This window comes from Klebsiella indica, assembly GCF_005860775.1.
GTDB classification, from domain to species: domain Bacteria; phylum Pseudomonadota; class Gammaproteobacteria; order Enterobacterales; family Enterobacteriaceae; genus Klebsiella; species Klebsiella indica.
Map to the genome: position 1 here is coordinate 1 of NZ_VCHQ01000008.1, position 194,726 is coordinate 194,726.

A 194,726-nucleotide genomic window follows, 5' to 3' on the forward strand; every position below is an offset into this window, starting at 1 on the left:
TGGCAATCCTGTCCCGTCTGTCGCCAAATGGATTTTGGTGCCAAAGCCGCCGCGAGAGCGACCCAGCCCATGGTCGTTGATGTCATCGGGATGTTTTTTTTCGCACCTGCCGCTGCTTTCAGGGCCCTGATATTACTGCCATCAAGTGCAATAACATCCCAGTCAACCAACTTTTTTTCATCCAGAATCTGGAGTAATTTATTGAAAATACTGTTCATTATTCCAGCCTTAGACCATCGGTTAAAGCGGTTATAAACCGTCTTCCAGTGACCGTAACGTTCAGGCAAATCTCTCCAGGGAGCGCCGGAACAAAGCACCCAAAATATGCCATTCATGACATGTCTGTGCGCGAAGTAAGGACGGCCACCTTTGGAGGACCCGCTTTCAGCAGGCAACATGGGAGAAATTATCGCCCATGCATCATCAGGGAAATCGTAACGAGCCATGTTAAAGGTACTTTTGTGGTCAAAACAGGTGCCTGATTGTACAAAAAACAGTTACGGGACACACCCTAGATAAAGCTTTTGCTGAAGCCAGTATCGGCCGGTTTATCCCCGCTGGCGCGGGGAACACTTGCGCGTGATGCACATCTTGTGCTCGACGTACGGTTTATCCCCGCTGGCGCGGGGAACACGGAGAGTGAAGAACGGGTAAGCTCTGGATTTACGGTTTATCCCCGCTGGCGCGGGGAACACGTCCGACATGCTCCAGGCCCGCTTTGGTCAGTCGGTTTATCCCCGCTGGCGCGGGGAACACGCCTGCTCAATCACCTGCACCTCCACTGCGTTCGGTTTATCCCCGCTGGCGCGGGGAACACGGATACTACGGAAACGGCTACCGAAGCAACGGCGGTTTATCCCCGCTGGCGCGGGGAACACATTAACTGGGTATATCGCCAGACCCACCAGCGCGGTTTATCCCCGCTGGCGCGGGGAACACAGTATGCACCCGGTTACCCGGTATCTATAGCCCGGTTTATCCCCGCTGGCGCGGGGAACACCCTGGTGTTTTGACGGTGGCGCACAACGCTCGCGGTTTATCCCCGCTGGCGCGGGGAACACTGAGGCTGGCGCAGTTTGCTGTCGGCAATATCCGGTTTATCCCCGCTGGCGCGGGGAACACAGGGATGCCAGTCCAAGCCTGTTTGTTACCCTCGGTTTATCCCCGCTGGCGCGGGGAACACGGTATCATCGCCCTGGCCAAAGGTGTAATCGCCGGTTTATCCCCGCTGGCGCGGGGAACACATAAATAGTTAGTTGAGGCGCATTCAGTGATGCGGTTTATCCCCGCTGGCGCGGGGAACACGGCAGTGATTATTGGTATTGCTGCTGTGTGTGCGGTTTATCCCCGCTGGCGCGGGGAACACTACCGTTCCCGCAATGCTCTGGTGCGCCGCCACGGTTTATCCCCGCTGGCGCGGGGAACACACTTGCTATCACTGCGGGTACACGTAGCAGACCGGTTTATCCCCGCTGGCGCGGGGAACACCTCGAGATCGCAGCCTGTAAAAGAAATCAAAGCGGTTTATCCCCGCTGGCGCGGGGAACACCCTTACAAGGATACTTATCTGCCAGTTTGAAACGGTTTATCCCCGCTGGCGCGGGGAACACGTCTTTGATCGGCTGAGTCTCTTCCATCTGCACGGTTTATCCCCGCTGGCGCGGGGAACACAATGATGTGATCGACCTTCGGCGCGTCGGTAACGGTTTATCCCCGCTGGCGCGGGGAACACAAAATATGGTCTATGCCAACGAAGATAAAACGCGGTTTATCCCCGCTGGCGCGGGGAACACTCGGTGACACGGCAAAAGGCGCTAAAGGCCTGCGGTTTATCCCCGCTGGCGCGGGGAACACGCCGTCTGCTGTAGACGATAAAACGCTATACCCCGGTTTATCCCCGCTGGCGCGGGGAACACGTCAATCTGAGAAAACAGTCAAACGTTGGTTTTCGGTTTATCCCCGCTGGCGCGGGGAACACAATAACGGGTGCGGTATAATCGCCAACCTCACCGGTTTATCCCCGCTGGCGCGGGGAACACTGTTCGTTCATTTTTTAACCTCGAAATATGGCCGGTTTATCCCCGCTGGCGCGGGGAACACGGATAGCGTTACGGGCGATGATGACGTGAGCTCGGTTTATCCCCGCTGGCGCGGGGAACACACGCGCTTCTTTGTTAAATCCGCCCGACTGGCCGGTTTATCCCCGCTGGCGCGGGGAACACGCGCATCTACCGCAGCAGACAGCGTCATTGTTCGGTTTATCCCCGCTGGCGCGGGGAACACTACCAGTGCTTCCGCGAACGGCGGTGGGACTGCGGTTTATCCCCGCTGGCGCGGGGAACACGATGTCCCTTTTGTCAGATTTTTCAGATATCGCGGTTTATCCCCGCTGGCGCGGGGAACACGGGACCATGACAGCAAGCGCTGGCGATTACATCGGTTTATCCCCGCTGGCGCGGGGAACACAAATGTTGAATGCCTTGAGCTAATCACAATGCCGGTTTATCCCCGCTGGCGCGGGGAACACGCGTTCTCTTATTTATGTTTTGCTTGCCTGCTCGGTTTATCCCCGCTGGCGCGGGGAACACGCGGAAATATCACTCACAAACAGCGTCCAGTCCGGTTTATCCCCGCTGGCGCGGGGAACACACGAACACAGCTACCACGAGGGAAGCTACGGTCGGTTTATCCCCGCTGGCGCGGGGAACACTTACACTTGCCAGGGAGGAACTTGCCTTTGGGCGGTTTATCCCCGCTGGCGCGGGGAACACCCGGAAGAGCCTCCACCGGCAATGCGCTCTGACGGTTTATCCCCGCTGGCGCGGGGAACACCGGAACGTATCCGTGATAGAGACTGGCTGTAGCGGTTTATCCCCGCTGGCGCGGGGAACACCAATAAGGGAATAATGCGTCACACCCTCTTCCCGGTTTATCCCCGCTGGCGCGGGGAACACGATGAAACTTACCGGAAGCCGGTATCCGGTTGCGGTTTATCCCCGCTGGCGCGGGGAACACGCCGCCGTTGGATGTCCAGCCCTCCCGGTCGCCGGTTTATCCCCGCTGGCGCGGGGAACACTTCTGTTGCTGCGCCGCCATTACTGCCGCGAGCGGTTTATCCCCGCTGGCGCGGGGAACACATATCGGCGAGCGTAGAGCGTAACAGTTTTGCCGGTTTATCCCCGCTGGCGCGGGGAACACAATTTATTGGTCTTCTTATCTTTGTATGTGGCCGGTTTATCCCCGCTGGCGCGGGGAACACTTTCTCAGCATCGTCCTTTTTTATCAAGTATGCGGTTTATCCCCGCTGGCGCGGGGAACACGTCATTCAGGCTGCGCCGACGACCGCTGCTCGCGGTTTATCCCCGCTGGCGCGGGGAACACCGCTGCACTTTAAACGGTTCGTTGTGGCCGTTCGGTTTATCCCCGCTGGCGCGGGGAACACCAATCCCCTGTTACCAGTGATAGAAACTCGCTCGGTTTATCCCCGCTGGCGCGGGGAACACCGGGGAAGGGTAAAGTAATATTCCCCCGGTAACGGTTTATCCCCGCTGGCGCGGGGAACACACTAAATTTATATATCTGTTTTCTATAGGATTTTTTAGAAATAAACAATATACCAACCTATTAGTAACAACTCCACCTTATTAAAGAGCAGGTAACCTACTGATTTTCAATGGGAAGAAAAGAAACCAACCTCAAGCCATCCAAATCTACCGGAATACGACGGTTTTCCCCCCAGGTTTGAAACTCAAAACCAGACTCAGTGTTTGTTGCCCAGGCCATAACAATATTTCCAATACCTCCCAACTGGGTAACCTGTTGCCAGATCATTTCTCGCACACGTTTTGAGACATCGCCTACGTATACGCCAGCCCGGATTTCCAGGAGCCATATAGCAAGTCGTCCTCGCAAACGTGGGGGGACATTTTCCGTTACAACAACCACCATACTCATTAACCGTGCCCTCTATGCCCATTATCAGCAAGTGACTGCGGTTCAGGAATTGCGGGAGGCAGCATATCTGGCGCAGGTTTCGGTGGCTCAATCTCACCAGCAGCGAGAACCTCTTCAATCAAAGGGATAAGCTTTCCGGTGAGCCTGGTACTACGAAAAATATCACGACAGGCCAGTCTGACTTCACGATCGGGTTCGGAAGGAGCACGTGCAGCAATTTCAAATGCTTTCGGGACCACTGATTCAAATTTGATGATATCAGCGATGTCATAAACAAATGAAAGGGGCTTGCCACTATGAATGAAACCAATCGCCGGCGCATAACCCGCCGCCAATACTGCCGCTTCTGAAATCCCGTACAGGCATGAAGTTGCAGCGCTGATACATTGGTTCACCACATCTCCTTTTTCCCAGTCCTTAGGATCATAATTACGGCCATGCCACTTCACTCCGTACTGTTTAGCCAACAATGCGTAAGTCTGACGAACACGAGAACCTTCAATACCGCGCAGCTGCTCAACAGAACGACGCGCAGGCGGCGGCTCACGAAAACGGAGTTCATACATTTTACGCACGACTTTCAGACGTAAATCATCATCCAGCGCCAATTTCGCCTGATACAACAGTTTGTCTGCCCGCGCACCGCCGGGCTGCCCGGAAGAGTAAACCCGGACACCGGCCTCTCCTACCCACACCAGTAGTGTTCCTACCGTTGACGCCAGGCGCACTGCCGCATGAGAAACCCGAGTCCCCGGTTCCAGCATGATACAGGCCACAGACCCTACCGGAATATGAGTACGTATCCCCGTCTTATCGATCAACACAAATGCACCATCCAGGACATCAATCTGCCCATACTGGAGGAAAATCATTGATGTACGATCTTTCAGTGGAATGGGACTGAGCGGTACATAAGTCACCCTTTGTCTCCAGGTTTAATCAGCATTAGCCCGCAGCCAAAAGCCCGGCTTTTCCCATATCCCTGAATCAGACGCTGCAGAAATAACGCTGGGTCGTTAACCACCAGTAGGCCAGAATAGTCCACGCTGCTGAACTGGATCATCTGCCGGGACTTCGCCCGAACAATCTGCTGCTGCCGATACGCATCCACACTCACTTCACTGAGCGAAAATCCATTCTGTTTCCCTTGTTTCGCCAGCCAGTCTTGCGCCGTCTGCCGTTGATGCTGCCAGATATCCAGGTCCTCGTTCTTCCCTTTCACCTGACGTTTTGCTTCCATCAACAGATCGTGACGTTTACCTGCTTTACAAATCGTTGGATTGGCTCGCAGGCTAAAACGCAGCGTTTGACCCGGGCTTAAGGTCGCTAAGAACGAACGATATTCGATATCGAAAATATCGCTCTCAGCCGGTGGTTGTTGAGAAAGCACAAAGAAACGAAATGCTCCCTGAAGCTCCTCTCGACGATAAAGAAACTGCCGTTCGCCTCTTCCGGGAAACAGCTCCCAAAGCCACTGGTGCATCACATATTCTCCGCGATCCACTAATTTCAGCAGTTGTGATGGTAAAAGCTTACTGGTATGCAGCGTTATTTTTGCGAGATACACGGTTCCTCCTTGATGAGCAGCACGCCTTGATTAACGGTGCGTTCGCCAAACGTCCACTGCTGGCGACTCATTGGCCTGTCACGACGACGTAAGACTTTATTGGCTTCCAGACCTTCATGTTCGCCCTCCCACCAGCACTGAGGCTGTAATTCCGCTAACGGAATTTTTAGCCTGTTGAACTTCTCCCGATACTGATCATACGCATCACTCAGCACATCCGGGGCGGAACCTTCCAGCAGCAAGGGCGCAAGCGGTAATGCCAGAGGATGGCTTTTACGCCCCAGATACAGAGAGAATACCGGGTGTTGTAACGCATCTCGTAGTTGCTCCAGCGAATATGGCGCACCGGAGGTTTGCGCTATCGCCACCATCCACCAGGCGTCGGTGTAATAATCCCGACGGGAGATCAGCGCACTCAGCAGTTCAGGATCGCTTAACTCTTCACGACGACTGAAATAACGGGCTTTACGCACTTCTTTCGGCATCTGGACAGTATGGTAATCCCGCGCCCAACGAGGCTCCCTGCTGGCACATAACAAAAATGCGTAGTGCTGATTAAACTCGTTCAGACGTTTTTCTTCATCGCGACGAATCCCCAGGGCTGCCGCCAGTAGTCCCAGTAGCGCCGAACGCGTGGGTAACTCATGACTATGGCGCACCTCTCCGGGGGCATCCACGCCCCATGAAGCCATTGGCCCCTGAAGCTGAAAAATCAGATACTGGCTCATAGTAGCCCCTTACGCGCTGATAAAATCCAGCACCTCTTTGATGCTTCCCTTTCCATTCATCACATCAAAACCGACGGATTCTGTCCGTTGTTCGTAAACCGTATTTATATTCTCGCGCATTTCAGTAATGCGTTTTATCGCGGCCTCCAGCTGGTTGGTGCCGTTGATCGGGTTGTAAAACGCCGCCGCCAGTGAACGAGGTTGATCGGTTCCTTTTTCCGCCAGCATCCAGGACGCATAAGCACGACTGGCAAAGCTATTTTGTTTGCCGGTTGGCGAGACTTTCAGCACGGCCTCGGTAAAAGCGCGCAGCGTTTTATTCGCCAGCTCTTCATTGCCGTTCAGATTTTTCAGTAGCAGGTCTTTGTCTATACAAATATAAGTATAAAACAGAGCCGAGCCGAAACCGGCTTCACCAAGATGCCCCGCGCCAGCATCCTCAGAAGGTTTACGCAGATCGTCTACCGCGGTAAAAAAATCATCTTCCACGATGGTTTCACTGACGCCGAATGCATGCGCAACCTGACACGCGGCTTCCACATTGAACTCCGGTTTATTTGCCAGCATACGGCCAAACATGGCAATATCGACTGCCATGCGATCGCGACGCAGCAGCAAAAGTTCTTCTTCTTTCGGTGCTCGTTTTTCTTCAGCCAGGCGATGCGCCAGCGCCATGACCGCATCGAACTCTGCCGGACTGATATGCACCAGTTGCTCGGTTTCAGCATTGGTCAATGGTTCTTTCGGTTTCTTCTCCGTTTTAGCTTTACCTAAATAGTCCGCAATCGGTTTTACCCACTCGACGGCCTTTTTGTCATCGATGCCGTTTTCCGTCAGGATTTTCGCCACCTCACGCGCAATACGTCCGCTACGAATACCAATATTTCCGGCAAGAGCCTGTTCAAAAAGTTCGGATGTGCGCCAGGCGCGCTTCAGGCTTTGTGAAGAAACGCGAAGACGCGTCGCGCCACCGAGCACGACCGTTTTCGGCGAACCGGTGTCATCACGGTTCAGGTTGGCAGCCGGATATGCGGTCAGTAAATGCAGTTGAATAAACGTGGTCATCTGAGAGTCCCTTATTAATCGTCGTTGTTGGCATCACCGGCCTGGTAATACTCCAGCGCCCAGCGGATACGGATAAATTCAGTTGGCCGCTGGCGGCGGCGGATATGGTTAAGCAGTTCGTCGTTTTCCCGACACCAGCAAAAGATGTCATCTGCCAGTGACGGAAGATTCACCGCGCCATTAAGCAGCCGAACCGCACGCAGTAGCTGACGCAGCAATTCATCAGGCGTTTTCACCGCAGACAGCCGGGAAAAGCGCAGTTCGGACATCACCGGGTTATTGCCGGTCATCTGGCCTAACTGCGCAGCAAAATTCGGCTCTTTAACAATAGATTTAACATGTGCGGCCAGCGCCGCGGTTATCGCCAGCGCGGTAAAACGCCACTCTTGCCCTTCTATTTTCCATAACGTGTGAGTCTGCATCAGTAGAGAACGAAATCCCTCCGACAGGCAGACTTCATTCACCGTTCTGCTGCGCCGCAGGCTGGCACGCAGACCGCGTTTTTCCTGCAACTCTTCATGCCACCGGCGCAACGTGGCCTTATGATTGTCTTCCACAATACTCATTCAGCAGCCTCCTGCTTTTTCGCTTTGGTGAAATATTTTTTCCGTGCCAGCATAACTCGCTTAAGATCGCCGCCCTCGTAGGGGTTGGTAAAAACATGGTCATCAAAGTAGCGGCGGGTAAATAACCAGATATCATTTTGCCATTGGCTCAGTCTTTTTTCTGTGCTCTGGCCGCTTTCAATATCGCGAACCAGTTCCAGAAAAGAGGCCTGAGTAAGATGCCAGAAGTCGATATCAATAAAGCTGAAATCACCGCGTGCGCCTTTGGCATCAGAGAACCAGGCCTCTTTTAATGCGCTACGTAGCAGGCCGAGGTGACGCGATGCCGTTTGCGCCGCCTGTCGCAGATCGGGGATAATGTTTTCGGTTAATAACAGCGGGAAGTGATGTTCATACCAGCAGCGGGCTTTCATATTGTCAAAATCATAGCCAAAGCCCCACAATCCAACCCTGATATCCTTAAGGTTATGCGTAGCGAACGTTTTAACAACCTGAGCCGGGTATTCTCGGTTATTTTCTGATGTACCTTCCTGACTCAATCCCAGCCAGTCCCGCCAGATAAGGCCGCCCGGCTGCGGTTTGACGGAATAGCGTTCACTACCTTCTTTTAACGGCAGGCGATAAGGTGTCAGTGGGTGTACCCAACCCGCGTAATTAACGCCGTAGTTTTTTACGGTCATCGAACTCAGCAGTTCATCACTGTGAGTTTCACAGAGATCGCAAGAGCCTGAATGAGTGGATGCAAAATCAAGACGAATACGTCTTGGCATCCCCCAATAGGCCTGCAGCGGATTGACCTGTTCTGGGGTTGTGACGGCATTTGCCAGTTCACTGGTGCGGGTGGCGGCTAACCAGGGAAAGACTGATGCATCGCACTGCTCCGGCAAAGGTAATCCACCGCTATCCTGCGGCATAACATTGAGCCATAGCTTGCGCCATAGAGGCGTTTGCCGGTTACTCTGATACTCCTGCAATTCGATAAGCGTGGTCATCGGCCCGCCGCCTCGCAGCCCGGTTCGATAACCTTTACCGCCCGATGGCGCATTAAGCTGCAACGAAAATAACGCCAGCGCCGCGCAGTGCGAGCAAAAGTGCTGCGTGACGCCGCGCTTAACAAAATGGTCTTTATTAAATTTGGTGGTTTGCGCCCCAGGAATTTCCGGCAGCAATGAGGCGATTGAAACTTTCTCACCACCTATGGGTTCAAAATCCTGCATAAAAGAGGGTGTATCGGCACCAAACTGAAAGGCAGACTCTAGCGGTTCCAGCGCCTGACGAAGTTTTTCTGCGCTCAATCCATCGTCGAACCAGATATCCTCCCAGCGAGCACTGTTTTTCGGCGCGACAGTGCATTGTAATAATCCCAGCAAGAACTGCCAGGCTGCGCCCTGCAAATCCGCTCGCGTGGCGGCGACATCTACCACGTTTTCATCTGTCAGATTGACTGGCGCCAGTTTGCCAATGGAACCGTCTTTGAAACGAACGGGAAGCCAGGGTGTTGAAATTAAATTTATCGGAAACATGCCTTTTCCTTACCTGATGCGCCAGTCCATGGCGCAAAAGTGTTCCCTTGAGTTTTAACGGACTGACAGTTGAAAACTCACTGTCAGCTTGTTGCCCAGGTGAATCATCAAACGACAGATCACGAAAGCCTGTCAGTGCAATTCTGTGTCGTTAATCTGCCTTTCCGATCAACCCTTCATGCATCGAATAACCACACGTCTCAGAATCAGATACCACAATCACCATCGCAAACTCCTGATTCTGATGCTGCTCAACGCACCACTGCCGAAACGGCTTACCGTCAAGCAACGTAAAATCTTCACGATGTTTATTCCACCATCCCTGGCGTACCCGCAGCACGCTCATTTCCCAGGCGTGCTCGCCTGACGCATAAGGCGTAACAACGCCATCGACAATTTTCGCCAGCCATAGGGTGATGGACTCTTCAGCAAGGCGCGTCGACAATTTTTCCGGTAAAAAATCGCTGCTTTCCGGGCTATATCCAGGTGCAAAGTTGATAAGGTTTTGATCGGCAAATGCCCGGTCGCAGTAATATTTTCCCTCCCGCACCTGCTCTGTCTGCACAAAACTTTCCGGCATATTGACCTCTTCGCCGTAGACCGACTCGATCAGCAATCGGGCAGACTGAGGCATGCGAATTTCCCCCTGTTCACGCAGTACACGCTGAGTGAGCCACAGGCGCCCATGATCGGGATAGACATAAGCGCTGTTACGCATGGTGCTGGAAAACCAGTCCTCGTGTGGCGAGTCATTCCATTCAGGAGCCTGAATCAGCAACTCCGGCGCATCACGTTCATCCTGTCCGGATAATTTCAATAAGCCATGACAATCCCGAATATGACGCTGTAACCGTCCCGCCCGCTGAATCAACAAGTCCACAGGCGCTAAATCAGAGATCATTTCATCAAGGTCAATATCCAGGCTCTGTTCAATAACCTGAGTGGCGATCAACACCTTTCCACTACGTTGCGTCCCGCCTTTTTTACCAAACTGAGCCAGCGCCTGATTTTCAATTCGCTGACGATCATAAAAAGCAAAGCGGCTATGGAATAACAATAGGTTTTCGGCCGGAATACCCCCCCTGCCAAGAAGCTGGCGATAAATACGAATTGCGTCGTCAACAGAGTTGCGTATCCACGCAATACATTTCCCCTGACTTACGGTCTTCTCAATGCGTTCAATACACTCCTGTTCGCTATGTATCCAGGCCACTTTGACGCTGCGCTGAACCTCTTTACGGGTTTCCACATATTGCGAAATCACCTGCGAACCAGAGACCTGCGTTAACCAGGGATAATCGCTATAACCCAGTAATGGCGCTTCAATCTGACGCTTTGCTCCTTTAGCAAAAGCGGCAACCAGCCGGTCCCGCTGCTGCTGAGATAGGGTGGCGGAAAGCAGAATAGTGGTATTGCCGTCACTGGCCTGCTTTTCAATCAATCCCTCCAGAATTCGCGACATATAAGCGTCATAGGCATGGATCTCATCGGCGACCAGAATCTTCTTGTTCAGCCCCAGCATCCGCAGGTTATTGTGCTTAAACGGCATCACCGCCATCATCGCCTGATCGAGCGTACCAACACCGACTTCGGCCAACAGCGCTTTTTTATTGCTGTCAGTAAACCAGGCCGCGCATCCCTGACTGTCAGGCTGAAGATCATCAGGTTCTTCTGAACCCGATAAATCGCCCGACCAGATTGACTGATTAAAACGCGCCATTAATCCACGTGCGCTATGCGCCAGGACCAGGCTGGGCCGTGAATGTGGTTGGTATAGCGCCAGCCAGCTCTCCGCCAGACGCTCAAACATAGCATTCGCCGTCGCCATCGTCGGCAAGCCAAAATAGAGGCCCTGCGCCCTTCCTGCGGCCATCAGGCGGTTAGCCAGAATAAGCGCGGCTTCCGTTTTCCCGGCACCGGTCACATCTTCAAGAATGAATAATTGCGGACCTTGTTGATTAATATCCAGCTCAAGCGCTTTTTGTTGTAACGGGGTTGGATGCCGGATAAAAGGAAATAACGCATTTACACCAGAAAAAGGCGCGACTTCAGAAGAAGGCGGGAAAACAGAAATGGCTATTTTTGCTTTCACCAGCGCATGGTGCCGCCAGTATGACTCAATAGCCATCGGTTTAGCGATTCGTGGAAAATATCGGGTTGAAGAACCGACCCAATCAGCCAACACTATCGTCGCTGAAATAAACCATGACAGATGTTTAAAGAGAGCAATACTATCATCGTCATCCCAAAATTCAGGGATCTCAAACAGCGGAAATAACGATTTTATGCTGGCAAGAAAATCGCGTGCCGCCTCTTTATCCTGCTGACGAAAATTTTTCAGCTCCGCGACCAAAGCCGGTGGACGCCCATGATGCCCGGTCGTAAGCGGCATCCAAAGTGCAATGACGCGCTTCAACTTGCGGGCTGCAAGAGAAGATGTTGGGAGAAGTTCAGAATACCCGCTCAGATAATCATTCCACAGCCAATATCCCAGGGTGGCATGCGGGATGGCCTCATAATTTTTTATATTGTCATTCTGCGAGTTAAGATTGTCATGAATATAAAGCTGTTGGAAAGAATGCGCGAATTTCCCGATATCATGCCAGCATAATAACCAGGCAAAAAACTGCGCTGCCTGAGCCCTGTCATCCAGGCCCATTTTCTTAAGATAATCAGCGATATTATGGATATTATGCTGCACCATCCAGTAACCAACTGCCGCCACATCCAGAGAATGCCAGCACAGTAAGTGATAATCATCACCTCCCTCATCATCCCCTCGCCGGGCTTTCCCCCAATAATTAAACATCATCAAGATCACTCCATTAATCAGGAAGACCTTAATATACACAAAAAAATCCCGGCAGCGCCGGGACTCACATTAACCTTCGTGCAATCCGCACTCTCTTTTCAGACCAAAGAAGCGCGTCTCTTCTTCCGCCATTCCCGGCTCCCATTTGCGGGTGGTGTGGGTATCGCCCACCGACAGATAGCCCTGATCCCACAGAGGATGATATTTCAGGCCGTGCTTTTGCAGATACTGATAAACGGTGCGGTTATCCCAGTCGATGATTGGCAGCACTTTAAACACGCCACGCTGGATCGCCAGAACCGGTAAATGCGCGCGGCTGCCGGACTGCTCCCGGCGCAGGCCAGCAAACCACGTTTGCGCCTTCAGCTCTGCAAGCGCCCGGTTCATCGGCTCAACCTTGTTGATGTCATTGTATTTCTCAATGCCCTCAACGCCCTGCTCCCATAGCTTACCATAGCGCGCTTCCTGCCAGGCCGCGCTCTCCTTCGCCCGATAGACCTTCAGATTCAGGTTGAGCTTATCCGTTAACTCGTCGATAAACTGGTAGGTTTCCGGGAACAGATAGCCGGTATCGGTCAAAATGACCGGAATACCCGGACGTACCTGATTAACCAGATGCAGGCTCACCGCCGCCTGAATACCAAAGCTTGAAGAGAGCACATATTCGCCCGGCAGATTTTCCAGCGCCCATTCGACACGCTGTTGCGCGCTCAGTTTTTCCAGTTGACTATTGGTTTCCGCCAGTTGCAAAACACGATCGACCTTCGGTAATTCGTTAAGCACGTTTAGATCGAGTACGGACATAAGTTCCTCACTGTTTGCCTTGCCTGATGGCGCTACGCTTATCCGGCCTACCGTCTACGTAGGCCGGATAAGGTATTTATGCCGCCATCCGGCGATGCACGTTATTCCCAGAAATCCCGGGCCGGGTCGAGCACCGGGCGAATAATGCCCGCACGCACCGTAAAATCGCCGAAGCCTTCACCCGCTTCGCGCTCTTTCGCCCAGCGCCCTACCAGTTCGTCAAGAGAGTCGAGGATTTCCGACTCGGTAATATTTTCCCGATACATACGCGGAATACGCGTCCCGCTGCGGTTGCCGCCAAGGTGCAGGTTATAACGCCCCGGCGCTTTCCCTACCAGACCAACCTCCGCCAGCATCGCGCGACCGCAGCCGTTCGGGCAGCCGGTGACGCGGGTAACGATATGCTCATCGCCGACCCCATGCTTGCTCATCACCGCCTCGACTTTATCAATAAATGACGGCAGGAAGCGCTCTGCCTCGGCCATTGCCAGCGGACAAGTCGGGAACGATACGCAAGCCATCGAGTTTTCACGCTGCGGAGTCACGGCGTTCATCAGGCCGTGGTCACGGGCCAGCTTTTCGATCTTCGCTTTCTGTTCTTCCGGAACGCTGGCAATGATCAAATTCTGATTCGCCGTAATGCGGAATTCCCCTTTATGGATCTTCGCAATTTTCAGCAGGCCAGTCTTCAACGGACGCCCCGGATAGTCGAGGATACGACCATTTTCAATAAACAGCGTCAGGTGCCAGTTATTGTCGATGCCTTTCACCCAGCCGATACGGTCTCCGCGGCTGGTAAATTCATACGGGCGAATCGGCTCAAACTTGATGCCCGCCCGGCGCTCTACTTCCGCCTTAAAAGTCTCAACGCCCACGCGTTCCAGAGTATATTTGGTTTTCGCATTTTTACGGTCGGTCCGGTTGCCCCAGTCGCGCTGGGTGGTTACCACCGCTTCCGCCACCGCCAGAGTGTGCTCCACCGGCAAATAGCCAAACTCGCTCGCCGTACGGGCATAGGTTTTCTTATTCCCGTGCTCGATAGACAGGCCGCCACCGACCAGCAGGTTAAAGCCCACCAGCTTGCCATTTTCAGCAATCGCCACGAAGTTCATGTCGTTCGCGTGCAGATCGATATCATTTTGCGGCGGGATCACCACGGTGGTTTTGAACTTACGCGGCAGATAAGTCTGACCGAGGATCGGTTCTTCGTCCGTGGTGGCGACTTTTTTCTGATCCAGCCAGATCTCTGCATAAGCGCGAGTGCGCGGCAGCAGGTGCTCGGAGATCTTCTTCGCCCATTCGTAGGCTTCCGCATGCAACTGGGACTCATACGGGTTAGAGGTACAGAGCACATTACGGTTCATATCGTTGGCGGTGGCCAGCGAGTCCAGCCCAACGGAGTGCAGCATCTGATGTACCGGCTTCACGTTCTTCTTCAGAATGCCGTGAAACTGGAAAGTCTGGCGGTTAGTCAGACGAATGCTACCGTAAATCGTATTTTCACCGGCGAATTTATCAATCGCCTGCCACTGTTTGGTGGTGATAACGCCCCCCGGCAGGCGACAGCGCAAGAGCATCGCATGACGCGGCTCCAGCTTCTGCGCCGCACGCTCGGCGCGAATATCGCGGTCATCCTGCTGATACATGCCGTGAAAACGGATCAGCAGAAAATTGTCGCCTTTAAAACCACCGGTCAGGCCGTCGTTCAAATCTTCTGCAATGGTGCCGCGCAGATAGTTGCTTTCCAGCTTCATACGCTCGGCGTCAGCCAGTTTACCTTCGACCACCAGCGGGCCTGGATGTTTTTCGCTCATTAGTAGACATCTCGCTGATAACGGCGCTCAACGCGCAGCTCACTTAAAAATTCGTCCGCCGCTTCGGCGTCCATCGCACCGTATTCGGCAATCACTTCCAGTAACGTCTGCTCAACGTCTTTTGCCATGCGATTCGCGTCGCCGCAGACATAAATATGGGCGCCATCGTTAATCCAGCGCCACAGTTCAGCCCCCTGCTCGCGCAGCTTGTCCTGAACATAGACTTTTTGTTGTTGATCGCGGGACCAGGCCAGGTCAATGCGGGTCAGTACGCCCTCTTTGACGTAGCTCTGCCACTCCACCTGATAAAGGAAATCTTCGGTAAAGTGCGGGTTGCCAAAGAACAGCCAGTTCTTGCCTTCTGCGCCTTCCGCCGCGCGCTGCTGCATAAACGCGCGGAACGGCGCGATGCCGGTGCCTGGGCCAATCATGATCACCGGCGTCTGCGGGTTGGCAGGCAGACGGAAGTTATCGTTATGTTCGATAAAGATCCGCACTTCACCATCTTCTTCAACGCGATCGGCAAGGAAACTGGAGGCGCCGCCAGCACGGGCGCGGCCTTCAATATCATACCGAACCACGCCAACGGTAATGTGTACTTCGCTTTCCACTTCCGCCTGGGATGAGGCGATAGAGTACAGCCGCGGGGTTAACGGACGCAGCAGATCGATCAGCGCCTGAGCATCCAGCTGTGCCGGAGAGAAACGGACCATGTCGACAATCGGCGTGGTCGCGGCATAATGCTGAAGCTGCGCTTTATCGCCCACCAGCGGCAGCAGAGACTCGCTGCGGGTTAAGGTGGCATAGCTCTCAACAATGTTACCGGTGTTAACCGTCAGCTCGACGTGCCACTCCAGCGCGTCGGCAAGCGGCAGGGTTTTTCCCTCTACCGTAACCGGCTCATCGCCTTTCAGCCACAGCAGTTCCACCAGCTCTTTTACCAGCGCCGGATCGTTCTGGTACCACACGCCCAGGGCATCGCCCGGCTGATAACGCAGGCCCGAGTCGCCGAGGTCGATTTCAATATGACGGACATCTTTTTCTGAATCGCGGCCGGTGATTTTTTGATTTACTGCGAGGGTCGCGGTCAGCGGCGCTTCTTTGCTGTACGGGCTGGAGTGGATCTCATTCACCGCCCCGCTGGTGGCCAGTTGGGACGGCGAAGCAGCAGGCGCGCGCGCCTTCAGCACCTCGACCACGCGGGCGCGCCATTCGGCGGCGGCAGCCTGATATTCCACATCAGCGTCAACCCGGTCAAGCAGGCGTTCGCCCCCCAGTTCGGCCAGTTTGCTATCAAAATCTTTACCGGACTGGCAGAAAAATTCATAGGAGGTATCGCCCAGGCCAAACACGGCAAATGCCGTATCGGTCAGCTTCGGCGCTTTCTTCGAGAACAGGAACTTGTGCAGCGCGACGGCTTCTTCCGGCGGCTCACCTTCGCCTTGTGTTGACGTCACTACGACCAGCAGTTTTTCGGCGGCAATGTGTTTGAATTTATAGTCGCCGGCGTTGACCAGTTTAACATTGAGCTGTGCGGCCTGCAGATCGTCACGCAGCGCTTCGGCGACGCGGCGGGCGTTACCGGTTTGCGATGCCGAAATAAGGGTGATGGATGGCACTTCTGCCGCCTGGGCTGGAGCGACAACCGCCGCGCCGGGCTGCTGGTTCAGCGCCCCCCAGAAGTAGCCAGAAACCCAGGCCAACTGGGCAGGCGTGAAGTCAGTCGTGGCCGCCTGAAGGCGAGCCATTTGCTCCGGACTCAGCGGTAGCAAATTGGAAGGTGGGGCCTGTGTCGTCATGCGTCGTTATGTTCCAGTAAGCAAAGCTGTGATTCGCGCCCTGTCAGCGCGATAAAACAGAAGAGAATATATTTACTCTAAATAATTCGGGTTGCAGGCAGCGATACTGTGGCAACGTCGTCCGGGCGAGGCCCTGAGATGGGTCGAATTATTGCCAACGCACATGCAGCTCGAAGTATGACGAGCAATAAGGTTAACGGTGCTGATAGTAACAATTAAAGAAGGGATGGAAATAACAAATAACCAAATGGACTAACCTGTTTTAGTTATAGTTATTAACAACAAAATCGATTAAATAACAACATGAAATATAAAGAGTTATTTCAATAAAACCGCGTAAACGCGATGACTTTCTGCTCAGGGACATTTTAGTTAATGATAAAAAATGTGCTTTCCGGTACCCTACGGCGGTTTTTTGCCATATTGAGAATAAAAGATGTCCACCACGCTGTTTAAAGATTTCACCTTCGAAGCCGCTCACCGTCTGCCGCATGTACCAGAAGGCCATAAGTGCGGTCGCCTGCACGGCCACTCTTTTATGGTGCGTCTGGAGATTACCGGTGAGGTCGATCCCCATACCGGGTGGATCATGGATTTCGCCGAGCTTAAAGCCGCCTTTAAGCCGACTTACGATCGTCTGGATCACTACTATCTGAATGACATTCCCGGTCTGTCCAATCCAACCAGCGAGGTGCTGGCAAAATGGATCTGGCAGCAGGTCAAACCGGTGGTTCCGCTGCTCAGCGCGGTAATGATTAAAGAAACCTGTACCGCAGGCTGCGTCTATCGCGGCGAGTGATTTTGGGTTTGCCGGATGGCGACGCGCTGCGTCTTATCCGGCCTGCACACAAATGGGAACAGTTGCAGGCCGGGAACGATTTTTTATCACGCAATATTCAGATATTTGTGCGTCTGCATTGATAAGCGCCAGTTCCGCGCGATACAGGTTTCAATACACAGGCGGGTCGCCTCTTCTTTCTGGCTGATAGGCTGCAGGGCAATGATGCGCGGCTTATCGTCGTTCAGCGTCGCCAGTAGTTCATCCAGCGCTTCAATATCACGCACGCGACCAACCGGGTGCTTGATCTCATTAGCCCGCTCCAGCGCCTGTGACAGCACATTATAGCCGCCGCGCATATTGACCTTTGGCGATACCGTCACCCAGGTATGTGGCGTACAGCGCACCTCATGGGTGCCGCTGGTTTCTATCTGGCAGCTAAAACCGTTTTGCTCCAGCAGAGAAGTTAACGGCGTTAAATCATGAATGCAGGGTTCGCCACCGGTAATCACCACATGACGTGCCGTCCAGCCCTGACGCCCAATAATCGCCAGCAGATCTTCGCCGCTTGCCGGGCCCCATTTATCGCTCTCTTTGGTCTTCGCCAGAATGCTGAACAGCGACACTTCCCGATCGGCAAGCTTATCCCAGGTATGTTTGGTATCGCACCAGGCGCAACCAACCGGGCATCCCTGTAAACGAATAAAAATGGCGGGAACGCCGGTAAAGTAACCTTCGCCTTGCAAGGTCTGGAACATCTCGTTAATCGGGTACTGCATAATCATCTCTGTCTGGGGTTATGAGCGCGCATTATCGCAGATTTACCGGCTCAGGTCTTGCCCCCGGCTGCGTTGCAGTCGGGTAAAAAATAAATAATGCCTTACCCTCACGCCGACGAGCAAACAGATCGTTATTTAATTAGCCTGATCACTCCAGCTAAAACCAGCCTCTATTCGAACGTCATTTTTGATGTAACAAAATATTTTAAGTTGTCACGATAAAAGCATAAGAAAATAGGCCAAAAGCACGACATTTCAAGAATGTACAAACTGATACATTAAATAATGAATTTCTTAATCTCGCGCAAGGTCAAATACGATCCACAGCGCCATATATATATAAATAATCTTAATAAACCGTATGTTACGGCACACTCCCATTTAATATCCGTTTAATTGTCGACGCTTAGAATCCAGTCAACCAACATAATGAGATAGCATTCATGAACACATTATTAATTACAGGTACGACCGGATTTCTGGGTGGTGCAATTTTAGAAAACGTTCTGAATCAGACCAATGAAATTAATTTGCTGCTGTTAGTTCGTGCCAATAATAATGCTGCGGCACTTCAACGGGTAAAGGAAAACCTGCGAAAATTCAATATTGCAGAAGAGAAACTGGCGGTACTCGGCGTGCAAAACATTCTGCTGGGCGATTTGGCAGCCCCGGACGTTTTTCTTGACGACCCGCGTCTGGAGCGGGTCACTCATGTTATCAATTGCGCCGCCGTTGCCTCCTTTGGCAACAACCCGTTGATCTGGAAAGTGAATGTCGAAGGAACGCTAAAATTTGCCCGAAGAATGGCCCTTGTCAGCGGCCTTCAGCGCTTTCTGCACGTGGGGACCGCAATGTCATGTTCACCAGAACCCAATTCACTGGTAGCAGAAAGCGCGGAATTTCGCGAGCACGCTGAACATCTGGTTGAGTATACGCACTCTAAATCCACGATAGAACGTCTGATGCAGCAGGAGTGCCCGACGCTACCGCTGGTTATCGCCCGTCCCTCTATTGTTGTTGGTCATACTCATCACGGCTGTCAGCCTTCCAGCAGCATCTTTTGGGTGTTCAGTATGGGTCTGATGCTGCAAAAATTTATGTGTTCTATGGAAGATCGTATTGATGTTATCCCCGTCGATTACTGCGCCGATGCGCTGCTGATGCTGCTTAATTGCCCCCTTGCCCATGGGGAGGTGGTACACATTTCGGCAGGAGAAGAAAATAGCGTGAGGTTTGCGGATATTGATAACGCCATGGCATCCGCGCTAAAACAAGCTCCGGTTGGCAACAAGTACGCTCAGGTCAGCTATGAAACGCTGGTCAACATGCGTCGTGAACTGAAGGATATCTTCGGCCCCTGCAACGAACGTCTGATGCTAAAAGCCATGCGCCTGTACGGTGCCTTCGCCACGCTCAATGTACGATTCAGCAACGACAAACTGCTCAGTATGGGGATGCCGAAACCACCACGCTTTACCGATTATATCGATCGCTGCGTGCAGACAACCCGCGGACTTTCGATTCCACAGCAAATGGCGGTGGATTTTAAGTAATCAATTTTGTCCCGACAAAAAAATGCCAGCCCGAAGGCTGGCATCAGATTGCTGACAAAGTGCGTTTTTCCGGAATTGCCCGGCGGCGCTTCGCTTGCGCGGGCCTACGAAAAACCCATAACATGATGATATTATTGGTTTTACATGCCAGGTAAGGCGATAGCCGCCACCCGGCAGAAATGCGAGCACAATATCTAAATCAGGTTTGTCATCAGCCTCATGCCAGCCCGAAGGCTGGCATTTTCATATCAGATAAAGACAGACTTATGCCTGACCTTTGATCTCTTTACGACCGTTGTACGGCGCTTTTTCACCCAACGCTTCTTCGATACGAATCAACTGGTTGTATTTAGCAACGCGGTCAGAGCGGCTCATCGAACCGGTTTTGATCTGGCCAGCAGCAGTACCTACAGCCAGGTCAGCGATGGTCGCATCTTCAGTTTCGCCTGAACGGTGAGAGATAACGGCAGTGTAGCCCGCGTCTTTCGCCATTTTGATTGCAGCCAGCGTTTCGGTCAGCGAACCGATCTGGTTGAATTTGATCAGGATGGAGTTAACGATGCCTTTCTCGATGCCTTCTTTCAGGATCTTGGTGTTGGTTACGAACAGATCGTCGCCAACCAGCTGGATTTTGTCGCCCAGCACTTTAGTCTGGTATGCGAAACCTTCCCAGTCAGACTCGTCCAGACCGTCTTCGATAGACACGATCGGGTACTGTTTAGTCAGTTCTTCGAGGAAGTGAGTGAATTCTTCAGCGGTGAACGCTTTGTTGCCTTCACCAGCCAGAACGTATTTGCCGTCTTTGTAGAACTCAGACGCTGCGCAGTCCATCGCCAGAGTGATGTCTTTGCCCAGCTCGTAACCAGCTGCTTTAACTGCTTCAGCGATAACGGCCAGAGCTTCAGCGTTGGAGCCCAGGTTCGGCGCATAGCCGCCTTCGTCACCCACCGCGGTGTTCATGCCTTTGCCTTTCAGCACTTTTGCCAGATGATGGAAAACTTCAGAACCCATACGGATGGCTTCTTTTACCGTTTTCGCGCCAACCGGCTGAATCATAAATTCCTGGATATCAACGTTGTTGTCAGCGTGTTCGCCGCCGTTGATGATGTTCATCATCGGAACCGGCATAGAGTATTTGCCCGGAGTGCCGTTCAGCTCAGCAATGTGCTCATACAGCGGCTGGCCTTTAGACGCCGCAGCAGCTTTGGCGTTAGCCAGAGAGACCGCCAGGATTGCGTTCGCACCGAAGTTAGATTTGTTTTCAGTACCGTCCAGGTCGATCATGATTTTATCAATGCCAGCCTGATCTTTGGCGTCTTTGCCAAGGATTGCCTGCGCGATCGGGCCGTTAACCGCTGCAACAGCTTTGGTTACGCCTTTACCCAGGAAACGGGATTTGTCGCCATCGCGCAGTTCCAGCGCTTCGCGGGAACCGGTAGAAGCACCTGACGGAGCGGCTGCCATACCAACGAAACCACCTTCCAGGTGTACTTCGGCTTCAACAGTCGGGTTACCACGGGAGTCGATGATTTCACGACCGATGACTTTAACGATTTTGGACATTAGGTTTTCCTCAGTACAAGTTAAACTAAAACTCCAGACAAACAATGCACCCTGATGGGTGCATTGCCGTTCTAACTCTTTTACTTCGCCTGACGCTTCTGGTACTCGCCAGCGGCTTTCACAAAGCCAGCAAACAGCGGGTGCCCATCACGCGGCGTCGAAGTAAACTCCGGATGGAACTGACAGGCAACAAACCACGGATGGTTCGGCACCTCGATGATCTCGACCAACTGATCATCCCCGGAACGGCCCGCAATGCGCAGGCCCGCATTTTCAATCGGTTTTAACAACATATTATTGACTTCGTAGCGATGACGGTGGCGCTCGGTAATGGTTGGCTCACCGTACAACTGGCGCACCAGACTATCGTCGCTGAGCTGGCACTGCTGAGCCCCAAGGCGCATTGTGCCGCCCAAATCGCTCTTCTCAGAACGCACTTCAACATTGCCTTCTTCATCACGCCATTCGGTAATCAGCGCCACAACCGGATACTTACAGTCTGGCACAAATTCCGTGGAATTAGCGTTTTCCATTCCCGCTACGTTGCGCGCAAACTCAATCAGCGCAACCTGCATACCCAGACAAATCCCCAGGTACGGAATATTGTTTTCTCGCGCATAGCGCGCAGTGGCAATCTTACCTTCAACTCCGCGATAGCCGAAGCCGCCGGGGATCAGGATAGCGTCCAGATTCTTCAGAATTTCGACGCCGCGCGTTTCAACATCCTGCGAATCGATCAGCTTGATGTTGACGGTTACGCGGTTTTTCAGACCACCGTGTTTCAGCGCTTCAATCACCGATTTATAGGCATCCGGCAGTTCAATGTACTTGCCGACCATCCCGATAGTGACTTCACCTGCCGGATTCGCTTCTTCGTAGATAACCTGTTCCCATTCGGCCAGGTTCGCTTCCGGACAGTTTAAGCTGAATCGTTTACAAATATAATCGTCCAGCCCCTGAGATTTCAACAGGCCTGGAATTTTATAAATGGAATCGACATCTTTCATCGAAATAACCGCTTTTTCCGGCACATTGCAGAACAATGCAATTTTGGCGCGTTCGTTCGCCGGAATCGCGCGATCGGAGCGGCAGACCAGGATATCAGGCTGAATACCGATGGAGAGCAGCTCTTTAACGGAGTGCTGGGTCGGTTTGGTTTTGACTTCACCCGCAGCAGCCATGTATGGCACCAGGGTTAAATGCATAAACAGCGCGTTTTCACGACCGATATCCACCGCCAACTGCCGAATCGCTTCGAGGAACGGCAGAGACTCGATATCACCTACCGTGCCGCCAATTTCGACCAGCACCACATCATGGCCTTCGCCACCCGCGAGCACGCGCTCTTTGATGGCGTTGGTGATGTGCGGAATAACCTGTACGGTCGCGCCCAGATAATCGCCACGGCGCTCTTTACGCAGAACGTCGGAATAGATACGGCCGGTTGTGAAGTTGTTGCGGCGGCTCATCTTGGTGCGAATGAAACGCTCATAGTGGCCCAGGTCCAGATCGGTTTCAGCGCCGTCTTCAGTAACGAACACTTCCCCGTGTTGGATTGGGCTCATGGTACCTGGATCGACGTTGATGTACGGATCCAGTTTCATCATGGTCACGTTAAGCCCACGGGCTTCAAGAATGGCTGCGAGGGAAGCTGCGGCAATGCCTTTACCCAGAGAGGATACGACCCCGCCGGTCACAAAAATATAGTTCGTTGTCATGCTGAACCTGAGAAGTTAGGTTTAAAAGACGATGGAATAACCAGGACGGGAAAGCAGTATACCCGATCATGACTGACGCCACAAACTTTCATTATCCCTCCTCTTCATCCGGCTCACACAAACGCGGGGAGTGAGAAAATAGCCGCTTTTGGCGAAATGTTTTTGACGTAAATCAAGCGCTTGTTATTTAAAAAATCACACAAATCGCGCTTGATCACGAAAACTCTTTAGAGATCAGTTTCCTGGCGTTTTACTTCCTGCCACACCTGCTCCATGATATCGAGGTCGACGCCGGTCATTTCCAGACCGCGCGCGGCGATAATCCGCTCAACTTCACGGAAACGTCGCTCAAATTTGAGGTTGGCTTTTTGCAGCGCGACTTCAGCTTTTACCCCCAAATGGCGGGATAAATTCACCGTCGCAAACAGCAGATCGCCCACTTCCTCTTCTAGTTTAGCGTCATCCACCACCGCCTGCTGCGCTTCGTGCATCACTTCATCCATCTCTTCATGCACTTTGTCCAGCACCGGGCCAAGGGAAGTCCAGTCAAAACCCACCGCCGAGCAGCGTCGTTGAATCTTATGCGCGCGCATCAGCGCGGGCAGACTATGGGGAATATCATCCAGCGCGGAGTGCTGTGACTTTTCCGCACGCTCAGCGCTTTTAATCTGCTCCCAACGCGCCAGTACTTCGCTGCTGTTGCCCGCGGACGCATCACCGAAAATATGCGGGTGACGGCGCTCCAGCTTGTCGCCGATCGCCGCGCAGACGTCGTTGAAATCAAAGCGTCCCTCTTCCTGCGCCATCTGAGCATAGAATACGACCTGAAACAGCAGGTCGCCCAGTTCGCCGCGAAGATCGTCGAAATCTTCCCGGGCGATAGCGTCGAGCACTTCATAGGTTTCTTCGAGGGTATAAGGCGCGATGGTCGCAAACGTCTGCTCTTTATCCCACGGACAGCCATTTTCCGGGTCGCGCAAACGTTGCATGATGCCAAGCAGGCGATCGATTTGATTCATGTGAAAATCCTGAAATTTGTCACCAACGTAGGCCTGATAAGACACGTCAGGCCTTATCAGGTAAAAAAATGCCGGATAGCGGCTGATGCGTTATCCGGCCTGGAAAGCGATTAATTACCATGCAAGCGACGCGCGTCGATCACATCCGGCACCTGGTTGAGTTTACTGAGCACGCGACCCAGTACCTGTAGATTGTAGATTTCGATGGTCATATCAATCGTTGCCAGTTGCTGTTTGGTATCGCTGCGGCTGGCAACCCCCAGCACATTGACCTTCTCATTTGCCAGAATGGTGGTGATATCCCGCAGCAGACCGCTACGGTCGTTAGCCTGGACGCGCACAACCAACGAATACCCCGCCGAGTAGCTTTCTCCCCATACCGCGTCAACAATGCGCTCCGGCGCATGAGATTGCAGCTCCGCAAGCTGTTCGCAATCCGCCCGATGCACAGAGATTCCGCGCCCCTGGGTGATAAAGCCGACAATCTCATCCCCCGGGATCGGCTGGCAGCAGCGCGCAATGTGGTGCATCAGATTACCCACACCTTCCACCACCACGCGGCCATTATCTTTGCTGCGGTTTTGCGGAGTATAGGTCTTCTGCTGCAGTTGCTTCAGCGCCGCCGCATCCTGTTCCGCCGCACTTGGCTTATTGAACTGCGCCTGCAGGAAGTTAACCATCTGATTAAGACGAATATCACCACCGCCAATCGCCGCCAGCAGCTCATCCTGATCGTTGAAGTTATAACGCGGCAGCAGGTGTTTTTCCGCATCCTTGAGGCTAATCCCCAGATGCTCAAGCTCGTCATCAAGGATCTGCCGTCCAGCCAGAATATTTTTGTCGCGATCCTGTTTGCGGAACCAGGCATGAATTTTGGAACGCCCGCGGCTGGTCGTAACGTAGCCCAGGTTCGGGTTCAGCCAGTCACGGCTTGGGTTCGGCTGCTTCTGGGTAATGATTTCAATCTGATCCCCCATTTGCAACTGATAGGTGAACGGCACAATACGCCCGCTGATTTTTGCCCCGATGCAGCGATGGCCAACATCACTGTGAATATGGTAGGCAAAATCCAGCGGCGTTGAGCCCGCCGGCAAATCCACAACATCACCCTTCGGCGTAAAAACATACACCCGGTCGTCAAAGACCTGGCTACGAACCTCATCCAGCATTTCGCCGGAATCCGCCATCTCTTCCTGCCAGGCAATCAGTTTCCGCAGCCAGGCAATACGATCTTCGTAACCTCGTCCGCCGCTGGCGCCTGCGCTGGCTCCCTCCTTGTACTTCCAGTGGGCAGCCACCCCCAGTTCGGCATCTTCATGCATCTGGCGGGTACGAATTTGAATTTCAATGGTCTTGCCGCTCGGGCCAAGTACGACAGTATGAATCGACTGATAGCCATTCGGCTTCGGATTGGCGACATAATCATCAAACTCATCCGGCAAATGACGGTAGTGAGTGTGTACGATCCCCAACGCGGCATAGCAGTCCTGCAGGCGCTCAGCGACAATACGCACCGCGCGGACATCAAACAGTTCATCAAAGGCGAGATGTTTTTTCTGCATTTTGCGCCAGATGCTGTAAATATGCTTTGGTCGCCCATAGACCTCGGCCTTAACGCCTTCGGCTTTCATCTCCGCGCGCAGCTTACCGACGAACTCGTCAATATAGTGTTCGCGATCGATACGACGCTCATGCAGCAATTTAGCGATACGCTTGTATTCCGCCGGATGCAGATAGCGGAAGCAATAATCTTCCAGCTCCCACTTAAGCTGACCAATCCCCAGACGGTTGGCCAGCGGCGCATAGATATTGGTGCACTCTTTAGCCGCCAGCACGCGCTCATCTTCCGGGGCATCCTTCACTTCACGCAGATGCGCAATACGCTCTGCCAGCTTAATCACCACGCAGCGGAAATCATCGACCATCGCCAGCAGCATGCGGCGAATGTTATCCACCTGCTCAGAAGAAACGGAATCGGTATGGGTGGCTTTAAGCTGGCGTATCGCCGCCATATCCCGCACGCCGTGAATAAGGGAAACGACGGACTTGCCCACGCTCTCCTGGAGGATCTCCTCACTGACAACGTTACCGTCCGCCAACGGGAAAAGCAGCGCGGCACGCAGCGTGTCGCTATCCATGCTCAGCATGGATAGGATTTCCACCATCTCCACGCCGCGCCATAGCAACAGCTCCGCCTGCGGGTGTCCCTGCGTTTTCTCTCGACAATAATCCCAGGTTTCGGCTAAGCGTTCACACGACTGCTGGCTGGAAATCCCCAGACTCGCGATCCATTTCTTCGGGTCAAATTCACCAGCTTTATTTAAATGTGCACTTCTTACCGCAACCATTGTCCTCTCCTTAAGGGACCAGCCTGCCGAAGTCGGCAAGCTTCAACTTTTACACTTTTTTCTTCAAACCGCATCAGCCCGGGCTTCCGCCGCCCCAATGCGATCCGAATGATTTTGTGTAAGCTCGTGCTCAAACAACACCATTGATTCCAGATGGCCGGTATGTGGAAACATATCCAGCATTGCCAGGCGCTGAATTTTATATCCCGCCTGCAATAAAACGTCGCTATCGCGTGCCAGCGTCGCCGGGTTACAGGAAACATACACCACCCGACGCGGCGCTAACTTTATAATATGTAACATTACGCCCGGCGCACCGGCGCGCGCCGGGTCGAGCAACACTTTATCAAACCCATGCTTCGCCCACGCCTGGCGGGTAACATCTTCTTCCAGATTTTCATGAAAGAAAGTCACATTTCGCAATCCATTCAGCGCCGCATTCTCTCGCCCCTTCTCCACCAGTGAGGGAACGCCTTCAACGCCGACAACCTGCGCCGCCCGCTTCGCCAGCGGCAGGGTAAAGTTGCCCATTCCGCAAAACAGATCCAGCACCCGATCCTGCGGCTGAATATCAAGCCACGCCAGCGCCGTGCGCACCATCAGTTGGTTAACGCCATCGTTCACCTGGATAAAATCGCGCGGACTGAACACTAAGCGTAGACCGTCCGATGTGTACCAGGGATTCTCCCCGCGAATATGTTCCAGTATTTCGCTCTGCGGGGCGAGATACAGCGCAAGCCCGTGGGATTGCGAAAAGCGTTCCAATTTTTCTTTATCTGTCGCCGGGAGCGAAGCGGTGTGACGCAACACCATCAGCGGGCCGTTATCCGCCTGGACCAGTTCAACATGCCCGAGTAGACGAACCCCCTGTAGACCTGACAGGCATTCACGCACCGCAGGCAGCAATGCACCAAGTTCAGGCGCCAGTACAGGGCATTGCACCACATCGACAATTTCATTTGAATTAGCCTTGCGGAAGCCTACCTGTAATTGTTGGGTCCTTGACTGATAATTCAAGCTCAGACGCGCCCGCCGACGATAGCCCCACGGCGCCCCGGCGATAATCTCATCAACATCCCGCTTCATTAGTCTGGCCAGCGCAGCGCGTTTGCTCTGCTGCTGCAACGCAATGCTGGCATGCTGTTGCTGGCATCCGCCGCATACGCCAAAATGCGGGCAGCGCGGAGTCTGCCGCTGTGGACTATCGCTAAGACGGCGTTTAACCTGAGCGTGGGCATACTGTTTTTTCTCGTCGACCAGCACAACGTCGGCCTGCTCTTGCGGCAATAATCCGGGAATAAATAATGTTTTACCCTGGTGACGCGCAACACCCTGGCCAAAAGGGTCAAGGTCATTTACCGTAACAGGTATGATCTGGCGCGTCGTCACACGCCGTTTTGCAGAGTAGAATTGCGCCATCGTAGAGATATGTCTCAATTAAAGATATTGACTCAAAATATGCGTTCCTTCAGGTTGCGACACACCAGCTACACGCTCGCCGCCTGAAGAATGATATGTCTATTCTCCCATAATGGAACCGCATGACCAACTACAGCCTTCGTGCCCGCATGATGATGCTTATTCTGGCGCCGACCGTCCTGATCGGTTTGCTGCTCAGTATTTTTTTCGTCGCACACCGCTATAACGATCTACAGCGCCAGCTTGAAGATGCCGGAGCCAGTATTATCGAACCACTGGCGGTCTCCAGCGAATATGGCATGAATTTGCAAAACCGCGAGTCAATCGGACAGTTAATCAGCGTGCTACATCGCCGCCATTCCGAAATTGTACGGGCCATTTCCATTTATGACTCGCACAACAGGCTGTTTGTCACCTCCAACTTTCAGCTCGATCCCGGTGAGCTTCAGTTGCCGGAAGGTACCCCCTTCCCCCGCCATTTAAGCGTTACTCGCCATGATGATTTGATGATTTTACGCACCCCTATTGTCTCAGAAAGCTATTCACCGGATGAATCACCGGAGAGTGACGCTAAGATGCCGGATAATATGCTGGGCTATGTGGCGCTTGAACTGGATCTTAAATCGGTACGATTACAGCAATATAAAGAGATTTTCATCTCCAGCGTGATGATGCTGTTCTGTATCGGTATCGCGCTGATCTTCGGCTGGCGGCTGATGCGTGACGTCACCGGGCCAATTCGTAATATGGTCAATACCGTTGATCGTATTCGTCGCGGGCAGCTTGATAGCCGCGTTGAAGGCTTTATGCTCGGTGAGCTGGATATGCTAAAAAACGGCATTAACTCCATGGCGATGTCGCTGGCGGCCTACCATGAGGAGATGCAGCATAACGTCGATCAGGCGACGTCCGATCTGCGTGAAACCCTTGAGCAGATGGAGATCCAGAACGTTGAGCTGGATCTGGCGAAAAAACGCGCACAGGAAGCGGCGCGGATTAAATCCGAATTCCTCGCCAATATGTCCCATGAGCTGCGTACCCCGCTTAACGGGGTTATTGGTTTTACGCGTCTGGCGCTGAAAACCGATTTAAATACCACCCAGCGCGATCATCTCACAACGATTGAGCGTTCAGCGAACAATCTGTTGGCCATCATTAACGATGTTCTGGACTTCTCTAAGCTTGAAGCCGGAAAGCTCATTCTCGAAAGTATTCCGTTCCTGCTGCGCAATTCACTGGATGAAGTGGTCACGCTGCTGGCGCACTCGGCGCATGATAAAGGACTGGAACTGACGCTGAGCATCAAAAATGATGTGCCGGATAATGTGATTGGCGACCCGCTGCGCCTGCAGCAAATTATTACCAACCTCATCGGTAACGCCATCAAGTTCACTGAACACGGCAATATAGACGTACGGGTAGAACAGCGCGATATCAGCAACTCAAGAGTGCAAATTGAAGTACAGATCCACGATACCGGCATCGGTATTCCTGAACGCGACCAATCACGCCTGTTTCAGGCATTCCGCCAGGCGGACGCCAGTATTTCCCGTCGTCATGGTGGTACCGGTCTGGGGCTGGTCATCACCCAGCGCCTGGTAAGAGAGATGGGCGGAGATATCTCCTTCCATAGCCAGCCGAATCGCGGTTCAACATTCTGGTTCCATATCAGTCTCGATCTCAATCCTAACGCGGTTCCCGACAGCGTATCGACCGACTGTCTGGAGGGAAAGAAGCTAGCCTATATTGAAGCGAATACGGTAGCGGCGCAGTGTACGATGGAGCTACTGGAAACCACGCCGCTGAAGGTGGCCTACTTCCCGACCCTGGCCTCTCTACCGGATGCTCATTACGATATTCTGTTGGTCGGTATTCCGGTATCAATACGCGATCTGAATCAGCACCGCGATAAGCTGGAAAGAGCCTGTACGCTAGCCGACCATCTGCTGCTGGCGCTACCGTGCCACGCTCAGGTAAGTGCCGAAGCGCTGAAGCATAATGGCATCGCAGCGTGTTTACTCAAACCCCTGACCTCAACGCGTTTGCTTCCTGCGTTGATGGCCTCATGCCTGGCGCAATCCACAATCCTGCCAGCGCGTTCAGAGAGTAAAAAACTGCCGATGACGGTGATGGCGGTGGATGACAATCCAGCGAATCTTAAGCTTATCGGCGCACTACTGGAAGACCTGGTTCAGCACGTCATCCTGTGTGATAACGGGCAGCACGCCGTCGAACGAGCCAGGGACGCGCAGCAGGATCTGATTCTGATGGATATTCAAATGCCGGATATGGACGGTATCCGCGCCTGCGAACTGATTCACCAGATTCCTCATCAGCAACACACGCCGGTGATCGCCGTAACGGCACACGCGCTGGAAGGACAGCGGGAGAAATTACTGAGCGCGGGAATGAACGATTATCTGGCGAAGCCTATTGAGGAAGATAAACTCTACAGCCTGTTGCTTCGCTACCAGCCGGGAAAGCATACGGCGACACACACCAGCGAAATGCCCATTAATGATAATGTCACTCTTGACTGGCAACTGGCGCTGCGCCAGTCAGCGATGAAGCCGGACCTGGCGCGGGAAATGCTACAAATGCTTATCGCTTTTATGCCGGAAGTCCGTAATACGGTAGAGGAGCAACTGGTCGGTGAACATCCGGAAGGCTTGCTGGATTTGATTCATAAACTCCACGGCAGCTGTAGCTACAGCGGCGTGCCGCGGCTGAAAAAAATATGTCAGACCATCGAGAGGCAACTGCGCGCTGGCACCGCTGCCGAAGCGCTGGAACCCGAGCTTCTGGAACTGCTGGATGAGATGAATAACGTCACACGAGAAGGGTGTAAGCTGACGGGAATGTAAAACCCCGGCCAGACGTTCGGCCGGGGAAAACTTATAACATTTGCCCCATTTTCAGTACCGAGGCGACGTTTCTTGCCGTCATACGCACGTTGTCAGCCGCGTTTTCCAGCGCCTCATTAAGCGTACAAATAGCGTAAATGACGCTGAAAACAGCGTCCAGGCCATGCTGATGCACCACGCCGACATCCGCGGTCAGGCTTCCGGCAATCCCAATCACGGGGATATCATAGCGTTTTGCCACTCTCGCCACGCCAACCGGAACTTTTCCGTGAATAGTCTGGCTATCAATACGCCCTTCACCGGTAATCACCAGATCCGCATCAGCCACCACATCAACAAGATGTAAAGCGTCAGTCACAATCTCGATGCCGGGACGCAGTTTCGCCCCGCAAAAGGCATACAATCCCGCGCCCATACCACCCGCCGCACCGCCGCCTTCAAGATTCAACACATCAACATCTAAGTCGCGATAGATAATCCCGGCAAAGTGAGCCAACCCCTTATCCAGGCTAACGATCATCTCCGCCGTTGCGCCTTTTTGCGGCCCAAATACCGCCGTCGCGCCTTGCGGCCCCGTCAGCGGGTTGGTGACATCACAGGCAACGTCAATACGACATCCGCCCAGACGTGGATCAAGCCCGCTAACATCAATGCGCGCCAGATTATCCAGTGCGCCGCCGCCAGGGGCAATTTGCTGATTGTCTTTAGTCAACAGCTTTGCGCCCAGCGCCTGCACCATTCCTGCGCCGCCGTCGTTAGTCGCACTGCCGCCGATACCGATAATGATCTGCTTAACGCCTGCGTCCAGGGCGTGACGAATAAGCTCACCGGTTCCCCACGACGTGGTTAACAGCGGATTACGTTGCGCTGCGGGTACGCTTTCCAGGCCGCTTGCTGCCGCCATTTCGATAAAAGCGCACTGCTTATCGCCCGAAAGCCCATAAAAAGCCGCCACCGGTTCACCAAGCGGCCCCGTAACGGTAACCGCAACCCGATATCCCTGCGTGGCGGCCACCATGGCTTCAACAGTCCCTTCGCCGCCATCAGCAACCGGCAGTTTGATATATTCCGCGTCGGGATAAATCTCCCGGAAACCCTGCTCTATCGCAGTTGCAACATCCAGTGCACTCAGGCTCTCCTTGTATGAATCAGGCGCGATCACGATCTTCATAAGCTGTCCTTAAAATGAGCATTTACCCCACACCGCGGAAAAAAACCGGCCCCGCAGGGACCGGCATGTCCTTAGCGCACCATGCACGGACGTTTATTATCATACGTCCAGTTCGGGATCAGGTACTGCATCCCCATGGCATCATCGCGCGCGCCGAGACCGTGTTTCTGATACAGCTCGTGGGCTTTCATTACCTGGTCCATATCGATCTCTACGCCCAGACCGGGTTTCGCCGGAACCTGAACCATCCCGCCTTTGATTTCAAACGGTTCTTTAGTCAAACGCTGGTTGCCTTCCTGCCAGATCCAGTGAGTATCAATAGCGGTGATCTTGCCCGGAGCCGCCGCTGCCACGTGAGTAAACATTGCCAGCGAAATATCAAAGTGATTGTTAGAGTGCGAGCCCCAGGTCAGACCGAACTCGTGACACATCTGCGCCACCCGGACGGAACCCTGCATAGTCCAGAAGTGCGGATCCGCCAGTGGAATATCCACGGACTGCAGCGACAACGTATGCCCCATCTGACGCCAGTCGGTGGCAATCATGTTGGTCGCCGTCGGCAGCCCGGTGGCGCGACGGAATTCAGCCATCACTTCACGCCCGGAGAAACCCTGCTCGGCGCCGCAAGGATCTTCCGCATAGGCCAGGGCGCCTTTCAGATATTTGCCGATTTTGATCGCTTCATTCAGCGACCAGGCGCCGTTTGGATCCAGCGTCACGCGCGCCTGCGGGAAGCGTTTCGCCAGCGCGACAATTGATTCCGCTTCTTCTTCCCCGGCCAGCACGCCGCCTTTCAGTTTAAAGTCATTAAAACCATACTTCTCATATGCCGCTTCCGCCAGGCGAACAACCGCATCTGGCGTCATCGCTTCCTCGTGACGCAGACGATACCAGTCGCACTTCTCATCCGGCTGGCTCTGGTAGGGCAGCGGCGTCGCTTTACGATTGCCAACGAAGAACAGGTAGCCCAGCATTTCTACTTCACTACGCTGCTGACCCTCTCCTAACAGTGACGCCACGTTCACGCCCAGATGCTGCCCCAGCAGATCAAGCATTGCCGCTTCAATCCCGGTCACCACATGAATAGTGGTACGCAGATCGAAGGTCTGCAAACCGCGACCGCCCGCATCGCGATCGGCAAACGTATTGCGCACGGCGCTCAGTACGTTTTTATATTCCCCCAGCGTCTTACCTGCTACAAGCGGGATGGCATCCTCCAGAGTCTTACGGATTTTCTCGCCACCGGGAATTTCGCCAACGCCAGTATGACCAGCGTTATCTTTCATCACCACAATATTACGCGTGAAGAACGGGGCGTGCGCGCCGCTCAGGTTCATTAGCATACTGTCGTGGCCTGCAACCGGAATCACCTGCATGGAGGTCACAACCGGGGTAGTAAATTGTGTGCTCATAATTCGGTCCTTATTAAATTACACAATCAGTGACGGCCGAAAACGGGACGTTTACGGTCAAAAGTCCAGCCAGGGATCAGGTACTGCATCGGGCCTGCGTCATTGCGCGCGCCGCCGGGCAGTTTTTTATACGCTTCATGCGCTTTGTTAACCTGCTCCCAGTCGAGTTCGACGCCGAGACCTGGCGCATCCGGCACGGCAATTTTTCCGCTCTTAATTTCCAGCGGCTGCTTCGTCAGGCGGCAATCGCCCTCCTGCCAGATCCAGTGGGTGTCAATCGCCGTGGGCTTACCCGGCGCAGCCGCACCGACGTGAGTGAACATGGCCAGCGAAATATCAAAGTGGTTATTAGAGTGGCAGCCCCAGGTCAGGCCCCAGTCATCGCACAGTTGCGCCACGCGCACCGCGCCGGAGAGCGTCCAGAAGTGCGGATCGGCCAGCGGAATATCCACCGCGTTTAGCATCACCGCATGGCCCATTTCGCGCCAGTTGGTGGCAATCATGTTGGTCGCCACCGGTAACCCCGTCGCACGGCGGAACTCAGACATCACTTCGCGGCCTGAAAAACCCTGTTCGGCGCCGCACGGATCTTCAGCATACGTGAGTACATCATTCAGCCCTTTGCACAGGGAGATGGCTTCATCGAGCAACCAGGCGCCGTTAGGATCGACCGTAATACGCGCATCCGGGAAACGTTTTTTCAGCGCGCGGGCGGTTTCGATTTCCTGCTCGCCGGGAAGCACACCGCCTTTCAGTTTAAAATCTTTAAAGCCGTAGCGATCCTGTGAGGCTTCCGCCAGACGTACCACCGCGTCACTGTTCAGCGCCTCCTGATGACGCAGACGATACCACTCATGATTGCCCGGCGTGCTCTCCAGGTAGGGCAGATCGGTCTTTGTACGATCGCCCACATAGAAGAGATAGCCCAGAACGGTGACCGCATCACGTTGCTTACCCGGGCCTAACAGTTCGCAGACCGGCACGTTAAGCGCTTTGCCCAGCAAATCCAGTAGCGCGGCTTCCAGCGCCGCGACCGCATTCACCCGTAGCTCAAAGGTCCAGGCGCCTTTACCAAAGGTGTCAAAGTCAGCGGCCTGGTTGCCTTTATGCACCTGCTGAACCACTTTATTCAGGCGAGCAACTTCCTGACCTAAAACCATCGGGATCGCATCCACCAACGTCTGATATATCACCTCGCCGCCCGGCGCTTCACCAACGCCGGTATTCCCGGCGTTATCAGTAAGCACCACGATATTGCGGGTAAAATAGGCGTTATGCGCGCCGCCGATGTTAAGTAACATGCTGTCGTGCCCGGCCACCGGAATGACCTTCATATCAGTAATAACGGGACTCGATTGGGTTGTCATTATCCTTATCCTCTGACAGGTTTCAGTTCAACGCGTTTAATATCACCCACCAGCACCAGATAGCTCAGTACCGCAACCAGCGCATGAACGCCGACATAGACCAGCGCACCTTTAAACGAGCCCGTGGCGCCAACGATATAGCCAATCGCAATTGGCGTGACGATGCCGGAGATATTGCCGAACATATTAAACAGACCGCCGCTCAGGCCGCTGATCTCTTTCGGCGCAGTATCCGCCATCACCGCCCAGCCCAGCGCACCGATACCTTTACCGAAGAAGGCCAGCGCCATAAAACCGATGACCATCCACTCAGCGCTAACGTAGTTACAAAACACCATCACCATCGACAACAGCATGCCCATGACAATTGGCGTTTTACGCGCAATATTTAACGAACCTGTCCGGCGCATCAACCAGTCGGAAATGATCCCGCCAAGTACGCCGCCCGCGAAGCCACAGATGGCCGGAACCGAAGCGATAAAACCCGCTTTCAGAATCGACATGCCGCGCGCCTGCACCAGATAGACCGGGAACCAGGTAATAAAAAAGTAGGTCAGGGCGTTGATACAGTACTGGCCGATATACACGCCAATCATCATGCGTGACCCCAGTAGTTGTTTGATTTGCCCCCACTTCACACTGAACGGCACTTTCGTTTTCGCGCCGGGCTGATCCATATTGATCAGCGCGCCGCCCGCGGCGATATACTCCAGTTCCTTTTGGTTTACGCCTGGATGCTGGTTAGGTTCATGAATGACTTTCATCCAGATAAAGCTGATAATGATCCCGAGACCGCCCATAAAGAAGAACACGTGCGACCAGCCCACCGCATGGGTCAACCACCCCATGATCGGCGCGAAGATAACGGTGGCAAAGTATTGCGCGGAGTTAAAGATAGCGACCGCCGTTCCCCTCTCCTGCGCCGGGAACCATGCCGCCACGATACGGCTGTTTCCGGGGAAGGAAGGCGCCTCGGCTAACCCTACGAGGAAACGCAGGGTAAATAGCGCGACGATAATGCCGAAGCCGTTAAAGATATCAACAAAGCCCTGCAGCAAAGTGAACATGGACCAGACAAAAATGGACCAGAAGTAGACGCGTTTTGAACCAAAGCGGTCAAGTAACCAGCCGCCTGGGATCTGACCAATAACATAGGCCCATGAAAACGCAGAGAAGACGTAGCCCATACCAACCGCATCGAGGCCAATATCTTTGGCCATCTCCGAACCGGCAATGGATAACGTGGCGCGGTCACCATAGTTGAAGGATGTGACGATAAACAACATCACCACTATCCAGTAGCGAGCATTGGTGCGCTTTTCAGCGCCGCTCGCCGCTTGACTTAATGAACTCATTGTTGCACTCCTGAATCATAGCGTTAGCTACATTCATTCTGAACAGCACAACCTGTAGGGTACTCAGAATGACGTGTGGGTGTTTTTTCATAATTTTCGTTATATCTGGCACTGCATTGTCACTGGCAGGAAAAGTATAAAAAGAGGGGCGAGTTGGCTCACCGTGCAAATACACAGCTTTTGCGGCGATGATTAATCTGATTTGTGGCTTATGCCTGAGAGGATGGGGGATAGTTCACGGAAATGAAAAGCCGCGCCTGGTCAGGGGTGAAAAAAACGACGCAAACGACAGGAGTGTGAATTAACTCTCTTGACCCGGTGAAATAGCCCGGAAAAGGCCCTGCTATCGAAGCGGTTTTAAGGCAAACGCCTGAAGCTGATAGGGTGAAAAATTGTTACACTCTTTTTGACCGTTAATCCGGCTACTGGCATTGAAAATGCGTGAAAAGAGACGCCCTCTGCGTAGGGAGAGGGCGAAACTTTAATTAATCCAGCAGCGTCGCCCACTGCTCTACCCAGGGGTTCGAGACGCTTTCAGGCTCCGGGTGTTCGCTGGCGTCAATTTTTAGCATGTCGCCAACGCGCGTGCCGCCCTGCTCCTGCAATAACGCATCAAACTTCAGGCCGCCGCCGCAAAAGTTGGCGTAAGTGCTATCGCCAAGGGCGATAATGCCATAGCGCAAATGCGGCTGGTACATATCTTTGATACCTTCGTACAACGGCACAATATTATCCGGTAAATCCCCCTGCCCGGTGGTTGATGTCACGACCAGCGCATATTTCCCGGTATATGATTCCCAGTCATTGACCTCCGGATCTTCAAAGACCGTCGCCTGATGTCCCAGTCCACTCAGAACGGCCTGCGCCTCTTCGGCGACCAGCAGTGAATTTCCATACATCGTGCCGACAAAAATGCCAACTTCTGCCATGACTATCTCCCTGAATTAACCTGACTCTCTTCATCCTGACCGCAGTCGCCGACAAACTCAACCCTTTCAATTAGCGGGAGAAGGCCGCGCCAGCCAAACTGCGACAGCGCGCGCATCCAGATATCATCCAGACCGGCGCGAATCACCAGCGGCTCGCCGGTAAAGGGATGCGTTAATGAGAGCTGGCTGGCATGGAGCATCAGCCGTTCACAGCCAAAATGTTCCGCCGCGCTGCGATTCTGCCGCAGATCGCCATGCTTACTATCGCCGATAATCGGATGACGAAGATGAGCGAGATGGCGGCGTAGCTGATGTTTACGTCCGGTTTTCGGCTCCAGTTCCACCAGACTATAGCGAGTGGTGGGATAACGCCCGGTCGCGACCGGCATGTCTACCGTCGCCAGGCCGCGGTAATGGGTCACCGCTGGCTGTGGACCTTTATCTCCACGGGCGAATTTATCGGCGATTTTATCCAGCTCTTCAACCAACGGGTAATCAAGCACCGCCTCTTCGTTCAGCCAGCCGCGGACTATCGCATGATAACGTTTCTGCATTTGATGCTGTTCGAACTGCTGCGCGAGCAACCTACCCGCTTCGCTCGACAACCCCATCAACAGCACACCGGAGGTTGGACGATCGAGGCGATGAGCGGTGAACACGTGCTGGCCTATCTGATCGCGCACGGTCTGCATCACCACCACTTTTTCATCACGATCCAGCCAGCTACGATGCACCAGCCAGCCTGAAGGTTTGTTCACCGCCACCAGCCACGCGTCCTGATACAGGATCTCCAGCATCACGCTTCGCCGCCAGAAAACAGCGCATCCAGCCGTACCAGTTCAGCCAGTATCTTCTCACGCAACGGGTGAGTATTATCCAGAGCCATTTCATAATAAGGCGCGACAGCGAAGTTCTGCGGCAGCGGCTGTTCGTTTTCCAGAAGCTGGCTCATACGCGGGATTAATACCCACTGCAGCCACTCCAGTGGCGCCATGGTATCGAGACAGAACGGTTGCTCGCTGGCGAAAGCGCGGCGATCGGGCGCATTATCCTGCCAGTGTTCCGTTGCGCGCAGCAGCGCCTCAATGGCGTGCAGACGTTCGCGCACGCGATGGTGAAGAGTCATGGGAAACCTCGATGAGTGGTAAACCGGCGCAGGATAGCAAACTCAGAAGAGAAATAAAAAAAGGGAGCACTGTATCAACAGTGCTCCCGGTTCGTTTGGCAGCAATCCAGCTACATTGGTGCTCCCTGCTCGTCCTTGAAAACTTTTCCTGGGGTCTCCTGACCATGTTCATCCATAAACTTATGCGTCCTGCTTCCACACCACCCCGATGTGAAATAACTCATCCATAAGTTCGTCCTGATCGTCCTGATCCACCGAACGTCCTGAGCGGCTCTCGTTCTCCCTCCTGGAGGTGTCCCTTAACGCCATCCCGGCGGGTCCTGTAGAAGCGTCATCATCCTGATGTTCGCTTCTTTTCGCGACTTCCTGTCGACGTATATAGAATCTCTGATTCCGCTTCGTCTTACAACCCTTGTTAAGACAATACCTTAAGATTTATCGCCGGTTGGGCAAATGGAAAAATAGATAACAATTTGAATAATATCAATTTTATCAAAACAACGATGCCAGAGGAGCGGTTTAAATAATGCCGATCTCTTACACATCTTGTAAGAGATCTCTCACAAAGGTTCAGGCACGGTGATTACAGAAATGGCTTAAGTTGATTAAGAAAACTCACGAGTGAAGGAGAAAGTGTTGTTCTTCTGCGGGTGCCAAGCGTCTCTTTAATCACTTCACCGCTGATATTGCACACCGAAATCACCTCCAGTTCACTCTCCAGCGTGGCGATAAACAACGTGGGTGACAGCTTCAAACGCTTTTGCACGACCAGATGACCAATGAGGTTCTCCTGCATTCGCTGAAAATCATCCGGATTCCAGCTTTGCAGCAATGTCATGGTTTCATCGGCAAAACAGGCCTGCATATCACCGGCAAACTGGGTGGTATAATAAGAATGAAGCGCTTGTTGTACCACAATCTCCAGCGCCCGTTCAACCGCGTTAATATTTTGCGCTAAAGAAAACGGTTGCGGCTGCCAGAAAACGCCGTTCCCTTCCGTGCTGCTGATGCACGGAGACGGTATGCCGTAAAGCTCTTCGCTACGCGGCAGGGTGGAGTACCGCTGCTGCCATGCTTCGCAATAACGTTGGGTAAATGCTTGTAGCGCTTCTGCGGTTTGCTGCTCCACCGGTTTCTCTCTTCATGTCAGACAGGATACACTTGGCATATAGTGTAACCGCTTTGACGATGGTGAAACATGTCTTCTTACGATAATCATCAGGCGCTGTCTGGCCTGACGCTCGGTAAATCAACCGATTACCGCGATACCTACGATGCCAGCCTGCTTCAGGGCGTACCGCGTAGCCTGAATCGCGAGCCGCTGGATCTGCACGCTGATAACCTGCCGTTTCACGGCGCCGATATCTGGACGCTATATGAACTTTCATGGCTGAATGCCAAAGGCCTGCCGCAGGTCGCCGTTGGCCATGTTGAAATAAGCGACACCAGCGTAAATCTGGTGGAGTCAAAAAGCTTCAAGCTCTATCTCAATAGTTTTAACCAGACACGCTTTGCCGACTGGCAGAACGTTCAGGAAACACTGGCGCACGATCTCAGCGCCTGTGCACAGGGCGAGGTCAAGGTGTCTCTTTATCGCCTCACTGAACTGGAAGGACAGCCAATAGCGCCCCTGCACGGTACCTGCATCGACGATCAGGACATTGAAATCGATAACTATCAGTTCAGCGCCGACTACCTGCAAGGTGCCGCTTCCGGCAAGGTGGTCGAAGAGACGCTGGTCAGCCATCTACTGAAGTCCAACTGCCTGATAACTCACCAGCCTGACTGGGGCTCAATACAAATCCAGTATCGCGGGGCGGCAATCGATCGCCAAAGGCTGCTACGCTACCTGGTGTCATTCCGTCACCACAACGAGTTTCACGAACAGTGCGTGGAACGGATTTTCAACGATATTCAGCGTTTCTGCCAGCCGGAATCCCTTTCCGTTTATGCGCGCTACACGCGACGCGGCGGCCTGGACATCAACCCGTGGCGCAGTAACACCGAATTTGCTCCGGCTATCGGTCGCCTCGCCCGTCAATAGTAAACATTCTTACAATTTGCGTGCGTTAACGCGCGCGCAAAGTTGTGAAAACGCCGTCAGCAGGGCTATTGTAATCACAGGAAGACGATAATGGTCCTGTAAGGAGTTCACTTGATTACACATGTTAGCCCGCTTGGTTCAATGGATATGCTGTCACAGCTGGAAGTGGATATGCTTAAACGCACCGCCAGCAGTGACTTGTATCAACTCTTTCGCAACTGCTCACTTGCTGTGCTCAACTCAGGTAGTCTGACCGATAACAGCAAAGAGCTTCTGTCTCGTTTTGAAAACTTCGATATTAACGTGCTGCGCCGCGAACGCGGCGTGAAGCTGGAACTGATCAACCCGCCAGAAGACGCCTTCGTTGACGGGCGAATTATCCGTTCCCTGCAGGCCAACCTGTTTGCTGTACTGCGCGATATCCTGTTCGTCTACGGTCAGATCCACAACACCGTTCGCTTCACGAATCTCGACTTAGAAAGCTCGGTTCATATCACTAACCTTGTATTTTCTATTCTGCGTAACGCCCGCGCCCTGCACGTCGGCGAAGCGCCAAATATGGTTGTCTGCTGGGGCGGCCATTCAATTAATGAAAACGAATATCTGTATGCCCGCCGGGTCGGCACACACCTGGGCCTGCGCGAACTGAATATCTGTACTGGCTGTGGGCCGGGTGCGATGGAAGCGCCAATGAAAGGCGCCGCTGTCGGCCACGCGCAGCAGCGTTACAGAGACAGCCGCTTTATCGGTATGACCGAGCCATCCATTATTGCCGCCGAGCCGCCAAATCCGCTGGTGAACGAACTGATCATCATGCCGGATATCGAAAAACGCCTTGAGGCGTTTGTGCGTATCGCCCACGGCATCATTATCTTCCCGGGAGGGGTGGGGACTGCGGAAGAACTGCTCTATCTGTTGGGCATTTTAATGCATCCGTCAAACAAGTCCCAGGTCCTGCCGCTGATCCTGACAGGGCCAAAAGAGAGCGCCGATTATTTCTGCGTGCTGGATGAGTTTATTGTGCATACCCTGGGTGAATCCGCCCGTCGTCACTATCGCATTATTATTGACGATGCCGCGGAAGTTGCGCGTCAGATGAAAAAGGCGATGCCGCTGGTGAAAGAGAACCGCCGCGAATCCGGCGACGCCTACAGCTTCAACTGGTCGATGCGTATTGCCCCTGATCTGCAAATGCCGTTCGATCCAACCCACGAAAATATGGCTAATCTCAAGCTATACCCGGATCAGCCCGCGGAAATACTGGCTGCGGATCTGCGTCGCGCTTTCTCCGGTATCGTCGCTGGTAATGTGAAAGAGGTGGGTATCCAGGCTATTGAAAAGTTCGGCCCCTACAAAATTCATGGTGACGCAGAAATGATGCGCCGCATGGATAATCTGCTACAGGGCTTTGTTGCCCAGCATCGAATGAAGTTACCAGGCGGTACCGCCTATATCCCTTGCTACGAAATCTGCTCCTGAATGCTCTTTTCTTCTTCTCCCGGGCGGCGGATAACGCCTTGCCCGGGCTCTCCATCGCCGCTTCATCTGTAGCACTTTCCACACAGAGCGCCGCCGCTTAATAGCCAATACTGAGTATCACAAAAATATCACTAGAAAAAATGTATTTAAGCGGAAAACAGCATATTTTTACGCCCGGCCCCCACTGTCACATTAGTCATTATTCTTCCATATACTGTAAATAATCATTCTTACATCACAAATATCTCACATATAAAAATAAACAGGCTATTGAACTAAAAATGACCACATTAAAAGCGAATTATGGTATTTGAGATCGCGATCACTGTCACATTCACCATATAAATGTATCTTCCCGCCCCGCTCACCACGTACAAAATATTAAAAAATACGCAAACAAAGACATTTAATATCACTAAATAATTTTAATTCATTATATTTTATTGATTTATCCAGGAGATACAGATGGAAACCACTCAAACCAGCGCCATCGTTTCGGATGCCATCCCGACTCGTAGCGGGTGGCGTAAGACAGATACCATGTGGATGTTGGGACTGTACGGCACCGCTATCGGCGCAGGCGTACTGTTTCTGCCAATCAACGCTGGCGTGGGCGGGATGATCCCACTGATCATTATGGCGATTCTGGCCTTCCCGATGACCTTTTTCGCCCATCGTGGTATGACCCGCTTTGTGCTGTCCGGTAAAAATCCGGGAGAAGATATCACCGAAGTGGTAGAAGAGCACTTCGGGGTTGGTGCGGGCAAGCTGATTACGCTGCTCTACTTCTTCGCCATCTACCCGATTTTGCTGGTGTATAGCGTAGCGATCACTAACACCGTTGAAACCTTCATGGCTCACCAGTTGCACATGACGCCGCCGCCGCGTGCAATACTTTCCCTGATTCTGATTGTCGGCATGATGACTATCGTGCGCTTCGGCGAACAGATGATTGTTAAAGCAATGAGCGTGCTGGTGTTCCCGTTCGTTGTCGCGCTGATGATTCTGGCGCTGTATCTGATTCCGCAATGGAACGGCGCGGCGCTGGAAACGCTGTCGCTGAACAGCGCCTCCGCAACCGGTAATGGCCTCTTAATGACCCTGTGGCTGGCTATTCCTGTCATGGTGTTCTCCTTTAACCACTCGCCGATTATCTCCTCCTTCGCCGTGGCAAAGCGCGACGAGTACGGCCTGGGCGCGGAAAAGAAATGTTCCGCTATTCTCGCACGTGCGCACATCATGATGGTGCTGACCGTGATGTTCTTCGTCTTCAGTTGCGTGCTGAGCCTCTCTCCGGCAGACCTGGCGGCGGCGAAAGAACAGAACATTTCTATTCTGTCTTACCTGGCGAACCACTTTAACGCGCCGGTCATCGCCTGGATGGCACCGATCATCGCGATGATCGCCATCACCAAATCCTTCCTCGGCCACTACCTGGGTGCCCGAGAAGGCTTTAACGGTATGGTGGTTAAGTCCCTGCGCAGTAAAGGAAAGTCCATAGAAATCAACAGACTGAACAAACTCACCGCCCTGTTTATGCTGATCACCACCTGGATTGTGGCGACGCTGAACCCAAGTATTCTCGGGATGATTGAAAGCCTCGGTGGCCCGATTATCGCGATGATCCTGTTCCTGATGCCAATGTATGCCATCCAGAAAGTCCCGGCGATGCGCAAATACAGCGGCCACATCAGCAACGTTTTCGTGGTACTGATGGGCCTGATTGCCATCTCCGCGATTTTCTACTCTCTGTTCAACTGAGTTTTGTCGCGCCGCTTTCCTGTGGCGCGTCCTTCCTGGGATTTAAGCAATGGATGCCCTATGATTAGCGTATTCGATATTTTTAAAATCGGCATTGGCCCTTCCAGTTCTCATACCGTCGGACCAATGAAGGCGGGCAAACAATTCACGGATGATCTGATTGCCCGCAATATTCTGACCGATGTCACCCGCGTCGTGGTGGATGTCTATGGTTCACTGTCGCTGACCGGTAAAGGTCACCATACTGACATTGCCATTATTATGGGTCTGGCGGGAAATCTGCCGGATACCGTCGACATCGACGCCATTCCGTTCTTTATTCAGGACGTGAACACTCACGGCCGTTTACTGCTGGCGAAGGGTCAGCATGAAGTGGCGTTTCCGGTCGATAAGTGCATGAATTTCCATGCCGACAACCTGTCTCTGCATGAAAACGGGATGCGTATTACCGCGCTGGCAGGCAACCAGCGTCTCTACAGCCAGACTTACTACTCTATCGGTGGCGGTTTTATCGTCGATGAAGACCATTTCGGCCTGACGCGTGAAGCGCCGATCGTCGTCCCTTACCCGTACAAAAGCGCCGGCGACTTACAGCGTCATTGTCGTGAAAGCGGGCTGTCGCTTTCCGGCCTGATGATGCAGAACGAACTGGCGCTGCACAGTAAAGACGCGCTGGAACAACACTTCGCCGCGGTCTGGGAAGTGATGCGCGGCGGGATTGAACGTGGTATCACCACCGAAGGCGTCCTGCCGGGCAAGCTGCGCGTACCGCGTCGCGCCGCCGCGCTGCGCCGAATGCTGGTGAGTCAGGACAATACCAATAGCGACCCAATGGCCGTGGTGGACTGGATCAATATGTTCGCCCTGGCGGTGAACGAAGAGAACGCCGCCGGTGGCCGTGTGGTAACCGCGCCAACTAATGGCGCCTGCGGTATTGTGCCGGCGGTGCTGGCCTACTACGACAAATTCATCCGCAAGGTGAATGCCAACTCGCTGGCCCGCTATATGCTGGTCGCCAGCGCCATCGGTTCGCTGTATAAAATGAACGCCTCCATCTCCGGCGCCGAAGTGGGCTGCCAGGGTGAAGTGGGCGTCGCCTGCTCAATGGCGGCGGCTGGCCTGGCCGAGCTGCTGGGCGGCAGTCCAGGTCAGGTGTGCATCGCGGCGGAAATCGGCATGGAACACAACCTCGGTCTGACCTGTGATCCGGTTGCCGGTCAGGTACAGGTGCCATGTATTGAGCGTAACGCCATCGCCGCGGTCAAAGCCGTCAACGCCGCACGTATGGCTCTGCGTCGCACCAGCGAGCCACGCGTGTGCCTTGATAAAGTGATCGAAACCATGTACGAAACGGGCAAAGATATGAACGCCAAATACCGCGAAACCTCACGCGGTGGACTGGCGATGAAGATCGTCGCCTGCGATTAACTCCTACCACGTTTCAGGATCTGTAGGCCGGATAAGACGCTCGCCGCCATCCGGCATTTATTGCCTGATGGCGCTTCGCTTATCAGGCCTACGGATCGCGCTATTTCGCAACACTCGCCTCCTGTCGCCCTGGATGTTACCCTGTCCCCAAATTTGTCAGGGAGAACACCGTGGCCGTCCATCTGCTTATCGTCGATGCACTGAATTTAATTCGCCGTATTCATGCGGTTCAAGGCTCGCCCTGCGCGGAGACCTGCCAGCATGCGCTTGAGCAGTTGATTGTCCACAGTCAGCCGACACACGCCGTCGCCGTATTTGACGATGAAGCGCGCAACAGCGGCTGGCGTCATCAACGTCTCCCGGACTACAAAGCCGGTCGTCCTCCTATGCCTGACGAGTTGCACAATGAAATGCCCGCAATACGCGCCGCCTTCGAACAGCGCGGCGTGCAATGCTGGGTTTCCAGCGGCAATGAAGCGGATGATTTAGCCGCCACGCTGGCGGTCAAGGTCACACAGGCCGGGCACCAGGCCACTATCGTGTCGACAGATAAAGGCTACTGCCAGTTGCTCTCCCCGACGCTGCGTATTCGCGATTATTTCCAGAAACGCTGGCTGGATGCGCCATTCATTGAGAAAGAGTTCGGCGTCATGCCGCAACAGTTGCCGGACTACTGGGGTCTGGCGGGGATCAGCAGTTCAAAAGTCCCCGGCGTGGCGGGCATCGGCCCCAAAAGCGCGACTCAATTGTTGGTTCAGTTTCAGACGCTGGAAGGGATTTATGCGCACCTCGACGAGGTGGTGGAAAAGTGGTGCAAGAAACTTGAAGCGCATAAAGAGATGGCATTTTTGTGCCGCGATATCGCGCGCCTGCAAACGGATCTCCATATTGACGGGAACCTGCAACAGCTACGGCTGATACGGTAGTTTTATTGCCGGATGGCGCGGCGCTTATCCGGCCTGCATTTCGTGCAATCCTGTCAGCCGGATAAAACGTTCACGTCGCCGTCCGGAAAATTACCAGGCGCTATGATACAGCTCGACGATGTCAGCAATACTCGCTTCACGCGGATTACCGCCGGTACACACATCATCAAATGCGGCCTGCGCCAGCGCCGGAATATCTTCTTTACGTACACCAACATCGCGCAGATGCAAAGGAATGCCCACGTCGTGATTAAGCGCAAACACCGCGTCGACTGCGGCATTACGCGCCTCCGCCAGGCTCATAGACTCCACTTTAGCGCCCATCGCGCGGGCAATATCGCGGAACTTCTCGCCGGTATAACCTGCGTTGTAGCGCATCACATGCGGCAGCAAAATTGCGTTCGCCACGCCATGTGGCGTGTTGTAAAACGCGCCCAACGGGTGCGCCATTCCGTGCACCAGCCCCAGACCAACGTTGGAAAAGCCCATCCCGGCAACGTACTGCCCCAGCGCCATCGCTTCCCCGGCATCCCGCTCGCCCGCAACGGAACCGCGCAGCGCCCCGGCAATAATCGCAATGGCTTTAATATGCAGCGCATCCGTCAACGCCCATGCGGCGCGGGTGATATAGCCCTCTATCGCATGAGTCAGCGCATCCACGCCGGTTGCCGCTTTCAGCGCGGGCGGCATGCCGTCCATCATGTCGGCATCAATAAACGCGACCTGCGGGATATCATGCGGATCGACACACACAAATTTACGCCGCTTTTCTTCATCGGTGATCACATAGTTAATGGTCACTTCCGCCGCCGTTCCCGCGGTGGTCGGAATAGCCATCACCGGCACGCTCGGATAACGGGTCGGCGACAGCCCTTCCAGACTGCGTACGTCAGCAAACTCCGGGTTATTGCTGATAATGCCGATCGCCTTACAGGTATCCTGCGGGGAGCCGCCGCCAATGGCAATCAGGTAATCCGCCCCGCTTTGTTGAAATGCGTTCAGTCCCTCTTTCACCACGCCGATGGTTGGATTCGGGATCACGCCATCGTAGATCGCCCATGCCAGCCCTGCGGCATCCATCTTCTCCGTGACGTTTCTGACCACACCGCACTGCACCAGCGTTTTGTCACTGACAATTAGCGCCTTGCGATAGCCCCGGCGTTGAACCTCATCGGTTAACGCCGCCACCGCCCCCCGGCCAAACCATGCCGTTTCGTTGAGGATCATTCTGTTTGCCATCACCGGTCTCCTTTTCGTTTTACAGGATCACTCTTCGATACGTAATCCATAAGTTTTGAATTTCTCCAGTACGATAGCGATCGCCTCATCATCCAGAACCGGAACCGGGTCGACAATAGCCAACGTGCTAAGATACAGCTGCGCCAGCACTTCCACTTCATGCGCCAGCCACAGCGCTTTTTCCAGATTCTCTTCACAGGCGATCAGGCCATGATGTTGCAACAGCGTCGCTTTGCGATTTTTGAGCGCCTCAGACGCATATTCGGACAGCTCGCGGGTACCAAAAGTCGCGTACGGCGCGCAGGGAATAGAATTACCGCCCGCCGCAGCAATCATATAATGAATAGCCGGAATCGGACGGTTGAGGATTGAAACCGCGGTGCAGTGAACCGCATGGTTGTGGACGACAGCATTAGCATCAGGGCGCGTCTGATAGGCCGCCATATGGAAACGCCACTCACTGGAGGGCAGTTTGCCCTGTTCATGCTGACCCTCGGCGTTAATATAGACAATGTGTGCTTCTGTTAACTTTTCATAAGGAATACCCGTTGGCGTTATCAGCATCCCGCCCTGATAACGCACGCTCACATTACCTGCTGTCCCCTGGTTCAATCCCAGTCGGGTCATTTCCAGGCAGGTATCAATAATCTGCCGGGCCAGTCTATTTCGTTCCATTCTTTACCTCTCTTTATGATGCTCAATGCGACAACAGACAACTCGCCGGATGTTTCACCGACGCTGTTGAATAACTCAAATAGTTGTTCACCATCATCGTCGCGAATAATCAGAAAGGAATTTACATAAACCTGTTCTGTGATACTCCTCACTTATTTCCGCCAAAAAAGAAAGAAGTTGTGTATTTTCTATTTTCGAAAAATGCCCGTTCTTACTAATACATAAAAAAACGGGCATTCCCGGAAAAAATGTAACAACTGACCGTTTTCCACATTATAAATTAAATCGGTCATCTCTTTTGTGGATTTTAGAATTAACTTACTCAAACGGTCATATTTTCCCGATTATTAAAGTGACAATAATCACATAAAATCACTCAATGCGTGCTAAATGTGACCGTCATCATATTAAAAGCCATTTTTTATTTGAAAATGAATTCATGAGTTCATCCCGTGACGTTTTTTTACTGTTTACCTCGTCCCGGAACTCACCTGATTTTTGCGGTTTGACGGGTATAACCGATCACTCACAAATGCTGCTGAACACGCTTCTGAACCAATGAGGATGCTATGGGAAACACAACAATACAAACGCAGAGTTTTCGTGCGGTGGAGACAGGGCAGAGCAAACGCTACATTATTCCTTTCGCCCTGCTGTGCTCGCTATTTTTTCTTTGGGCAGTAGCCAACAATCTTAACGACATTTTATTACCACAATTTCAGCAAGCCTTTACGTTAACTAATTTCCAGGCAGGTTTGATTCAGTCTGCTTTTTATTTCGGCTATTTTGTTATTCCCATCCCTGCGGGTATTCTGATGAAAAAGTTGAGTTATAAAGCGGGGATAATCACCGGACTATTTCTCTACGCTCTCGGCGCCGCATTATTCTGGCCGGCCGCAGAGATAATGAATTACACCTTATTCCTGATTGGCCTGTTTATTATTGCTGCAGGTTTAGGTTGTCTGGAAACTGCTGCCAACCCTTTTGTTACCGTATTAGGTCCAGAAAGTGGTGGGCACTTCCGTCTTAATCTGGCACAAACTTTTAACTCTTTTGGTGCCATTATTGCCGTGGTCTTTGGGCAAAGCCTTATTTTGTCTAATGTGCCACACAAATCACAGGATGTGCTCGATAAAATGACGCCGGAGCAGCTTAGCGCCTATAAACACAGTCTGGTGCTATCTGTACAAACCCCTTATATGATCATCGTCGCGATCGTCTTACTGATTGCGCTGTTGATTATGCTGACCAAATTCCCGGCGCTACAGAGTGACGATCATAGCGATGGCAACCAGAGTTCATTCATCGCTTCACTTTCCCGGCTGGTACGCATTCGCCACTGGCGCTGGGCGGTGCTGGCGCAGTTCTGCTACGTCGGCGCGCAAACCGCCTGCTGGAGCTACCTGATCCGTTACGCTATCGAAGAGATCCCCGGCATGACGCCTGGTTTCGCCGCCAACTACCTGACCGGCACGATGGTGTGCTTCTTTATCGGCCGCTTCTCCGGCACCTGGCTTATCAGCCGCTTTGCGCCGCATAAAGTGCTGGCAGCCTATGCCCTGTTCGCCATGATCCTGTGTCTGATTTCGGCGTTTTCCGGTGGTCATGTAGGTCTGCTGGCCCTGACCCTGTGTAGTGCATTTATGTCAGTTCAGTATCCCACCATTTTCTCGCTGGGTATCAAAAATCTGGGGCCGGACACCAAATACGGCTCCTCTTTCATCGTCATGACAATTATTGGCGGCGGTATCGTCACGCCGGTCATGGGTTTTGTCAGCGATGCCGCAGGCAACATCCCAACGGCTGAGCTGGTCCCGGCGCTCTGCTTTGCCGTCATCTTCATCTTTGCCCGTTTCCGTTCACAAGCGGCAACTAACTGAACATTTTTCCGAATAACGTAAGGAACCTGTAATGAAAAAAATCAGCTTACCGAAAATTGGCATTCGCCCGGTTATTGATGGACGTCGCATGGGGGTACGCGAGTCGCTGGAAGAACAAACCATGAATATGGCGAAAGCCACCGCCGCGCTGATCACAGAGAAACTGCGCCATGCCTGCGGCGCACAGATTGAGTGCGTGATTGCGGATACCTGCATTGCCGGAATGGCGGAATCTGCCGCCTGTGAAGAGAAATTCAGCAGCCAGAATGTTGGCGTCACCATTACCGTCACCCCCTGCTGGTGCTACGGCAGCGAAACCATCGATATGGACCCAATGCGCCCGAAAGCCATCTGGGGATTTAACGGCACCGAACGTCCTGGCGCGGTGTACCTTGCAGCAGCGCTGGCCGCGCACAGCCAGAAAGGCATTCCGGCATTCTCTATTTATGGCCATAACGTACAGGATGCCGACGACACCTCGATCCCTGCCGACGTTGAAGAAAAACTGTTGCGCTTTGCGCGCGCAGGTCTGGCGGTTGCCAGCATGAAAGGCAAAAGCTACCTCTCTGTGGGCGGCGTCTCAATGGGGATTGCCGGCTCCATCGTCGATCATAACTTCTTTGAGTCCTGGCTGGGGATGAAAGTGCAGGCGGTGGACATGACCGAGCTGCGCCGTCGCATCGACCAGAAAATCTATGACGAAGCCGAGCTGGAGATGGCGCTGGCGTGGGCGGATAAAAACTTCCGCTATGGCGAGGATCAGAACGCGCAGCAGTACAAACGCAATGAAGAACAGAGCCGCGCGGTGCTGAAAGAGGGCCTGCTGATGGCGATGTGCATTCGCGACATGATGCAGGGCAACAACAAGCTGGCGGAAAAAGGGCTGGTGGAAGAGTCGCTGGGATATAACGCCATTGCGGCAGGCTTCCAGGGCCAGCGCCACTGGACCGATCAATACCCGAACGGCGACACCGCCGAAGCGCTGCTGAACAGCTCCTTTGACTGGAACGGCGTGCGCGAACCGTTTGTCGTCGCGACCGAAAACGACAGCCTCAACGGCGTCGCGATGCTGCTGGGCCACCAGCTCACCGGCACCGCGCAGATCTTTGCCGACGTGCGGACCTACTGGTCGCCGGAAGCGGTAGAGCGCGTCACAGGCCAGCCGCTCACCGGCCTTGCGGAGCACGGTATCATTCACCTGATCAACTCCGGCTCTGCGGCGCTGGACGGCGCCTGCAAGCAGCGCGATAGCGAAGGCAAACCGACCATGAAGCCGCACTGGGAAATCAGCCAACAGGAAGCGGACGCCTGCCTGGCCGCTACCGAATGGTGCCCGGCGATCCACGAATACTTCCGTGGCGGCGGCTACTCCTCTCGCTTCCTGACCGAAGGCGGCGTGCCGTTCACCATGACCCGCGTGAACATCATCAAGGGTCTGGGGCCGGTACTGCAAATCGCTGAAGGCTGGAGCGTGGAACTGCCGAAGGAGATGCACGATCAGCTCGACGCCCGCACCAACTCGACCTGGCCGACCACCTGGTTTGCGCCGCGTCTTACCGGTAAAGGCCCGTTCACCGACGTCTACTCGGTGATGGCGAACTGGGGCGCGAACCACGGCGTACTGACCATCGGCCACGTCGGCGCTGACTTCATCACGCTCGCCGCCATGCTGCGTATTCCGGTCTGTATGCACAACGTGGACGAGGCGAAAATCTACCGTCCTTCCGCCTGGGCTGCGCACGGTATGGACAATGAAGGCCAGGATTATCGCGCCTGCCAGAACTACGGGCCGCTGTACAAACGTTAATGCGTCACTTCTTTGCCCGGTGGCGTAAGCTTACCGGGCCTACAATTTCGCATTTTGCAGGCCGGATCAGCAAAGCGCCATCCGGCAACGTTTCGGAGCTACTATGAAACAAGACGTCATTCTGGTTCTCGACTGCGGCGCCACTAACGTACGCGCGATTGCCGTTGACCGACAGGGAAACATTGTCGCCCGCGCCGCAACGGCTAATGCCAGCGATATGGCGGTAGAAAACAGTGCCTGGCATCAATGGTCTCTGGAAGCCATCCTGCAACGCTTCGCTGAGTGCTGTCAGCAGATCCGCGGAGAATTGTCATCCTGTCGGGTTCGCGGCATCACCGTGACCACCTTCGGCGTAGACGGCGCGCTGGTCGATGAACAGGGTCAGTTACTCTATCCGGTCATCAGTTGGAAATGCCCGCGTACCGCAGCGGTAATGGAGAGCATCAGCCGTTTTATGTCGCCGCAGCAGTTGCAGGCAATCTCCGGCGTCGGCGCATTTGCCTTTAATACGCTATATAAACTGGTGTGGCTGAAAGAGAACCACCCGCAGTTGCTCACACAGGCGCACGCCTGGTTGTTTATTTCCTCGCTGCTCAACCACCGCTTAACCGGCGAGTTCACCACGGATATCACTATGGCGGGCACCAGCCAGATGCTGGATATCCAGCAGCGGGATTTCAGCCCGGAGATTTTACAGGCCACAGGGTTACCCCGCCGTCTGTTTCCACGGTTAGTTGAAGCGGGCGAACAGATTGGCACGCTGCAGAACAACGCTGCAAACCTGCTTGGGCTTGAGGCGGGTATTCCGGTGATCTCCGCCGGGCATGACACGCAGTTTGCCCTCTTTGGCGCCGGCGCAGAACAGGATGAACCGGTACTCTCGTCCGGTACGTGGGAAATCCTGATGGTACGCAGCGCTCAAGTGAACACGCCGCTGCTCAGCCATTATGCCGGTTCAACCTGTGAACTGGATAGCCAGTCAGGGTTGTATAATCCGGGTATGCAATGGCTGGCATCCGGCGTGCTTGAATGGGTACGCAAACTGCTCTGGACGCCAGAAACGCCGTGGCAGACGCTGATAGAAGAAGCGCGCCTCATTCCCGCTGGCGCGGAAGGGGTGACGATGCACTGCGACCTGCTCGCCAGCCAAAATGCCGGCTGGCAGGGTGTAACGCTTAATACCACTCGTGGTCATTTCTATCGCGCCGCGCTGGAAGGATTAACCGAACAACTGGCGCGAAATCTGCAAACGCTACAAAAAATTGGCCACTTTAAAGCCGCAGAACTGCTGCTGGTTGGCGGCGGCAGCCGCAACGCGCTGTGGAATCAGATCAAAGCCAATATGCTTGATATTCCGGTAAAAGTACTGGATGACGCTGAAACTACCGTCGCTGGCGCCGCCATGTTCGGCTGGTATGGCGTCGGTGAATTTACCAGCCCGGAACAGGCCAGAGCCCAGGTGAACTATCAATACCGCTATTTCTGGCCACAAACTGAACCCGAATTTATTGAGGGAGTGTGAGATGCTAAAGACTATTTCGCCATTAATATCCCCTGAGTTACTGAAAGTGCTGGCTGAAATGGGGCACGGGGATGAGATTATTTTTTCCGATGCCCACTTCCCGGCGCACAGCATGGGGCCGCAGGTGATTCGAGCCGATGGCCTGCTGGTCAGCGACCTGCTACAGGCAATTATTCCGCTGTTTGAGTTAGATAGCTATGCCCCACCGCTGGTGATGATGGCCCCCGTGGAAGGTGATACGCTCGACCCACAGGTCGAGCACCGTTACCGTGAAGCGCTTTCAGGCTCCGGCCCCTGTCCGGCGATCGTCCGTATTGACCGCTTTGCTTTCTACGAACGCGCGCAAAAAGCCTTTGCGATCGTTATCACAGGAGAGTGCGCGAAGTACGGAAATATTCTTTTAAAAAAAGGGGTAACGCCGTAATCTCATTCCGCAGCGCCCGTCTGATGCGGGCGCTCATCGAACACCAGGGTGAGAAAAATGAAAGCGGCACGCCAGCAAGCGATAGTAGACCTGCTCCTTAAGCATAACAGTCTGACCACCGAAGCCTTATCGCTGCAGCTTGATGTCAGCAAAGAAACCATTCGCCGTGACCTCAGCGAACTCCAGTCCCAGGGGAAAGTGCTGCGTAACCACGGGCGGGCAAAAGTGATTCACCGGCAAAACCAGGACAGCGGCGACCCTTTTCACATCCGTCTAAAAAGCCACTATGCCCACAAAGCCGATATCGCTCGTGAATCCCTTGCCTGGATAGACGCCGGGATGGTGATCGCCCTTGATGCCAGTTCAACCTGCTGGTACCTGGCCCGCCAGTTGCCTGATATCGATCTGCATGTTTTTACCAACAGCCAACCGATTTGTCAGGAATTGAGCAAGCGCGAACACATTCAACTGACCTGCTCCGGCGGTACGCTACAACGTAAATATGGCTGTTACGTCAGCGCATCGCTTATCTCGCAACTCAAATCGCTGGAGATCGACCTGTTCATTTTTTCTTGCGAAGGTATCGACAGCGACGGGGCGCTATGGGACTCAAATGCGGTGAACGCCGACTTCAAATCGCTGCTGTTGAAGCGCGCTTCGCAATCATTGTTGCTGATTGATAAGAGCAAATTTAACCGTTCAGGAGAGGCGCGAATCGGACACCTCGATGACGTGACGTATATCGTTTCGGACGTATCACAGTCATAACGGCTGATGGCGACTTATTGCAGGCTGGATGCGTCGTGACGCGTTATCCAGCCTGCAATCGCCCTATCGCTCGTCGCGACGACCGCCAACAGCCGCCCACAGGCGGCGTACGTGAACCGTCACCTCTTCACGATCGTGATACAACTGACGCGCCTGAATTTGCGCGTTGATACCGTGCTCGTCCAGCTGCTCCTGAATATAAGCCAGATTGCGCGACAACTCTTCATAACGTTTTTTCATCGGCAGCTTAAGGTTAAAGATCGTTTCACGACACCAGCCGTTCACCAGCCACTGCGCCATCAATGCCGCCACTTTCGCGGGTTTCTCCACCATATCGCAGACCATCCACGAAATGTTGTTACGATTCGGGCGATACCTGAAGCCATCTTCACGTAGCCAGGTCACCTGCCCGGTATCCATCAGGCTTTGCGCCATCGGGCCGTTATCCACCGAAGAAACCCACATATTGCGTTGCACCAGTTGATAAGTCCAGCCGCCGGGGCAGGCGCCTAAATCCACGGCGTACATGCCGTTCGCCAGACGCTCATCCCACTCATCCGCCGGAATAAAAACGTGAAACGCCTCTTCCAGCTTCAGGGTTGAGCGACTTGGCGCATCGGCCGGGAACTTAAGGCGTGGAATGCCCATATAGAACGGCGAGTTGTTATGAGATAAGGAGTAACCCGCGTAGCAACAGCCGGGAGCGATAAAGAACACATGCACCACCGGGCGCTTCGGCGTTTCATAATTGGTCAGTACGCCCGCGTCGCGCAGTGCCGCACGCAACGGTACCGTAAATTTACGGCAAAACTTCATCAGTTCTTTGCTTTCGTTGGTATCGGCCACTTCAACACGCAGCTCGCCGCCTTTTTCCACAACGCCCTGTAGCATCCCGACAATCGGCGTAATGCGATCCTCCGGCGGCAGGTCGCGCAGCAGTTCACCGGCCACAAACATCTGGCGAGCAAACACCAGCGAGCTGAACGGCAGTTCGCGCACCAGCTTTTCGCCGTCTTCCGCCTGATAACACTCAAAAATCACGTAGCCGGAGTCCTCTTTAACTCGGGCAAAACCAAAGATCTCAAGACGGGAGGCTTTATCGGTAATTTCCGCTGCGCACTCTTTCTCAAACCCAGGGCGACAATAGAGAACAACTTTATTCATGAACAACGCCCTTACGTTTCAGACGAATTGCACCAATTAACATTAATACCCAACCGGCCAGAAAGCAGACGCCGCCGACCGGCGTAACGAACGCCCACAGGCGTAAATGGGATAGCGCCAGACAATACAGACTGCCGCTAAAAAGAACGATACCGAGCGCCATAAAGACGCTGCTCCAGTAAAACCAGATGCTGATTCGACGCTGCATCGCCACCGCCAGGCCAAAAATCGCCAGCGTGTGGACGGCCTGATACTGCAGACCGGTGTGTAACCAGCCCATCTCCGCAACGCCCAACGTTTTACTTAATACATGCGCACCAAAAGCGCCCAGAGCCACAAAGATAAAACCGCTTATCGCGGTGAATATCAGCATAAAACGGCTGGTCATGTGAGTATCCTACAATGATTTATTGTTCATAACGGAAGCGAAACTTTTCTTGTTCACTCGCTGCTTTTGCCAGTATCCACTGTCGAAAGGCGGCGATTTTACCCAATTCAGCCTGACTGTCATGACAAACGAGATAAAACGCATTTTTACTGACCAGAACATCATTAAATGGGCAGACCAAACGGCCTGCCTCAATCTCGGACTGCGCCATCACGTTATTAGCCAGAGCGACCCCCTGCCCGTGGATTGCCGCCTGCAGCACCATTGCGCTGTGGCTAAAAATCGGCCCCTGCTGAACATTAATATGGTTTAGACCCAACTGACGGGTATAAGTTTGCCAGTCGCGGCGGGAGGCATCATGTAACAGCGTATGTTGCGCCAGATCGGCAGGCGTTTTCAACGCGTTATCGCCGGTAAGTAATAACGGCGAGCAGACCGGGAGCAAATATTCGGCGTACAATTTTTCCACACGCAGCCCCGGCCAGTTGCCGCGACCATAGAAGATCGCCACATCCACATCATCGGCCAGCTTCTCCTCCTGACGATCCACAGCCTGAATTCTGACGTCAATTCCCGGATAAGCTGAGTTAAAGCTGGCCAGCCTCGGCACCAGCCACTGAATGGCAAAACTGGGGAGCATACTGACGGTTAACGCCCCTTTTGCGCTTCTTGCCTGCAGCTTACGGGTCGCCTCGGTGAGCTGAGAAAAAATTTCTTTAATATCCAGAAAATAACTTTGTCCCTCTTCTGTCAAAAGCAGAGAACGGTTGCGTCGACGAAACAGCTTAAGGCCGAGAAAATCCTCAAGAGACTTGATTTGATGACTGACTGCAGCCTGGGTCACGAACAGTTCATCAGCAGCGCGAGTGAAGCTAAGATGACGTGCGGCGGCATCAAAAACACGTAATGCATTCAGTGGTGGCAAACGCTTTGACATAGTTATTCTGGCGCAGATGTTAACGTGATTTAACAAACAGGAAACAGCATTTAACCTATTAGTTTTTTTTATCTGAGCTATTATAATTTGTCCGTTGAGCTTATACCAGCAAATACCTATAGTGGCGACACTTCCTGAGCCGGAACGAAAAGCTTTTTTTGGAATGCGTGTTCCAACAAGCTTTTGGCTTACGGTTGTGATGTTGTGTTGTTGTGTTTGCAATTGGTCCTTGATTTCGGGCCATGGTAGCAAAGCTACCTTTTTCACTTCCTGTACATTTACCCTGTCTGTCCATAGTGATTTAATGTAGCACCGCAATATGCGGTGCTTTTTTTTGCCGCAAAATTATCCTCCTCACCCTGACATACCGCTAGCAGCCTTGCTCTGACAAGAAAATTGCGCGACGATCCGGCTATCGATACGAGGAATTTCATGAACGCATTCAATCCCGTCCAATTTCGCGCCCAGTTTCCGGCCCTGGCCGATGCTGGCGTCTATCTTGATAGCGCGGCGACGGCGCTCAAACCGCTGGCGGTCATTGAGGCCAGCGACCAGTTCTATCGCCTTAGCGCCGGTAACGTCCACCGCAGCCAGTTCGCCGCAGCCAGGCAACTGACTGAACGCTATGAAAACGCCCGCGAGCGTGTGGCGGCGTTGCTCAACGCCCCCTCCGGCAACGATATCGTCTGGACGCGCGGCACGACGGAAGCCATTAATATGGTGGCACAAAGCTATGTGCGCCCGCGCCTGCAACCGGGGGATGAAATTATCGTCAGTGAAGCGGAACATCACGCCAATCTGGTTCCGTGGCTGATGGTCGCGGAGCAAACCGGGGCACGGGTGGTGAAACTGCCGCTGGGGGCCAATCGTCTGCCGGATATCGCCAGTCTGGGTTCGCTTATCACCCCGCACAGTCGGGTACTGGCGATTGGTCAGATGTCCAACGTCACCGGCGGCTGCCCGGATCTGGCTCGGGCGATTCGTCTGGCTCACGATGCCGGGATGGTGGTGATGGTTGACGGCGCCCAGGGCGCGGTGCATTTTCCGGCGGACGTGCAGGCGCTGGATATCGACTTTTATGCCTTCTCCGGCCATAAACTCTATGGGCCGACCGGCATTGGCGCGCTGTATGGCAAAAGCAAACTGCTGGCAAAAATGTCGCCGTGGCTCGGCGGCGGGAAAATGATTACCGAAGTCACCTTTGATGGTTTCAAAACCCAGTCTGCGCCCTGGCGCTTCGAAGCCGGAACCCCCAATATCGCCGGGGTGATTGGCCTGAGCGCGGCGCTGGAGTGGCTGGAGGAAACGGACATCGCACAGGCGGAAAACTGGAGCCGCGGGCTGGCGACGCTGGCGGAAGAGGAACTGGCGAAACGCCCGGGCTTTCGATCTTTCCGCTGCCAGGACTCAAGCCTGCTGGCGTTTGATTTCGACGACGTCCACCATAGCGATATGGTGACGCTGCTGGCGGAATCCGGCATCGCGCTACGCGCCGGACAGCACTGCGCCCAGCCGCTGCTGGCGGCGCTTGGCGTCAGCGGCACCCTGCGCGCCTCGTTCGCGCCTTATAATACGCAAGACGATGTTTATGCGCTGGTGCGCGCTGTGGACCACGCTCTGCAAATACTGGTGGATTAATGACGACTCCTCACCCTTTTGGCCGTGAAATTACCGAAGAGACTTTACGCCAGACGTTTACCCCTCTCACCCAGTGGGAAGATAAATATCGCCAGCTGATTTTATTGGGTAAGCGGCTCCCTGCTCTCCCGGCGCATCTGAAAGCGCAGGCTAAAGAGATCGCCGGTTGCGAAAACCGCGTCTGGCTGGGCTATCGCGTTGATGAAAATGGTGAACTCCATTTCTTCGGCGATAGCGAAGGCCGCATTGTGCGCGGCATGCTGGCGGTATTACTGACCGCTATCGAGGGGAAAAGCGCCGATGAACTGCTGGCGCGGGACCCGCTGGCGCTATTTGATGAGCTGGGGCTGCGCGGCCAGCTAAGCGCCTCACGCAGCCAGGGGCTGAGCGCGCTGAACGAAGCGGTGCTCGCCGCCGCCCGCGAGGTTTAATCCAGGCCCAGTCGGCGATTGCTTACAGCGCCGTCTCCGGGGACGTTACCTTGCCGAAACTGTGGCCTGACGGGCCGCTTTCGCCAGCATTTTTTTCAACGCATGGGAGACCGCGACAAACCCAAAGGTGGCGGTCACCATCGTCGCCGCGCCAAATCCAGACGCGCAATCCATCCGTTTCGGGCCTTCAGCGGTGCTTTTCATCGCACAAACGCTGCCGTCCGCCTGCGGATAAACCAGCGCTTCGGTAGAAAAGACGCAATCCACGCCGAGTTTACCTTTACTGTTCTTCACCACCCCAAACTGGCTCTTCAGCCGCTCGCGCAGCTTTGCCGCCAGCGGATCCTGAATGGTTTTCGCCAGATCCGCGACCTGAATTTGCGTCGGATCGATTTGCCCGCCCGCGCCGCCGGTCGTCACCAGCGGGACTTTATTACGACGGCACCAGGCGATTAAGGCCGCTTTCGGGCGCACGCTGTCGATGGCATCGATCACATAGCTGAAGTCGCCGCCGAGATACTCAGCGACGTTTTCCGCCGTGACAAAATCATCCACCACCGTGACCCGACACTCCGGGTTGATCAGGCGAATGCGTTCAGCCATCACCTCCGCCTTCGCCAGACCGACATTGCCACCCAGGGCGTGGATCTGGCGGTTGGTATTGGTGACGCAGACATCATCCATATCAATAAGCGTAATCGCGCCAATTCCGGTTCTCGCCAGCGCTTCCGCCGCCCAGGAACCGACGCCGCCGATCCCCACCACGCAGACATGCGCGTCGGCAAAACATTGCAGCGCCTTTTCACCGTATAAACGCGCCGTACCGCCAAAACGCTGGCGCCAGCCATCGCTGATTACAACAGACATAAAACCTCAGAATATAATGGGCCTGCCAGCGCATGCCCCGTCGTGCCTCCGCGACTGTCGGACACTCCCGGAGACGCCACGTTACGCCAGTCCGGGAGACAAACAATCAGACATCCGCGCCTTAACCGCTAAATACGTTGCCTGCGCCCGGCGCGTTTTTCAGCACCCACACGCGACCATAGTGATTATACCAACCGGCACGATGCCCTGCATCCGGGCCAATTCCCTGGTAAATATCAAAGTGCTGACCCTTAATCGCGCCACCGACATCCAGGGCAACCATTAAACGCAGTTCGTACTGCCCGTTAAACTTGCCGTTATTATCCAGCAACGGAACTTCCGCCAGCAGGGTCGTACCGGCAGGAATAATAGAGCGATCGGATGCCACCGACGCGCGACCAATCAGCGGTACCGCGCTGGCACCTTTCACCGGCGCAAAAGATTGCGGCTTAAAGAAGACGAAGGACGGGTTCTGCTCCAGCAGTTCACGAACCTCCGCCTCGCTGTGCCTTTCGCCCCATTCGCGGATCGCCTGCATCGACATATCTTCACGCTTCACTTCACCACGATCGATAAGCACTTTTCCGATGCTGTAATATGGCCAACCGTTTTTCCCGGCATAGCTAAAGAAGTTCAGCGGCGAACCATCGCCAAAATCAATATAGCCGCTACCCTGGACATCCATAATAAAGTTGTCCATCAGCGAATTACTCCAGGCGATAACATATTTGTCGCTCAGCGCACCGGCATAGATACTGGCGCGGGACGGCAGCTTACCGCGTTTAGGCGGCATACGATAAATAGGGTACTGGAACTCGCCCTGGCGCGTGTGACGCGCCTGCACCACCGGCGTGTAGTAACCGGTAAACTGGACGTTGCCGTAGTTATCCGCCCCCTGCATCTGCCAGGCGTCAATACCAAACTGGCGCAGCGTACGGGTGTCACCGCCGGAACGCAGCCACTCCTCAATCGCATGATAAACGTTGCTTTGACTGGTATACAGGCGCGGAGAAGCGCTACGAATCTGTCTCACCTGCTCGGAAAAATCGCCGGCATTAATCGGCGAACCTACCGCATCAGGTTGATTAACTAATGAAAACGGCTGGGTGAATTTACCTTCATTATACTGCTGACCGCGATCGGTCGGTTTTGAGGAACAGGCGGCAAGCATTGCCAGCATCGCGCCTGTTACTACGTATCTTGCCCAACGTCCTTTCATGGTATCTCTTCTTTATTCTACTGAGTCCGGGTGCGTGATGAAGATAACAAACCGTCAGGGCTAATGAAATGCGCTTACGCACGGCAAAGGCCGCTTTGTTCAAAAAACGGACGGGAAGTGATTCTATATGCACCATTTTTTACAAAATTGGCGATTTATATGAAAAAAGGTTGCATCAAAACGTTAGCAGAGTATAGTGCGCATCCACGGACGCGGGGTGGAGCAGCCTGGTAGCTCGTCGGGCTCATAACCCGAAGGTCGTCAGTTCAAATCTGGCCCCCGCAACCAATTAAAATGTGATGAAGTAAAAGCAGTACGGTGACGCGGGGTGGAGCAGCCTGGTAGCTCGTCGGGCTCATAACCCGAAGGTCGTCGGTTCAAATCCGGCCCCCGCAACCAATCAAAATTTGATGAAGTAAAAAGCAGTACGGTGACGCGGGGTGGAGCAGCCTGGTAGCTCGTCGGGCTCATAACCCGAAGGTCGTCGGTTCAAATCCGGCCCCCGCAACCAGCATTACAAGCACCCTTAAGGGTGTTTTTTTGTTTCTGCACTGTGCAAAATCACACTATATCTCCGGGAACGGTTTCCGCCGCTCCCGCCCCTCTCAGCCCTGCGGCAATACAATATTACTCTCCGCCAGCATTCCCATCTCATGGTATATCGCACAGGCCGCCTCGACGATCGGCATCGCCAGCGCCGCGCCGCTCCCCTCGCCCAGACGCATTCCCATATTGAGATACGGTTCCAGCTCCAGGTGCATCAGCGCCGTACGCGCTCCCTTCTCCGCCGAATAGTGCGAAGGGATAAGATAGGGTTTCAGTTCCGGTGCAATTTGGCACGCCGCCAGCGCCGCCGCGTAGGACAAAAAGCCATCCAGCACTACCGGCAGCCCGCAGGAAGCCGCCCCCAGCATCACACCCGCCATCCCCAGAAGATCGAAACCGCCCACTTTCGCCAGAACGTCCAGGCCATCATGCGGATCGGGCTGATTGACAGCGATAGCCCGGCGCACCACTGCTACTTTGTTGCTCATTCTGGTCAACGGCAAATTCGCACCGATTCCCACCACCTCTTGCGCATCGCTGCCGGTCAGGACGCTGACAATTGCCGCCGCCGGAGTGGTATTCGCCATTCCCAGCTCCCCGACGCCAAACAGGGTCACGCCGTCCCGCGCCAGCTCGCGCGTATAGAGCATCGTCGCCAATAGCAGCTCTTCCGCCTGGCCGCGACGCATTGCCGGGCCAACGGCGATATTCCCGCAGCCGCGCGCTACCCGCATGTTGATAACGCCAGGGATCGGTTCAGCATCGATCCCGACATCAATCACATGTACCTTCGCCCCCGCCTGGGCGGCCAGCACGCAAACGCCGGTCTTGCCTCGCGTCATATTTGCGGCCTGAATAGCGGTTACCGCTTTTGGCGAAATCGCCACGCCTTCGTCCCAGACGCCGTGGTCAGCACACATCACCAACAGCGCCTTCTTTTTCACCTGCGGTATGCCATCAAGGCCGGGCATCCCCGCCAGCTGTACGGCGAGATCTTCAAGGCGGCCAAGGCTTCCGGGCGGTTTAAGCAGTCCATCGATATGCAGACGGGCGCTCGCCATCGCGTTTTCATCAGGCGCGGGGATCGCACCCAGTAATGCAGTTAAGCTGTGCATAGAAATTCTCGTCATGTTGGCTGGCTCAAGGCTGAACCAGCAGGAAAATAGCTTCCCGATAATAAAGAGATGCCGGAGCGGTTGATTTACTTAATTTTGACGCCGATGCCCGACACAACCAGCCAGACCTCATCCGCCGCCGCCGCGAGGCGTTGATTGACGCGCCCGGCGATATCGCGGAAATGCCGGGCCAGACGGTTTTCCGGCACGATCCCCATCCCCACTTCGTTGGTAACCAGCACCACGTGGGCCGGGCAGCGCTGACAGGCAGCAATCAGTACCGCGATTTCGCCGTCAATAGCTCGCTCCATTGCGGCGTAATCCCAGTCGTCAGGCGAATCGTCGCCGCCCAGCGCGAACAGCAGGTTGGTGACCATCGTGGTGATGCATTCCAGCAAAACAGCTTCTTCGGGATCGTTATCCGCGGTGATCAGCTCATCTAGCTGCTGCCAGCGTTCTGCCGTGCGCCAGTGCGCGGGACGACCATCGCGGTGATGCTGGATCCTCGCCGCCATTTCGTCATCAAAAATCTGCGACGTGGCGATATATAACACCTGCGGTGACTGCGCGATCAGCGCTTCGGCGTGGCGGCTTTTGCCGCTGCGCGCCCCTCCAGTGACTAAAGTCAGCATACCGGCTCCTGATGCTGGCGCATGATGACGTAAATTTTTTCGATAGCAATATGCTTGCGCATCGCCTCGGCCAGCAGATCGAACTGCCGGGATTTGTAGTGCGCATACTCAACGTCGCTATCCAGCGCGGCCAGCCCTTTCCGCTGGCGCAGGCCGTTAACCAGCGCGCGGGTAAACCCATCGCTGTCAAACAGGCCATGCAGATAGGTGCCAAACGCCAGGCCATCGTCGCTGACCGCGCCGTCCGCCACGGTCATCCCATTCTTGTGCAGATGCACCAGCGCCCGGCTGCCGTCATGCCGCTCGGTCTCGCCCATATGGATTTCGTAACCGCTTACGGACAAACCGGCCGTTGTCGCCAGCCATTCGGGCAGTTCTGGCGCCATGGTCGCCGTTACCTGGGTAGTGGTTTTGTGGTGTGCGAAGTGGGTCACTGTATTGAGCAATCCCAGCCCAGGCTGTGTGCCAAGCCCCGATTCCATCTCATCAATTATGGTTTCGCCAAGCATCTGATAACCGCCGCAAATCCCCAGAACCGGAACTCCCTGACGCTGAACCTGCTGCACCGCATGCGCCATACCGCTTTCGCGCAGCCAGGCCAGATCGCCAAGCGTATTTTTACTGCCCGGCAGGATAACCAGATCAGCATCCGCCAGTTCCTGCGGATGACGGACATAACGCACACGTACGTCCGGTTGCGCCGCCAGCGCGTTGAAGTCGGTAAAATTGGAGATATGCGGTAGCTGGACCACGGCAATGTCAATATCACGCCTGCCGGTGCGCAGATATTTGCCTTTTTGCAGCGCCACCCCATCCTCATCTTCGAGATCGACATCCAGCCACGGCATTACGCCGAGCACCGGGACACCGGTCAGCGCTTCGATCTGCTCGATACCCGAATGAAGCAGCGCCGCGTCGCCGCGAAATTTATTAATAATCACCCCTTTGACCCGCGCACGCTCATGTTCATGCAGCAGCGCGAGAGTGCCATAAATAGCGGCGAATACGCCGCCGCGATCGATATCCGCCACGAGGATCACCGGGCACTGCGCCATTTCGGCCATCCCCATATTGACGATATCGCGATCGCGCAGATTGATCTCTGCCGGGCTACCCGCACCTTCCAGCACCAGCACATCATGCTCGGCGGCCAGGCTGTTATAAACTGAAAGGATCTGCTCGCGCAGGCGCGGCTTGTATTCGTGATAGCTCACCGCGTCCATATCGGTCGCCACCTTGCCCATGAGCACCACCTGCGCTTTACGATCGCTGGTCGGCTTCAGCAGCACCGGGTTCATACGCACATCCGGCGCGATCCCGGCAGCTTCTGCCTGAAAAATCTGCGCGCGCCCCATCTCTTTGCCATCCGGGGTGATGCCTGAATTAAGCGCCATATTCTGCGATTTAAACGGCGCAGTACGGTGCCCGTCCTGATAAAAAATACGGCACAGCCCCGCCACCAGCACGCTTTTACCCACGTCGGAAGCGGTGCCCTGTAGCATAATTGCCAGCGTCATAACGCCTCCTTGATCGGGCGGTTTCGCATCTGCTTAAAAAACTCCTCTTCGGTTTTACACAGCGGCAACCCCAGTTGCGCATGCAGCTTCACCAGCCACGGCTGGGTCAGCCCGGCCTGCGCCATCAGCTCACTGCGGGCAAATACCTCGCCGGGCTCTCCGTGCGCCAGCACTTCACCGCGACGCAAAACATACACCGTATCGCTGACCTCATAGATCAGATCGATATCGTGGCTGGAGATCACCACGTGATTACCCTGATCGACAATGCGCTTAATGATGTCGATCATCTGCGCGCGCCCCGAAGGATCGAGACCCGCCGTTGGCTCATCCAGTAGTAAATAGCGCGCCTGCAGCACCAGGGCCCCGGCTATCGCCACGCGCTTTTTCTGCCCGTGGCTCAGGCACTGAATCGGCTGCTGGCGAAAGCCCTGAGCATCAACAAGAGTCAGCGCATCGTCTACCCGGCGGGCGATGTCATCCTCCGCGACGCCTAAGTTACGCAGGCTAAAGGCGATATCGCTGTCGATATCGGTATAAAAAATTTGCTGATCCGGGTCCTGGAAAACGGTGGCCACCTGCTGACGCAGCGCCAGCAGGCCGCGCTTGCTGTAATCCAGCGGCTTTCCCTGCCATAATACCGCTCCTTTTTGCGGGCGCAGCAAGCCGCTCAGGTTCATAAACAGCGTGGATTTTCCGCAGCCATTCGCCCCCACCAGCCCGGTCACCGCATGGCGGGAAAAATCCAGCGTCAGGCCCTTCAACACCGGCGCATCCTGATAGCTAAACCAGAGATCGGTCGTGGCAAGCATACTTATCCTTAGAGGTGAAAATCCCCCTGATACAGTTTGATATCCAGCGTGGTGCTCATTTGTTGGTAGCGGAACATCACCCGGGTAAACAGTAGCCCCACCAGCATCGCCAGCGAACGATAGCCTTGCGGCACGCTACGGTAGCCAAAGCGCAAAGTTTGCGCCCGGTGAATCGCCAGCGCTTCGTCTAACAAAATAAAAATAAAGCGCCAGGTCAGCAGGATCTGCTCGGTGAGCAATCGCGGTACCCGGCCGCGCTTGAGCAGCAAAATAAGCTGCGGAAACGGCAGATTCAGCACCAGCCAGAAGGTTGATGCCAGCGCCGCCAGGCTGCGCCAGAAGGTCTCATTGGCGGTGGTCAGCCCCGCCGACGTGATACCCAGCCAGTAATTTCCCAGCGGGAGGCTAAGCAATAGCGTGTGCGGATCGTGACTGAAACTAAACAGAATGGTCAACACGCCGACCAGCAAGAAACCAAACGGCAGCGCCATCCAGCGACACCAGCGCCGCGGCGAGACCCGCAGCAGCCAGCAGGTCAGCCCGGCGACCAGCGCCATCTCAATCCCCTGCCCCAGCGGGGGCAGCGTAAAGGCCAGTACCATCAGCAGCAGCCAGAACAGGAACTTGCGCTCTGGCGCCACATGAAACCAGCGACTCTGGTAGCTGAGTCGGTCAAACCCGGTCATCACGGCGTTGTCTGCCTTTGGTGTAGCCCAGAATATAGAAAATCACCGCCGCGCCCAGGGAGCCCTGTAGTGTAAACAGCAGACTTTCAATTTCCCCGCTCGCCGGTTCGTACAGCGGCTGGAACCATGGTTTATAATGTGGGGCGACAACCTGAATCTGACTTTCCGCCTCGCCGTCCGAACCGCCAAATTCACCGCCGTGATCGATAAAGAACGGCAGGATCACCAGCGCCACAACCATAGCTAACAATATCAGCATCTTTTTCATCTTAATGCCCCTGTGCGGTAATCAGACGACGTTTGGTCAACTGGTCATAAATCATCACGGTTAACAGCCCTTCAGCGATGGCGATCGGGATCTGCGTCAGACAGAAGATCCCCATAAACTTAACGATCGAGCCGATCGCCCCCGTCGACGGATCCGGGAAGGCGACGCCAAGCTGTACGGAGGTCACAAAGTAGGTCACCAGATCCGCCAGCATCGCGCAGAGAAAGACGCCGACATCGCGGCGAATTCCCGCCCGGCAGGCCATTTTCCATACCATATAGCCGACCACCGGCCCGATCACCGCCATCGACATACCGTTAGCGCCAAGCGTTGTCAGCCCGCCATGTGCCAGCAGCAGCGCCTGGAACAGCAGCACGATCGCGCCGAGGATCGCCACGACGCCAGGGCCAAAGAGGATCACCGCCAGACCGACGCCGGTCGGGTGCGAACAACTGCCGGTGACGGAAGGAATTTTCAGCGCCGAGAGAACAAAAATAAACGCCCCGCACAGCGCCAGCAGTACCTTCTGATTATTATCTTCCTGCACAATACGCCGCAGGCGCACCAGCCCGTACCACAGGCAAGGTAAAAACAGCACCCACCAGGCAAGGGCCCACATCGGCGGTAAAAATCCCTCCATAATGTGCATGGCGAAGGCTTGCTCGGGAACCACTATCAGTAATAGCGCCGCAGCTAACCCACTGAAAGACAGCTGTTTTAGCTGTTGTTCAAGTTTCATTCTGCATACTCCCATTGTTTATTGACCATAATGGTCGAGAAATAAGGCAGCGGCTGGTCGTCGCTCACCTCATCCAGATGACGCCAGCACTGCTCGCCCGGCAGCGTGGCTTCGGACATCATCAATGCCGAATCCAGCAGGCCAAGTTTTTTCAGTAGCGATTTAATGCGCGCAAAACGACCGTAGACCTTCATCAGCACCAGGCTGTCGTGCTGGCGCAGCGCCTGTTCAATTTCCGCTTCCGGCGCGGTGCAGGAGATCACCGCCAGCGACTGTTGCTCCATCGCCAGCGGCGTTTTTGCACGCGCGGCGATGGCGGCGAAAGAGGTCACACCGGGAACAATCTCCAGCCATTCCGCGCCGCCGATACGCTGGAGCAGAAACACCCAGGTGCTGAACAACATGGCATCGCCAAGCGTAATAAACCCCACCTGTTTTCCCGCTTTTACCTCCTGAACTAACGCGGCGGCCACCGCGTTCCATACGGCCTCTTTTTCCGCGCTGTCGGCACTCATCGGAAAGTGGCAGCAACGCACTTCAGTCTGCTCGCCGAGATATTCGCGCACGATGGAGAGGGCCAGGCTGTCGCCGCCTTTACGCCCGGCAGGGGCATAGAGAATATCCAGCTTGCCGAGAATCCGCGCCGCGCGGACGGTAATCAGATCGGAGGCGCCCGGCCCGGTGCTCAGGGCATACAGTTTGCCGTTCATGCCGCCTCCCCTACTGCCTGATTCAGCGCCTGCCGCAGGTGGGCGACAAACATCGCGCGCACCGCCGGGTTTTCTCCCAACCCGTTAAGCCACGGCGTCGCCGGAATACCGGCAGCGTTAAACAAGGTTTTCCAGGAATCTTCTTCATCAGAAGCCATATCATTGATGGCGTGATCGCCCGCTACCAGCATCAGCGGCATCAGGTGAACCCCGGTCACCCCCTGCTGGCGCAGGCTGTCGATAAGAATATCGACTTCGGGATAGCTCTCGACCGCGCCAACGCGCGCCGGAAAACGCCGGGACGTCATCATATGATCCAGACAGGCATAGGCGGAGAAGGCGTGATGACTGGCGCCGTGGCCCATAAACACCACTGTTTCATTGGTCGTAAGCACGGGCATCTGCTGGCGCAGCGCCTGCATCAGCTGGAGATAATCGTCGTGGCTGCTTAGCAGCGGCGCGCCCAGCGTCAGGCGGGCAAACAACGGACGCATACTCTGCGCTTCACGGACGATCTTTTCATATTCATCGCCGTTAATGATGTGTAGCGACTGAATCGCCACATCCTGGTAGCCCTGCCCGGCCAGCTTCTGCAAAGCCTGCAGCGGCGTATCGATCTCAATGCCGTCGCGCTGTTTGAGCTTGCGAATAATCATCCCGGAAGTAAAAGCGCGAAACAAATCGCGATCGGGACAGCTGGCCGCCAGTTCGCGCTCGCAGGCGACAATGTTTTTCTCACAGGTGTCGGGATAGCTGGTGCCAAAGCTGACTACCAGAAGCGCTTTTTTCATTTCTGACTCCTTAAGCCGCGGCCAGCCAGCGCGCTAAGCGCCGGGCAAAGGCTGCCTGACTTTCCAGTAACTCTTCTCCCGTCACCAGCGGTGCCGGGCGTGTAACCACGATGCAGGGAATACCGGCATCCAGACAGGGTTGTACTTTTTCCTGATAGCCGCCCTCCGCGCCGGAGGCTTTGGTGATCACCACATCAGCCCGGCACTGGCGATAAAAGGCGGCGTTAAACCCGGCGCTGAACGGCCCGCACAGCGCGAAGATCTCGTTTACGCCAAAGCCCAGCTCCGCACACTGTGCGATGGCATCAGGTACAGGCAATACGCGGGCCAGCAGCGTTTTTCCGGCTAACCCCGCGCGCCAGCGCGCCAGATCTTTACTCCCGGTGGTCAACAGCACGCGCTGGCCAAGGCCCCGCGCGACCTCGCAGGCTTCGTCAATGTTCCGTACCGTATAAAGTAGCGGGTGCGTCAGGCCGCTAAGCTGCTCAGGACGCTGATAGCGGCTCAACAGCACGCCAGCCTCTGCACAGGCGCGAATAATGTTGCGGCTCACCGCTTCAGCATAGGGATGCGAAGCGTCAATCACCCAGCGGGTACGATTAGCCTTCAGCCAGGCAACCATCTCCTGCAGATCAAGGCGCCCGCAGCGCACCTGCCCCTGAAGATCCCCCGCCAGCTGTTTCCCGGTCGCCGTCGCCACCGACAGGGTATATTTAACCCGCGCCGCGTCCAGTTGCTGGCACAGCGCCCGCGCGTCGCTGGTGCCGCCCATCACCAGCACTTCGCCGTAACTCACAGCACGTAACCTCGCGGGGTGATCATCAGGCCATCCTGCACGTAGGTGGCTTTGTTGCCGACGATCACCAGGCTGGTCATATCTACCGGCTCAAAATCCATATCACCGAGCGTGGTCAGCCATTTTTCCTGCTTTTTGCGCCCGGCCGACTTCACCACGCCCACGGGGGTCTGCACGCTTTTGCTGGCGGACAGCAGTTCAAAAGCACGGGCCAGATGCCCTTCGCGGCCTCGGCTGCGCGGATTGTAAAAACAGATAACGAAATCGGCTTCCCCGGCGGCGATAATACGTTTCTCAATCACTGGCCACGGAGTAAGCAGGTCACTAAGGCTGATATGGCAGAAATCGTGCATTAGCGGTGCGCCCAGCAGCGAGGCGGCGGCGATACTGGCGGTCATCCCCGGAATGAGCCGCACTTCAAGATCCAGCTTCTGCTTGCTGACCAGCTCCAGCACCAGCCCCGCCATGCCATAAATCCCCGCATCGCCGCTGCTGATCAGCGCCACGTTATGCCCGGCCTGCGCCAGTTCAATCGCCGCCTGGCAGCGTTCAATCTCTTTGCACATTCCGGTCTTGATCACCTGCTTGTCGCCGGTGAAGGCTTTCACCAGATGGGTATAGGTTTTATAGCCAACGACTATTTCCGCCGCCTGTAATGCCTCAATGGCCTCCATCGTCATCATTGCCTGTGCACCAGGGCCTATTCCAATTACGCTTAACATCAGTGTGAAACTCCCAAAGTAATCGTGACGCCCTGTTCGCGCAGGGTTTCCCCTAATAGTTGTCCGTGGCTGAGCAGCCAGGCCGCCGGACCAGATACGCTCCCCACGCCGACGGTTTTTCTGACGAACGATGACGCGGGAAAATGATGCTCGTACTCACGCAGAGCATCAGCAGTAAAGGTTTCAAACGGCACGCGGCAGCAGGAGGCAAGTTGAATCAGCCCCTGTTCATGTTTCTTCTGCGTGACGCTGCCAATCGCTTTCAGGGCCAGTGGATCGAGCCGCTGCGCCTCAAGCTGGCGCGCCAGCAGCGCCGCCAGCAGCGGGAACGGCGTGTCGCGACGACAGCCAATCCCGGCGACGACCCGCTGCGGCACCAGTTTCCAGTGCGGTACGGCAATATCCGGCAGTTCGTTACGCAACGTGATGCAGATCAGCGCATCCAGTTCCGGAAGCTGATGCAGGTCCGAGACAGTGATAAACCCGCGCCGATCGCAATGACGGACATCTTCATCAAGCTCCTCATCCCACCACAGCCCGACGCGCTGATGGCTGACCAGCATCTGGTTGACGATTTTCACCGCCGCGCGGAAGTCGGTCATCCGCGCATTAAGCTGAAATGCCAGCGTATCCAGAGCCGCCATATTATTGATATCGGTCGCGGTGGTGATCACCGGATCGGCGCCCAGCATGCCTGCCAGATAACAGCTCAACGCATTAGCGCCGCCCGCATGGCCGGAAAGCAGGCTGATAACATGCTGACCGCGTTCATCAATCACTACCACCGCCGGGTCGCTGAACTTGTCGTTAACCAGCGGGGCCAGCACGCGTACCGCGATACCGGTCGCACCGATAAAAATCAGCGCCGAATAGCTGCTGAAAGCCTCGCGCGCGGCGTTGGCGAAACCATTTTCAAAGGGGGAAAACCCCTCTTCCAGCAGCTTCTCACTGGTAAAGCAGGTTAGCGGCAACATCGCCGCCAGCCGTTTCGCCAGGGTCACGCCACCGGGCGTCAGGCAGAAGAGAGCGATAGATTCAGGCTTTACGGTATTCATGGCTAAAGTCCGCTGCATAGAGTTTTGAGTAGTGATACTCCGCGCCCAGGAAATTCCCGACCAGAATGAGCGCCGTTTTACGGATACCCGCATCGCGCACTTTGTCGCTGATATCGGTCAATGTACCGCGCACGGTCTGGCTTTCCGGCCAGGTCGCTTTATAGATAACGGCAACTGGCGTAGTCGCCGGATAGCCGCCTTCAATCAGGCGCTCCGCCACCCGGTGAATGCGCTGCACGGAGAGATAAATGGCCATTGAGGTCCGGTGGCTGGCGAACGCTTCGAGCTGTTCTCGTTCCGGCACCGGCGTGCGCCCTTCAAGACGCGTAATGATCAGGCTCTGGGAGACCTCCGGAACCGTGTACTCGACCCCCAGTTCAGCCGCCGCGCCTAAAAAGGCGCTCACCCCCGGTACCACCTGCCAGTCGATACCGCGTTTGGTCAGCTCTTCGCCCTGTTCTCGTACCGAGCCGTACAGCGACACATCCCCGGTTTGTAAACGCACCACCGTTTTCCCGGCTTTTACGCCCGCTTCCATCAGGTCGACAATCTGTTGCAGATGCAGTTCGGCGCTGTCGTGACACTCAGCGCCTTCAGGGCAATACTCCAGCAGTTCGGTATTAATCAGTGACCCGGCATAAATCACTACCCGGGCCTGCTGCAACAATCGATAGCCCTTAAGCGTAATCAGCTCACGGTCGCCAGGCCCCGCGCCAACGAACCACACGCAACGCGGATCAAATGTCTCAGCCATGGTTTTCTTCCTTCTGACAGGCAATCACAAAAACAGGATTATTGGGTTTGAAGTAGTGTCCGCTGCCAAGTGCGGTCAGCGATGAGACGTTTAGCTGCAGGCAATCAACCCGTTTGATACCCCTCTGTTTCAGATAGTCGAGGGCTGCGTTCAGGTTTTCCTGCAAAATAAAGGTCATTACCAGACGGCCTCCGGGGTAGAGCTGCTGCCAGGACCAGTCAATCAGTTCCTCAAGCTGGCCGCCGCTGCCGCCCATAAAAATGGCGTCCGCCCGTTCAGTCATCACCATCGGTGCGTCTCCAGGCAGGATCTCAATGTTGCCGCAGGCGAAATGCTGACGGTTTTCGTCGAGCAGTTGCAAAGCTGCAGGGTTGCGTTCGATTGCCGTCACCTGTAGCGAGGGGAACTGTAGCGCCGCCTCAATCGATACGCTGCCGGTACCGGCGCCAATATCAATCAGGTGGCTTGCCCGGTGCAGCTCAAGTCTGGCCAGCGCCAGCGCGCGAATGGCCTCTTTGGTCATCGGCACATTTTCGCCGCGCAGAAAAAGCTCATCTTTCATCGAGGATCACCACTGCGTTCATTTCATATTCGCCATCGACCTCACTGACCGGCAGCCAGTGGATCCGCTCGTTATTCATTGCCAGATTTTCGCCAATCACCATCCAGCGATACCCTTTGCCCCGCGCCATCAGTTGCGCAGCGATTTCGCGCGGTCCGCAGCGCCCGTCGGTCACCATCGCAACCTTGCGGTGGCGCGCCAGCTCATCAAAACAGACCTCTCGCCCGTGGCTGCTGGTCAGCCAGATATCATTCATATCGATTCCGGCGCGCGCGCACAGATATTGCACCGCGCTGATACCGGGAATAATGCGCACACGTTCGATGCCAAAATGGGCAATCAGCCGCGTGCCGATGCCGTAAAACAGCGGATCGCCGGAGGCCAGCACCACCACCTGCCGCTCTTCACGCTCGCCAAGCCACGCCAGCAATTCCGCGATATTGGCGCCCAACGCGAACTGCTCCCCATGAAACGCCGGGAACTGCTGCAAATGCCGCTTGCCGCCCACCAGCGCGTCCGCCGCGGCGACCGCTTCCTGCGCCGCAGGCGTCATCAGATGCAGGCCTGACGGGCCCATGCCGACGACCGTTAACATGAGAGCTCCCGCGCAATCTCAGCGACCGGGCGATTGCTGCCGAGCACGTTGTTATCAAAAGAGAACATGATGGCGTCGCAGGTGGGCGGCGTTCTGGTAAAACGCAGCATCTGCGTCACTCGCTGGCAAATGCGCTCCGCAAGATGGTTATAGATATGATGGAAACCGTATGCATCGATATGCTCCATCGCCGCTTCAGTGGTATCGCATTCGCTCACCTGCCGCAGAAGTTCCAACGGCGCGCCCAGCAGCGCCAGGTGTGCGACTAACGTTTCCATCCGCGCATCGGCAATATGGCTGTGAGTATGAAAAATCCCGGCGGCAATTTTAATCAGCTTACCTGGGTGGCCGATCAGCACAATCTGGCGGAATCCCAGGCGTACCGCCTCTTCGATCATGTAGCCGACGAAGTTGCTCATGGTGACGACCACCTGAGCATCAATACCCATCTGCTCACGAACGAAACGCTCGCCGTGGTTGCCTGGCACCAGCACCACGCGATCCAGGCCCGCCGCACGCTTGATCTCCAGTTCCAGAGAAAGCGAACGCTTCCAGCTCTCCTCCGACATCGGCGTCACAATACCGGTGGTGCCGATAATTGATATGCCGCCTAAAATACCGAGCCGAGAGTTATAGGTTTTCTGCGCCCTTGCCTCGCCTTCCGGCGCGAATATTTCCACTTCTGCCCCGCGCGACGGGCCAATCGCTTCACGTACCGCCGACTCGATAGTATGGCGCGGGGTACGGTTAATCGCCGGGCTGCCGACAGGCAGACCAATCCCCTTGCGGGTTACGGTACCGACGCCCTCACCGCCGCGCAGCGTTATCTCTCCGGAATCATTGAGCGTCACGCGGGCGAAAATCAGCATCCCGTGAGTGGCGTCAACATCGTCGCCGCCGTCTTTGCGGATCGCGGCAATCGCCTGCTGCCCTTCGACGTGCGGCGACTCAACGTTAAGACACAGCGTCACGCCGGAGGGGGTAATGATCGAGACCTGGTGGATCAGGTGCTGGCGCATCACCATCAGCGCCGCGACCTTTGCCGCCGCCGTCGCGCAGGAGCCGGTGGTATAGCCTTTACGTAATGCCTTCCCGTTATGCCACACCGGGGAGTCAAAGGATTGTTCGCTCATCGCGCCCCCTGCTGGTGATACAGAATCGCGTTGACGATAGCGGCGGCGACGTTGCTGCCGCCTTTACGCCCCAGCGCGGCGATACCGGGCAAACCGCTCTGCGTAAGAGCCGCTTTCGACTCCGCCGCGCCGACAAAACCAACCGGCACGCCGATGACGCCGTTGACCGCGACATCATGCTCAAGCAGGCGAAACAGCGCGGTGGGCGCATTGCCGAAAACAAAAACTTTCTCCCCTTCTTCGGCAACCGCGATATCCACCGCCGCCATCGAGCGGGTCATCCCCTGCGCTTTTGCCGCGGCCACCACACGCGGATCGCTGATATAGCAGCGGCACTCGCCGCCGGATTGAGCCAGCAGGGTTTTATTAATTCCCGACAGCGCCATGGTGGTGTCGGTATACAGAACGCAAGGCCGACTTAGCGCAGCGCTAAGGCGCTCAAGCACGTCAGGCGAAAACCACAGAATATCCAGCCAGTCAAAGTCGGCGGTGGTGTGAATTACCCGCTTGATAATGGCTTCATGCAATGGGCTGGCGAAGCGGTAGTCTGGCCGCGTTTCGGCAATAATCTCGCCAATAATGTCGAAGCTTTTCGCCTCAATCGCCTGCGGTTGCTGGATATAGTGCATTTATTTGTCCTCAGGCTACGCCGACCAGCCAGTATCGCACCGCCATAAACAATGCCAGCGCCAGGGTCGAAGCCACCCACATCAATCGAATCGTTCGGGAAATGTCATCTACGGAAATATCGCGCGTCGCGTCGCCGATCCACGGCTTCTCCACACGCTGACCAAAGTAATTGTTAGGGCCGCCCAGCCGGATACCGAGCGCCCCGGCGACAGAGGCTTCCGACCAGCCGCAGTTCGGGCTGCTATGGTTATAGCGGTCGCGCCAGCCAATCTGGAGTGCGCGGCCACCTGCTTCGCGGCAGAGGAAAGCGGCGATGCCGATCAGCAGCCAGCTCAGTCGGGCGGGGATAAAATTTGCGACATCATCGAGGCGGGCGCTGACCATGCCGATGGCGCGGTATTTTTCATGCTTATAACCAACCATTGAGTCAAGGGTATTGATCGCTTTATAGGCCATCGCCAGCGGCGCGCCGCCCAGCAGCAGGAAGAAAAGCGGCGCGATAATACCGTCGACGGTATTTTCCGCCACCGTCTCCACCACCGCGCGATTAATTTGCGGCGGCTGGAGCTGCGAGGTGTCGCGCCCGACAATCCATGAAAGCTTGATACGGCTTGCGGCCAAATCGCCCGCGCGCAACGGGCGCTCGACCTCCCTCGCCGACTGCGCCAGGCAGCGTCCGGCCAGCACGGTAAAAATCATCCACACCTCAACCGCCCAGCCAAACCACGGATGGATCATCTGCGCCAGCGTCAATCCCCCCCAGGAAACACCCCATGTCAGCCCGACCACCACCAGACACATCACTCCGCCGCCAATACGTAAGGCAAAATCGCTACGGCAGCAACGGCGCACGGCGCGCTGAACGATGGCGATAAGGTTGCCCGTCCAGCGCACCGGATGCGGCCAATTCTGCGGATCGCCGATAATAAAATCGAGGATCCAGGCAACGCACCAGGCCAGCAACGTCATAGAACGCTCCTTGCGGTAGCCAGCCAGTGGTTGAGCATGGTGGGACGCTGGGCAAAATGCAGGTGCAAATAGCTGGCGAACGTGTTTCCAACCTGCCAGCCGCCTGTCCACTGCCGGAGCGTCATGCCATCGCGAACCTTGCGGCAGGCCAGCGCCGCCGGCGTTTCCGGGATAAAATCCGAATAGTGGAACTCATGCCCGCGCAGGATTTCGCCGGGTGCCGCCAGCAGCGTTTGCCACATTGCCCGGGCCTCACAGTAGCCAAAGCGGGTAAGCCGCTTGCCCATCTTGCTATGGCCGGGAATGAGATTAACCATTGAATACATTTCCCCGCTGGCGTCTTCAAGGGTGCTGCCGAGATACATCAGACCGCCGCATTCAGCATAGATAGCGACGCCGCGCCGATGCGCCGCCCGCAGTTGCTCCAGCATTGGTCTATTCGCCGCCAGCGCGGCGGCATGAATTTCAGGGTATCCACCGCCAAGCCAAATCATCTGGCACGACGGAAGCTGGCTATCGTGCAGCGGACTAAAGCGCACAATATTGACGCCACAGCGTTCAAGCAGCGTGAGGTTATCCGGGTAATAAAAGTTGAAGGCTTCATCCTCAGCCAGCGCCAGAGTCAAGCCCGTTCCGGCTTCAGGCGACGGCAGTTCCGGCCACTCGCCGGTGGGTAGAGCGGAGAGCTGGCTGAGATCGAGAAGCCGTTCAATGTCCAGGGTTCGCCCCAGCGTCCCGGCAAAATCGCGCCACGCCTGCTGATTAATCAGAGATTCGCGGGCAGTGACCAGCCCCAGATGCCGTTCGGGCAGTTCGACGCCCTCCACCCGCGGCACATAGCCGAGAACGGGCAGCGCGCAATAGCGCTCGATGGCGCTTTTCAGCAATTGATAATGGGTTTCGCTATTGACGCGATTGACAATAACGCCAGCAATATTAAGAGTGGGATCAAAATGCTGAAACCCCATCACCGTGGCAGCGATGGAGGTGGAAACCGCTTTGCCATCGACCAGTAAAATCACCGGGCATCCAAGCTGCTTAGCCATCGCAGCGCTACTGCAGTCGTTCGGGTCGCTGCCGAAGCCGTCATAAAGCCCCATCACGCCTTCGATTACCGCAATATCCGCCTGCCGCATCTGTTCACAAAACAACGCGTTGAGAACCGGTTCCGGGAGCATAAAGCTGTCGAGATTGCGGGAAGGGATACCGCTGACGGCGGTATGCCAGCCGGTATCAAGATAATCCGGGCCGACTTTACAGGGCAGAACCCGCATTCCACGCTGCTTTAACAGGCTGAGCAAACCGAGCGTGATCGTAGTTTTCCCACATCCGCTGCTGGTTCCTGCGAGAATAAATGCGTGTTGCCTGGCCGCCATACCCCGATCCTGTACAAAGTGGTAGGGCTGCGTGCATCCCCGGTCTTTCGACCGTACGCATCTGAGCAACCCACTTCCCACCGAAGTTGTTGGTTATCACCGACAGGCAGGTCTTCTGGCTTAGCGTCGTCCTCTCCCATCCTTCCCAATCTCGCGATCAGTGGTTTATACCTGCCACACTTCACGTTGTATGCGCTTTGGCTTCTGCATGGCAGGCCTCATTGATGAGGCACGCCGTTATGAAACCGGGCAAACACTGTGCAAAACGGTTAACCGTTTTCCCTACAACGAGAGCGAATCAGCGTATATATGGGTTCGTCAGCATCACAGCAGCGGGGGCTGCGGGGGATTTCCACCCCCTTCCCTGGCGCCTGTCAGTTTAATCCGTCATGATTCGAGGCGGATTGAACATCGCGCGAATCATTGCCGGAACATCTTGCGGAAGCAGAATGGCTCCCGCCGCGTTTAATTGCATCGGCAGTTTGATTGCTCTACCGATGGTGCGAAAAAAAATTCCTCTGACAACACTCTATCTGATCAAATAAATAAAAACTGGTGCAGCTTATCGCGCGCTCATTATTATTTTGTTGCGCTATGACAATTTATTGCTCTGAATGAGATTTTTTCATTTTATAATGAGCCAGATACAGAGAGATAGCAAAAATCGGCAATAACAAAATATTGCCATTTAAAATGGCTCAGTTTGTGATCTGGCATTAATTTGCTGGCGATAAGCCTGCGGGGTCACCTGATAGGCCTGACGAAAAACTTTGCAAAAATAGCTGGTTTGCGAAAAACCTAAATTCCGCGCAATGCTGGCGATACTCCAGTCGCTGTGACACAGCAGCTCTTTGGCGCTCACCATCCGCTGATGGTTAACCCAGGCATTAAAGCCAATCCCCTGATATTTTTTGAACAGCTTACTGAAGTAGTAGGGGCTGAGATACACGTGAGCGGCCACGTCCTCAAGACGCAGCTCATCTGAAAGATGAGCATCAATATAGCGCAGCGCCTTCTTCATTTTACTGTCGTGAGGGCTGGCGACCCGGCCGGCGCGCGCGGGTTCAGGCTGCTGCGGATTATCTTTAATCACCACGAAATTAAGTTGTTTTTTAAGGCAGTTTTCTACAATCAGCTTCAGTAAATCAGCGGAAGCAATCACCCTTGAGTAGTCCATCTCCGGTACGTCGCGGAATGCTTTAACCAGTTCCGGCTCGGCCTTCCAGCGGTTGTCCACGTTCAGAATATCGACCAGTTCAACATCGTTACTTAAACGAACCTGCCCGCACAGAACAAACCCCACAAGATGCCCGGCGATCACCAGAGGGATGGAAAAATCCGTTAGCCCGGCGTGACAACGGTAGATACAGAGCTGATCGGTTTTTGAGGCCTCAAGGCCGCCGCAACGGTCGCTCATCCGACAGCGAGCGCTGAGCTGAGGGTGCTGACGCATGAGCTGGCAGAAAGGAGTAAAATTAAATAATTCAGAGATTTCATCACCGTGAATATTGACCACCACAACCGCCAGACTCGTGGCCTGGGCAAAATCCTGTGCGATTTTATTAATGAGTTCTGAGTTCAATGTACTCGCAGAAATCATGATAAAACCTCTCAGTTAATTTTTTGTTATAAACAAAACATTTCTTTAATATTTTTTCCCTTTCATCATCATTTACCGGCAACGATAAAAGAATAATACGATAGCAAAAGTCCCCCATCCGTGGGAGACGTTTTTGGCCAGTTCGTGATACCGGTTCATGAAAATTTTCGGCTATTTCAACGGATACATTACTCCTCTAATTTGCAGGTATTACACGGTAAATTATTGCCAATCAGATAACGATAGATAGCCGCGCCCAGACAGGCGCCGATTAATGGCGCAATAATCGGCACAATAAAGTAGGGAATATCCCTTCCACCGGTCATCGCGATATCACCCCAACCAGCCATCCATGTAAACAGTTTCGGTCCAAAATCGCGCGCAGGATTCATTGCAAATCCCGTCAGCGGCCCGGTGGCAGCACCAATAACCGCCACCAGAATGCCGATCAGCAAGGGGGCCAGAGGCCCTTTCGGCACGCCGTTACCGTCGTCGGTCAGCGCCATTATCATCCCCATCAACATAGAAGTGATCACCACTTCAACCAGCGCGGCATGCCAGACGCTCAGCGACGCCGCAGGGTACGTGCTGAAAATGCTCGCCAGTTGTAGACTTTCTACGCTACCGCGTACAATATGGTGCGTCGCTTCAAACTCAGTAAACACCGTGCTGTAAAGCATATAGGCCAGCACCGCGCCGCCAAAGGCGCCCGCGACCTGTGAAACAATATAGGGGAACACTTTGCGTCCCGGAAAACAGGCAAATAACCATAACGCGACGGTCACAGCCGGGTTGAGATGCGCGCCCGATATCCCCGAAGTCAGATACACGGCAAGCGAGATCCCCAGCCCCCAAATAATGCAAATCTCCCACAGTCCGAGGCTTGCTCCCGCCACCTTCAACGCGCACAGGCAGCCGATACCGAAAAACAAAAACAGCCCGGTGCCCAGAAACTCGGCGGTACATTGCGCTTTTAATGAATCGTTCATTGTGACACCTTCTTAGCAGGGTTCGTGTCCTGACCAGCCAACATCCTGCTGGCAGTAGAGTACAACCATCATCACTATATGAACTCCCTTCAGCAAATTATTGGCAACCTGCTGGAAGGGCCTCCGGAAAATTCAGGCAGCAATAACAAATTATTGCTATTAAATAAGCGTGGACCGCATGATTCACGCATGTTTTTTGCCATAACGCCGCTTACATTGGCATGTAAAAATATTGCTGCAATCAACTCACCATTTTCCAATCAGCATCACAAATCAACTTTCTCGCATAGCAGACAAAATTAAAATCGTCATGAACAAATTTGTAAATATGGAATATGAAAAACGAAATATTCATATTTAAATAAATAAAAAATACACTAAATATCAACTTGATATAATTCAACACAGCAATTTTATACTATTAAAAAACCACTATTTTTTCGCCATCAAATTCAACTCAGCCATTCTTTTTCTTCACATCTTCTTATAGTTCCAACTATCGGAACACTCCATGCGAGGTCTTTATGCAACAAGAAGCATTAGGAATGGTAGAAACCAAGGGCTTAACCGCAGCCATAGAGGCCGCAGACGCAATGGTGAAGTCAGCCAATGTGATGTTAGTCGGCTACGAAAAAATTGGCTCCGGTCTGGTGACGGTAATTGTTCGCGGGGACGTTGGCGCAGTAAAAGCGGCAACCGACTCAGGCGCCGCCGCCGCGCGCAACGTGGGTGAAGTGAAAGCCGTACACGTCATCCCACGCCCTCATACCGACGTAGAAAAAATCTTACCGAAGGGAATTAGCCAATGAGCAGCAATGAACTGGTGGAACAGATCATGGCGCAGGTAATTGCCCGTGTGGCAACGCCGGAACAAACGGCCATTCCTGAAGAAACCCACCCAACACGAGAGACGGCTATGGCAGAAAAAAGCTGCAGTTTAACGGAATTTGTCGGCACCGCCATTGGCGACACCGTCGGTCTGGTGATCGCTAATGTGGACAGCGCCTTACTGGAAGCGATGAAGCTGGAAAAACGCTACCGCTCCATCGGCATTCTCGGCGCGCGCACTGGCGCAGGCCCGCACATTATGGCTGCCGATGAGGCGGTAAAAGCCACCAACACCGAAGTGGTCAGCATTGAACTTCCCCGCGATACCAAAGGCGGCGCAGGCCACGGCTCGCTGATTATTTTAGGCGGCAATGATGTTTCGGACGTGAAGCGCGGTATCGAAGTCGCGCTGAAAGAACTCGACCGCACTTTTGGCGATGTATACGCCAATGAAGCCGGACATATCGAGCTGCAATACACCGCCCGCGCCAGCTACGCGCTGGAAAAGGCCTTTGGCGCGCCGATTGGCCGTGCCTGCGGTGTGATTGTCGGCGCTCCCGCGTCCATTGGCGTGTTGATGGCGGATACCGCCCTGAAGTCAGCCAACGTTGAAGTTGTCGCTTACAGCTCACCGGCGCACGGCACGAGCTTCAGCAACGAAGCCATTCTGGTGATTTCCGGCGACTCCGGCGCGGTGCGTCAGGCGGTTAGCTCCGCCCGCGAAATCGGCAAAACTGTCCTTGCGACCCTTGGTGATGAACCGAAAAACGATCGCCCGTCCTATATCTGATACTTACGAGGCTGATTCATGAGATCGAAAAGATTTGAAGCACTGGCGAAACGCCCTGTGAATCAGGACGGCTTTGTTAAGGAGTGGATCGAGGAAGGCTTTATTGCAATGGAAAGCCCGAACGACCCAAAACCGTCGATTAAAATCGTTAACGGCGCGGTCACTGAGCTGGATGGAAAACCCGTTAGCAAATTTGACCTGATTGACCACTTTATCGCCCGCTACGGCATCAACCTGAAGCGCGCCGAAGAAGTGATGGCGATGGATTCGGTCAAACTGGCGAATATGCTGTGTGACCCCAACATACAGCGTAGCGAAATCGTACCGCTGACTACCGCGATGACGCCGGCGAAAATTGTTGAAGTCGTGTCGCATATGAACGTTGTTGAGATGATGATGGCAATGCAGAAAATGCGCGCACGCCGCACGCCGTCTCAGCAGGCGCACGTCACCAACGTGAAAGACAACCCGGTTCAGATTGCCGCCGATGCCGCCGAAGGCGCGTGGCGGGGGTTTGATGAGCAAGAGACAACGGTTGCGGTCGCGCGCTACGCCCCGTTCAATGCTATCGCGCTGCTGGTGGGCTCCCAGGTCGGTCGTCCAGGTGTATTAACGCAGTGTTCACTGGAGGAAGCCACCGAACTGAAGCTCGGTATGCTGGGTCACACCTGTTACGCCGAAACCATTTCCGTCTATGGTACTGAACCGGTCTTTACCGATGGCGACGATACGCCCTGGTCAAAAGGTTTCCTCGCCTCTTCTTATGCCTCCCGCGGCCTGAAAATGCGCTTCACTTCCGGCTCCGGTTCCGAAGTGCAGATGGGCTATGCCGAAGGCAAATCCATGCTCTATCTGGAAGCCCGCTGTATCTACATCACCAAAGCCGCAGGCGTTCAGGGCCTACAGAACGGTTCTGTCAGCTGCATCGGCGTTCCTTCTGCCGTGCCGTCAGGCATTCGCGCCGTACTGGCGGAAAACCTGATCTGCTCCGCGCTGGATCTGGAATGCGCCTCCAGTAACGACCAGACCTTCACCCACTCCGATATGCGCCGTACCGCACGCCTGCTGATGCAGTTCCTGCCGGGCACCGACTTTATCTCCTCCGGTTACTCCGCCGTACCGAACTACGACAACATGTTCGCCGGTTCTAACGAAGATGCCGAAGACTTTGACGACTACAACGTAATCCAGCGTGACCTGAAAGTGGACGGCGGTCTGCGTCCAGTCCGCGAAGAAGATGTTATCGCCATCCGTAATAAAGCCGCTCGCGCCCTGCAGGCCGTGTTTGCCGGAATGGGGCTGCCGCCGATTACCGATGAAGAAGTTGAAGCCGCAACCTACGCCCACGGTTCGAAGGATATGCCAGAACGCAACATCGTCGAAGACATCAAGTTCGCCCAGGAAATTATCAATAAAAACCGTAACGGTCTGGAAGTGGTGAAAGCGCTGGCGCAGGGCGGATTCCCTGACGTTGCCCAGGACATGCTCAATATCCAGAAAGCCAAGCTGACCGGCGACTATCTGCACACCTCCGCCATTATCGTCGGCGACGGACAAGTGCTCTCTGCGGTTAACGACGTCAACGACTACGCCGGTCCGGCAACGGGTTATCGCCTGCAGGGCGAACGCTGGGAAGAGATTAAAAACATCCCTGGCGCGCTTGATCCCAACGAGATTGATTAAGGGGTGAGAAATGGAAATTAATGAAAAATTGCTGCGCCAGATAATTGAAGACGTGCTCAGCGAGATGAAGGGCAGCGATAAACCCGTCTCGTTTAATGCGCCAGCGGCAGCAAACTCACCGCAAGGTGACAGTTTTCTGACGGAAATTGGCGAGGCCAAACAGGGGACACAACAAGATGAAGTGATTATTGCCGTCGGCCCGGCGTTCGGCCTGTCGCAAACCGTGAACATCGTTGGCCTGCCGCATAAAAGCATTTTGCGCGAATTGATTGCCGGTATCGAAGAAGAAGGCATTAAGGCGCGCGTCATTCGCTGTTTTAAATCTTCTGACGTGGCGTTTGTCGCCGTTGAGGGCAATCGCCTGAGCGGTTCAGGCATCTCCATCGGCATCCAGTCGAAAGGCACCACGGTAATCCATCAACAGGGGCTACCGCCGCTCTCTAATCTGGAGTTATTCCCCCAGGCGCCGCTGCTGACGCTGGAAACCTACCGTCAGATTGGTAAAAACGCCGCTCGCTATGCGAAACGTGAATCACCGCAGCCGGTCCCAACGCTGAATGACCAGATGGCGCGCCCGAAGTACCAGGCGAAATCCGCCATTCTGCACATTAAAGAGACGAAGTATGTCGTGACGGGCAAAAACCCGCAGGAACTGCGCGTGGCGCTTTGATAAAGGATAACCCCATGAATACCGACGCAATTGAATCAATGGTTCGCGACGTCTTGAGCCGTATGAACAGCCTGCAGGGGGAAACATCAGCGTCAACCCTGCCCCCGACAGAAAGCGGCACGGTCCGTAACGCTAAGGTCAGCGACTATCCGCTGGCCAATAAGCATCCGGAATGGGTGAAAACCGCCACCAATAAAACGCTGGACGACTTCACGCTGGAAAACGTGCTGAGCAATAAAGTCACCGCGCAGGATATGCGTATTACTCCGGAAACCCTGCGTTTACAGGCGTCTATCGCCAAAGATGCAGGCCGCGACCGGCTGGCAATGAACTTTGAGCGTGCCGCCGAACTGACCGCCGTACCGGATGATCGCATTCTTGAAATCTATAACGCTCTGCGTCCGTACCGTTCCACGAAAGAAGAGCTTCTCGCCATCGCCGACGATCTCGAAAACCGTTATCAGGCAAAGATTTGCGCAGCTTTCGTGCGTGAAGCGGCGGTGCTGTACGTCGAGCGTAAAAAACTTAAAGGCGACGATTAACATCAGGGATATACGATGCGATATATAGCTGGCATTGATATAGGTAACTCATCAACAGAAGTCGCGCTGGCGACTCAGGATGAGGCTGGCGTACTGACGATAACGCACAGTGCGCTGGCGGAAACCACCGGCATCAAAGGCACGTTGCGTAACGTGTTCGGCATTAAGGAAGCGCTCTCTCTCGTCGCGCAGCGCGCCGGGATCAATGTCAGCGATATTTCACTCATTCGCATTAATGAAGCCACGCCGGTGATTGGCGATGTGGCGATGGAAACCATTACCGAAACCATCATCACCGAATCGACAATGATTGGCCATAACCCGAAAACGCCAGGCGGCGCGGGGCTTGGCGTAGGTATCACCATTACACCAGAGGAGCTGTTAACGCGCGCGGCGGATACGCCCTATATCCTCGTGGTGTCATCGACGTTCGATTTCGCCGATGTCGCCAATATGATTAACGCCTCCGCGCGCGCTGGATATCAAATCACCGGCGTCATTTTGCAGCGTGACGACGGCGTGCTGGTCAGCAACCGGCTGGAAAAACCGCTGCCCATTGTCGATGAAGTGCTCTACATCGACCGAATTCCACTGGGTATGCTGGCAGCGATTGAAGTCGCCGTTCCGGGGAAAATTATCGAAACCCTCTCCAATCCTTACGGTATCGCTACCGTATTTAACCTCAACGCCGATGAGACCAAAAACATCGTACCGATGGCGCGCGCCCTGATCGGCAACCGTTCCGCCGTAGTGGTCAAAACCCCCTCCGGCGACGTCAAAGCGCGGGCGATACCGGCCGGTAATCTGGAACTGTTGTCGCAAGGCAGAACCGTGCGTGTGGATGTTGCCGCCGGTGCCGACGCCATCATGAGAGCGGTTGAAGGTTGCAGTAAGCTGGATAACGTCACTGGTGAAGCGGGGACCAATATCGGCGGCATGCTGGAGCATGTGCGCCAGACCATGGCTGAACTGACGAATAAACCCAGCAGCGAAATTTTCATTCAGGATCTGCTGGCTGTCGATACGTCGGTACCGGTCAGCGTCACCGGCGGCCTTGCCAGGGAGTTCTCGCTGGAACAGGCCGTCGGCATCGCCTCAATGGTGAAATCAGATCGTCTGCAGATGGCGCTGATTGCCCGCGAAATTGAGCAAAAACTCAATATTGATGTGCAGATCGGCGGCGCAGAGGCTGAGGCCGCCATTCTGGGCGCGCTGACGACGCCGGGCACAACCCGACCACTGGCGATTCTTGATCTCGGCGCAGGCTCCACCGATGCTTCAATTATTACCCCAAAAGGCGACATCACCGCCACTCATCTCGCCGGGGCTGGCGACATGGTCACCATGATCATTGCCCGTGAACTGGGTCTGGAAGATCGCTATCTGGCGGAAGAGATTAAGAAATACCCGCTGGCCAAAGTGGAAAGCCTGTTCCATTTACGTCACGAGGACGGCAGCGTGCAGTTCTTCCCGACGCCGCTGGCTCCCGCCGTATTCGCTCGCGTCTGCGTGGTGAAACCGGACGAACTGGTTCCATTACCCGGCGATTTAGCGCTGGAAAAAGTGCGCGCCATTCGCCGTAGCGCCAAAGAACGCGTCTTTGTCACTAACGCGCTGCGCGCCCTGCGTCAGGTCAGCCCGACCGGCAACATCCGCGATATTCCTTTCGTGGTGCTGGTTGGCGGCTCGTCGCTGGATTTTGAAATCCCGCAACTGGTCACCGATGCGCTGGCGCACTACCGGCTGGTGGCCGGGCGGGGAAATATTCGCGGCACAGAAGGCCCGAGAAATGCGGTCGCCACCGGGCTGATTCTCTCCTGGCATAAGGAGTTTGCTCATGGACAGTAATCCCGGCGTTCCGGCAATCGTCATTATCGCCATCGGCGACTGTATCAACCTCTGGAACGAAGTGCTGCTGGGCATTGAAGAGGAAGGTATTCCTTTCCGGATCCAGCGCGCCGTTGCCGGAGAGGTGGTTGATAACGCCTGGCAGGCGGCACGTTGCTCCCCGCTGCTGGTGGGCATTGCCTGCGATCGGCACTCGCTGGCCGTGCACTACAAGAATTTACCCGCATCCGCGCCGCTTTTTACGCTGATGCTTAATCAGGACAGTCAGGCCCAACGCAATACCGGTAATAACGCGGCACGGCTGGTCAAAGGGATCCCTTTTCGGGATCTCCATGCTTAAACACAGGAGAACAGCAGAATGAACAACGCACTGGGACTGGTTGAAACAAAAGGCCTGGTTGGCGCGATTGAAGCCGCCGATGCGATGGTGAAATCCGCCAACGTGCAACTGGTGGGTTACGAAAAAATTGGCTCTGGCCTGGTTACCGTGATGGTTCGCGGCGATGTCGGCGCGGTAAAAGCAGCGGTGGATGCAGGCAGCGCGGCGGCAAGCGTGGTTGGCGAGGTGAAATCCTGCCACGTGATCCCGCGTCCACACAGCGATGTTGAGGCCATTTTACCGAAATCCGCCTGATCGATGGCGAATAAGGAGCACTGCGTGAAGCAATCACTGGGATTACTTGAAGTTTGTGGTCTGGCACTGGCTATCAGCTGCGCCGATATCATGGCGAAATCCGCTTCTATCACGCTGCTCGCCCTCGAAAAGACCAATGGCTCAGGCTGGATGGTGATTAAAATTACCGGTGATGTCGCCTCCGTGCAGGCGGCCATCACCACCGGAGTGCATTTTGCCGAACGGCAAAATGGCCTGGTGGCCCACAACGTTATCGCCAGGCCCGGAGAAGGGATCCTGCCCGCAGCCCCGCCTCCTCCGCCCGCTATGGAGCCTGAAGCAACGGCGTCAGAGACGGTTGATGTCGTTTCTGAAACGCCAGTAGACACGTTTGTAGAAGCACCAGTAGAAGAGGCGCCACAGAAATCATCGCTGGTCAGTTGCAACCTGTGTCTGGACCCAAAATGTCCGCGCCAGAAGGGCGAGCCTCGTTCGCTTTGCATTCACTCAGGTAAGCGAGGTGAAGCGTAATGGATAAAGAACTTCTGCTATCAACGGTCAGTAAAGTCCTCGATGAGATGCGTCAGCGGCCTATTCCGCTGGGCGTATCCAATCGCCATATTCACCTGTCGGAGCAGGATTACCAACGGTTGTTTCCCGGTCACCCGATCAGCGAGAAAAAAGCGCTGTTGCAGCCGGGGCAATATGCCGCGGAACAAACCGTCACCCTGGTGGGGCCGAAGGGGCAGATCAAGAATGTCCGCCTGCTCGGCCCGCTACGTTCGGTAAGCCAGGTGGAAATATCGCGTACCGACGCCAGAACGCTGGGGATTGCGGCGCCGCTGCGAATGTCCGGCAACCTGAAGGGAACGCCGGGCATTCGTCTGGTCAGCCCTTATGCCGAACTGGAATTATCCTCTGGAGTCATCGTCGCCCAACGGCATATTCATATGTCGCCGCTCGATGCCCTGATCCTGCGAGTTTCTCACGGCGATAAGGTTTCTGTGGCTATAGAAGGCGACGAGCGCGGGCTTGTTTTCAACAACGTGGTGATTCGTGTTTCACCGAATATGCGGCTTGAAATGCACATTGATACCGATGAAGCCAACGCCGCAGGTGCCGATAACCCGCAGGCCTTTGTCAGGCTGGCAGACCCGCGATGAACGGCGAAATTCTGCAGCGCGTTATTGAGGAGATCGTCTCCCGGCTGCAGCGCCGCGCCCGGAGCACGGCGACGCTCAGCGTCGCGCAGCTTCGTGATGCCGACTGCCGAAGCCTGTTCTGTCAGCATGCGTCGTTGCACATCCTGCTCGTTGACCTGCCGCTTCTGGGCCAGCTTGCGGATGATGAAACCGATGACCCCGTCGCGCGGAAAATTCACGACGCGATGGCTTTCGGCATTCGCGTGCAGATTACTCTGCACAGCCAGCTGTTACAGGCTATCCCGGTAAAAAAACTGGCTCGCCTGCCGGTTCAGTTCAGCGATGAACGCGGTCTACCGTTAATTCTGCATGCCGGTTCGCTACTGAGCTATCGCGACGTCGCGCGACTGGACAAAGGGCGTCTGCTGCTCCGACGCCAGTGCATAGTGACCGCTCTGGCGCGTGAAACGGCAAACGCGCGGAATATTCAATTAATAAAGCAGGAGTAAATCATGCATCTGGCACGAGTCACAGGCGCGGTTGTCTCCACGCAAAAATCCGCTTCCCTGATCGGGAAAAAACTGCTGCTGGTGCGTCGGGTTAGCGCCGACGGAGAACTCCCTGCCTCGCCTGCGTCCGGCGATGAAGTCGCCGTTGACTCGGTGGGCGCGGGGATTGGCGAACTGGTGCTGCTCAGCAGCGGCTCCAGCGCCAGACATGTTTTTCCTGGACCAAATCAGGCTATCGACCTCGCCGTTGTAGGCATTGTCGATACGCTTTCGCGTTAAGGGGCGATTATGGCGATTTATACCCGTACAGGTGACGCAGGCACCACATCACTCTTTACCGGCCAACGGGTGAGCAAAACGCACCCGCGAGTTGAAGCCTACGGCACGCTGGATGAGCTGAACGCCGCGCTGAGCCTGTGCGTCTGCTCCGTCGCGGATGCAAACCACCGCGCCCTACTTGAAGCCATCCAGCAGCAAATTTTTTGGTTTAGCGCAGAGCTGGCCAGTGACAGCGAGCAGCCGTCGCCGAAACAGCGTTATATCAGTAGCGAAGAGATCGCCGCTCTGGAAGCCGCCATCGATCGGGCAATGGCCCGCGTCGACCCCCTGCACAGCTTTATTTTACCCGGCCGCTGCGAAGCCGCCAGCCGCCTGCATTTCGCCCGCACACTGGCCCGCCGGGCCGAACGTCGGCTGGTTGAGCTGGCGGCCGAAGTCAATGTGCGCCAGGTGCTGATGGGCTATATCAACCGCTTATCCGACTGTCTGTACGCTCTGGCCCGCGCCGAAGATAGCGATGCTCACCAGAACGACATCATCCGTGAAGTCAGCAAGCGCTATCTGGCCGCCAGCCAGCCGACCCCCTGCCAGGAGACGACACCTGTGTGCCTATCATTCCATGATTTGCACCAGCTTATCCGCGCAGCCGTTGAACGCGCGCAGCTGCTGCAGATTCCAGTAGTTATCAGCATCGTTGACGCGCACGGTACGGAAACCGTGACCTGGAGAATGCCGGATGCCCTGCTGGTCAGCAGCGAACTGGCGCCGAAAAAGGCCTGGACTGCAGTCGCAATGAAAAAGGCGACCCATGAACTGAGCGACGTCGTACAGCCCGGCGCCGCGCTTTATGGTCTGGAAAGCCATTTACAAGGGAAAGTGGTCACCTTTGGCGGCGGTTACACCCTCTGGCGCAACGGCCAGTTGATTGGGGGTCTTGGTATCAGCGGCGGCAGCGTTGAGCAGGACATGGATATAGCACAGAGCGCCATCGCGGCCATTAACGTGGGAACTCATCAATGAATACTTCCGAACTCGAAACCCTTATTCGCACGATTATCAGCGAACAATTAACGCCAGCGCACACGCCGGGCCAGATTCAGGGCAAAGGAATTTTCCCGTCCGTCGACGAGGCTATCGACGCCGCACACCAGGCATTCCTGCGTTATCAGCAGTGCCCGCTGAAAACCCGCAGTGCCATCATCAGCGCCATCCGTCAGGAGCTGACGCCGCATCTGATCGCGCTGGCGGAAGAGAGCGCCAGCGAAACCGGGATGGGCAACAAAGAAGATAAATTCCTCAAAAATAAGGCCGCGCTGGACAACACGCCAGGCGTAGAAGATCTCACCACCACCGCGCTGACCGGCGATGGCGGCATGGTGCTATTTGAGTACTCGCCGTTTGGCGTCATCGGGTCGGTCGCGCCGAGCACCAACCCGACAGAAACCATCATTAATAACAGTATCAGCATGCTGGCGGCAGGCAACAGCGTCTACTTTAGCCCGCATCCGGGGGCAAAAAAGGTCTCCCTCAAGCTGATTAGTATGATTGAAGAGATTGCCTTCCGCTGCTGCGGCATCCGCAATCTGCTGGTCACCGTGGCGGAACCGACTTTCGAAGCCACCCAGCAGATGATGGCCCATCCACGGATCGCCGTTCTGGCTATTACCGGCGGCCCCGGTATTGTGGCAATGGGCATGAAGAGCGGTAAAAAAGTGATTGGCGCAGGTGCAGGCAACCCGCCCTGTATTGTGGATGAAACCGCCGACTTGGTGAAAGCGGCGGAAGATATCATTAACGGCGCCTCATTTGATTACAACCTGCCCTGCATTGCCGAAAAAAGCCTGATTGTGGTGGAGAGCATCGCCGAACGTCTGGTACAGCAAATGCAAACTTTCGGCGCGCTGCTGTTGAGCCCTGCGGATACCGACAAACTCCGCGCCGCCTGCCTGCCAGAGGGCCAGGCCAATAAAAAGCTGGTCGGGAAAAGCCCTTCGGCGATGCTGGAAGCTGCCGGGCTCGCCGTCCCGGCTAAAGCGCCGCGTCTGCTGATTGCGCTGGTGAACGCCGACGATCCGTGGGTTACCAGCGAACAACTGATGCCAATGCTGCCGATAGTGAAAGTCAGCGACTTCGATAGCGCGCTGGCGCTGGCGCTGAAGGTCGAAGAGGGCCTGCATCATACCGCGATCATGCACTCGCAGAACGTGTCGCGCCTGAACCTCGCGGCCCGCACGTTGCAAACCTCAATATTCGTCAAAAACGGCCCCTCTTATGCCGGGATCGGCGTCGGCGGCGAAGGCTTTACGACCTTCACAATCGCCACGCCAACCGGCGAAGGAACAACATCGGCGCGCACCTTTGCCCGCTCCCGGCGCTGCGTGTTGACCAACGGTTTTTCTATCCGCTAATTGAGGCTGTAATGAATACTTTCGCACTACAAACGCGGTTGTACAGCGGTCAGGGAAGTCTGGCGGTACTCAAGCGCTTTACCAACAAACATATCTGGATAATCTGCGATGGATTTCTTGCCCGTTCGCCGCTACTGGAAACCCTGCGCGACGCGCTACCCACAGATAACCGCATCAGCGTTTTTAGCGAAATAACGCCTGACCCCACTATCCATACCGTAGTGCAGGGCATTGCGCAGATGCAGGCCCTGCATCCGCAGGTGGTGATTGGTTTCGGCGGCGGTTCGGCAATGGATGCGGCGAAAGCGATCGTCTGGTTCAGCAAGCAGTCCGGCATTGACATCGAAACCTGCGTGGCGATACCCACCACCAGCGGTACCGGCTCGGAAGTGACCAGCGCTTGCGTGATTAGCGACCCGGATAAAGGTATCAAATACCCGCTATTCCACAATGCGCTGTACCCGGATATGGCGATCCTCGACCCGGAACTGGTAGTCAGCGTGCCGCCGCAAATTACGGCGAATACCGGAATGGATGTCCTGACCCACGCCCTGGAAGCCTGGGTCTCGCCGCAGGCCAGCGATTTTACCGATGCGCTGGCGGAAAAAGCCGCCAGGCTGGTGTTCCAGTATCTGCCCACCGCAGTGGAAAAAGGCGACTGCGTAGCGACGCGGGGAAAAATGCACAACGCCTCAACCCTCGCAGGAATGGCGTTCAGTCAGGCGGGACTGGGGCTTAATCACGCTCTGGCCCACCAGCTCGGCGGGCAGTTTCATCTGCCGCACGGGCTGGCTAACGCGCTGCTGTTAACCACGGTTATCCGCTTTAACGCCGGCGATCCTCGCGCCGCCAAACGCTACGTGCGGCTGGCTAAAGCCTGTGGTTTTTGCCCGGCCGAAACCAATGACATCGCGGCGATAAACGCCCTGATTAAGCAAATCGAACAACTCAAACAGCGCTGCGCGATCCCCTCACTGGCCGTCGCGCTCAAACAAGGGCGATCACAATTTTCCGCGCACATTCCGGCAATGGTACAGGCTGCGCTGGCTGACGTCACATTACGCACTAACCCGCGTCCGGCCAGCGCCGGGGAAATCCAGGAACTGCTGGAGGAACTGCTATGAGTACCGCTGCCAATGTCGTCGAAACGCCGGTAGCCCAGTCCCATAGCGCCGATGAAATTCGCCAGCGTGTTCGCGTGGCGGGCGTAGTCGGCGCAGGGGGCGCGGGTTTTCCCGCTCACGTTAAACTGCAGGCGGAGGTGGAGATCTTTCTGGTTAACGCCGCTGAGTGCGAACCGATGCTCAAGGTGGACCAGCAACTGATGTGGCAGCAGGCTTCACGCCTTGTGCGCGGCGTGCAATATGCAATGACGGCGACCGGCGCGCGTGAAGGCGTGATCGCTCTGAAAGCCAAATATCAGCGAGCCATTGACGCGCTCACCCCGCTGCTGCCCGCCGGTATCCGTCTGCATATCCTGCAGGATGTTTATCCGGCGGGGGATGAGGTGCTGACCATCTGGCTGGCCACCGGCCGCCGGGTCGCGCCTGCCGCGCTACCGGCCAGCGTCGGAGTGGTCGTCAATAACGTGCAAACCGTGCTGAATATTGCCCGGGCTGTCGAGCAACAGTTTCCGGTCACCCGCCGCACGCTGACGGTTAACGGCGCGGTCGCAAGAGCGCTGACCGTCACCGTCCCCATCGGCATGTCGCTGCGTGAAGTGCTGGCGCTGGCGGGCGGCGCGACGGTCGCCAATCCTGGTTTTATTAACGGCGGTCCAATGATGGGCAGCCTGCTCACGTCTCTGGACTCGCCGGTGACGAAAACCACCGGCGGTCTACTGGTGCTGCCTGACAGCCATCCCCTTATCCAGCGAAGGATGCAGGACGAACGCACGGTGCTTTCCGTCGCGCGCACCGTCTGCGAACAGTGCCGCCTGTGCACCGATCTCTGCCCGAGGTACCTGATTGGTCACGAGCTCTCTCCGCATCTGCTGGTGCGAGCGGTGAACTTTCAGCAGGCCGCCACGCCGCAGCTACTGCTTAGCGCCCTCACCTGTTCAGAATGCAACGTTTGCGAAAGCGTAGCCTGTCCGGTGGGGATCTCGCCAATGCGCATCAACCGCATGCTGAAACAGCAGTTGCGGGCGCAAAACCAGCGTTATCAGGGGCCGCTCTATCCGGCCGATGAGATGGCGAAATATCGTCTGGTGCCGGTGAAACGGCTGATCGCCAAACTGGGGTTAAGTCCCTGGTATCAGGAAGCCCCACTGCGCGAAGCGCAGCCGACGGTAGAAAAAGTCACTCTGCTGCTACGTCAGCATATTGGCGCCAGCGCGGTGCCGAAGGTCACGCCGGGAGAGCGCGTCACGCGCGGGCAATGCGTTGCCGATATCCCGGCGGACGCATTAGGCGCCCCGATTCACGCCAGTATTGACGGCATTGTTTCGGCGATCAGCGAACAGGCCATCACGGTTGTAAGAGGTTAACCATGTCCCAGGCTATAGGAATTTTAGAACTCACCAGTATCGCGAAAGGAATGGAGCTCGGCGATACGATGCTGAAAAGCGCCAACGTCAATCTGCTGGTCAGCAAAACCATCTGCCCGGGTAAGTTTTTACTTATGCTCGGCGGCGATATCGGTGCGATCCAGCAGGCCATTGAAACCGGCGCCTCCCAGGCCGGCGAGATGCTCGTCGACAGCCTGGTGCTGGCGAATATTCATCCCAGCGTGCTTCCGGCCATTAGCGGCCTGAACAGCGTCGACCAGCGCCAGGCCGTAGGTATCGTCGAAACCTGGAGCGTTGCGGCCTGCATCAGCGCCGCAGACCGGGCGGTAAAAGCCTCAAACGTTATCCTCGTGCGGGTGCATATGGCGTTCGGTATCGGCGGTAAATGCTACATGGTCGTGGCGGGCGATATTTCCGACGTTAACAACGCCGTGACGGTTGCCAGCGAAAGCGCCGGCGAAAAAGGATTGCTGGTTTACCGTTCGGTGATCCCGCGCCCCCATGAAGCCATGTGGCGACAGATGGTGGAGGGGTAATGGAAAAACAGCCAACAACGGAGCGGATGATCCAGGAATACGTTCCCGGGAAGCAGGTTACCCTCGCGCACCTGATTGCCAATCCCGGAAAGGATCTGTTTAAGAAACTGGGCCTGCCGGATGCGGTCTCGGCTATTGGCATCCTCACCATTACGCCCAGCGAGGCCTCCATTATCGCCTGCGATATCGCCACTAAATCCGGCGCGGTGGAGATTGGTTTTCTTGACCGCTTTACCGGCGCCGTGGTGCTGACCGGCGATGTTTCCGCCGTCGAATATGCCCTCAAGCAGGTAACGCGCACGCTGGGCGAAATGATGCAGTTCACTACCTGCGCGATAACCAGGACATAACATGATGAAACGCCTGATGTTTATCGGTCCCAGCCAGTGCGGGAAAACGTCGCTGACTCAAAGCCTGCGCGGTGACGCGCTCCATTATAAGAAAACTCAGGCCATTGAATGGTCGCCGATGGCAATCGATACACCGGGTGAATATCTGGAGAACCGCTGCCTTTATAGCGCCCTGCTGACCAGCGCCTGCGAGGCCGACGTTATCGCCCTGGTACTCAATGCCGACGCTCAGTGGTCGCCATTTTCTCCGGGGTTTACCGGGCCAATGAACCGCCCGGTTATTGGCCTGGTCACCAAAGCTGACCTGGCCGACCCGCAGCTTATTTCGCAAGTTGGAGAGTGGCTTAAACAGGCGGGCGCGCAGCAGGTTTTTATTACCAGCGCGCTCAATCACTCAGGACTTGAAGCCGTACTGGCCTTTCTGCATTCGAAGGAACCTTTATGTCTTACAAAATAATAGCCATTAACGCCGGTAGCTCATCACTGAAATTTCAACTGCTGGCGATGCCGCAGGGCGATACCCTTTGTCAGGGGCTGATTGAACGTATCGGGATGGCAAACGCCGAGGTGACGATCAAAACGTCCGCGCAGAAATGGCAGGAATCGGCGCCGGTCGCCGATCATCGCGAAGCCGTCACATTGTTGCTGGAAAAGCTTCTCGATTACCGCATTATTCAGAGCCTGCAGGATATTGACGGCGTTGGTCACCGCGTGGCGCATGGCGGGGAACGTTTTAAAGATTCAACGCGGGTCACCGATGAAACCTTGAGTGAAATTGAGCGTCTGGCGGAGCTGGCGCCGCTACATAACCCGGTTAACGCGCTGGGAATTAAGGTCTTTCGCCAGTTGTTACCCACTACGCCGTCGGTCGCTGTGTTTGATACCGCTTTTCACCAGACCCTGGACGAGCGCGCCTTTATCTATCCACTTCCCTGGCGCTACTACAGCGAACTGGGTATTCGCCGCTATGGCTTCCACGGCACCAGCCATAAGTATGTGAGCGCGACGCTGGCGGAAAAGCTGGGCGTGCCGCTGAGCGCCCTGCGCGTGGTGTGCTGTCATCTGGGCAACGGTAGCAGCGTTTGCGCCATCAAAAGCGGACGCTCGGTAAATACGTCGATGGGCTTCACGCCGCAGTCCGGCGTGATGATGGGTACCCGCAGCGGCGATATTGACCCGTCAATTTTACCGTGGCTGGCGCTTCACGAAGGTAAAACGCCAGAACAACTCAATCATCTCCTGAATAACGAATCCGGTCTGCTTGGGGTTTCCGGCGTCTCGCACGACTATCGCGACGTCGAACAGGCGGCAGATAGCGGAAATGCCAGAGCAAAGCTGGCGCTCACTCTGTTTGCCGAGCGCATCCGTGCCACCATTGGCAGCTACATCATGCAGATGGGAGGGCTTGATGCGTTGATCTTTACCGGTGGCATCGGCGAAAACTCAGCCCGCGCCAGGAGCGCCATCTGCCACAATCTGAACTTCCTCGGGCTGTCGATTGATGAAGAGAAAAACCAGCGCAACGCCACCTTTATCCAGGCAGACAATGCGCTGGTCAACGTGGCGGTCATTAATACCAATGAAGAGCTGATGATTGCCCGCGATGTGATGCGTATAGCGCTACCTGAAATATCGCCATTGACCGCTTCAGCCTGAGTTCGCCATCCGTCAAATTGCGGTGAATCATGGTAATAGCGGGATCGGCATGACACTATGCGTTTTAAATTCTGATGCTTTACCCTAAATAATCCAGGTTACAGGACATTTGGACGCGTTTGCGCGGGCCTCTATGGGCGAAGCTTATGGATGAGATGAGTCACTGTGAAGCCAATGCATATGTAGCGTGAAGTATGACGGGTAAAAAGGTGAAAACGTGGCTGTAGCGCAATGTCCCGCCTCCTGCGGCGAACTCATTCAGGGCTGGATCCTCGGCAGCGAGAAGCTGGTCTCCTGTCCCGTTGACTGGTACAGCACCGTCGAAGTGGATTATGGTGCGCCGCGCGCCGATGAACGCCCGCTTTCGCGGGCGATGGTCGAGCGGCTGTTAAGCTACTGGCACTATCCTGCTGAACTGAGCAACGAAATTCGCATCGACATTTGTTCCACAATCCCTGTCGCTAAAGGCATGGCCAGCAGCACCGCGGATATCGCCGCGACGGCGGTGGCCACCGCGCACCATCTCGGCCACGCGCTGGATGAAACAACACTGGCCCGGCTTTGCGTATCGCTGGAACCCACCGACAGCACCCTGTTTCGCCATCTCACCCTGTTCGATCACAACACTGCGGCAACGCAAATTGCCTGCCACTCCCAGCCGCAGCTCGATCTGCTGGTGCTGGAAAGCCCGCGGACGATACTGACCACGGATTATCATCGCCTGCCCCGGCTTGAAAAACTGCGCGCCCATTCCGCCGCCCTGCAACAGGCCTGGGAGAAAGTCCAGCAGGCCTGCCGGACGGATAACCCGCGACGTATGGGAGAAGCGGCGACGCTCAGCGCCATCGCCAGCCAGCATCTGCTGCCAAAACCGGGGTTTGATGCGCTGCTTGCGCTGGTAGAAGAGTGTGATTTATACGGCCTAAACGTGGCCCACAGCGGCAGCGTTGTCGGCCTGATGCTCGACCGCCGACGCCACGATATCGACTCACTCCAGCGGCGTCTGGATGGGAAGCCGTTCAGTAAACACTGGCCGGTACGGCACCTGCTGCGCATGGTACAGGGCGGTGTCGAACTACGGTAACGCCGCCCTGCGTTGTTCTGCAGGCTATTCCGTTACGAGAGCGTTCATCATACTCACTGCGTGTGAACGGTCTGGGGCATTTCTCTCGCCCCCAAAGGGCTGAGGGATCCCCATAAATCAGCGCTAATAAACCAGCACCATATTTCGATAGGCTCTGGCGAGGTGGTTAAGAACGGTGCTCAGCACCATTCGCCTTAATATTAGCGGCGAGTGTCGTAAGACATTCTCCGCTAACGTCAGATGCGAGATAATACGGCGAGATTTAATGCTGTTGGCCTGATATCTCAGATGTAATCCTTTATTTTCAGCGTGATAACCAATAAGCCACAGAACTATTGTACTCAGCGTTGCCAGCAGGCTCAGGACAAGCATCCTTCCCGCTGAGTGGCTGGAACTGGCTCGCAGACCGAACCCGAAGCGCTCGCTTTTTTCATCCCGGGAGTTCTGTTCTATCTGCATGCGACGACTGTATAACTTCATGATTTCCCGTGGCCTGAATTCATCTGTACTGCTGAAGATAAGCCACGGCTCTTTTGCTGATATTCGTTGCTCTTTTTCTGTTGTGGGGGAACCGGGTTTCCCTTTGGTCCGTTTGTTTTTTCGGCCTTTCGGCTCTTTTTTTTGCAGATAAAAATGACCATCACATCGGGCATATTCTGAGCGGGCAAGTGTTCCCGGCCCCAGATATTCTGGTTTGCTGCTGGCCTGTAATTCCTGACGTCTTAACCAACATTCACCTTTGCTGTTCAGTCGCATCTGGATATTACCTCTGATACGTCCGATAAAATCCCAGCCGGGTGATTTGATGTGCCGGAACCACGCATTCTGGAAGCCTGCATCGGTCACGATGATGACTCTGGCCTGAGGATTAACAGCAGCTGCAAGAGCATCAAGGAAAGCTTGCCGTATCTGTACATTCTGCTGTTTTTCCGAAGGAACTATCCAGCTTAACAGTGGTATCGAACGCCCGTCACAGATCAGTCTGGGTGTCGTGGCATTTAAGAACTGACGGGACAGTTCACTTCATCATTCATAGGATATTCTCTCTAAAACTGCGCGGTATATCGCGCCATTACGACCCCATGTCTCATTCAGAATGCGGTTTCCAGTGAATCTGTGACGAAATAATCATCATCCACCAATGGCAAGTAGCGCCATTTATCGAATGCAGTACAGGGATGTGAAATACCGCAGCCTATCCAGTCGCCGGGCTTTAAGGCGTCCTCTTCCGGCAGCAACAAATACGCATGCTGATCGTTCACCTCACTGATGCTCATGCCAGAAGCCGCACGAGGGGCGCTGCCATCGACATTCCGTACCCACAGCGGATTCGGCAGATCTTGATCGAACGGCACATCACGGCGGCCGAAATCGATAAAAGCCAACCCAGGCTCAGGGCGCGATAACACCCGTCCCCAGATCTCCAGTGCGGCGGTGAAATGATGCGTGGCGCCGGGCTGAGCAAAAGGTGCGATACGCGCATACAGTCCGCTATCATGCGCCATGTAAGCGCCGGATCGAATCAGTGGCGTCACTGGCAGCGGCAGGTTCGCGGCCGTAAAACACGCTGAGACCACGTCAAACCACGCACCGCCGCCAGCACTGAGGATAATATGCTGGCTGGAAAAAAGCTGATTTTCGGCCAGCATCTCCGCCGTAACGATCAGCATCTGACAGTAATCTTTTACTCGCTGCACACCTGCAGCATCACGTCCGGCACCGAGCGCGCCTTCATAACCCGCGACGCCCACTAGTTGCAGAGAAGGGCTGACGGCAATAGCGGCGGCAATCTTCAGCGCTTCATCCAATGATCGGCAGCCGGTACGTCCCCCACTGACCGACATCTCCAGTAGCACCGAAATGCGACTGTCGCCGAGATGCTGCTCCAGCAAACGTACTCCCTGCAGAGAATCAACGTAGCAAAGGAAACTATGGTCTGGATGCTCTTTTTGCCATTCGCCGATCCAGCTAATACCACCGGGGTCGACCAGTTCATTAGCGAGGAGAACATTACGAATGCCGAATTGTCTCAAGGCGCGAACCTGAGCAGGAGTTGCAGCACTCAATCCCCAGGCGCCACCTTCAGTGACGGCGCGGCGCAGGATCGCAGGAGACATTGATGTCTTACCATGAGCCGCCAGCATGACACCTTGTTCACGGCAAAAATCTGCCAGTTGACGAAGATTATTCTCCAGTGCTGATTGCTTCATCAGCATCAGTGGGGAAAACACCTCGGAGCTGTTAAATATCGACGTGCCGTTAGTCAGTGACTGATTGCCAGTTCCGGCGACTGATTTAAAACGCGGCGCAGGCTGCAGCGCATCTAGCGCTCCGTCCGCCTGCAATGGAAAGTGAATCGACATCATGCCTCCTGTCAGTGTTCAAGCACGCGTGATAAGAACTGTTGGGTGCGCGGATTCTGCGGATTGACAAAAATCTGCTCCGGAGAACCCTGCTCGGCTATCACGCCTTGATCCATAAACACCACTCGATCAGCGGTTTTACGCGCAAACCCCATCTCGTGGGTGACCACCACCATGGTCATGCCTTCACGCGCCAGGCTGCGCATCACCTCCATCACTTCGCCGACGAGTTCGGGATCGAGGGCGGAAGTCGCCTCATCAAAAAACATAATTTTCGGCTCCACAGCCAGCGCGCGAGCAATCGCCACGCGCTGCTGCTGACCACCGGAAAGCTGGGCCGGATAATGATGCGCGCGCTCAGCCAGCCCCACACGCTCCAGGGCCGCCAGGCCGCGTTTATTGGCTTCAGCCTCGGACAGTTTCTGCGCTTTAATCAGCGCCAGCGTCACGTTACCGAGCGCGGTTTTATGGGGAAAGAGATTGAACTGCTGAAACACCATGCCAACGTGGCCACAGATTTCACTGCTGCGTTTGCGGTCATGTAGCGGCACTTCATTAACCCAGATTTCCCCACCATCGGCGGTTTCCAGCCCACTCATAATGCGTAACACAGTACTTTTTCCGGAGCCGGATGCGCCAATCAGCACCAGGACTTCGCCGGGTGAAACATCGAGGCTGATCTCTTTCAGCACCTTGGTTGAGCCAAAGGATTTGGTAATCCGGCTCAGCGTAATGGCGGATTTTCTCATGATAACTGGCTCCTGGTTTGATAATGTTGAACACAACGGGAAATCGGAAAGCAGACAACGAAGTACAACAGGGCGACCAGACCGTAAATCACTACTGGCTGGCCGATGCGATCGACAATCGCCTGGCCCTGGTGCATCAATTCTGACATGCCAATCATGCTGACAATCGACGTATCTTTTATCAGCGAAAGATACTGACCTACCAGAGGAGGCAACACGATGCCGCGCGTCTGAGGCAAAATCACGCTAAGAAATGTCTGACGCTTCGACAGGCCGAGAATCCACGACACTTCCCATTGGCCTTTAGGTACGGCTTCAATACCCCCGCGAAATACTTCGGCGATATAAGCGCCCTGATAAATACTCAGGCCAAGGATACCTGCAGCGAACAGATTGATTTCATAACCGAAGTAAGCCACGCCGAAGTAGATAAACATTAGCGTGATCAGTACCGGCGTTCCACGAAACAATTCCGTATAGAGCACGGCGATCTGTCTGGCAACCGGCAAACGGCTCGTGCGTAACAGCGCCGCCAGTAAACCTAGCAATGTGCTGCCGATAATAGCGGCAATGGAGAGCAGTAAAGTGACGCCCAATCCTTTCAGCAGAATTGGCAGTGAGCTAATGATAAGTTCACTCATAGCACATTCTCCTGTTTTACTGGGTTAATCAGCCATTTTCTTGCCCATTGCCGGCCGGGCTTTTTTACCGGCATCACCAGCGGCGGATGGAACATCCGGCGTCCAGCCATGATGCCAAGCCAGGAGAACAGGTTACTCAGCACCAGATAGACCAGAGCAACAACGCTGAAGGTCTGGATGTACAGCAGGGTACGCGCATTGATCACCGTTGCGGTGCCGGTCAGCTCCGGCAACGCGATGGCTGAGAGCAGCGAAGTACCAAGCAGTAGCTGAATAAGATTATTAATAATGGCAGGCCACACTGCGCGCGCTGCCTGCGGCAGCACCACACTGAGAAAGATTTGTCGGCGCGGAATACCGAGGATATACGCAGCTTCCAGTTGGCCCTTCGCTACCGACTGAATTCCTGCGCGGAAGGTTTCCGACAGGTAGGCGCCCACGTTAATCCCCAGCGCCAGTACTCCTGCGGTAAAGGCGCTCATGGTAATACCCAGCGACGGCAGGCCAAAAAAGATGATGAAGATTTGCAGCAGCACCGGCGTGTTGCGGATGAACTCGACGTAGCAGTGACTGAGCCAGCGTAGCGGTGCCAACTGCGAGGATTTCGCCAGCGCGGATAGCAGGCCAAGTACCACTGCCAGTACAAATGCCAGCAGCGTGACTTGCAGAGTTAGCCACGCTGCGTCCAGAAAGGTGTCGGCGTAGCGCCACAAGGTTAGCCATTGATAACTCATAGTGTGACTCCTTAAATCGGCGCAGCATCAGCGGCTGCGCCGTGGCGAACAATCAGTATTGCGGATTCAGCGAGTAGCGCGGTTTACTGCCGAACCACTTCTCATACAGCCGGGCGTTCTCGCCGGAGGCGTTAATTTCAAAAAGGAATTCATTCAGATAGTTGATCCATACCTGGTCCCCCTGTTTCACACCGAAGGCGTTGTACTCCAGCGGTACCAGCGCTTCGTTGGTAACGGTTAGAGACGGATCGAGTTTCGCCTGATAGGCGAGGAAGTTGTTATCTTCGATCATGGCATCAGCCTGTCCCTGTTTCACCGCAAGGATTGCTGCCTGAGAGGAGTCGTACTCCTGAATTTTCACGTCTATGCCGAGGTTGCGCACTTCGTCGCCGTTGGTGGAACCTTTCACAGTGGCAATGGTTTTTCCGGCCATATCATGTGCGGACTGAATACTGCTGCTTTTGCGTACCAGCATCGCTTCACTTGCCACAACATAAGGGTTCGTGAAACCAATCTCTTTAGCGCGCTCCAGATTGCGGGTGAAGTTACAGAACACCACGTCGACTTTATTGGTTTGCAGGTTAGGGATGCGGTTGGCGCTGGTGGTGTTGACCATTTCCAGTTTGACGCCCATCTCTTTAGCCAGCGCTTTGGCCAAATCGACGTCATAACCATCCGGATTGCCGTCTTTATCGTAAAAACCAAACGGGGCAAAGCTCAGGCAGTCACCTACGCGCAGCGTGCCGCGCTGCAGCACGGTTTGCAGCGCAGACTGTGGTGCAGCACCAGCCTCTTTTTTCTCTTCGTTCGGCGTACAGCCCGCAACAGTAAGCAATACCAGCGCGCCCGCCAGTGCTTTGGCACTTAATTTCAGTGATGTTGCATTCATTTTTATGCTCTCTTTTAATGTTTAACGAGACGGCGTAATACCGTGTCATCCGTTAGTAAGTCAGACGTTCACCTGCGCAGCGGCAGCGTTGATTATTTCGGAATATTGCTAATGAAAAAGGAAAAGCATCAATTAATAACAGGCTGTCCTGGTATTGATGAGGAAAGAAATAGAAACGCGCAGCCTATTTTAACTGTCTTAATTATTTATGGTCGATGCGAAAACATTTCATATCCACTTCTACTTTGCAGTCAACCACTAAATTCTGTACGCTACAAATACGCGCTGGTGGATTATCACGGAATATCTCACTGAATACTTTATTAAATGAACTGAAATAACGCGCATCTGTTAATACCGCAGTCACATGCACTACATCCTCCACGCGATAACCTGCTTCCCGCATGATGGTGAGACAGTTGTCAAACGCCAGTTGCGTCTGTTCGATGATACCTCCTTCCACTACTTCTCCCTCGCGCATCGGTGTCTGGCCTGAGATATAGAGCCAGCCATCGGCCTCAACGGCCCGCGCGAACGGCAGTCTCTGGCCACCAGTGCCGGTGCCACCTTCAATGCCATAACGCTTAATCGTCATGTAACGCTGCTCCTTTTTGTTTTGAGAATACCCATTAGTACCGATCCACCACTGTCTGATATATCAGACTTAAATCTGAAGTATCAGATAGAGCAAGATTTGCACAGAATTTTTGACTTTGCAATATATCGCGAGGAATTTAATTTCTCGTGATGTTGTTACTTTCGAAAAATAAAAAGGAATGAAGAAAATTTCTGACTGGAAGTGCTACTGTTATCCTGATTTAAAAAATCAATTTGCACATAATGCACTAAAATGAGGCCCCAAAATGGAACGAGGAAATAAAAACTCTGGTAATGAAATTTTAATTAACAGGGATGGGTTAAGGACGACACTCGGTGTATGATCTTTTCTTTTTTACTGTCTGGCATGACCGCCCGACTGCATCAGGAGAATTTGCTTATGCCGAACGAGAAGTCATCGCGAGCACGCGGTGTTGACCGTGTTATCGACATTTTTCGCCAGTTGCATATCGCTCGTCAGCCCATGGCGATGCGCGACTTGATCGACGCCACTGGTGCGCCGCGTTCTAGCGTATATGAACTAGTCAACCTGCTTGATGAGGCCGGGTTGGTTGAACTGGATGCCGACGGCGCAGTGTTCTTTGGCCGAGAAATGCACTATTACGGTGCAGATTACATGGCGCATAACGACCTTATCCGCCGCTCACATCAGTTAATGGTTGAGATAGTAGCCCGTCATGGCGAGACAGTGCAACTATGTATGCTGGAAGGAAATAAGTACACCGTCGTGCTATCTGAAAGTAATGCCCACCCGTTCAAAATCACTTCTGATATCGGGGTACGGGTACCGATTACCTGGACGGCTACTGGTCGTCTGCTGCTCAGCAATTGGTCGGACAGCGCCATTCTCGATCTCATCCCCGAAGAGGATTACCGTCTGGCAAACGGGCAAGTCCTCAACAAGCAGGAATTCCTCGAAGATATTCATCGAGCAGGACAGCAAGGATATTGCCTGACCGAAGGATTGTCAGAGAGTTTTACCTGCTGTATGGCGGCGCCGATTCATTCTCGTAACGGGCAATCGATAGCCGCTATCTGCTTTATGGTGAGTCGAGATACGCCGGAGGAGCGCCGTCAGATGCTGCTGAAAGAGTTGATCGTTTCCGGGCATAAATTATCTGATTTCACCTGAACCCGTGTTCCATGAGATTGAACATACACTATGCACCTGAAATCTGGCTCTCTGAGTTACCCTTGAAGGGATGAGTCTGGAAATCAGAAATTATTGTACGGCAAGCCTGTTTTTTGAACAGGCTACGTATGAATAGCAGATAAAAACAGCCGCAGACGTTTTAATATACCTGCCAGGAAAATACCCTCCTTAAAGCCGCCAGCAGTTGCCCGTTTTCCCGCTCGCCACGGATCGCAACGCGGAAGTAGCGCCCGTCCAGCCCTGGATAGTTGGCGCAACTGCGGATCAGAATATGCTGTTGCAGCATGGCGTATTGCAGATCAAGATCAGGTACATCGCAGCGCAGAAACAGATAGTTAGCCCGGCCTGGGTAGACTGTCAGACCGGGAATGCCGCGCAACTGATGGTAAAAGTTCGTTCCCTCTTCAGCCAGCCACCGCCAGGTTTGCTGCTGATAGGCGCTGTCCTGCAGAATAATTTCCCCCGCCAGCGCGGCAAAGGCGTTTATCGACCACGGCATCTGACGCTCACGCATTCGCGCCACCGCCCGTTCATCGCTATTGACCAGGTATCCCAGACGCAGACCGGGAATAGCATAAAATTTGGTCAGCGAACGCAGAACCCATACGTGCGGATTCTGGCTAAGGTGCGGAATAAACCCTGGCTCATCGGGAATAAAGTCGATAAACGCTTCATCAAGAATCAGCACGATTCCCAGCGATTGACAGCGCTCGGCAATGAATTCAAGCAAACGGCGCTCGGGGAGTAATCCGGTAGGATTGTTCGGCGTACAGAGAAACAGGCAGTCCAGATCCGGCGTCAAAGCGTCAAGAATAGCCTCGGTTAGCTGCCAGCCATCCTCTTCACGCAGCAAAAACTCCCGCACTGCGCAGTCGATCGATTGCAGCGCCCGGCGATACTCGGCAAAGCCGGGGGTAATGATCATCGCCTGACGCGGCTTCAGCCCCTGAACGAGGGTGAAAATAGCTTCGGTTTCGCCATTTCCGGCGAGGATCCATGACGCGGATATCCGGTGATGTTCCGCCAGCGCGAGGTGCAACTGCTGATACTCAACGTCGGGATAACGTTCGGCGCAATCCATATTGTCGATGATGGCGCGCTTTAAACATTCCGGCATCCCCAGCGGATTAATATTGGCGCTAAAATCCAATAACTGTTGTGCAGATATCCCCAATAGCGCGGCGGCCTCGCGAATATTGCCGCCATGCGCGCTCTTCAGTAGAGCCATATCCCCTTCCTGTCGTATTACCCTCGCCGTGCCAGCGTGGCGCCGTCGGCGAAGTAGGCTTTAATCCCTGCCAGAATCGACTCGGCAACTTGCTGCTGGAATTTCGCCGTTTTCAATTTACGCTCTTCTTCGACGTTGCTGATAAACGCGGTTTCCACCAGAATTGAGGGTATATCCGGCGCTTTCAGCACCGCGAAGCCCGCCTGCTCAACCCGGTTCTTATGCAGATTATTAATATGGCCCATCTTTTCCAGCACTGCCTTACCAAACTTCAGGCTGTCGGCAATGGTCAGCGACTGCACCATATCAAACATGGTGTGATCGACGTAACGATCGCCGCTTTTACTTACGCCGCCAATCAGGTCCGAGGCGTTCTGAGTTTGCGCCAGATATTTGGCTGCGGCACTGGTGGCGCCTTTCGTCGACAGGGCAAAGACCGAAGATCCGCTGGGCTGACGACTGGTAAACGCATCGGCGTGAATAGAGACGAACAGGTCAGCGCGCTGCTTCTGCGCCTTAGCGACGCGAACCTTCAGCGGAATGAAGACATCCTCATTGCGGGTCATATAGACCTTCATATTGCCCTCTTTCTCGATCAGCGCGCGCAGCCGTCGGGCAATCTTTAGCACCACGTCTTTCTCGCGAGTACGATATTTCCCTATTGCGCCAGGATCTTCGCCGCCATGACCGGGGTCGAGCATAATAACAATTGGCCGATCGCGCCCGGCTTTACCCGGTTTCGGGCCGCTTTCCGCTGGTGGGATCTGACGTTGAAGATCGCCATTGTTGTAATCTTCAAGCAGCGCCAGCAGCGGATCCTGCACATTGGTGGCATTGGCGGGGTAGAGATCCATCACCAGACGCTCTTTAAACCCGGCAACCGGCGCAAGGGCGAACAGCTGTGGTTTCACATCCTGTTTTAACTCGAATACCATGCGCACGGTTTGCGGATCGAACTGCCCGACGCGGGCGGACTGAATATAAGGATCGTCGCGGCGAATCTGCCCTCCCATGTCTTTGAGCACTGAATTGAGATGAACCCCTTCCAGATCCACAACCAGACGCTCGGGATTACTGAGCGTAAACTGCCGATATTTCAGGATATGGCTGGACTCCACCGTGATGCGCGTGTAGGTCGATGATGGCCAGACGCGCACAGCCACCACCCGCGCTGTCGCAGCCAAACCAACCGGACTCACACTCATCAACCACATGGCGCCTGCCCCTTGTAAAAAACGGCGGCGGCTTAATCCTGACTTGTATCCCGACATGCCACTCCCAAGCAACAAAAACAAACAGATTGACCGGAAACTTTAACGAAAGGCGTATAACCTGTCATCTATAAAAGGGTAAACAATCTTTGACAACCGGGTTCTGTTTTCTCCGATTCAGCAATAAATTGGGGCTTGCGTTTGCCAATAAAACGGAATAAAAATACAGTAATTACGAATAATCATGCATTGAGGTTGTGTAATGGTGAAGGAACGTCGCACCGAACTGGTAGAGGGATTCCGCCATTCTGTTCCCTATATTAACGCCCATCGGGGTAAAACGTTTGTCATCATGCTGGGCGGAGAAGCCATTGAGCATGACAATTTCTCCAGTATAGTCAATGACATTGGCCTGCTTCACAGTCTGGGAATTCGCCTGGTGGTGGTGTATGGCGCACGCCCGCAAATTGATGCCAACCTGGCGGAGCATCACCACGAGCCGGTTTACCACAAACAAACCCGAGTGACTGATACCAAAACTCTCGAACTGGTTAAGCAGGCCGCAGGTATGCTGCAACTGGAAATTACCGCCCGCCTGTCAATGAGCCTCAACAACACGCCGTTGCAGGGGGCCCACATCAACGTGGTCAGCGGCAACTTCCTGATCGCGCAACCGTTAGGCGTCGATGACGGCGTGGATTACTGCCACAGCGGGCGCATTCGGCGTATTGATGAAGAAGCCATTCACCGCCAGCTTGATAACGGCGCGATTGTCCTGATGGGCCCGGTTGCGGTTTCTGTTACCGGCGAAAGTTTTAACCTGACCTCTGAAGAGATTGCCACCCAACTGGCGATTAAGCTGAAAGCCGAAAAAATGATCGGTTTTTGTTCTTCTCAGGGGGTCTACGACCAGAATGGCGATATCGTCTCCGAACTGTTCCCCAACGAAGCTCAGGCGCGAGTGGAGGAAATGGAAGCAAACGCAGACTATAGCTCCGGTACGGTTCGTTTCCTGCGCGGTGCGGTGAAAGCCTGCCGCAGCGGCGTACGTCGTTGCCATCTGATTAGCTACCAGGAAAACGGCTCGCTGTTGCAGGAGCTGTTCTCTCGTGACGGTATCGGCACCCAGATAGTGATGGAGAGCGCCGAGCAGATCCGCCGCGCGACGATTAACGATATCGGCGGGATCCTTGAGTTGATTAGCCCGCTTGAACAGCAGGGTATCCTGGTGCGTCGCTCGCGCGAACAGCTGGAGATGGAAATCGACAAATTCACCATTATTCAGCGCGATAACACCACCATCGCCTGCGCTGCGCTGTACCCGTTCCCGGAAGAGAAGATTGGCGAGATGGCCTGTGTGGCGGTGCATCCGGATTATCGTAGTTCATCGCGCGGTGAAGTGTTGCTTGAGCGTATTGCCGCCCAGGCGAAACAAATGGGCCTGAGCAAGCTGTTTGTGCTAACGACCCGCAGCATCCACTGGTTCCAGGAGCGTGGCTTTACCCCGGTGGACGTCGAGTTGCTGCCGGAGAGCAAAAAAAAGATGTACAACTACCAACGCCGTTCTAAAGTGCTGATGGCTGATCTGACCTGATTCTCCTCCTGCGTCCCGTCATAACGGCGTATGCACGGTAAACGCCGCTCCCCGGAAACGCCTGTGTGACCGGGGATAATTGCGGTAATTTTTTATCATCTGAAAATGATGGTGACACTGATTTTGCCCTGCCGATGGTCTCGTGTGCCATGCCCTGAAAGACATACAACGGATCCGCCAGCGTGTATACATTTACTTCCCGGCGAAAATATCCGCCAGACCGCTGCGCCGTTCAGTACGCGCGACGATTGCCTGGGTAAGCACCTGCTCATCGGCATATATCGACAACCGCTGTTTCGCGCGGGTAATGGCGGTATAAACCAGTTCACGGGTCACCAGCGGCACGCTACGGGAAGGTAGAATCAGCGCCGCATGATCGAACTCTGACCCTTGCGATTTATGCACCGTCATCGCCCAGGCGGTATCGTGTTCCGGCAGGCGGCCAGGATGGACCGACTTAATGCGGCCATCAGGCATCGGGAACCAGACTCGCAGACCATCGCCTCTTTCCAGGGCGATACCAATATCCCCGTTAAACAGCCCCAGCGCGCTGTCGTTACGGGAGATCATCACCGGACGTCCTTCATACCAGCGGGAATGTCGCGGCAGAGCGATGGCCCGCTGACGGTTGAGCATCTGCTCCAGCTGTTCATTCACCCCGCTAACGCCATAGGGGCCATCGCGCAGAGCGCACAGCAACTGGAATTCAGTAAATGCGGCAATCACCTCTTCTGGCCCGGCCCGCTCGCGTAGCCGTTGCAGGAAGCGACTATAGCCCGCCTGCGCCTGAATAAGCATGGATTCATACTCTTCCGTGGTGCTAAGTGGGTACAAAGCAATATCATCAAATGGCTGGCGCAGGATTGCTCTGACTGCGCCCCGCTCGCCGCGGTTAACCGCGTAAGCCAGTTGCCCGATGCCGGAATGACGACCAAAACGGTAGCTTTTTTGCAGCAGACACAGGCTGTCGCGCAACGCTCCAGCCACCTCGCCTTCGCCCGCAGGGACCGGCTGACCGGTTAAGCGGGCAAGCTGCGCCGCCCGCTCCGGTGTATATCCCACATTGACCCACGCGCAAATATCACCCAGTACCGCCCCGGCCTCTACCGAAGCCAGCTGATCGCGGTCGCCGAGAAAAATAACCCGGCCGTGTTCAGGTAGCGCATCGATCAGACGCGACATCATCGGCAGGTCAATCATTGAGGCTTCATCCACCACCAGTACATCGAGATGCAGTGGATTTCCGGCGTGATAGCGCAGCCGCTGGCTCCCCGGCTGAGCGCCCAGTAAACGATGCAAGGTACTGGCTTCGGTTGGCACCAGCGCCTTTTGTTCTTCCGTTAACGGAAGACGGCGTAGCGCCGCGCCCAGGGATTCGGTCAGGCGCGCGGCGGCTTTACCGGTTGGCGCCGCCAGACAGATACGGCAACGCGGACGCGTGTTCGTCTGAATCAGCGCCGCCAGTAGTCTGGCGACAGTAGTCGTTTTACCGGTGCCCGGGCCGCCGGAAATCACCGAAATGCGTCGGGTCAGAGCAACCGCCGCAGCCACTTTTTGCCAGTCAACATCATCAGACGGGGGAAACAGCGCATTGAGCGTTGAAGCCAGCAGGCTTTCATCTATATCCAGCACCTGATTAGTCTGGTTAAAAAAGTGTGCAACGGTTAATTCATTACGCCACATCCGGTTGAGGTAGAGCCGCTCCCCGCAGAGGATCATCGGCGTCGCGCGCTCGCCACGGCTGATAGCCGAAGAATCAAGCAGTTGTGCTGACCAGTCGTCTGGATCACCCGTCAGCTCGCGGATTTTCTCGCCCAGGTTCACCGTTTTCGCATGCAGCAGCTCATCGTCTTTGAGACACGAAACAGGCAGGCAGACGTGCCCTTCTCCGGCGTCGCGGCTCAGAATCGCGGCCGCCAGTTTCACCGTCGGATGCGCATCTTGCGCCACCATCAACGCAAACTGGACATCCAGCGGGCGCAGCAGGCGCTGCTCAACCGCTTCCAGCAATAGTTCATCCATGGTCATAACGCGACCTCCTGCATTTCCCCGGCAAACAGCGCATCAAGGCCAGCAATTAGCGGTAGCGCCGGACGAGTGGTAAAAATCCCCTGCCCGTCATCCTGCCCGTCCATGCCGCGTAAAAAGAGATAAATCACACCGCCGAAATGGCGTTCATAGTCGTAATTCGCGACCCGGTGACGCAAATAGCGGTGCAGCGCCAGGCTGTAAAGCTGATACTGCAAGTCGTAACGATGCGAACGCATTGCCTGCATCATCGCTTGCCGGGTATAAGCCTCGCGATCCTCTCCCAGCCAGTTGGATTTGTAATCCAGCAGGTAATAACGGCCATTATGGCGGAACACCAGGTCGATAAAGCCTTTCAGCATGCCGCGCACCTGGCGGAAATCAAGAATCGGCGTATCGACGGAGAGCGGATCGTACTGACGAATCAGCGCATCCAGACGCAGCGGATCGAGCGGCTGTTCAATCGGCAGATAAAATGCCATCTCCACCTGTCTATCTCCTGCGCTAAGCTGGTTCAGGGCGATCTCCGCGCCCGGTAAACGGGTACGCAGCACGCCATCCAGCCACGTAGTCAGCACCGGCGTCCACTTTTCATCGAACCCGCTAAGCTGCAGTTTTTCCGCCACCCAGTCGGCAGGTATCGGCCGGGTAAAATCGAGATCTTCGAACAGACCGTGCAAAAAGGTCCCCGGCGACGCGCCGCGCGGGAACTGGTGTGGCGTGAGCTGCGAATCTTCCCCCACTTCGCCGATGCCCGCGGCGTCGACATCAAGCCGCGGCAGAAGGTCCAGCGCCGCGCTGTGCCCGTTCTGCTGCAAACCAGAGTAGCTGGTAACTCGCCAGTCGTCAGCTATCGTACGCGCAAGCCTACGCGCAGAGAGCGGCGGCAATGGCGTCTGCGGAGCCTGCCAGGGCGTTTGCGCCGCCAGCGTGGGGATCTGCAGGGCGATATCTTCGCAACAAAATGCCTGCAAACGCGCCATCAGCCCTGCGGCATCCAGTGCTTCCCCCCTCTGTATCAGGCGACCGAGCGCGCTGTGGTGAAAGTCACTGACGCCGGGTTTGTCGCTACGCCGGGTGCTCAGCGGCGCGACGCCAAGGCTGCAGTGCCAGACTGAGCGGGTGAGCGCCACATACAGCAGGCGCAAATCTTCGGCCAGACGCTCGGCTTCCGCCAGCGCCATGCTGCCGTCATCCTCTCCCAGATCAAGAACGGCGGCAAAGGAATCTCTGTCATGATAAAAGGCCTGATCCTGTTTGCGAAAACGCGCAATAAACGGCAACCAGACCAGCGGATATTCCAGCCCTTTCGATTTATGAATGGTGACAATCTGCACCAGGTGTTTGTCGCTTTCCAGGCGCATCTGCTGGCTGGAAGCATTGCTATCCGGCTCAGCGATATGCTGCGTCAGCCAGCGTACCAGCGCATGTTCACTCTCCAGTTGACTGGCTGCCTCCTGAAGTAGCTCGCTAATATGCAGGATATCGGTCAACCGCCGCTCGCCGCCGCGGGTCGCCAGCAAATTTTCCGCGATATTTCGCGCTGTCATCAGCGCGCGCAGCATCGGCATGATCCCACGCTGCCGCCAGATTTGCCGGTAACCGCTAAACTCCTCGACCAGCTCATCCCAGGCCCGCTCATTTTGATTGAGCTTGTCAATATCGAACGCGTTAAGGCCGAACATTGACGTCGCCAGCGCACTGCGCAAGGTTTCTTCACGATCGGGAGCCAGCACCGCCTGCAGCAACCATAACAGTTCCCGTGCTTCCGGTGTTTCAAATACGCTATCCCGGTTGGAGAGATACACGGACGGAATCGACAACAGCTGGAGGGCATCACGGATCAACGATGCCTCCTGACGGTTACGCACCAGCACCGTGATGTCCGAAGCCTGCACCGGTGTCGCGCGCTCCCCACGCCATAACAGCGCCTTTCCCTGCTGCCCGGCGCTGAGCCAGTCGCGAATTTGCGTCGCGCAAAGCTGAGCCATAAACGCCTGATAATCTCCCGCGCCAACGGCTTCGCCCGGCATCAGCCAGATATTCATCGCCGGCACCGCGGCATCATCGACGGTAAAGCGCAGCCCCTGGTTTTTCTCTGCTGATTTCACCGGCAGGAACGGTATCTCGCGGAACATAAAAGGGTTATCGCTGAGGCTGAACAGACGATTAACGCTCTCAACCATTCCCGGCGCAGAGCGCCAGTTAGTATCCAGCGTATAGTGGGCGCTCACGTCGCTGCGCGCCCTCATATAGGTGAAGATGTCCGCGCCACGGAAAGCGTAAATGGCCTGCTTGGGATCGCCAATCAGCAGCAGCGCGGTATCCGCCTGTCGCCGCCAGATACGACGGAAAATACGATATTGCTGTGGATCGGTATCCTGGAATTCATCGATCATCGCCACCGGGAAACGCTGACGAATCGCGCAGGCCAGCGCGTCTCCGCTATCCCCGCGCAAGGCCTCGTCCAGGCGGCTGAGCATATCGTCAAAACCAAGCTCACCGCGGCGACGTTTTTCCCGCGCCACCGCCTGACGGATTTCGACCATCGCCCTGGCAATAACCAGGTCAGTCAAGGTTAACGCTGACGACAGTAGCGCCTCTACCGCGCTAAACAACGGGTGTACAGGCGGTAAACCGTCCGCTTTAGTGCGTTCAAGCAAGAAGGCCTGGGAGAACTTTTCCAGCGCCTCCGGTAGCTGGTAGTTCAGGGTCTCTTCCTGCGCCCAGGCATCCACTTTCTCCAGCCATTTACCCTGATTTCCACGATTAAACTTGCGTCGGTCCAGACCGGAGTTTTCCAGCACCTCCGCTATCTCCCCCGCCTGCTCCCGCCACTGTTGCTTAAGGGCGTTAATGCGCCCGATAATTTGCTGGTGACGTTCGGCCAGCGTTTCTTCATCTGCCGGCGGAGATTTAAGCTGCGGCGCTTCCCCCTGCAACCAGCGATCGATTGACTTCAAAAGATCACGCGGACCTTTCCACGTCGCATCGATAACCGCAGCGATATCGCGCGGTAGCGGATAACAGTGCCGACGCCAGAAATCGGCGCAGGCCTGATAGCGCAGGCGTGATTCATCTTCAATCAGTTGCTGTTCAAACAGCATACCGGATTCAAAAGCGTTAAGGCTCAGCATCCGCTGACAGAAGCCGTGAATGGTGAACACCGCGGCTTCATCCATCTGGCGTTCCGCCAGCAGCAGCGTTTGCGCCGCCTGGTCTTTATCGGTGATTTCCGCCAGCAGTCCGGCGTAGAGAGGGTTGTCGGTGCTGTCACGCAGACACGCGATACGCAGCTCGTGGATATTGCTGCGAATACGCCCGCGCAACTCTTCAGTCGCCGCTTCGGTGAAGGTCACCACCAGCAGTTCTTCAACACTGACCTGCCGGGGGAAAGCGGATTCGCCCCCCAGCCCCAGCAGCAGCCGCAGATAGAGCGCGGCGATAGTAAAGGTTTTGCCGGTGCCCGCAGAGGCTTCAATCAGGCGCTCGCCTGTCAGGGGCAAGCGCAGTGGGTCAAGAGACTCGGCGGTGTCGGTCATTCATCTTCTCGCATCAGGGGTAGAGATTTCTGCAATGCGCTGACTTTTTCCCAGATTTTGCCACCCTGCGGATGAGCGTATTCCACTTTGCCATTCTGGCTGCCGGAAACCTGAGAGAGTATCGCCATGCCTTGCGGATCCACCACCGTCTGATGGAAAAAGTCGGCAAGTTTTTGCGGCGTCAGCAGTTTAATCTGAGCCACTACTTTATCACGTGAATCGAAACGCATATTACCGCGATCGAAATCTTTGCTCAGCTTTGACGCTTCTTCGCTCAGCGTTTGCGGCGCTTGCTGAATCTGGCTGATAACCGCCTGCTGAATTTGCGCAAATGCTTGCGGCGTCATCGCCCGTAATCGGGCTTCCGCCGTCGGGAAGAACGCCCTGAAACGTTGCCAGAGGAAAGCTGGCTGTTTATTGCTGCTCTGCAGTAAGAAGCCCATACCCCACTGGCGGCCCACGTTCATCGGGAAGGCGAAGACCGCATAGCCCAGTTGTTCTTCGGTGCGCAACTGGTTATAGAACCACGGTTGCACGATTTGCCCGAGAAGAGAACTGGCGGCAGAGCTGGTGTATTCGTCAACGTCAGGCGGTGCAAAAACGGCGGCCAGCGCGGAATCAGTGCTGTTGCCAGTTTTTTCCAAAATCGCCAGTTGTTTACGGTCTACCCGCACATTTTTGTTACGGCACCACTCGTTGCCGTCGGCCCCCAGTTGCTTTTGAATCTGCCGCGCCATGGCGATGGATTGATCCGCCGTGAGATTGCCAATCACCAAAAATTCAGGGCGACCTTTCGTTTTGAGATTCTCGCGGTATTCCAGCACCTCTTGCAGCGTAATTGACGGCAGTAGCGCCCGGCGCTCTTCACGCTGAAAGTAAGGCACCTGAGAAACCATCTGGATCGGGACTATCGCCTGATCGTAGGCTTTGCCTTTATCCGCCGAATCCATCATCTGGGCATACCAGGACTTCGCCTGCTTCAACTGTTCTTCTGTTGGCGTATAGCTGAAGTAACCATCGAGCAACGCGCTAAACAACTGCGGAAGATGCTGCGTATAGCCATTGGCGTTGACCATCAATCCATTATTGGCGCCGGTAGAAAAGGTGATTCCCCCGACAGCCGCCTGATTACTGAGCTGATCAAGCGCAATACCCGCCAGATAATCATTGAGGGCGAACATGACCTGCCGACGAGCGCTGTCCATCGCCTGCGGATTGCGCAGAACCAGCGAGATATCCGCTTTCGGTTCACTGGCGAAAAACTGGCTCGGCGCATAAACCACGCGTAGGGTCGGTTCATTGACGATCAACTGCGGATGCGGCCAGGCTTTGTCACTTTTAATTAAGGAGAAATCGTCAGGAATGTAGGGGTTCAGTTGCGGTAGCTTGAGATCGATGGCGCTGGATTTCAACTGCCAGTCGGCAAAAGTCTGATCGCTGATTTTATCCACCTGATAGGGCGCATCGACGAAATAAGCCATCTTGTTATGCGGTTCTTTCGGGCTGATATACCAGATACGGGCGTTTTGCGGCGTCATCATCGCCAGCCGATCGTTAATCGCCTGCGGATCGTAGCGATCGGCAATATTTACCACATCCAGAGCATGTTCGACCGGCACGCGGATCATGGTATCCGCCAGCCATTCGACGTAATCCATATCGCGGTTAATGGACGGGTAGCGAAAATCAAGCGCCAGCACATGGGCCAGTTCGTCAAAATAACGTTTATCGATCCCCTGGCTACGCAACAGGTTAAGGTAGCTAAAGATAGCTGCCGTGACTTCATCACGATGCGACAGGCCTTTGTCCGTCAGGGTCGCGGAGATGGCCAGCACCCCGCTATTACCGTTGACGACCGGATCGGAATCCGCCCGGATGCCTTCAACCAGCCCCTGCCTTTGTAACCAGTCTGAAAGCGTGCCGGGGCTGCGATTACCGATCATATAGGTGATCAGCTCGTCAGTTTTGCTGCGAAACTGATCGCTATTGTTATCAATGCGAAATTCCACACGCAGCACTTTACGCGGCAGCGCCGGAACATAGTGAATAATGATGCCCTTTTGCGCATCAGTCACCACCGGCACGGTAATTTTCGGTTTGCTGATAGCGTGATTCGGTACGCGACCATAGGTGGCAGCCGCGATGCCCGCCAGTTCCGGCAAAGGCTTATTGCTGTAGATCACCGCTTTCATCAGGTTGGCGGAATACCATTTGTCGCGGAAAGCGTGAAGCGCATCAAGCACCGGTTTGCCAGGTTTGTCGCTTAGCGTCTGAAGGTTACCACCAGAAAAATGCGAACCAGGGTGCGCCGGATTGATGGTTTCCGCGCTAATCTGCGCCATTCGCATCCCGTCCCGGGTTCGCGCCATGGTCAGTTCAGCATTAACCGCATTACGCTCGCGTTCGACATATTTTTTATCCAGCAGCGGCGCGGCAATGGCGTCAGCCAGACGATCGACGGCACCGTCCAGAGCATCGTTTTCCACTTCAAGATAGAACGCAGTGCGATACGGCGCGGTACTGGCGTTGTGGCTGCCGCCGTGCATTTTGAGAAATTCGGCGAGGCTATCGGGCCGGGGATACTTTTTCGAGCCCATTAACGTCATATGCTCAAGAAAGTGGGCCAGCCCCTGATGTTCAATGGGGTCCTGCAGAGAACCGACAGGAACAACCAACGCCGACAGCGATTTCACCGCCTGCGGATCGGAGACCAGCAGCACCACCATGTCATTATCCAGGCGAATCGCTTGATATTGACGGGGATCATTTTCACTTTTACGGATAGTTTCCTGAATAGGTTGCCATCCGATGTCTGCCTGACTTAACGGCGCCCAAAGGGCGACCAGTATGACAATAACCTTAAACCATACACTGCGGGGCATTCACGAACCTCATTATTAACAAACCTGGCGCTGCACCATATGCAGCCTTATCAAACATCAGTCCGTGATTTGTTGCGCATCATAAATGAACCACCATTCTTTTGCGCAATTTTTATACTACTGCCATGTTATGCGGACTGATGAAAACGAAATATCGGCAGTAAATAGCGCTGCGTTTGCGCGATGATCTCTTCATAGTATGCTGGTTCCAGCGTTCGCCACAGGCGTTGATACCAGACATCTGCACCTTCACCGCGGACCACCATATTCCCGTCATAAGCCTGAAGAAATTTACTACGCGCTTTTTGTTGCGTCTCTTCATCCATTAACATGATATTCTTCTCAGCGTCATAACAGACTTTTAGCCACGCGCCGCCGCTTTCCGGCAGCAGCAGCAGTGGTTCAGACATGCCTTGCAGATAACCATCAACCAGATCATTCAGATATTCCTGAGCCTGCTCCTGCGCCAGCGGGGGGAAACGCCACCCCCCTTCTTTGCGCACAAACAGCCGGCTTTCTCCCGTTCCTCCGCTGGCACAATAGACAAGATGCTCCAGCCAAAGTTGCATCCCTTGCGCCATGCTTAACAGCGATGGTCGCCAGCGCAACAAACCGTCAGATTGTACCTGCTGTAGCCACCCGGTAATGTTGACGCCGTTACATTGCAGATCAATTTCCATACTTTGCCCGGGCAGCCGACTGGCGATCACCCGCTCAGCCAGGTTTTGCATCTCCTGCCGTTGAGCCTCCCAGGCCAGCTCGCCAAAAGCGCCATAGGGCAACTCCCCGGCCGCGCGGAAACGACGATACATTGCCGAAGCATCCTGCTGCTCAATAAGCGTATTGAGCAACTGCTGGTTCAACTGATAACGACTCAAACCTTCGAGAGTGAAGGGCTCATCGTCGGGGATCTCGCTCTCCTCCGGGCGAAAATTAACCCGTAACCGCTGCTGAAAGAAGGCGCGGACAGGGTGCTGCCAGAAACGCAGCAACTGCCCGAAAGGCAGGTGGTCTATTTCCAGCGCGGGCAGCGGCTGGATAAAATCGCTGTGGGCCGCCCCCTGTTGGCTGGCGGCTGGCAGCCATTCCCGGGCATAGCTTTGTTCTTCATTCGCAAGAAAATTATCCGCATCGAAAGGCATACGCGTATGCAGATGAGTAATATGTTCTTTAACACGACGTTCGCTGGCATCGCAATCCAGAGCTTCATCGCCAGCCAGGCAGTGGCTCTGACCAATATAATCAGCCAGCTCCTGGACCAGTACGGAGGGATAGCGCTCGCTGTTATCCTGAATTGAACGACCAATATAGCTGATATACAGCTTTTGCCCGGCGGACATCAGCGCTTCAAGAAACAGATAACGGTCGTCATCACGACGACTACGATCCCCGCGTTGCGGCTTCTGGCTCATTAAATCAAACCCTAACGGCGGCAGGGTACGCGGATAAACACCATCATTCATACCCAACAAGCAAACCACCTTGAAAGGAATCGAGCGCATTGGCATCAGAGTACAAATATTCACCGGCCCGGCGAGAAATCGCTGGCTGATTCGCTGCATATCGAGCCGTTGAGCCAGCTCATCGCGGAGTAAAGACAGCGGCACCGCTTCAGCATATTGCGCCTCTACCCCGCCATTAATCACGGCCTGCCACTGCTGCTCAATCAACGCCAGGGCAGCTTCCGTCTCGCTATCCGGAAGGAAAAAGTCGTTCAGCAGATCGCGACATACCGGTAGCCACTCGGCTAACGGGCGATCTTCCGCCAGGCCGCGGCGCCAGAGATTAAGCTGCATCAGCAATGATGCGAGATGACCAACCAGCTCGGCGATAAGCCCGCTCGATTCGTCATAAGGTAGCACCGAGCGCCACTCCCCCTCACTGCTGTCCATCGCGTAGCCTAATAACATACGCGTCAGGCCAAATCGCCAGGTGTGCTGACCGGTCGCCGGGAGATCCAGTTCACGCACGTTGTCGTCATCCATCCCCCAGCGGACACCGGATTCGTTTACCCACTGGCGCAGGTAGCGCAACCCCTCTTCGTTAATGTTAAATCGCGCGGCCAGCACCGGAACATCCAGTAGCGCCAGCACATCTTCGCTGGCAAAGCGACTCTCCGGCAGAGAAAGGAGAGTGATAAATGCCTGTAGCGCCGGATGCGACTCACGGGCGCGACGGTCAGAGATGGCCCACGGTAGCCAGCGTTCACCGCTCGCACTCCCAAAGACGGCCTGAATATACGGGCTATAGCTATCAATATCCGCCACCATAACGATAATATCGCGCGGCGTCAGTTCAGGATCCTCTTCCAGCATGGCCAGCAGCCGGTCGTGCAGCACTTCCACCTCGCGCTGCGGGCTGTGACAGACGTGGATCGTCAGGCTGCGATCGTCCGCCGCTAAAACCCGCTTGCCGCCGCTGTTGGCGAACTCCTCCGCGCTGCGTCCGGTCACCGCCGCATTGCGCAAGTCGAGAATATCCGCCTGAAGATTGTGCAGCAAATTATCCGGCACGATATCGACGAAAGCATCCAGCTCGTCATAGCGTTCCAGACCCGCCAGCAGATAGATATAGTCGCGCCCCAGCTTGCCCCATGAGGCCAGCAATGGGTTGCCGACATCTTGCTCCCCGGCATCGTTGAACAGTCCTGGCGCCAGCGCCGTATCACGAAACAGCGGCAGCTCTCGCGATGTTTCGCGATGGTGACGGCGCTGGCGAGACATCAGCCTTGCCAGAAATGCGGGATCTTTAATATCCCCCCAGTAGTAGCGGCAAGGGTTAGTGAAGAGCACGTAAACATCCACATGCTTTCCCAGCGCCTGTAGCGCCTGCAGATACACCGGCGGCAGCGCCGAGATGCCGCATATAAATACCCGGGACGGGAGCCCGGAAGGCGGTTCCTTCGCGGCTTCAAGCGCGCTGATAAAGCGTTGATACAAATTGGCGCGATGCCACAGCGGCTGCCCCAAATCAGCCGTATATTCTACTAACGCCTTCCACAGCGGGGCTTGCCATGCCTGCGCCTCGCCCAGCCCGTCTACGCGCTGGCCGTCCTCCCAGCGCATCAGCCACTCGGGGCGATAAACCAGGTACTGGTCATAGAGATCCGCCACTCTTGCCGCCAACTGGAAAAGTTTGCGCTTGTCGTTATCATCGCTCAGATAGTGACATAGCGGCATAAAAGCATCGTCATTTAGCCGCTGTGGTAACAGGGTCATGAGCTTCCAGCTCATGCTTTGCTTGCTGAACGCGCTTTCGCCAGGGATATCTTTCAGTACATGAACGAACATGTCCCAAATGAAACTGGCGGGTAACGGGAATTCGATATTGGCTGCGATGCCGAATCGTCTGGCTAACGACATCTGTAGCCATTGCGCCATCCCGCTACTCTGGACCAGAACCATTTCCGGCATGAAAGGGTCATCCAGCGGCTGACGCTCGACGATAAACTCCATCAATGCTTCCAGCACATCCAGACGGTTTGAATGGTACACCCTTAACATATTCGCTCCTGCCTACTGACTGACCGGGCAATGTAGCCTGGTCATCTGGGCCCGCCTGACGGCGGGCATGGTGATCGTTACCGTGATGCTGACACATCTTTGCGCCGATGTCTGCATGCGGGATATCTGGCGATTATCCGGCACTGCTGGCGGATTAAGCTGACTGAATCGCCACGCATCGCGCCACAGTTGACGGTACTGATTGATCTGCATAAAGCCATTGGCCAGCGCACGCTGATAACCTGCCAGGGCGGTGACGGTCATGACCATCAGCATTAAAGCCAGTAGCGTTTCTGGCAGGCTAAAACCGTCCTGCTTCTTCAGGGCATCTGGCATAAGCTCGCCTCCTTTAACGGGCAAAAATCGCTCCAGCCGTGGGGAGAAAATCGGACACGGTTTTGTTCCACCGTGCCGGTTTGCCACAGCAGCATGGTACCGCTGCCGCCAATCAGCAATACCGATGCATCGCTGAAGATTCGCAGGCAGGCACGCCAGCCGAGCGTGACATCCTGCTGACAGCTCACCGCTTCCTGTCGCGGCCAGGAAAGGCCTTTTCCCCACTGTAGCGCAGATTGCACGCTGGCTGTATCGCGCAGGGCCTGCATTTCGTTGGCTGCTTGCGCCAACAGAGAACGCTGCTGTTGGTTCAGCCCCTGAAGCAACAAACTGCCGAGCGCGAACAGCAGAAGCACCATCAACAAGGAAGAGAAACCACGCTGACGATTCACAGGTTATATCCTGTTACGCTGTATTCAGCACGGGCGTGGATTTGCCGACCGAAAACGGATTGTGCCGCCAGCGTTATCGATAATTCCGGGGGGAATCCCGCTCTGTCGTAGCGGGAAATGTGAAACGTGGTGATTTTAATCGCCGCCGGATTAGTCATTTTCTCCCAGCCTTTACCATTACAGCTGTCCGCCCCACGCTGGGTTTCCAGCGCACCATCACGTAACCGGAACCCGGTCATATCTGATTCTGACAGTGGAGCCGTATTCCAGACGCCATCGCTGTTGCCATCCCAGCGGACAAGCAGACAATCACCACTTGCGGCAATATGCAGCGCCTCTCCGCGACAGCGGCCGTTGCAATAACCGGCGCGTTGCAAATGCTTCGCCACGGTGTAAATACGCTGCCAGAGTTCATTTTCCAACGACTGTTGCCGGGTCAGGAGAAGCGTTGCCGACTGTAAGGCCGGGAGAAAGCGCGCGCCGCCTGACAATAGCACCGAGCTGATAGCCATCACGATCAGTGTTTCTGGTAGCGAAAAACCACGGCGTATTACAGACATGATACCGTCTCCTCACCACGGCAGAGACGGATTCGCCCCCAGTTAGAGACAATAATGTTCCAGCCACCAGCCGCGCTTTCCAGCCGGATATGTCCGGCCCAGGCGGTATTCCGCAGGCCGTAAAAACCCAGCCCAGGCGTCATGACGCGGAGCGAAACTTCCGGCCACAGCGGGTATAGCGTGAAAACATCCTTTTCACGACAGTCGGCCGTGGAACCAGTGGCGCTCAGGCACCAGCCCTCCCCGCTCCGACCAACGTTTAACAGCCGGTTACGATTATGCCAGTTGGCATCATCACGCAGCAGCAGCAGAAAGTCGCGAACCTGACAGGCTGTTTGCCACAGGCGCTGCTGCCGTTGCCAGCTGTGCCAGCCATATACCCCACTGGCGCAAAGAATAACGACCAGTATCAGTGCGACCAGGGTTTCCGTCAGGGTATAGCCATGTTCTCTGTTCATGAGCTGAGTATGGGTATCAGCAATACCTTTTTCGAACGGAAAAATGCGCGTTTGCGTCGCGCCTCGGAGAGTATTAAAGACGTTGCAATGGCTTGCAAAGACGGAGGAAACCAGCGAACAAAAAGGCGCCCGATAGCAGCAGATTTTCCACGGGCTTGCCGCAGGGAGGTGAGCACGAAAACGGGTGAGAGCACGCTGGCACACATGCAGGACTGGCCGCCAGGACGGCGGCCAGTGAGGTCGTTCGAGGCTGGACAAACTTGCCAGGGCCAGGCGAAATCTCCCAAGGACGTTCACACGCAAGGGATATGCCCCTTGTCCACGTTATTTATCGTGAACAGAACAGGCCACTAAGCAAAAACATTCACTCCGGGGAATTAAATCGCCACCGGCGCTTTAATTCCCGGATACGGGTCATAGCCTTCAATTTCAAAGTCTTCAAAGCGGTAGTCGAAAATCGACGCCGGTTTGCGTTTGATGACCAGTTTCGGCAATGCGCGGGGTTCGCGGCTCAGCTGCAGATGCGTCTGCTCCATATGGTTGCTGTACAGATGCGTGTCGCCCCCGGTCCAGACAAAATCACCCACTGCCAGGTCGCACTGCTGCGCCACCATATGCACCAGCAGGGCGTAGCTGGCGATATTGAACGGCAGGCCAAGGAACACATCGCAGGAGCGCTGATACAGCTGGCAGGAGAGCTTGCCATCCGCCACGTAAAACTGGAAAAACGCATGGCACGGCGCCAGCGCCATTTTGTTCAGTTCGCCAACGTTCCATGCCGAGACGATAATACGCCGTGAATCCGGGTCATTTTTCAACTGTTCCATCACCGTGCTGATCTGGTCGATATGACGACCATCCGGCGCAGGCCAGGAGCGCCACTGCTTGCCATAGACCGGCCCCAGATCGCCGTTTTCATCGGCCCATTCATCCCAGATGGTAACGTTGTTTTCATGCAGATACGCAACGTTGGTATCTCCCTGCAGGAACCACAACAGTTCATGGATGATGGAGCGTAAATGACAGCGTTTGGTCGTCACCAACGGGAATCCTTCCTGCAGGTTAAAACGCATCTGGTGGCCGAAGATAGAGACGGTGCCGGTACCGGTGCGGTCATTTTTTTGCGTGCCCTCGTCGAGCACTTTCTGCATCAAATCAAGATACTGTTTCATGGTTCCTCAAGAGTTTTGTTGCTGCGGACGACAACGGTACGCCCAGACCATCATAATGATACCCGCAAGCACCATAGGAATCGAAAGAATCTGTCCCATACTGATGTACTGCACCCAGGCGCCGGTGAACTGCGCGTCGGGCTGACGGAAAAATTCCACAATAATGCGGAACAGGCCGTAGCCAATCAGGAAAAGACCAGAAACCGAGCCGGTCGGGCGCGGTTTGCGAATAAACAGGTTCAGGATCAGGAACAGCACCACGCCTTCCAGCGCCAGCTCATACAACTGTGAAGGATGGCGGGGCAGCGCACCATAGGTATCGAACAACGATTGCCACTCGGGATGTGACGGCAGCAGAGCCAGATCTTCGGCGCGGGAGCCGGGGAAAATCATCGCATAGTGGAAGTTCGGATCGACACGCCCCCACAGTTCGCCGTTGATAAAGTTGCCCAGCCGCCCGGCGCCAAGGCCAAACGGAATCAGCGGCGCAATAAAATCAGAGACCTGGAAGAAGGTTCGCTTCGTGCGTCTGGCGAAGATGATCATCACCAGAATCACACCGATCAGGCCGCCGTGGAAGGACATGCCGCCATCCCAGACGCGGAACAGGTAGAGCGGATCCTCCAGGAAGAGCGGCAGATTATAGAAAAAGACGTAACCGATACGCCCGCCGAGGAAGACCCCCAGGAACCCGGCGTACAGCAGGTTTTCAACTTCATTTTTCGTCCAGCCGCTACCCGGACGATTGGCCCGACGGGTGGCCAGCCACATGGCAAAAATAAACCCGACCAGATACATCAGGCCGTACCAGTGCAGGGAGACCGGTCCAATGGAAAATATTACCGGATCAAAGTCCGGAAAATGCAGGTAGCCACTATTCATCTGTCACCATAAAGACTTGTTATTCCGCCGAAAGTGGACAGCGGGGATCCTCCGCGCCTGCCAGAAAACGGCGCTCCAAAGGCTGCGAATGATAACATATGCGCGAAAGACGATCCGAGCCGGACGTGTAAAAGATATGTATACGAATGCGAATGAGCAGCAGAGGAGTTCCGGAGGCGGCGCGTTGCGCCTTGTTCACGCGCCGTCCGATAATGACAGCTATCGGCCTCCGCGAATCAGGCCGCCGAGACCGCGCCGCTCCATAAAAGCCGCAACCTGGTGACGGACTTCAGTCGCCATCTGTGCTTCCAGACTGCGGCGGGAAAGTTCCTGGGCCTCATCAATATCGATACGGCGCAGCAGATATTTCACTCTTGCCACCGAGCGACCATTCATTGACAAATGGCGATAACCCATACCGATGAGGATCGTCACGCACATCGGATCACCCGCCATTTCACCACACAGTCGCAGATCGATGTCGAAACGCTCGGCATCGCGGGCGATCATCGCCAGCGCCCTGAGAACTCCTGGGTGCAGGCTGTCATACATACTGGCCACCCGGGTATTATTGCGATCCACCGCCAGAATATACTGGGTCAGGTCATTAGTGCCAACAGAGATAAAATCAATGCGATTAGCCAGTTGTGGAAGCATAAAGACCATCGACGGCACTTCCAGCATCACGCCAAGACGCGGACGTGGAATGGCATAGCCGATCATGTCTTCCACTTCACGGCTGGCGCGATCGATAAGACGACGAGCCTCATCCACTTCATCCAGGCTGGTCACCATCGGCAGCAAAATACTGAGGTTACCGGTCGCCGCATTGGCGCGCAGCATGGCGCGTATCTGCACCAGAAAAATCTCCGGCTGATCGAGCGTGATGCGAATACCGCGCCAGCCAAGACACGGGTTCTCTTCGCTGATTGGCATATACGGCAGCTGTTTATCCGCGCCGACATCCAGCGTGCGCAGAGTCACCGATTTCTCGTTGAACATCTGTAGCATTCCCTGATACTGGGCAACCTGCTCCTCTTCAGAGGGGAAGCCGCTTTGCAGCATAAAGGGAATCTCGGTGCGGTACAGACCGATACCATCGACGAAATTGCCGAGCTTCTCCTCATGCTCAGGGCTCAGCCCCGCATTGAGCATCACTTTTACTCGCTCGCCGCTTTTCAGTTCAGACGCCCGCTTGAGATCGTCCTCAGCCAGGCGGCTAAGTTCATTCTCTTCGCTAATCAGGCGCTGGTATTCCTGCAGCAACACCGGCTCCGGATCGACCAGCAGCTCGCCGCGGTAACCGTCGACGATCAGGGTATGACCGTGCAGCAGCGAAGGCTGAATATCCGCCCCCATCACCGTCGGAATGCCCAGCGCACGAACCATAATCGCAGCATGCGAGTTCGCCGCGCCGTCACGTACCACCACGCCTGCTAAACGGTCCTGAGGAACTTCCGCCAGAGTCGTGGCCGACAGTTCGTCCGCCACCAGTATGATGCGCTCCGGCCAGCTATCCGTTCCCTGAATGCTGTCATCAAGGTGAAACAGCAGTCGCTGGCCTAACGTGCGTAAATCACCCGCACGCTCTTTCAGATAGCCATCACTGAGCGCGGCAAACTGTTCGGCAAACTGCTCGATGATCTTCTTCACCGCCCATTCGGCCACCGCGCCTTTATCCACTTCAGCGAACAGTTCACGACGCAGGCGCGCGTCGGAAAGCAGGTGTGAATAGAGGTCAAAGATGGCCGCCGTCTCTTTCTGCGCGCCGGCAGAATAGCGTTTGCTGTAACGACGAAACTCGTTCGCCGCCTCTTCCAGCGCGATGGTCAGACGCTCGCGCTCGGCAGCGGTATCAAGCGTCGAGGCTTCATAAACCTGCTCCATCAGCGGCAGGCTAACGTCCATCCAGCCTTCAGCAATGGCGACGCCGGACGAAGCAGGCAGGGCGCGAATGCGGGTCTGACGATATTGACCAAACAGTGCGTTTAACTGGGACTGAGAAAGAATACCGGCGATTTGCGTGGCCAGCGTAACAAGAAAAGACTCTTCACTTTCGTCAAACTGGCGCAACTCTCGCTGCTGCACCACCAGCACCCCCAGCAGTTGGCGCCGCTGGATAATCGGCACGCCAAGGAAGGCGCGGAAACGCCCCTCTTTTACCGCAGGAATATATTTAAAGCTGGGATGCTTTTGCGCGTCGGCGAGGTTAATGGGTTCTGCCAGACGGCCGACGAGGCCGACCAGGCCTTCGTCAAAAGCGAGCGCGACAATGCGCCCGCGGGGCTTTTTCAACCCGCGAGTCGCCATCAGGTAATAACAGCGCCGGTCGTTGTCAGCCAGATAAACCGAGCAGACTTCCGTTTCCATTGCGGCGCAGATATCGGTTACCAGGATATCCAGCGCCTCGTTTAAACGTGGCGTACTCGCGACCTTCTCGACTATTTCTCGCAACCGAGTGAGCATAATGTGTGTGGCTTAACCTCTTTTACGTCGATATGCAGGCGCGCTTTGCGGCTTAGGCGAACTTTCTGCCAGCGCCATTGTGGCGCTGGCGAACTCTTTCATCACCCGGCGGTAGACATCGCGCTTAAACGACACCACCTGACGCACCGGATACCAGTAGCTTACCCATCGCCAGCCATCAAATTCAGGTGTACTGCTGGTTTGCATATTGACATCCGCATCACTGCCAATCAATTGCAGGAGAAACCACTTCTGTTTCTGGCCGATACATACCGGCTTTGTGTCCCAACGCACCAAACGTTTAGGCAATTTGTAACGCAACCAGTTACGGGTTGAAGCCAGAATCCGCACATCTTTGCGGTTTAACCCAACTTCTTCGAACAATTCCCGATACATCGCCTGCTCTGCTGATTCTCCTGGATTAATGCCCCCTTGCGGGAACTGCCACGAGTGCTGACCATAGCGCCTGGCCCACATAACCTGACCCTGGCGATTACAGATTACAATACCGACATTTGGGCGGTAGCCATCGTCATCAATCACCGGACTACCTCAAAATAAGCTTCAATGCGAATGATTGTTTCACACTCGCTGGAAACGGTAAACCACTCTGTGAACGAGATGAGATCGAATAACATTTGAATAACTCACAGCAATCCCCCGAGTTATAAACAGTGAAAGCCGTCCACGCGCGATTTTATTCACTTTTTCTGTGGATAGAGTTGTGAAGAAGTACGGAATTAACCAGGGAAAACCCAGAGTAATCCGAACAGCGGCGTAATCAACCCACATAATAATATATTTATTTTCATTAAGTTACCTTGTTTAAATTTCATCATTCACAGTGTAACGTGACGATCATCACATATACGATCCCGGAACTGATGAAAGATCGAACAATGTCGGTTTTATCCACAGATTGCGCAAGTACTCTGGACATATTTTGGCTAAAAACTCGATTTTTCTCCCACGTCAAGGCTGTAAATGGAAACAGTAGTGGCGCTTTTCCCCAGTTATCCCATTTTTCTGTGGATAACATGGTGTAAGATCCTGTTCATTGTCGGTGACCAGTTCTGGAAAACCTGCCTCCAGATTTTTCATAACGGCAAAAAATAATTAAAAAAGCCATATGAATCATCAAATTGTCATAGTTAGTCAGGAAAAGGTAAACTCTATCCACAACGGACGAAATTACCGCTTATTTTTTAGCCAGAGGTTTCATGTTATGCCGAATATCGCGCCGCTCTTATCGCCACCGCAAAGCCAGGAACAGCTTCTGGCTCAGGCGCGGCAGCTGGCAGGTTATTCACTGGGTGAGCTGGCCGCCCTTGCCGGTATTCCCGTTCCGCGCGATTTAAAACGTGATAAAGGCTGGATCGGTATCCTGCTGGAAATTTGGCTTGGCGCCAGCGCAGGCAGCAAGCCCGAGCAGGATTTCGCCGCTCTCGGCGTTGAATTGAAAACCATCCCTGTCGATTCTCAGGGGCGTCCGCTGGAAACGACCTTCGTCTGCGTCGCGCCGCTCACCGGTAATAGCGGCGTCACCTGGGAGAGCAGCCATGTGCGTCATAAACTCAAGCGCGTACTGTGGATCCCGGTAGAGGGCGAGCGAACGATTCCGCTCGCCAGCCGCCGGGTGGGCGCGCCTCTGCTGTGGAGCCCCAGCGAAGAAGAAGCGCGTCAGCTACGCATGGACTGGGAAGAGCTGATGGATCTGATCGTGCTTGGGCAAGTTGAACGCATCACTGCGCGTCACGGCGAAGTGCTGCAATTGCGCCCAAAAGCGGCAAATAGCAAGGCCCTGACCGAAGCGGTTGGCGCCCACGGAGAGCCGATCCTCACGTTACCGCGCGGTTTCTACCTGAAGAAAAACTTCACCGCCGCCCTGCTGGCCCGCCACTTCCTTCTTTCCTCTGGATAATTCACACCGCGGGCGGTGTTTAACAACGCGTGCGCTGGCTCCAGGGGCGAGCAGCGCAGGAAGGCGCCGGAGCAGTCGCGTACGGCGATTACTGTCCATGATTAATTTTTTGTTCTGCCATGCGGGTTGCATATAATCACTTCTTTCTATTTTGCAGGACTTTGAATGATGTTATTTGCATGGGTAACCGATCCTAACGCCTGGCTGGCGCTTGGTACGCTGACGCTACTGGAGATAGTGCTTGGGATCGATAATATTATTTTCCTCTCTCTGGTCGTGGCCAAGCTTCCCACTGCGCAACGGGCTCATGCCCGCCGCATCGGGCTTATGGGGGCAATGATCATGCGTCTGGCGTTACTGGCGTCAATCGCATGGGTCGTTAAGCTCACCAACCCGCTGTTTACCGTGCTGGGCCAGGCGATCTCATTTCGCGATCTGATCCTGCTACTCGGCGGGTTATTCCTGATCTGGAAAGCGAGTAAAGAGATTCACGAATCCATTGAAGGAGAAGAAGAGGGGTTAAAAACCAACGTTCATTCATTTATTGGCGCCATTGTGCAGATTATGCTGCTGGATATCATTTTCAGCCTTGATTCGGTGATTACCGCCGTTGGGCTGTCGGATCATCTGTTCATCATGATGGCGGCGGTCGTTATTGCCGTACTGGTGATGATGGTGGCCGCCCGTTCGATAGGCGATTTTGTTGACCGCCACCCTTCGGTGAAAATGCTGGCGCTGTCATTTTTGATTCTCGTCGGCTTCACGCTGATACTGGAAAGTTTTGATGTGCACGTGCCGAAAGGCTACATTTATTTCGCTATGTTCTTTTCGATTGCGGTTGAGAGCCTCAATCTGCTACGAAATAAAAAAAATCCGCTGTAACCCGCACAGCCCTGAAAAGGGCTGTCATCCCTTTTAAGACTTTACTGATTCTTATATTCCAGAAATCAGACTATTAATCTGATAGAAGGTACGGCCAAAATAGAGGTAATAACGATGAAAAAATGGGCAGTATTGATTTCCGCCGTAGGACTGGCATTCTCCGTTTCCGGCTGCAGCAGCGATTATGTCATGGCAACCAAAGACGGACGTATGATTCTGACAGACGGTAAACCTGCGATTGACGACGACACCGGTCTTATCAGCTACGAAGATCAGCAAGGGAACAAAATGCAGATCAATCGCGATGATGTCTCGCAGATTATTAAACGGTAAGCTTTCACGCCAACCTGCGACGAGCCGTTTATCACAGAGTTAAGCGGTGTTTTCGTCCCCTTTTCATTTGCGAAAAGAGTCGGAATATCCTGATCCATCTCCGGATAAATCAGGCCAGATTCCGTAAACCCGGCTTTTTTTGATCTTTTTACTTCCCCTTTTTCTTCCCCTCTGCCATTTTTATATTCCTTTGTCGGGGAACGCCTGACCTTGTAACAAAAAAGGAAACCGGCTATGCAGTATCACCGTATCCCACACAGTTCTCTTGAAATCAGCACGCTGGGACTGGGCACAATGACGTTTGGTGAGCAGAATAGCGAGGCAGACGCGCACGACCAGCTCGATTACGCTGTCAGTCAGGGCATCAACCTGATCGATGTCGCCGAAATGTATCCTGTCCCGCCGCGCCCGGAAACCCAGGGCCTGACGGAAACCTATGTCGGTAACTGGCTGGCAAAACGCGGTAATCGCGAAAAGCTGGTTATCGCCTCCAAAGTGAGCGGCCCTGCCCGCAATAACGACAGCAGCATTCGCCCTAACCATGCGCTGGATCGTAAAAATATCCGCGAGGCGCTGCACGACAGCCTGAAGCGGTTGCAGACTGATTATCTTGACCTCTATCAGGTCCACTGGCCGCAGCGGCCAACCAACTGTTTTGGTAAACTGGGCTACACCTGGACCGATTCCGCCCCGGTCGTCACCCTGCTGGATACCCTGGAAGCGCTGGCTGAATTCCAGCGCGCCGGGAAGATTCGCTATATTGGCGTCTCCAACGAAACGGCTTTTGGCGTGATGCGCTATCTCCATCTGGCGGACAAGCATGATTTGCCGCGTATTGTGACGATTCAGAATCCTTACAGCCTGGTGAACCGCAGCTATGAAGTGGCGCTGTCGGAAGTGAGCCAGTATGAAGGTGTGGAGCTGTTAGCTTATTCCTGTCTGGCATTCGGTACGCTGACCGGGAAATACCTCAACGGCGCGAAACCCGCCGGCGCGCGCAATACCCTGTTCAGCCGCTTTACCCGCTATAGCGGCGAGCAGACTCAGAAAGCGGTGGCGGCCTATGTCGATATCGCAAAACGCCATAATCTTGACCCGGCACAAATGGCGCTGGCTTTCGTGCGTCGCCAGCCGTTTGTCGCCAGCACCCTGCTTGGGGCGACGACCATGGCGCAGCTTCAGACTAACGTCGAAAGCCTCCATCTGACACTAAGCGAAGAGGTGCTGGCGGAGATTGAAGCGGTGCATCGAATTTATACCTACCCGGCACCGTAGGAAAAGTCACCTTCCCGGGGCGGTCCGCTGCACCCGGGAGACTATTTACGACGCCCCCAAATCCACAGCGCGATGATAGCCAGCGCAAATACCACGCCGAAGCCCATCCCGACGCCGACAACCGGAATACCTATGCTCACCGCCAGCGAGTACAGGCCCAGCATCAGCAACATCGCGACGTTCTCGCCGAGATTCTGCACCGCGATTGCATTGCCCGCGCCAACCGTGTGTTTGCCGCGTTCCTGAAGCAGCGCATTCAGCGGCACAATAAAGAAACCGCCGAACGCCCCGAGCAGCAGCAGCAGGCCAAATGCCGGCAGCAACGCCTGCTGGATGGCGAAAAAGACGACCGCGACGCCAATCAAAATCCCCGCGGGCATACAACGGGACACCGTTTCCAGCGTCACCAGCTTCGCCGCCGCGCCAGCCCCCAGTACTATCCCCACCGCCACCATTGCGTTAAGGTAGGTCGGCATGGCATTACTGGTAATACCCAGGGCTACTGGCACCCACAGCACCAGTAAGAAGCGCAGGGTCACTCCCGCTCCCCAGAACAAGCTGGTGCCGACTAACGAAAACCGGGTATCGCCGTCACGCCACAGCACTGCACAGGCGCTAAAGAAACGGTGGGTCATCGGCCTGAAACGCCACGACTGGCCGGGACGCGCGGCGGGCAGTTTGGGGATCCACAGGTTGGCCATCACCGCCCCGCCGTACACCATCGCGCAGACGACAAGCGCCGCCAGGACATGCCAGTCCGCCAGAATACCGCCAGCCATCGAACCAAGCAAAATAGCCGCAATGGTGGAGGACTCCATCAGGCCGTTAGCTTTGACTAACTTATCCCCGGTGGTCAGCTCGCCGAGGATGCCGTATTTAGCCGGAGAATAGGCGGCAGCGCCAATGCCCACCAGCGTGTAGCCAACAAACGGATTAACGCCAAAGCAAATACAGCCCGCGCCGATAAGCTTCAGACCGTTAGCCACCATCATTACTCGCCCTTTGGCGAAGCTATCGGCAAACTGCCCGACAAACGGCGCGAAGAGAATGTAAGCACCCACAAACAACATCTGCAATACCGGCTGGCTCCACGCCGGGTAGAACAGTTGCTTCATCAGCGCCAGGGTCGCGAAGAGTAGCGCGTTATCGCCGAATGCCGAGAGAAACTGGGCGCAGATAACCGCCATCATTCCTTTCGAATACAGAGAAGTGTTAGTGTGTACTGACTCACTCATCCGAATGTTCCATCTCTTCAACCATATCGTTAAGGGCGACGAAATCCGGCTTACCGCTGCCCAGCACCGGGAGCTGTTTCAGCCAGCGAATGTCGCGCGGTACCGCCAGCTCCGGCACGCCATGTTCACGGGCATAGCGCAGCAGTTTCTCGCGATTTAGTTCATTATCGCTGGTAAACAGCACCAGCGCCTCGCCTTTGCTGGCATCCTGTTTAATCGCCGTGGCGTGCATTTTGTCCGGCGAAACCGCCAGCGCCACCTGCTCGACCATCTCCAGCGATACCATCTCACCGGCAATTTTAGCAAAGCGCTTTGCGCGTCCCTGAATTCGCACATAGCCCTGCTCGTCAAAGGTGACAATATCGCCGGTGTCATACCAGCCGGTTTCCACTTCGCCGTGTTGATTCTCCGCCGTTGGCACCTCCAGCACACCCGGATTTTCCACGCGCAGATAGCCTTTCATAATATTCGGCCCTTTTAGCTGCAGACGGCCGCCTTCTTCAATACCCGGCATCGCCAGTAAACGCGCATCCATACCCGGCAGAATGCGACCAACGGTTCCCACCTTCGTCGCCATCGGCACATTGATCGACACCACTGGCGCACATTCGGTAACGCCATAGCCTTCGAGAATACGCAGGCCAAACTTGTCCTGCCAGATCTGCTTTGTGCTCTCCTGCAGTTTCTCCGCGCCTGCAACAACATACCGCAGGCGATAAAAGTCATATGGATTAGCAAAGCGGGCATAGTTGGCGAGAAAGGTCGAGGTGCCGAACAGCACGGTACAATTACGGTCATACACCAGTTCCGGCACCATGCGATAATGCAGCGGACTCGGATAGAGGAACACCTCCGCACCGGTAAACAGTGGGGTCAGCAGGCCGACCGTCAGGCCAAAGGAGTGAAACAGCGGCAGCGAGGACATAAAGCGATCGTTCGCGGTAAAGTCAGCGACGGTTTTAATCTGCTCGACGTTAGCCAGCAGGCTTTTATGACTATGTACCACGCCTTTCGGATTGCCTTCTGAACCGGAAGTAAACAGGATCATCGCCGCATCTTCCGGCTGCTGCTTAACCTGCGCCAGCTTCGGTATCAACAGATGACCAAAAATCCACAGCTTATCCGCGGCGGTGATATCCGCTTTTAAATCTTCGAGGAATACCCAGCGCACCTGAGTCAACTGTTCCGGCAGGTGCCAGAGTTTGCCTTTATCAAGGAAGGTTCGCGAGGTGAAAATCGTCTTAATTTCGGCGGCGGTAACCGCGCTGCTCAGGCCTTTCACTCCGGCGGTATAGTTCATCATCGCCGGAATACGCCCACGGGCAATCGCGCCGAAAATTACCGCTGCGCTAATCCCGGCATTCGGCAGCATCAGGCCGATTTTCTCGCCCTGAGCGCTATACCTTTCCAGAATACGCGCCACAAACAGGGTTTTGGTCAACAGCTTACGGTAGGTATCCGGCTGAAAATTAATATCTTCCACGCAGTTTTTACGCGCACCGAAGCGGTACTGCGCCGCCAGCAGCGATTCATACAGCGTTTCGCGCGGGCGCACCGCCATCCGCGCTTCCATCATTATCTGATGCAACATTTCTCCGGCAATTTTACGCCGGTCGCGGGCGCGCGGCGCCTCAGGCATCGCCAGATGCGTCGGCGGCAGCAGATGCAGTTGAATACGGGGAAAAAGGCGGCGCCTGACCAGCCCTTTGAGGCGGCTAAAGGGGGTAAGCTCAGCGCCCTCGATACGCAGCGGCACAATGGTCGCCTGCGACTTTGCTGCAACGAAAGCCGCGCCGTCATAAATTTTCATCAGCGAGCCGGTCACCGAAATCCGCCCTTCCGGGAAAATAACCACCGGACGCCCTTGTTCAATCAGGCGGACCAGATGCTTAATGGACATGGGTTTGGTCGGGTCCAGCGGCACAAAATCGATAAGGGGTGTCAGAGCACGCATAAACCAGCGCTGGCTAATTGAAGAGTACACTGCAAAAACAGGGCGCACCGGCAGGAAAAGCGCCAGCAGTATGCCGTCAATAAATGAGACGTGATTGGGCGTAATCAGTACCTTTGGCTGGTACAGCGCCTGGGTGTCGCCGGTGAGTTTTACCCGGTACAATCCCTTGAATAACAGTCTAAAAAATCCTAAAAGCATAACAACTCCGTCTGACCGGTTAATCAGTCAAAGCAGGTTACACGAGAAGAGGTGGGAAATGCAGTGCGCGAAGAGGAATTCAGGACAAAAAAAACCTGCGCATCTGCGCAGGTCGGTGCAAGATAATCAGTACGAATAGCGTACTTAAGAAACTCACCAATCAATACCTCTGGGAAAGCCAGAATATCAATGATATGAATGGGTAAACCAGCGAACATTCGCAACAGCTAATCGCAAAGTGTAAGCAAAGGTGTGAATTCCCCCCTCCCGGAATCATTCGCAGGTTGCCTGTGAGTAACTCTTTCATCAACAAGGCTAATCTGTGTCACAATTACATGACCCCAGGCGCCGCGGTTCTTGAATCTGCGGCGCTTTCCCGTAACATAAACGGTATGTAAACGCTTACCCTAAAAAAGGCATGGTATGGCGACAATTAAGGATGTAGCCCGTCTCGCAGGAGTTTCCGTCGCTACCGTCTCCCGCGTGATTAACAATTCACCGAAAGCCAGCGAAGCCTCACGCCAGTCGGTGGGGGCGGCGATGGAAGCGTTAAATTATCATCCTAACGCCAACGCCCGCGCGCTGGCGCAGCAGTCAACGCAAACCGTTGGCCTGGTGGTGGGCGATGTTTCCGACCCTTTCTTTGGTTCAATGGTCAAAGCCGTCGAGCAGGTGGCCTACAATACCGGCAATTTTTTGCTGATCGGTAACGGCTATCACAGCATCCATAAAGAGCGTCAGGCGATTGAACAGTTGATTCGCCACCGCTGCGCAGCCCTGGTGGTTCACGCCAAAATGATCCCCGATGACGAGCTGACCGCGTTAATGAAGCAGATCCCCGGTATGGTGCTGATCAACCGTATTATACCTGGCTTAGAGCAGCGCTGCGTCGCGCTGGATGACCGTTACGGCGCCTGGCTGGCAACGCGTCACCTGATTCAGCAAGGGCATACCCGCATTGGCTATATCTGTTCCGATCACCCGATTTCCGATGCCGAAGACCGTCTTCAGGGCTATTACGCGGCATTAAAAGAGAGCGGCCTGGCGTGCAATGACCGCCTGGTGACCTTTGCCGAGCCTGATGAGAGCGGCGGTGAACAGGCGATGACCGAACTGCTGGGGCGAGGGAGGCATTTTACCGCCGTGGCCTGCTATAACGACTCAATGGCTGCCGGTGCGATGGGCGTGTTAAACGATAACGGTATTGATATACCACAGGAGATTTCGCTGATCGGTTTTGATGACATACTGATTTCACGCTATGTGCGCCCGCGTCTGACCACCGTGCGCTACCCGATCGTCACCATGGCGACTCAGGCCGCCGAGCTGGCGTTAGCGCTGGCGGAACATCGCCCGCCCCCGGAGATAACCCATCTTTTTAGCCCGACGCTGGTACGCCGTCACTCGGTGGTTTCGCCTGCGGAACGCGATAAATCATAGCGATATAAACTGACCGTCGTGGCCGGGTAATCCAGACCTTCGCCGATATACTGCCAGCCAAAACGCTCATAAAAATCACGGCAGGCGGAATAGAGAAACAGCGCGGAATAGCCCTGCGTTCGTGCATACCGGATGACATGCTGCTGTAGCGTTCCCGCCAGCCCTTTTCCCCGTGCTTCCGGGGCGACATAGAGTGCCGCCATCCACGGATACAGATCCTGGCGACTGATTAAGTCGCAGCGCCAGAGCCCGACGGTTCCCAGCAGTTTTTCATTTTCAACGGCAATAAACGTAACCGGCAACGCCCCCGGCGTCTGGCTATGCCCGATGATGCTGGCGAAAAACGCCTGCGGCAACATATCGCCGCCAAAAGCTCGCCATAGCCACTCCGTAACCTGCCCAGCATACTGCGGCGCGGCGGATAAAGGCTGAATAATCACATCAGCTTTCCCTGAAAAACAGGCACTGACTCAAAGAGATAGCCGTCAAAGTCCGGTGCGTCTTCATCAGAAAGCTCCAGCAGACTATTTTTTACGTTTTCAAGGTGCTGCCACATGGCCTGCCAGGCGCCCATCACATCGCGACGGCGCAGGGCGGCGAGGAGCGTTTGCCGGTCGCCAAGCCACTTCAGGCGATACGCCCGGCTGGCGATATGTACATTGAACTGCTGCCATAACGGGCTGCTGTCCATTTGCAGCCAGATGCGCTCGACCGTCGCCAGCAGCATCTGGTTTTGCGTCGCCCCGGCCAGCACCAGGTGAAAAAGCCGGGCGTTGTCCTGACTGGTATCGTTGGCGGCAATAGCCCGCTGCTCCTGCTCAATAATACGTTTCAGGTTATCGATATCGGCGCGAGTGGCCATTTTAGCGGCAAAAGCGGCGATATTGCTCTCCAGCAGCTGGCGGGCCTGCAGGATTTCGAACGGCCCGACGTCGCTGCTCAGCATCTGTTCTTCCTCGCTATCGCCCTCATGCGGGATGCGCATAACGTACACCCCGGAGCCCTGGCGAATATCCACCGTTCCCTGTAACTCCAGCATCAACAGCGCTTCACGGACGATCGTCCGGCTCACACCGTAAATTTCGGCGATATTGCGTTCCGGCGGCAGACGCGATCCGATGGGATAGCGCCCCTGCGCAATCTGTGCGCGTAAATCATCACCAATCTCCTGGTAGGGTTTCTTTTCCGGCGGAATAATAGCCTTCTCCACAATATCACCTGTGCGTTATGAACCTGCGAGTCAATATCGCCGCTATCTTAGCAAAATTTAACCATGCCTAACGCCACTCGTCGTCAATATCCAGCGTCAATTCCCGACGTTCGCCAAGCTGACGGAACCAGCTGGCGGAAGCCTTCGGCTTTCGCGCGCGGTGATTTTGCAGATCGATTTCAATCAGCCCGTAACGATTTTTAAAGGCGTTCATCGGCGAAACATTGTCGGTAAACGCCCACAGCATATAGCCGTGGCAGTTGGCGCCGGCTTCCCGCGCACGCAGCGTTTGCCACAGATGTTCGCTGATAAAGCGAATCCGGTAATCGTCGGCGATGGTGCCTTCGCTATTGCGAAACTGCCCTTCGTTTTCCACCCCCATGCCGTTTTCGGCCACGAACCACGGGATATTGCGGTAATCCTGTTTAATCCGCATCGCCATATCAAAAACGATTTGCGGATAAATTTCCCAGCCACGCGAACTATTCATCCGTCTTCCCGGGAGTTCAAAGGGCTCATAATAGTAAGCCGGATGGAATGGCGTCTGCGGGTGCCAGGCGCGCGACGGGGCTTTCACCCGGTGTGGGTAGTAGAGATTAATTCCCAGCTCATCCACGGTGTTTTCGCGAATAATCGCCAGCTCTTGCGCACTGTAATCCCAGCCAACGTTGTGCTGTTCGAGCAGGTTGTACAGTTCTGACGGATATTCGCCGTGGACCAGCGGATCGAGGAAAACCCGGTTATAAAACAGATCGTAGATTTCCGCGGCGCGAAGATCATGAGGCGCTTTTGAACGTGGATAAGTGACTTCCGGGTTAAGAATACAGCCGACCGTGCCGCGATAGCCTTTTTCGCGAAACAGCCTGACCACTTTAGCCGTCGCCAGCACCTTATGATGATTCCACTGCATCCAGGTCCCGGTATTCTGTTCGTAAGGCCAGCGCAGCGCGTCGAGGTAGACCCGGGTCTGTACCACAATCGGTTCATTGAAAGTAAACCAACGCGTCACCTTATGGTGATAGCGGGCAAAAACTTTCTCCGCATATTGTACGAACAGATCAACCACTTTTTTCGACGCCCAGCCGCCGTAGTGCTCCAGCAGATAGCCGGGCAGTTCATAGTGCTCAAGGCAGATCATCGGCTCAATGCCGTTAGCCCGTAGCGCGTCAAACAGCTGGTCGTAGTACGCCGCATACTCTTCATCAACCGTGACTTTTTCATAGTCGGTAAGAAAACGCGACCAGTTGATCGACGTACGATAGTGGGTCAGTCCCGCCAGCTTCATCAACTGCACGTCTTCGCGGAAGCGGTTGATAAAATCGGTCGCGACCGCCGGGCCATAACCGTTATGCCAGACGTGACGATCGTTCTTGTACCAGAGATCCGGCCAGGAATCCTGCCCCTCTTTCTTGCCGCTCCAGCCTTCGGTTTGCCACGCCGACGCGGCGGCGCCGAGGATAAAGTCGCGGGGAATCGCGATCCGTACTCTGCTCATGGTGTCCTCATACATTCTGGCTGACTTCAGCGTTTTCCGCCTGACGCTGCGCGTTTTCCGCACGACGGGAGGCTATTTTGACGAACGGCAGATAGATAAGCACCGCGGCGACAATACAGACAAGCTGTGTCACTACCGCCCCCATCGATCCGGCTGTGGAGAGCCAGGCGTTAATCAGCGGTGGCGTGGTCCACGGCACCATGACCACCGCTTTACCGGCAAAACCGGTGACGGTGGCGAAGTAACCGATACTGCCGGTCACCAGTGGGGTAATAATAAAAGGGATCGCAAGGATCGGATTAAGCATGATCGGCATACCGAAAATCACCGGTTCGTTAATATTGAACAGCCCGGGTCCGATCGACAGTTTGGCGATCTCCTTCATTTCTTTGCGTTTGGTGGCGATCATCACCGCAATCAGCAGGCCAATCGTCAGCCCCGAACCGCCAATGCTCATATAAACATCCCAGAACGGCATGGTGATGATATTCGGCACCTCTTTGCCCTGCTCAAAGGCGCTCATATTGACGGTAATCGCCCCCAGCAGCAGCGGTTCGCGGATCGGTTTGATCATCTGATTACCGTGAATGCCGATAACCCAGAACAACTGGGCGACAAACATCAGCAGTAGGATCCCCGGCAGGCTTTGCACCACTCGCTCCAGCGGCTGCTGTACCACCTGATAGACCGCATCATAGAGATACATGCCGGTAATTTGATGAAAAATAAAACCAAAGGTAGCAATCGCCGTGGTGGTAATAATTGCCGGGATCAGCGCGGAAAACGATGCCGATACGTTGGGGGGAACGGTGTCCGGCATTTTGATCTTGAGGCCTTTGCATCTCTCCAGCCAGCAGTAGATCTCCACGGAAAGAATGGCAATAAACATGCCGAGGAACAGGCTGCGCGTATCTGAGAACTGGCGCAACAGCACATCTTTCACTTCATGCATTTGTCCGTCGACCAGCATTTCGACGGTAGTTGGCGTCACACAGATAAAACAGATGACCGCCAGCAGGCCGGGAAACAGGCTCTTAATACCGTTAATCCGTCCAAGCTCAATACCGATCAGAAATACGGCGCCGATATTAAGAAAGTTAAGCGTCGCATAGTTAATTGCGCTGGTAATCGGTTTTAGCGCAGCCAGAAAAGAGAGCGCCTGAAAGCTGGCCAGCCCGTTTTTCGGATCCAGCACCATATTGGAGATCAGCACCGAAAAGGCGCCCACGATGATCACCGGCATCAGGGTAATAAAGGCCGCCTTTATCGCCATAATGTAGCGGTAGCTGTTGAATTTCGTAGCGAAACTCCCCAGAGAGTCGATCAATTTGTCCTGCAATGCCATAGAGGATACCTCAGGGTTAAGGGACTTTTTTGCGCACAAGGTGTACAGCCAGGCACCTATTGGCATACCAAAAATAATCATCGATGGGAAAAAGTTCTGTGACTAAGTTCGCAACCTCAAAACTGGCATTCCAAAAAAACCAAATTGGCATGCCGAATTCAGTGTTTTATTTTTCAGCCCGTTAATCCTGCAAAAGCGTGATCGCGATAGTTTTTTTGCTTTGCCACGAAGCCATATCCCCCTGAATGTCTGTGATAAACTGCGCATTACCACGTGATATCAGGAATCGGATGAATGGCTACAATGCTGGATGTCTCAATTCACGCAGGCGTCTCTAAAGCGACGGTTTCCCGCGTGTTGAACGGCACTGGTCAGGTGAAAGAGAGTACCCGCCAGCGGGTTTTTAAGGCAATGGAAGAGCTGGGCTATCGGCCCAACTTTCTCGCCCGCTCGCTAGCGAACCGCACGAGCAACAGCATCGGCCTGGTGGTCTCCATTTTCGACGGTTTCTATTTTGGGCGTTTATTGCAGCAGGCTTCCCGACAAACGGAAGCCTGGGGTAAACAGCTGATTGTCACCGACGGGCACAATGCGCCGGCGCGTGAAGAAGAGGCCGTACAGATGCTTGCCGACCGTCAATGTGACGCCATCGTGCTATACACGCGCCATATGAGCGAAAAGAAAATTATGTCGCTGATTGAGTCCATCGGCACGCCACTGGTGGTCATTAACCGCGACGTTAGCCAGGCGCGGGATCGCTGCGTTTTTTTTGAACAGCAGGATGCGGCGTTTCAGGCGGTAGAGTATCTGATAACTCAGGGCCATCGCGATATCGCCTGTATTACCGTGCCAATACATACGCCAACGGGAAAGGCTCGTCTGGAGGGCTATCGTCAGGCGCTGAAAAAGCACGGTATCAAATGGGATCCGGCGAAAGTGAAGTATGGCGATGCCACCATCCCACGTGGCTATGAATTATGCCGTGAACTGCTGGAAGAAAAAACATCGTTTAGCGCGCTGTTTTCCTGTAATGACGATATGGCGCTGGGTGTTTCAAAAGCGTTGCGTCAGGCCGGGCTGCGGATCCCGCAGGATATTTCATTGTTTGGTTTTGATGACGCGCCGAGCGCCAAATGGCTGGAACCGGGGCTATCCACGGTCTACCTGCCGATCGATAACATGATTACCACCGCTATCGATCAGGCGATCAAGCTGGCCAACGCTCAGCCGATTGAAACCATCCCGCCGTTTACCGGCACCCTGGTACTGCGCGAGTCGGTGGTCGCCGGCCCCTATTCCACGTAATCCGCCGGATGCCGTTTTCACCGAAGAAGCAACGGCATGCCTGGCATCGGCCCGATAAGCGAAGCGCCATCGGGCATCCACTCACAACAGTTCCAGCGCTAACAGTTCGTCAATTGTCTGGCGACGGCGAATCAGCCGCGCTTTACCGTTGTCGAACAGCACTTCCGGCAGCAATGGACGACTGTTGTAGTTTGAAGACATCGATGCGCCGTAAGCACCGGTGTCATGCAGCACCAGATAATCGCCCGGCACCACCGCTGGCAGCAGGCGGGTTTCCACTTTTCCCCCTTCCTGCTGGGTAAAGACATCGCCCGATTCGCACAGCGGCCCGGCTACCACGGTTTCAATCTTCGCGGCGGCGCTCAAATCCCGACCGTCCCCCGCCAGGGCGGTGATATGGTGGTAGCTGCCGTACATCGCCGGGCGCATCAAATCATTAAAACCGGCATCAATCAGCACGAAGTGACGGCTGCCCATCCCTTTCACGCTGCGTACCTGAGAAACCAGCACCCCGGCTTCCGCCACCAGGAAGCGACCCGGTTCCAGCTCCAGCTTCACCGGGTGACCCAGATATTTGGCTATTTGATCGCGCGCCGCGTTCCACAGCCCGAAGTAATGATCGGTATCGATCGCCTCTTCCCCTTCGTGATAAGGGATCGACAGCCCACCGCCGGCGGAGATCGCCTGCAGATCCTGCCCGAACTCGATAACCTGGCGCACCATCGCACCGCACACCTGCTCCAGATGGCCATAATCCACCCCGGAACCAATGTGCATATGAATGCCCACCAGCTGAAGCTGATAGCGTTGCATCACCTCCAGCGCCGCCGGTAAATGCGTGTGCCAGATACCGTGTTTGCTGTTCTCGCCGCCGGTATTGGTTTTTTGACTGTGGCCGTGGCCGAACCCCGGATTAACGCGCAGCCAGACCCGATGACCCGGTGAAACTTCCCCTAGCTGCCTCAGCATATCAACAGAACCGGCGTTGACCGGGATTTGCAGCGCTTTTACCCGCGCCAGCGTCGCGTCATCGATCAGATCAGCGGTAAACACAATGTCGTCCGGATGCTGTTGCGGATCGTAGCCGGCCGCTAATGCGCGCTCGATCTCGCCCAGAGACACCGAATCCACCTTCACCCCCTGCTCACGCATCAGGCGTAAAATGTGAATATTGGAGCAGGCTTTCTGCGCAAAACGCACCACGTCGAACTTCCGGAGTTGAGCAATCTGACGACGGATAATCTGCGCATCGTAGACCCAGACCGGGCAGCCGAACTCAGCGGGCAAGCGCAGCAGATTTTCTGCGGTCAGATCGGTATCAGTGGCGTAAAGCGAGTGTGGCATAAGTAACTCCGGTGCTGTGTGTGCGTTATCTCTGTTTTTTTACGATTACGCCACAGCGCGTAAGGAATAAAAAATATCGTTTTATTGCCAGTCTATGCAAAAATGATATGGAATGCATAATCCGAGGATCGCTGATGCCCGCCGTAAACCTGCGCCATATCGAAATCTTCCATGCGGTGATGACCACCGGCAATCTGACCGAAGCCGCGCAGATGTTGCATACCTCGCAGCCAACCGTCAGCCGCGAGCTGGCGCGTTTTGAAAAAGTGCTGGGATTAAAGCTATTTGCCCGCGCGCGCGGTCGTCTGCAACCCACGGTTCAAGGATTACGCCTGTTTGAGGAAGTTCAGCGCGCCTGGTACGGTCTGGACAGAATCGTTAGCGCCGCGGAAAGCCTGCGCGAATTCCGCCAGGGCGAGCTGTCGGTTGCCTGCTTGCCGGTATTTTCGCAATCTTTTTTACCGCTGCTGCTGGAGCCGTTTTTGACGCGCTACCCGGACGTTCACCTGCAAATCGTCCCCCAGGAATCGCCGCTGCTTGAAGAGTGGCTGTCGGCTCAGCGCCACGATCTCGGCCTGACCGAAACCCTGCATACCCCTGCCGGAACCGAGCGTACGCCGCTGCTGACGCTGAATGAGGTGTGCGTATTGCCGCAAGGCCATCCGCTGGCCGTGAAACAGATGCTAACGCCCGCGGATTTTCATGACCAAAACTACATTAGCCTGTCGCGTACCGACAGCTATCGCCAGTTGCTTGATGCCCTGTTTCTCGAACATCAGGTCAAACGGCGGATGGTGGTGGAGACCCATAGCGCCGCCTCAATTTGTGCCCTGGTGCGCGCTGGCATTGGCATTTCGGTGGTTAACCCGCTCACCGCTCTGGATTACGCCGGAAACGGCGTAGTGGTACGCCGTTTTAGCGTTGAAGTGCCCTTTACCGTCAGCCTGATTCGCCCGCTGCATCGGCCCGGCTCCGCGCTGGTCGATGCTTTCGCGTTACATCTGCAAAAAAGCCTGCCGCGTATTCTTACCCCGCTTGAAGCGGTGCTGACGAAAGCATAAAGTCGACCGCGTCCGCCGCATGAATCGCAGTGGTATCAAACACCGGCAGCGGACTGCTTTCCGCAGGCACCAGCAGGCCGATTTCGGTGCAACCGAAAATCACCCCTTCCGCGCCCTGTTCCGCCAGATCCTCAATCACCTGAAGATAGTAGTCGCGCGAATCCGCGCTAAAGGTCCCCAGGCACAGTTCATCGAAAATGATCTGGTTGATACGCTGGCGATCGTCGGCCTGCGGGATCAGCGTGTCGATAGCGAACTGCTGCTGCAACCGGCCGCGATAAAAATCCTGCTCCATGGTATAACGCGTCCCCAGCAGAGCTACCCGGCGTTGGCCTTTGGCTGTTATCGCCCGTCCGGTGGCATCGGCAATATGCAGAAACGGCACCTCGCAGCGTGTTTCAATCGCCTGCGCGACCTTGTGCATGGTGTTGGTACACAAGAGGATCCCTTCGGCTCCCGCCTGCTGCAGGCCGAAAGCCGCCTGGGCGAGGATCTCCCCCGCCCGCTGCCAGTCCCCGGAAGACTGACAGGCTTCAATGTCATGGAAATCCACGCTATGCAGTAACAGACTGGCTGAATGTAGCCCGCCCAAACGGCTTTTAATGCCTTCGTTAATAAGACGGTAGTAAGGAATCGTGGATTCCCAGCTCATTCCGCCCAACAGGCCGATCGTTTTCATTATTCACTCCTTCCAGGAATACCTTTGGGACGCCGAACTTGTGATCAGCTTTCCACTTCTCCTGACATTCGTTTCTTTTTACAAGATTGTGGTGTAAATTAAGTGAAACGGTGTTTTAATTAACTACAGGACGACCAGATGTTTATTTTCCATAAAGAGACCACCCTTGAAGATCTGGGCAATGGCGTAACCCGCCGCATCCTTGCGCACGATGGCAACATGATGGCGGTCGAGGTGAACTTCGAAGCAGGCGCCATCGGGCCGATGCATAACCATCCCCACGAACAACTCACCTATGTTCTTTCCGGCGAGTTTGAATTCACCATCGGCGATGAAAAACATGTGGTGAGCGCAGGCGATACCCTCTACAAGAAACCAGAGATTATGCATGGCTGTATCTGCCTGAAACCAGGTACGCTTCTTGATACTTTTACCCCGATTCGCCAGGATTTTCTGCAAAAGTAATATCTCATCTCCGGGGCATGCCCTGCGTGCCCTGATGCGAGTCAGTGACGCCATTTATGCGATTTTATGGTGTCACGTCTGTCGGCGTGAATCTCTTTTTTCCGGTTGCTGAAAACCACAAACAAACGATATCCGAAATTATTGCGGATGAATCGGGATAACTCTACCCTAAATTATTCGAGTTGCAGGAAGGCGGCGACGCAGTGAATCCCCGGGAGCGTACTCCAGTACGTGACTGGGGTGAACGAGGAAAGCCAACGCACATGCAACTTGAAGTATGACGGGTATAACGAGTAAACAACATCCTGGTTTTTCGCCAGAACCACCGCTTAATCGCACCTTTCTGGCTGTAACAAAGCCTGATTCCCCCGTAAATGGCCTTTCACTGACGTGCATCAGCGTCCCCCACCATTTTCTGAACTTTCCCGCTAAAAATAACTGTCCTAAAGTAGATTTTATCCAAATCATTAACAAGGCTAATTATTTCCCCCACCCGGCTTTTACCAGCTCGCGCCTCATCCTGTTTCAGGCCCATTTTCCCGGTAAAATGCGCGCCTCCGCACCTTTTTGAAACATCGTTTCGACTTTGATCACATTTCCGCGATGAACTGAATGACTCTGTGATAAATAGCAATAAAATAAAATTAAAACGGCGTTTTACAAAATCAGGACGCAAGGTAAGACAAAATCAAAAAACACATGCTCTGCAAGGATAAGTAGAGCGAAAACGTTCTCAATAAGTAAAAAGCGCATTAAGGAATGACTCACGGCTGACATAGCAAAAACACATTAACTTTCCGGCGGCGGCGCCCGCGGGAAAGGCAGTCAACAGAATCCGTATTAAAACTCGTAAGCCAGGTAGGTATGTATGAATGAAAACAAGCTCCTGGGATTGGCATGGATATCGCCCTATATTATCGGGCTGATAGTCTTTACCGCCTTTCCCTTTGTTTCATCTTTCTTCCTCAGTTTCACTGAGTACGATTTGATGAATCCACCGGTGTTTAACGGCATCGAAAACTATCGCTACATGCTGACCGAAGATAGCCTCTTCTGGAAATCCATGGGCGTGACGTTCGCGTATGTCTTTTTAACCATTCCGTTAAAACTGGCTTTCGCGCTGGGGATCGCTTTTGTCCTCAACTTCAAACTGCGTGGTATCGGTTTTTTCCGTACCGCCTACTACATCCCCTCGATTCTCGGTAGCTCCGTGGCGATCGCCGTCCTGTGGCGCGCGCTGTTTGCAATCGACGGGCTGCTGAACAGCTTTATTGGCGTATTCGGCTTCGATCCGGTCAACTGGCTCGGCGAACCTTCGCTGGCGCTGATGTCCGTTACCCTGCTGCGCGTCTGGCAGTTTGGTTCCGCGATGGTGATCTTCCTCGCGGCGTTGCAGAACGTGCCGCAGTCTCAATATGAGGCAGCGATGATCGATGGCGCGTCAAAATGGCAGATGTTTATGAAGGTCACGGTACCGCTGATCACCCCGGTGATTTTCTTCAACTTCATTATGCAGACCACTCAGGCGTTCCAGGAGTTTACCGGCCCGTACGTCATTACCGGCGGTGGCCCAACCTATTCCACCTATCTGTTCTCACTCTATATCTACGACACCGCATTTAAGTACTTCGATATGGGTTACGGCGCGGCGCTGGCGTGGGTGCTGTTCCTGGTGGTCGCGGTCTTTGCCGCCATTGCGTTTAAGTCTTCGAAATATTGGGTGTTCTACTCCGCCGATAAGGGAGGCAAAAATGGCTGATATTCAACAAATCTCTGAAGCAAGAGACATCGCCGCACGTGAAGTCGCACGAACTCTGCGTCGTGAAAAAATCAGTCGCTCGATTCGCTATGTGATCCTGCTGTTCGTCGGCCTGCTGATGCTCTACCCGCTGGCATGGATGTTCTCGGCGTCGTTCAAACCGAATCACGAGATCTTCACCACCCTGAGTCTGTGGCCTGCCCACGCGACCTGGGAGGGTTTTATCAACGGCTGGAAAACCGGGACTGAGTACAACTTCGGTCACTACATGCTGAACACCTTCAAGTATGTCATTCCGAAAGTACTGCTGACCATTATCTCCTCCACCATCGTGGCCTACGGCTTCGCCCGCTTCGAGATCCCGTGGAAGAAATTCTGGTTCGCCACCCTTATCACCACCATGCTCCTGCCGAGCACCGTGCTGCTGATCCCCCAGTACCTGATGTTCCGTGAAATGGGCATGCTGAACAGCTATCTGCCGCTGTACCTGCCGTTGGCCTTCGCCACCCAGGGGTTCTTCGTCTTTATGCTGATTCAGTTCCTGCGCGGCGTCCCCCGCGATATGGAAGAAGCGGCGCAGATCGATGGCTGCAACTCCATTCAGGTGCTGTGGTACGTCGTGGTGCCGATTCTGAAACCGGCGATTATCTCCGTCGCGCTGTTCCAGTTTATGTGGTCGATGAACGACTTTATCGGCCCGCTGATTTACGTCTACAGCGTCGATAAATATCCAATTGCACTGGCGCTGAAAATGTCCATCGACGTCACGGAAGGCGCTCCGTGGAACGAAATTCTGGCAATGGCGAGTATCTCCATTCTGCCGTCCATCATCGTGTTCTTCCTGGCACAACGCTACTTCGTACAGGGCGTAACCAGCAGCGGAATTAAAGGTTAAGAGGGAAATATCATGGCTGAAGTTATTTTCAACAAACTGGAAAAGGTCTACTCCAACGGCTTCAAAGCGGTACATGGTATCGATCTGAAAATCGCTGATGGCGAGTTTATGGTCATCGTTGGCCCCTCCGGCTGCGCCAAATCCACCACCCTGCGCATGCTGGCCGGTCTGGAAACCATCAGCGGCGGCGAGGTGCGCATCGGGGAAAAAATCGTCAACAATCTCGCGCCAAAAGAACGCGGGATCGCGATGGTATTTCAGAACTATGCGCTTTACCCCCATATGACCGTCCGCGAAAATCTCGCTTTCGGCCTGAAGCTGAGCAAAATGCCGAAGGATAAAATTGACGCCCATGTGAACGAAGCGGCAAAAATTCTCGAACTGGAAGAGTTGCTGGATCGCCTGCCTCGTCAGCTCTCCGGCGGCCAGGCGCAGCGCGTGGCGGTTGGCCGCGCAATTGTGAAAAAACCCGATGTATTCCTGTTCGATGAACCGCTCTCTAACCTTGATGCCAAGCTGCGTGCCTCAATGCGTATCCGCATTTCCGATCTACACAAACAGTTGAAGAAATCCGGCAAACCGGCGACCACCGTATACGTGACCCACGATCAGACTGAAGCGATGACCATGGGCGATCGCATTTGCGTAATGAAGCTGGGCCATATCATGCAGGTTGATACCCCGGACAACCTCTACCATAAGCCGAAAAATATGTTTGTAGCCGGTTTTATCGGCGCGCCGGAGATGAATATCCGCCCCAGCCAGTTGGTTGAACACGCGGGTCGCCTGCACCTGACCATTGGCGATGAGCTGCTGCCGTTAAACGACACCCTGCAGAGTAAAGTCGCCGCGCATAAGGACCAACAGGTATTCTTCGGTGTGCGCCCGGAGTTCGTCTCTCTCTCCGATGAACCGTTTGCCGAAGGATCATGCACTGGCGAAATGGTGCGCGTGGAAAATATGGGACATGAATTCTTCGTCTATCTGAAGGTTGCGGATTATGAACTGACCGCCCGCGTTCCGTCAGATGAAGCGAAACCCATGATTGAGAAAGGGCTTCATCGTAAGGTGCATTTCAAATTTGATTTCAACAAGTGCCATATTTTTGACGCTAAAACTGAACAGAACATCTCTCTGTGAACACTGGAGTATTAAAATGAAAAAAGTGCTTTTAAGCGCCGCAATCTCCGCAACTCTGAGCCTTACCGCGCTGCCGTCAATGGCAAAAGATGTCGACCTGCGTATGTCGTGGTGGGGCGGCAATGGTCGCCACCAGGTCACCCTGAAGGCGCTGGAAGAGTTCCACAAGCAAAACCCGGATATTAACGTTAAAGCGGAATATACCGGCTGGGATGGCCACCTTTCGCGCCTGACCACGCAAATCGCTGGCGGTACCGAGCCGGACGTGATGCAGACCAACTGGAACTGGCTGCCCATCTTCTCGAAAAATGGCGAAGGCTTCTACGATCTGAATAAGATGAAGGACGTTATCGATCTGAGCCAATTTCCGGCCAAAGAGCTGCAATCCACCACCGTGGACGGCAAGCTCAACGGTATACCGATCTCCGTTACCGCTCGCGTGTTCTACTTCAACAACGAGACCTGGAAAAAAGCGGGCATTGCGTATCCGAAAACCTGGGACGAGCTGATGGCGGCGGGTAAAACCTTCGAAAGCAAGCTCGGTAAAGAGTACTACCCGGTGGTGCTGGAGCACCAGGATACGCTGGCGCTGTTGAATTCATATATGGTGCAGAAGTACAACCAACCGGCAATCGACGAGAAGACGAAGAAATTCTCCTGGAGCAAAGCGCAGTGGGTTGAATTCTTCCAGATGTATAAAAAATTAATTGATAGCCACGTGATGCCGGACACCAAATACTACGCGTCATTCGGCAAGAGCAATATGTATGAAATGAAGCCGTGGATTCAGGGCGAGTGGGCGGGAACCTACATGTGGAACTCGACGATCACCAAATACTCCGACAACCTGAAGCCACCGGCGAAGCTGGAACTGGGGGCGTATCCGATGCTGCCAGGCGCGACCGACGCGGGCCTGTTCTTTAAACCGGCGCAGATGCTCTCCATCGGCAAGTCAACGAAAAACCCGCAAGCGGCAGCGAAACTCATTAACTTCCTGCTGAACAGCAAGGAAGGCGTTGATACCCTGGGCCTGGAGCGTGGCGTACCATTGAGTCAAGTGGCGGTGAAATACCTGACCGAAGACGGCACCATCAAAGCCGATGACCCGGCAGTCTCTGGCCTGAAACTGGCTCAGTCTCTGCCGACCAAACTGTCTGTGTCACCTTACTTCGATGACCCACAGATCGTCGCCCAGTTCGGCACCACTCTGCAGTACATTGATTATGGGCAGAAAACCGTAGAAGAGGCGGCGGCGGACTTCCAGCGTCAGTCTGACCGTATCCTGCGTCGCGCAATGCGCTAATTGTTGGTTATCAGTCCCTGCCCCGCAGCGCCGGCTGCGGGGTATTTTTGTGCAAGGAGGGAATCATGAAAGGCAAAATCATCCCGCTGAACTTTCTGCATACACAAGACAGCGAAACCGGTCACCCGGTGATCCGGATGACGCCACCGCATGTTATCTGCCATCGCAACTACTTCTATCAAAAATGTTTTACCCGTGACGGCGGTAAGCTTATTTTCGGCGGCGCGTTTGAGGGCCACTGGAACTACTATTTACTCGATATTGCCGCGCAGAAGGCAATCCAGCTCACCGACGGTCCAGGGGATAATACCTTCGGCGGTTTTCTTTCCGATGACGATCGGTCGCTGTGGTATGTGAAAAACAACCAGCAGTTGCGTCGTGTGGACCTGATGTCGCTGGAAGAACAGGTCGTTTATCAGGTAGATGACCAATGGGTGGCTTACGGTACCTGGGTCGCTAATAGTGATTGTAGCCAACTGGTGGGGATTGAAATAAAAAAAAGCGACTGGCAACCCCTGACCGACTGGCGCAAATTCCGCGCCTTTTACTTTACCCGGCCGACGTGTCGGCTGATTAATATCGATCTGCGCAGCGGCGAACAGCGCGTGGTTTTGCAGGAGAAACGCTGGCTCGGTCATCCGATTTACCGCCCGTTTGATAACCGCACTATCGCCTTCTGTCATGAGGGGCCACGGGATGCGATCGATGCCCGGATGTGGCTTATCGACGCGGACGGCAGCAATATGCGTAAGGTTCGCCAGCACCAGCCGGGAGAGAGTTTCACCCACGAGTTCTGGGTGCCGGATGGCTCCGCGCTTTACTATGTTGCGCATCAGGAAAACGATCCGCATCGCTATCTGTGCTGCGCCGACCCGACGACGCTGAAGAATAGCCAGTTGATGGCCATTCCCCCCTGCTCACATCTGATGAGCAATCAAGATGGTTCCCTGGTGGTCGGCGACGGCGCGCCGCACAGCACCGGCGATATTCAGCTTAACGATCCGTTTATTTGGGTATTTGATATTCGTACCAATAAGCAGACCGCGGTTTGCCGCCATGACTCGACATGGAAAGTGATCGACGGCGAGCGTCAGGCGACGCACCCACATCCGTCATTTTCACCGGATAACCGCTGGGTGCTGTTCACGTCCGATAAAGAAGGCATGCCGGCGCTGTATCTGGCGGAAGTGTAATACTGCAGCGTCGTCCCTCTGATTTCATCCCCCTCACACAAAGCCGTCTCTTGAGCAGATCTTCTGGTCAAGAGACATTGTCTGCCGGCGCCAGGGATAACCCCCTGCCGATCGGTGAAGCGCCATTCGCCAGGTTTTATTGCCGGTCAGAAGAATTCGGTTAACAGGTGGTGTTGGCGAAATGACGCATTTTTATTTTTGCCTGATTTTGGTCGGTGGATTGTTCCGTTCACCGTCAATACGAAGATATTGGTTATATCCACAGCCCGTGAACGACACCGCATAAAAAACCCGATGGCGGGCTTAACCGGCCCGCGTTCGCCTGACTGGGGATTTCCTGTATCCACAACAAGGATGACATTCACAACCCGCCCAAGGTCAAAGGCGGGTTATTAACAACACTTAAATACTATCATTCGAGCTGCCAGGCACCCGCTTCAGTTAAAAATGCGCAACCGCTCCAGGCAAACAGCGCCAGTTCGCGACGGCCTGCATCCGGATATATCCGGCTGCTAAGACACGCCTCCCCTTCATTAACAAACACTTCCACGGAAGAGCTATCGAAGAATATCCGCAGTTTGAGATCCTCACCAGCGGCCAAAGGTACGCTACGCGTCCCGCACAGACCATACTGCGGATAATGGCGTTCCAGTACCAGGCGCTGCATCTGCGCATCCACATACACGCGCAGCCCCTCACCAACGCTCAGGCCATACTGTTCAGCGTGGCTATTCGCGCAATCCCAGTGCACAACAACCTCCATCGCCTCACAGCTTTCCACCATTGTGGTCTGCTGGTTTTTCAGGGTAGCGACCGGCCAGGGAAACCAGGCGCCGCGCATGCTTTCCACCTCTTTAGCCGGGCGCATTTGCAACCGATTATCCGCACTCAGGCTCACTTCACGTGGCAACGAAAGCATTCCCGCCCAGCCGTCCTGCTGCTCCGGCAGCGGTGATTCCCACATATCCAGCCAGCCAATCACGATCCGCCGACCATCGGGGGTCAGGAAGCTTTGCGGGGCGTAAAAATCGTGGCCGTGATCCATTTCAACAAACCCGCTCTCGCGAACAAACGCCTGCCCCGGTTGCCATTCGCCGAGCAGATAGCCGCTCTGAAACAGATTTCGATTTTGATAACCTTTCGCCGCCACCCCCTGCGGGGAAAACATCAGCACACGTTTACCGTTGAGGAGAAAGAAATCCGGGCATTCCCACATATAGCCCATCTCTTTTTCCGCCTCATCGAGAATGCCCGCATCATGCCACTGGCGCAAATCAGCGGAACGATACAGCCGCACCTGCCCGGTATCGCCGTCACGAGCGCCGACGATCATGTACCAGCTATCCCCTTCTCGCCACACTTTCGGGTCGCGGAAATGGTGCATGCCTGGCGGCGTATCCACCACGATCCCCTGACGCTCAAAGTGAATACCGTCGCGGCTGGTCGCCAGACACTGCACCTGATAGAGGTTGGCTTCGTCGCCGGGATCGCCGTGGAATTTATGCCCGGTGTAAATCAGCGCCAGCGTATCACCATCAACCACCGCCGAACCAGAGAAGCAGCCGTCTTTATCCTCCGGACCTTCGGGAGCCAGCGCCACCGGCAAATGCTCCCAGTGCACCAGATCCTTACTACGCGCGTGGCCCCAGTGCATCGGCCCCCATTGTGTGGAATACGGATGATGTTGGTAAAAAGCGTGATACCAGCCATCAAACCAGACCAGGCCATTTGGATCGTTGATCCAGCCAGCTCGTGCGGCCAGGTGATAACGCGGATACCAGCGCAGGTTCAGCGTTTCATGTTTCGCCTGCAGTTCTTTCTCAGCCCTGGAAATTGAATAGATCATATGCGTTACTCTTTTGCTTCAGATAGCGGAAGTTTGCGGCACCAGCGGATCGGAAGATGACTTACCGGACCGTAATAAAAAGATGGAGATAAAGGTGGTACAGAACACCAGCAGTCCCATAATCAAGTAGGAGTGGGCAAAACCGTATTTTTCATAGCTATAGCCCGCCAGGGGCGACAACACCGTGGCGATAACCGAGCTGGTGCAGGCAAAGCCCACCAGATACAGGGTAGATGAGAGGCGTTTATCAAAATTTAAACTGTTGTATTTAAAGATAGAAACCAGCAGCACCGGCAGTTCGACCGCATGCAGCAGTTTGCTAATCGAGATAAGCAGCGGCCCTTCCACCAGCCCGGAAGCCACCATACGCATCGCCATCACCATCCCGGCAAAGATCAGGCCGTTTTTCGCGCCGATACGGTTGACCAGCCACGGCGCACAAAACATGCCAGCAGCTTCAAGGAACACCTGGAACGAGTTCAGGTAACCATACATCTCGTTGCCTTCCTGCAAGGTCGGGAACTGAGAAGAGAAGTAGACCGGAAACTGCTGGTCGTACACGCCGTAAATGCAGGTGCCAACCACGAAGAAGACCAGCGCCCAAAAGCGCGGCAGGGTCAGCAGACGCAAGGCATCTTCCAGCGTGACTTTTCCCCCTGATACCGCTTCCTGCATAGCGTGCGGCGCAGAGGAAACCCGCAAGCGCGCCAGTAAAATAAAGAACACCAGTCCGGAACAACTGGCTACCGCGAAATTTAAGTGCGGGTTGATGTTAAACAGTAAACCGGCAAAAAACGTCGCCACCGCCCAGCCCAGCGATCCCCACATTCGTGCCTTGCCAAACTCAAACTGGCTCTGGCGCGCTACGCGTTCGGTATAAGATTCCAGAACCCCAATGCCACCATTGAAGGTCAGACCGATATAAACCCCACCGAAAATACTGCCCAGCAATACGTTAATTTTCAGCAGATAACCAAATAGCAAATAGGCCGGGCCAGAGAGGATCAGCAGCACGGTAATATACCAGAGCAGATTTTTGCGCAGACCAAGCTTGTCCTGTATAAAGCCGTAACAAACCTGGGCAAACAGCGCGGAGACGGAAAGCACCGCATAAATGATGCCGGTGTCCCCCGCTTTCAGCCCCACTTCCTGATGCAACCAGATAGAGAGCAGCGAGCCTGAAGAAGACCAGGTGACGAAAAAGAAAAACAGTAAGGCACTGAGTAACGGATAGCTCTGAGAGCGATGCGCTTTCATCATAACATTCTCATGTTGGGGTAATGCCGACATGGTAACGTTAACAAAAAAAGAAACTCATGCCGTTTTGCTGATATTTATGATGTTAATCACAAAAGTTAACGTTAACATAACAGGAATGAGATCACGATCAAATATTCCTCATCCACGCGTACGCCATGTGTGGGATAGAATGTCGTATGATCCTTTTACATCAGCAACTTAGTTGTATAACCCGTTGTCGGACGGCAATGGTGGAGCACTCAATATGGCATCTCTGAAAGATGTGGCAAGGCTGGCGAATGTATCGCTGATGACGGTGTCGCGGGCGCTGAATAGCCCGGAAAAACTGAAGCCGGAGACCCTGTCCCGCGTCCAGGCCGCTATCGAACAGACTAATTACGTTCCCGATCTGTCGGCGAAAAAAATCCGCGGCGCGCACGCCACGCCAAACACCATTGGGGTGCTGGCGCTGGATACCGTCACCACACCATTCTCGGTGGAAATTACCCTGTCCATCGAAGAAACCGCGCGGGCACACGGCTGGAATAGCTTCGTGGTGAACATGTTTTCCGACGATAGCCCGGAAACCATTGTCGATCTGCTGCTCTCCCATCGTCCGGACGGCATTATCTACACCACCATGGGCCTGCGCCAGGTGCCGCTCCCTGCCAAGCTGTTGACCCTCCCCTGCGTGCTCGCCAACTGCGAAAGTCTGCGCGATCCGGTTGCCAGCTATATCCCGGATGATGAGCAAGGTCAGTATACGGCGGTACAGGCGCTGTTAGCCGCGGGCTATCGTCGCCCGCTGTGCCTGCATCTACCGGCCAATCATCTGGCTACCGTCCGCCGCCGTCAGGGGCTGGAACGCGCCTGTCTGGAAGCGGGTATCGATCTAGGCACACTCGATCATTGCTATATGGCGTACGGCGATGAGCACTATCGCGATATCCCTGCCATGCTGCTGGCACATATTCACCAGCAAGCGCCGTCATTCGATTCGGTCATTTGTGGCAATGACCGAATCGCCTTTATGGTCTATCAAACGCTGCTGGCCCAGGGGCTGCGCATTCCGCAGGATGTGGCGGTGGTGGGCTACGACAATATGGTGGGGATCGGCGATCTGTTTTTACCGCCGCTTTCGACAGTACAGTTACCACACTATGACATCGGGCGCCTGAGCGCCCTGCATATTATTAACGGCGACAGTCACCGGCAGACGGTGCGGGTTGCCAGCCCATGGTTACCGCGTGAGTCATTGTAATTTAATTACCAATATTGCGCAGTTTCTCACCGGACATCAGCTGGCGTTCAATATGCTCCAGCGTGACATTTTTGGTCTCCGGGATCAGCCAGAATGTCACGCCGATAAACGCAACGTTTAGCACGGTATAGAGCCAGAAGGTTCCTGCCGCGCCAATGGTATCCAGTAAAGTCAGGAAGGTTGCGCCGATAATCATATTCGACACCCAGTTAGTGGTGGTTGAGCAGGTAATACCGAAGTCGCGGCATTTCAGCGGTTGAATTTCCGAACACAAAATCCACACGACCGGCGCGGCACTCATCGCATAGCCTGCAATACACATCATTGTCATCCCGACCGAGAGCCAGGAGAGGCCGCTGGAAGCGGTGCCATTATCAAACTGCATCAGGCAGTAACCCAGCACCAGCGTACCGATAGCCATGACGCTAAAACCAATTTTTAGCGCTGGCTTACGCCCGGCTTTATCAACGGTAAAGACGGCAATAAAAGTGGCGAACATAAACGTCAGACCGACCACAAGGGTCGCCACCATCTGCTGCTGAGTGGTGGTAAAACCAGCCATTTTAAAGATACGCGGCGCGTAATACATGATGATGTTCATACCGGTAAATTGCTGCATCGCCTGCAACAACATGCCGAGAAATACCGCACGGCGTACGTTGCGGTTGACCTTAAATAGCGCCCAGCCGCTCTGCTTCAGCTTCAGGCTTTCGCGGATTTCATTCAGCTCGTCACGGGCTTTATCTGAAGTATCACGCAGCATCCGCAGCACCTCTTCCGCTTCGATATGGCGTCCTTTTTCCGCCAGCCAGCGGGGGCTGTCAGGCAGAAAGATCACCAGAATAATCAGCACAATGGCGGGTAATGCCAGCACGCCAAGCATCGCCCGCCAGTTACCGCTGTAGCTAAATGCGGTATCGGAGAGAAACGCCATCACGATCCCCAACGTCACCATCAATTGATACATACTGATCATCTTGCCGCGCACATGTTCACTCGCCATCTCAGAGAGATACAGCGGCGCGGTATAAGAAGCGATCCCCACGGCAATCCCGAGAATAACCCTTGCTATCAGCAGCATTTCAATGCTGGTCGCAAAAGCAGAGCCCACGGAACCGGCGACAAACAGCACTGCGCCCGCCATCAGACTGTATTTGCGTCCCAGTCGAAAAGAGAGCCAGCAGTTAAATAATGCGCCAATCGCGGCTCCCAGCATCATGCTGCTCACGACCCACTCCTGCAGGCGACTGGATAATACAAAATGTTCGGTAATAAAGGGCAAGGCGCCGGCAATCACCCCGATGTCGAGACCAAACAGCAATCCTGCCACCGCGGCGGCAATTGAGACAAACTGATTCATGCGCCGGGTATCGCGCTGCGTACCCGGGATGGATGTAGAGTCGTGACTAATTGAAATCATTTTTTTCCTGCCAGACGAAGTAAGACATAGGGTGAAAGTACGAGATCGGTGAACTCAAGTGTCAGGCCGGACAAGCCAAAAATATGGATTAATTAGCTATTGAGGATCGTTTTGTGATGGACATTCAACTTTGGAGCAAACAGAAAATGATCATTCTCATATCTACACTTCCTGTAATATATAGAGTTATCCATGAAATATAAAAAAACAATATGGATTATTTCCATTTCATGATATGGACAATTATTGTTATAGCATGAGAAAGCTACTGGCGTGGCAATACCGATTCAGGTTTGCCATACGTTATCTGGAGAAGGCTGCGAGGATCTTTATCGCCATCCCTGGAGAGATATTGAACGGGACGGTAGAACCGTCACTCCGCGGGAAGAGACCGCGTCCTGCGAAGGAGAAATGAGAAGCGCATAAACAGAGGTAAGGCCACGCAAAACAGCCAGTCAGTTGCTGAACTGACTGGCATGACTGCCGAAACGGTTTTTTGTTATGACAGCCAAACGAGGTGAAAAATTAGCGTGCCAGCCAGCCGCCATCCACCGCAACGGTGTAGCCATTGATATAATCCGAGGCGCTGGAAGCCAGAAATACCACCGGCCCCATCAGGTCGCTCGGCAGTCCCCAACGGCCTGCCGGGATACGATCGAGGATCTCACTGCTACGTTGTTCATCCGCGCGCAGCTGCTGAGTATTATTCGTCGCCATATAGCCCGGCGCGAGCGCATTCACATTGATACCGTGTTTCGCCCACTCGTTCGCCAGCAACCGGGTCACGCCCATTACCGCACTTTTAGACGCCGTATAAGACGGTACGCGGATCCCGCCCTGGAAGGAGAGCATTGAAGCGATGTTGATAATCTTGCCGCCGGTCCCCTGGGCAATAAAGTGTTTCGCCGCCGCCTGAGACATAAAGAATACGCTCTTAATGTTCAGATTCATCACGTCATCCCAGTCTTTCTCACTGAATTCAATCGCATCCTCACGACGGATCAGACCAGCGTTGTTCACCAGAATATCAATATGACCGAATTCAGCCACCGCGCGTTCCAGCAGTTGCGGAATACCGTCAATCTGACGCAGATCGGCGGTCAGGCTGAGAAAGCGACGCCCCAACGCGGTTACGCGTTCAATGGTTTCCGTCGGTTCAACAATATTAATCCCTACGATGTCACAACCTGCTTCCGCCAGACCGAGCGCCATGCCCTGACCCAAACCCGTATCACAGCCGCTGACAACGGCCACTTTACCCTGCAGGGAGAATGTATCGAGAATCATACTTGGTTCCTTTCATCTTTCAGTGCCTGTAGGCACAGGCGAGGTTCTATTCGTCCGGCCCGCTTGCTTGCGCAGACCCATATGGTTTACAGAACTCTCAGGGGTTTCCCATATAAAAAATAAAACAGAGTTCCGTTTTTAGGTTTATCCATCTTATCCTTGCCTAAAGCCATTTTCAATTATTATTAAAACATTGTTTCAATTTTAATGTGTGTCAATATTGAAAATGCCGAACAGATCACGAAGTGTATGACGACCAGCGCTGATTTTTTATTTTTACTCCATAAAATACATATGGTTAACATCTCATTAAAATGGTTGAGCTCCTTCAGAAACGACAGTAATGCGGCGACTGGCCAGGTATCAGATGGTGCAATGGCGAAAAAGTGCGATCCAGAGCAAGGTATTGTTGCTAATTGAGCACGTCATCACAAATAATGAAACATTGTTTTGATAAATTAACACCCATCTTTTAAATAGAATCGTGCTGACCGGTCTCTAATGACCTGGCGACATATCAGGAAGGAAAAGGAGTACATCATGGCTAAAGGCATGCGGGTAAAATTGAATTACGACGTCAGCCGCGATCCGGACACCGGCGCAGAAATCACCCGCTTAACCCCACCCGACGTTACCTGTCATCGTAACTATTTCTATCAGAAATGTTTTTTTAATGATGGCAGCCATTTACTGTTTGCCGGCGAATTCGATGGTAACTGGAACTACTACCTGTTGGACCTGGCGAAAGCCGAGGCAGTACAGTTGACCGAAGGCGCTGGCGATAATACGTTTGGCGGTTTCCTTTCCCCGGATGATAAATCCCTCTATTACGTAAAAAACGACCGCACGTTGCTGGAAGTTAACCTCACCACCCTGCAGGAACGCGAAGTTTATCGTGTTGCCGACGACTGGGTGGGCTATGGAACCTGGGTTGCGAACAGCGATTGCACGAAACTGGTTGGCATCGAGATCGCCAGAAGCGACTGGACGCCGCTCAACGACTGGCAGATCTTCCACGATTTCTTCCATAAAGGTCCTCATTGCCGTCTGCTGCGCGTCGACCTGCAAACCGGCGAAAGCAGTGTGATCCACGAAGAGAAAAAATGGCTGGGCCACCCGATTTATCGGCCTTTCGATGACAACACCGTCGCCTTCTGCCATGAAGGCCCACACGATCTGGTCGATGCAAGAATGTGGATGGTGAACGAAGACGGCAGCAACGTGCGTAAAGTCAAAGAACATGCAGAAGGTGAAAGCTGCACCCACGAATTCTGGGTACCGAATGGCTCCGCGCTGGTCTATGTCTCTTATCTGAAGGGCCAGCAGGGCCGGACGATTTATCGCTTCAACCCGGATACCGGGGTCAATGAAGCGGTCATGCAGATGCCCGCCTGTTCGCATCTGATGAGTAATTTTGACGGCACAATGCTGGTGGGCGATGGTTCCGGCACCCCTGTGGACGTGAAAGACACCAGCGGCTACACCATTGATAATGACCCGTATCTGTACGCTTTTGATGTCGCGAAACAAGCTTATTTCCGCGTCGCGCGTCACGATACCTCCTGGGCCACGGTGGCCAATAGCCGCCAGGTTACCCACCCGCACCCGTCCTTTACGCCGGACGATAGCGCCATTTTGTTCAGTTCCGATAAAGACGGTAAACCTGCCGTTTATATCGCGAAGTTGCCGTTGCATCCTGAGATGCTGAAGGCATAGCGTTTGTCACTGTTTGAGTGAATGTTTCTGTAACTGGCCTTGCCCTCCCTCGCGGAGGGCTTTTTTCTGGCGCGTGATCCGCCCTTTCTGGCGACGCAATTCACATCGTGAATCGTCGCAATCCGTCGGAAAACACAAACAGAAAACCCCGGCTAACGGCTCTAATGCTGGTCAGTTAAGGGCTGTCAGTTGCATTTATGGCTGGCTGAGCGGTTCTGTCAATCGGTGGTTTAAACGAAAATCTGATTCGCTTACTGAGCTGATACGGGCTGAATGAAATATAAAGGATATAACTTTTTTTATGATTTTCAGCCTCTGAAAAGCCACTGACGAATAACGGACTCACCGCATGGGGGTTGGGCGCATCAAGGAAACCTGGCGAGAACGCAGGCGCGCATCCAGGACTGGCCGCCAGGACGGCGGCCAGAGGGCGGGTCGAGACAGGACGTCGAGTCCCGCCCGGTCCGCCAGATGAAGCCGGAGTGGAGCGGACCGCGGAGCGGCAGGTTTTCAGCGCCATGCCGGGGGTGCAGGGGGACGGGCGAAACGTCCCCCTGCCCGTTCACACGCTGTGAATATAACGAATATCGCGTATTTATCGTGAACGGAACAGGCCATGGAATCTGAATGGGTGAAAACGAAAAATACGTCATGCTCGCCAGAACCACCGATAATGCGATTGCCACAGGCAAATAAAACAAAAGACAACACCGATGATTTTCTTAAGTGAACGGCATTGCGGCTAACGGCTCCGGGGAAAACGATGAGGGCGTTTTTTGTTTTAGAACGAGTAGGCCACCTCCACACGGAAGCGGGTCTGGCGGTCGAGACCAGGAAAAATTCGGGTACGCCTCCTCGACCGGCCACTCGCCTGATCGGAAAACGCAACGAATTTCCCTGTCGGCGGATATGCTGCCACCCACGCAATTGCGGGTAAAAGAAACAGGCCCCAGGCCAGAACCCGGCGAAAATAAACAATACGCGACTCCTGACTTTTGGCAAAACCAGCACTCAACCTCCGGGCCTGGCCCACCGGAAAGCGCCGGAAACGGGCGTCCGGAAAGTTCTATTCACGTTCAACCGCCAGCGCAACCCCCTGACCGCCACCAATGCATAGGGTCGCCAGTCCTTTATGTGAATCGCGTTTGATCATCTCATGAACCAGGGAGACCAGGATACGGCAACCGGAAGCGCCAATTGGATGGCCCAGCGCGATCGCACCACCGTTAACGTTCACCCGCCGCTCATCCCATTCCAGCATCTTCCCCACCGAAATCGCCTGAGCGGCAAAGGCTTCATTGGCTTCAATCAGATCGACTTCATCCAGCTTCCAGCCGGCTCTTTCCAGGCAACGGCGGGTGGCATGTACCGGAGCAATTCCCATCAACGCGGGATCGACGCCAACGCTGGCAAAGGCGCGGATCCGCGCCAGAACCGGCAGCCCCAGCGCCTGAGCTTTAACTTCACTCATCATCATCACCGCTGCCGCTCCATCATTAATGCCTGAAGCATTACCCGCGGTTACCGACCCTTGCCGATCGAAAGCCGGGAGCAAACCCGCTAGCGTTTCTGCACTGGTCTCCGATCGCGGTTGTTCATCGGTATCCACCAGACGTGAAATACCGTTGTACTCAGTGGCCACGGGCACAATTTCATCGCGAAAACGACCGGAATCAATCGCCCGTCGCGCTTTATGCTGCGAACTGAGCGCCCAGGCATCCTGCTGTTCGCGGCTGATATCATACTCGCGCGCCAGATTTTCTGCCGTAACGCCTATATGATAATCATTAAATGCATCCCACAGGCCGTCGTGGACCAGGCTGTCGATAATCTGACCGTTATCCCATTGCGCCCCGTTGCGGCTGTCGGTTAAAACGTGCGGAGCACGGCTCATATTCTCCTGCCCTCCGGCGATCACCACATCGGCTTCCCCGCACTGAATGGCCTGAGTCGCCAGGTGTAGCGCCTTCAGACCGGAGCCGCACACATCGTTGATGGTAATTGCAGAAACGGTATCAGGCAGTCCGCCACGGAGCGCCGATTGACGCGCCGGGTTTTGTCCGGTGCCCGCAGTCAGGACCTGACCGAGGATCACCTCATCAACATGCCGGGGATCGACGCCGCTACGCTCGACTAAGGCTTTCACCACCACGCTGCCCAGTTCCACCGCCGAATGACGCGACAACGTCCCCTGAAAACAGCCGATTGGCGTTCGCAGCGCGCCGACGATTACGACCTCTTTCATCCTCTACCTCTGCGCATAAAAACAGCACTATAGTAGTGAATTGTTATCAATAAGTTTCGCAATTATTTAAAAAAGTGAGCATGAATCACAAAGATTTTAGCCGATTTTAACGCCCGTAACCCCCGAGAGCGCAGCACAGCCCGCTTCCCCCCCTCTCCCGACAAGGTTTTTTATTCCACTCCCCAACAGCAAAAAAGTACGAGGATAACCGACTATATTCAGCGCCATCAGGCTGTAATCCGCGTCAATGATCTTTCGCAGGCGGCCAGAGCGATGACCGGCGATCCGCCGCCTCACCGCGCCGCCGGAAACTATCGCCACAGCAAATATATAAATGTGATAAATTGCACTCCTTTTTGTTCTTTTTATGGTTGATAAAGTCGCATAATGTATAAATTTTGGTCTAAAGAAGAGACACTTTGGAGTTTTGCCTTATATGGTACTGCTGTAGGTGCAGGCACGTTATTCTTACCGATTCAGTTGGGCGCTGCCGGCGCCATAGTTCTGTTCATCACCACACTGGTTGCCTGGCCGCTAACTTATTGGCCGCACAAGGCGCTGAGTCAGTTCATCCTCTCCGCCAAAATTGCCCCTGGCGCGGGGATCACCGGTGCCGTTAATCACTATTATGGTAAAAAGATCGGTAATCTGATTACCGGGCTCTATTTCCTCGCTTTTTTCGTGGTGGTGCTGATCTACGCGGTGGCCATTACCAATTCGCTCGCCGGGCAGTTATCCCGCTCTATTCCGATCACGCCTGCAGTACGCGCATTGCTTAGCCTCGGCGTGGTGCTGGTACTGAATCTGATCTTTTTAATGGGTCGCCATATCACGATTAAAGTGATGGGATTTTTAGTCTTCCCGCTCATTGCCTGCTTCTTGTTCCTCTCTGTTTATTTAATGGGCAGCTGGCAGCCTGAGTATCTGACCAGTCAAATGCAGCTGACTCCGCACACGCTCCACCAAATCTGGATCTCAATTCCCGTGATGGTTTTTGCTTTTAGCCATACGCCGATCATTTCGACTTTTGCTATCGATCAGCAGGAGAAATACGGCGAGCACGCCATGAGTAAATGCAAAAAGATCATGAAGGTGGCCTACACGCTTATCTGTGCCAGCGTGTTGTTTTTTGTTTTCAGTTGCCTGCTGTCGATACCTACAACGTATATTGAAGCCGCGCGTGATAAAGGCGTGACCATTCTTTCCGCGCTGTCGATGATGCCCGGTTCACCGGCCTGGCTGGCGGTGACCGGAATTATTGTCGCGGTCGTCGCGATGTCGAAATCATTCCTTGGAACCTATTTTGGTGTGATTGAAGGCGCCAATGAAATCGTGAAAACCGCCCTCGCCCAGGTCGGTATTCGCAAAAGCCGGGCATTTAACCGTGCGATGTCGATCCTGCTGGTTTCCACGCTGACCTTTGTGGTCTGCTTTATCAACCCTAACGCCATCTCAATGATTTATGCGATCAGCGGCCCACTTATTGCAATGATTTTATTCATCATGCCGACGCTGTCCACATATCTCATTCCGGTGCTGAAACCCTATCGCTCACTCGGTAACGTGATAACCCTGGTGGTAGGTTTACTGTGCGTCTCGGTAATGTTCTTGAGTTAACCTCCCCGGGCGGCGGAGATCCTTCTTCGCCGCCGTTCTGCCCGTATTCTCATTTCCGCACGCCTGCTCTTCCGCCCACCTTATCGCCCATTGATTTCACGTCACCAAATGCCATCTCCCGTTATTTGCGCTATCGACATTCCGGCGGATTGAATGCATGACAGGAGTCCAGTATTCGGTTGCGCAAATTCCCGCTCCGCGAATTTATCGCCTGCCCTTCTTATGTTGCCAAATGATTTTGTGTAAACATCCTATAAATTGGCTGTTATTTGCATTATGTTCTAACCGATACCCCTGACACAGAATAGTTGAATGCTCTTTGATCGGCCTCCGGACTGGAGGCATCTGTTGTTTCTGCCACAAAAGGATTTTAGTTCTCTTGATTGCAGGAAAAACAATATCTCATCCAAAGTTTATACAAATCAATTTAGCCAAAAAGATAGCTAACAACATTAAACACTCATAAAAACATCTGATTAACACAATCAGAATGTTCGTATTGCTATATAAAAAATCAACGCCACACAATAACAATTAACAAGGATTTTACATGACAGAGGGAACAATAAAGACCAATAAGTATGAAATTATTGCTATTTTCAGAGAAGAGCGTCGGAAACAGGCAGAGATAGAAATTATTATTAATAACAAAAGCACCATTACCCAGTTAACACGTGTGGATTTTTCTGAATTTCATATTGCCACCGGCAGAAAAATCCCTGCCGGTCATAAGGTTAAGTTTATCTTGCATAGTGATTCCGGGAAAATAGAGTTTTGCTCAATGTTAAAAAAACAGGGTGCTCATGGTGAAAGTAATACGGTAGCGTTCATCTTGCCTGACTGTATCAAGGTAGTGCAACGGCGGCGCGCGCCACGATTCCGGTTACATCAGGAGCACGGCTTTCTCTGCCATGGCCGATATAAGAATGGAGAAAACTATCTATTCGAAATCAAAGATATTTCGGATGGGGGTTGCGCACTGATAACCGCAAACCCCAATCTAAAATTTCTCAGCCATAATGCAACCATCAAGAATGCCATTCTGGACCTCGCTGAATATGGTGAAATAACCGTAGACCTGGTGATAAAAAATGTCGTCATGGTAACCCTGGATGATAAAGAAGCCCCTGCAAGCTACTACCAGATTTCTTGTCAGTTTAAATTTCGCCATCCTGATAACAAGAAGAGAATAGAAAAAGTATTACTCGACTTGATTATGGAAGCCAAAAGAAAAAAGAGAGTTTAAATCCCTTGAACAGTATCTTACTTTACACCGATGACAATATCATTGGGCAATCAATTTACCACTATCTTACGGATAATCAGAAAAGCATTACCACGCTGGATCTGCTGGCGTTGACCAATGGTATCTGCGTTCCGTTGACCGACACCGTGATCATCAATGTTATTCATAAAGATATCGCGGCAGCCACCACTGTCGCGTTACTTAACAGCTTACAAAATCACCTGATGTCCTGCACATCGCTGGTTCTTATTGTCCAGAACGAGCTATCCAGCCTGTGTCGGGAGCTTCTGAATCTGGATAATGTTTTGATTCTACATGACAAATCACCCATAACAGATTTCGCCGCCATTATTACCCCACCATTAGCCCCAGACAATGTGCAGGAATTATGCACCCAGAGAATGCTGAGCGCCAGGGAACGCCAGATTCTGGAGTTAATCATTACCTGCAACAACAATAAAAGAATTGCCGCGCTTCTCGATATTGACCACAAAACGGTGCATAGCCATAAAGCACATATCATGAAGAAACTCGGCATGCATAACTCATGGAGCATGCACAAGATGATAGCCAATATGTATCAATGTTGAAATCTACAGTATGCCGGTGCTCTATCAAAAACCGATAATTAATTGGTATTTTGCCTTTAATCATTCCCATCGGCAGAAAGGTTACCTATAATAATATTACTCTCTCCCGACTTTCGACTTGTTTTCTGATAAGAGATAATGAACGCAACCATTTTTCCCTGCCATAACCTCTCACGTAGCGATTTATTCGTTCGTTATGTCTTTCAAAAAATGTTTTCCCCAAAAGGTACACTCGTCGCGGTGGAATGTCTGAGCCGTTTCGATCGCATGCCCATCTCACCTGAAGATTTCTTTCGTTATGCCAATACCGGGTTACGTGAGAGTATATTTATGGAACAACTGGCGCTCATTGAAAAACATAAACAATGGTTTAATAAAAAGGGTATTTTCGCGACGATTAATGTTGACGACCATATACTGAACGTGTTGCTCAGGCCAGAGATCCAGGAGATTATTGAGCACATTGGTTGCGTCCACTTTGAAGTTACGGAGAATTCAAATAAGTTATTGAATAATGCCCTCGCCACCTGGCGTACCGGACAACGCGCGACGCTCTGGCTCGATGACTTCGGTTCAGGCTACGCAGGTATTAATGCCATTCGCGGCTACCATTTTGATTATGTCAAAATCGATAAAAACCTTTTATGGGATTTAATGAAAAAAAACGCGGGGCGACCGCTGATGGATGCGCTGGTCACCTTCCTTACCCGTAACCAGCATAATGTTATTATTGAAGGTATCGAAAGTGAAGCACATAAGAACTGGTTACAGGGTATGGAATGGTTTGCCATTCAGGGGCACTACTGGCAAGAGGTCAGCATGGAACAACTGATTCAAGAAGAAATCGGGATTTAAAAAATGCCGGAACATTCCGGCATCACAATCAATAAATAAATCAGCGAATTAATTATAAACTAACTCCCAGGTCGCCCAACTGGTCAACAAACCACTGGTCGCTTTTTCCGGGGTGGGCGTAACGTAGCCGATGTAGTAAGTAAATACGCCGCCGTCTACTGACTTTTCCACCAAAGGCACCCGGTTTTGCAGCGGGTCTGCCGGGACAATTTTATTGCTCTTATCCAGGGTATTATTGTCGTTAGTCGACAACGCCAGAAAAATATGACGGGCACCGTCCGCGCGCGTATTCGCCAGATAACCGGCGTTTTCATTGCTGACGGAATTGACCATAAACCCATCAATCCAGCGCACGCTCACCATCCGAACTTCATCTTTATCCACCGCGCCGCCATCATGGCGAAGCTGGCAGTTTGAGAGTTCCAGCGTAAAAGGCTGCGGTTTCATAAATGCACCCGCGCCTCGGGCGTGCACTTCCGCCAGGCTGATCGGCGCCAGCCAGACGCTACCGCTGCCTGCATTATTGCCACCGTTGAGCGTCACACTGCAGGAAATATCGGTCACTCTCCCGGCAAAATCCACTCGCCCTTGATCATAATTGGTCTCAAATCCCCACGCCGAAGAGGCAACAAGCATTGCGCTCACCAGACCCCGTTGAATGAGTCGTTTGCGATTTTTATACTGGACTGAATCACGCATCCCCGCCTCCGGCATTAATCGTACGTCAGGTTGAAAACCATATGCGACTCCACTTCACCCGCGCTGGTGGTTGCCGCGTACTGGTAGAAGCGAGCACGATAAGGCAATGAGATATAACGGGTTTCCTCGGTCTGTAGGGTACCGACATTATATTTTTTGCTGAATTCAAGAGGCTCGCCATCTTTCAACACCTGGACACCAATACCGCTCGCCGCTGAGCTGCCGGTTTTTTCGTTGATCAGCACCCCCTGAGCGGCCGTGGTGCCTGTCGCCAGGTTTCCGGAAAATGTCGTATAAATGTTGGCAAAACCGGATTCGCTTACGCCACCGCTACACTGCAACTGAATATTAAAGTCTTTCCCTCCTGCGGTAGTACCGACGCCCGTCAGATCGCTGCGCTTAATGGTACCAATATCAACGTTCATATTTGTTCCGCTGAGTACGGTGCAGGATGGCGAGACAATGGTAATGGCATTAGCGCTGAGGAAGGTTTCAAGGATCGGGTCATTACCGCTTTCCCAGTCATAAGAGGTATATTTCCCCGCCGCCAGGGTTCCACTACCGGTCACGCTCGCGGTTTTAATCACCTCCAGCGTAAAACGGGAACCTTCCAGCGTATAATTAGTGGTCCCGCTGACCGTGGAGGAGAAGACGTCCGGGTAGATAATATTGACCGTCGAACCGCCGCGACTAAAACGCAGCCCGATGCCGGCCACATTGGTGGAATACACTTTATTCCCCAGATCGGTCGCCCCGGAAGCAACGATTTTCGCCGCAAAACGGTTAGTACCGGAGGTACACCGATAGCTGTATCCCCCCGGCGCCGACATTGTCCAGTTTCGGGTAGCAATCACTGAGCCTACCGGCAGATCCGGCGAAACAACCACCCGCCCGATAGCCATATCCAATGTCACCGTCGGCTGCGAAAGGCGCGTGCAGGAAGCCCATGCCGACGTGATCCCCAGCACCATTAAGCCAATAAAAAGCGTCAGTTTTTTACTTAGCGACATAGCGTTTCCTTTGTTTTTGCCTGACTCAAATCCACCGTACATTGCCCGCCACTCCACTTCACGGTCGCCAATCGGACACTGTCGTCGCTGATAAATAGCATGCTGCCCTGACCCACCACGCCAATCTCTTTTCCACTCGGGTCGAAAATCGTGGCGGCGAACGGTAATGGCTGACCATCGCGCTGGCGCGCCAACCGCGTAATGTTGTTTTGCACTGTTGTATCGAAGGAAACTTTGACCACACTCCCCTCCCACGGCACAACCTGCGCCACGGTACGATCGAACGCGATATCGTCGTTGCTGCCTTTCGGATCAATTTCAACGGCGTTAATCCGGTAAGGCCGCAGATACGGCAGAATAGCGTAGCCGTCACTATCAATGCGGGTGCCCGGCGACCCTGGCAACATGGCGCCTGCGGCATCTTTCGCCTCAATCAGCGCCATTGTGGTGCCGGTTTCAGGTGAGAATACCGCGCCGTGTTGATGGACAACCAACGTCCCGCTGGCACCCAGGCCACTCTGACGATACCCCTCGCCCTGGCTATAGCTGCCGTTCAGCGTCGTCCACGGAGTACGATAACTGCCATTCAGCGCCACATCGTGCTGGCCCCCGGTGGAGGTGGTCGTTGATACGCCGTAGTTGAGGTTGTTTTCGCTATCCAGCGAACCATTGACGCCAATCTGCGAGCTGGAGAAATGCGAATTGTTGAACGAGGTGTTTGACGTCAGATTAGCGGTGCGATTTTCGCCGAACCACAGGGGATAGCTGAAGTTAAGCGAAACACGGTCATCACGACGATGACCGGAACTGTCCGGGGTATAAACGCGCTGGGCGCTGACCGACCATGAGAGGCGGCCAAACATGTTATTATAACTCAGTTGATACTGTTTTTCCGTTCCCGAACGGTTCCAGTAATCCGAAATCCGGCCACTTAAGTAAAAACCGCCCCACCCCTCCGGCAGGTTCTGATTAACAGTAAAGGTCATACTGTTTTTTTGCCGCCACACGGTATAGCTACTGTTGTGGTTTTTTTCCTGATCAACCGCATACAACGCATCGTTCAGGTTGTAATAGCCTTTGGTTGAATAGCGATACGCCGCCAGCACAATACTGGTCTGGGTTTCGGTAAACATACGGTTAAAGGTGGCGCGGTAGCTCTGCCCCTGTTCATCAAGGGTACCGCTCTTCAGCCGGGAATGCGTCACATCGAATGACAGTGCGCCGATACCGGTGTTCATCCCGGTGCCCAGCAGGAAAGCCTGATAGTCATCAAAGCCGGTGACACCGGCATAGCCAGTAAACTGGTTATTTAACCCATGCTGCCAGGTCCCCTGGTAGAGCATCGGTTTATTGCGCAACGAATCATCATCAACTTTACCGGCAGAGAGCGCGTAGCGGGTCATCCCCGGACGCAGCAACTGCGCCACCGAGGCGTAAGGTACGCTGAACACTTCGACCGAACCATCGGCCTCCTTGACTGAGACTTCAAGGTCGCTGCCATAGCCTGAAGGGTAGACATCCTGCAAGGTAAACGGGCCCGGCGGCACGGTGGTCTGATAGATAATATTGTTGCCCTGACGTACCGTCACCAGCGCGTTACTTTGCGCCACGCCGCGAATTTCCGGGGCATAGGAACGCATACCGTCCGGGAACATATTGTCATCAGTCGCCAGATTTATCCCACGCAGGCCGATAGTGTCAAAAAATTCACCGTTGGTAAAAATCTGCCCGCCGCTGACAATCGAGTTAATCTGCGGAATTGGACGCTGCAGGTAGGTCTGATTGCTGTTCCAGCGCGCCTTCCCCTGCTGCTGCTGCCAGTTCAGATTACCAATATGTTTAAGCAGCCACCCGTTCCACGAAAACCCCGCATTAACTCCCAGATAAGCGCTGCTGTTATCTGAACCGCCTGTCGACGAGGTGTGGCTATTCCAGGCGTTAGCCATCCAGCCTAAATTCAGCGCCGCAATGCCTTTATCCCAGAACTTCGGGCTGACAAAGTTCTTAAAACGCTGGTCTTCGTAGATTTGCGGTACAGAGATATCCAGTCTCAAAGAAGACTGGATCAAAGTATCTTTGACATTCTCTTCTTTACGCCACGCCTGCAGACGTCCACAGAAGCCCTCTTTCTCGCTGAGTTGCGGGTTAAGCTTTTCTGGCGAGATCCCATATTGCATCAGCATCGCTTTGGTATAGCAAACGCCCATCTTGCCATCTTTTCCGCGTGTGACATTCAAGTCATAGCGCCCTTTCCATTCGCCGTTGGTATACACATCAAGTGAATAAACGCCTTCGGTGATAGCGCTCATGGAAAAGCGCGACAGATCGACCTTTTCACGACTGCCAACGATAAAACCATCGTTAAACTGCCAGACCGTTCCTGGGTTTTCCTGTCCACTGGAAAATGGCGGAAAGCAGCACAGCGCCACCGCAATGGCCGTGCTTAATCTTCCCGGGCAGATTGACCTCTGCTTCATGATCCTTCCCCTTATTTGACGGCAACTTTCACTGCGACATCTGCGCCATAGTCATTAATGTTGTTAACTGTCAGGATCTCGCCTTTGCTCACCGCAGAAGAGAGGGCGATGGTCTGGCTGGACTGCGGAGCAAACATCACCGTTTTGCTGTTCAATGCTTTGCCACCGTTACGGGAAATACGGCTTACGGTGATATAAAAGGGGGTAGGATTACTGACGGATAAGTTGCTACCGTTAGCGGAAAGCACCAGTTTTTCCGCCGCGGTGTCGCGGTTGCCTAATCCGTTGGGGCGATAGATAAACTTAAAGCGCGAACGAATCGCCAGTTGCAGAATATTTTGTCCTTCGTTCTTCTTGTTAGCCTCTACCGGTGGAATTTCCAGAATATTCAACCACCACAGCGTCTCTTTATTTTTAGCGAGCCCTACGTTACTGCTGAGCTTAATACGCAGGGTCTGACCGCTTTTGGCGTCCACGCGGGAAATCGGCGGAGTGATAATAAATGGTGTGGTAATGGTATCCGGTGTGGCATCAGCATTACCATTATCCAGCCAGGCTTGTGCCAGGGCCGGACGGTCGGCAGTGTTAGTGAGCTGCACCGTTATTTCTTTTTCATTTCCTGGGTAAATAAAGCGAGTACCGTTAACAATAATATTATTAGCATTAGCCGCAAAACTAAAAATGAAACAGAAAAAAAGGGCAATACGTATCATGCTGACCTCAGAATAAAAAATAAGCGGCGGCGGCGGCCGCTTTATTATTGTTTTATACCGCCCCTGTACGGGGCGGTTTTATTTCTCAGTCGAGATTACTGATAGGTAATTTCGTAAGTCGCGTAGCTGTTAACGACACCCGTAGTAACGGTTTCCGGGGTGCTGGTCACATAGCCAACGTAGTAAGTGAAGCGTGCGCCCCCTTCAACGGCCGACGCGTCACCAGTCGCTTTCGGCTGGGAATCTGCGCCCGGAATGATTTTATTGGTCAGCGCGGTAGCATTATCGGTAGCCAGAACCAACTGAATATTCTGCGCGCCAGCCGCTTCGGTGTTTGCCAGGTAGCCCTGTTGCGTGCTGCTTGCGCCAGCCAGCAGGTTACCGCCCGTCCAGTTTACGCCCAGTTTGCTCACATCATCCTGGACAGTACCGTCAGCCGCCTGGCAGTCAGAAACATCGATGGTGAACGATTTTGGTTTCAGATAGGTATCCGCAGACGCAGCTTTAACTTCCGTTAACGTTACTGGTGACAAATAAACATTAGCATCGCTGCCCTGGCCATTTACGGAAACAGTACAAGAAACATCGGTAACTTTACCGAAGAAATTAACCTGGCCGCCGCCTACATTGGTATCAGCAGCATTTGCCGCAGCCATACCAAAAAACGCAGTCGCCATTGCAGCAGAGAGAAGAACCTTTTTCATTACCATTTCCTTGTCAGAGTGAATTAAGTATCAATGAGCAAACAGTTAATTTGCACAAAGTCAGAAACGATATGCGATGCTCACTTGTGCAACTGTTAATAGAAACTTCGACTGACCGGAAGCCGCAATATTTAAGCGTCAGGAACGAACTCCAGAAAGAACTCGTTGATTCTGTCGGCGTCAAAGAATGCTATTTTCGCTAACAAATATACATTTACTCATGAGTTGTTAATCAAGGTAACAAATAGATTACGGCTATTAATGATTGGCAATCGATAGCATAAAACAAATCTCTTGCTATTTACATTGGCAGAGGAGAAGCGATAGCGAATGAATAAAACAGGTATCCATCCTGTCATAAATGACTATTTCAGCCTGTCCGGAACATGCTTAATCCATCTCATTCAACAGATAATTTCCGCTATCACAATTGACCGGGCTTCTCTTTTACGTGCCCAGACTATGCATAAAACCAATTGTTAATCACCTGAAGCCAGGAAAATCGTTTTGCGAGAGCCTGTTTTTGCCATAGCCGGAAACAGGCGAAAGAAAAATTATCACATTGTTTTTACTGATAAAAAAATCAAAAAACTCAGTTCAATGTCATCCCTCGGTCATAATAATGTGATCTAGATCGCACTTTTTGCAACGCGAGTGATAGTTAGCATGCTTATTATAAACCCATCGAAAGCAACATCGCTTTCCACCATAAAAGTTAAAAGGATACACACCATGAAAAACGTAAAATTACTTGCCGCTGCCGGTATGCTCTCTCTGGTCTCTTTCGCTAGCTTCGCCCAGTCAGTCAGCGTAACCGCAGATACCCTGGACAACGCAGAAGCCAAAATCGCCACGATAGCTAAAGACCACGGTGAGTCCTACCACATTACCGAGGCTTATAACGGTAACCAGGTCCATATGACCGCTGAGTTGTCTAAATAAACAGATGGTTGCAGAGGGAGCTGCCGGACAGGTCGCCTGAGCGCGGCTGGTCTGGCTCCCGCCACACAATAAGTACGCAGCAATGTCGGGCCCCTCAACGGGGCTTTTCTGTTTCGGTCGTGCGGATCTTCGGTGAAATCCCGACGCGTAAATACCGGGAATTTACCGCTTCGCGGCTTCCGATAACGCCCGCTGAATCGACAGCACGCTTAACGGTACAATCACCAATCCCACCAGAGCCTTTCCCTCAATCGTCTTCCCCAAAAATATCCAGCCCAAAAGATACAGCATGAAGCCGTCCGGGATATCTGCCTTTTATTTCATCATGAGTGGGATTAAACTTATTTAACTATGACATAAGTATTCAGGGATTCATTCTTGCAGCGTATTGTAAAGCTGGCGTGCCCGGCACCGTTATTATTCTCGCTTTTTATGCTTTCCGGCTGCTCATTTTCCCCGGCGATTCCGGTATTAGGCGCGGCATTCCCCGGCTGGTTTTTCTGTTTATTAATTGCTGCGTTTTTGCTTATCCCCTGCCATATCCTGATTGTGCGCAATGGGTGGCAATCGCGATTTTCTCCGCTGGTCTTCAGCTATCTGGCGCTGATGTTCCTGTTCGCCACTATTTTGTGGTTCCTGTTCTTCGTAAACTAAATACTATGGCCCAATCCCGCTCAAGCGTTATCCGTAAAAAGTGGCCCTTGCTGGCCCTGGTTCTCGCCGCTATCCTGGCGCTGATTCTGGTTATCTGGCAGCTACAAACCTCGCCAGAAACGAACGATGCCTACGTGTATGCAGACACCATCGACGTAGTGCCGGAAGTAAGCGGGCGGATCGTCGACATGCCGATTCGCGACAACCAGCGGGTTAAGAAAGGCGACTTGCTGTTCCGCATCGATCCGCGCCCCTACCAGGCGATGCTCGACGATGCCAGAGCGCGGCTGACAACCCTGGATGCGCAGATCATGCTGACCCGGCGCACAATCAAAGCGCAGGAATATAACGCGCAGTCGGTCGCCGCCGCCGTTGAACGCGCCAGAGCGTTGGTTAAACAAACCACCTCTTCGCGCATTCGCCTTGAACCCCTGGTGCCGCAGGGTTTTGCCTCGAAAGAGGATCTTGACCAGGCGCGAACGGCGGAAAAAGCCGCGCGCGCCGAGCTGGAGGCCACGCTGTTGCAGGCGAAACAGGCGTCAGCCGCCATAACCGGCGTCGATGCGATGGTGGCGCAGCGGGCAGGGATCCTGGCGCAAATCGCGCTGGCTGAGCTGCATCTCGAATTTACCGAAGTCCGTGCGCCGTTCAATGGCGTGGTGGTGGCGCTAAAAACCACGGTTGGTCAGTACGCTTCAGCGCTTAAACCGGTTTTTACTCTGCTTGATGACGACCACTGGTACGTGATAGCGAACTTCCGCGAAACCGATTTAAAAAACGTGCGTCCTGGTGTCCCGGCCAGAATCACCGTGATGACCAACCACAGCCGGATCTTCAAGGGCGTGGTTGACTCGGTGGGTACCGGCGTGCTGCCCGACGGCGGCAGCGTAATCGAAGGCCTGCCGGTTATTCAGAAAAGTATCAACTGGGTCCATGTCTCTCAGCGCTTTCCGGTCAAAATTGCCGTCAAAGATCCCGATCCGAACCTGTTTCGTATGGGCGCCTCCGCCAGCGCCGTTCTGCAGCCGCAATAATAAGGAGGCGGTATGCATAGCTTCTGGCCTTTTCTGACCCAGGAACTCCGTGATACGCCGGGGCGAGCAAACTATACCTTACGTCTGACGCTCAGCTGCGCGGTGCTGATCGTCCTGTTCATGACGCTGCATATCCCATTTTTACCCGTCGCGCTGATCGTGGTGTTTTACGTCAGCCAGCCTAACGTGCTGATAATCAAACTGGTCAGTGTCGTTTTTGTGATCACTGTCAGTATCGCCCTGGGCAGCATCCTGCTGATTATCAAGTGGACCTATGACTATCCGCTGATCCGTCTGGTTGCCTCGGTGTTTTTATTCTTCTGCGCGATTTACCTGATGCGGGTGCTCGGCAAGCTGGGGCTGGCCTTCTTCGTGGTGGCGCTGGTGCTTATCTACGCGCAAACCTTCCCGTCGATGACCAGTCAGAGCGAAATTCTGGTGCGGCTGCTGCTGTGGCTATGGGTTGCGATTAACACCGCCATTCTGGTGACGCTGCTGGTTAACGCCTGTTTCCGGCAGGCCTTTCCTGGCTATCAGTTCAGGGCCCGTCTCGTGGTTATGTTGCGTCAGACGGCGCAGATCCTTACCCAATCAGGCGACGGAACATCACGGCCAACCTTTAAAGAGATTGCCGGACAGTTTAGCCAGCTGCAATCTCTGTATCAGCAGGCCTCACGGGCGACCCCGGAGATTGCCGCCAGTCCGCAGCTCTGGCAATCGCTGATGGCCGCCGTACTGCGCTGCTATCATTTGACGGCGCTGTTACAACCGGGTGATGACCATCCCCATGAGCGCCAATGGATAGCTCACGAGCTTACCGCACTGGCGGAGAATCTGCCCGCCGCCGCAACGGCCGATTTTCAGCCGCGCGATGTACCGCAGGAGAGCGCTAATAGCGTGATTTTGAAGGAAATCGCGCAGATCCTGACGCGGTTTGCACGCGGCGAAACGATCCCGCTGCCGCAGGGCGAAGTGGAAAAAGCCCCGCTCCTGTTACCGGATGCATGGTCCAATCCGGCCTACTTGCATTTTGCCCTGAAAACGCTACTGGCGACGCTGCTGTGCTACGTTTTCTATACTGCCGCCGACTGGCAGGGCATCCACACCATTATGTTGAGCTGCGTGATTGTCGCCCAGCCCGGTCTGGGAGCCACCATGCAAAAAACGTGGCTACGCATTGGCGGCGCATTGCTGGCGACGCTGATTGCCCTGCTGTTGATCGTCTTTGTTCAACCCTGGACCGACTCACTGAGCGGCCTGCTGGCGATGACCCTGCCGGTTTTCGCGCTGTCCGCGTGGATTGCGGCCGGTTCAGAGCGCATCGCCTACGCCGGTATTCAGATCGGCTTCACCTTCGCGCTGGCATTCCTGAGCTGGTTTGGCCCGCTCAGTAACTTAACCGAACTGCGCGACAGGGTTATTGGTATTCTGCTTGGCGTACTGGTCTCCTCAATTATTCATCTCTATCTGTGGCCGGATAGCGAAGCGCCGCAGCTCAAAGCACGTCTGGCGCAGTTGTATCGTCAGCTTGCCCATACCCTCTCCGCCCGCGATGATGAGATCAAACTGGTGCCGCTGTTTGCGGCGCTGACCAGCAGCGAAACGTTAATGCATCGGGTTGCCGCCGAGCCGCTGGGAACCTACGCGCATCCCTATCCTGATGCCAAAAACTGGCCGGTTCGCGCGACCTTTAACCAGGCCGAGGAAATTGCGTGTTTAAGCGAAGGCTATCGGCTATGCGCCTTGCCGGAAGACACCTTTTTAGCCGACTGCGCCAGGCGGCTTGCGGCCTACGCCCGCGATATCAACCCGTCGCCAAACCCGGCGGAGCCCGCGCGCGCGCTTCATCCGGACCCGGCCAATCCTTTCGGCACGCCGCTAGTCAACGCCCTGGCCGCGCTGCCGGAGTGGTCTTTTACATCATCCGTTATCCTGCCACAGGCAACCAGGTCATGAGAAAAATAATCCTCCCCACGCGCTTCTGGCACGCCTCGCCGCTGGCCTTTGCCCTGATGTTATTGACCGGCTGCGCGTTAATTCAGGACGATCCCGGTCAGGTACCGATGATCAACCCCCAGCAGGCAGAACTGGCGCAGGTGATTCATCTGGCGAACAGCGGCTGGCCGCGTGCCCGCTGGTGGGAAGACTATCGGGATCCTCAGCTCAATATGCTGATCAATCGCGCGTTGCAAAACTCGCCGACCATGCAGGCTGCCAGGCTGCGTATTTCACAATCGCAGTCAACGGTCGAGCTGGCGCAGTCGGCAATGGGCGTACAGGCCACCGCCGTGGCAGCGCAAAACCGCCTGCGGGTAACCAACAGACAGTTCACCTGGCCCTATTCATACTCGCTACCGGTGGATAAAAACGGTCCCTGGTACACGCTGAATACGGTTGGCGTCGGGGCGACGCTGAATATCGATTTATGGGGCGCCGATCGCGCCCGTGTCGCCGCGGCGATTGGCGAGAAGAATGCCCGACTGGCCGAAACTGCCGGCATCGAACTGGACCTCGCCAGCAGCGTGGCCCAGCTCTATTTCGCAATGCAGGCCACCTTCCAGAAAATCGAATTGCTCAATCAACTGACCGCTATCGCCCGGCTCTCGGTGCAGGCGCATGAACATCGTACTCAGCGTGGCATTGAAGATAGCGTCGATGTCGCCAACGCTCGGGCCGAACTGCTGGCGGCGCAGCAGCAGGTGATTACCGCGCAAGGGACGCTGACGCAGTATCGGGAAACGCTGCGGGCGCTCATTGGCGCCGATGCGCATAATATGCCGGAGATTCATCCCGTGGCGCTGCCGTCGCTCCAGGAGACGCTCCCCGACTCGCTCTCCTTTGCGCTGCTGGCCCGCCGCCCGGATCTGCAGGCCCTGCGCGGCTATGTCAGTGCCTCCATCAGCCAGGTGGATGCGGCAAAAGCGGCGTTTTATCCGCATTTTGATATCAAGGCTTTCTGGGGTTACAACGCCCTCAGCGTCGGCGACTTGTTTAAGTCCTCTTTCCAGCAGATCAACCTGCTGCCGGGACTCTATTTACCCCTGTTTGACGGCGGGCGCTTAAACGCCAACCTGAAAGCGACGCGCACGGCGAGCAATATTCTGATTAAGCAATACAACCAGGCGGTACTGGATGCGGTTCGCGATGTGGCGATTAGCTCCAGCCAGCTGAACGATTTGAACCAACTGGCCGCCCTGCAACAACAAAAAGTGACGGCGGCGATGGCGACCACTGACAGCGCCAGCGCCCACTACCAGCGCGGGCTGCTCAGCGACTATGCGGCGCAGGAGGCGCGCCGTCCGGCCATCGCCCAACAGCTTTTGCTGCTGGATATCGAGGCCCGGCGCCTCAGTACCGATGTCTCGTTAATTAAAGCATTGGGCGGCGACTATCGCGGCCCGGCATCAAGCGGGAGTGAAAAGCCACGCTAACTTAACAGGCGCCACTGCCGCGCCTGATTGACCGCCTGAATGCGGCCTTTAACCTGTAGCTTTTCATAAAGCTGTTTAAGGTGCCATTTGACAGTCTCCGCAGAAATACCCAGTTCGCGGGCGACGCCTTTATTGGAATAACCGTCGGCAATCAAACGCAGCGTCTGCTGCTCCCGCTCAGTAAGGTGCAACGCGGGCGGCTTATTGATCACGATGCCGACAGCCGCAAAGCGGGAGAGCAAAGACGATATATCGGCGATCAGCGGATCATCTGCCGCGCCGCGCTTCAGCCTCTCCTCCAGCAACGCAGCCATGTCTGCGCCGCCATCCAACAGGCTGCGCAGTAGCCCCTGATGCAGCGCGCGTGAAAACGCGGGCCGGAAGACGTCCATCGCCTGTTCGCATGCTTCTGCCTGCCACAGGGCGACCGCCTGCATCAGTCGCAAACGTACGGCAAACAGCCACTCGCCGCTGGTTTCCCGAACGCTGGCCAGTTTATCCAACAGCCGCGCGGCAGCCTGCGGCTCACCATTCGCAATAAGTAAACGGCTCTGGCTTAAGGCAACATATCCGGCAACCGCGTCCGTCTGGTCAAAAGACTGTAAACGAAGCAGCAGCGCATCAGCAGCCAGTTTATTCCCCACGTGGAGCGCGAGCGCGAGGCGCTCCGCCAGCAACGGTGCCTGCGCTCGTAGCCAGCCTCGCTGAACAGCCACCCCCTCAGCATGAAGTAACAGCGATTCAGCTTCTGCTAACCGCCCCATTTCGCGGGCCTGACGGGCCAGCACAACGTAACAACGGATCAGGCCGTCCGGCGGGCAAAAATCATCGATCATTCCCAGCCGTGGAATCAGCAGGTTTTGAATCTGCACTTCTTTACCCTGTTCCCAGGCGATCTCCGCCAGGATTGGCGCCAGAGTCGCGCCGCTGCTGGAATTCACGCCGGTATGTTGTTCGGCATGGCGCAGCGCACGGAACGCCTGGCGTTCCGCTTCGGCAAGATTACCCTGTCGCAGATAGCTCTGCGCCATAACGAACGCCCGGTAGACCTCCACAAACAGGTTGCGGTTAGCGACACGCACGCCCGACACTTTCTGCTGAACGTCCAGCGCCTGCTGTGGCCGGGAATCCGCAAGGTGACAATAGCTGAGGATGTTGCACACCAGGCCATCGACCCAGATATCGCCGCAAGGGACCTCGCGCAATAGCGGTTCAACGATAGCGATACTGCTGGCAATATTGTCAGCGAAGGCTTCGCAGATAGCGCGAACCACGCGTAATTTGACCCACGAACTGTGAGTCAGCACATCGCTATGCGCCGCGACTTGCGCATCAATAGCATCCAGCAACTGGCGCGCCTCACCAAAACGGAAGCGATGCGCTAACGCCCAGGCCAGATTAAGCTGTAGCGCAATGCGCGACGGGTCCTGACTGGCGGGTAAATAGCGGATCCAGCGCACCAGAGTATCAATATCCCCCTCTTCCGCCAGCGACTGCGCGCCGGCTTCCGCATCTTTCGCCACCGACTTCCCGGCGGCCAGCGCATGGCGTATCGCCTCAGCCCATAGCTGCTGCGCAGCGAACCAGCCGCTGGCGCGATCGTGCAACTGGCGAATATCAATCTCACGGCTGTGGCGCAAGCGGTACCGCAGGGCGTCGCGCATCAGCGGGTGGTAGCGAAACCAGACGCCGCTCTCGTCCAGCGCGGACAGAAACAGGTTGTGCTGTTCTATCCATTGCAACATCTCCCTGGCGTTATTTTTGCCGCTGACGGCATCACACAACGCCGGATGCAGACGATTAAGCACAGAGGTATGCAAAAGAAAGTCGAATACCGCCGGCGGCAGCGGCGCGAAAATAACTTCCTCCAGGTAGCGTGAGAGGGAGCGCGCGCTGGCGCTAAGCCCCGTCATCACCGTGGATGCGTCCGGGGACAGCGCGGCCATTTTCATCCCGGCCACCCACCCTTCCGTGAGCGCAATAAGTCGGGGAATAGCCTGCGGTTTAAGCCCGGCAGCGCCGGAAAAATATGCGCGGGCTTCGCCGGGGTTAAAACGCAACTCCGGGTCATACACCTCCAGCAACTGATCCTGCATTTGCAGGCGGCTAAGAGCCAAAGGCGGTTGGTAGCGACTACCGATAATCAAGTGCAGAGCCGGCGGCGCATGGTTCAGCAGCCAGCTCATCCCCTGGTGAATCGCCGGATCGCTGATGTACTGGTAGTCGTCAAGAATCAGATACAGCGGGTGCGGGCACTGGTTAAGCTGATTGACAAGTTCGGCAAAAAACAGCGTGATATCAGCAGGCAGTTCCCCTTGCAGAATATGCAGAAACGGCGGGCTCCATCCCTGCCACAGCGGCCTTAACGCCTCCTGTAGATAGCGCATAAACAGCAGCGGCGCGCCGTCATCTTCATCCAGGTTCAGCCACGCCAGCGCATCCCCCTGCTGCTGGCGGTATCGATACCACTGCGCCAGTAGCGTCGTTTTACCAAAGCCTGCCGGGGCGCACACCAGCGTTAAGCGGCGAGATACAGCGGCGTCAAGGCGCTGCAGCAGACGTTCCCGCAACAGCAGCGTTTCCGCCGTACGGGGCGGCGTAAAGCGGGTGGCGATAAGCGGCAACGTGCGCGTAAAGCGAAAAGGTTCCTGGTGATCAAACGCTGCCAGTGGATCATCCGCTGAGGATAAAAAAGCCATACCACGATTACCTCTTGATTCCGTCCGTCCGGCTATCCCCCCCATCAGGGGAGTAGGCCATGCTTGTCGTGCCCGATAGAGTAGTTTAATCCTCCGCCACTGCTACGTCGTCAGTCGCGGATATCCATAGTTTATTAATCAGTACAAGGTGAGTACAGAATATGGCTATCGAAAATAAAGTTGCGTTAGTGACCGGCGCCGGTCAGGGCATTGGCCGCGGTATTGCATTACGTCTGGCCAAAGACGGCGCATCGCTGATGCTGGTCGACGTGAACCCGGAAGGGATTGCCGCCGTCGCCGCCGAAGTTGAAGCGCTCGGTCGTAAAGCGGCCACCTTCGTCGCCAATATCGCCGATCGCGATCAAGTCTATGCCGCCATTGATGAGGCGGAAAAACAGCTGGGCGGCTTCGATATTATCGTTAACAACGCCGGGATCGCGCAGGTACAGGCGCTGGCTGATGTCACGCCTGAAGAAGTCGATCGGATTATGCGCATCAACGTTCAGGGCACCTTGTGGGGAATTCAGGCAGCGGCGAAAAAATTCATCGACCGTCAGCAGAAAGGGAAAATCATCAATGCCTGTTCCATTGCCGGTCATGATGGTTTTGCGATGCTGGGGATCTATTCCGCCACGAAATTTGCCGTGCGCGCCCTGACCCAGGCGGCGGCGAAAGAGTACGCCAGTCGCGGTATTACGGTTAACGCCTATTGTCCGGGGATTGTGGGAACCGGTATGTGGACCGAAATCGATAAGCGTTTCTCGGAAATTACCGGCGCGCCGGTTGGCGAAACCTACAAAAAATATGTGGAAGGCATCGCCCTTGGCCGCGCCGAAACGCCGGACGATGTGGCAAGCCTGGTCTCCTATCTGGCAGGCCCGGACTCCGATTATGTTACCGGTCAGTCGATCCTGATCGATGGCGGTATTGTTTACCGTTAAACGTCAACCCCGGCGCAGAACGCGCCGGGTATCTGAAAGACTAAGAGCCTATCCCACCAGGCGTTATTGGCGCAGACAGTTTGAACACGGCCAGCGCGGAAGAACCGGAGCGTACACGTAGTACGTGAGGATTCTGAGCACTGCCCAGGTTCAAAATGACAAGCGAAATAGCCCTAACGGGATAGGCTCTAAGCGTTGACGGTCGGTTCCTGCGACTGCCTGTTGCGGGTATTTTCCAGCATCCGGCGAACCGGCACAATCAGCACGCACAGTACCGCCGCGCAGATCAGCAGCGCAATTGAACAACGCGCGAACAGGTCTGGCAGCATCTCCAGTTGATCGGCCTTCACATGACCACCAATCAGGCCCGCCGCCAGGTTACCCAGCGCGCTGGCGCAGAACCACAACCCCATCATCTGGCCGCGCATTCTTTCCGGCGCCAGCAGCGTCATGGTCGCCAGACCAATCGGGCTCAGGCATAGCTCGCCCAACGTCAGCATCAGAATACTGCCCACCAGCCACATCGGGGATACGCCTGTCCCGCCGTTGCTCAGGACATTTTGCGCCGCCAGCATCATCAGGCCAAAACCCGCCGCCGCGCACAAAATACCGATAACGAACTTGGTGATACTGCCAGGACGCACGTTTTTACGGGCCAGCGCAGGCCATGCCCAGCTAAAGATCGGCGCCAGCAGAATAATAAACAGGGCGTTGATCGACTGGAACCACACCGCCGGGATCTCAAAAGTGCCAATCATACGGTTGGTATAATCATTGGCGAACAGGTTGAACGAGGTCGGCTTTTGCTCAAATGCGGACCAGAAAAAGGCGGCGGAGATCAGCAGAATAAAGCACACCAGCAGGCGGGCCCGCTCTTTTCGGTTCAGCCCGGCAAAAGCGAACAGGTAGATAAAATAGAGCACCACCGACGCCGCAATCACATAGACCAGCCCGCTGGCCACCGCGACCGGGTTAATCACAATAACGCCCCGGGCAATCAAGGCGATAATCACCGCCACACCGACCGCCAGCGCCAGCAGCCAGGCGCCCACGCCGTTTCTTTTCACCACCGGGTTATTCCAGGTTGAATCCAGGCCGACTTCGCTGTCGTAGCGTTTCATCGCCGGAACCGCAAAGACACGAAAGATCACCAGCGCGATCAGCATCCCGATACCGCCGATACCAAAGCCCCAGTGCCAGCCGTGGGATTTGATCAGCCAGCCGGAGATCAGCGGCGCAATAAACGACCCCATGTTGATACCCATATAGAACAGCGAGAAGCCACCGTCCCGGCGCGCGTCGCCTTTCTTGTACAGCGTACCAACCATCACTGAAATACAGGTTTTGAACAGGCCGGAACCGAACACAATAAACATCAGGCCGATAAAGAACAGGCTTTCGCCCATCACCGCCGACAGCGCAATAGACAGATGGCCCAGGGCGATCAGGATTGAACCGTACCAGACCGCCCGTTGCTGCCCGAGCCAGTTATCCGCCAGCCAACCGCCCGGCAGCGCAGCAAGATACATGGTTCCGGCAAAAATACCGACGATAGCCGAGGCGTTTTCACGAGAAATACGTATCTGATGAGGATAATGGCAGGAAAGACCGATAAAAATAACAATTTCAGTTGTGAATAGGTTGTTATCAAGGATCGTCGGCAATCCAGTACCTGCTGTCTGCACAGGGGGGAATCACCGGGGAAAAAGCCTTTGCATATTCCGAAAAGGCATTCTTACTTATGCTATTCCAGATAGCTCTGTTTTTGCTTTTAATCGCGCCAGTACTGGTCGAAAAATGGACGATTACAATGAAAATAAGAACGCTTTCTCTTACCCTGATCCTTACCATAACAGCCCGCAGGGAGAGTATCGCGAATGTCACGCCTCAGAAGTGGCGGAAGCGCTTAAAAGCGCCCGTTCGGTGATCATTACCCCCGGCTATGGGATGGCGGTGGCGCAAGCGCAGTATCCAGTACAGGAATTAACCAGCCGACTCATTACACAAGGTGTGCAAGTACGATTTGGCATCCATCCGGTCGCCGGGCGTCTGCCGGGGCATATGAACGTGCTGCTGGCTGAAGCTAAAGTGCCTTATGATATCGTACTGGAGATGGAGGAAATTAATGACGACTTCAGCGATACCGACGTGGTGCTGGTCATCGGTGCCAACGATACCGTTAACCCGGCGGCGCAGGAAGATCCCGGTAGCCCTATTGCCGGCATGCCAGTGCTTGAGGTATGGAAAGCCCAACAGGTTGTGGTGTTCAAACGTTCAATGAATACCGGTTACGCCGGCGTACAAAACCCGCTTTTCTTTAAAGAAAATACCGCAATGTTGTTCGGCGATGCAAAAACGAGCATAGAAGCCATCCTGGCTCAACTCTGACTCGCAGCGTTCAGCCGGAAGTAACGTCGCGTCTCCCCCCCGGACCGTGGATGCAGCACTTAGCACGATACATATTTTCAAACTGCTCCGGGCTGCTTCCACAACAGGCGCACTGCCATCACCCGCCATGAGTCACACTCAACATTACTCAATCGCATGGCGGGTATTCACTGAACTCAACCCGAGTCTCCCGATACATTCAGCGTCTATCATCCAACCGAAAAAAATCCCGCCGATGTCCAGTGCCCTTCCGGCCTGGGCATTGTAAGCGTCCCCTGCGTCTTAAATGACACAGAGATAGCGGCCAGACCCGCAGGAATGCGGCGCGACAAAACGAGTTAGCTGGCGCCCCATCGATTACCGTCGAGAGCCCGTTTGCGGTGTGCAAATTCAGCACGCATGCGTCCCAGGTAAATGACAAATAACGGTTTTGTCGCCTGCGCATAACGGTGACTTTCCAGCATGAGAATTAATCAGAGCAGAGAGAATACACAGACCAAAAACTAGAAAAAAGATTTCATTTTAAATATAAATAAATTTTTTGTTTTTATGTGATTTGCGTCACTCTCGAATGTTAAAAATATTGTATAAATATATTTTATTATATAAATTCATTATGTTACACGAGTACAACCATTGTTTTGTAAGTAATGTGCTAATGGTTAAAGTGATTGACCGGACATTTTTTTTTGATCAACACCACACTTTTTGAAATAGAAATTTTATTTGTTTTGTGTTTTGGTTTTTTGATTTCATAATCAATTCGAATTCATTTTAATAGTCACCGTTATAAGCGGGAGCTCAGACAGGCGGAAGCGATGGATACAATCAGATTAGCAATGCCCCAGGCATTTTCAAGGCTCTTTGATAATCAATATGTTAACGCTTATTCAACCGCTGTTTTCGTCACTGGACACCGGTGTGTCACAGGCCTGAGGCCAACTCTGGGAAAAGATGCTGGTGAACCTGATGTTCATCAGCGGGAATAGATAAGAAATGGAGCATATCGTGACCGGCAATATCAGGCAGGACCTGTCCATCAGTTTCTTGCCTGTTAGACTCCGGTTAAGTCCGGCGCAGCTAACACAATGACCGCTGCAACGACGACTGTCACGGATCGCGTTCCATTATCACTTCTGCCAGGAGATGAGTATGCAGCCCGACAACCAGTTTTTAGCGTCCAAAATTGGGTTAAGCAATGGTTCAGGCATTAGCACTAATCATGCTTTCCCTAAAGGAAGTAAATTCCTCGATCGCATTTTTCACCAAAAACAAATTACGTGTTCCTGTATTAATGCAATGCATATATTAACCAGTTCACTAAAACATCGGTGTTGTGCCGCAGCATACACAGGATCAAGTCCGGGATTATCCGCTTTCACGCGTTATTCTTCGGGTAGACCAGATTAGGAAATCATATTGCACTTTGGGATATTTAAAGTTTTCCCAAAGACGAATTTTTGCTTTTTTATTTGAGGGTTTGTTTTGTAGTTTTTATATAAACGTTTTTAGAGATAAAAATTTTAATTTCATACGTGAGGGTATGATCATGGGTTACGTTGAAAAAAAACACAATATCGCTTATGTACTGGCGATTTGTACCGTGGCCGCACTCGGTGGCCTGCTACAGGGATATGATACATCTGTTATTTCAGGAGTCATTGAACCTTTAACGCAACATTTTAAACTGGAGCCGTCTCAAACCGGCTGGGCCGTATCCAGCATTGTTATTGGTTGCGTACTTGGGGCCTATATGGCCGGGAAACTGGCCGATCGTTATGGCCGAAAAATGGCTCTGACCATTACTGTTTTCTTCGTCCTTATTTCTGTCGCGGGTATGGCTCTGGCGACCAATTTTACCCTGTTTATCTTATTCCGTATTTTGGGTGGATTTGGTATCGGTTTATCCTCCGTTGTCTCGCCGATTTATATGACAGAAGTCGCACCTCGCGACTATCGTGGCCGGGTAGTGGCCATGAATATGATCTGTTTCGTCGGTGGCCAGGTACTGGTGCTGATGGTTAACTATCTGATTGTCCGCGGCGCGGATCATGAATGGCTGGTCAGCGCAGGATGGCGCTATATGCTGGGTTTTGGCTTGCTTCCTTGCGTACTTTTCCTGCTCCTGGTCAAATTTATTCCGGAATCTCCCCGCTGGAACGTGATGGTGGGCAAGAATGATGAAGCACTGAGGACGCTGTCGCGTATTTCGAATGCCGAACACGGTAGCCGGGTATTGAGGGAAATTCAAAATTCATTTCATGCTGATACGGCGGCGGCGAAATTTCATGAATCAACTGAGAAAAAGCTAAGCAGTCGAAATAAGATGTTTATCTTCATTGCGGCTATGATTGCCGTATTTAACCAGTTATCTGGAATTAACGTCATTCAGTACTTTGGCCCGACATTGCTGATGAATGTCACTGGTAATATGGAAGAAGCCATGCTGATGGTGACCTGGCTTGCTGGGCTACAATTTATCGGCGTAGTGGCCGGTATGATGTTGGTTGACCGCATGGGACGTCGCTCTCTTCTGCAAATCGGCTCCTGCGGTACCTTCATCTGCCTTGCCTTCACGTTCCTGACGTTCTACTACGGTGTAAAAGGCTTCACCTCAATTATCGGTCTGCTCGGTTTCATGTTTATCTTCGGCCTGACCTGGGCGCAAATTGCCTGGACTGTAGTTGGTGAAATTCTGCCAAACCGCTTACGCGCTATAGGAATGGGTATTGCCTACGCCGCACTGTGGGGATCCAACTTTATTATCAGCCAGATTTTCCCTGTCATGAATGATAACCCCTGGCTGCGTGAACACTTTCATGGCGGCTTCCCGCTGATGCTGTTCGCTATCTGCTGTTTGATCTCCTGGTGGTTCGTCCATCGCTATATCCCGGAGACGAAAGGGGTATCGCTGGAGAAAGTCGAAGCGCTTGTCTCCGCCCGTATTGAGAAAAATTACGTAGCATCTTCTGTAACCAATAAAATTACAACCCGTTAACTCCAGAAAAGAGAAAGAGGTTATTATGACTATTCATATTGCAAATGCACCTTGTAGTTGGGGTGTTGATGATCCGAAAAACCCGTACCTTCCATCCTGGGAAAAAGTATTAACTGAAGCAAGTAAAGCAGGATATAAAAGTATTGAACTTGGGCCATGGACTTATTTGCCAACGGACCCGAAAAAATTAACTGAAGAACTCAATCGTTACGATTTATCGATTGTCGCCGGGACTATTTTTGATGATTTGGTGAGTGAAAGTAATTTTGCTAATATTGTTGAACTGACGCACAATATTTGCCGTAACCTGTCAAAAATCCCGACGGCTGAAAAAAGCCATGGGGCGAATTATCCCGCACCTTATCTCGTGGTGATTGATTTCGGTAACCCGGAGCGCGCCAAATATGCGGGTCATTCGGATAAAGCGCCGCGTTTAAGCACTACCGACTGGAACAGAATGGTTGAGCATATTAAACATATCAGTACGCTGGCGTGGAACGAATATGGCGTGCGTGCAGTCATTCATCCGCATGCCGGTGGCTGTATTGAATTTGCTGATGAAATTATTCAGATAGAAAAAGATATTCCGCATGATATCGCCGGACTGTGCCTGGATACCGGCCATCTCTATTACTCCGGGATGGACCCGGTGACCTGGCTTGAGCGTTATTTCTCACGCCTGGATTATATCCATTTCAAAGACGTCAATGGCGATGTCCACAAAAACGTGCTGGCAAAAGGTCTGGATTTCTTCGCTTCCTGCGCAGAAGGCGTGATGTGCCCAATCGGTAAGGGCGCCATTGATTACCCTGCGGTGAAAGCCCTGCTGTCCCGCCTCAATTATCAAGGGTGGATTACGATCGAACAAGAACGTGATCCTCGTCAGGCCGAGGGAAGTCTGCATGATGTGACTCAAAGCCTGGTCTATCTCAAATCAGTTGGTTTTTAACAGGAGAATTCGATCATGATCAATGGATTAAAACCTCTGGATCGCTCTTTACGTTGGGGGATGATCGGCGGCGGCGGCACTAGCCAGATTGGTTATATTCACCGCTCAGCAGCCCTGCGTGATGGTTCTTTTGCTTTGCTGGCTGGCGCGCTGGATATTGATGCTGAACGTGGTCGCGCGTTTGGCGTCAAGCTGGGGATAGTCCCGGAGCGCTGCTACCCGGATTACCAGACCATGTTCCGCGAAGAAGCAAAACGTCCGGACGGTATTGAAGCGGTATCCATTGCGACGCCAAACAATACCCACTTTGAGATCAGCAAAGCAGCTCTGGAAGCCGGCATTCATGTGATATGTGAAAAACCGCTCTGCTTTACCGGAGAAGAGGCAAAAGTGCTGGACGAACTGAGTCAGCAGAAGAAAAGAATTATCGGTGTGACCTATGGCTACTCCGGATACCAGATGATTTTGCAGGCTCGCGACATGGTGCAGCAGGGGCTGCTGGGGGAAATCCGCATCATTAATATGATGTTTGCCCATGGTTTCCATGCCGAGGCGGTGGAACTGGAGAGTCCCAGTACGCGCTGGCGCGTCGATCCTAAATATGTCGGGCCGAGCTACGTTCTCGGCGATCTGGCGACCCATCCGTTGTTCCTGGCTGAAACAATGGCGCCGCATCTGAATATCAAACGTCTGCTGTGCTCCCGTCAAAGCTTTGTCAAAAGTCGTGCTCCGCTGGAAGACAACGCTTATGTGTTGATGGAGTATGACAACGGCGCGGTGGGTTCAATGTGGTGCTCGGCGGTAAACAGCGGGTCTATGCATAGCCAGAAAGTCCGGGTTGTCGGCTCGAAAGCCAGCCTGGAATGGTGGGATGAGCACCCCAATCAACTGCGCTATGAAATTCAGGGAGAACCGGTGCGTATTCTGGAACGCGGTATGCCATACCTTGCACCAGAAGCGCTGGCCGATGACCGCATTAGCGGTGGTCATCCTGAAGGGCTGTTTGAAGCATGGTCGAACCTGTATCGCCGCTTTGCGCTGGCCATAGATGCATCCGACCGCGGAGATGAGGCTTTCCTGAAGACATTCTGGTATCCCGGAGTACATTCCGGTCGTATCGGGGTGAATTGGGTGGAACACTGTGTAGCATCTGCCGACCAGGGTGGCCAGTGGGTCGAGTTTTCTGTTCGCTAATCAATGCCAGGGAGCGCCGTCAGGCGCTCCCTGAAAGGATATCGCCATGTCAGAAATCCCATCAATTGAAGTGCTGGAACAACAGGAACAGCGTTTACGTCTGGCGCATTTCGATCACCGGGCCGCCTGGTTTATCGGTAACTTGCTCTATGAGCGAGCTAACGCAGAAGCCTTACCCATCGCCATTGAAGTGTACGCCTGGGGGCAACCGTTATTTCTGGTAGCCCTGCCCGGTTCCAGTAATGAAAATCTGGAGTGGATCGCCCGTAAACGGCATACCGTACTGCGTAATGCTCATGCCTCCTTGCTCACCGGGGAGCGTTATAAAGCGCAAGGCATCACAATGGAAGACTTACCCTATCTTGATCCCCAGATCTATACAGATAGCGGCGGATGTTTCCCTTTGCTCACACCGGGTGGCGCAGTATTTGGCGCGGTAACGGTCAGCGGTCTGGCATCCCACGACGATCATGCGCTCGCCGTATGGGCTATTGAGCAATATCTTGCGTCTGAGAAATAAACGGCCGCTCTGGCGCCATCAATAATCACCAGATAGTTTGCAGAAATTAAATATTGCTTTGCTGAGTGCCGATGCGCATATCATCACTCATGCGAGTCACAGGCGTTTTTAACAGCGCCAGCGCTGGTCAAAGAAGCGATGCCCAGGGATGGGCTGAGTGATATTTAATGTACATGCATTTTAAGCGTTCTTTTGTATATACGAGCTGATAATATTTTCTGATATACAACCATAGTAGCTGTCATTACCCCTGATTCAAACGAGCGTTTCACCAATATCCAGGTATATTCCCCAAGGCTAACGCCAGGCCTGCCCCAGCTTATTTTTGTCGCAAGGAGCATTCCACTGCACAATATGTCACTTCTTAATTAAATTTTCTTAATGTATCAATCGTATCCTTTTGAGTGAGCGTTTTTTAATGAATACTGTAACTATTGAGGAAATCATTCGGTCAGCACTGACATGCCTTTATTACTCACAATCTTTATTTCACTTTTGAGTAGCATACTAATTATCGGTACAACAGCAATAGCGTCGCCGCATCACGCTGCGATAAACCCGGCTAAACTTACGCCCCATCCAGAATCCGCAAGTAAACGGCCACCCCGTGCTAACGCGGTAAATTCGGCAAAGCTCCGAACATTATTAAGAGAGTATGATAATCGCCAGTTGGGGAAAGTCACAAAAAATGAACCCCGTTCTTCAGTTCAAAGAAAAATGGTGTACAACCGGACAGCGCCAAATATTCGTTATACCGCTCTGAAAAAAGATCCGGGCGCAAAGGCGTTAGTAAAGAGGGGATTGTTAAAAAGCGCCCGGAAAAAAAGTCCGGAATACCGTCACGCGGTTACAACAAAAATGTTGTTCTCATACACTTCGCGAATTACTGATGATATCCCTGACAGCCTGGCATTCCGGACTCTTCATACAGAACATTATCTCCGGGTCAGACAGAATGCTGTAAAAAAATTGCTGGAACAGCTTGGCAAGCCTTACCAATGGGGGGGCGCTTCCCCTTATAGCGGATTCGATTGCAGCGGTCTTGTCTATTACGCCTATAAAGACCTCGTTAAAACGCCGCTCCCCAGGACGGCTAATGAAATGTTTCATCACCGTGATGCGGCTTTGTTGAATAAATCGAACTTTTGCCAAGCGGCAGGATCAGATCACGCATTATCCTGATAATGCAGACAACATCGTGGCAAAGCAGAAGTACAAAATTACCAACTGGAAGGCCTATAACAAGGCCCTCATTCATCGCGGCTCCGTCACTTTCTGGCTGGACGACGAAGCCATTCAGGCGTGGTACGAATCAGCAACGCCCTCATCACGAGGCAGACCTCTGCGTTATTCAGACCTTGCCATCACTACCGTTCTGGTCGTTAAGCGCGTTTTCCGGCTGACCCTGCGGGCTGCACAGGGCTTTATTTATTCCATTTTTGCCCTGATGGGCATTCCTTTGCGCTGCCCGGATTACACCAGTGTCAGCAAACGAGCGAAGTCGGTTGATGTCAGCTTTAAGACACCCAGCCGGGGGGAAATAGCGCATCTGGTGATTGATTCCACAGGCCTGAAAGTCTTCGGTGAAGGCGAGTGGAAAGTGAAAAAGCACGGCAAGGAGCTGCGTCGTATCTGGCGAAAACTGCATCTGGCCGTTGATGCAAAAACACATGAAATCATCTGTGCAGACCTGTCGCTGAACAATGTGACCGATGCTGAAGCTTTCCCGGCTCTTATCCGACAGACACACCGGAAAATAAAGTCTGCGGCGGCAGACGGGGCTTACGATACACGGTTATGCCACGACGAACTGCGTCGGAAGAAAATCAGTGCACTTATCCCTCCCCGGAAAGGCGCGGGTTACTGGCCGGGTGAATATGCGGACCGAAACCGTGCAGTGGCAAATCAACGGCTGAGCGGGAGCAATGCCCGGTGGAAATAGACGACAGATTATAATCGTCGCTCAATAGCCGAAACGGCAATGTACAGGGTAAAGCAGTTGTTAGGCGGTTCGCTGGCGCTACGGGACTACGACGGTCAGGTTGCAGAGGCTTTGGCGATGGTGCGTGCACTGAACAAAATGACGAAGGCGGGTATGCCAGAAAGCGTGCGCATTGCCTGAACAGTGAGCTGTTACAGGAAGACTCGCCTCAAATCTGATTTATTCAACAAAGCCTATTCAGGGGCGTCCCCGCGGCAATTTTTTCACGCAAGGTGGCGCCAAACAGAAGGACTTCACTATCTTTACCACGAATAAAATTAAACGTCCGGGAGACAGGCAGATCTGTCTCCTGCCAGCGTAGCGCGGAAGTATCGATAAAATCGCCGGGATTCAGGTCTCTGTTTGCCACCAGTACAACATTTTTAGGTTCAGGGATCTGAACCTGTTGCGGTACCGGTTTTATCTCCGATAATTGACTACGCACCAGCAGAGCAACAATTGCGGCAAAGATACATGCCCCGGACAATAATAATGTCGAGTTTCTTTTTATTCTCATTTTTATTTAATTCTAATGTTCCCGATAAACATCGCCGGGGAGTTATAGTTTAGATATATGGCCAAATCAGAATATAGGCTGCCCCGGAAGCTATCGCGATCCCATAGGGTATTCCCTGAGAAAGCTCAGGGGCTAATACTGGCGGCATGGCGAGTTGTGTCTTTAATTTTTCATTAATAAAACCAATACCTGAAGACAATATGACAGGAAACATATTTAGCAGAGGTAAAGTTAACGCCAAAATACCGCCAACCAGTGCTGTCACCATGACAAAAACGGTTTGCTGACCGTAACCCACCCAAAGGCACAATACGCCCATCAATTTGACGTCTCCGGCCCCCAGTCTTCCCGTGAGGAATAATAAAAAACCCACGATAAAAACCAACCCGGAGCCTGGCAAATCACGCAGCATCATCATCATCGGCACACCGGCGATGCTGACTTGCCAGATACGGGTTCCCACCCAGCCAAGCAGTATTAACACGACTGCGCGGTTAGGGATACGTCGTTCAAGTAAATCGCTAAATGAACACCATAACAGACAACCAGAAAGAAACAGTATTTGTGCGCCGTGTCCCAGATCAGTCATGTCTAGCCGGAGGTTGAGCCAGAAGTGCCCGATCCCGTAATCTGATCGGCAATCTCTCTGAATTTCTCATTCAATGCTCTGACGAAAACCCCGTCATCACCAAAAATTGCGCCAATAGCCGCCGCCATCGCTGCCGCCAGGATGCCGTACTCAATGGCAGTCACCCCGCTTTCATCGCGAAAAAAAGCCTTCAACTTTGCGTTGCAGTTTTTCATTTTTTTCCCTTACTAATAATGGTTATTTAGAACGGGCAATCGGATACCTGACATCATAATGAGAGTTATTATCATTAACAGCAAGAAGATTTATATTAACTTTTTTTAATCTTGAAGGCGGGCGCAATTGCCTGTAAAAACAGGCTTTGTCAGAGCGATTATCGTATGTGCCGAATGTGTCTGCCTGCACTGAGGCGTTATGTTCATCGCAGCGACAATGCAGACATTGTTGATAAAAAATCATTATTAATCAGATTATTAGATATCAGCAATCTGGCTATGGCAATCCATATAATTATTATAGTACTTCGGGTAACACGCGGTATGTCAATCAACAGGAGACAGAGCAACTAAACATATCCAGCATGTAATTGGTCAGTAGATTTGTTGAGTCTGAATAATCCTTTCGCTTATTCAGAAAGCCAATATCGTCGAGAGGGATATGGATACAGGTATTCAACTCAGCAAAGAAGCTATTTTCAAGCCACGGCGTGATAATACTTCGTGGTAGCAGCGCGAGCAGTTTTGCCTGTTTCATAATAGACATGATAATAATCATTTCCCTTGAAATAATATGGAATCGTCTAACCTGCGGCCACTGCAGACGAGTCACCATTTCTTCAAAATGCTGACGCGCGAGCGTCCCGACCAGAGCCATCAACCAGGTCGCCGATTGCAATGCATCCAATTTAGCCATGCTGTCACCAGCCAGAAAATGTCCCTGCGAACATACCACGATTAACTTATCATTCACGCAGGGCGTAAAATCCCACCCCTCTGGGATCACCAGTGGCTTACGGCAACAGACAAGATCGTATTCATTGCGTATTTTGATCTTTCACATGTTGGATTAGCGCAGTCTGCTATCGGTAAAGATCCCGACTTGACACCAGTACAGACTGGAGTATGCTGCACGGCGTTTATCTGGAACTATACCGTCACGCAACTTCTGACGGTTTGGTTGAGCCGAAGGCCTGGATCAGGCGTGGTCGGCAAACATGCATTGACCCAGTTGCAGGGAAAGCCAGGAACAGAATTTACGGAAACCGATCCTGTCGGATCTTATACCTATTCAACGCCTGATGCCGCGACAAGACTTGCCGCTGTAGTCAGACTATCCTGTGGCGGTTTTCAGCATTTTACCTGGCTATTATTGTCTACAGGCGCTGCGTGGAATATGCCGTATCCGACATCGGCTATGGCCATCGCGCGGCCGCTACGGATAACATAATATGGCTGGGAGATCTGCGCGATTTTCTGAATTGACTATGAATATTTCAGGCAGAGCTGCTATCACTATTATCCCCATATGCCGGGAAAGTCATAGAATAATGAACAGGCCATTCTATTCTCTGGTATTTTTATCTTCTGGCATCAGAGTATTTTCTTAGGTATTCTAAGCCAGTAAATGACAAAAACCGGTCTTCTAATAATTCCTTGCGTCCACTATTCAGGACAAAAAAACTGTCACACGGCAAGAGAGATATATCTGCAGGGAGGCTTTGTTGAATAAATCGAACTTTTGCCAAGCGGCAGGATCAGATCACGCATTATCCTGATAATACAGACAACACCGTGGCAAAGCAGAAGTACAAAATCACCAACTGGAAGGCCTATAACAAGGCCCTCATTCATCGCGGCTCCGTCACTTTCTGGCTGGACGACGAAGCCATTCAGGCGTGGTACGAATCAGCAACGCCCTCATCACGAGGCAGACCTCTGCGTTATTCAGACCTTGCCATCACTACCGTTCTGGTCGTTAAGCGCGTTTTCCGGCTGACCCTGCGGGCTGCACAGGGCTTTATTGATTCCATTTTTGCCCTGATGGGCATTCCTTTGCGC

167 protein-coding genes, 3 tRNA genes, 5 pseudogenes, 1 CRISPR repeat array and 1 riboswitch are annotated in these 194,726 nt (G+C 54.2%); of the genes and pseudogenes, 75 read left to right on the forward strand and 100 right to left on the reverse strand.

The features are described from left to right. The 12 genes and pseudogenes from FE839_RS06585 to cysJ all read right to left on the reverse strand — a co-directional run. Positions 1–446 (reverse strand): annotated as a pseudogene (locus FE839_RS06585) (IS5 family transposase); the annotation flags it as partial. Positions 447–544: 98 nt separating this feature from the next. Then, a CRISPR array of direct repeats spans positions 545–3,564; the repeat unit is 29 nt; unit sequence CGGTTTATCCCCGCTGGCGCGGGGAACAC. 96 nt (positions 3,565–3,660) lie between these two features. Beyond that, positions 3,661–3,954: a type I-E CRISPR-associated endoribonuclease Cas2e gene (gene cas2e, locus FE839_RS06590; protein WP_138360052.1), complete on the reverse strand. Its 294-nt coding sequence runs from the start codon at positions 3,952–3,954 to the stop codon at positions 3,661–3,663. Then, entirely contained in the window at positions 3,954–4,874 is a 921-nt protein-coding gene (gene cas1e / locus FE839_RS06595) for a type I-E CRISPR-associated endonuclease Cas1e (protein WP_138360053.1), read from the reverse strand. Before cas1e ends, cas2e begins: the two co-directional genes overlap by 1 nt. Beyond that, a complete protein-coding gene (cas6e, locus tag FE839_RS06600; protein ID WP_138360054.1) occupies positions 4,871–5,521 on the reverse strand; it encodes a type I-E CRISPR-associated protein Cas6/Cse3/CasE in 651 nt (216 codons plus the stop codon). Before cas6e ends, cas1e begins: the two co-directional genes overlap by 4 nt. Then, positions 5,503–6,249 carry a type I-E CRISPR-associated protein Cas5/CasD gene (cas5e, locus tag FE839_RS06605; protein WP_138360055.1) on the reverse strand — a complete coding sequence of 249 codons (747 nt, stop codon included), beginning with the start codon at positions 6,247–6,249 and terminating at the stop codon, positions 5,503–5,505. Before cas5e ends, cas6e begins: the two co-directional genes overlap by 19 nt. A 9-nt stretch (positions 6,250–6,258) precedes the next feature. Beyond that, positions 6,259–7,314 carry a type I-E CRISPR-associated protein Cas7/Cse4/CasC gene (gene cas7e / locus FE839_RS06610; RefSeq protein WP_138360056.1) on the reverse strand — a complete coding sequence of 352 codons (1,056 nt, stop codon included), beginning with the start codon at positions 7,312–7,314 and terminating at the stop codon, positions 6,259–6,261. 14 nt (positions 7,315–7,328) lie between these two features. Then, positions 7,329–7,880 carry a type I-E CRISPR-associated protein Cse2/CasB gene (gene casB, locus FE839_RS06615; RefSeq protein WP_138360057.1) on the reverse strand — a complete coding sequence of 184 codons (552 nt, stop codon included), beginning with the start codon at positions 7,878–7,880 and terminating at the stop codon, positions 7,329–7,331. After that, complete coding sequence (gene casA / locus FE839_RS06620; protein WP_138360058.1) at positions 7,877–9,403, reverse strand: type I-E CRISPR-associated protein Cse1/CasA; 1,527 nt, start codon at positions 9,401–9,403, stop codon at positions 7,877–7,879. Before casA ends, casB begins: the two co-directional genes overlap by 4 nt. 151 nt (positions 9,404–9,554) lie before the next feature. Next, positions 9,555–12,212 (reverse strand): CRISPR-associated helicase Cas3', encoded by a 2,658-nt coding sequence (gene cas3 / locus FE839_RS06625; protein WP_138360208.1) that lies wholly within the window; start codon positions 12,210–12,212, stop codon positions 9,555–9,557. A 72-nt stretch (positions 12,213–12,284) separates the two neighbouring features. After that, a complete protein-coding gene (gene cysH, locus FE839_RS06630; protein WP_138360059.1) occupies positions 12,285–13,019 on the reverse strand; it encodes a phosphoadenosine phosphosulfate reductase in 735 nt (244 codons plus the stop codon). Positions 13,020–13,120: 101 nt separating this feature from the next. Beyond that, complete coding sequence (gene cysI / locus FE839_RS06640; RefSeq protein WP_138360061.1) at positions 13,121–14,833, reverse strand: assimilatory sulfite reductase (NADPH) hemoprotein subunit; 1,713 nt, start codon at positions 14,831–14,833, stop codon at positions 13,121–13,123. Further along, the gene (gene cysJ, locus FE839_RS06645; protein WP_138360062.1) at positions 14,833–16,632 is read right to left on the reverse strand and encodes an NADPH-dependent assimilatory sulfite reductase flavoprotein subunit; all 1,800 of its coding nucleotides are present in this window, start codon (positions 16,630–16,632) and stop codon (positions 14,833–14,835) included. Before cysJ ends, cysI begins: the two co-directional genes overlap by 1 nt. A 436-nt stretch (positions 16,633–17,068) precedes the next feature. Here cysJ and queD point away from each other — a divergent pair, with 436 nt between their 5' ends. After that, positions 17,069–17,431 (forward strand): 6-carboxytetrahydropterin synthase QueD, encoded by a 363-nt coding sequence (queD, locus tag FE839_RS06650; protein WP_138360063.1) that lies wholly within the window; start codon positions 17,069–17,071, stop codon positions 17,429–17,431. 86 nt (positions 17,432–17,517) lie between these two features. Here the strand turns inward: queD and queE are convergent, their stop codons facing one another. Further along, positions 17,518–18,189, reverse strand: a complete 672-nt coding sequence (queE, locus tag FE839_RS06655) for a 7-carboxy-7-deazaguanine synthase QueE (RefSeq protein WP_138360064.1) — start codon at positions 18,187–18,189, stop codon at positions 17,518–17,520. A 443-nt stretch (positions 18,190–18,632) separates the two neighbouring features. Here queE and FE839_RS06660 point away from each other — a divergent pair, with 443 nt between their 5' ends. After that, positions 18,633–19,742 (forward strand): SDR family oxidoreductase, encoded by a 1,110-nt coding sequence (locus FE839_RS06660; RefSeq protein WP_138360065.1) that lies wholly within the window; start codon positions 18,633–18,635, stop codon positions 19,740–19,742. A gap of 264 nt (positions 19,743–20,006) precedes the next feature. Here FE839_RS06660 and eno read toward each other — a convergent pair whose 3' ends face one another. From eno to rlmD, 5 genes are all read right to left on the reverse strand, one after another. Continuing rightward, positions 20,007–21,305 (reverse strand): phosphopyruvate hydratase, encoded by a 1,299-nt coding sequence (gene eno / locus FE839_RS06665; protein ID WP_138360066.1) that lies wholly within the window; start codon positions 21,303–21,305, stop codon positions 20,007–20,009. A gap of 80 nt (positions 21,306–21,385) precedes the next feature. Further along, positions 21,386–23,023: a glutamine hydrolyzing CTP synthase gene (gene pyrG, locus FE839_RS06670; RefSeq protein ID WP_138360067.1), complete on the reverse strand. Its 1,638-nt coding sequence runs from the start codon at positions 23,021–23,023 to the stop codon at positions 21,386–21,388. 227 nt (positions 23,024–23,250) lie between these two features. Next, complete coding sequence (gene mazG / locus FE839_RS06675; RefSeq protein WP_138360068.1) at positions 23,251–24,042, reverse strand: nucleoside triphosphate pyrophosphohydrolase; 792 nt, start codon at positions 24,040–24,042, stop codon at positions 23,251–23,253. Positions 24,043–24,152: 110 nt separating this feature from the next. Then, positions 24,153–26,390: a GTP diphosphokinase gene (gene relA, locus FE839_RS06680; RefSeq protein ID WP_138360069.1), complete on the reverse strand. Its 2,238-nt coding sequence runs from the start codon at positions 26,388–26,390 to the stop codon at positions 24,153–24,155. A gap of 63 nt (positions 26,391–26,453) precedes the next feature. Then, a complete protein-coding gene (gene rlmD / locus FE839_RS06685; protein WP_138360070.1) occupies positions 26,454–27,809 on the reverse strand; it encodes a 23S rRNA (uracil(1939)-C(5))-methyltransferase RlmD in 1,356 nt (451 codons plus the stop codon). Between the two features lie 122 nt (positions 27,810–27,931). Between rlmD and barA the strand changes: the two genes are divergently transcribed. Beyond that, positions 27,932–30,673 carry a two-component sensor histidine kinase BarA gene (gene barA, locus FE839_RS06690; RefSeq protein WP_138360071.1) on the forward strand — a complete coding sequence of 914 codons (2,742 nt, stop codon included), beginning with the start codon at positions 27,932–27,934 and terminating at the stop codon, positions 30,671–30,673. Between the two features lie 31 nt (positions 30,674–30,704). Here the strand turns inward: barA and FE839_RS06695 are convergent, their stop codons facing one another. The 8 genes from FE839_RS06695 to syd form a co-directional block, all read right to left on the reverse strand. Continuing rightward, positions 30,705–31,844: a glycerate kinase gene (locus FE839_RS06695; protein WP_138360072.1), complete on the reverse strand. Its 1,140-nt coding sequence runs from the start codon at positions 31,842–31,844 to the stop codon at positions 30,705–30,707. Between the two features lie 71 nt (positions 31,845–31,915). After that, positions 31,916–33,256 carry a glucarate dehydratase gene (gene gudD / locus FE839_RS06700; protein WP_138360073.1) on the reverse strand — a complete coding sequence of 447 codons (1,341 nt, stop codon included), beginning with the start codon at positions 33,254–33,256 and terminating at the stop codon, positions 31,916–31,918. A 26-nt stretch (positions 33,257–33,282) separates the two neighbouring features. Next, positions 33,283–34,623, reverse strand: a complete 1,341-nt coding sequence (locus FE839_RS06705) for an enolase C-terminal domain-like protein (RefSeq protein WP_138360074.1) — start codon at positions 34,621–34,623, stop codon at positions 33,283–33,285. Positions 34,624–34,628: 5 nt separating this feature from the next. Next, complete coding sequence (gudP, locus tag FE839_RS06710; RefSeq protein WP_138360075.1) at positions 34,629–35,978, reverse strand: galactarate/glucarate/glycerate transporter GudP; 1,350 nt, start codon at positions 35,976–35,978, stop codon at positions 34,629–34,631. 485 nt (positions 35,979–36,463) lie between these two features. Further along, positions 36,464–36,907, reverse strand: coding sequence for a flavodoxin (locus FE839_RS06720; RefSeq protein ID WP_138360076.1), 444 nt, complete (start codon positions 36,905–36,907; stop codon positions 36,464–36,466). A 2-nt stretch (positions 36,908–36,909) separates the two neighbouring features. Continuing rightward, positions 36,910–37,704, reverse strand: a complete 795-nt coding sequence (gene truC, locus FE839_RS06725; protein WP_138360209.1) for a tRNA pseudouridine(65) synthase TruC — start codon at positions 37,702–37,704, stop codon at positions 36,910–36,912. Continuing rightward, entirely contained in the window at positions 37,704–38,033 is a 330-nt protein-coding gene (locus FE839_RS06730; protein ID WP_138360077.1) for a YqcC family protein, read from the reverse strand. Before FE839_RS06730 ends, truC begins: the two co-directional genes overlap by 1 nt. Before the next feature lie 583 nt (positions 38,034–38,616). Then, the gene (gene syd / locus FE839_RS06735; protein ID WP_138360078.1) at positions 38,617–39,162 is read right to left on the reverse strand and encodes a SecY-interacting protein; all 546 of its coding nucleotides are present in this window, start codon (positions 39,160–39,162) and stop codon (positions 38,617–38,619) included. Positions 39,163–39,231: 69 nt separating this feature from the next. On the opposite strand from syd, the gene queF reads away from it, so the two are divergent. The 5 genes from queF to xni all read left to right on the forward strand — a co-directional run bounded on the left by queF (position 39,232) and on the right by xni (position 45,671). Beyond that, the gene (gene queF, locus FE839_RS06740) at positions 39,232–40,077 is read left to right on the forward strand and encodes an NADPH-dependent 7-cyano-7-deazaguanine reductase QueF (RefSeq protein ID WP_138360079.1); all 846 of its coding nucleotides are present in this window, start codon (positions 39,232–39,234) and stop codon (positions 40,075–40,077) included. Positions 40,078–40,188: 111 nt separating this feature from the next. Then, complete coding sequence (gene ppnN / locus FE839_RS06745) at positions 40,189–41,556, forward strand: nucleotide 5'-monophosphate nucleosidase PpnN (protein ID WP_138360080.1); 1,368 nt, start codon at positions 40,189–40,191, stop codon at positions 41,554–41,556. 465 nt (positions 41,557–42,021) lie between these two features. Continuing rightward, on the forward strand, positions 42,022–43,317 hold the full coding sequence (locus FE839_RS06750; protein WP_138360081.1) for an HAAAP family serine/threonine permease: 1,296 nt from the start codon (positions 42,022–42,024) through the stop codon (positions 43,315–43,317). A 60-nt stretch (positions 43,318–43,377) separates the two neighbouring features. After that, positions 43,378–44,745, forward strand: coding sequence for an L-serine ammonia-lyase (locus FE839_RS06755; protein ID WP_138360082.1), 1,368 nt, complete (start codon positions 43,378–43,380; stop codon positions 44,743–44,745). 170 nt (positions 44,746–44,915) lie between these two features. After that, positions 44,916–45,671 carry a flap endonuclease Xni gene (gene xni / locus FE839_RS06760; RefSeq protein WP_138360083.1) on the forward strand — a complete coding sequence of 252 codons (756 nt, stop codon included), beginning with the start codon at positions 44,916–44,918 and terminating at the stop codon, positions 45,669–45,671. Between the two features lie 90 nt (positions 45,672–45,761). Here the strand turns inward: xni and fucO are convergent, their stop codons facing one another. Together fucO and fucA are read right to left on the reverse strand one after the other, a co-directional pair. Then, positions 45,762–46,910, reverse strand: a complete 1,149-nt coding sequence (gene fucO, locus FE839_RS06765; RefSeq protein ID WP_138360084.1) for a lactaldehyde reductase — start codon at positions 46,908–46,910, stop codon at positions 45,762–45,764. Between the two features lie 27 nt (positions 46,911–46,937). Beyond that, positions 46,938–47,585: an L-fuculose-phosphate aldolase gene (gene fucA, locus FE839_RS06770; protein WP_138360085.1), complete on the reverse strand. Its 648-nt coding sequence runs from the start codon at positions 47,583–47,585 to the stop codon at positions 46,938–46,940. 569 nt (positions 47,586–48,154) lie between these two features. Between fucA and fucP the strand changes: the two genes are divergently transcribed. The 5 genes from fucP (at position 48,155) to fucR (ending at position 53,986) form a co-directional block, all read left to right on the forward strand. Then, positions 48,155–49,465, forward strand: a complete 1,311-nt coding sequence (gene fucP / locus FE839_RS06775; RefSeq protein ID WP_138360086.1) for an L-fucose:H+ symporter permease — start codon at positions 48,155–48,157, stop codon at positions 49,463–49,465. A gap of 31 nt (positions 49,466–49,496) precedes the next feature. Next, positions 49,497–51,272 carry an L-fucose isomerase gene (gene fucI / locus FE839_RS06780; protein WP_138360087.1) on the forward strand — a complete coding sequence of 592 codons (1,776 nt, stop codon included), beginning with the start codon at positions 49,497–49,499 and terminating at the stop codon, positions 51,270–51,272. 103 nt (positions 51,273–51,375) lie between these two features. After that, the gene (gene fucK, locus FE839_RS06785; protein WP_138360088.1) at positions 51,376–52,794 is read left to right on the forward strand and encodes an L-fuculokinase; all 1,419 of its coding nucleotides are present in this window, start codon (positions 51,376–51,378) and stop codon (positions 52,792–52,794) included. A gap of 1 nt (position 52,795) precedes the next feature. Continuing rightward, positions 52,796–53,218, forward strand: a complete 423-nt coding sequence (gene fucU, locus FE839_RS06790) for an L-fucose mutarotase (RefSeq protein WP_138360089.1) — start codon at positions 52,796–52,798, stop codon at positions 53,216–53,218. A 57-nt stretch (positions 53,219–53,275) separates the two neighbouring features. Then, complete coding sequence (fucR, locus tag FE839_RS06795; protein WP_138360090.1) at positions 53,276–53,986, forward strand: L-fucose operon activator; 711 nt, start codon at positions 53,276–53,278, stop codon at positions 53,984–53,986. Positions 53,987–54,049: 63 nt separating this feature from the next. Here the strand turns inward: fucR and rlmM are convergent, their stop codons facing one another. The 3 genes from rlmM to gcvA are packed head-to-tail and all read right to left on the reverse strand — an operon-like array spanning position 54,050 to position 56,475. Further along, a complete protein-coding gene (gene rlmM / locus FE839_RS06800; protein ID WP_138360091.1) occupies positions 54,050–55,150 on the reverse strand; it encodes a 23S rRNA (cytidine(2498)-2'-O)-methyltransferase RlmM in 1,101 nt (366 codons plus the stop codon). After that, positions 55,143–55,538 (reverse strand): DUF423 domain-containing protein, encoded by a 396-nt coding sequence (locus FE839_RS06805; RefSeq protein ID WP_138360092.1) that lies wholly within the window; start codon positions 55,536–55,538, stop codon positions 55,143–55,145. Before FE839_RS06805 ends, rlmM begins: the two co-directional genes overlap by 8 nt. Positions 55,539–55,557: 19 nt before the next feature. After that, positions 55,558–56,475: a glycine cleavage system transcriptional regulator GcvA gene (gcvA, locus tag FE839_RS06810; RefSeq protein ID WP_138360210.1), complete on the reverse strand. Its 918-nt coding sequence runs from the start codon at positions 56,473–56,475 to the stop codon at positions 55,558–55,560. 432 nt (positions 56,476–56,907) lie between these two features. On the opposite strand from gcvA, the gene csdA reads away from it, so the two are divergent. Both csdA and csdE read left to right on the forward strand, forming a co-directional pair. Beyond that, positions 56,908–58,113 (forward strand): cysteine desulfurase CsdA, encoded by a 1,206-nt coding sequence (csdA, locus tag FE839_RS06815; RefSeq protein ID WP_138360093.1) that lies wholly within the window; start codon positions 56,908–56,910, stop codon positions 58,111–58,113. Then, positions 58,113–58,544, forward strand: a complete 432-nt coding sequence (gene csdE, locus FE839_RS06820; RefSeq protein ID WP_138360094.1) for a cysteine desulfurase sulfur acceptor subunit CsdE — start codon at positions 58,113–58,115, stop codon at positions 58,542–58,544. Before csdA ends, csdE begins: the two co-directional genes overlap by 1 nt. Before the next feature lie 45 nt (positions 58,545–58,589). Here csdE and tcdA read toward each other — a convergent pair whose 3' ends face one another. Together tcdA and mltA are read right to left on the reverse strand one after the other, a co-directional pair. Beyond that, a complete protein-coding gene (tcdA, locus tag FE839_RS06825; RefSeq protein WP_138360095.1) occupies positions 58,590–59,411 on the reverse strand; it encodes a tRNA cyclic N6-threonylcarbamoyladenosine(37) synthase TcdA in 822 nt (273 codons plus the stop codon). A 121-nt stretch (positions 59,412–59,532) separates the two neighbouring features. After that, complete coding sequence (gene mltA, locus FE839_RS06830) at positions 59,533–60,630, reverse strand: murein transglycosylase A (protein ID WP_138360096.1); 1,098 nt, start codon at positions 60,628–60,630, stop codon at positions 59,533–59,535. Positions 60,631–60,841: 211 nt separating this feature from the next. On the opposite strand from mltA, the gene FE839_RS06835 reads away from it, so the two are divergent. From FE839_RS06835 to FE839_RS06845, 3 genes are all read left to right on the forward strand, one after another. Next, a tRNA-Met gene (locus tag FE839_RS06835) sits at positions 60,842–60,918 on the forward strand. Positions 60,919–60,952: 34 nt separating this feature from the next. Continuing rightward, positions 60,953–61,029: transfer RNA gene (locus tag FE839_RS06840), tRNA-Met, on the forward strand. A gap of 35 nt (positions 61,030–61,064) precedes the next feature. Then, a tRNA-Met gene (locus FE839_RS06845) sits at positions 61,065–61,141 on the forward strand. A 94-nt stretch (positions 61,142–61,235) separates the two neighbouring features. On the opposite strand, the gene cobT is transcribed toward FE839_RS06845, so the two are convergent. From cobT to pduF, 21 genes are all read right to left on the reverse strand, one after another. After that, positions 61,236–62,291 (reverse strand): nicotinate-nucleotide--dimethylbenzimidazole phosphoribosyltransferase, encoded by a 1,056-nt coding sequence (cobT, locus tag FE839_RS06850; RefSeq protein WP_138360097.1) that lies wholly within the window; start codon positions 62,289–62,291, stop codon positions 61,236–61,238. An 86-nt stretch (positions 62,292–62,377) separates the two neighbouring features. Beyond that, entirely contained in the window at positions 62,378–62,923 is a 546-nt protein-coding gene (gene cobU, locus FE839_RS06855) for a bifunctional adenosylcobinamide kinase/adenosylcobinamide-phosphate guanylyltransferase (protein WP_138360098.1), read from the reverse strand. Beyond that, positions 62,917–64,440 carry a cobyric acid synthase gene (locus tag FE839_RS06860; protein WP_138360099.1) on the reverse strand — a complete coding sequence of 508 codons (1,524 nt, stop codon included), beginning with the start codon at positions 64,438–64,440 and terminating at the stop codon, positions 62,917–62,919. The genes cobU and FE839_RS06860 overlap by 7 nt, the downstream gene beginning before the upstream one ends. Next, a complete protein-coding gene (locus FE839_RS06865) occupies positions 64,437–65,252 on the reverse strand; it encodes an energy-coupling factor ABC transporter ATP-binding protein (RefSeq protein ID WP_138360100.1) in 816 nt (271 codons plus the stop codon). Before FE839_RS06865 ends, FE839_RS06860 begins: the two co-directional genes overlap by 4 nt. A gap of 8 nt (positions 65,253–65,260) precedes the next feature. Further along, positions 65,261–65,938, reverse strand: coding sequence for an energy-coupling factor ABC transporter transmembrane protein (locus FE839_RS06870; protein ID WP_138360101.1), 678 nt, complete (start codon positions 65,936–65,938; stop codon positions 65,261–65,263). Beyond that, positions 65,925–66,206, reverse strand: coding sequence for an energy-coupling factor ABC transporter substrate-binding protein (locus FE839_RS06875; protein ID WP_138360102.1), 282 nt, complete (start codon positions 66,204–66,206; stop codon positions 65,925–65,927). Before FE839_RS06875 ends, FE839_RS06870 begins: the two co-directional genes overlap by 14 nt. Before the next feature lies 1 nt (position 66,207). Continuing rightward, entirely contained in the window at positions 66,208–66,945 is a 738-nt protein-coding gene (gene cbiM, locus FE839_RS06880; RefSeq protein ID WP_138360103.1) for a cobalt ECF transporter S component CbiM, read from the reverse strand. Next, the gene (locus FE839_RS06885) at positions 66,942–67,655 is read right to left on the reverse strand and encodes a cobalt-factor II C(20)-methyltransferase (RefSeq protein WP_138360104.1); all 714 of its coding nucleotides are present in this window, start codon (positions 67,653–67,655) and stop codon (positions 66,942–66,944) included. Before FE839_RS06885 ends, cbiM begins: the two co-directional genes overlap by 4 nt. Then, a complete protein-coding gene (cbiK, locus tag FE839_RS06890) occupies positions 67,652–68,446 on the reverse strand; it encodes a sirohydrochlorin cobaltochelatase (protein ID WP_138360105.1) in 795 nt (264 codons plus the stop codon). Before cbiK ends, FE839_RS06885 begins: the two co-directional genes overlap by 4 nt. 10 nt (positions 68,447–68,456) lie before the next feature. After that, on the reverse strand, positions 68,457–69,242 hold the full coding sequence (locus tag FE839_RS06895) for a cobalt-precorrin-6A reductase (RefSeq protein ID WP_138360106.1): 786 nt from the start codon (positions 69,240–69,242) through the stop codon (positions 68,457–68,459). Beyond that, positions 69,239–69,964, reverse strand: a complete 726-nt coding sequence (locus tag FE839_RS06900) for a precorrin-3B C(17)-methyltransferase (protein WP_138360107.1) — start codon at positions 69,962–69,964, stop codon at positions 69,239–69,241. Before FE839_RS06900 ends, FE839_RS06895 begins: the two co-directional genes overlap by 4 nt. Continuing rightward, the gene (cbiG, locus tag FE839_RS06905; RefSeq protein WP_138360108.1) at positions 69,964–71,019 is read right to left on the reverse strand and encodes a cobalt-precorrin 5A hydrolase; all 1,056 of its coding nucleotides are present in this window, start codon (positions 71,017–71,019) and stop codon (positions 69,964–69,966) included. Before cbiG ends, FE839_RS06900 begins: the two co-directional genes overlap by 1 nt. Further along, positions 71,000–71,773: a cobalt-precorrin-4 methyltransferase gene (locus tag FE839_RS06910; RefSeq protein ID WP_138360109.1), complete on the reverse strand. Its 774-nt coding sequence runs from the start codon at positions 71,771–71,773 to the stop codon at positions 71,000–71,002. Before FE839_RS06910 ends, cbiG begins: the two co-directional genes overlap by 20 nt. Beyond that, positions 71,766–72,335, reverse strand: coding sequence for a decarboxylating cobalt-precorrin-6B (C(15))-methyltransferase (locus FE839_RS06915; protein WP_138360110.1), 570 nt, complete (start codon positions 72,333–72,335; stop codon positions 71,766–71,768). The genes FE839_RS06910 and FE839_RS06915 overlap by 8 nt, the downstream gene beginning before the upstream one ends. Then, positions 72,325–72,930 carry a cobalt-precorrin-7 (C(5))-methyltransferase gene (locus FE839_RS06920; RefSeq protein WP_138360111.1) on the reverse strand — a complete coding sequence of 202 codons (606 nt, stop codon included), beginning with the start codon at positions 72,928–72,930 and terminating at the stop codon, positions 72,325–72,327. Before FE839_RS06920 ends, FE839_RS06915 begins: the two co-directional genes overlap by 11 nt. Beyond that, positions 72,924–74,063, reverse strand: coding sequence for a cobalt-precorrin-5B (C(1))-methyltransferase CbiD (gene cbiD, locus FE839_RS06925; protein WP_138360112.1), 1,140 nt, complete (start codon positions 74,061–74,063; stop codon positions 72,924–72,926). The genes FE839_RS06920 and cbiD overlap by 7 nt, the downstream gene beginning before the upstream one ends. Then, the gene (locus tag FE839_RS06930; RefSeq protein ID WP_138360113.1) at positions 74,060–74,692 is read right to left on the reverse strand and encodes a cobalt-precorrin-8 methylmutase; all 633 of its coding nucleotides are present in this window, start codon (positions 74,690–74,692) and stop codon (positions 74,060–74,062) included. Before FE839_RS06930 ends, cbiD begins: the two co-directional genes overlap by 4 nt. A 10-nt stretch (positions 74,693–74,702) precedes the next feature. Beyond that, positions 74,703–75,662: an adenosylcobinamide-phosphate synthase CbiB gene (gene cbiB, locus FE839_RS06935; RefSeq protein WP_138360114.1), complete on the reverse strand. Its 960-nt coding sequence runs from the start codon at positions 75,660–75,662 to the stop codon at positions 74,703–74,705. Next, positions 75,659–77,038 (reverse strand): cobyrinic acid a,c-diamide synthase CobB, encoded by a 1,380-nt coding sequence (locus FE839_RS06940; RefSeq protein ID WP_138360115.1) that lies wholly within the window; start codon positions 77,036–77,038, stop codon positions 75,659–75,661. Before FE839_RS06940 ends, cbiB begins: the two co-directional genes overlap by 4 nt. Before the next feature lie 88 nt (positions 77,039–77,126). Further along, positions 77,127–77,428: riboswitch (cobalamin riboswitch) on the reverse strand. Between the two features lie 298 nt (positions 77,429–77,726). After that, positions 77,727–78,638: a transcriptional regulator PocR gene (pocR, locus tag FE839_RS06945; RefSeq protein ID WP_138360116.1), complete on the reverse strand. Its 912-nt coding sequence runs from the start codon at positions 78,636–78,638 to the stop codon at positions 77,727–77,729. 188 nt (positions 78,639–78,826) lie between these two features. After that, positions 78,827–79,627: a propanediol diffusion facilitator PduF gene (gene pduF / locus FE839_RS06950; protein WP_138360117.1), complete on the reverse strand. Its 801-nt coding sequence runs from the start codon at positions 79,625–79,627 to the stop codon at positions 78,827–78,829. Positions 79,628–80,151: 524 nt separating this feature from the next. Here pduF and pduA point away from each other — a divergent pair. The 21 genes from pduA (at position 80,152) to FE839_RS07055 (ending at position 97,074) form a co-directional block, all read left to right on the forward strand. Continuing rightward, the gene (gene pduA, locus FE839_RS06955; RefSeq protein ID WP_138360118.1) at positions 80,152–80,436 is read left to right on the forward strand and encodes a propanediol utilization microcompartment protein PduA; all 285 of its coding nucleotides are present in this window, start codon (positions 80,152–80,154) and stop codon (positions 80,434–80,436) included. Continuing rightward, positions 80,433–81,245 (forward strand): propanediol utilization microcompartment protein PduB, encoded by an 813-nt coding sequence (gene pduB / locus FE839_RS06960; RefSeq protein WP_138360119.1) that lies wholly within the window; start codon positions 80,433–80,435, stop codon positions 81,243–81,245. The genes pduA and pduB overlap by 4 nt, the downstream gene beginning before the upstream one ends. An 18-nt stretch (positions 81,246–81,263) precedes the next feature. Beyond that, the gene (gene pduC / locus FE839_RS06965; RefSeq protein WP_138360120.1) at positions 81,264–82,928 is read left to right on the forward strand and encodes a propanediol dehydratase large subunit PduC; all 1,665 of its coding nucleotides are present in this window, start codon (positions 81,264–81,266) and stop codon (positions 82,926–82,928) included. A 10-nt stretch (positions 82,929–82,938) separates the two neighbouring features. Then, positions 82,939–83,598, forward strand: a complete 660-nt coding sequence (pduD, locus tag FE839_RS06970; RefSeq protein WP_138360121.1) for a propanediol dehydratase medium subunit PduD — start codon at positions 82,939–82,941, stop codon at positions 83,596–83,598. Positions 83,599–83,612: 14 nt separating this feature from the next. Next, positions 83,613–84,140, forward strand: coding sequence for a propanediol dehydratase small subunit PduE (pduE, locus tag FE839_RS06975; protein WP_138360122.1), 528 nt, complete (start codon positions 83,613–83,615; stop codon positions 84,138–84,140). 15 nt (positions 84,141–84,155) lie between these two features. Continuing rightward, positions 84,156–85,988: a diol dehydratase reactivase subunit alpha gene (locus tag FE839_RS06980; protein WP_138360123.1), complete on the forward strand. Its 1,833-nt coding sequence runs from the start codon at positions 84,156–84,158 to the stop codon at positions 85,986–85,988. Then, positions 85,978–86,328, forward strand: a complete 351-nt coding sequence (locus FE839_RS06985) for a glycerol dehydratase reactivase beta/small subunit family protein (protein ID WP_138360124.1) — start codon at positions 85,978–85,980, stop codon at positions 86,326–86,328. The genes FE839_RS06980 and FE839_RS06985 overlap by 11 nt, the downstream gene beginning before the upstream one ends. A gap of 18 nt (positions 86,329–86,346) precedes the next feature. Then, positions 86,347–86,622, forward strand: coding sequence for a propanediol utilization microcompartment protein PduJ (gene pduJ, locus FE839_RS06990; RefSeq protein WP_001057755.1), 276 nt, complete (start codon positions 86,347–86,349; stop codon positions 86,620–86,622). A gap of 3 nt (positions 86,623–86,625) precedes the next feature. Next, on the forward strand, positions 86,626–87,132 hold the full coding sequence (locus FE839_RS06995) for a BMC domain-containing protein (protein ID WP_138360125.1): 507 nt from the start codon (positions 86,626–86,628) through the stop codon (positions 87,130–87,132). Beyond that, positions 87,132–87,764 carry a phosphate propanoyltransferase gene (locus tag FE839_RS07000; protein ID WP_138360126.1) on the forward strand — a complete coding sequence of 211 codons (633 nt, stop codon included), beginning with the start codon at positions 87,132–87,134 and terminating at the stop codon, positions 87,762–87,764. Before FE839_RS06995 ends, FE839_RS07000 begins: the two co-directional genes overlap by 1 nt. After that, positions 87,761–88,252 carry a microcompartment protein PduM gene (gene pduM / locus FE839_RS07005; RefSeq protein WP_138360127.1) on the forward strand — a complete coding sequence of 164 codons (492 nt, stop codon included), beginning with the start codon at positions 87,761–87,763 and terminating at the stop codon, positions 88,250–88,252. Before FE839_RS07000 ends, pduM begins: the two co-directional genes overlap by 4 nt. A 3-nt stretch (positions 88,253–88,255) precedes the next feature. Then, positions 88,256–88,531 carry a EutN/CcmL family microcompartment protein gene (locus FE839_RS07010; RefSeq protein WP_138360128.1) on the forward strand — a complete coding sequence of 92 codons (276 nt, stop codon included), beginning with the start codon at positions 88,256–88,258 and terminating at the stop codon, positions 88,529–88,531. Positions 88,532–88,540: 9 nt separating this feature from the next. Next, positions 88,541–89,551: a two-domain cob(I)yrinic acid a,c-diamide adenosyltransferase PduO gene (pduO, locus tag FE839_RS07015; protein ID WP_138360129.1), complete on the forward strand. Its 1,011-nt coding sequence runs from the start codon at positions 88,541–88,543 to the stop codon at positions 89,549–89,551. Then, positions 89,548–90,939, forward strand: a complete 1,392-nt coding sequence (pduP, locus tag FE839_RS07020; protein WP_138360130.1) for a CoA-acylating propionaldehyde dehydrogenase PduP — start codon at positions 89,548–89,550, stop codon at positions 90,937–90,939. The genes pduO and pduP overlap by 4 nt, the downstream gene beginning before the upstream one ends. Before the next feature lie 11 nt (positions 90,940–90,950). After that, the gene (gene pduQ, locus FE839_RS07025; RefSeq protein ID WP_138360131.1) at positions 90,951–92,063 is read left to right on the forward strand and encodes a 1-propanol dehydrogenase PduQ; all 1,113 of its coding nucleotides are present in this window, start codon (positions 90,951–90,953) and stop codon (positions 92,061–92,063) included. Continuing rightward, positions 92,060–93,427, forward strand: coding sequence for a 4Fe-4S dicluster domain-containing protein (locus FE839_RS07030; RefSeq protein ID WP_138360132.1), 1,368 nt, complete (start codon positions 92,060–92,062; stop codon positions 93,425–93,427). Before pduQ ends, FE839_RS07030 begins: the two co-directional genes overlap by 4 nt. Positions 93,428–93,429: 2 nt before the next feature. Next, complete coding sequence (pduT, locus tag FE839_RS07035; RefSeq protein WP_138360133.1) at positions 93,430–93,984, forward strand: propanediol utilization microcompartment protein PduT; 555 nt, start codon at positions 93,430–93,432, stop codon at positions 93,982–93,984. Continuing rightward, positions 93,984–94,334 (forward strand): propanediol utilization microcompartment protein PduU, encoded by a 351-nt coding sequence (gene pduU / locus FE839_RS07040; protein ID WP_138360134.1) that lies wholly within the window; start codon positions 93,984–93,986, stop codon positions 94,332–94,334. The genes pduT and pduU overlap by 1 nt, the downstream gene beginning before the upstream one ends. Before the next feature lie 4 nt (positions 94,335–94,338). Next, on the forward strand, positions 94,339–94,791 hold the full coding sequence (gene pduV, locus FE839_RS07045) for a propanediol utilization protein PduV (RefSeq protein ID WP_138360211.1): 453 nt from the start codon (positions 94,339–94,341) through the stop codon (positions 94,789–94,791). Then, on the forward strand, positions 94,776–95,990 hold the full coding sequence (locus FE839_RS07050; protein WP_138360135.1) for an acetate/propionate family kinase: 1,215 nt from the start codon (positions 94,776–94,778) through the stop codon (positions 95,988–95,990). The genes pduV and FE839_RS07050 overlap by 16 nt, the downstream gene beginning before the upstream one ends. 217 nt (positions 95,991–96,207) lie before the next feature. Continuing rightward, positions 96,208–97,074, forward strand: coding sequence for an L-threonine kinase (locus tag FE839_RS07055; protein ID WP_138360136.1), 867 nt, complete (start codon positions 96,208–96,210; stop codon positions 97,072–97,074). A 123-nt stretch (positions 97,075–97,197) separates the two neighbouring features. Here the strand turns inward: FE839_RS07055 and FE839_RS07060 are convergent. The 7 genes and pseudogenes from FE839_RS07060 to FE839_RS07090 form a co-directional block, all read right to left on the reverse strand. Beyond that, positions 97,198–98,055 (reverse strand): annotated as a pseudogene (locus FE839_RS07060) (IS4 family transposase); the annotation flags it as partial. Positions 98,056–98,165: 110 nt separating this feature from the next. Next, positions 98,166–99,437 (reverse strand): alanine racemase, encoded by a 1,272-nt coding sequence (locus tag FE839_RS07065; RefSeq protein WP_138360212.1) that lies wholly within the window; start codon positions 99,435–99,437, stop codon positions 98,166–98,168. Between the two features lie 11 nt (positions 99,438–99,448). Continuing rightward, the gene (locus FE839_RS07070; protein WP_138360137.1) at positions 99,449–100,186 is read right to left on the reverse strand and encodes an amino acid ABC transporter ATP-binding protein; all 738 of its coding nucleotides are present in this window, start codon (positions 100,184–100,186) and stop codon (positions 99,449–99,451) included. Then, the gene (locus FE839_RS07075; RefSeq protein ID WP_138360138.1) at positions 100,183–100,827 is read right to left on the reverse strand and encodes an amino acid ABC transporter permease; all 645 of its coding nucleotides are present in this window, start codon (positions 100,825–100,827) and stop codon (positions 100,183–100,185) included. The genes FE839_RS07070 and FE839_RS07075 overlap by 4 nt, the downstream gene beginning before the upstream one ends. Continuing rightward, complete coding sequence (locus FE839_RS07080; RefSeq protein WP_138360139.1) at positions 100,824–101,561, reverse strand: amino acid ABC transporter permease; 738 nt, start codon at positions 101,559–101,561, stop codon at positions 100,824–100,826. Before FE839_RS07080 ends, FE839_RS07075 begins: the two co-directional genes overlap by 4 nt. Positions 101,562–101,613: 52 nt before the next feature. Next, on the reverse strand, positions 101,614–102,450 hold the full coding sequence (locus FE839_RS07085) for an ABC transporter substrate-binding protein (RefSeq protein WP_138360140.1): 837 nt from the start codon (positions 102,448–102,450) through the stop codon (positions 101,614–101,616). A gap of 202 nt (positions 102,451–102,652) precedes the next feature. Beyond that, a complete protein-coding gene (locus FE839_RS07090; RefSeq protein ID WP_138360141.1) occupies positions 102,653–103,045 on the reverse strand; it encodes a RidA family protein in 393 nt (130 codons plus the stop codon). Positions 103,046–103,447: 402 nt separating this feature from the next. Between FE839_RS07090 and FE839_RS07095 the strand changes: the two genes are divergently transcribed. Next, on the forward strand, positions 103,448–104,200 hold the full coding sequence (locus tag FE839_RS07095; RefSeq protein ID WP_138360213.1) for an IclR family transcriptional regulator: 753 nt from the start codon (positions 103,448–103,450) through the stop codon (positions 104,198–104,200). 160 nt (positions 104,201–104,360) lie between these two features. Here the strand turns inward: FE839_RS07095 and cobD are convergent, their stop codons facing one another. Further along, positions 104,361–105,449 (reverse strand): threonine-phosphate decarboxylase CobD, encoded by a 1,089-nt coding sequence (cobD, locus tag FE839_RS07100; RefSeq protein WP_138360142.1) that lies wholly within the window; start codon positions 105,447–105,449, stop codon positions 104,361–104,363. Between the two features lie 17 nt (positions 105,450–105,466). Next, on the reverse strand, positions 105,467–106,720 hold the full coding sequence (amiC, locus tag FE839_RS07105) for an N-acetylmuramoyl-L-alanine amidase AmiC (RefSeq protein WP_138360143.1): 1,254 nt from the start codon (positions 106,718–106,720) through the stop codon (positions 105,467–105,469). 202 nt (positions 106,721–106,922) lie between these two features. Here amiC and argA point away from each other — a divergent pair, with 202 nt between their 5' ends. Beyond that, the gene (argA, locus tag FE839_RS07110; RefSeq protein ID WP_138360144.1) at positions 106,923–108,254 is read left to right on the forward strand and encodes an amino-acid N-acetyltransferase; all 1,332 of its coding nucleotides are present in this window, start codon (positions 106,923–106,925) and stop codon (positions 108,252–108,254) included. Between the two features lie 192 nt (positions 108,255–108,446). On the opposite strand, the gene recD is transcribed toward argA, so the two are convergent. The 12 genes from recD to rppH all read right to left on the reverse strand — a co-directional run bounded on the left by recD (position 108,447) and on the right by rppH (position 127,018). Further along, a complete protein-coding gene (recD, locus tag FE839_RS07115) occupies positions 108,447–110,282 on the reverse strand; it encodes an exodeoxyribonuclease V subunit alpha (protein ID WP_138360145.1) in 1,836 nt (611 codons plus the stop codon). After that, entirely contained in the window at positions 110,279–113,824 is a 3,546-nt protein-coding gene (gene recB / locus FE839_RS07120) for an exodeoxyribonuclease V subunit beta (protein WP_138360146.1), read from the reverse strand. The genes recD and recB overlap by 4 nt, the downstream gene beginning before the upstream one ends. After that, positions 113,821–116,706: a pitrilysin gene (gene ptrA / locus FE839_RS07125; RefSeq protein WP_138360147.1), complete on the reverse strand. Its 2,886-nt coding sequence runs from the start codon at positions 116,704–116,706 to the stop codon at positions 113,821–113,823. The genes recB and ptrA overlap by 4 nt, the downstream gene beginning before the upstream one ends. Before the next feature lie 128 nt (positions 116,707–116,834). Further along, on the reverse strand, positions 116,835–120,209 hold the full coding sequence (gene recC / locus FE839_RS07130) for an exodeoxyribonuclease V subunit gamma (protein WP_138360148.1): 3,375 nt from the start codon (positions 120,207–120,209) through the stop codon (positions 116,835–116,837). Between the two features lie 12 nt (positions 120,210–120,221). Continuing rightward, on the reverse strand, positions 120,222–120,545 hold the full coding sequence (locus FE839_RS07135) for a prepilin-type N-terminal cleavage/methylation domain-containing protein (RefSeq protein WP_138360149.1): 324 nt from the start codon (positions 120,543–120,545) through the stop codon (positions 120,222–120,224). Then, entirely contained in the window at positions 120,530–120,937 is a 408-nt protein-coding gene (locus tag FE839_RS07140) for a DUF2509 family protein (RefSeq protein WP_138360150.1), read from the reverse strand. Before FE839_RS07140 ends, FE839_RS07135 begins: the two co-directional genes overlap by 16 nt. Continuing rightward, on the reverse strand, positions 120,934–121,497 hold the full coding sequence (locus tag FE839_RS07145) for a prepilin peptidase-dependent protein (RefSeq protein WP_138360151.1): 564 nt from the start codon (positions 121,495–121,497) through the stop codon (positions 120,934–120,936). The genes FE839_RS07140 and FE839_RS07145 overlap by 4 nt, the downstream gene beginning before the upstream one ends. After that, positions 121,488–121,955, reverse strand: coding sequence for a prepilin peptidase-dependent protein (locus FE839_RS07150; protein ID WP_138360152.1), 468 nt, complete (start codon positions 121,953–121,955; stop codon positions 121,488–121,490). Before FE839_RS07150 ends, FE839_RS07145 begins: the two co-directional genes overlap by 10 nt. A 377-nt stretch (positions 121,956–122,332) precedes the next feature. Continuing rightward, complete coding sequence (gene thyA / locus FE839_RS07155) at positions 122,333–123,127, reverse strand: thymidylate synthase (RefSeq protein WP_138360153.1); 795 nt, start codon at positions 123,125–123,127, stop codon at positions 122,333–122,335. Positions 123,128–123,133: 6 nt separating this feature from the next. Next, entirely contained in the window at positions 123,134–124,009 is an 876-nt protein-coding gene (lgt, locus tag FE839_RS07160; RefSeq protein WP_138360154.1) for a prolipoprotein diacylglyceryl transferase, read from the reverse strand. A gap of 219 nt (positions 124,010–124,228) precedes the next feature. Beyond that, positions 124,229–126,475: a phosphoenolpyruvate--protein phosphotransferase gene (gene ptsP, locus FE839_RS07165; protein ID WP_138360155.1), complete on the reverse strand. Its 2,247-nt coding sequence runs from the start codon at positions 126,473–126,475 to the stop codon at positions 124,229–124,231. Positions 126,476–126,487: 12 nt separating this feature from the next. Further along, positions 126,488–127,018, reverse strand: a complete 531-nt coding sequence (gene rppH / locus FE839_RS07170; RefSeq protein WP_138360156.1) for an RNA pyrophosphohydrolase — start codon at positions 127,016–127,018, stop codon at positions 126,488–126,490. Between the two features lie 441 nt (positions 127,019–127,459). Between rppH and FE839_RS24825 the strand changes: the two genes are divergently transcribed. The 5 genes from FE839_RS24825 (at position 127,460) to FE839_RS07195 (ending at position 130,886) form a co-directional block, all read left to right on the forward strand. Then, positions 127,460–127,591, forward strand: coding sequence for a hypothetical protein (locus tag FE839_RS24825; protein WP_241675616.1), 132 nt, complete (start codon positions 127,460–127,462; stop codon positions 127,589–127,591). A gap of 109 nt (positions 127,592–127,700) precedes the next feature. Then, positions 127,701–128,396 (forward strand): DNA mismatch repair endonuclease MutH, encoded by a 696-nt coding sequence (mutH, locus tag FE839_RS07180; RefSeq protein ID WP_138360158.1) that lies wholly within the window; start codon positions 127,701–127,703, stop codon positions 128,394–128,396. A 168-nt stretch (positions 128,397–128,564) separates the two neighbouring features. Next, entirely contained in the window at positions 128,565–129,278 is a 714-nt protein-coding gene (locus tag FE839_RS07185) for a TerC family protein (RefSeq protein ID WP_138360214.1), read from the forward strand. A gap of 114 nt (positions 129,279–129,392) precedes the next feature. Continuing rightward, a complete protein-coding gene (locus FE839_RS07190) occupies positions 129,393–129,611 on the forward strand; it encodes a YgdI/YgdR family lipoprotein (RefSeq protein WP_004105255.1) in 219 nt (72 codons plus the stop codon). Positions 129,612–129,845: 234 nt separating this feature from the next. Continuing rightward, positions 129,846–130,886 (forward strand): NADP(H)-dependent aldo-keto reductase, encoded by a 1,041-nt coding sequence (locus FE839_RS07195; RefSeq protein ID WP_138360159.1) that lies wholly within the window; start codon positions 129,846–129,848, stop codon positions 130,884–130,886. 41 nt (positions 130,887–130,927) lie between these two features. Here FE839_RS07195 and lplT read toward each other — a convergent pair whose 3' ends face one another. Next, a complete protein-coding gene (gene lplT / locus FE839_RS07200; RefSeq protein WP_138360160.1) occupies positions 130,928–132,121 on the reverse strand; it encodes a lysophospholipid transporter LplT in 1,194 nt (397 codons plus the stop codon). Beyond that, positions 132,114–134,273 (reverse strand): bifunctional acyl-ACP--phospholipid O-acyltransferase/long-chain-fatty-acid--ACP ligase, encoded by a 2,160-nt coding sequence (gene aas / locus FE839_RS07205; RefSeq protein ID WP_138360161.1) that lies wholly within the window; start codon positions 134,271–134,273, stop codon positions 132,114–132,116. Before aas ends, lplT begins: the two co-directional genes overlap by 8 nt. Before the next feature lie 423 nt (positions 134,274–134,696). Here aas and galR point away from each other — a divergent pair, with 423 nt between their 5' ends. Continuing rightward, a complete protein-coding gene (gene galR, locus FE839_RS07210; RefSeq protein WP_138360162.1) occupies positions 134,697–135,713 on the forward strand; it encodes an HTH-type transcriptional regulator GalR in 1,017 nt (338 codons plus the stop codon). Here the strand turns inward: galR and FE839_RS07215 are convergent. From FE839_RS07215 to FE839_RS07230, 4 genes are all read right to left on the reverse strand, one after another. Next, positions 135,674–136,153 carry a GNAT family N-acetyltransferase gene (locus FE839_RS07215; RefSeq protein ID WP_138360163.1) on the reverse strand — a complete coding sequence of 160 codons (480 nt, stop codon included), beginning with the start codon at positions 136,151–136,153 and terminating at the stop codon, positions 135,674–135,676. The genes galR and FE839_RS07215 overlap by 40 nt on opposite strands. Then, positions 136,150–136,923: a GntR family transcriptional regulator gene (locus FE839_RS07220; protein WP_138360164.1), complete on the reverse strand. Its 774-nt coding sequence runs from the start codon at positions 136,921–136,923 to the stop codon at positions 136,150–136,152. The genes FE839_RS07215 and FE839_RS07220 overlap by 4 nt, the downstream gene beginning before the upstream one ends. 67 nt (positions 136,924–136,990) lie before the next feature. Next, positions 136,991–138,418 (reverse strand): glycoside hydrolase family 1 protein, encoded by a 1,428-nt coding sequence (locus FE839_RS07225; RefSeq protein ID WP_138360165.1) that lies wholly within the window; start codon positions 138,416–138,418, stop codon positions 136,991–136,993. A 7-nt stretch (positions 138,419–138,425) separates the two neighbouring features. After that, positions 138,426–139,763 (reverse strand): PTS sugar transporter subunit IIC, encoded by a 1,338-nt coding sequence (locus FE839_RS07230; RefSeq protein ID WP_138360166.1) that lies wholly within the window; start codon positions 139,761–139,763, stop codon positions 138,426–138,428. A 303-nt stretch (positions 139,764–140,066) separates the two neighbouring features. Here FE839_RS07230 and FE839_RS07235 point away from each other — a divergent pair, with 303 nt between their 5' ends. Next, entirely contained in the window at positions 140,067–141,068 is a 1,002-nt protein-coding gene (locus FE839_RS07235) for a LacI family DNA-binding transcriptional regulator (protein ID WP_171034836.1), read from the forward strand. An 81-nt stretch (positions 141,069–141,149) separates the two neighbouring features. On the opposite strand, the gene lysA is transcribed toward FE839_RS07235, so the two are convergent. After that, complete coding sequence (lysA, locus tag FE839_RS07240; RefSeq protein ID WP_138360168.1) at positions 141,150–142,412, reverse strand: diaminopimelate decarboxylase; 1,263 nt, start codon at positions 142,410–142,412, stop codon at positions 141,150–141,152. Positions 142,413–142,546: 134 nt separating this feature from the next. On the opposite strand from lysA, the gene FE839_RS07245 reads away from it, so the two are divergent. Continuing rightward, entirely contained in the window at positions 142,547–143,473 is a 927-nt protein-coding gene (locus FE839_RS07245; RefSeq protein WP_138360169.1) for a LysR family transcriptional regulator, read from the forward strand. Here FE839_RS07245 and FE839_RS07250 read toward each other — a convergent pair. After that, positions 143,439–144,152, reverse strand: coding sequence for an aspartate/glutamate racemase (locus FE839_RS07250; RefSeq protein ID WP_138360170.1), 714 nt, complete (start codon positions 144,150–144,152; stop codon positions 143,439–143,441). The two genes, FE839_RS07245 and FE839_RS07250, sit on opposite strands and share 35 nt — an antisense overlap. Before the next feature lie 138 nt (positions 144,153–144,290). Between FE839_RS07250 and FE839_RS07255 the strand changes: the two genes are divergently transcribed. From FE839_RS07255 to FE839_RS07280, 6 genes are all read left to right on the forward strand, one after another. Next, positions 144,291–144,617 carry a cupin domain-containing protein gene (locus tag FE839_RS07255; protein ID WP_138360171.1) on the forward strand — a complete coding sequence of 109 codons (327 nt, stop codon included), beginning with the start codon at positions 144,291–144,293 and terminating at the stop codon, positions 144,615–144,617. A gap of 868 nt (positions 144,618–145,485) precedes the next feature. Then, positions 145,486–146,376, forward strand: a complete 891-nt coding sequence (locus tag FE839_RS07260; protein WP_138360172.1) for a carbohydrate ABC transporter permease — start codon at positions 145,486–145,488, stop codon at positions 146,374–146,376. Beyond that, positions 146,369–147,271 carry a carbohydrate ABC transporter permease gene (locus tag FE839_RS07265; RefSeq protein WP_138360173.1) on the forward strand — a complete coding sequence of 301 codons (903 nt, stop codon included), beginning with the start codon at positions 146,369–146,371 and terminating at the stop codon, positions 147,269–147,271. The genes FE839_RS07260 and FE839_RS07265 overlap by 8 nt, the downstream gene beginning before the upstream one ends. 12 nt (positions 147,272–147,283) lie before the next feature. Then, positions 147,284–148,411, forward strand: coding sequence for an ABC transporter ATP-binding protein (locus tag FE839_RS07270; RefSeq protein WP_138360174.1), 1,128 nt, complete (start codon positions 147,284–147,286; stop codon positions 148,409–148,411). A gap of 16 nt (positions 148,412–148,427) precedes the next feature. Beyond that, positions 148,428–149,714, forward strand: coding sequence for an ABC transporter substrate-binding protein (locus tag FE839_RS07275; RefSeq protein WP_138360175.1), 1,287 nt, complete (start codon positions 148,428–148,430; stop codon positions 149,712–149,714). Positions 149,715–149,779: 65 nt separating this feature from the next. Beyond that, complete coding sequence (locus FE839_RS07280; RefSeq protein ID WP_138360176.1) at positions 149,780–150,907, forward strand: oligogalacturonate lyase family protein; 1,128 nt, start codon at positions 149,780–149,782, stop codon at positions 150,905–150,907. 412 nt (positions 150,908–151,319) lie between these two features. Here the strand turns inward: FE839_RS07280 and FE839_RS07285 are convergent, their stop codons facing one another. Both FE839_RS07285 and FE839_RS07290 read right to left on the reverse strand, forming a co-directional pair. Then, entirely contained in the window at positions 151,320–152,753 is a 1,434-nt protein-coding gene (locus tag FE839_RS07285; protein WP_138360177.1) for a glycoside hydrolase family 32 protein, read from the reverse strand. A gap of 18 nt (positions 152,754–152,771) precedes the next feature. Continuing rightward, positions 152,772–154,013 carry an MFS transporter gene (locus FE839_RS07290; RefSeq protein WP_138360178.1) on the reverse strand — a complete coding sequence of 414 codons (1,242 nt, stop codon included), beginning with the start codon at positions 154,011–154,013 and terminating at the stop codon, positions 152,772–152,774. A 244-nt stretch (positions 154,014–154,257) separates the two neighbouring features. Here FE839_RS07290 and FE839_RS07295 point away from each other — a divergent pair, with 244 nt between their 5' ends. After that, entirely contained in the window at positions 154,258–155,253 is a 996-nt protein-coding gene (locus tag FE839_RS07295) for a LacI family DNA-binding transcriptional regulator (protein ID WP_138360179.1), read from the forward strand. A gap of 1 nt (position 155,254) precedes the next feature. Here FE839_RS07295 and araE read toward each other — a convergent pair whose 3' ends face one another. After that, positions 155,255–156,673, reverse strand: coding sequence for an arabinose-proton symporter AraE (araE, locus tag FE839_RS07300; RefSeq protein WP_138360180.1), 1,419 nt, complete (start codon positions 156,671–156,673; stop codon positions 155,255–155,257). Positions 156,674–157,198: 525 nt separating this feature from the next. Next, entirely contained in the window at positions 157,199–157,960 is a 762-nt protein-coding gene (kduD, locus tag FE839_RS07305; RefSeq protein WP_138360181.1) for a 2-dehydro-3-deoxy-D-gluconate 5-dehydrogenase KduD, read from the reverse strand. Between the two features lie 540 nt (positions 157,961–158,500). Between kduD and FE839_RS07310 the strand changes: the two genes are divergently transcribed. Further along, complete coding sequence (locus FE839_RS07310; protein WP_138360182.1) at positions 158,501–159,676, forward strand: oligogalacturonate lyase family protein; 1,176 nt, start codon at positions 158,501–158,503, stop codon at positions 159,674–159,676. A gap of 1,066 nt (positions 159,677–160,742) precedes the next feature. Here the strand turns inward: FE839_RS07310 and FE839_RS07315 are convergent. Next, on the reverse strand, positions 160,743–161,921 hold the full coding sequence (locus FE839_RS07315; RefSeq protein WP_138360183.1) for an acetyl-CoA C-acetyltransferase: 1,179 nt from the start codon (positions 161,919–161,921) through the stop codon (positions 160,743–160,745). Positions 161,922–162,308: 387 nt separating this feature from the next. Here FE839_RS07315 and FE839_RS07320 point away from each other — a divergent pair, with 387 nt between their 5' ends. From FE839_RS07320 to FE839_RS07335, 4 genes are all read left to right on the forward strand, one after another. Then, on the forward strand, positions 162,309–163,538 hold the full coding sequence (locus tag FE839_RS07320; protein WP_138360184.1) for an amino acid permease: 1,230 nt from the start codon (positions 162,309–162,311) through the stop codon (positions 163,536–163,538). Positions 163,539–164,088: 550 nt separating this feature from the next. Then, positions 164,089–164,784 (forward strand): flagellar brake protein, encoded by a 696-nt coding sequence (locus tag FE839_RS07325; protein ID WP_138360185.1) that lies wholly within the window; start codon positions 164,089–164,091, stop codon positions 164,782–164,784. Between the two features lie 5 nt (positions 164,785–164,789). Then, entirely contained in the window at positions 164,790–165,374 is a 585-nt protein-coding gene (locus tag FE839_RS07330) for a helix-turn-helix transcriptional regulator (protein WP_138360186.1), read from the forward strand. A 138-nt stretch (positions 165,375–165,512) separates the two neighbouring features. Beyond that, positions 165,513–166,229: an EAL domain-containing protein gene (locus tag FE839_RS07335; RefSeq protein ID WP_138360187.1), complete on the forward strand. Its 717-nt coding sequence runs from the start codon at positions 165,513–165,515 to the stop codon at positions 166,227–166,229. Between the two features lie 48 nt (positions 166,230–166,277). Here the strand turns inward: FE839_RS07335 and FE839_RS07340 are convergent, their stop codons facing one another. From FE839_RS07340 to FE839_RS07360, 5 genes are all read right to left on the reverse strand, one after another. Beyond that, the gene (locus FE839_RS07340; RefSeq protein WP_241675618.1) at positions 166,278–166,865 is read right to left on the reverse strand and encodes a fimbrial protein; all 588 of its coding nucleotides are present in this window, start codon (positions 166,863–166,865) and stop codon (positions 166,278–166,280) included. Positions 166,866–166,942: 77 nt separating this feature from the next. Continuing rightward, a complete protein-coding gene (locus FE839_RS07345) occupies positions 166,943–167,938 on the reverse strand; it encodes a fimbrial protein (protein ID WP_138360189.1) in 996 nt (331 codons plus the stop codon). Beyond that, positions 167,929–170,415, reverse strand: a complete 2,487-nt coding sequence (locus FE839_RS07350) for a fimbria/pilus outer membrane usher protein (protein WP_138360190.1) — start codon at positions 170,413–170,415, stop codon at positions 167,929–167,931. The genes FE839_RS07345 and FE839_RS07350 overlap by 10 nt, the downstream gene beginning before the upstream one ends. Positions 170,416–170,426: 11 nt before the next feature. Continuing rightward, on the reverse strand, positions 170,427–171,128 hold the full coding sequence (locus FE839_RS07355; RefSeq protein ID WP_138360191.1) for a fimbrial biogenesis chaperone: 702 nt from the start codon (positions 171,126–171,128) through the stop codon (positions 170,427–170,429). 95 nt (positions 171,129–171,223) lie between these two features. Next, the gene (locus FE839_RS07360) at positions 171,224–171,832 is read right to left on the reverse strand and encodes a fimbrial protein (protein WP_138360192.1); all 609 of its coding nucleotides are present in this window, start codon (positions 171,830–171,832) and stop codon (positions 171,224–171,226) included. 732 nt (positions 171,833–172,564) lie between these two features. On the opposite strand from FE839_RS07360, the gene FE839_RS07365 reads away from it, so the two are divergent. Then, a complete protein-coding gene (locus tag FE839_RS07365) occupies positions 172,565–172,774 on the forward strand; it encodes a YdgH/BhsA/McbA-like domain containing protein (protein WP_138360193.1) in 210 nt (69 codons plus the stop codon). 162 nt (positions 172,775–172,936) lie between these two features. Here the strand turns inward: FE839_RS07365 and FE839_RS07370 are convergent. Further along, positions 172,937–173,056 (reverse strand): annotated as a pseudogene (locus FE839_RS07370) (EamA family transporter); the annotation flags it as partial. Between the two features lie 150 nt (positions 173,057–173,206). Here FE839_RS07370 and FE839_RS07375 point away from each other — a divergent pair. From FE839_RS07375 to FE839_RS07390, 4 genes are read left to right on the forward strand one after another with little or no spacing between them, the layout of a single operon-like run. Next, positions 173,207–173,428, forward strand: coding sequence for a YtcA family lipoprotein (locus FE839_RS07375; protein WP_171034838.1), 222 nt, complete (start codon positions 173,207–173,209; stop codon positions 173,426–173,428). A gap of 5 nt (positions 173,429–173,433) precedes the next feature. Continuing rightward, entirely contained in the window at positions 173,434–174,462 is a 1,029-nt protein-coding gene (mdtN, locus tag FE839_RS07380) for a multidrug transporter subunit MdtN (RefSeq protein ID WP_138360195.1), read from the forward strand. Between the two features lie 12 nt (positions 174,463–174,474). After that, positions 174,475–176,418 carry an FUSC family protein gene (locus FE839_RS07385; RefSeq protein WP_138360196.1) on the forward strand — a complete coding sequence of 648 codons (1,944 nt, stop codon included), beginning with the start codon at positions 174,475–174,477 and terminating at the stop codon, positions 176,416–176,418. Then, the gene (locus tag FE839_RS07390) at positions 176,415–177,893 is read left to right on the forward strand and encodes an MdtP family multidrug efflux transporter outer membrane subunit (RefSeq protein WP_138360197.1); all 1,479 of its coding nucleotides are present in this window, start codon (positions 176,415–176,417) and stop codon (positions 177,891–177,893) included. The genes FE839_RS07385 and FE839_RS07390 overlap by 4 nt, the downstream gene beginning before the upstream one ends. On the opposite strand, the gene FE839_RS07395 is transcribed toward FE839_RS07390, so the two are convergent. Further along, positions 177,890–180,592: a winged helix-turn-helix domain-containing protein gene (locus FE839_RS07395; protein WP_138360198.1), complete on the reverse strand. Its 2,703-nt coding sequence runs from the start codon at positions 180,590–180,592 to the stop codon at positions 177,890–177,892. The genes FE839_RS07390 and FE839_RS07395 overlap by 4 nt on opposite strands. 161 nt (positions 180,593–180,753) lie before the next feature. Here FE839_RS07395 and FE839_RS07400 point away from each other — a divergent pair, with 161 nt between their 5' ends. Beyond that, positions 180,754–181,533: an acetoin reductase gene (locus tag FE839_RS07400; protein ID WP_138360199.1), complete on the forward strand. Its 780-nt coding sequence runs from the start codon at positions 180,754–180,756 to the stop codon at positions 181,531–181,533. 188 nt (positions 181,534–181,721) lie between these two features. Here the strand turns inward: FE839_RS07400 and FE839_RS07405 are convergent, their stop codons facing one another. Further along, the gene (locus FE839_RS07405) at positions 181,722–183,218 is read right to left on the reverse strand and encodes a peptide MFS transporter (protein WP_277753109.1); all 1,497 of its coding nucleotides are present in this window, start codon (positions 183,216–183,218) and stop codon (positions 181,722–181,724) included. A gap of 178 nt (positions 183,219–183,396) precedes the next feature. On the opposite strand from FE839_RS07405, the pseudogene FE839_RS07410 reads away from it, so the two are divergent. The 7 genes and pseudogenes from FE839_RS07410 to FE839_RS07440 all read left to right on the forward strand — a co-directional run. After that, positions 183,397–183,921, forward strand: a pseudogene (locus FE839_RS07410) (NAD(P)(+) transhydrogenase (Re/Si-specific) subunit beta); the annotation flags it as partial. A gap of 1,549 nt (positions 183,922–185,470) precedes the next feature. Next, on the forward strand, positions 185,471–186,919 hold the full coding sequence (locus FE839_RS07415) for a sugar porter family MFS transporter (protein WP_138360200.1): 1,449 nt from the start codon (positions 185,471–185,473) through the stop codon (positions 186,917–186,919). A 25-nt stretch (positions 186,920–186,944) separates the two neighbouring features. Next, positions 186,945–187,868, forward strand: a complete 924-nt coding sequence (locus tag FE839_RS07420; RefSeq protein WP_138360201.1) for a sugar phosphate isomerase/epimerase family protein — start codon at positions 186,945–186,947, stop codon at positions 187,866–187,868. A 15-nt stretch (positions 187,869–187,883) separates the two neighbouring features. After that, entirely contained in the window at positions 187,884–189,062 is a 1,179-nt protein-coding gene (locus FE839_RS07425) for a Gfo/Idh/MocA family protein (RefSeq protein ID WP_138360202.1), read from the forward strand. Between the two features lie 46 nt (positions 189,063–189,108). Further along, positions 189,109–189,582 carry a heme-degrading domain-containing protein gene (locus tag FE839_RS07430; RefSeq protein ID WP_138360203.1) on the forward strand — a complete coding sequence of 158 codons (474 nt, stop codon included), beginning with the start codon at positions 189,109–189,111 and terminating at the stop codon, positions 189,580–189,582. A gap of 462 nt (positions 189,583–190,044) precedes the next feature. Continuing rightward, positions 190,045–190,764, forward strand: coding sequence for a C40 family peptidase (locus tag FE839_RS25000; RefSeq protein WP_138360204.1), 720 nt, complete (start codon positions 190,045–190,047; stop codon positions 190,762–190,764). Positions 190,765–190,780: 16 nt separating this feature from the next. Beyond that, positions 190,781–191,704, forward strand: a pseudogene (locus FE839_RS07440) (IS5 family transposase). Positions 191,705–191,747: 43 nt separating this feature from the next. Here the strand turns inward: FE839_RS07440 and FE839_RS07445 are convergent. The 4 genes from FE839_RS07445 to FE839_RS07460 form a co-directional block, all read right to left on the reverse strand. Then, entirely contained in the window at positions 191,748–192,080 is a 333-nt protein-coding gene (locus tag FE839_RS07445) for an SAF domain-containing protein (RefSeq protein ID WP_241675617.1), read from the reverse strand. Between the two features lie 49 nt (positions 192,081–192,129). Then, positions 192,130–192,669, reverse strand: coding sequence for an A24 family peptidase (locus tag FE839_RS07450; RefSeq protein ID WP_138360205.1), 540 nt, complete (start codon positions 192,667–192,669; stop codon positions 192,130–192,132). Between the two features lie 2 nt (positions 192,670–192,671). Continuing rightward, the gene (locus FE839_RS07455) at positions 192,672–192,884 is read right to left on the reverse strand and encodes a Flp family type IVb pilin (RefSeq protein WP_138360206.1); all 213 of its coding nucleotides are present in this window, start codon (positions 192,882–192,884) and stop codon (positions 192,672–192,674) included. A gap of 331 nt (positions 192,885–193,215) precedes the next feature. Then, complete coding sequence (locus FE839_RS07460) at positions 193,216–193,719, reverse strand: LysR substrate-binding domain-containing protein (protein ID WP_138360207.1); 504 nt, start codon at positions 193,717–193,719, stop codon at positions 193,216–193,218. Positions 193,720–194,459: 740 nt separating this feature from the next. On the opposite strand from FE839_RS07460, the gene FE839_RS07465 reads away from it, so the two are divergent. Continuing rightward, positions 194,460–194,726, forward strand: a 267-nt coding sequence (locus tag FE839_RS07465; RefSeq protein WP_171034835.1) for a transposase, incomplete at its 3' end; no start/stop codon positions are given.

Excerpts from the sequence above, each read along its gene's own strand:
- cas2e (WP_138360052.1), bottom strand. The coding sequence starts at position 3,954 with ATGAGTATGGTGGTTGTTGTAACGGAAAATGTCCCCCCACGTTTGCGA.
- cas5e (WP_138360055.1), bottom strand. The coding sequence starts at position 6,249 with ATGAGCCAGTATCTGATTTTTCAGCTTCAGGGGCCAATGGCTTCATGG.
- cas7e (WP_138360056.1), bottom strand. The coding sequence starts at position 7,314 with ATGACCACGTTTATTCAACTGCATTTACTGACCGCATATCCGGCTGCC.
- casB (WP_138360057.1), bottom strand. The coding sequence starts at position 7,880 with ATGAGTATTGTGGAAGACAATCATAAGGCCACGTTGCGCCGGTGGCAT.
- casA (WP_138360058.1), bottom strand. The coding sequence starts at position 9,403 with ATGTTTCCGATAAATTTAATTTCAACACCCTGGCTTCCCGTTCGTTTC.
- cas3 (WP_138360208.1), bottom strand. The coding sequence starts at position 12,212 with ATGTTTAATTATTGGGGGAAAGCCCGGCGAGGGGATGATGAGGGAGGT.
- cysH (WP_138360059.1), bottom strand. The coding sequence starts at position 13,019 with ATGTCCGTACTCGATCTAAACGTGCTTAACGAATTACCGAAGGTCGAT.
- cysI (WP_138360061.1), bottom strand. The coding sequence starts at position 14,833 with ATGAGCGAAAAACATCCAGGCCCGCTGGTGGTCGAAGGTAAACTGGCT.
- cysJ (WP_138360062.1), bottom strand. The coding sequence starts at position 16,632 with ATGACGACACAGGCCCCACCTTCCAATTTGCTACCGCTGAGTCCGGAG.
- queD (WP_138360063.1), top strand. The coding sequence starts at position 17,069 with ATGTCCACCACGCTGTTTAAAGATTTCACCTTCGAAGCCGCTCACCGT.
- queE (WP_138360064.1), bottom strand. The coding sequence starts at position 18,189 with ATGCAGTACCCGATTAACGAGATGTTCCAGACCTTGCAAGGCGAAGGT.
- FE839_RS06660 (WP_138360065.1), top strand. The coding sequence starts at position 18,633 with ATGAACACATTATTAATTACAGGTACGACCGGATTTCTGGGTGGTGCA.
- eno (WP_138360066.1), bottom strand. The coding sequence starts at position 21,305 with ATGTCCAAAATCGTTAAAGTCATCGGTCGTGAAATCATCGACTCCCGT.
- pyrG (WP_138360067.1), bottom strand. The coding sequence starts at position 23,023 with ATGACAACGAACTATATTTTTGTGACCGGCGGGGTCGTATCCTCTCTG.
- mazG (WP_138360068.1), bottom strand. The coding sequence starts at position 24,042 with ATGAATCAAATCGATCGCCTGCTTGGCATCATGCAACGTTTGCGCGAC.
- relA (WP_138360069.1), bottom strand. The coding sequence starts at position 26,390 with ATGGTTGCGGTAAGAAGTGCACATTTAAATAAAGCTGGTGAATTTGAC.
- rlmD (WP_138360070.1), bottom strand. The coding sequence starts at position 27,809 with ATGGCGCAATTCTACTCTGCAAAACGGCGTGTGACGACGCGCCAGATC.
- barA (WP_138360071.1), top strand. The coding sequence starts at position 27,932 with ATGACCAACTACAGCCTTCGTGCCCGCATGATGATGCTTATTCTGGCG.
- FE839_RS06695 (WP_138360072.1), bottom strand. The coding sequence starts at position 31,844 with ATGAAGATCGTGATCGCGCCTGATTCATACAAGGAGAGCCTGAGTGCA.
- gudD (WP_138360073.1), bottom strand. The coding sequence starts at position 33,256 with ATGAGCACACAATTTACTACCCCGGTTGTGACCTCCATGCAGGTGATT.
- FE839_RS06705 (WP_138360074.1), bottom strand. The coding sequence starts at position 34,623 with ATGACAACCCAATCGAGTCCCGTTATTACTGATATGAAGGTCATTCCG.
- gudP (WP_138360075.1), bottom strand. The coding sequence starts at position 35,978 with ATGAGTTCATTAAGTCAAGCGGCGAGCGGCGCTGAAAAGCGCACCAAT.
- FE839_RS06720 (WP_138360076.1), bottom strand. The coding sequence starts at position 36,907 with ATGGCAGAAGTTGGCATTTTTGTCGGCACGATGTATGGAAATTCACTG.
- truC (WP_138360209.1), bottom strand. The coding sequence starts at position 37,704 with ATGCTGGAGATCCTGTATCAGGACGCGTGGCTGGTGGCGGTGAACAAA.
- FE839_RS06730 (WP_138360077.1), bottom strand. The coding sequence starts at position 38,033 with ATGACTCTTCACCATCGCGTGCGCGAACGTCTGCACGCCATTGAGGCG.
- queF (WP_138360079.1), top strand. The coding sequence starts at position 39,232 with ATGTCTTCTTACGATAATCATCAGGCGCTGTCTGGCCTGACGCTCGGT.
- FE839_RS06750 (WP_138360081.1), top strand. The coding sequence starts at position 42,022 with ATGGAAACCACTCAAACCAGCGCCATCGTTTCGGATGCCATCCCGACT.
- FE839_RS06755 (WP_138360082.1), top strand. The coding sequence starts at position 43,378 with ATGATTAGCGTATTCGATATTTTTAAAATCGGCATTGGCCCTTCCAGT.
- fucO (WP_138360084.1), bottom strand. The coding sequence starts at position 46,910 with ATGGCAAACAGAATGATCCTCAACGAAACGGCATGGTTTGGCCGGGGG.
- fucA (WP_138360085.1), bottom strand. The coding sequence starts at position 47,585 with ATGGAACGAAATAGACTGGCCCGGCAGATTATTGATACCTGCCTGGAA.
- fucP (WP_138360086.1), top strand. The coding sequence starts at position 48,155 with ATGGGAAACACAACAATACAAACGCAGAGTTTTCGTGCGGTGGAGACA.
- fucI (WP_138360087.1), top strand. The coding sequence starts at position 49,497 with ATGAAAAAAATCAGCTTACCGAAAATTGGCATTCGCCCGGTTATTGAT.
- fucK (WP_138360088.1), top strand. The coding sequence starts at position 51,376 with ATGAAACAAGACGTCATTCTGGTTCTCGACTGCGGCGCCACTAACGTA.
- fucU (WP_138360089.1), top strand. The coding sequence starts at position 52,796 with ATGCTAAAGACTATTTCGCCATTAATATCCCCTGAGTTACTGAAAGTG.
- fucR (WP_138360090.1), top strand. The coding sequence starts at position 53,276 with ATGAAAGCGGCACGCCAGCAAGCGATAGTAGACCTGCTCCTTAAGCAT.
- rlmM (WP_138360091.1), bottom strand. The coding sequence starts at position 55,150 with ATGAATAAAGTTGTTCTCTATTGTCGCCCTGGGTTTGAGAAAGAGTGC.
- FE839_RS06805 (WP_138360092.1), bottom strand. The coding sequence starts at position 55,538 with ATGACCAGCCGTTTTATGCTGATATTCACCGCGATAAGCGGTTTTATC.
- gcvA (WP_138360210.1), bottom strand. The coding sequence starts at position 56,475 with ATGTCAAAGCGTTTGCCACCACTGAATGCATTACGTGTTTTTGATGCC.
- csdA (WP_138360093.1), top strand. The coding sequence starts at position 56,908 with ATGAACGCATTCAATCCCGTCCAATTTCGCGCCCAGTTTCCGGCCCTG.
- csdE (WP_138360094.1), top strand. The coding sequence starts at position 58,113 with ATGACGACTCCTCACCCTTTTGGCCGTGAAATTACCGAAGAGACTTTA.
- tcdA (WP_138360095.1), bottom strand. The coding sequence starts at position 59,411 with ATGTCTGTTGTAATCAGCGATGGCTGGCGCCAGCGTTTTGGCGGTACG.
- mltA (WP_138360096.1), bottom strand. The coding sequence starts at position 60,630 with ATGAAAGGACGTTGGGCAAGATACGTAGTAACAGGCGCGATGCTGGCA.
- cobT (WP_138360097.1), bottom strand. The coding sequence starts at position 62,291 with ATGCACAGCTTAACTGCATTACTGGGTGCGATCCCCGCGCCTGATGAA.
- cobU (WP_138360098.1), bottom strand. The coding sequence starts at position 62,923 with ATGCTGACTTTAGTCACTGGAGGGGCGCGCAGCGGCAAAAGCCGCCAC.
- FE839_RS06860 (WP_138360099.1), bottom strand. The coding sequence starts at position 64,440 with ATGACGCTGGCAATTATGCTACAGGGCACCGCTTCCGACGTGGGTAAA.
- FE839_RS06865 (WP_138360100.1), bottom strand. The coding sequence starts at position 65,252 with ATGCTTGCCACGACCGATCTCTGGTTTAGCTATCAGGATGCGCCGGTG.
- FE839_RS06870 (WP_138360101.1), bottom strand. The coding sequence starts at position 65,938 with ATGACCGGGTTTGACCGACTCAGCTACCAGAGTCGCTGGTTTCATGTG.
- FE839_RS06875 (WP_138360102.1), bottom strand. The coding sequence starts at position 66,206 with ATGAAAAAGATGCTGATATTGTTAGCTATGGTTGTGGCGCTGGTGATC.
- cbiM (WP_138360103.1), bottom strand. The coding sequence starts at position 66,945 with ATGAAACTTGAACAACAGCTAAAACAGCTGTCTTTCAGTGGGTTAGCT.
- FE839_RS06885 (WP_138360104.1), bottom strand. The coding sequence starts at position 67,655 with ATGAACGGCAAACTGTATGCCCTGAGCACCGGGCCGGGCGCCTCCGAT.
- cbiK (WP_138360105.1), bottom strand. The coding sequence starts at position 68,446 with ATGAAAAAAGCGCTTCTGGTAGTCAGCTTTGGCACCAGCTATCCCGAC.
- FE839_RS06900 (WP_138360107.1), bottom strand. The coding sequence starts at position 69,964 with ATGTTAAGCGTAATTGGAATAGGCCCTGGTGCACAGGCAATGATGACG.
- cbiG (WP_138360108.1), bottom strand. The coding sequence starts at position 71,019 with ATGAATACCGTAAAGCCTGAATCTATCGCTCTCTTCTGCCTGACGCCC.
- FE839_RS06910 (WP_138360109.1), bottom strand. The coding sequence starts at position 71,773 with ATGGCTGAGACATTTGATCCGCGTTGCGTGTGGTTCGTTGGCGCGGGG.
- FE839_RS06915 (WP_138360110.1), bottom strand. The coding sequence starts at position 72,335 with ATGAAAGATGAGCTTTTTCTGCGCGGCGAAAATGTGCCGATGACCAAA.
- FE839_RS06920 (WP_138360111.1), bottom strand. The coding sequence starts at position 72,930 with ATGTTAACGGTCGTCGGCATGGGCCCGTCAGGCCTGCATCTGATGACG.
- cbiD (WP_138360112.1), bottom strand. The coding sequence starts at position 74,063 with ATGAGCGAACAATCCTTTGACTCCCCGGTGTGGCATAACGGGAAGGCA.
- FE839_RS06930 (WP_138360113.1), bottom strand. The coding sequence starts at position 74,692 with ATGCACTATATCCAGCAACCGCAGGCGATTGAGGCGAAAAGCTTCGAC.
- cbiB (WP_138360114.1), bottom strand. The coding sequence starts at position 75,662 with ATGACGTTGCTGGCCTGGTGCGTTGCCTGGATCCTCGATTTTATTATC.
- FE839_RS06940 (WP_138360115.1), bottom strand. The coding sequence starts at position 77,038 with ATGGCGGCCAGGCAACACGCATTTATTCTCGCAGGAACCAGCAGCGGA.
- pocR (WP_138360116.1), bottom strand. The coding sequence starts at position 78,638 with ATGATTTCTGCGAGTACATTGAACTCAGAACTCATTAATAAAATCGCA.
- pduF (WP_138360117.1), bottom strand. The coding sequence starts at position 79,627 with ATGAACGATTCATTAAAAGCGCAATGTACCGCCGAGTTTCTGGGCACC.
- pduA (WP_138360118.1), top strand. The coding sequence starts at position 80,152 with ATGCAACAAGAAGCATTAGGAATGGTAGAAACCAAGGGCTTAACCGCA.
- pduB (WP_138360119.1), top strand. The coding sequence starts at position 80,433 with ATGAGCAGCAATGAACTGGTGGAACAGATCATGGCGCAGGTAATTGCC.
- pduC (WP_138360120.1), top strand. The coding sequence starts at position 81,264 with ATGAGATCGAAAAGATTTGAAGCACTGGCGAAACGCCCTGTGAATCAG.
- pduD (WP_138360121.1), top strand. The coding sequence starts at position 82,939 with ATGGAAATTAATGAAAAATTGCTGCGCCAGATAATTGAAGACGTGCTC.
- pduE (WP_138360122.1), top strand. The coding sequence starts at position 83,613 with ATGAATACCGACGCAATTGAATCAATGGTTCGCGACGTCTTGAGCCGT.
- FE839_RS06980 (WP_138360123.1), top strand. The coding sequence starts at position 84,156 with ATGCGATATATAGCTGGCATTGATATAGGTAACTCATCAACAGAAGTC.
- FE839_RS06985 (WP_138360124.1), top strand. The coding sequence starts at position 85,978 with ATGGACAGTAATCCCGGCGTTCCGGCAATCGTCATTATCGCCATCGGC.
- pduJ (WP_001057755.1), top strand. The coding sequence starts at position 86,347 with ATGAACAACGCACTGGGACTGGTTGAAACAAAAGGCCTGGTTGGCGCG.
- FE839_RS06995 (WP_138360125.1), top strand. The coding sequence starts at position 86,626 with ATGGCGAATAAGGAGCACTGCGTGAAGCAATCACTGGGATTACTTGAA.
- FE839_RS07000 (WP_138360126.1), top strand. The coding sequence starts at position 87,132 with ATGGATAAAGAACTTCTGCTATCAACGGTCAGTAAAGTCCTCGATGAG.
- pduM (WP_138360127.1), top strand. The coding sequence starts at position 87,761 with ATGAACGGCGAAATTCTGCAGCGCGTTATTGAGGAGATCGTCTCCCGG.
- FE839_RS07010 (WP_138360128.1), top strand. The coding sequence starts at position 88,256 with ATGCATCTGGCACGAGTCACAGGCGCGGTTGTCTCCACGCAAAAATCC.
- pduO (WP_138360129.1), top strand. The coding sequence starts at position 88,541 with ATGGCGATTTATACCCGTACAGGTGACGCAGGCACCACATCACTCTTT.
- pduP (WP_138360130.1), top strand. The coding sequence starts at position 89,548 with ATGAATACTTCCGAACTCGAAACCCTTATTCGCACGATTATCAGCGAA.
- pduQ (WP_138360131.1), top strand. The coding sequence starts at position 90,951 with ATGAATACTTTCGCACTACAAACGCGGTTGTACAGCGGTCAGGGAAGT.
- FE839_RS07030 (WP_138360132.1), top strand. The coding sequence starts at position 92,060 with ATGAGTACCGCTGCCAATGTCGTCGAAACGCCGGTAGCCCAGTCCCAT.
- pduT (WP_138360133.1), top strand. The coding sequence starts at position 93,430 with ATGTCCCAGGCTATAGGAATTTTAGAACTCACCAGTATCGCGAAAGGA.
- pduU (WP_138360134.1), top strand. The coding sequence starts at position 93,984 with ATGGAAAAACAGCCAACAACGGAGCGGATGATCCAGGAATACGTTCCC.
- pduV (WP_138360211.1), top strand. The coding sequence starts at position 94,339 with ATGAAACGCCTGATGTTTATCGGTCCCAGCCAGTGCGGGAAAACGTCG.
- FE839_RS07050 (WP_138360135.1), top strand. The coding sequence starts at position 94,776 with ATGTCTTACAAAATAATAGCCATTAACGCCGGTAGCTCATCACTGAAA.
- FE839_RS07065 (WP_138360212.1), bottom strand. The coding sequence starts at position 99,437 with ATGTCGATTCACTTTCCATTGCAGGCGGACGGAGCGCTAGATGCGCTG.
- FE839_RS07070 (WP_138360137.1), bottom strand. The coding sequence starts at position 100,186 with ATGAGAAAATCCGCCATTACGCTGAGCCGGATTACCAAATCCTTTGGC.
- FE839_RS07075 (WP_138360138.1), bottom strand. The coding sequence starts at position 100,827 with ATGAGTGAACTTATCATTAGCTCACTGCCAATTCTGCTGAAAGGATTG.
- FE839_RS07080 (WP_138360139.1), bottom strand. The coding sequence starts at position 101,561 with ATGAGTTATCAATGGCTAACCTTGTGGCGCTACGCCGACACCTTTCTG.
- FE839_RS07085 (WP_138360140.1), bottom strand. The coding sequence starts at position 102,450 with ATGAATGCAACATCACTGAAATTAAGTGCCAAAGCACTGGCGGGCGCG.
- FE839_RS07090 (WP_138360141.1), bottom strand. The coding sequence starts at position 103,045 with ATGACGATTAAGCGTTATGGCATTGAAGGTGGCACCGGCACTGGTGGC.
- FE839_RS07095 (WP_138360213.1), top strand. The coding sequence starts at position 103,448 with ATGCCGAACGAGAAGTCATCGCGAGCACGCGGTGTTGACCGTGTTATC.
- cobD (WP_138360142.1), bottom strand. The coding sequence starts at position 105,449 with ATGGCTCTACTGAAGAGCGCGCATGGCGGCAATATTCGCGAGGCCGCC.
- amiC (WP_138360143.1), bottom strand. The coding sequence starts at position 106,720 with ATGTCGGGATACAAGTCAGGATTAAGCCGCCGCCGTTTTTTACAAGGG.
- argA (WP_138360144.1), top strand. The coding sequence starts at position 106,923 with ATGGTGAAGGAACGTCGCACCGAACTGGTAGAGGGATTCCGCCATTCT.
- recD (WP_138360145.1), bottom strand. The coding sequence starts at position 110,282 with ATGACCATGGATGAACTATTGCTGGAAGCGGTTGAGCAGCGCCTGCTG.
- recB (WP_138360146.1), bottom strand. The coding sequence starts at position 113,824 with ATGACCGACACCGCCGAGTCTCTTGACCCACTGCGCTTGCCCCTGACA.
- ptrA (WP_138360147.1), bottom strand. The coding sequence starts at position 116,706 with ATGCCCCGCAGTGTATGGTTTAAGGTTATTGTCATACTGGTCGCCCTT.
- recC (WP_138360148.1), bottom strand. The coding sequence starts at position 120,209 with ATGTTAAGGGTGTACCATTCAAACCGTCTGGATGTGCTGGAAGCATTG.
- FE839_RS07135 (WP_138360149.1), bottom strand. The coding sequence starts at position 120,545 with ATGCCAGATGCCCTGAAGAAGCAGGACGGTTTTAGCCTGCCAGAAACG.
- FE839_RS07145 (WP_138360151.1), bottom strand. The coding sequence starts at position 121,497 with ATGTCTGTAATACGCCGTGGTTTTTCGCTACCAGAAACACTGATCGTG.
- FE839_RS07150 (WP_138360152.1), bottom strand. The coding sequence starts at position 121,955 with ATGAACAGAGAACATGGCTATACCCTGACGGAAACCCTGGTCGCACTG.
- thyA (WP_138360153.1), bottom strand. The coding sequence starts at position 123,127 with ATGAAACAGTATCTTGATTTGATGCAGAAAGTGCTCGACGAGGGCACG.
- lgt (WP_138360154.1), bottom strand. The coding sequence starts at position 124,009 with ATGAATAGTGGCTACCTGCATTTTCCGGACTTTGATCCGGTAATATTT.
- ptsP (WP_138360155.1), bottom strand. The coding sequence starts at position 126,475 with ATGCTCACTCGGTTGCGAGAAATAGTCGAGAAGGTCGCGAGTACGCCA.
- FE839_RS24825 (WP_241675616.1), top strand. The coding sequence starts at position 127,460 with ATGGAAACAGTAGTGGCGCTTTTCCCCAGTTATCCCATTTTTCTGTGG.
- mutH (WP_138360158.1), top strand. The coding sequence starts at position 127,701 with ATGCCGAATATCGCGCCGCTCTTATCGCCACCGCAAAGCCAGGAACAG.
- FE839_RS07185 (WP_138360214.1), top strand. The coding sequence starts at position 128,565 with ATGTTATTTGCATGGGTAACCGATCCTAACGCCTGGCTGGCGCTTGGT.
- FE839_RS07190 (WP_004105255.1), top strand. The coding sequence starts at position 129,393 with ATGAAAAAATGGGCAGTATTGATTTCCGCCGTAGGACTGGCATTCTCC.
- FE839_RS07195 (WP_138360159.1), top strand. The coding sequence starts at position 129,846 with ATGCAGTATCACCGTATCCCACACAGTTCTCTTGAAATCAGCACGCTG.
- lplT (WP_138360160.1), bottom strand. The coding sequence starts at position 132,121 with ATGAGTGAGTCAGTACACACTAACACTTCTCTGTATTCGAAAGGAATG.
- aas (WP_138360161.1), bottom strand. The coding sequence starts at position 134,273 with ATGCTTTTAGGATTTTTTAGACTGTTATTCAAGGGATTGTACCGGGTA.
- galR (WP_138360162.1), top strand. The coding sequence starts at position 134,697 with ATGGCGACAATTAAGGATGTAGCCCGTCTCGCAGGAGTTTCCGTCGCT.
- FE839_RS07225 (WP_138360165.1), bottom strand. The coding sequence starts at position 138,418 with ATGAGCAGAGTACGGATCGCGATTCCCCGCGACTTTATCCTCGGCGCC.
- FE839_RS07230 (WP_138360166.1), bottom strand. The coding sequence starts at position 139,763 with ATGGCATTGCAGGACAAATTGATCGACTCTCTGGGGAGTTTCGCTACG.
- FE839_RS07235 (WP_171034836.1), top strand. The coding sequence starts at position 140,067 with ATGCTGGATGTCTCAATTCACGCAGGCGTCTCTAAAGCGACGGTTTCC.
- lysA (WP_138360168.1), bottom strand. The coding sequence starts at position 142,412 with ATGCCACACTCGCTTTACGCCACTGATACCGATCTGACCGCAGAAAAT.
- FE839_RS07245 (WP_138360169.1), top strand. The coding sequence starts at position 142,547 with ATGCCCGCCGTAAACCTGCGCCATATCGAAATCTTCCATGCGGTGATG.
- FE839_RS07250 (WP_138360170.1), bottom strand. The coding sequence starts at position 144,152 with ATGAAAACGATCGGCCTGTTGGGCGGAATGAGCTGGGAATCCACGATT.
- FE839_RS07255 (WP_138360171.1), top strand. The coding sequence starts at position 144,291 with ATGTTTATTTTCCATAAAGAGACCACCCTTGAAGATCTGGGCAATGGC.
- FE839_RS07260 (WP_138360172.1), top strand. The coding sequence starts at position 145,486 with ATGAATGAAAACAAGCTCCTGGGATTGGCATGGATATCGCCCTATATT.
- FE839_RS07265 (WP_138360173.1), top strand. The coding sequence starts at position 146,369 with ATGGCTGATATTCAACAAATCTCTGAAGCAAGAGACATCGCCGCACGT.
- FE839_RS07270 (WP_138360174.1), top strand. The coding sequence starts at position 147,284 with ATGGCTGAAGTTATTTTCAACAAACTGGAAAAGGTCTACTCCAACGGC.
- FE839_RS07275 (WP_138360175.1), top strand. The coding sequence starts at position 148,428 with ATGAAAAAAGTGCTTTTAAGCGCCGCAATCTCCGCAACTCTGAGCCTT.
- FE839_RS07280 (WP_138360176.1), top strand. The coding sequence starts at position 149,780 with ATGAAAGGCAAAATCATCCCGCTGAACTTTCTGCATACACAAGACAGC.
- FE839_RS07285 (WP_138360177.1), bottom strand. The coding sequence starts at position 152,753 with ATGATCTATTCAATTTCCAGGGCTGAGAAAGAACTGCAGGCGAAACAT.
- FE839_RS07290 (WP_138360178.1), bottom strand. The coding sequence starts at position 154,013 with ATGATGAAAGCGCATCGCTCTCAGAGCTATCCGTTACTCAGTGCCTTA.
- FE839_RS07295 (WP_138360179.1), top strand. The coding sequence starts at position 154,258 with ATGGCATCTCTGAAAGATGTGGCAAGGCTGGCGAATGTATCGCTGATG.
- araE (WP_138360180.1), bottom strand. The coding sequence starts at position 156,673 with ATGATTTCAATTAGTCACGACTCTACATCCATCCCGGGTACGCAGCGC.
- kduD (WP_138360181.1), bottom strand. The coding sequence starts at position 157,960 with ATGATTCTCGATACATTCTCCCTGCAGGGTAAAGTGGCCGTTGTCAGC.
- FE839_RS07310 (WP_138360182.1), top strand. The coding sequence starts at position 158,501 with ATGGCTAAAGGCATGCGGGTAAAATTGAATTACGACGTCAGCCGCGAT.
- FE839_RS07315 (WP_138360183.1), bottom strand. The coding sequence starts at position 161,921 with ATGAAAGAGGTCGTAATCGTCGGCGCGCTGCGAACGCCAATCGGCTGT.
- FE839_RS07320 (WP_138360184.1), top strand. The coding sequence starts at position 162,309 with ATGTATAAATTTTGGTCTAAAGAAGAGACACTTTGGAGTTTTGCCTTA.
- FE839_RS07325 (WP_138360185.1), top strand. The coding sequence starts at position 164,089 with ATGACAGAGGGAACAATAAAGACCAATAAGTATGAAATTATTGCTATT.
- FE839_RS07335 (WP_138360187.1), top strand. The coding sequence starts at position 165,513 with ATGAACGCAACCATTTTTCCCTGCCATAACCTCTCACGTAGCGATTTA.
- FE839_RS07340 (WP_241675618.1), bottom strand. The coding sequence starts at position 166,865 with ATGCTTGTTGCCTCTTCGGCGTGGGGATTTGAGACCAATTATGATCAA.
- FE839_RS07345 (WP_138360189.1), bottom strand. The coding sequence starts at position 167,938 with ATGTCGCTAAGTAAAAAACTGACGCTTTTTATTGGCTTAATGGTGCTG.
- FE839_RS07350 (WP_138360190.1), bottom strand. The coding sequence starts at position 170,415 with ATGAAGCAGAGGTCAATCTGCCCGGGAAGATTAAGCACGGCCATTGCG.
- FE839_RS07355 (WP_138360191.1), bottom strand. The coding sequence starts at position 171,128 with ATGATACGTATTGCCCTTTTTTTCTGTTTCATTTTTAGTTTTGCGGCT.
- FE839_RS07360 (WP_138360192.1), bottom strand. The coding sequence starts at position 171,832 with ATGAAAAAGGTTCTTCTCTCTGCTGCAATGGCGACTGCGTTTTTTGGT.
- FE839_RS07365 (WP_138360193.1), top strand. The coding sequence starts at position 172,565 with ATGAAAAACGTAAAATTACTTGCCGCTGCCGGTATGCTCTCTCTGGTC.
- FE839_RS07375 (WP_171034838.1), top strand. The coding sequence starts at position 173,207 with ATGCTTTCCGGCTGCTCATTTTCCCCGGCGATTCCGGTATTAGGCGCG.
- mdtN (WP_138360195.1), top strand. The coding sequence starts at position 173,434 with ATGGCCCAATCCCGCTCAAGCGTTATCCGTAAAAAGTGGCCCTTGCTG.
- FE839_RS07385 (WP_138360196.1), top strand. The coding sequence starts at position 174,475 with ATGCATAGCTTCTGGCCTTTTCTGACCCAGGAACTCCGTGATACGCCG.
- FE839_RS07390 (WP_138360197.1), top strand. The coding sequence starts at position 176,415 with ATGAGAAAAATAATCCTCCCCACGCGCTTCTGGCACGCCTCGCCGCTG.
- FE839_RS07395 (WP_138360198.1), bottom strand. The coding sequence starts at position 180,592 with ATGGCTTTTTTATCCTCAGCGGATGATCCACTGGCAGCGTTTGATCAC.
- FE839_RS07400 (WP_138360199.1), top strand. The coding sequence starts at position 180,754 with ATGGCTATCGAAAATAAAGTTGCGTTAGTGACCGGCGCCGGTCAGGGC.
- FE839_RS07415 (WP_138360200.1), top strand. The coding sequence starts at position 185,471 with ATGGGTTACGTTGAAAAAAAACACAATATCGCTTATGTACTGGCGATT.
- FE839_RS07420 (WP_138360201.1), top strand. The coding sequence starts at position 186,945 with ATGACTATTCATATTGCAAATGCACCTTGTAGTTGGGGTGTTGATGAT.
- FE839_RS07425 (WP_138360202.1), top strand. The coding sequence starts at position 187,884 with ATGATCAATGGATTAAAACCTCTGGATCGCTCTTTACGTTGGGGGATG.
- FE839_RS07430 (WP_138360203.1), top strand. The coding sequence starts at position 189,109 with ATGTCAGAAATCCCATCAATTGAAGTGCTGGAACAACAGGAACAGCGT.
- FE839_RS25000 (WP_138360204.1), top strand. The coding sequence starts at position 190,045 with ATGCCTTTATTACTCACAATCTTTATTTCACTTTTGAGTAGCATACTA.
- FE839_RS07445 (WP_241675617.1), bottom strand. The coding sequence starts at position 192,080 with ATGAGAATAAAAAGAAACTCGACATTATTATTGTCCGGGGCATGTATC.
- FE839_RS07450 (WP_138360205.1), bottom strand. The coding sequence starts at position 192,669 with ATGACTGATCTGGGACACGGCGCACAAATACTGTTTCTTTCTGGTTGT.
- FE839_RS07455 (WP_138360206.1), bottom strand. The coding sequence starts at position 192,884 with ATGAAAAACTGCAACGCAAAGTTGAAGGCTTTTTTTCGCGATGAAAGC.